This window comes from Brevibacterium sp. K11IcPPYGO002 (assembly GCF_050920635.1).
Taxonomy (GTDB): domain Bacteria; phylum Actinomycetota; class Actinomycetes; order Actinomycetales; family Brevibacteriaceae; genus Brevibacterium.
The window spans coordinates 2984926-3215611 of sequence record NZ_CP131929.1 but is presented as its reverse complement, the minus strand read 5'-3'; the positions used below and the strand labels follow the sequence as shown (position 1 = coordinate 3215611).

Sequence of the window (230686 nt, the reverse complement as noted above, 5' to 3'; positions counted from 1 at the left end):
CGTTCCGTTCGGGTGAGACCGCCCGGCCCGCAGCCCACCCACCTGCTCACGTACTCGCTGTTCGGATCGAAACGCTCACGTTGGCGTTCGGGATTGAAGATCCGAAAGTACGGGGCCGCATCGGCTCCGCACCCGGCGACCCATTGCCACGAGACGGGATTGTTGGCTTCATCGGCGTCGACGAGCGTGTCCCAGAACCACTGTTCGCCGTGCCACCAGTGGATGAGCAGATTCTTCGTCAGGAAGCTCGCCGTGGCCATCCGCACTCGATTGTGCATCCACCCGGTCTGCCACAGCTGCGCCATACCGGCGTCGACGAGGGCAATCCCGGTCGTACCGCTGCGCCAATGCTCAAGCGCCTCGGGGTCGTCCTCATAGGGGAAGGATGCGAATTCCGGCCGCATCGGCTCGGACTCGATGGCCGGCAGGTGATAGGTCAGGTGCCAGGAGAACTCCCGCCAGTAGAGCTGCCGGATCCAAGCCTGCCGGTCATCATCGCTGACCTCCGGCAGGTCCAGGGCCGCGGCCAGCAGCTGCCGTGGGGAGAGTTCGCCGAAGCGCAGCCTCGGAGACAGGCCGGACGTGCTGTCGGGGTCGGCGGGGACATCGTGCGAATCTGCGTAGCCGTCGACCCCGTCGCTCACGTCCGCCAGCGCTCGGGCCGCCTCTCGACACCCGGGGCTCCAGTGCTCGGCCACGGTCGTCTGCCACCACTGCGGGGTCCTCGCCGAGGCGAATTCGCCCGAGCCCGTGTCAGTTCCGTCGAGAAGGCCGAGGCCGTCGAGGTTGCGCATCCACGAGTGCCCGTCGAGGGTCTGCCGGTGCGCCTTCGTCAGAGAGGTCTGTCTGCGCGGGGCCGGGAGGACGTCGCCGACGCTGCGATCGCGCACGGCGTTGAAATAAGGGGTGAACACCTTGTAGAAGTCTCCGCCCTGCGGGCTGATAGTCCAGGGTTCGACGAGCAGCGCGCCGGTATGGGAGTGCACAGCACGCCCGGCATCAGCCAGGCCCGTCTTGATCTGCGCGTCGAGGTCACGTGAGGCCGGTGCATAGCGGCGCGACCAGCGGACGGCATCGACCTCCAGGTCCGCAGCCGCCTGCGGGACGATGTCCGCGGCGGAGCCTGCTGCGAAGAGCAGCGGGATCTCGAGCTGCGCGAGTTCGGCCTCCAAGACGCGCAGCGACTCATGAGCCCACCACCGCGCGGCCCCACCCAGCGGACGGGGGCCCAAGCCGTCGTCGCTGCGGGACTCCCTGATCCAGAGACCGATCACCTGCCCCTCGGCGCGGGCCGCTGTCAGTGCCTCGTGATCGTCGACGCGCAGGTCGTCGCGGAACCAGACGAGAGTGAGGTGTTCACGGTTGTGGCTCACCGGTCGTCTCCGATCACAGCGGCTTCGCCCAGTCGGCGTTGCTCAGCGACAGCTCGTCGGTCATGCCGTCGAGGAAGCGGATGACGGCATCGCGTTCGCGGCTGGTGAGGCGGACGGCGGCATGGATCCGTCTGGCCTGGGCGCGCCCCACGGTCTCTCGTGCCGAGCGCGCCGTCTCCGCGGTGACGTCGATGGCATATGCCCGGCGATCGCTGGGATGGAGCTTCCTGATGACATGCCCCTCCCGCTCCAGGCGATTGATCAGCTTCGTCACCGAGGCTGCCGACATGAGCATATGGGCAGACAGCATCTTCGGGGTCACGACTGCGTTCTGCCGCTTCGCTGCGATGAGATAGTGCAATGCACGCATGTCCTGCTCGCTGAGCTTCATGAATCTGCGCGAAGCCTCGGAGAGGGTGCGTTCGGCCTCGCGCAGTCGGGCAAGCGCGTCCATGAGCTGAGCGATCTGCTCGCGGTCGGCGTTCGACAGATCGGAGGAGTCGATGAGGTCGCCGGGAAAGCTGTTCTGCGATCCGGTGTACATATTCTCTGTGATCGGGTCGTGAGCGCCCGCGGCCTCCGATGGCTCCATGCCGCAATCCTACTGATTCCCGCCCCTCGATCGCAGAAGAATAACTCTCCGCATATAGTACATCAAAGTGTACTATATGCGGAGAGTTATCACACTGTGAGGATGTCAGCTGCTGGTCGAGTAGACCTGCTGCGAACCTCCGGTGCGAGAGCGATTGCGGCGACGGGTCTCAGGGCTCGTGCCACGAGAGTCTGCGGTGCGGCGGCCGCCCGACCGGCTGGTGCGCGCTCCCGAGCTCTGATTGCCCGAGCGGCCTCCCCGACCGGTCTCGCGGCGGCGACTGCCCTCGCCGCTGCGGCCGTTCTGACCAGTGCGGCCGGAGTCGCTGCTGCGCGAGTTCGTGCGAGTGCTCTCGCCAGCGGCGCCATCGCGGCCCGCACCTCCACCGCGTCCGCCACGGCCGCCTCGGCGACGGCGGGACGAACGACCACCGGACTTCGCCGGTTCGGTCTTCTTGCGCGGCTGCACCGGTTCCTTCGGCTGCGGGGCGACGTACTCGGCGATCTCACCGACGAGCTCGGTCACCTCGGGGGAGTCGGCGGTGACCTTCTGCGGGGAGGCCTTGATGGCGGCCTTGCGCAGCAGGATCTGCGTGTCCTTGCGCTCATCGGGTGTCATCACGGTGACCACGTCGCCGGCGCTGCCGGCACGGGCGGTACGGCCGGAACGATGCAGGTAGGCCTTGTGTTCGGTCGGGGGATCGACGTGGACGACGAGCTCGACGGAATCGACGTGGACGCCGCGGGCCGCGATGTCCGTGGCCACCAGCACCTTCGCGTCACCATCGGTGAACGCGGCGAGGTTGCGATCGCGAGCACCCTGGGACAGGTTGCCGTGCAGATCGACGGCGGGGATGCCGGCAGCGGTGAGCTGTCGGGCGAAGCGTTTGGCCCGGTGCTTCGTGCGGGTGAAGAGGATGCGGCGGCCCGTGCCGGAGGCGAGCTTGTGGACGAGCGCGTTCTTGTCGTCGACCGAGACCTCGAACACGTGGTGAGTCATGGCCGAGACGTGCGAGGTCGCCTCATCGACGGAGTGGAGGACCTCATTGTGGAGGAAGCGACGGACGAGCTTGTCGACGTCGTTGTCCAAGGTCGCGGAGAAGAACATCCGCTGCCCCTCGGCCGGGGTCTGCTTGAGGATGCGGGTGACACCCGGGAGGAAGCCCAGATCAGCCATGTGATCGGCCTCGTCGAGGATGGTGACCTCGATGTTCTCGAGCGTGAGGACGTCCTGCTGGAGCAGATCCTCGAGGCGGCCTGGGCAGGCCACGACGATGTCGACGCCCGCATTGAGGGCATTCTCCTGTCGGCGCTGTTTGACCCCGCCGAAGATCGTCGTCGTCTTCAGGCCGGCGGCCTTGGCCAGCGGGTCGATGACATCGGTGATCTGCGTGGCGAGCTCACGGGTGGGAGCCAGGACGAGTCCGCGCGGGTGGCGGACCTTCTGGGTGCCCTTGCCGGATTCGGCGAGGCGGGCGACGAGTGGAATGGAGAACGCCAGGGTCTTGCCGGATCCGGTCTTTCCGCGGCCGAGCACATCGCGGCCGGCCAGGGTGTCGGGCAGGGTGTCCTGCTGGATGGGGAAGGCCTGGGTCTTGCCCTCACGGTCGAGGGAGTCGACGAGTGCGGCGGGCACGCCGAGCTCGGCGAACGAGGTCGGTGCCGAGGTGGCTTTCTTGGTGCGGGTGGTGCGGGGGTTGGTGCGTGTCTGTGAAGTAGTGATGGTGTGGCCCTTCGACGTGCCGGAGGGCGTGCCGATGCCGTGAAATGGTGGCAGGCAGCCGCAGCCGGTCATGGAATGAGCGCTGTCGGCGCTCTCGATCGCCGAGAGAAAACGGCTTCGGAAATGCGCGGGTTCTTTCACCCAGCTGCAGAGACGAGGCGTCCTGACGACGCAGGGAACCCGAAAAACGGGTTCGCAGGTGATTACAGTATAGCCCCGGCGGTGCGTGAGACAGAATCCGCGGGCTTCGCGGCGGGCACGGAAACAGGCTCGGAGACTGCGGCGACCGGCCGTCGGCGTGCTCTGCGGTGCCCGGTCACCCATGCGGAGAGTGCCACCGACGCCCCGCCGATGCCGATGCCCGCAATGTCGTCGAGGAGGTAATGCCATCCGAAATAGATGGTGGCCACGACCGTCACTGCGAAGAAGATCCAGGTGATCGCTCGGACGGCGCGGTTCTGTTTCGTCAGCGTCATGAACAGTGCGGCGGCGAAGGTGACGGAGACGTGAAGCGATGCGAACGCGGCGACACCTTGGATGGAGTCGCTGCCGACCGGGTTGCTGAGGTAGTCGAGTCGCGTGTCGATGAGGGATTCCTGGAGCTGACGGACTCCGGTGTCGGGCAGCGCCCGGAAGGCGTCGGGATGGCTGAACACCGGACCGACCGACGGCAGGAGATAGTAGCTGATGGTGCCGAGCACCCAGTTGAGGCTCAGCATCGTCGTATACCAGGCGCCGACGGCGTGTCTGCGATTGAGCACGAGGACCGCGCCGAGGCTGATCGGGATGAGCGGAAGATAGGCGAGATAGGCGATCGACAGCAGATTCGCCGCCATGCCGGTGCCGAGGAGTTCGTGCAGGACCACCGCCGGAGTGCTGCCGCCCATGAGCCACTGGTCGAGGCGGAACAGCTGCTGATCGAAGAGGGTGCCTTCGCGGAACACCGGCAGCACGCTCTTGAGGTTGCGGTAGGCGACGTAGCAGACGTAGAAGCTCAGCAGCCCCGCACCGATGCACAGCAGACGGTGGGCGTTCCATTCCTTCTTGGCGATGTCGACGACAGACGTCGGCAGGTTCCGCCACCCGTGTCGCCTCACGGCTTCCACGAGCAGCCCGCCGCCGATGAATCCGAGAACCAGCAGGGGCAGGCGGATGTATGAGGGGCCGAGGAATCCGTCGGGGTCCCGCAGCGGGAGGTCGAGGTAGAGGGACGAGACCACGGCGGCCGCTCCGACGAGGAGGGCGAGCGCCATGGCGAAGGTGTAGGGCCAACGTCGCAATCTGGTCATCGGGACACCGTAGTGATTCAGTTTGAGTGATTCTTCGGATTTCTCTCGGAGGCCGCTGACCGGAACCGTTGCAGAAGGGAACGGGGCCGAAGGAAACGACCCACCCACTGAGTGCCTCGCGGCATTAGTGTTGGGCCATGACTGAAGGTTCGCCGAACGCGACTCCGAATCGCGATGACCCGATTCCCGAGGGGCTCAAACTCGGTGCCCGCTTCACCGGATACCTGCTGGTGATCATCGCAGGGATCACAGTTGCGATCTTCGTTGCCCTGCAGGTCGCTCAGATAGTCATCCCGTTCCTGGCCGGCCTCGTCCTCTCTGCCCTCTTGGTGCCCTTGTCGTCGTTCCTGCAGCGGCATCGGTGGCCGAAATGGCTGGCGGTGGTGACCGTCTGGGTCGCCGTTCTCGGCCTGCTGGCCGGACTCACCCTCCTCATCACCGTTCAGATCAGAGGTGAGATACCTGAGATCCAGAAGCAGGTGGCGACAACCCTGGACGCGGCGAAGCAGTTCTTGGCCATGCAGCCGTTCGGAATCACCGAAGCCAAACTCAATGATTTCGTCGATTCCTCGGGGAAGTGGCTGCAGGACAATGCAGAAGGTCTCGGCTCCGGCGCCGCCGAAGTGGGCACGACGGCGGCTCATATCATCGAAGGCGCTCTCATCATCCTGTTCGTCACCCTCTTCGCGCTCATCGACGGACGGGGCATCTGGACCTGGGTCGTCAACATCTGGCCGAAGAAGGCGCATGCGCGGATCTGGGCGGCCGGCGAGGCCGGGTGGAAGACGCTGACGAACTTCATTCGGATCCAGCTCGTCGTCGCGGCCAGCGACGCGATCGGGATCGGAGTGGGCGCACTGATCCTCGGGGTCCCATTGGCGGTGCCGATCGCCCTGGTGGTCTTCCTCGGTGCCTTCGTGCCGTTCGTCGGAGCAATCGTGGGCGGCGCAGTCGCGGTAGGCTTGGCGCTGCTCTTCAACGGCTGGGTCCACGGCCTGATCATGCTCGGGATCGTCATCGTCGTACAGCAGCTCGAAAGCCATGTCCTGCAGCCGTGGCTGACAGGACCCACAGTGAAGATCCACCCCTTGGCGGTGATCCTCGGGGTGACAGCGGGAGCAGCGGTCGCCGGCATCGCCGGAGCCTTCTTCTCCGTGCCGGTCATCGCGACTCTCAACTCGATGATCCATGCGGCCAAGGACTACAGAGTGGGAATGCAATGAGCCGGGCCACGCCACGGCTGAATCGAGTCCGGATCGTCAAGGGCGCTCTTCGACGTCTGCTCGAAGACGAGTGCCTCGACAGAGCTGCCGGACTGGGCTTCTACGTTCTGCTCTCTGCGGCACCGGCCATCCTCGCCTTGGTCTCGCTGCTCGGCGTGGTCGGGGAAGCCGAGTCGACCACGAAGGCGGTGCTTTCGTTGGTCCACGGAGTCTCGGCCGAGGCAGCCTCGGCGATCCGGCCGTTCATCGTCGAGCTCACCGAGTCGTCGTCGGCGGGAGCCACCCTCATCGGCAGCCTGCTGCTGGCGATCTGGTCGTCGTCGAAATACGTCGGAGCGTTCGGTCGTGCCCTGAACGCCGTCTACCGGGTCGAGGAGACCCGTCCCTATTGGAAGTTCAAGCCGCTCATGCTGCTGATGACCGTGGTCACGCTTCTCGTGCTGGCCGCTCTGGGGCTGCTGCTCGTGCTGTCCGGGCCCATCGCCGAGACGCTCGGCGAGCTCATCGGAATGGGCGCGACTGCCCTGCTGATCTGGAACGTGGTCAGATGGCCGGTCTTCGTCTTCTTCGTCATGCTGCTCATCGCTCTGCTCTACTACGTGACCCCGAACGTCAGGCAGCCGACGTTCCGCTGGGTCAGCCTCGGTGCGTTCGTCGCTCTGCTCGTGCTGCTTGCCGTGTCGGCCTGCTTCGTTCTCTATATCAACAACTTCAGCAGCTACAACGTCACCTATGGGTCGATCGGGGGAGTGATCGTCGGGCTCGCCTGGATATGGATGGTCAACCTCTCGCTGCTCCTCGGTGCCGAGTTCGACGCTGAGATCGAACGCGAGCGGCAGCGGCAGTCCGACGGTGCCGCAGACGAGCGGTTGCGACTTCCGTAGAGAGCCGGTCCGTCGAATGGAGACAGTCGTCGGCGCACAGCTGCCTGCAGTCAGAGCCGCCCGGGGTTGAGAAATCAGGTCCCGGGCCGCTGAACGTGTCCTCTCAGCTCTGTATTCATCGACGGATACGGTCGGCTGCGAAGTCGGCAGCGCTGGCCAGCACCTTGTCGGTTTCATCGACGAGGCGGCCGAAGTGGAGGAAAGAGTGGAGCACATTCGGGTACTCCTCGAACTCGACATCGTTGCCCGCCCGTGCCAGTGACCGAGCCAAGGCGCGGCTGTCATCGCGCAGCGGGTCGAGCCCGGCGCCGGCGACGAACACCGGAGGCAGACCGGACAGGTCAGCAGTGAGATGGGACGCGAACGGCGACTGCTCGTCCTCGGGGACGGCGAAGTAGTCGTCCCTGAAGTTGTTGAGATCGTTGGCGCCCATGCCGTCCCACTCCCCGCCGAAGAGCCTTCGGCTGGCGGAGTCGACCAGTCCGTGACTGCCGTAGACCGAGATGAGAGCGCGCAGCGAGGAGAATGCCGACGATCGTGCCCCGGCGGCGGTGGGGTCGTCGCGTAACAGCAGAGCGGTGCCCAGCGTCAGTCCGGCCCCGGCCGAGTCGCCGGCGACGGCCAATCGGGCACCGTCGACGCCGAAGTCCACGCCGTGTGCGGCCAGGTGGTCGACGATGCCCGCGCATTCGTGGAGTGCCTGCGGGAACTTCGCTTCGGGGGACAGCGAATAGTCCACTCCGATGACGGCACTTCCGCTCGCCTCGGCGAGCACCCGCATGATGCGGTCATGGGTGTCGAGGTTGCCGACGGTGAACCCGCCTCCGTGGAGGAACACGATCCCGGGCAGGACCGCCTCGGCGAGGGGCCGGTGGATGCGGATCGGAACGTCGACTTCGGCGGCGCGGATATGCCCGTCATCAGTGCGGGCCATCGTCGGGCCGCCTTCGTTCCAGTAGGAGCGTTCGGCGCAGTATTCGGCACGGTTCGCTGTCAGGCGTGCCGTTTCGGGATCCATGTCGTCCTTCACCGCCCGCAGTCCTGCCTGGGCACAGTCCGCGGCGCGGGCGGACTGGAGTTCGAGCACAGCCCGCATCTGGTCAGACATTCCGGCGAGGATGTCAGCGGGAATCGCAGTGCATGTCGCTCCAGCGGATGCCTCCCCGACGAGTTTCATAGACTCCTCCGTCACGACTTCAACTCTCTCGACTGTCCAGAGCAGGCGAGTCGTACACAGTGCTCGTGTCGACGACTGCCCCTGCCGCAGCGTGCGCCTCACTGCTGATTCCACCTTACCCGCAGAAACCTTCGCGGTGGTCGAGGACCGGCTGCTCGGGCAGCCGGCTGAGGGGGCTTCCGCCCGATCGGCAGGCAGGTCCACAATGGCGTTCAGGCGGTATTCCGTTCGCACTTCCCGATGACGCGGCCGCCGTGGCCGCAGGGGTGAGCGGACCAACCGTCGACAACGACGAGGCCGTCGCTGAGGCGGCCACGGAGGTGAGTATCCGATGAAGGCAGTCGTCTACAAAGGGCCGCACGAGGTCGCGGTCGAAGAAGTCGAAGATGCGACGATCCAGGATCCGACAGATGTGCTCGTGCGCATCACCACCGCAGCGATCTGCGGTTCGGATCTGCATATGTACGAAGGGCGCACGGATGCCCAGCCGGGTATCACTTTCGGGCATGAGAACATGGGCATCGTCGAGGAGGTCGGCTCGGGTGTGTACACAGTGAAGAAGGGCGACCGCGTCGTTCTGCCCTTCAACGTGGCCTGCGGGTTCTGCGACAACTGCCGTGCCGGCAAGTCGGCGTTCTGTCTGACGGTCAACGAGCCGGGAACCGCCGGTGGTGCCTACGGCTACGTCGGCATGGGACCCTACGGCGGCGGTCAGGCCGAATACCTGCGCGTGCCGTTCGCAGATTACAACTGTGTGCCGCTGCCGCCCGGAGACGAGCACGAGAAGGAATTCTCACTGCTCGCCGACATCTTCCCCACCGGCTATCATGCGACTGAACTGGCGGGAGTGCGGCCCGGCGAGACGGTGGCCGTCTACGGTGCCGGACCGGTGGGCATGATGGCCGCATACTCTGCCCTTCTCAAGGGGGCGAGCCGGGTCTTCTCGGTCGATCACGTGCCCAGCCGCCTGGACCTCGTCAAGAGCATCGGAGCTGAGCCGATCAACTTCGACGACGGTGACCCGGTCGAACAGATCACCGAGGCTCTCGGCGACTACGGCGTTGATCGCGGAATCGACGCCGTGGGCTATCAGGCGACGGCGGCCGACGGCGAGGAGCAGCCGGCCGCAGTGCTCAACCAGCTCGTCGGCACGGTCCGTCACACCGGTGGCATCGGCGTCGTCGGTCTGTACTTGCCCTCCGATCCGGGAGCTCCTGACGAACATTCGGCAAAGGGGGAGCTGCTGGTCAGGATCGGCCGGTTGTTTGAGAAAGGGCAGTCGATCGGCACCGGACAGGCCGATGCCAAGCGCTATGCACATCAGCTGCGCGACCTCATCATCGCAGGACGGGCGCAGCCGGGCTTCGTCGTCTCTCAGGAGCTGCCGCTGTCCGACGCTCCGGATGCATACGCGAAATTCGACAAACGCGAAGAAGGCTATTCGAAGGTTCTGCTGCACCCCGGTCGCGGCTGATAACCCGATGAGGGTGCGTCAGCGCGTTCGCCACTGCGGCGCCGGGGGCACAGCGGCTTCGGCGCCGCAGACGGCCGTCAGTGCAGGACTCGATGATGCACAGCTAGGATCGGCTCTATGACCGAGCACATGCGCCGACACGAAACCGACCATGAAGTCCCATGGTCACTGCCGATCGTCGTGCGTCGGTCGAAGACCGCCATCGCCCGCCACATCGACGTCCTCGAAGCCACCGCCCGAGCCGTTGTGGCGTTCCTCGACGACCCGCGTGCCCAGGAGGGCGGTGAGTGGCACGATGCCGTCGAGTACTGGCGCGACGGAGCCATCCGTAAGGTCGTTCGCCGCGGTGATGGGAAGAAACTCGACGACGCCCGTGCCCTCGGGTGTGTGAGCGTGACCTTCGGCGGCACCGAAGAATTCGCCCCCCGCCGAGGCACTCGTCTTCGCACCCGGCCCCGTCGCACCCCTGCCGCCTGAGCTGAAGAAGCTGCAAGTCGGCGGCACCGAGTTCCCGGATGAGGGCGAATCGACGGTTCCCGCCGCCGAGGCGGTCGTGACGATCGACCTCTCACCGGAGCTCACGCTGACGACCGGGAAGGCCGCCGCCCAATGCGGTCACGCCGCGCAGCTGGCGTTCGAACAGATGCCCGACGATGTGCGGAACCGCTGGCGTGAGTCCGGATTCAGTCTGCGCGTGCAGACTGCAACGGCGGACGCGTGGGCGGCGGATGACCAGCAGATCAGCGTGGTCGACGCCGGCTTCACCGAGGTCGACGGACCCACGGAGACCGCCCGAGCGTCGTGGTGAGGTCGATTCCGAGACCACGCTGTGCGTCGACGGAATCGGGTGCCCGTGCGGGATCGGCAGACCTGTGCTGGACCCGCCTCAGTCTCTCCGCAGAGGAACGTCACGCAACGTCGTCTGCACGGTGTGTCCGCTCTCCCACGCGTTCGCCTCGGCGGCGACATGCGGCATCGGGATGTTCTCGCGGTGCGCGCGCCTCTCCTGTGTGAACACGCCCACGCGGGCGTCTCGGTCGCTGAGCAGCTCTGCCTGGGCCTGACCGTCGTCGGTGAAGCCCATCATCAGCTGGGGAATCCCGAAGGGGAAGTCGTCGCGGTCGTACTGCCAAGTATGGAAGGTCTTCCCATAGGTGGAGACGAGGTCCTCGAAGTAGGAGCGCTCGGCGAGCTCGGGAACGCCGGGAGCCGTGAGAATGCCCGATTTCACCTCATAGTGGTGACTGTGCCACAGTCGCTTCTCTTCGGCGGGCAGTGCGTCGAATCGTTCTGCACTGATGATGTACTCGATGCCGATGAGTCGAGCGTCGGGTTCATTGCGATCGAAGATGACGCACTGGTGCAGGTCATGGCGCAGGTGAATGCAGAAGTGTGCCGCTTCGACCTGCCGACCCATGTCATCGGCGTACATGTGCAGGCCGTCGAGATAGGTGCTCATGGCCTCGAGCGGATACTTCGTCTGCAGAGCCTGCGATGACACGTCGAGCAGCCGATGCTTGAGCGGATGCCCCTTGCCGATCTTGGCCCACGTCGCCACCTTGCGCGACCCGATTGCCGCGAGTCCGGCAGCCACGGCTGTCGCTGCCCCGAGACTGAACGATTGCAGTCGTGATGTGCTCATCCATTCACGTTAGCCACTGCCTGCGGATCTGGTAAGCCCCCTCGCATGGGGGAGCGTCCCGCGCCCGCGGACGGGTCTTCCCGAGCCTCGCAAGAAGGTCCCGGGGGTGTTCGGTGAGGCGTTGATGCCAAGGGCCCGGGGTCTTGACAGCAGCCATATCGAGGGCAAGCCTGGAGGGCCAGGTCGGCGCACCGCGACGACCGCATCACATCTGCGACTCGAGACACCTGAGGAGAGTGCCATGGCGACGTCCGTGAGCGACTTCATCATCGATCGACTCATCGCCTGGGACCTGCGCCGGTGGTACGGATACCCCGGCGACGGCATCGGCGGTTTCGACGGGGCCATGGGCCGAGCTCAGGACGAGGGCAAGGACTTCACCTATGTGCGCCCCACTCATGAAGAGGAGGCCGCGTTCATGGCCACCGCCCACGCGAAGTTCACCGGGAACGTGGGCGTGTGCGTCTCGACTTCAGGCCCCGGAGCCATCCACCTCATGAACGGCCTCTACGACGCCAGGGGCGACAACGCGCCAGTCGTCGCCATCGTCGGCCAACAGGCGAGGGTGTCGCTGAACTCCGAATTCCAACAGGAGATCAATCTCGAACGCCTCTTCGCCGACGCGGCGGTGTTCGTGCAGACCGTGACCACCCCGATGCACGCCCAGCTCGTCGTCGACAAGGCCGTACGCATGGCCAAGGCCTATCGCGGACCGGCTGTCGTGGTCCTCCCCGCCGACGTACAGACGATGGACATGGAAGAGCCCACAGCCGAGCATTTCGTCTCCCGCACGGGCATCGGCCACGCCGAGGATCGGCTGCGGCCCGATGACGATGCGCTCGCCCGTGCGGCGGAGGTCCTCAACAGCGGCCAGAAGGTCGCCATGCTCGTCGGACAGGGAGCGATCGGAGCGACCGATGAGGTCATCAGCGTCGCCGAGCGCCTCGGTGCCGGTGTCATCACCACGCTCCTGGGCAAACAGGTCGTGCCGGGGGACGTCGGCTACCACACCCAGCAGCTGGGTCTGCTGGGATCGCGGCCGAGCTACGACATGATGCAGAAATGCGACACCCTGCTCATGGTCGGCACGAACTACCCCTACGGCGAGTTCATGCCGCCGACCGGGCGGGCCCGGGCCGTGCAGATCGACCTGTCACCACGTCACCTGGGCCTCCGTTACCCCACCGAGGTCAACCTGTGGGGTGATGCGAAGACCACTCTGGCGGCCCTGCAGCCGCATCTGAGCCAGCACGCGACCGAGTGGCAGGAGAAGATCGCCGAGGAGAATCGGGCGTGGGCGAAGGAGAACACGCGGGTCGCGCAGACCGAAGCCGATCCGATCAACCCCCGCCGGGTCTTCGTCTCCCTCAACGAACGTCTGCCCGAGAACGCGATCATCACCTGCGACGCCGGGAGCACGGCCGACTGGTACGGCTTCCATATCGAACTGGGGCCGAACCAGATGGGCAGCCTCTCGGGTCGGATGGCCTCGATGCTCGCCGCGATGCCCTATGCGCTGGCCGGCAAGTTCGCGCATCCCGATCGTCCGGTGGTGTGCACCATCGGCGACGGAGCCTTCCAGATGATGGGCATGAACGGTCTGCTCACCGTCAAACGTCACTGGCGGGAATGGTCGAACTCCACCTTCGTCGTCCTCGTCATCAACAACGGCGACCTCAACCAGGTGTCCTGGGAGATGCGGGAGGCCGGTGACCCGAGGTGGGACACGGCCCAGCTGGTCGAGTCGATGGACTACGCGGGCTATGCGGAGCTGCTCGGACTCAGAGGCATCACCGTCGACGATCCGGAGGACATCGACGCGGCCTTCGACCAAGCATTCGCCGCCGACCGGCCGGTCGTCCTCGACGTCCGCTGCGACCGCAACACGCCGCCGCTGCCGGCCCACATCGCCTTCGCACAGGCCAAAGGCCTCGCGGAATCCCTGCTGGGCGGGGATCCAGAGCTCGGGCAGGTAGTCAAACAGAGCTATCGCGCCACCGCCGCGCGACTGTTCGCGCGCATGGGTCTGACCTCGGATGACTGATGACGGCTCGTCGAGCTGCTCCATCACGCGGTCCAGCAGGACCCCTCAACCACGACCGCGGACACCGGTGATCCGGTGTCCGCGGTGGCAGCTGCGCTGAGTGAGCGCTGGTTCGAGGTCAGTCCTCGGAAGCCTCGTCGAGGTCCTTGAGCTCTTCCTCGCTCAACGGTCGCGTCTTCGTGCCGTTTCCGAACTCGTCGAGGTAGATCACATGCTTGACCATCTCGCCGGTCTCTTCGTCCTCGACTTCGATGATGTCGCCAGGTCGGGTCGCTGGCTGGTAGAAATCCTCATTGACTCCGGTCATCGTGACCACCTCCTATAGGTATTCCGACCATACGTCACTGTGACACGAGTCTCAACGACTCCCCTTGCTACCTGACGGGGGCCCAGCAACCTCGCGCCAGGTTGCTGGGCCCCCGTCAGGTAGCAACAAGGAGCTGTGGGGGCTGGTATCGGTAGTCTGAGTTCATGGAACGACAGAGATTTCACACCACCGGAGGTCGCGATCGCAATGTCGCCGAGGAGGCCCGCCCCGGAGAGGACGAGTTCCGCGTCGATATCGAACGGATCCGGTTCTCCCCGTTCTTCTCCCGCCTGGCCTCGGTCACCCAGGTCATCCCGCAGGCCGGGTCCGGCACGGTCATCCACAACCGGCTGACGCATTCGCTCAAGGTCTCCGCGGTGGCCCGGTCGATCGCGATCACGTTGAACAACGCTGACGAGGCGACCCGGGACACGGTCAGCCGCCTCGGCGGGTGCGATCCTGTCGTCGTCCAGGCGGCTGCGGCCGCCCACGATCTGGGTCACCCGCCGTTCGGCCACCTCGGCGAGAAGGAACTCGACCGGGTGTCGCGGCAGGTGCTGCGCCTCGACGACGGATTCGAAGGCAACGCGCAGACGTTTCGGATCCTCACCGCCCTCGACAGCTGTGAGGCCACGGCGCGCGGTCTCAACCTCACCCGAGCCATTCGGGCCGCGGTGCTCAAATATCCGTGGGAACGCGGGGAGTGGACCGGTGATCGGGCGTCGTCGGCGGCCAGGATGCCGCGCGGGGTCGGTGATGATGTCAGCGAGGGAGCGATGAAGTTCTCCGCCTATGCCACCGAAGTCGAGGAGATGGCGGACGTGCTCTCGGCGTTCCCTGCGATCGCAAAGTATCAGCAGACGCTCGAGTGCGCGGTCATGGATGTCGCCGACGATATCGCGTATGCGGTGCACGACCTGGACGATTTCTACCGGTCGAACGTGCTGCAGTACACGGCTGTGTCCGCCGAGCTCGGGCGATGGCTGCGCGATCATCGGGAGTTGGCGGCCCTGGAATCTGCGGAGCTGGATCGGCGGCGGCCCGGGCATGCGCTCGAGGCGATTCGCCGGCACATCGGGCAGAAGGATCCGTGGATCGCCTCCGAGGAGGCGTTCCGGGAGTCGGTGGAGCGGATCAACCGGGATCTCGTTGAGGGGCTGCTCGGCGTTCCCTACGACGGGGGACTGGAGGCGGATCGGGCGGTCACCGGGTTCACTCGGCGGTGGATCGATCGGCTGCAGGCCTCGATCGTCGTCGACCCGGATCCGCATATCCGCAGCGGTCATGTGCGACTGAGCCAGGAGGCTTGGCACGATGTCGTGGTGCTCAAGTTCGTGCATGCGCGGTTTGTGCTTGAACGGTCTGATCTGGCCGTGTATCAGCGTGGGCAGACGCGGATCATCGCGTCCCTGGTCGAGGGATTCCATGAGTGGCTGCTCGATCCGGATGAGGCGACGCGGATTCCCCGGCGTTTGGTCGATTCCGTCGAGGCGGCCACGCAGGAGTATTCGGATCTGTACGCACGCAACCCTCAAGCACTGGGGGAGGAGGGCGCGGCCGGGATCGTGCGGCGGGGCCGTGCTCGGGCGGTCGTGGACTATATCGCCTCGTTCACCGATGCGCAGGCCATGTCGGTCAACGCCCTGATCACCGGTGCTTCCGAGGAACCGTGGGAGGCTGGGCGCGGGTTGTAGGTCTTCGCTGGGGCGGCGTCGGGCGGATGCGTCCGTCGAGTGAATGACGAACGGCGGGGGAACAGCCGAACGGCGGGACCGAAGAGTTCTCTTCGATCCCGCCGTTCGCGGTTTCAGCTCAGGAACTGAGCTGGGTCACCTCAGTACCTGCCGGCCTCAGTGCTTACCAGCCGAGGCGCGGTAGCGGCGGGTTGCCCACACCGCTGCTGCACCGCCGGCGAGGAGCAGTGCGGCGAATCCGACCATGGCCGGGAGGCCATCGGCACCCGTCCGCGGCAGGTCGCCACCGGCGTTGCCCGAGGCGTTCGTGCTCGAACCGGCCGAGGCGTTGGCAGCGGATCCAGCGTTCGCTGCCGAACCTGCGTCCGACGATGCCGAGGAATTCGCCGAGGCGGCCTGATCCGAATCAGCCGAAGCCTCATTCGCATCGTCAGCCGACGAAGCGTTAGCTTCGTCGCCTTCCGCTGCGGCATTCGCCTCAGCTCCGTCGGCGGCCGCGGACGCGGATGCCTCCGAGGAGGAGTCCGCCGTCGACGCTGCCGAAGCGGCGGCACCGGCGTTGGCGTTGGCTGCAGCCGATGCCTGTGCATTGCTGTCATCCGAGTTGTCGGCGTTGGCGGCGGCGTTGGCTGCCTGCTGTGCCGAGGCGTTCGGATCCGAGGTGGCGTCGGCCGAGGTCTCCGAGGAGGCCTCTTCGTTGGCTGCCGATTCTGCCGCAGCTTCGGCGTTCTCGTCAGCTGCTGCCGATGCCGTGTCGTTGGCATCAGCGTCGGCGGCTGCTACTGCTGCTGCCTCGGCGACCGCGTTGCCGTTGTCATCAGCGTTGGCCGAAGCCGAAGCCGAGGCCGAGGCCGCAGCGTTCACATTGGCATTCGCATCGGAATCGTCCGAAGCGGTGGCCGCGGCTCCGTCATCAGCACCGTCGGCGTCAGCCGCTGCGTTGGCAGAAGCTTCCGAGGAGGAGTCAGCGGTCGAGGCTGCGGATGCAGCAGCTGCCGGATCGGCATCAGCGGCGGCCGAAGCATCAGCATTCGTCGAGTCCGAGTTGTCGGCGTTTGCGGCAGCGTTGGCTGCCTGCTGTGCCGAGGCGTTCGGATCCGATGTCGCATCCGTCGAGGTCTCCGAGGAGGCCTCTTCGTTGGCTGCCGACTCTGCGGCTGCTTCGGCGTTCTCGTCAGCTGCTGCCGATGCCGTGTTGTTGGCATCGTCATCGGCAGCTGCTACTGCTGCTGCCTCAGCTGCCGCGTTGCTTTCGTCATCGGCGTTGGCCGAAGCCGAGGCCGAAGCGGCTGCGTTCACATTGGCATTCGCGTCTGCTTCGTTGGCGGCATCAGGATCTGCTGCTGCGCTGGCGTCAGACTCGGCTGCTGCCTCTGCGGAGGCCTCGTTCGAGGAATCAGCGGTGGAAGCGGCCTCAGAAGCGGCAGCGGAGTTCGCGTCCGACGCCGTCGATGCCTCTGCGTTCGTGTCATCGGAGTTGTCAGCCTGTGCAGCGGCCTGCGAAGCAGCCGTCGACGAAGCATTCTCATCCGTTGTCGAATCAGCCGACGCCTCGGAGGATGCGTCCTCGGTCGCTGCCGACTCGGCGGCTGCTTCGGCGTTCTCGTCAGCTGCTGCCGATGCCGTGTTGTCGGCATTGTCATCGGCAGCTGCCTCGGAGGCAGCCTGGGCGGCCGGGTTGTTGTCACCATCGGCGTCGGCCGAAGCCGAGGCCGATGCCGCTGCGTTGGTGTTCGCGTCGTCATCGCCCGGGTCCGGGGCGTCCGCGGTCGCTCGGACCGAAGACGACGCCAGGTTGATGTCCGCGGCGCTGATTCCGGGGAGCAGTTCAAGGCTCACCGCATTGACCGTGAAACCAGGACCGTTGTTTCCGTTGACTTGGCTCTCCTGCGCCGGATCCTTTTCAGTGGGCTGTTCGTTGATCGTCACGTCAGCAATCAGGTTGAGGTTGTCGAAGACTCCACCGAGACCATCAACAACTGGATTGATCAGTCCATCGAGGTTATCCGACAGGTCCGTCCCGATATCTTCGATCACTGTGCCCAGGGTTCCGCTCAGCGTATCGACCAACTCATCGAGCAGTGGCTCTACTAAGTCTTCCGTCAGGTCATTGAGGCTGATTCCGAGCAGCCCCAAGATCGTGTCGAGCACTCCGCCGTCAGCATCGATGTCAATGGCCGGATCGGTAGCCGTGTCCGTTCCAGCGAGCTGGCCGAGTGTGGTTTCAACGGTGATCTCTGCTGTTGTGCTGTTCACCAAATACGAGAGTTCGGCGTTGAGATTCAGAGTCACTGAGGTGTCGTTGAGTACATCGGTGACTCCGTCGGTGACCTTCGTCGTCAGTGTTCCAAGAGCGTCGGTGATCGCTTCTGTGATGTTCGTGATCGTGGCCTCGTCCAGCAGCTGTGTATTGGGATCGAGACCATTCAGTCCGTTCTCCCCGGCAGCCTTTGCCACATTGACCGACACTTCACCGGTGGCAAGATTGATCGACACGATTTCGTTTGAGTCGACGAGTGGCTCATTGATGAGTTCATCGCTGAGGTCGACGAGAGCCGTGTCAAGGCCGTCGACTCCGATGGTTCCGGACTCGACTGCGACTCCGACGCCGAGAGCGCTTAGGTCGATATTAAGATCGCTGAGGATCTGGCCGAGGGCTCCCTCCGATCCGGTTGCAGCATCGACGGTGTCGCCGACACCTGTGAGAGTGTCGTCGAGCTGACCAGAAACGTTGCCCGCAAGAGAACTGTGCAGGTTGACTTCGGCGTCGGCCACGACATATTCGGAATCAATGCTGTCTCCGGACGCGGTGGCTGTGCTGCCCATTGCGCCGAGCTCGAGTGAGAGCTGGTCGACGATCTCGTCCGAGAGCGCGTCGACGTTGAGCTGAGATAGCAGGTCGGTCAGATTGACCTGCGCGTTACCAAATTCACCGGGATTGTCGGGGTCGAGGTTGAGAGCGCCGTCCGCTCCAACTGCTCCGGCGCTCGCCGTCGATGAATCGTACGAAGGGGCATGGCCAAAGGCATTAAGGGCGCCCACTGCGCCGAGATCGAGCAGCCCATCTCCGCCGGGCTCACTGACAAGAGGCAACGAAAGGCCGTTGCCGAGATCGAGATCGAGAGCTTGCAGAGCCTCGACATCTAGCGGAGTCGCGACCTCATCGGTGTTGTTAGGAGAGCTGCTGTACGCAGATGCGACATCGGCAAGCTGTCCGCCGAGAAGGTCACTCTCAATCAGCTGCCCGTAGGCTTCTGAGTCTTCGTTCGGGTTCTGTTCATCGGCGGCACCGGGCGAGGTCGTCAGCAGCGTCAGTCCCACAGCTGTCGCTGCGGCGACTGTGCCCACTGCAGCCTTTCGACCGGCTCCGGGCCGGCCTCTCAGTATTCTCATGGTTCTCCACATCGTTCAGACCCTGATCAGGTCCAGGCGCGGCCTGGACGGAAACAGGCAGTTTCCTGACAGGACGCTCACAACGTTACGGAGTAATGAAAAAGTAATCAGTGAATCACAAGAAAAGTTACCTCGTCGTTATAGTTACGTTGAAGTAGATGTAGGCGGGCGTTGTGAAATCCTGTCAGCCAGGTCTCGCGGGCGCTGTAGCCGATAAAAGGCCAGTTCACAGGCCTGGTGATTACAGGTGGATTCAAGGCTCCGCACGATATGACAGTCATGACCGAGTCATTGTGTTGCGTCCGTATGTCACAAATTGAGATTTAAAAAGCTGCCTGCGATGTCGACCCGTGACCAAGTCGTCAGCGGCAAGGTCACGGCTTCCGCGGTGTGGACGGACCGATGGTGACGCTTCGTCAGCATCTACAGTCGAGTCCAACTGCAGGAACGACGGAGATCGACGAGGGAGTTGAGACATGGCGAAACACACGCGATGGGCAGTGGTCGGAGCCGGCATCATCGGAGCCGCCGTCGCCCGCGAGATCCTGGGCCGCCACGACTCCGCCGACGTCACCCTCTTCGAGAAAGAAGACCACCCCGCCGCCCATCAGACCGGACACAATTCCGGAGTTGTCCACGCCGGTCTCTACTACGAGCCAGGCAGCCTCAAAGCCACGCTCTGCCGCCGCGGCGTCGACCTCATCCGCGACTTCGCAAACGACCACAATGTCGCTGTCGACGAATGCGGCAAGGTCGTCGTCGCCACCGACGAGACAGAAGTCGAACGCCTCCACGCCATCCACGACCGCGCTCTGGCCAACGGCGTACCCGACATCGCCCTGATCGACCGCGATGGACTGCGCGACATCGAACCGAACGCCGAAGGACTCGCCGCCCTCCACTCACCCCACACCGCGATCATCGACTACCCCGGCCTCACCGACGCCCTCGTCGCCGACTTCCGCACCCACGGCGGCCGCGTCCGCTTCTCCACCCCGGTCAAAAGCATCGATCACCGAGGCGGCCCCACCGGTGACACCGCCATCGTCCGCACCCCGGTCGACGCCCAGGAATTCGACCACGTCATCGTCTGCGCCGGACTCCAATCCGACCGGCTGGCCGCGCGCTCCGGTCAGAATCGCACCCCGACCGTGGTGCCCTTCTTCGGCCAGTACTTCATCCTCGACGAAGAATACAGCAGCGCGGTCAACGGCCTCATCTACCCCGTCCCGGATCCGAAGTACCCCTTCCTCGGCGTCCACGTCACCCGCCGCATCGACGGCGGCCTGATGATCGGACCCAACGCCTTCCTCTCCTTCTCCCGCGAAGGCTACCGAGGTCTCGGCCTCAACATCCCCGACTCGCTGGCCGTGGCCGCCGACCCCGGATTCTGGCGCTTCGCCGCCGGCAACATGGCCACCGCGGCCCGTGAACTGCCCGGAGTGCTCTCGATCGAGAAATTCGTCGCCGAGGCGGCCCGCTACGTCCCCTCCCTCGCCGGGGCAGACGGCTACCGCGCCACCCGTGGAATCCGCGCCCAAGCCATGAACCGGGACGGCACACTCGTCGATGATTTCGTCATCGATCGGGCGGGAGCCACGATGTTCTTAAGGAACGCGCCCTCCCCGGGAGCCACCTCGGCGCTGGCCATTGCCGAACACCTCGTCGCGACCATCGATGGCCGACGATGACGGTTCCGGGCGTCGACGACGAAAGGCCGCCTACCCGACCGTGACGACGGGGAGGCGGCCCGAACTGTCTCAGGAGCGGTTCAGCTCAGTGGCTCACTTGGGTGTGCGGGTCTCTGCGCTGATGAACCAGGCCTGCTGCTCAAGCTGCGCGATGTAGCTGTGGAAGATGTCGGCGGTCGTCGGGTCCGCCGAGTCGACTTCGTCGTGGCAGTCACGCATCGAAGCCACGGTTGCCTCGATCGACGCGACCATGTGATCGATGGCGTCGTGGGTGCTGATTTCGCCGTTCGGGAACTCCGGCAGTCCGGTCTGTTCAGCGATCACGGCGGGGCGACCGTCGGGGGAGGCATGGAGGGCACGCATCCGCTCGGCGATCTCATCGCTGCCCGCGCGGGCGATGTCGGTGAGCTCGTCGAGGTTGAGGTGAAGGTCACGGAAGTTCGTGCCCACGATATTCCAATGCGCCTGCTTGGCGGTGAGGCTCAAGGCGATGAAGTCGACCAACACCGTCTGAAGGTTCTTGGTCAGGGCGTCGGAGGCGATGAAGCCGTGTTCGGCGTTCTCGCGAGTAGTCTTCTCTGACCCATGCGGGTCGGGAACTGTCACTGACTGTGTCATGATTCTTGCTCCAATCGCTCCGGTTTCGCTTGGTTCCGGAGTATGTGGCCACCATAACGCCGTTGCCGATCGGACGTAACCCCCGTCAGACTGTGCCCGACTCGTCGTCGTGGGCGACGTAGACGCGGGAACGCAGACGTTGGGCGTGCGTGAGATTCTTCAGGTCGATATCACTGTCGAAGCTCGAGCCGAGTGCGCCGGCGACGACGCCCATCGCCGCGCTCAACCACGCGATGTCGAGGTAGTTCGTCAGGCGGGCTTCGGGCCGGTGGATCGTCTCCGCCATGAACTCGGGGTCGATGACGATGAGCCCTCCGGCGAGGATGCCGATGACCAGCAACGCGTAGAGGCCCGTCACGCAGATGACGAGTGTGAGTACGGTGGAGAGGTTGTAGTAGAAGACCACCTGTGCCAGGCGTTCATTGACCGGGCGATCCCAGAGCCGATTGATCGTGATCAGCCAGCCGACCATGACTGCGATGGCGATGGCGCCGATCGAGATGAGACGAGCGGTAGACAGATGGTGGGACATCTGCCAGATGGAGCTGTAGAAGATGCCGAACGCCCCTGTGGCGGCAGCGGCGGCCATGGCACGCGAGAGCCTGCGGGCCATCCGCAGCGGCTCATTGGCCATCGTCATGCCCAGGACGAGGCGAGTTCCGCCCGTGAAGGTATGGGCATGAAGGGTGCGGCGACCCGACTCGGATCGGCTCGACCACCGGCCCCAGCGCGGAAGGCGATGCGTCTTCGCAGGCAGATGCCCGTCTGGCAGGAGCTGATTGACGCAGCTCATATAGATCTTCAGCAGCCGGCGCTTCGTCGTCAGTGCCCCGAGAGTGGGGCAGGAGATCACAGCGACGTTGCGCGCAGGCAGCACCTCGGCGATCAGTGGTTTGCCTTGGGTGTGGCGTGGAATGTCCGTGAGCATGATGACGAGGTCCGCCGACGGATAGCGGTCGACGATCGCGTCGAGAGTCGACAGCTCCAGCTGGTGGTCGGCCTGGACGCGGAGCGCCTCCGTGCATACATCGACAGTCACATCCGACTCGAAATCGTGTCTGAGGACATCGGCGAACTCGTCCTTGAACGAGGCCACACGGCGGCTCGGGGGCCCGGGATCGCAGATGAGGAGGATGCGCATTTTCCCACTGTGGCAGGGCTGTCTGTACCTGGCCAGGGCGACGGCGAATTCCGACGCTTTCCTCACTGGGCTTTCAGGCCGAATCTGAACTCCGACACCCGTACGCGTATTCTGATACAGACGTGTCGACGAGACGAAGGAGGATTCGGCGCATGGCAGTTCTGGTGACCGGAGGGGCAGGCTACATCGGTTCGCACGTGGTGCGGCTGCTCACCGAACGCGGAGACGATGTGCTCGTCGTCGACGACTTCTCCACCGGCATCGACGCTCGCGTCGAGGGCCTGCCCGTGGTCGACCTCGACCTGGCCGCAGCCGATGCCGAAGAGCGCCTGGTGTCCGCGATCAGGGAACACAGCGTCGATTCGATCATCCATTTCGCCGCGAAGAAGCAGGTCGGCGAATCCGTCGAGGAACCGGTCATGTACTACCGGCAGAACATCGGCGCCCTGACGAACATCCTCGCCGCTGTCGAAGCGACCGGCATCGAATCGCTCGTCTTCTCCTCCTCGGCCGCGACCTACGGCATGCCCGATGTCGACATGGTGCCCGAGGACCTCGACTGCCGGCCCATCAATCCCTACGGTCAGACGAAGCTCATCGGCGAGTGGATGATCGACAACCAGATCACCGCCTCGGCCATGCGGGGGACGACGTTCAACGCCGTGAAGCTGCGCTACTTCAACGTCGCCGGCGCCGGCTGGAACGACCTCGCCGACACCGCTGTCATGAACCTCATCCCGATCGTGCTCGGACGGCTCAAGGACGGCAAAGCTCCGATCATCTTCGGCGACGACTACGACACTTCCGACGGCACGTGCATCCGCGACTACGTCCACGTCAAGGACCTTGCCGAGGCGCACATCGCGGCGTTGGACTACATGAAGGCCGGCGGCACCACGGAGACCGTGTTCAATGTCGGTACCGGAACCGGTGCCTCGGTGAAGGAAGTCATCGACACCATCGCCGAGGTGACCGGCCGTGACATCGTCCCCGACATGGGCGAGCGTCGTGCCGGTGACCCGCCGGCACTGGTCGCCGACGTCACCCGGATCTCGGCCCTGCTGAGCTGGAAGGCGGAGTTCGGTCTCGAGGAGATCGTCCGCAGCGCTGTCGAGGCCGCAGGGATGCTGCCCGAGCAGGAATGATGAACCAGCCGGACCCATCCGCGGCAGCGATCGACTGGGTCCGAGCTCGCTCCGCAGCGGGACAGGGCCTGCCGGCCGAGGCGCGTGTGGCACTGCATTTCCATCCCGGTGCCGATGCTTCGGGGACCGGAGTCCTGGCATCGATCCTTGATCGTGGGCAATACGTGTCCCAATTCGTCACTGGCACGAGCAATGGGGGCCTGACCGCCTTTCCCGGTGGTGACCGATGGCATTGGGAGCGGCGGATATTCGGCGGAGCCTATGACCAAGTGGACGTGCAGCAACGACCGGTCTATGGGGCCCTTTACCTCGACGGCGACCCCTATGGGCCGGCACCGCGGTTCGGGCCGGCCTACCTGCGTCTTCGCCCGGAGGTCCTTGCGCGAGCGTCGTTCGCTTACCCGGACAGCACCTTCGGTCCGGAGCTCTTCGGGGTTGCTGACCGCATGGGGCTCATTGCCGACTTTCGTCGCGACGAGTCGGCAGACGACGCGGCCGTTGCGCCCGGAGGTGGTCTGTGTCGCGACCGTCTCGATCACTACATCGAGGCTCATGTCCACGGTGGGGTGATGGTGCCCGGAGACGTTGAGGCACTAGTCGTCGATCCCAGCTTCGACGATCATGCGGTGCTGGAGACGGCGGACCGCTGCGGTCTCGCCGTCGAGACTCATCCGGGCTATGTCGCCGAGGTTGCCGAAATCGCCGCGTATCCGGAGTATCGGGGTCAGGACGTGGTCGAGCTCGCACAGCGGATAGCCGAGGTTCTGGGGAACTCGGCGCAGCTGAGACCCATCCATGTCGCACGCGCCCGCCGCGAGTGGAACCTCGATGAGCAGCGGCTGAAGAAGGTCTGGCACTGCCTCGCTCGGTTTGGTCGAGCCTGGTGAGACCACGCCGTCACTCCACGGGATTCATCTCGCTTTCGTCGACCCATTTGTGGTTCGTCATCTCCATCTCATCTGTCTTTACGTCGACCATGTAGACGGTCTCGTCGGTCGCGGAGTCGATGGTCGCCTCGGCGCCCTTCATTCCGGGCATATGGTCGGCGGTGACGGTGGCTTTCGCGCCCTTCTTCAGTGGCGCTTTGCCCGGATCCTCAAGCTCTTCGTGGACGACCCACTTGTGATCCTCGACCGGGTCTCCGCCATCGGTCGGCGTGTAGCTGATCGAATACGTTGTCGTGTCGAACGCGCCGGAGACTTCTGCCTCGGCGCCCTTCATGCCCGGCATGTGGTCGGCGGAGAGGACGACTGTGTCACCGACGTCGAACTTCGGGTCGGCGGCCTTCGTGATTCCTGCCGGTGGGTCGCCGCCGTCGGCAGCGTGTCCTTCATGTCCGCCCGATTCATGTCCGGATTCGCTGCTGTCCGTATCTTCGTGGTCGGCCCCGCCTGCTTCGTTCGAGGCGGATTCGTGATTGCCGTGGGAGTCCTCGCCGCCGGATTCTCGGGTGTCGTCATTCGCGGTTGAGCAACCCGCCAGTGCCAGTCCGAGTGCTGCGGCGACTGCAGTGAATCGAATGGTCGGAGTGAGCTTCTTCATGAGTGGTCTCCTGATTCTGTGAGACGGTCGCGTCGGATTCGCTCGGCGGAAGATGAGAGCATTTGAGGGCATCCCATTCCTTGGGCCCGCCACGATCACCCTATACCCCTTGAGGGTATGATTGCCAAGACGACAGAGGTGCTCTGCACCCGTAGTGACATGGGGAGATATATGAGAACGACGCAATTCGTGTTGGGTGCGACGGCCCTGGCTCTAGCGCTGACCGGGTGTTCGGCTCCAGGGCAGGAAAGCGGGTCATCCGCTGCATCAGGAGAGTCCGCGGCGGTGCAGCCGGGTTCGGCCGAAGCGCTGCTTGCGGATCTCGATCTGGCCGACGAAGACGTCACCGGAGTCATCGATCATCTCGATCGCCTGCCTGTCGACGAGAGGCCCACCGACCTCATGGCCTCGGTGCAGCCGGACGAGCTCGTCCTCACCGACGGGCAGCACGAGGCGACGATGGCACTGCCGGAAGGGAAGAGCTATGTGTCCATCGCTCCCTTCGTCGATGAGACGCACGACTGCTTCTACCACAGCCTCACGACCTGTCTCGGTGAGTTGAGCGGGAAGGACGTCGACGTGGTGATCACCGACTCGGCGACAGGCAAAACAGTGGTGGATGACTCGACGACGACCTTCGACAACGGTTTCGTGGGCTTCTGGGTGCCATCCGACATCACCGGTACCATCGAAATCACCGCCGAGGGCAAGACCGGAACGACCGAATTCTCGACGAGAAGCGATGGGCCCACCTGCGTGACCGACCTCGAATTGCAGTAGGCACGATCGGGCGCGGCCGACCGATCACGCCCATCCAACAGGAGCGCAGCTATGACCCACCACATCGTCATCGGAGCGGGCTTGGCCGGTGCCGCAGCCGCATATTCCCTGACCGCGCGCGGCGAGGACGTCACCGTGCTCGAACGGCACACTCCGGCCAACGACCGAGGCAGCTCTCACGGTTCGGCCCGCATCTTCCGGTATGCCTACCCGGATCGTCTCTACACCGAACTCGTTGTGCGCGCCCGGCAGCTGTGGGATGACCTCGAGACGAAGTCGGAGACCGAGCTCATCACTCGAACGGGAGCGCTCGACTTCGGCGATGCCCGGCACACGGATCTGCTCTCCGAGATCTTCGAGGCAGTCGGAGTCGAGTACGAGATCCTCGATCCGGCACGAGCCGGCGAACGGTGGCCGCAGTTCGTCTTCGACACCGACGTCCTGTGGCACCCCGATGCCGGCGTCATCGACGCCGAGACCACGGTGACGACCATGCTCGACCGTGCGATGGACACGGGGCGGGCCCGGGTCCTCACCGATTGGACGGTCACCGAGGTGGCCCGACGGTCCGCGGGCGGCTTCCGTGTCACCTCGGCGACAGGCGAAGTCGTCGAGGGCGACCGTGTCATCGTCGCGGCGGGCGGGTGGCTGCCCGCCCTCCTCGGCGATCTTGGTCTTCCGCAGGCGTTCCTCGATGCGCTGCCGCGATTCGAAGTGCGGCAGGAGCAGGCTTTCCACATGCCTTACCGCGATGCCGTCGCGGACGGGCGGCCGAACACGCCCTGGCCGACGTTCATCCACAAATCCGGGGAGATGTTCACCTACGGGCTTCCCGGCGGTCGGGATGCCGGTTATGCGGGGCAGAAGTTCGCCCAGTTCAACGGTGGGAAGGTGATCGGATCGGCGCTTGACCAGGACGGACAGATCACCGAGGACATGCGGACCCGGATGATCGACTATGCGAAGCGGAATCTGCCGGGACTCATTCCGGAGCCGTACGCGGAGACCACGTGCCTGTTCACGAACACGCCGACCGAGGACTTCGTCATCGACGAGGTCGACGGTCTCGTTCTCGTCTCGGCCTGTTCGGGGCACGGGGCGAAGTTTGCGCCGCTGCTCGGAGAGTTCGCAGCCGACCTCGCCACGGGCGCCGGTGAAGTGCCGGACCGATTCCGGGTGGGCGTTTCTGCCCGGTGAGCTGTTCGCGACGAGGCGGTTCAGCGCTTCGACGCGATGAGTTGGCTCAGCGCGTTGACGCGATGATGAGGTGCCGCGTCGAATGCGCGACGAAGGGCTCGCCCCTGCGCATCCGCGAGTCGAGTTCGCGCAGCTGTGGCAGGTAGTCGGCGACTGTGAAATCGGGTACCCACCACGGGCACTTGCGCAGGATCCAGACGATCGCGCCGACGTCGAAGAACTCCATGCGGCAGCGTGCGGTGCGCAGCGTTTCGACCGTGAGTCCGGCCGCCTCGGCGGCGTCGGATTCGGTCTGCGGGTGCCGTGAGCGACGATTTTCCGGCAGCGGCCCGAGGAAGAACTCGATGAGCTCGAAGGCCGAGGCCGGACCGACGTGCTGGGCGAGGTAGGTGCCGCCGGGGACGAGTACGCGGGCGATCTCCGACCACGCGGGGCTCACGGGGTGTCGGGAGGTGACGAGGTCGAAGCTGCCGTTGGCGAACGGCAACCTGTCCGGGTCGGCCTCGACGACATCGACGCCACAGGGGCCGAGCCGATGGCGGGCCACGGCGATGTTGGGGCGGTGCGATTCGGTCACGGCCATGCGCGGCGGCAGCACGGGTGCCTCGTCGATGACCTCACCGCCGCCGGTGTCGATGTCGAGGGCCGCGGTCGCCGTCGACAGCCGTCTGGCCAGCAGCGTCGAGTAGGTCCACGGTGGTCGCTCCTCGGTGGCGCGGCCGTCGAGCCAGTCGAATCCCCAGCCGGTGACATCGGCCGATTGTGCTTCGGTGACGAGCTCGTCGAATGCGCGCATACCGTCATCTTCGCGCACACGTCTCTCACCCGTCGAGCCATGCGGTCACGTCGGCGAGGAGGTCGTACGGTGCCTCGAGCGGGACGAGGTGCCCGGTGCGCGGGAACCGGGTCACGTGCGGACGGTGGGGAAGCGCCTCGGCGAGGCGATCGGCTTGGTCGACGGGAACCCACGGATCGTCCTCACCCCACCCGATGCGGACCGGGCAGCGGACCTCGCCGAGGCGGTCGACGATGGGCGCCGTGTGCTCGGGACGCAGCGCGGCGATCTGCCGGTAGAAGGCAGGCTGACCTGCGTCGGTGCACCACGGCGCACTGAGTTCGGCGATGTGGTCTTCGCTGAGGTTCGAACGGCATTCGCTCGACGGAGATTGGTCGGCTGTCGTGGCCGCCGCCCCCGTGATGTACTCGCGGACCAGGGCGCGATGGAGGCGAGGTGGGAGGGCGGCGAAGACCTTTTCGTTCTCGGCGACGAGGCGGAAGAACGGTGAGCCCCATGGGTCGAGAGTGACGACATCGAGCAGATACAGCGACGCGAAATCACTGCCTTCGAGCAGGTGCGCGCCGAGTGCGACGGCGCCGCCGATGTCATGGGCGATGACGTGGGGGTCCGAGATGTTCCAGCAGTCGATGAGCTCGGCCAGACGACGGCGTTGGGTGATGAGATCAACGGCGGGGGCCGCCTCGGCGAGGGGATCGTCCGTCGGCTGTGCCGACGTTCCGGCCGGGTCGGGGATCGACTCGTCGGATGTGGCGGGAATCGATTCGCCGTAGCCGGGCATGTCCCAGAATCGGACTCGGTTCGTCTGCGCGAGTTCGCGGGCGAGTGGCAGCCACATCCGAGATGACCAGGGGGTTCCGTGGCAGATGATGACCTCGCCGAGGCGGCCCCGGTCGTTGTCGCGGTCGCTCGGTTCGAGTGTCTTGGTGGCGACCTCGGCGCCGTCGCTGAGGGTGATGCGGTCGGTGGAAGTGCGGATGGCGGGACTGCGGTCGGTTGGCGTCGTCATGAAACGACGGTAGAACTTCAGGTCAACCTGAAGTCAAGGTGTCATCATGGTCTCATGAGGATCGGGGATGCGGCAGCGCAGCTGGGAACGGCTGCGCATGTGCTCAGGCACTGGGAAGACGAAGGCGTCGTCGTGCCGGACCGGACCGCGAGCGGACACCGGGAGTATTCGGCCGAGCATCTGAGCAGATGCCGGATCGTGTTGTCGTGTCAGGGCGTGGGCATGAGTCTTGCCGAGATCCGAGCGATCCTGCATCGCGGTGAGGCGGGACGTGCCTCGGTGATCGCGGCTCGCCTGTCGGCGATTCGGGCACAGCGGACCTCGCTCGACTCAGCGGAGCAGTTCCTTCTCCACGTCCGCGAATGTCGACACGACCTCATGACCCGGTGTCCGGAATGCTCGGAATATGCGGGGTGAGTGGGCCGCATTGGGACGGGGCGGTCGGCCGCCTCGGCGAGGGGAATGTTGTGGTGGGCGGAACTCAGTGCACATTGCGCGAATTCTCGGGGCGGTGACGGTCACAAAATCGCGCAGAACGGGCATGATGGCCTTATGACCACAGATATGGATATTGCGCTCAGCGCCGAGCTCGATCCCATCGTCGACATCGCCGCTGGGCTGGGTCTCGACGCGCAGGACATCATTCCCCACGGATGGACGAAGGCGAAGGTGCCCATCGACGTCCTCGATCGGGCGGCCGAGACCGCCGCGGACGGCAAACTCATCCTCGTCACGGCCATGAGTCCGACCCCGGCCGGTGAGGGAAAGACCACGACGAGCATCGGCCTGGCAGACGGACTCAACGAACTCGCCCGGTCGAACCCCGAGGTCGGCCAGGCCGTGTTGGCGCTGCGGGAGCCGAGCATGGGCCCGGTCTTCGGAATGAAGGGCGGGGCGGCCGGAGGCGGATACGCGCAGGTCGTGCCGATGGAGGACATCAACCTCCACTTCACCGGCGACTTCGCGGCCATCGCGGCGGCGAACAACCTCGCCGCGACGATGCTCGACAACCACATCCACTTCGGCAACAGCCTCGACGTCGACCCGCGGCGCATCCACCTCCGCCGGGTCGTCGACCTCAACGACCGCGCGCTGCGGGGAGTCGTCGTCGGGCTCGGCGGTCTGAACGGGGGAGTGCCCCGCGAGGATGCCTTCGACATCGTCGTCGCCAGCGAGGTCATGGCCGTGTTCTGTCTGGCCACCTCGTTGGCTGACCTCAAGGAACGCCTGGGACGGATCGTGCTCGCCCACAGTAGGGGGCGGGAACCGATCACCGTCGCCGACATCGGGGCAGCGGGGGCGATGACTGCGCTGTTGCGCAACGCTCTGGCACCGAACCTCGTGCAGACCTTGGAACATTCGCCGGCCTTCATCCACGGCGGACCGTTCGCGAACATCGCCCACGGGTGCAACAGCCTGCTGGCCACCAAGGCCGGACTGGCGCTGGGGGACTGGGTCGTGACGGAAGCCGGCTTCGGTGCCGACCTCGGGGCCGAGAAGTTCCTCGACATCAAGTGCCGCACCGCCGGAATCTGGCCGTCTGCCGTGGTCGTCGTCGCGACCTTGCGAGCGCTGAAGTACCACGGGGGAGTCGACGTCGCCGATGTGAACTCTCCTGACGTATCGGCGGTGCTCGAGGGGATGAGCAATCTTGAGCTGCACTGTCGGAACCTGCGCGAGATCTACGGACTGACGCCCGTCGTGTGCTTCAACCGTTTCCCCACGGACACCGACGAGGAGATGGCCGCTGCGATCAGCCATTTGGATGGTCTTGGGATTGCGGCCGTGGAGTCCACGCACTGGGCTGATGGCGGCAAGGGTGCGCTCGCCCTGGCGGAGGCGGTCGTCGAGGCTGCGGGCGGGGCTGGGGCTGGGGCTTCTGCGTCGAACGGCGGCGACGCCGAGTTCCGGACGATTCGTGATGAAAATCGAGGCGAAGGGCCGCACGATTCGTCCGGAACTCGTCCGCCACGTGAGGAGCCGGCCGCCTCGGCGAGGTACTCGTACGAACTCGACCAGCCCCTGGAGGACAAGATTCGCACGATCGCGCAGCGGATCTACCAAGCCAAGGACGTCGACCTGCCGGCCAAGGTGAAACGGAAGCTCAAGCAGTTCACCGAGGAGGGCTACGGGGACGCGCCCGTGTGCATCGCGAAGACCCAGTACTCGCTGTCGACGGACGCGAGCCTGCGCGGGGCGCCGACCGACCACATCATCGAGGTCAAGGACGTGCGGCTGTCGGCCGGTGCCGGGTTCATCGTCGTCATCGCCGGTGACATCATGACGATGCCGGGCCTGCCGCGCGAACCCTCAGCGCTGAAGATCGACGTCACAGACGACGGCAACATCACCGGCCTCTTCTGAACCCAATTACTACCCGACGGCGGCTCAGCAACCTCGCGCGAGGTTGCTGAGCCGCCGTCGGGTAGTAATTGGGGGTGCGGTGGTGTCAGCGGGGTCGCTGCAGCCAGGGGCGCAGCAGCCGCGTGCTCACCGGCAGGAAGATGTAGGTCATCAGCGGTGTGAGAATGCAGATGTTGAGGAGCACGGCGAGGACCTTCGGCCAGCTCTCCAGGTGAGGCATGAGGAGGAACGTCGAGAGAAGACTGAGCGGGAAGAACGGCAGGAAGATGCTCACGGCCTGTTTCCACCTCGGCGGGACGACCGTCTCCGGGATGGTGACGGACTCCTCCCCGTGTGGTTCGAACCAGCCCTCGATGCCGGTTCGATGCTCCACTCGGGTGGTCTCGACGATCTCAGCCGCGCTTTCGATCCACCACCGACGGTCCGCGGACTCGTCCCAGGCCCGCAGCGACTTCTCATCGGAGAACCGGTAGAGCACGTGCCATTCGTTCGAGTCCGGCGAGGTTCGCACCCACCCCGACCCCAGATATCCGTCGCGTTCGCGGGCCAGCTCCTGGCCCGCCTGCACCCAGGCGTTGAAGCGCCGGTGGTTGTCGGGGCGGACGGTTCGGGCGATCGAGACAGTGACGGCAGAGTGCTGAGACATAGTGAGAATCCTAAGGGATCACCTCGGGCCTCATGTCCCGCAGATGCTCACTGCGAATGCCCTTGCAGATGCCCTAGGGGCGTTCGATGACCTGTTTGATCGCTGCGAGAGTCTCGGGAATGCCGGTCCGCGCGGAAGCGGCGCGTGCAGCGATCTCCTCGGTCGCACGCGCACCGTACTTCTCTGCGAAGAATTCCTGCCCCGCAGGCAGAAACTCCCACGATTCGGTGAGCCGCGTGCCTTCCTCGGTTTCCTGCATGCTGTAAGTCCAGTTGACTCGGCCGGGTCCCACGCTCCACCCGAACGCCCGTCCCTCGTCGGCGACGACGACCTGGCTGCGGGTCTCCCATTCGCGGTCAGGGGTGACGTTGCGGCCGGTGAACCAGGCTCCCGGCCGCGGGCCATCGCCGTCGTCCCACCAGCATTCGCGGCAGACCGGAGACCATTCTCCGGTTCGGGTCACGTCCGCAACGGTTCGGTAGACCGTCGCCGGGTCAGCGTTGATGGAGATGGAATCTGCGAAGGTGAGAGACTCGGTCATGCCGATCATTCTAACGATCCGCAGAGTCGGACGAGCGGCCTCCCCGTCGGTCGTGAGCCAGATATCCGGCCGGTCGGAGACTGCCCGCTCAGATACCGGCCGGTCGGAGGACCGCCCCGGCTGTGTCAGTCTGCTGCGGTGACGCGGGCGAACACCCGGTCGAGGGAGGACGCGAGAGCGGCGCGGTTGGCCTCGTCCATCCATTCGTTGTTGAGCATCTCATTGAGACCGCCCGGGGTTTCGTGGGCGGCGACGAGGTCGTTGATGGACTCGGTCGTCTCGGCGAGCGTGGTGCCGAGGCCGACGAACTGACCGCGGATGAAATGATCGGCGTCGGCCCGGTCCCAGCCGCGGTCGATGAGCCACGCGGTGATCGTCTGCAGGAATGCGAAATGTGTCGACATCGTCGCAGTCACCGCCGAAAGTGTGGAGAACATCGTCTCGTCCGCGGCTGTCACCGACCCGCCGAGGCGGTCGAGCAGATCCTCGACCGCCTCGTTGGCCGGGTACATGGCGGTGACTCCCTTGCGCTCGCGGACAGCGGGCAGAGGAATGATCCGCACGATGGTCGGGGAGTGCGGAAGATGTGCCTCGAGGGCCTCGGTCGGGACTCCGGCTACCGCGCTGACCAGGGTTTTCTCGGCTGGGATGTCGAGTTCGTCGAGCACGCTCTCCGACTGCTGCGGCAGCACCGCGAGGACGATGAGGTCGCTGCGGTCGACGACGTCCTGGTTGCTCTGACAGATCGTGACGGACTCGATTGACTCGGCAAGGTTCTGTGCACGCTCGGCATTGCGTGGGGAGAGGAAGAATCGGAAGTTGGCATTCGTCTCGCTGTGCGCAAGACCTTCGACCATCGCCGAGGCGATCTCTCCGACTCCGATGAAACCGATGCGTGTCATGTTCTCCTCCTTGAGTGACTCACTCTGAGCCGGGGGCGGGGGTATCCGTCTTATCGCATTGTGTCATCGAATCGTGCCGGCAGGGCAGAGGTCTGAATTCGGGACCGAGGTGTTCGACGACTGAAGGTCACTGCGGTCGCCAGCCGCCATCCTCCCTGATCGCGGAGGTGATACGCCGACTGGCCCTGCCCAGTGCGCGAGCCTGAGCCGGGGTCAGAGACTCGAAGACGACGCGTCGCACGAAGGCAACGTGCTCCGGAGCGGCCGCACGCATTGTTGCGAGACCGGAGTCGGTGAGGGAAGCGATTGTCGTACGCCCGTCGCCGGGGTCCGGGCGTCGAGTCACCCATCCCTGGCGCTCCAGTCGGCCGACTGCCCTCGACAGTCGGGAGAGTGTGCTGTTCGCGAAGCCGGCGAGTTCTTTCATCGCCAAAGTCTTTTCTGCTGCCTGGGAGAGTGCGAAGAGGATCCCGTACTCGAAGTGGCTGATCTGCGAATCGCGTTGCATCTGCGCATCGAGTGCGGCCGGAAGCCACTCCAGCAAGGTCGCGACCGACGACCAGATCTCGAGTTCGTCCGCCGTGAAGGTGGGCGTATCGGAGTCTTGAGGGTTTCGTTCTGTGGCGCTGCTCGCAGGACTGTTCATGCAGTGCAGTCTAGTGGATTACTTGCCTGAGAAACTCAATCGATCTAGTGTTGACTTTCCTGAGCAAGTGAAAACGGTTTCGATAGATAAAGGCGGGAATCACATGGACCTTCAACTGGCGGGCAAAACCGTCTTCATCTCGGGCTCGACACAGGGGATCGGGTACGCGATCGCCACCCTGTGCTCGTACGAAGGTGCGACGGTCATCATCAACGGACGCAACGAGGACAGCGTCAACGCGGCTGTTGCACGTCTGCGAGACGACAACCCGGCCGCCTCGGCGAGGGGAATCGCGGCGGACTTCGGTGTCGTCGGGCAGGTCGACCAGCTGCTCGACCGCCTCGGCGACGTGGATATCCTCATCAACAACGTCGGTCTCTTCGACGTAGCGACGTTTGCCGAGATCGACGATGCCGAGTGGACGCGCTGTTTCGAGATCATCCTCATGGGCGCGGTTCGCCTGTCCAGACGACTGCTTCCGCGGATGCTTGCGGACGGGTGGGGCCGCATCATCTTCATCGGCACGGAATCGGCCATCGACGTGCCCGCGGACATGATCCACTACGGGGTGACGAAGGCCGCGGCTCTGGCGCTGAGCAACGGTCTGGCGAAACTCACCCGTGGCACCGCGGTGACCGTGAACACCGTGCTCGGCGGACCAACGTATTCGGACGGGGTCGCCGCCGTGGTCGAACAGATCGCCGCCGCACAATCGATGTCCGTCGATGATCTGCGGGACTCACTGGTGCGGGAGTCCTCGCTGCTGCAGCGCTTCATCGACCCGGGCGAGATCGCCAGCTTGGTGGGCTATCTGGCCAGCCCGCTGTCTTCGGCGACGAACGGTGCGGCCCTGCGCGCAGACGGTGGGGTGCTGCCAAGTATGGTCTGAGTGGGGCAGCGCCGGTCGTCCCGTCGAGCCCAGCCTCGGCGGCGGCTGCGGTGCGCGGGGTTGAGCGTCACATCCACCCCTCGCGGCGGGCGTTTCGTATCGCTTCGGCGCGATTGCGGGCCCCGAGCTTGCCGATCGCGCTCGACAGGTAGTTGCGGACGGTGCTCGGAGACAGATGCAGAGCCTCGGCCGCGTCGACGATGGGGACCCCGTCATCAGTTGCGCGGAGTACCTGGCTCTCCCGGTCCGTGAGCGGGTTCTCTCCTGAGCTCAGTGCCTGGGCCGCCAACAGCGGGTCGATGACCATCTCCCCCTGTGCGACCCGCCGAATCGACCCGGCGAGCGTCTCGACCGGATCATCTTTGACGAGGAAGCCCCGTGCGCCTGCGTCCATCGCACGCCTCAGGTATCCCGCTCGACCGAAGGTCGTGACGATGATGACTGAGGAGCCGATCGCGTCAGTATCGTCAGCGGTTGATGTGGTGCCGTCGGTCTCATGGTTGAGCTCTTCGAGAGCTTCGAGTCCGTTCATCCCCGGCAGATCGATGTCGAGGAGAACGACATCCGGCTTGAGTCTGCGGACCAGTTCGGAGACTTCGTCGCCGCGTGCTGCCTCACCGACGACGGTGATGTCGTCTTCGAGGTCGAGCAGACTGATGAGAGCCGAGCGCATGAGAGCTTGGTCCTCGATGACGGCGATCCTGATCATTCCGATTCCTCTGTGCTCGGTGCGTGGACGCTGAGCGTGAAGCCGCGCGGGCCCGAGCGTGTATGCACGTGACCGCCCAGACGTTCTGCCCTCTCTCGCACCCCGATCAGGCCCGAGCCGGTCGGATTCGAGCCCATCCCGTGGCCGTCGTCGGTGATTTCGAGTGCTGCAGCTGACTCGTCGACAGAGATCTTCATCGTGCAGTGGGATGCGTGGGCGTGACGGAGAATGTTCGTCGCCGCCTCCCGGACAGCCCAGGCGAAGAGGGTGTCGGTGGGACCATCGAGGTGCGGCAGCGGAGTCGTCGTCTCGACTTCGACCCCGGCGTCCTCAAGGGTTTCGACGGCGTGGGACAGCTCGTCGGCAAAGCGCATCTGCCGGTACCCGGCGACCGCCTGGCGGACATCGGCCAGGGCTGTGCGCCCGATGCCTTCGATCTCCTGCGCATGCTTGGCGGCGACTGCGGGATCACTGTCGGCGAGGCGACGAATGGCCTCGGCCTTGACCACGATCACCGAGAGAGTGTGGCCGAGCAGGTCATGGAGATCTCTGGAGAAGCGCTGGCGTTCCTCGACGACCGCAAGCCCGGCCAAACGGCGTCGGGTGGCGCGCAGGTCGTCGATCGTGCCGGTGAGACAGCGGATCAGGTAGGTGCTGGCGCCGGCCATGACGGTGGCGAAGCCGAACTGCAGCGCATTGCTGAGCGACATCGTGGCGAACCCTTCAGCGAAGGAGCCGCTGATGGCCAGGCCCGTCACGATGCCGAGTGCGGCGCGAAGGCGGATCGCGGTTGCCGCTGCGATGGCGAGCAGCGGATAGAGGAAGCCTTGACCTCCGGGCGACAGGAAGAATTGGACGACGACGAGTGCCATGAGCCCGATCGTGCAGAGTTCTCCCACTCGCTGCGGCAGGCCGCGGTGGGCGATGACGACCGTGATGACATAGAGGGCGGTGATCGCCAGATGGACCGCGAGTATCACGGCCTTGCCGTCGAGAACAGCTGTCAGTATCGGGGACAGCATGAGGACCGGCAGCCAGATCAGCGCGAACCCCGGCCCGCGGGTTCGGGCGACCCACCGTGTGACTTCGTCGTCGCAGTCGGTCGAAATGGATTGCTTCGTCATTGTCGCCTCCGATTCGTACATTACTCGGAACCCGCCGCAGACGAGGCCGAATCAGTTGCTGCGACGTCGTGGTCGAAGGCGCGGCTCATGCTGCGCGAGACGAAGCGCCGCAGGCCGACGATCATCGTGACGCCGACGGCCAGATGCATCAGCTCCAGTGTGACCAGCGCCGAGTCCCTGGCTCCTGACAGCAGCGGACCTGCGAGGGACAGGACGAGGACAGCACAGGCGATGACGGTCCACATGACCGCTCCGCCGCGAAAGCCTCTCATGATGAGGTAGGACAGGCTGGCTGCACACCCGCTGCCGAGGGACACGAGCGCAACAGCAGTAAGGGAGACTGTGAGGCCGCCGGCGGTCAGAGTGACGCCGGCGACCGGTACGGCAAACACCCACACTGCCAGTGCAGCGGAGACCGCGGTGAGGGTCACGGCGGCAGCGCTGAGAGCAGGACTCCGCAGGGGAGTCGCAATCGGCTCGGCCGGTGGTTCGTGCCCGGCGCCCTGAATGGGGGCAACAGTGGACGGTGGTGCTGATGCCTGTTCGGTGCGACGGTTCATCACGTCCGCCTCCTCGTTCGACGTGTCGTTGGTTTCTGACACCGTCGACGCTACCGAGGCCCGAGGCGGCGCTGTAGGGAGTGCGATCCCGACTGCGAAGTGACAAATGTCCTGACACACAAACCCCCTCCAGAACTACGTGACGGCGTCCCAGCAACCTCGCGCGAGGTTGCTGGGCCGCCGTCGGGTAGTAATTGGGGTCAGAAGCTGGGGAGGACGGAGCCGTCTGCCCACTTGTCCTCGATGAACTTCTTCACTTCGGGGGAGTGGAGCAGCTCGTCGAGCTTCTTGATGTTCTCGTCGCCCTTGTTCTCCGTGCGCACAGCGAGGAAGTTGCCGTACGGGTTGTTCTCGGCCTTCTCCAACAGGATGCCGTCCTTGGCCGGGCTCAGTCCGGCTTCGAGGGCGTTGTTGCCGTTGATGACAGAGGCGTCGACGTCTTCGAGGGTGCGAGCCAGCTGCGCGGCATCGGCTTCGACGAACTTGATGTTCTTCGGGTTGTCCTCGACGTCGGAGAGCTTCGCGTCGACCGCGTCCACGCCGTCCTTGAGGGTGATGAGCTTCGCGCCTTCGAGCATCTTCAGCGCCCGACCCTGGTTCGACGGGTCGTTGTTGATGCCGATCTTTGCGTTCTTCGGAATGTCCTTGACGTCCTTGATGTCCTTCGAGAACAGTGCGAAGGGCTCGAGGTTGATCGGCTCAAAGCCGGTGATCTCGTAGCCCTGGCCTTCGACCTCGGAGTCGAGGTACGGCTTGTGCTGGAAGTAGTTCGCGTCGATGTCGCCGTCGTTGAGCGCCTTGTTCGGCAGCGTGTAGTCCGTGTATTCGGTGACCTCGATGTCGAGGCCGGCATCCTCGGCGAGGTTCTCGTCCACGTAGCGCAGGATGTCGCCCTGCGGAACCGGGGTCGCACCCACGGTGAGCTTCGTGATGTCGCCGTCCTTCTCACCGACGGAATCGGTGCCGCCGCCGACAAGTCCGCAGCCCGACAGCAGCAGAGTGGCGCTGGCCGCGATCGCAATGAGTTTGGTCTTCATAGTTCTCCTTGATGTGTGTTGAGTGATGTGCAGTGGGATGGGCAGTGGTGGCCGTTAAGTGGGGTCAGATTGCCCGCATTCGTCGTCGATTCGGACAATCTGAGCCCACTTAACTCGGTGCTCCGCCCTCGCGCCGGGCGGAGCCGTCGCTGGGGCGGACGTGAGCGACCTCGCCGAGGCGGCTCACCGGTGGTCGACCGCGCGGGCCAATCGATCGCCGACGAATTGGATGAGCGTGACGATGAGGACGAGGACGATGATGCAGGCGATCATCGTGTCCGCCTGGTAGCGCTGATAGCCGTAGGAGATCGCCAGCGCACCCAGACCGCCGCCGCCCACGGCACCGGCCATCGCGGTGTAGGACACCAACGTCACCGAGGTGACCGTGGCGGCCCCGATCAGCCCGGGCAGAGCCTCGGGAACGTAGACCTGACGGATGACCTGGCCGTTCGATGCGCCCATCATCAGGGCGGCTTCGATCTTGCCCTCGGAGACCTCGCGCAGCGAGTTCTCGACGAGACGGGCGTAGAAGGGGATCGCGCCGATGGTCAGCGACACCACGGTCGCCTGCCAGCCCAGCGCCGAGCCGACGACGAATCGGGCGAAGGGGATGAGCGCGATGATGAGGATGATGAAGGGGATCGAGCGCGTGATGTCGACGATGAAGGACAGCACCCGGTAGACGACCGGGTTCGAGTTCAGCCCGCCCTTCGAGGCGGTGAACAGCCAGATGCCCAAGGGCAGACCGAGGAGCACGGCCAGGCCGGTCGACCATGCGGTCATGAGCAGAGTCTCGATGGTGGCCGGCCACATCTGATCGGTGATCGCCGGGTTGTCGAACCATGTGGGATCGTTCATCAGGCAGCCTCCTCCGCATAGATTCCATCGGCTTGCAGGGCGCTGATCAGCTCTTTCGCCTGGTCGGCCGAGTCGACGGAGAAGCGCAGCCGGCCGACCTGGCGACCGTCGATGGTCTCCACGGCTCCGGCGAGGATCGCCTCGGCGCTCGCTCCGGCGTTCCGCGCGGCGGTGAGCACGGTCGGCAGGTCCGTGCCGGCCAGGGACACCTCGACGAGGCGGCTCGCCCCGTCATCGAGGCTGACCGGAGGCAGGGGGACGAGATCCTTGGCAAGCACCGACCCGGGCTCGGCGATGACCTCGGCGAGTTTCCCGGTCCTGGCCACGCGGCCGTCGGCGAGCAGCGTCACGGAGTCGCAGATCTCGCGGATGACGGACATCTCGTGGGTGATGATGAGGACGGTGATGCCCAGTCGGTCGCGCAGCGAGCGGATGAGACCGAGGATCTGCTCCGTCGTCGTCGAATCCAGCGCCGAGGTGGGCTCATCGCACAGCAGCACCTTCGGCTCGGCAGCCAGGGCGCGGGCGATGCCGACGCGCTGCTTCTGTCCTCCCGAGAGCTGAGAGGGATAGTTGTCGACGCGGTCGCCGAGGCCGACGAAATCGAGGAGTTCACGCGCCTTGGCCAGACGTTCGGCCTTCGGCACTCCGGCAATCTTGAGCGGGTGGGCGACGTTCTTCAGTGCCGTGCTCGAGTCGAGGAGGTTGACGTGCTGGAAGACCATGCCGATGCTGCGGCGGGCCTCGCGCAGACCGGCACCGGACTGGTTCGTGAGGTCGACGCCGTCGATCGACACCGTCCCGGAGGTGGGGGACTCGAGCCCGGTCAGGCAGCGGATGAGGGTGGACTTGCCGGCGCCGGAGCGGCCGACGATTCCGTGGATCTCTCCGGCGGGGACCGAGAGGTCGATCTCCTCCAGGGCGACGGTGCCTCCGAACACCTTGCGCAGTGCGCGCAGTTCGATCACAGGCGCCTCCTCGTGTGGTTGGTCAGTGCCGCGCACGGTGGTGGACGGCAGGAATTGGGGATGGGCCGGTCTACGGTCCAGTAGGGCCGACGATTCAGGATGACAAGCAATCAGAGGATCCTCACAGGCGGATGTCATAAATCGACGTATAACCGGGCGATCGTGACCAAGCACATACTCGCCGAGGCGGCCACGTGACGTAGGGACCTCGCCCGCGGGGCGAGGTGAGGCGGCCACGTGGCGTGGGATCCTCGACCGCGGGATGAGGTGCGGCGGCCATGCAGCAGCGCGGCCGGCGGAGGCGGTATCCGCGTTGTCGGATCATGTGCAGGGGAAGGTGCGTTGTTATTTCCCGGTCCGTAACCCGCAGTCCATGTCGGGGGCGTAGACCGGTGGAATCGACAGATCTGCGCACCGGGTCGGGCCCGCCGGTGCTCACGCGACGATGGGATGAGCATGCACGAAGAATCGAGCAGGATCGCGGCGATCGTTCCCTGCCACAACGAGGAGATCACCGTCGCCAAGGTCGTCGGCGACCTCAAGGCCGCCGTTCCCGGCATCACGGTCTACGTCTACGACAACTGCTCGAGCGATCGCACTTCGCAGCGTGCCGTCGAGGCGGGAGCCGTCGTCCGCAGGGAGAACGTGCCGGGCAAGGGCAACGTCGTCCGCCGCGCCTTCGCCGACATCGACGCCGACATCTACGTGATGATCGACGGCGACGACACCTACGAGGCGGCCCACCTGCCCGAGATGATCGACACCCTGATCTCCGGCCCGTACGATCATGTGCTCGGAGTTCGCCAGGACAATCAGGAGACCACGTCGTACCGTCCCGGCCACGAGGCGGGGAACCAGATGTTCAACCGGCTGACCGGGTGGCTCTTCGGATCCGAGGTCTCCGACATGCTCTCGGGCTACCGCGTGTTCTCCCGCCGCTTCGTCAAATCGTTCCCCGCGATCAGTCGCCGGTTCGAGATCGAAACCGAGCTGACCGTGCACACGATGTCCCTGCGCCTACCCACCACCGAGGTGGCCGTGGACTTCCGCGACCGACCCGACGGGAGCGAGTCGAAGCTCTCGACCGTCAAGGACGGGTTCCGCATCCTCGGTCTGATCTCCGCCCTCGTGAGGCACGAACGACCCCGCCTGTTCTACGGCAGCCTCACCGTGTTGCTCGCGGCCCTGTCGCTGGTCTTCGGCCTGCCCGTGATCTGGGAGTTCTGGCAGACCGGTCTCGTGCCCCGGTTCCCGACCGCGATCCTCGCTGCCGCGCTCATGGGACTGGCCTTCCTCCTCGGCAGCGTCGGCCTGACCTTGGACGGTCTGCGCCGAGCCAGGCGGGAGACCTCCCGCTTGGTCTACCTCAGCCTGCCCGCCGTGACCGGTCGACCCGTCACCGAACGGCAGAGCTCGGGGAAGACTCGCACGGGAGGCGACCCGTTCGTCGAGGCGGCCGGGACAGGGGCGGTCGACCCCTCCCCTGAAGCGGCGCGCCAAGACGCGCAGGTGCGAACCGACGAGCAGGTGCGGACGCGACTGGCTTCATGACTGAACCGAAGTCGAAATCCACTCGCTCCATCCTTTCCGAACGATCCGAAGGACCTATCGGCGGATCTGCGGACCACTCCGGCAACTCGGACAGAACTGGATTCGCCGTTCGCCTGCGTGCAATCCTGTCGTCCGCGCTCGCCTGGGACATCCTGCTGGCTGTGCTGGCCTTGGTCTGGTCGCTGGTATTCATCCGGCTGTTCTCACCCGGACGGGTCAACGTCGACATCGGTGAGCAGTATCTGCAGGCGACTGGGAAGCACCCTGTCTCCGACTGGCATCCTCCGGTGATGAGCGTGGTGTGGCGCGGGTTGATCGAGATCACAGGCGACGTGGGAAGCCTGCTCGTCCTCCAGGTCGTGCTGCTGGCCGCAGCGGCTTGGCTGCTCGGTGTGTTCGTGCATCGAGCCGGGGCACCGAGGTGGGTGTCTCTGCTGGGGCCGACCATAATGGCTGCCCCGTGGGTCGTGTCGCAGATGACGACCTTGTGGAAGGACACGCAGATGGCAGTGTCACTCCTGTTGGCCGTGGTGTTCACCGTCATCACCCGTTTTGTTCCGAAGGCATGGATCTTCTGGCTGCCTGCGCTCGCACTGTTCGTCTACGCGGTGGGTGTGCGGAAGAACGCGGTTTTCGCCGTGGTGCCGATCGCGGTCTACGGCGGCTGGTGCCTGTTCGGCCGGTGGCGAAGACATCGTGCGTCAGCCCGGGGGCGTTCCGAAATGCGCAGTCGCCCGGTTCTTCTCACGGCAACGCTGTCTCTGGTCGTGCTTGTGCTCATCGGCGGGGGCGCAAAGATCACCGATGTCCTCATCGGCTCACAGGTCGGCGTCGAGAAGTCCGGACAGATCTCGCAGATCTTCCTCGACGATGTGATGTTCTCTGTGCCGGAATCTCGACTGCAGTCGTCTGACGCACCAAGAGAGCTCAAAGACCACATCAGTTCGGCCCGGGACACATGCCTCGACAAAGGCGTGATCTGGGATGCCTATTGGAACTGCTACGGCCGAGGCACGACTGGGAAGGCATTCAGTCCTCTTGCCTACCAGGATGAGCTGAAGTCGCTGTGGTTGAGCGAAGTCGTCACTCATCCGGTCAGCTACCTCGAGTATCGGACATCGGTCTACTCCTATTACTTCTTCACCTCGAAGCTCGAATACTGGGAGGCCGACTGGGACGGTGATGCGCAGAAGGCAGGCTTGCCCGCAGGGAGCGTCAAGGCTGACTACATCTTCCGCCCGTATGTCGAGGACTTCGCCCTGGGAACATTCCCGATGCTCTTCAAACCCTGGTTCTGGACCCTCGTCGCCGCTGTGCTGGTGGGACTGGCCGTTCGCGCACGTCGGCGGGACGTGACAGTGCCGGCAACGGGATCGGCAACGGCAAAGGCAACGGCATCGGCAACGGGATCGGGACCCTCCGTGCGCCCTTCAGCGGGGTCGAAACTGAGCCACACGCCGACGTTCTGGCCCGAGATCACGGTCCTGGCCACCTCGGCGCTGTGCTACATCGTCGGGTATTTCCCGACCGTGCCGGCCAATCATTTCCGGTACACGTTCTGGCCGGCGCTGGCCGTCACCGTCGCGTTCGTCCTCTGGCTCGCCCAGCTCCGCATCCAGCGAGTCCGAAAGATCGGGCCATAGACTGAGTGCAGTTATGAAAGAGTCATTCTCGGTCCGTCTCCGGCGCCTGGCGGTGGAAGCCTTCAAGTTCCTCACCGTCGGCGGGCTCGGCTATATCGTCGACGTCGGCCTGTCGAACCTGCTGGCCTACGGACTCGGGCCGATCCCGGCTCTGCTCGAGGGCAGCCCGATCAAGTCGAAGATCATCTCGACGATCCTCGCGATGGTCGTCGTGTGGCTCGGCAACAAGCTCTGGACCTACGGCGACCGGACCACGAGCTCGAACATGCGCGGCGTCGTCCTGTTCGTCGCGGTCAACCTCGCCGGCATGATCATCACCGTCATCCCACTCGGCGTGACCTGGTATCTGCTCGATATGCGCGACCAGCTCAGCTACAACATCTCGACGAACGTCATCGGCATCGGATTGGCGATGGTCTTCCGGTTCTACGCCTACCGCACGTGGGTGTTCAAGGACGAAAACCCCGACACCGAGGTGGTCGTGCCGATGGAGGAATCGAGCCGAGTCCCCGACGACCGCGGCTGAACGCCTTGGCCGACGGTCAGCGGGTGCGACGCAGTTTGCGATAGGCGCTGACGACGGGGGCCGGGGTGACGGTGCGCAGCTCGGCACGAAGAAGCATTCGCTTCTGCTTGAGCAGCGCGGCCCGCCGATTCGGCAGCTGACCGGCCTGCGCACGGGTCGCCAGCAGCCCGAGGTCGCGGCGCAGCTGTCCGTCTTGCACGTGGAAGTAGTTCTCGGTCAGCCATTCCGGGTCAGGGAATCCGATTGATCCGGCAGCGACATCGGCCAATGTGCCGGTGGCGCCGGAGCCTTCGAAGACCTCATTGAGCAGTCCGGCATCGAAGCCGAAGTCCGAGATGAGCAGGGTCGGAATGCCGCGATCGATGGATTCGAGTGCCGCCGTCGAGGACACGGTGACCAGGGCCGAGCCGTCGGTGAGGAAGTCGCTGAGGGGACCATAACCCAACTCGATGCGTGCCGCGCCGGGGACTTCGCGGGTGCGGAAGTCGTCGAGGATCTCGAAGTAGGAATGCTGCTCGTGGTGGGTCTCGAACTCACCGGGTCGCGAGCGCATCTTGATCACTGCCGTCGACTCCGGGTGCCGGTCGGCGAATTCGGCCACGGCGGCGATGATCGCCTCGCGGTCGGCACGCTCGGCCGGGACCTTCGCCTGCGGAGCGAAGACGAGGGTGCGCGGGAGCGCAGGAGCGCCGCTCTGCGAGCCACCGACCGGGGCTGGCGGTGAGGGCGGGGAGGGCGGGGAGCCGACCGACGGCGGGGCCGCCTCGGCGGTGGGGGATGCAGTCAGCTGCGGAATGCCTTCCGAGCGCAGCATCGGCAGGCGCGCCAACAGCACCTCGCAGGGCACCTGCGACCGCGCGCTCGCCTCGGTGTAGGCGGTCACCTCGGCGGAGGAATGGGCGATGAACGCATCCATCAGCCGACGATAATTCATCCCTTTGCCGCTGGCGGGCAGACCCATTCCGGGCAGCCCCGAGACCAACGCCGGCCTGTCGGTGCGGGTATGCGCAGTGAGGAAGACCTGGGCGACGATCGGGCCGGTGGCAGCGCCGAGGACGATGTCCGGGGAGTGGTCGGCGATGACGCGGGCAAGGTCGGATCGGGCGATGACGGGCACCTCGCGGTGTTCCCAGTCGGTGCCGGCGACGGCGCTGGCGATCTGCTCGTCGGTCGGCAGGATCGGGTTGTCGACGAGGAACACGCGCCCCTCGACATCCGGCAGGGACGACAGCAGCTGGGTCGCCCACTTGAGGTAGGACTCGCTGTCGGAGATCGAGAGAATGCGGATCAGGGCGAGCCCGGCCGATCGCCGAGGCGGCAGCACCGGTCCGTCCGGGTGGGCTGACTGCGACGACTGACCGTCCGCGCGGGTGCGCTCGGTCAGATGCGAGGGCCGCGGCGGGACGTCGGAGAGCGACGGCGGAAAGATCGGCCCACTGTGGTGGGGGTCGCCTGGTTCAGGAATCGTCATCTGCTTTGACCGACTGGGCGTTGAGGGACTGTCGCAGACTATCGGGTGAGGCGCCGGTCCACCACTTCGCGGGGATCTCGGTGACATCGATCGTCACGTCCGGATTGAGCACGGCCAGGGACACCGCCGCGGTCGACGGCAGGCTGCGGATCGTCGAATTCGGCGGCAGATTGATCAGGCGCAGCTCGATCGGCAGACCGAGGTTCTTGATCCGCACCCGCTCATCCTGGGCGAGGTCGGTGAGGAACTCCTCGGTCTCACGTCGATGCGGGTAATACGTGATCGATCCGTGAGCGTCGATGATCTCATCGACCCAGGCCCGGTAGGCGAAGGCGTCGATGAGTCCGTCGGCGGCCAGGGACGAACCGATGACCGGGTTGTCGCGCGGGTGGCTGCCGCCGGTGGGCAGGGTCTGGAGGTGTTCGAACCGGTGGCGGGTGATCTCGCCGCCGGATCTGAGGAACGCCTTGCGCAGTGATTTGGCCACCGGCAGGGCGGTGTGCCAGCGCAGTTTGCCCACCGTCGCCAGGCCCCGCAGCCGGTCGGCGACGTGCGCGGCCATGACCGTGCGTGAGGCCTTGAGCTTCTGCCGGGGCCGCACGAGGGGACCGCGCTTGGCCGTGAGGATCTCGATCGCCGAATACGTGGCCAGACCGTCGTCGAGGATGACGACCTCGGGCATGCGGCGCTCGAGATACGCCAGCGCCAAGGCTCTGTGCACCTGACCGGAGCAGGCATCGCCGAGGTAGATCCGGTCGAAGGCCGTCTTGCGCAGCAGCCCCGGCTTCGCCCCGTCACGGTCGAGGCGGACGTTCTTCGGCAGCCAGGCCGGGTCGAAGGCATCGAGGAAGGAGGTCATGCCCTTCGCGTTCGCCCGAGCCCGAATGAGCAGATCCTCCGTCGGCTCATGGGATTCGAGTGCAGAGAGGAATTGCAGAGGGGATTCGACGAAAGCGACGGCGCTCCGGCGCTTCTTCTTCGGTGTCACCGGTGTTGGATCCGTTTCATGATGCGTTGTTGTTTTCTTGCTACCGCTTTGATCACGAGCGTTCCCGACCGTCTGATCATCCGCTTCGGAGCAAACGCTTTCGTCGTGCTGCCCGGCAGAGCGAGCGCAGTGAGGCGTCGGCGTTTGAAATAGCGGCGGAACCGGTCGGCGGAATCGCCGCCGATGTGCTCGTCGAAGACCTCTGTGAGGAAGTCCGTCGCCGCGTCGCGCAGATCGTGCGACAGGGTCGGTGCCATGCAGTAGGTGACTGCCGCGAGCAGGCGCGCCAACTGCGGATGCGCGTCGGCTCTGTCCGGGGCGCTGCCGTCGCAGATCTCGGAGATGATCGTCAGCGGAATGCGGTTGCTGTTCTGGTAGGGAGCGATGGCTTCGAGCAGCAGATCCGTCCCCACGGCCAGGGCGGGCACCTGATAGATCTGGCGGGCAGTCATGAGTGCGGTCGAGAACCCGCCGACGATGAGGTCGGGAGACAGCCGATCGATGATGACCTCGGCCATGACGGGCAGGTCGAACAGCTGCAGTGTGATGCCGAGTCGTTGTGCCGCCTCGAACAGCGGTCCCGTCTGCGACGGCGGAGCGGCCGGGTGCGGTTTGAACACCACGACCTCCAGGCCGCGGGCGGCAGCGGCCTCGATCATATCGATGTGCAGCTGCGTCTCCTCCTCGGAGGTGATGAGTCCCAGCGCCGACAGATACTGGCCGACGACCAGTGCCCACGGACGAGTACCCGACGGCTCGGTACTGAGAATCTCTCCCAGCTCCGCATCGAGAGTTTCGGCCGAATGCTCACCGAGCTCGCGCACCACACCGGTGAATGACTCGACACCCAGCGGGCGGTGGGCGATGCCGAATTCGCGGAGCAGCTTCGGCGAGATTCCCGGCACCAGCGGCAGATAATGCAGCACGGACATGCGCTGACCGTTCGTCAGGGGAATCTGGTTGCGGGTCGGGCCGAAGCTCATCAGCCCGTCGGCATGCACCCTGATCGTCGCCCGGGAGAACACTCGGCCGAGTGCAATGGCCGGGTTGACCTGGGGTGATTCGAGCACGAGTTCGATCTCGTCGGTGTCATCCAGACCCCAGCGGCCGCGCAGATACGATTCCACAACGGGCAGATCCGCATGATCGGGTCGCCACGACGACGGATGGACGTGCAGAGGCGCGAGCGCTTCGTTGAGGTCGACGACCCGATCGAAACGGGCGATCAACGAGGCGGCTCCCGGCGAGTCGACGAATGACTCCGAGAGCTCCATGACGACGGCATTGTTGCTGACCAGAAGGATCCGCTCGCTCGGTGCCGGAGCGTCCTCGGGCGCGAGCCCTTCGGTTCCCATCAGCGCCGGAGCCGCCGGCCGGTCGTAGTCACCGCCGTCGATGCCGGCCGCCAGGCAGACGAGCTCGAACAGGGTCGAAGCGAGGAAGATCTGTTTCACTTCACCATCTCCAGCACCAGCGAGGGTGCGTCATTGAGGTAGCTGCTGACGTTGAGCTGCCGTCCCTGTTTCTGCAGAACGAATTCCTCACGCAGATACTCGGGCGGAATCTTCGCCGAAATCGTTCGTGCACCCCGCCTCAGCTGGTGCCGCAGCGACGCCGGGGACGCTGCGAAACGATTGATCTGATGGTCGAGGATGGCCAGCCAGTTGCGGATCGCCTTCGGCCACAGTCGGTCGGCGTCCGGTTCGGCGGCGACCAGGTCGAAGATCTGTCCGAAAGCGCGGATGAAATCCAGTTGTCGGATGTCGACGATGCGCGACAGAGACCCTGCCAGCCCGCGTCGATAGAGGATCCCCGGAGCATCGACGACGGCGAAGGACTCGGCCTGCAGGTGCAGCCGCCAGATCCAGGACCGGTCTTCGGCGGTCATGAAGTTCTCCGGGAAATGGAGGATCCCCTGTTCGAGCACCCTCCGGTGGAAGATGCCTGCCCACGCGAACGGATAGTCGACCATCGTCGATTCGTAGACGGGCAGGATCCCCACCTTGGGGTCCAACGGCACATCACGGACCGACATCGGCGCGAGTTTGCGCACCCGTTTGGTCCCCTCCACCGTCGTATGGTCGCAGCGGATGAAATCGACTCCGAGCCTGTGCGCCGCCGCCAGCATCGAGGACAGATGCCCCGGAGCCAGCCAATCGTCCCCGTCGAGGAAGATGATGTGCTCGCCCCGAGCAGATGCCAGACCCTTGTTGCGGGCATTGGCGAGTCCCGTTGCCTCGGGGTTGGTGAGCACCTCGAAATGAGGGAACCACGTGCTGAATTCCTCCAGCAGCTCTGGTGTCTCATCGCTCGATCCGTCGTTGACGAAGATCAGCTGAGTGCGGTCCCACACGGGGCCCTGCTGCCGCAGTGAGCGGAACAGTGTGCTCAGGTAGGGGGCACCATCTTTCGCGGGGATGATGATGCTCAAGTCGAAATCGGTCACGGTGCTTCTCCGGAAGGTGCGGTCACGGTCGGGTCACCCGACCGTCGGTGGGGCGGACAGGGAAGAGCCACCTCGGCGGCGGAAGAACCTCGCCGAGGTGGCTTCGCCGATTGCTCAGGCCGTGACCTTGCGCAGCGAATCGATCTTCGATTCCTCGCCCGGCATGACGCGCTTGACTCCGTCGCCGAACGCGGATTCGAGGACGCGGACGCCCTTGACGAGGGAGGCGAATTCGCGTGGTTCCATCGATGCGGACTGGTCGGATCCCCACATAGAGGAGTCCAGGGTGATGTGACGTTCGATGGTCGCGGCACCCAGAGCGGCGGCAGCGAACGAGATCTCGAGGCCGAGCTCGTGTCCGGAGTAGCCGACGGGAACTCCGTAGCGTTCGCGCATGGCCGGGATCGCCGTGAGGTTGACCTCTTCGGGAGGCAGCGGGTACGTGGAGGTGGCGTGCATGAGCACGAGCTTGTCACGGTCGAAGACCTCGACGGCCTTGTCCAGAGTCTCCCAGTCGGACATGCCCGAGGAGCACAGGACGGGCTTGCCGGTGGCGGCGATCGCGCGCAGCAGTTCGAAGTCCGTCAGCGAGGCCGAGGCGACCTTGTAGGTCAGGGCATCGAATTCGGTCTCGAGGAAGTCGAAGGAGTCGGTGTCCCACGGGGAGGCGAACCACTGGAGTCCGACTTCCTTGGCGTATCGGTCGATCTCGGTGTACTCGTCGATGCCGAACTCGACGCGATGCTTGTAGTCGATGTAGGTCATCTCGCCCCACGGGGTCGAGCGCATCTTCGACTTCTGATGTTCGGGGACGGCCACCTCGGGGTTGCGCTTCTGGAACTTCACTGCCTGCGCACCGGCGGTGACGGCGACATCCATGAGCTGCTTGGCGATGTCGACGTCGCCGTTGTGGTTGATGCCGATCTCACCGATCATGTACACGGGCTGGTTCGGGCCGACGAGGTGCTCTCCGATGGCCACGGGGGCGAGTTGATCAGTCATGAAACCTGCTTTCGGTTGGCACGCGAATTCTCCGCGCGGTGGGTGAACTGCGGCTGCTGCCGCAGTGAGGTCAGGGTCGGATTCGGAAGGGGGTCGGCCGCCTCGGCGGGGATGGGAATGAGGTCGCAGACCTCACGCACTGCACCCCGTCCGCCCGGCCGGTCGAGGATGACGCGGGCGGCGGCGAGGACTCGCGGATGCGCGTCGGCGACGGCGACGGGCCAGCCGACGACGTCGAAGGCCTCGAGGTCGTTGATGTCGTTGCCGACGTAGGCGACGCGAGCCGGGTCGAGGTCGTTGGCGGTGATCCATGCGTCGAGGATGCCGGCCTTGTTGTCGATGCCTTGGGCGACGTCGACGCGCAGCTTCTCCGCCCGGCGGGTGACGACCGGGTTGCGTTCCTTCGACAGGATCATCACGGGCACCCCGGAGTTCACGAGGCGGGAGATGCCCATGCCGTCGCCGCGGTGGACGCGAACCTGTTCGTTTCCGTCCTCGTCGACATAGGCGCCGTCGTCGGTGTGGACGCCGTCGAAGTCGGTGACGAGGGCGTCGACGTCGATGACCTGGGCGGTCTCCTGAGTCGAGGCGATGGCGCGGACGAGGGTGAGGTCGGACATGTCGTCGATCTCGCGGGCGTGCTCGGGCGGGACCTCCTCGATGCCGATGCGGCCGAAGAAGCGGTGCTCGTGCTCGATGAGGCCGGAGGTGCGCATGACGTAGAACGCGCCGGTTTCGTTGAAGTGCTTGGCACGGTCCTGGCGGCGCGGACGGAAGCTGGCCTCGTGTCCGACGGCCACGGCCCGGGTGCCGTCGTCGAGGCGCCACAGGAAGGAGTGGTCTTCGACGGCGGAGAAGACGACATCGGCGTGGTCGTCACGGACGGTGCGCACTGCGTTCTCGATCGAGGCGGAGTCGATGAAGGGCGAGGTGCACTGCATGAACACGGTGATGTCGAAGTCCTCGTCGAGGGTCGACAGGGTGTGGATGAGCGCGGATTCGCTGGTGGCGGTGTCGCCGGCGATCTCGGCGGGGCGGTGGGCCACCTCGGCGCCGGCGCGCAGGGCTTCGGCGGCGATTCCGTCGTGGTCGGTCGAGACGATCACGCGATCGATGCTGGGGCTGGCCTGGGCGGCGTTGATGGCGCGGGCGAGCAGCGAGATTCCGGCGACCTTCTGCAGGTTCTTCAGCGGAATGCCCTTGGACCCTCCGCGTGCGGGGATGATCGCGACGGTGCGGTGGGGAGTGGGGGAGGTGGTTTCTGCTGGGGTGGCGCGGCCTGCCGCTGGGGAGGCGCTGCCTGCAGGGAAGGGGCCTACCGGGGCACTGCCTGCCACTGGAGTGGTGCTTTCTGCCGCCTGGTCCGCGGCCACGGTGGTGCGCGCATCCGGCTTCATTTCTGACTGAAACTCGGCTGCGTTGGGCTCGTAGGTCGTCGAATGGTCATTCACAATGATTCGACGCTAACGACGGGGTGTTACCTCAAGGTGAACACGCCATGTCGCCGAGGCGACCCTCCGATGGCGAACCCGTGACGGATGCACCGGTGGGCCGCGGGCGGTGGGTGCTGACTGGGCAGAGCCGGTGGGAGCCTCATCGACTTTTGTGCAGGTGCGCGACAACGTGTCATCGACTTTTGGACGGATAATCCGGTTCGAACATGAGTATCTGATCAAAAGTCGATGACGAGTGGAACAGAAGTCGATGACGCTCGGGACAGAAGTCGATGACGCTTGGCGCGAAGCCGACAGCGGCGTGATTCGACGGAGCCAGTGCGGGGCACAGGTGCACGCCGACGCCGACGGCTCAGCGCCAGGTGATGTTCCACATGCGGTTGTTCCAGGCCGAGAACGGGATGACTTCGCCGGTGTAGATGGGCCAGAAGTAGGCGAATGCGAGGATCGCTGCGACAAGGAAGATGCCGACGCTCAATCGTCTGGCGAACAGTGCCGCCGAGATCCGGGCGAATCGCTGCTTCTTCGAAGGGGCAGCGGCCACCTGTCCATCGCCCGCAGGCACCCGACCCCACACCAGGGTCAGACAGTACGTCACGGCCAACACGACGAACGGCACCATGACGATGGTGTAGAAGGTGAAGATCGTCCGCTCCTGGTAGGCGAACCACGGCAGCCAGGTCGCGGCGAGGCCGGCGAGGATGACGGCCGGGCGGACGTCTCGGCGGATGATCCACACGACGAGGCAGACGAGCACAGCCAACGCGGCCAAGCCCCAGATCACAGGATTGCCCACCGAGGTGATCGCCGACGAGCACTTCGCGACCGTGCACCCCATATCGCCCTTGTCGTAGGACTCGTAGTAGAACGACGTCGGCCGCCACTGCACGATCCAACCCCACGGGTTCGACATGTACGGATGTTCCGAGTCCAGGCCGACGTGGAACGAGTACGCCGTGTAGTGGTAGTGCGCCAACGACGGCAGCCAGTCCAACCACTTCGGCAGCGCACTCCACCAACCGAAGTTCTCCGCAGCCCACTGCCTGTCCCACGCATCGTCCGACCGGATCCACCCGGTCCAGCACGCCACATAGGTCACGAGCGCGATCGGCACGAGCTTGAAGAACGACGGGATGCTGTCGCGGATGAGCATCCCCAGCCACGGATGTACGACCCCGGCCCGAGACCGCGAATGCACGTCCCACAGCACGAGCAGAATCCCGAACACCGCCAGCGCATACAGACCCGACCACTTCACTCCCGTAGCCAGGCCGAGGCTGATCCCCGCCGCGAAGATCCAGGGACGCGCGCCGAGGCGGGGCCCGAAGTTGATCACGTCCCTTGACCTGGTCCGAGGCCGACGTCGGGTGGCTGCGGTTGGCGGGGCCGCCTCGGTGAAGGGGACGGCAGAGATCGACTCGCTGAGTTCGGTCGGGAAGGTTCGGGGAACCTCGGATGGGGAGGATGGGGTGGAGACGGCCGCCTCGGTGGGGGTCGGTGGGGGAGAGGCGGCCGCCTCGGCGAGGGGATCTGAATTCTGCTGTGGGAGGGCCGGTGCGAAGCTGTCGATCTCCGCGGTGCGCTGGGTCCAGCTGGCCAGGCGCTTCGTCACCTGCTCGCGGTCGAGGAGGATGAAGAAGAAGGCGAGGAGGACGAAGGCCATGAGCACGATGTCGAGCAGGCTCGTGCGGGAGTGGACGAAGTGCTCGCCGTCGATGGCGAGCAGGCCGGCGGCGACGCAGGCGAAGAATGCCGAGCGGAAGAGCTTCCACGCGATGACGCCGAGGAGGAAGATCGTCAGGGTGCCGATGATCGCCACGGTGAAGCGCCAGCCGAATGAGTCGTCGGCGCCGAAGAGGTCGATGCCCCACCCGATGAGCCATTTGCCCAGGGGCGGGTGGACGACGTATTCGGGAGTGGGCTCGATGACGCTGGGGTCGCCGGTGTTGAAGGAGTCGTCGGCGTTCTCGGGCCAGGAGCGTTCGTAGCCGAAGTTGAAGACCGAGTAGCCGTCCTTGACGTAGTAGGTTTCGTCGAAGATCAAGCGGTGCGGGAAGTCGAGGCGGAAGAAGCGCAGGGCCGCACCGATTCCGGTGATGACGAGCAGTGCGGGCCACATCCACCGTGGCGCGCGGGTGGCCCACATGCCGGCGTGGAAGGTTTCGCGGCGCATCGCAGCGGCACCGGCACGCACCTTTTCGCGTTTCCTCGCCAGGCGCTCGCGGGCGATGCGCCTGGTGGGGGCCGGGGAGTCTGCGGTGTGTGTCATCGGAGTCCAGTTTAGAGATCTCGGCGGGCGGGGCTCTCATGCGACCCGCAGGAACGGCAGCGGTTGTTGCGGGGGTGAGTCGCCACAGCATGAGGTTCGGCACCTTGAGCAGGATTCTTGGGCATTCGCCGACGTGCATCACTAGAGTAGTGGGAGACAGCCGGAGTCAGAGCGAATGGTGCACAACGTGTCGAACAACCCCAACTACCGCCCGAGCGATCCTCCCCAGGTCGGCTCGCAGCAGTTCAACAACAACTACGGGTCCCAGCCGCAGTACGGTCAGGGGCAGTCGGGACAGTACGGTTCCGAAGCGGGCCAGTACAGTTCCGACGCGGGTCAGTATGGGTCCGGTTCAGGACAGTATTCGCAGGGGCACTACTCGCAGGCACAGCCCTATGGGCAGCAGAACTCCTATGGACAGCCCGGCGCCTACGGTCAGCAGAACGCGTACGGGCAGTCAGGCGGATACAGCCAACAGGGTGCATACAGCCAGCCGAACGCTTACGACGCCTACAGCCAGTCCGGCGCCTACAGCCAGCCCGGCGCGTACAGTCAGCCGATGACCTACGGTGCGCAGCCGGTCTTCGTCCGGCCCGCACCCAACAAGATGGCCGTGTGGTCGATGTGGATGGGAATCACCGGAATCGGCGGCGGATTCGTCTGCGGTCTGCTGTCGATGATTCCGTTCATCGGCGTCATCTTCAGCATCATCGCGATGCTCCTATGGATCGCACCGGTGCTCGCCGTGATCTTCGGCCACATCGGCCTCAACCAGATCAAGAACACCGGCGAAGACGGCCGTGGGCAGGCGATCGCCGGGCTCATCATCGGCTACGTGACCATCGCCCTCGGGCTCATCATGGCGATCATCATGATCGGCATCCTGGGCATCGGCTTCTTGGGCATGATGAGCAGCTACTGAGCCGCCGGACGCGACCGCGGATGACCGCCGAGGTCACCCTGGCACGGGACCGCCTCGTGTGACTTGGGGCCGTCCGCCCGGGACACTGCGTGCACCCTGAGTTCACGCGGGTACGGGACGGTCGGGCCGTCTCGGCGAGGGAATTCTGCAACCTGTGGTGCAGGACTGCAACACGATTCGGCCACCGCGCTCGCCGCAGGTGGGTAGCGTTGATCTCAGACATCGGGACATCCGTCGATCACGGCCCGAAACAGCCCTGACGATCAACGACAGCCAGCGGAACGGAACGGACATGAACACTCGCGTACTGCCCCTCGGGACCACCTACACCGGGTCGAACGGTTCGGCCCACGCACCCGCAGCGGCCCACGCACCCGTCGCGGTCCGCACGCCCGCACCGGCTCGTGTTTCCGCACCGGTCCATTCGCCGGCCCTGGTCCAGGCGCCGGTGACCTACGGGAACGGGGCACCGGTCGTCGTCTACCAGCAGGTGGCGCCGACGAACTCCTCGTCGATCGTCGCGCTGGTGCTCGGCCTCATCTCGTTCATCTCCTCGTTCTTCTTCCTCGGCATCGTCGGCATCATCTTCGGCCACGTCGCCCGCTCGCAGATCAAAGCCCGCGGGGAACGCGGCAACGGGATGGCCGTGGCCGGGCTGTGGCTGAGCTACCTGAGCGTGCTCTTCTGGGTCGGATTCTGGCTGGTCTACTTCGGCGTCATCGCGCTCATGATCGGCGCAGCGATCGCCGCCGGAGGAGGAACCGTCAGCTGACCGCCCCGCCAACTGTGACTGACCTGTAACCGCCCCGCCTTTTGCCGCCACCGACGACTCTGTACCGTTGAAGGCAACCACAAGGAGACTTCGCCATGAGCAGCCAGAACAACTGGAACAACCCGGACATGTACTACCAGCAGCCCCAGTCGAGCGCCGGCGGCTCATACGGTGCCCAGTCGTACAGTCAGAACAGCGCCTCCGCTGCCAATGCGCAGTACGCCGGCGGACCCGGCTACGTGTACCAGCCGCTTCCGCCGACGAATGTGCTGGCCATCGTCGGCATGTGCGCCTCGATCTTCGGCTTCATCTCGTCTGTCTTCATCGGCGGCATCGCCGGCATCATCATGGGCCACATCGCCCGCAAGCAGATCCGCGAACGCGGAGAACGCGGCGACGGCATGGCGATCGCGGCTCTGTGGGTCGGCTACATCGGCACTGCGCTGTGGATCCTCTTCTGGGTCTTCATGATCCTCCTCTACGTCGGGTTGTTCGCCGTGCTCTTCGCGGCTGAAGGCGCTTCGTGACCGAGGATTCCACGATTCCCGATCGTGAGTTCTCCTCGAACGAGGAACCCGCCGAGGCGGCCGACCACCGAAACGACGACAACCCCACCGAGGCCGCCGACCACCGAGCCGACGACCTCGCCGAGGCGGCGCCGTCCGATGACATCGACCACACAGACCACGCCGAGGCGGCCCCGCCCGACCAGACCGATCAGACCGACCCCGCCGAGGCGGCCCCGCCCGACCTGACCGATCAGACCGACCCCGCCGGGCTGAGCTCCGGTCCGAACCTCACCGGCGGTCGACTGATCCTGGTCGGGACTCCGATCGGCAACCTCGGTGACGCGAGCCCGCGGATGCGGGAGGCCATCGAAACGGCCGATGTCATCGCCGCCGAGGACACGCGTCGGTTCCTGTCGCTGGCGCAGCGGCTCGATCTCACGCACACGAAACGGGTCATCAGCGTCTTCGACCACAACGAGGGCCACCGTGCTCCCGAGCTCGTCGAGCTCATCGCCGCCGGTGAGACCGTTGTTCTGCTCTCCGACGCGGGAATGCCCGCCGTCTCCGACCCCGGCTACCGCGTGGTCAAGGCCTGCGCCGAGGCGGGACTTCCGATCACGTCGACACCGGGTCCGTCCGCGGTGCTCATGGCGCTCGCAGTCTCGGGACTGCCGAGCGACCGGTTCAGCTTCGAAGGGTTCCTGCCGCGCAAGTCCGGGCAGCGCAAGACCCTGCTGACCGAACTCAAGGCGGAGAAGCGGACGATGGTCTTCTTTGAAAGCCCGCACCGGATCGCCGATGCGATGGACGACTTCGCCGAGATCATCGGCATCGACCGGCCCATGGCCATCAGCCGCGAACTGACGAAGACCTACGAAGAGACACTGCGCGGAACCGTCGGTTCCCTGCGTGATCAGGCTGCCGGGGGACTGCGTGGGGAACTGACCCTCGTGCTCGCCGGCGCCACCGAGGTCGAAACGGCCCCGGAGGACCACCTCGGCGAGGTCAGCGCGCTGGTCGACTCCGGAGTGCGCGCGAAAGACGCGGCCGGGCAGGTGGCGAAGAAGTTCGGCCTGTCCAAGCGCGACGTCTACGAGGCCTGGCTCCACCGCGAGTGACGTGGGCGAGTGTGACCGTGACTTGAACGTTTTCCGTTGTGGATTGCTGCGGCACACCCAGAGTCAGAAAGCACGGTTTCAAACAGGTGCTTTTCAACTCAAACTGGGCCGTCAGCGACAATAGCCACCGATTCCGACGGTGAGGGGCGGTGGAACAGCGTTGCGACTCGTGCTCAGCGTGCTGTTGATCCGACCTTCACTGAGCCACCTTACGCATGTGGACGTTCGGGTTGTATCCACAGTCTTCGAATCGGGTCTTGTCGCCGCTGACAGCATGTCGACATGGTGGCGACATGAAGAGCAATGTCGTTTACTTTCAGGACCTGCGGAACGTCGGAATCTCAACGACGGATATCAGAGGAGCGTTGGACTGCTGCCTGAAGAAGCTGTCTCGAGGCGTGTATTCGGTGATCCGAAGGTGCAATGTCAGCTCACACAAGCGGTTCTCCGTTTTCGCGACGGACATCGCCTGGCTTGAGCAACACGAAGCGAACCTGACCAGAGAACCTGCTCAGGCGCGCAGGTATGAAGAACATCGGAAACGCCTGCAGATCATCCACTATCCGCACTTTCGCCCGGATGACATCGTATGCGGAGTCTCAGCTGCGCGATTACACCGGATCGGGATGTTCAACGAGCCGGATCAGCCAGTGTCGGTGTTCCATCCGGCGGCGAGCACGCGGACCAGTGAACTGGTGCGTCGGCGCAGGACGATCGCGGCGGAAGACATCTGCACTGTTGCCGGGCTGCGGGTGACGACCCCGGTTCGCACTGCGCTGGACCTTCGAAGCGAACTCGGAAACGCCGCCGGATTCGCAGCGATGGAACAAGTGCTCCGTCGCCGTATGCTCGGCGACGACGAGGACCTCATTTTCAGACTCGGGTATCCGCCCACTCTGCTCGGCGATGTTCCCCAAACGCAGATCGACCTCTTTCTGGAGCCGATCATACGTCTGGCCAAAGGAAAGAAGGTTGCGTCCAAGCTGGCAAGGCTTGCGTCGCCCCTTTCCGAAAGCTACGCGGAGAGCCGAGCGGCGTTCAATCTGCATCTGCTCGGACTGTGTAACTTTGCCCAACAGATTGAAATCCTCGACGGGGGTCGTCTGCTGACGAGACTCGATTTCCTGCTCCGTGAGGACCAGGTAGCTCTCTATGTAGACGGGGCTCAGAAATATGTCGATGGAGGCTTCGACGTCATGAACAAGGAGAGCCGGCAGCACAATCGTCTGCTGGCGATGGGTTACAAAGTAGTGCGCTTCAAGTTCAATGAGGTCCAGTCGCCGAAGCAGTTCGGTGAGAAACTGTTCCACCAGGCTCCTGAGCTCCGTGGGCGGTGCCGCAATAGGCTTGTTCTCTGACTCCGTCTCGCGGTGTCTCCTCCTCACGTCGTACGGAGCTGCGCAGTGCTTTCAGCGGAGTCGAGAGCGGCGGCTACACGGTTTGAGGCGCACAGCACGTGTTCAAACAGGGGCTATTCGACTCAAACGGTGCTTTCGCGGTCGAAGGTCCCGCACCCGCCCATGCGTGCCCGTCGCACCGCGTCCCTTAGACTGAGTTCCCTATGGGTTACTACTTGACGACAGCGATTGCCTACCCCAATGGGGCCATTCACATCGGGCATGCCTATGAGTACATTGCGGCCGACACGATCGCCCGGTTCAAGCGACTGGACAATCATGATGTGTTCTTCTGCACCGGCACGGACGAGCACGGACTGAAGATGCTGCAGGCGGCGAACAAGCTCGGCATCACCCCCAAGGAACTCGCTGACGACAATGCGAAGAACTTCCGCGACACCCAGCTCGCCCTCGGCTCGACCTTCGACCGGTTCATCCGCACCACCGACGACGACCACTACACCGCGTCGCAGGCCATCTGGCGCAAGCTCGAAGAGGCCGGCGACATCTACCTCGACACGTACTCCGGCTGGTACTCCGTGCGTGATGAGGCCTTCTACACCGACGACGAGACCGAAGTCGTCGACGGTGTCCGCCTGTCCAAGGAAACCCGCACCGAGGTGACCTGGACCAAAGAGGAGTCCTACTTCTTCCGCCTCTCGAAGTACCAGGACAAGCTGCTCGAGCTGTACAAGAACCACCCCGAGTTCATCGGTCCCGACTCCCGCCGCAACGAGATCGCCTCGTTCGTCTCCTCCGGGCTCAAGGATCTCTCCGTCTCCCGCACCACCTTCGACTGGGGCGTGCCCGTGCCCGGCAACGACAAGCACGTGATGTACGTGTGGATCGACGCCCTGACGAACTACATCACCGCCGCCGGCTTCCCGGACGACGACGAGAAGTTCGCGAAGTGGTGGCCCGCCGACGTCCACATCATCGGCAAGGACATCATCCGCTTCCACTCGGTCTACTGGCCCGCATTCCTCATGAGCGCCGGCATCGAGCTGCCCAAGCGCGTCCACGCCCACGGCTTCCTCTTCAACTCCGGAGAGAAGATGTCGAAGTCCGTCGGCAACGTCGTCGACCCGCTCGACCTCGTCGACGCCTTCGGCCTGGACACCCTGCGCTTCTTCCTCTTCCGCGAGTTCTCCTACGGCCACGACGGCTCGTACACGAAGGACTCGATCATCACCCGCAAGAACTCCGACCTCGCCAACGAATACGGCAACCTCGCCCAGCGTTCGCTGTCGATGATCCAGAAGAACTGCGACGCCCAGGTGCCGCAGCCAGGCGTTCTCAGTGAGGCGGACGAGAAGCTCCTCGCCCTCGCCCGCGCCGTACCGGAGACCGCCCGACGCCACGTCGACACCCAGGCTCTCCACCTCTACGTCGAGGCCTGCTGGAAGGTGCTGTCCGAGGCCAACCGCTACTTCTCCGCGCAGGAACCGTGGAAGCTGAAGAAGACCGACCCCGATCGCATGGCCACCGTGCTGTGGGTGACGATCGAGGTCGTACGCATCATCTCCATCCTCATCCAGCCGGTCATGCCCGATTCCGCGGGCAAGATCCTCGACCTCCTCGGTGTGCCCGCCGGCAGCGGTGAGGCCGGTGCGAAGGTCCTGCCGACCGCCGTCGATTCCGGATCCGGCGCCGAGGCGATGGGTGCCGTGTCCGCGGGTGCGGGCATCGGTGTCGCCGCCGGTGCCGCCTACGCTTCGGCCGCCCTGGCGCCGAACGTCGCCGAGGCCGCTGCCGATGGCATCGCCGCCGCCGAGGCGGATCCCCGGTCGTTCGCGGCCGTCAAGTTCCCGCTCGAGCCGGGCACGCCCCTGCCGAAACCCGAACCGGTGTTCCCGAAGTTCGTGGAGGAGACCGAATAATGGCCTCGCGCGCCGCCGGAACCTATCCACCGGTGCCCGAACCGCTCGCTCACCCCATCGTCGACACCCACACCCACCTCGACATCTGCACGGGTGTTCGGCTGCCGTTGGGCGCCGGCGAACCGGAACCCGAGGTGACCCCGGAGACGGACGAAGAGTTCCCGACGCTGGATTTCTTCCATGACACCGCCGCCGAGGCAGGTGTCCGTCGAATCGTCCAGATCGGCTGCGACCTGCCGGCAGCCCGGTGGACGACGGCGCTCGTGGCATCCCAATATTCAGGCACCCCCGCCGAGGCGGCCACGCAGGTGGGATCCCTCGCCGAGGCGGCCGACCCCCGCACCGTGCCCACTCCTCCTGCCGAGGGGCGGACGTGGATGATCGGCGGAGCCGCACTGCACCCGAACGAGGCACCGCGGCTGGCCGAACGCGGCCTGCTCGACGACGCTCTCACCGAGATCGAATCGCTCGTGAGCTCGCATGAGCGCATGCGTGTGGTGGGGGAGACCGGTCTCGATTACTTCCGCACAGCAGAGGAGGGCGTCGCCGAACAGCAGCGCTCCTTCCGTGCCCATATCGAGATCGCCAAGCGCACGGGACGTGCACTGCAGATCCACGACCGGGAGGCACACGCCGATGTGCTGCGCATCCTCAAGGAGGAAGGCGCCCCCGAGGTCACGATCTTCCACTGCTACTCCGGAGACGAGGCAATGGCCCGCGAGTGCGCCGCGGAAGGCTACTACATGTCGTTCGCCGGCAACCTCACGTTCAAGAACGCCGACGAGCTGCGGCGGGCCGCGGCGGCGGCTCCGCTGGAGCTGCTGCTGACGGAGACCGACGCACCGTTCCTCACCCCGCACCCGCACCGCGGGAAGCCTGGAGGTCCCTACCTCACGGCAATCACGGCGCGGAAACTCGCCGAGGTGCGTGGAATGAGCGAAGAGGATCTGTGTGCGGCCGTGTGGACCAACGCGGAGCGGGCCCTCGGCAGCTGGGACTGAGGCGGGCTCAGCCCTTCGCTCAGTGAGCGAGGTAACGAATCGGTGCGCCGCCTCGGCGAGGAAATATCACGATCGGGAATGCCCCTAAAACATGGGGAACTCCAGGTCAGACACGCCCTCAGGAAACTCACACCGTTACATTTCCGTGATATTTTGCGAACCGTGTAACGAATCGGTTACAGTAATCAGGTCGATAAACTCTGCTCAGGGATATTTTTGTGATTGATTTTCTGAAGAACCGCAAGGTTCAGATCGCTGCACAGGCGGTCGTGATCACCGGACTCGTCGGTGGCACGGGCGCGGTTGTGACCATGAACAAGCCTGTGACCTTGGAGGTCAACGGACAGGCCGAAGAGATCCGAACCTTCGGCGGAACGGTCGGGGACATCCTCGACAGCCACGAAATCGATGTCGATAAGCGCGACCAGGTCAAGCCCGGTGTGGGCACCAAGGTCGACCGTGACATGACGATCACCGTCAACACGGCGAAGAAGGTGGCGCTGTCCGTCGATGGCGAGGAAACGAACGAATGGACCAACGCGAACACCGTGGGTCAGGCTCTGGCCGACCTCGGCGTCGACGCGAAGGGCGCCGATCTCAACGCGAAGGCCAGCCAGCGGCTGAAGGACGAGGGCAATGACATCGAGGTGACCACGTCCAAGGACCTCACCGTCGTCGCCGATGGCAAGGACCACAAGGTCTCGGCCGCTGTGGGCACCGCCAAGGAGGCGCTCAAGGACACGGGCGTCAAGCTCGACAAGGACGACTTCCTGTCCGTGCCGATGTCCGCCGAGGTCTCCGACGGCCAGGTGCTCACCGTCAACCGCGTGAAGAACGACACCGTCAAGGACAAGCAGACCATCAAGGCCAAGGTCGAGACCAAGAAGTCCGACTCCCTCTACGAGGGTGAGACCAAGGTCGAGACCGAAGGCAAGGACGGCGAAAAGCAGGTCACTTACAAGGTCAAGACGATCAACGGCGAAGAGGTGAAGAAGGAGAAGAAGGACGAGAAGGTCCTCTCCGAGCCCAAGGCCAAGATCGTCATCCAGGGCACCAAGAAGAAGGAAGAACCGGCGGACACCGGCGGCTCCGACTCGGGTGATTCCGGCGATTCCGGTTCGGGTGACTCCGGTGACTCGAGCACCGGCGGCGGCTCCGGCGGCGGTTCCATGTCCACCGCTGAGATCAAGGCGATGCTCGGCGGACCCGGTTCCAAGTGGTACTCGGTCGTCGAGTGCGAATCGAACTTCAACCCCCGTGCAACGAACGGCACCCACTTCGGCCTGTTCCAGTTCCTGCCTCAGACCTGGCACTCGGTCGGCGGCAGCGGCAACCCGTCGGATGCCAGCCCGCAGGAGCAGTTCAAGCGTGCGAAGATCCTGCAGGCCAAGGCCGGCTGGGGACAGTGGCAGTGCGCCTGATCTGAGGCATCGATCGGCCGAAGTCGCGCCCGAGGTGCGACGGCCGACGATGACTCAGCACGGCGCGCGGCGCCACCACAGACCTGGCCGCCATTGACAACAGATATCGACAACTGAGCTGAGGCGGTCAGCAAGGAGCGTGGGCCCCGAGGAGAGATCCTCGGGGCCCACGCTTTTCGGTGCCTTGGCCCCGACTTCCCGGCCCCAATCTGAACTTTCGCCCAGAGCATGACGAATTGCTGGCACTCAAGTTGACCGAGTGCTAAGAGCGTTCTAGAGTCAGAATTAGCACTAGCACTCATTGAGTGCCAGTTTCATGAGACGGTCGAATCGCTCGGCACCCGCGACGACGAGAGGTTCATGGCAGCAGCCGCCGTCTGACTCGATGAAATAGAACCCAGCGAAGGGAGAGGGCCCGATATGTCGGTCTCCATCAAGCCACTCGAAGATCGGATTGTCATCCGTCAGGTCGAAGCAGAACAGACTACCGCCAGTGGTCTGGTCATTCCCGAAACCGCCAAGGAAAAGCCTCAGGAAGGCGAAGTTGTCGCAGTGGGCCCGGGCCGCGTTGCTGACAACGGCAACCGCGTGCCGGTCGACGTCGCCGTCGGCGACAAGGTCATCTACTCCAAGTACGGAGGCACCGAAGTCAAGTACGCAGGCGAAGAGTTCCTCGTACTCTCGGCTCGCGACGTGCTCGCCGTCATCGGCTGAATCCCCTGAACAACAACTTCACTGACAGGAGGACGAATGCCTAAATCATTGGAATTCAACGACGAAGCCCGTCGTGCACTCGAAAAGGGTGTCAACACCCTGGCCGACACCGTCAAGGTGACACTGGGACCCAAGGGCCGCAACGTCGTGCTCGACAAGAAGTGGGGCGCTCCCACGATCACGAACGATGGTGTGACCATCGCCCGTGAGGTCGAGGTCGACGATCCGTACGAGAACCTCGGCGCACAGCTGGCCAAGGAAGTCGCCACCAAGACCAACGACATCGCCGGCGACGGAACCACCACTGCGACCGTTCTCGCGCAGGCCTTCGTCAACGAAGGACTGCGCAACGTTGCCGCAGGTGCCGCACCCGGACAGCTCAAGCGCGGCATCGAGACCGCCGTCGAGGCCGTCTCGCAGCAGCTGGGCACGATCGCCCGCGACGTCGCCGACTCCTCGGAGATCGCACACGTTGCCGGTCTGTCGGCTCAGTCGCCTGAGATCGGCAAGCTCATCGCCGATGCCTTCGACAAGGTCGGCAAGGACGGCGTCATCACGATCGACGAGTCGCAGGCCGCGTCCGTCGAGCTCGAGATCACCGAAGGAATGCAGTTCGACAAGGGCTTCCTGTCGCCGCACTTCGTGACCGATGCCGATCGTCAGGAGGCTGTGCTCTCCGACGCTCTCATCCTCATCAACCAGGGCAAGATCTCCAACATCCAGGAGCTCCTGCCCGTCCTCGAGAAGGTGCAGCAGGCCGGCAAGCCGCTGTTCATCATCGCCGAGGACATCGAGGGTGAAGCTCTGTCGACCCTGGTCGTCAACAAGCTGCGCGGAATCATCAACGTCGCCGCCGTCAAGGCTCCCGGCTTCGGTGACCGCCGCAAGGCCATCCTCGAAGACCTCGCCGTCCTCACCGGTGGCCAGGTCGTCACCCCGGACATGGGCATGAAGCTCGACCAGGTCACCCTGGAAGAGCTCGGCAACGCCCGCACCATCACCGTCACCAAGGACAACACCACCATCATCGATGGTGCCGGTGCCGACGATGCTGTTGCCGGTCGTGTCGCTCAGATCCGCGCCGAGGTCGAGAACACCGATTCCGACTGGGACCGCGAGAAGCTGCAGGAGCGCTTGGCCAAGCTCTCCGGCGGAGTCGCCGTCATCAAGGTCGGCGCCGCCACCGAGGTGGAGCTCAAGGAGCGCAAGCACCGCGTCGAAGACGCCGTGTCCGCGACTCGTGCCGCCATCGAAGAGGGCGTCGTCGCCGGTGGTGGATCGGCTCTGATCCACGCTGCGAAGGTCCTCGACGGCAACGACCTCGGTCTGACCGGTGACGCACTCACCGGTGCCGAGATCGTCAAGCGCGGAGTCGTCCAGCCGCTGCGCTGGATCGCTGCCAACGCGGGCCAGGACGGCTACGTCGTCGTCGCCAAGGTCCAGGACCTCGAGTCCGGCCAGGGCTACAACGCCGCCATCGATGAATACGGCGACCTCATCGGCGCCGGAATCATCGACCCCGTCAAGGTCACCCGTTCGGCACTGCGCAACGCCGCTTCGATCGCCGCCCTGGTTCTCACCACTGAGACCCTGGTCGTCGAGAAGAAGGACGAAGAGGACGAGGACTGAGCCACCCGCTCGGACGTCAGTTTTCTCTGACCACGACAGTGGCCCGGAACATCACGTTCCGGGCCACTGTCGCATTCACTGTCGTCTTCATCGGCGCATTCACCCTCACCGAGGCGGCCCGTCCTATGAGATCGCCCGTGCCGTTCCGAGGTCGCCGGCTTCGCCGGTTCGGCCTGTCGTCCACGCCTCTGTTCACTCGACTGTCGCGCCTCATTCACTTTCCCGAGGTCTCTCGCAGCTATGGTGTCGCGGAGGCTCCCGATCCGGGACCTCTCCGCAGATCCAAGGGAGATATGAAGCGCATTACGATGATCGGCGATGTCGGGTGGAGCCGGTTCTACCACCTCGGCGATGAGGCGATGACGGAGCTGGCCATCGATGAGCTTCGTGCCCGAGCGGATATCGCCATCACGCTTGTCGCCGGTGAACCCCAGCACGCGAGCGAAATGTACGGCGTCGACGCTGTCAGACGCATCGGGTTCAGGCGCGACCGACGTCCCAATACCTCTCGGCTGAAGACGATCCTCGACTACGTCGCCGGAGATCGGAATGCGCTGAAGGCAGATGACCCGGCGATCGATGTCATCGAGGCAGTCCGGGACTCTGATGCCGTCATCATTGCGGGCGGCGGCAACCTCAACTCGATGTTCGCCCATCACATCTACGAGCGGGCGACCCTGGCGAAGATCGCCCGTGCCCTCGGCAAACCGTATGCGTTGACCAGCCAGACGCTCGGCCCGCTCATCTACGACGAGGATCGGGACATCGTCCACGATCTGCTCGCCGAGGCGGAGTTCGTCGGAACTCGTGAAAGCTACACGACCCAGCTCGCCGCCGACCTCGGGCGAGGTTCCGCGACGGTGCGCCGTCAGGTCGACGACGCGTTCTCATTGACAGCGCGCGACGAGGACCGGTCTGCCGTATCGGATCTGACAGAGCGTCCATTCATCCTGGCGAGCTTCGCCGAGAAGGCCTCAACCCCGATGCTCAGCGATGACGATTACCACGGGCGGCTGGCGGAACTCACTCGTCGACTCGCCGAGGATACCGGTCTGCGGGTGCTGCTTGTGCCGCACGGAGGGGCGCTGCCCCCGGCACCGGAGACGAGAGACCAGCTCACTGATATGAAGATCGCTCAGGCCAGCGGGCATGCCGAGGTCGTTCCCACGCGGATGCTCACAGCACGAGAGCTCATCGCTCTGACGGAACAGGCTCAACTGGTCGTTGGGACCCGATACCACGCGGCGATCTTCGCCGGAGCTGCGGGCATTCCCTTCATCTCGTTGGCTCCCAATCTCTATTCGTCCATCCGCATGCGCGGAGCCGCGGAGAACGTCGGAATGGAGGACTACGTGCTGCCGCTCGATTCGGTCGACGACATCGTGTCGACAGCTGTCGGCGCGGTGGGAAACCGAGACGAGCTCAGGGGCCGATTGAGATCGCAGTCGCAGAAGCGCCGTGCCGAGCATCGGAAGTGGTGGGACTTCGTCGTCGCGAAGATGCTGGGCGACACCCCCGGAGCGGCGGAGACCGAAGCACCCGGCTTCTTCCACGCCGAAGCGATCGACAACCCATTCGTCGACAACATCGGCGTAGTCCGCGAACGTCTCAACGCCGTCCAGAACTACGGGCTGGTGATGGCGCTCAAGGACCGGAAGGCGGCACGGGCGAACGAAGAGGTGCAGGCGGTGAAGTCGCAGCTGCAGCGCGTACGCACCGAACGCGACGAGGCCCGCCGACGTAATGAGCGCCGCGAGGCAGAGCCTGTCGTGCGCGCTGCACGACGAGTCGAGAGCGCTAGCCGACAGTCTGCAGACTTCGCCCGCCGCACCTATCGGAAGCTGCGCTCCTCACGCCGATAGGGTCGAGGCACTCAGGCGCTCAGAATTCCACTTTCGGTACATCCTGCTGTGAAATGCACAGCGAAGGACCTGGGTAATTCAGAGACAGGTGCACAAAAGGCCTGATGCCACTGTGACCTGATCGTGGTTGCGCGCTTTGTGCCGTCTAGGGCGCGCTCGGACGTGGGACATGCGCAGCGGGCGCGGCGCTTAGTCGCGGTTCGCTTCGAAAATGGCGCGAAGGCGAGCGAGATCGGCGCGGACCATGTCGGCGTCGCGGTCGAACTCGGCATCATCGACACCTGGCAGACGATAGAGGGTGAAGACCACCTCGGCGCCGGTGCCGTTGGCGAGCACCCGGACGGGATTGTGCACGATCGTGCCGTCGGGGAAGATCACATCGTGATCGAGGATGCCCAGCTCCGTGTGCGGGCCGAAGCGGACCTCGACCTCGCCCATCGGAGAGTCCGTGATCCAGCGGCCGGCCGCCTCGCGGATTCCATTGCTCAGACCCGCGGCCCAGGCCGGAAGGTTCGCGGGATCGCCGGCGAAGGCGGCCACCTCGGCGGGGGAGGCGTCGATCGACGTCGAGAGGTGAAGCGCGGCATAAGTCATGTCCCCAGTGGAGCACATCGCGCGCCGCGGGAACAGAGAATGCCCACTCGAACGTGCTGCACAAGCAGGCGGTGAGGAGCTCTCACTGTTTAAAGCCGTACAGCCGCCTCACACCTACTGGCCAGTCGCTTTTCATGTTTCTTAAGCCTGATCCTCGTTAGTCTGGAAATGACAGCTTGCACCGACGCATGAGGAATCTATGACCACCGGCCCAACGATGCCCATCGCCCGACTTCGCGACGTTTCGAAGGTCTTCGATCCGAAAGGGGCCGCGGTCACGGCCCTCAGCGGAGTCAGTCTCGACATAGCACCGGCCGAACTGACCGCGGTGATGGGGCCCTCGGGATCCGGGAAGTCAACACTCATGCACGTCCTCGCCGGACTCGACCGGCCCACGTCCGGCGAGGTCCACCTCGGCGAGCAGGAGATCACGACGCTTGGCGACGACGATCTCACGGCTCTGCGCCGGCGCCGGATCGGGTTCGTCTTCCAGGCCTTCAATCTCGTGCCCACCCTCACCGTCAAGGAGAACATCCGACTGCCCTTCGAACTCGACGATCGTCGCCCGAACGCTGACGAACGCGCCTGGATCTCCACGGTCGTCCACCGCCTGGGGTTGGAGGACCGGCTCAAGCATCGACCCAACGAGATCTCCGGCGGCCAACAGCAGCGCACCGCCATCGCCCGGGCACTTGCGACCCGCCCCGATATCCTCTTCGCCGATGAACCGACCGGCAACCTCGATGCGAAATCCGGTCGCGAGGTCATGGCGATCATGGTCGAGGCCGTCCGCGACTTCGGCCAGTCGATCGTGCTCGTCACCCACGACCCGATCGTCGCCGCCCATGCCGACCGCGTCATCTTCATCGCCGACGGCACCCCGGTGACCGAACTGACCGACGCCATCACCGCCGAGGCGATCGCCTCGACCATGCTCGACATCGACGAACGCGCCGACACTGCGGTGAGCCGATGAACCCGCTGCGCGAAATCCGGACCAACCCGCGGCAGTTCTTCCCCAGCGTCCTCGTCGTCTTCATCGCCGCCCTCTTCGGCACCGCGATCATGCAGGGCATCGCGATCCTGACCGCGTGGCTGTCGTCCGAGAAGATCATCGCCGAATCCGAGACCGCGCAGAACCTGCTGACGATGGTCGGCTTCACCTTCTTCCTCATCGCCCTCTTCGTCTCCGCGATCGTCATCGCGAACACGTTTTCGATCATCATCGCCGGTCGCAGCCGCCAGCTGGCTCTGCTGCGCCTCATCGGGGCGTCGTCGAAACGGCTGCGCAGGGCCGCCTCGGCGGAGGGACTGATCATCTCCGTCCCCGCCGCGGTGCTCGCCTTCGCGGCGTCGACCGGGCAGGCGAAAGCGGCCCAGAATTATCTGGGCAACGCCATCACCGAGGAGGTCGCCCTCCTCACCCCGACCATGGCCGTTCCCGCCCTCGCCACCATCATCGTGACCTGGCTGTCGGCGTACCTGGGGGCGCGCCGCATCACGGGGATCTCACCGATCGAGGCGACCTCGCAGGCGGTGGAGGTCCGGCCGGAGGACGCCCGCGCCTCATTGGGCGGACTCACGGCCTCGCTGATTCTGCTGTCGATGGGTCTGACGTTCCTCGTCAACGCCGTGATCGGGGCCGCCGACCATCGGATCAGCCTGATCAGCGTGGTGCTCACCGCATTGGGGTCGAGCCTGACCTTCCTCGGCGTCATCATCGGCCATCCGTGGATCCTGCCGCCCCTGCAGGCAGCGATCGGCTGGCTGTGCGGGCGCACCGCGGTGTCCCGGTTGGCCGCCTCGACGATCGCCCGCCATCCCACCCGGAATGCCCGCACGGTCATCGGGCTCGTCATCGGCATCACGCTCATCGTCATGTTCGCCACCGCCATGACCACCTTCCGCGATCAGCTGCTGCGGTACGCGCGGTCGCTCGGCGAGGAAGGGTGGGGCGGCCTCGAGGACGCGCTGGCCACCGTCATCGACAAGTCGATGCTGTTCGCGCTGGCCCTCATCCTCTTCTCCGTGATCATCGCCGTCATCGGCGTCGCGAACACGCTCATGCTCTCCGTGCGTCAGCGCACTCAGGAGATCGGGCTGCTCATGGCGCTCGGCCAGACCCCGAAGCGCGTGCGGCGGATGATCACCGCCGAAGGCCTGCAGCTGAGCCTGACCGCCTGCCTGGTCGCCGTGCCGTTGGGCATCGGGTTCGGGTGGGTCGGCGCACTGACCCTGCTCTCACCTCTGCTCGGCCTCTTCGCTCCGAGCGTGCCCTGGACGGTCGTCATCGCCGTCATCGTCGGCACCCTCATCGCCGTGTTCGTCGCCAGCCGCGAACCCGCCCGCGCAGCCACATCGATCAGTCCCGTCGAAGCGCTCGAAGCCGTGTGAGGTGCGGGGGCTGGAGGTGCGGCCGACCGCTTCCAGCTACTGCTGCGCTGTCACTTTCTCCGTCGCCGCCCAGGTCGCCAGCAGCCGCAGCTTCTCCGAGGTCGGCGAATCAGGCTCGGCGACATAGGTCGACAGTGCGATGGACGGGGAGGAGGCAAGAGCGAGCTCTTCGAATCCGAGATCGAGTTCGCCGACCTCGTGATGGTGAAGCGTCTTGGTGCCGGTGCGGTGAATGCCGACATCGTGGGCGGCCCAGCGTGCGCTGAAGTCCGTGCTTCTCGTGGACAGCTCGCCGATGAGCTGGGTCAGCTGCCTGTTGTGCGGAGTCTTGCCGGCCTGGGCTCGCAGCATGCGCACGCAGGTGCCGGCCGCCTCGTCGATGTTGCCGAAAAAGGTGTCGGCTGCGGGATCGAGGAAGACGAATGCGGCCATGTTCGGCGGGGCGGAGTCCGACCTCTTCGTGGGGCTGGCAAAGACGACGTCGAAGAGAGCCCGGCCGAGAGTATTCGCCGCGACGATATCGAGCTGTTGGTTCAGCGCGACCACCGGTGACTCACTCATCGAATCGATGAGCAGCTGAACCTGACGCGGTACGGATGCCGCAGACCTCGGGTGCCGACGCGCCCGCGCGGGCCGACGGAACGTGCGAGCCAGGTCGTAGAGGTAGGCGGTCTCGTCCTCACCCAGCTGCAGCGTCCGGGCGAGGGCGTCGAGGATCTCGTCGGAGACGCCGCTCAAGTCGCCCTTCTCGATCCGCGTGTAATAGTCCACGGACACACCGGACAGCATCGCGACCTCTTCTCGGCGCAGACCGGGGACGCGTCGCACACCGCTGCCGGTGGGCAGTCCGACCATGTCCGGGGTGATCTTCGCCCGGCGTGTGGTGAGGAAGTCCCGTACTCTCTCGTCTTTCGCGCTCATATCACCATGCTAAGGACCGTCATCGACGGGAGCCAGGTTCTCCGAGAACCTCCGAACGGGAGGCTCCCGTTCGAACGGGAGGCGCCCGATCGAAGAAGGGCTGCGCACGATCGGCGAAGGGGGTTCTGACAGAACCTACCGCGAACAGGCAGACCGAAGAAGTATGGGTGGTGTCGAAGAGAGCGGGGACCGATCCGATCTCTCGACGAACACGACCACGACCCCGTGTGCACCGATTCGACCATTGAGCAGCACTGGCAACCGACAGAGGAGAGAACCATGAGCGAGAACATCGACATCACAACCCGCAACGGCTACGGCACCACACTGTCGGCCGTGATCAACTTCCCGCCGGAATTCGACGCCTCGAAGCAGTACCCGGCGATCGTCGTCTCCCATCCGGGCGGCGGCGTCAAGGAGCAGACCGCCGGGCTCTACGCGGGCAAATTAGCGGAGTTCGGCTTCGTCACCGTCGCCTACGATGCGTCCTTCCAGGGCGCGAGCACCGGTGAGCCGCGCCAGCTGGAGAACCCGCACATCCGCACCGAGGATGTGTCCGCCGTGGTCGACTACCTGACAGGACTCGATTACGTCGACAACGAGCGGATCGGCGGAATGGGCATCTGCGCCGGTGCCGGCTACACCGCGAACGCCGCGATCAACGACCCGCGCATCAAAGCAGTGGGCACGGTCAGCCTGGTCAACATCGGTCAGATGTTCCGCAACGGGTGGACCAACGACGTCGCCGATGCCGACGCCTTCCCGCTGCTGAAGATGGGGTCGGATGCGCGCACCACCGACGCCGCCGGCCAAGACAACCCGTTCCCGCTGGCCCCGATGAAGGAGGAGGACGCTCCGAACGAGGAGCTGCGTCAGGCGTGGGAGTACTACCACACTCCTCGCTGTGAGCACCCGAACGCTCCGGGCTTCATGACCGCACGGAGCCTCTCGCAGATCATCACCTACGATGCGTTCCACAAATCTGAGGCCTTCCTCACCCAGCCGCTGCTGGTCATCGCGGGCAGCGAGGCCGGCTCGAAGTGGATGAGCGACGCCCTCTACGAGCGCGCAGCGAGTGCTGACAGGGCCTTCCACGTCGTCGAGGGCGCGAATCATATGGAGCTCTACGACGGAGAGAAGGAAGTCGCCGAGGCTGTGAGCAAGCTCGGACCCTTCTTCACCGACAAGCTCTGAGCAAGCTCTGAGACCGAAGGATTCCGAACCTGGGCCCTCTGAACTCTGAGGACCACGACCCCGAATCAAAGAATAGCCGCTGTCCCGCGCCACAGGTGCGGAGGCAGCGGACCTCCACAAACGAAAGGTTGGCCGAGACAATGGCTGCATGGACCGAAGACGAACTCAACCGCATCAACGCAGAGACCTATTTCACCGTCGGGGCAACCCTCCCGGACGGCACAACACCGAAGAACGTCGACATCTGGTCGGTACCCGTGGGAGAGCGGATCTTCATCCGCTCCTTCAACGGCACACAGGGCAAATGGTACGGCCCTGCCTTGGAGACCGGTCGCGGTCGGATCTCCGCCGGAGGCGTCGAGAAGGAAGTCCGGTTCGTGCCTGTCGACTCCGAGGACGAGAAGACCAACCAGGCCGTCGACGATTCGTTCCTGAAGAAATATGCCGACAGCAAGTACTCGGTGACGATGTCGACCGAGCCGGTGCGTCGCAACACGCTCGAAGTCGTCCCTGTAGACTGACAAGCCCCGTCAACGGACAGTGTCCCGGAGGCTCAGACTCAAGCCTTCGGGACTCTGACATGCGCAGAAGGCCCCGACCATGACCACTCAGACCCGTTTTCGTCTTGTGCCTATGACGCCACGCGACCCGTCGGAGGAAGGTCGCACCGCCTCGACGTTGGAGCTGTTCTTCGACCTCGTGTTCGTTGTCGCGGTGAGCACCGCCGCCGTGTCGCTGCACCACGCCCTCACCGAGGGCCGTACGGTCGACGGGATCGTCAACTACGCCATCGTGTTCTTCGGGATCTGGTGGGCGTGGATGAATTTCACCTGGTTCGCCACCTCGTTCGACGTCGACGACTGGCTGTACCGAGTGCTCACCATCGCGCAGATGGGCGGAGTGCTGGTGCTAGCCTCCGGAATCGGACCGGCTTTCGAGGACCACGACTTCTCCGTACTGATCTACGCCTACGTCGTCATGCGCCTCGCGCTCGTGGCCCAATGGCTGCGTGCCTCCCGTTCGGCGGGCGCAGCACGCCGTGCCACGCTCATCTACGCGGGCGGGATCGCTGTCGTGCAGGTCCTGTGGCTCGTCTCCCTGATGCTGCCTGGCTCGATGTTCACCTTCGCGCTCGTCGTGCTCATCGTCGCAGAGCTCGCCGTGCCGATCGTCGCCGAACGCACGGGGACCACTCCCTGGCATCCTCATCACATCACCGAGCGGTATGGTCTGTTCACTCTGATCGTGCTCGGAGAGAGCCTGCTCGGCTCCGCCAATGCGATCATCGAGGCACTCCACGACACCGAGGAGCTCGGTTCGCTCATCTGGGTCGCCGTCCTCGTGCTCATCGCGACCGCAGCCCTGTGGTGGATCTACTTCTGGCCGCCCCATCATCGCGTGATCGGCAGCTTGTCCCGGTCGCTGGCCTATGGCTACGGGCACTACTTCATCTTCGCGGCCGCCGGTGCGTTCTCCGCCGGCATCGAAGTGGAGATCGATGTCCTCACCGGACACAGCGAACTGCACCAGCCGTGGGCATCATTCGCCTACACGGTCCCGCTCGCTGTCTTCGTCTTCGGCATCTGGCTGCTCGCGATCCGGCGGCACGCGGATCCCATCGTCAACACCGTCGTGCCGGCGGCCGGCGTCGTGGTGCTCTTGGACCCGCTCCTGCCGGTGCCGTTCGCCCTGACTGCCGTCATTCTGACTGGCGTCGTCGCCGTCCTCGTCTGGCGACGGCCGCGCGAAGTCTCCGCTGCCGACTGACAACCAGCTGATTCCCCTGCCGACAGCCGGACTGCGGCTGTCAATGCAGACACAGACGGACGTGCCTCAGCCGGCGGCCACCTGACTGCGCAGCCTGTGCTTGAGCAGTTTGCCCGACGGGTTGCGCGGCAGCTCGTCGATGGTGAAGATCTCGCGCGGGAGCTTGTAGCGCGCGAGCTTATCGGAGAGGAAGTCGCGCAGCTCATCGACGGAGAAGTCCTCGCCATCGGTGGTCGTGATGAAGGCGACGACCTGCTCGCCCCACTGCGGATCCGGCTTCGCCACGACAGCGACATCGGCGACCCGGTCGTGAGCGATGATGGCCTCCTCGACCTCGAGGGAGAACACGTTCTCACCGCCGACGATGATGACGTCTTTCGATCGATCGACGATGAAGAGATACCCGTCCTCGTCGAGCCGGGCGAGATCACCGGTCTTGTACCACTCACCCTCGAAGGCCGCCTCGGTGGCTTGGGGATTGCCGAGGTATTCGCGCATCCGGGTGTCACCGGCGAACCAGATCTCGCCGGTCTGACCGGGGCCCGCCTCGGCGCCGTCGGCCGTGACCACGCGCATGGCGTTGCCGACCATGGCGTGCCGGCCGACGGATCCCGCCTTGCTCAGCTGATCCTCGGGCCCGAGAAGGCAGCCGGTCGGACCCATCTCGGACATGCCGAAGAGGTTGTAGAACTGGTTCGTCCCGTAGGCCTCGATGAGCATGGCCGCCGTCGCGCGGTCGATCGGAGCGCCGCCGTAGTTCCACCGGCGAATGGACGAGAAGTCGTAGTCGGCGAAATCGAAGCCGAGCTTCTTCGCGGTCATGATCGGCGCGACATAGGCGACAGTGGGTCCGAAGAACGTCGTGATCTGCTCCGCTGCGATGATCTGCATCGACTCCACCGGGTGATACGCCCGCTGGAGGACGACGGTCCCACCCATCTGGATCGTCGGGATGAGGGCGATATTCAGCGGAGCCGAATGCCAGATCGGCATGCAGATGAGGTACCGGTCGTCGCTGCGGTAGCCCATATTGAGGTTGATGAGCGTGCCGACCTGGAAGATGTTGCGATGCGAATGCACGCAGCCCTTCGGTGAGCTCGTCGTGCCCGAGGTGTAGAGGATCTGCGCGACCTGTTCATCGGTGAAGTCGCCGGGTTCGGCCTCTGCGGCGGCATCGAGCTGCACGTCGAAGCTGCCCGGGGTGTTGGGTTCGGTCTCCAGCCAGGTGATGTCCGGTGCTCCGGCCCGCGCGATCTCGGCGAGTTCGGTGCTGACGATGCCGAGCCTCGCTCCCGAGTGCTCGATCGTGTATTCGACCTCCGGAGCTTGGAACTTGTGGTTGACCGGCACGACGGTCGCGCCGAGGTACCACGCACCGAAGGCGGCGAAGACGAACCCCGGGACGTTGAAGGTCATGATGGCCACGACATCGCCGGAGCCGACGCCGTTGTCGGCGAGCACCTGGGCTGCCTTGAGTGCTCGGTGCCGCAGCTCGGTGTAGGTGAGGCGCTGGTCCTCAAAGACCAGAGCCTCCTTGTCCGGGTGCCGCAGAACGGTGGTGTCGAGCATGGTTCCGAGCTTCATTGCTTCTCCCTGTGACGAGTGCCATACTGAAAACAATTGAACCACGATTCATTTCTTTGGGGAAGTGAGCCCTTCGACGATCCGAGGTGAGGATGGCGTACCGCGCAACCCAGCGCACTCGGGCCAACGCCGAGGCACGCCGGGCCGAGATCGAACGTGCCGCTCGACATGTCATCGCTCGCGGAGGATTCGCCTCGGCGAGCGTGGCCGCGGTCGCCGCCGAAGCTGCCTGCAGCGCCGGATCGATCTACACGTATTTCAGCAACCGTGATGAGCTGCTGCGGCTGGTCTTCGCCCAGGCCGCCGGCCACGAACTGGACATCATCGCCGGCACCGTCGACGAAGCATCCACTGCCGCCGAGGTCGCGGAATCGACCGTCGAAGTCTTCGTCCGCCGCGCCGTAGCCGGTCGCCGGCTCGCCCACGCCCTGCTGCTCGAAGAAGTCCCCGCGCCGGTTCAGAGCGAACGTCTGCGGCTGCGCCGCGAGTATGTCGCCGCCATCGGGGAAGCCCTTGATCGGGTGGGCGGTACGACGATCCCCGCCGAGGTGGTTGCTCGGTCGATCGTCGGAAGCGTGGGAGAGAACCTCGTCGACATCCTCGATCCGGCCACCCCGAATCCGAGCTCCGCAGAGATCGAGACCCTCATCAAGGCACTGACCACGTTCACCCGATCCGCATTAGGAGAACCATGACCGCGACGCCCGACACCGCGTCAACGAAAGCGAACCCTGCAGTCGCGCGCTCCGCAGAACCCGCGGCGGAACCCACCACCCCGCGGACGACGCATACGGTGTTCAACCAGGCGCCGCCTCGGCGAGATATCAACGAATTCACGCTGAACACGGCCCTGAAGGATGCGCTCGCCCACTATGCGCCGGATGCCGCGCATGACGAGCTCGACCGCATCGGAGCGCTCGTCGGCAGCGCCGACTTCATCAACGACGCACGCCTGGCCAACGTCTACGGGCCGGTGCTGCGGACCCACGACGACTGGGGCAACCGCATCGACGAGATCGAGTTCCACCCGGCCTACCATCGGATCATCGGCGATGCACTCGATGCGGAAGCCCACTCCTTTGCCTGGACGCACCCCGGGCCGGGGGCGAACGTCGAACGCGCCGTGCGGTTCATGCTCTTCTCCCAGATCGAACCCGGCCACGCCTGCCCGGTGTCGATGACGCACGCGGTCGTGCCGTCCCTGCGCGCCGACTCCGCGCTCGCTGATTTCTGGGTGCCGCGCGCCACCGCTGCCGGCTATGATCCGCGGCGGATCGACCCGGCGGCGAAGACCGCAGTGACCTTCGGCATGGCGATGACGGAGAAGCAGGGCGGATCGGACATCCGCGCAAACACCACCTACGGCGTTGCGTTCGGCGACCACTACCTCCTCACCGGCCACAAATGGTTCTGTTCGGCTCCGCAGTCCGACGCCTTCCTCGTCATCGCCCAACTCGATGAGGGCCCGAGCTGCTTCGTCGTACCTCGAGTGCTGCCCGGCGGTGACCTCAATTCGGTGCGGATCCAGCGGCTCAAGGACAAGCTGGGGAACAGATCCAATGCCTCCTCGGAAGTCGAGTTCGACGCCACGCACGGGTGGCTGCTGGGCGAGCCGGGCAGGGGAGTGCGCACGATCATCGAGATGGTCGCCCAGACCCGGCTCGACTGCGTCCTCGGTTCGGCCGCGGGAATGCGCCAAAGTGTGGCCGAGGCGGCCTGGCACGCCCGCGGGCGCGCGGCCTTCGGCGTCACGCTCATCGACCAGCCGCTCATGCGCGCGGTCATCGCCGACCTCCAGCTCGAAGCCGAAGCGGCCACCTACACGGCGCTGCACCTGGCCGCCGCCTATGACGACGACAGCGCCGACGCGGTCGACTTCCGGCGTCTGGCCACGGCCGTCGGGAAATACTGGATCTGCAAACGCGGTCCCGAACATGCTTATGAATCGCTCGAATGCCTCGGTGGCAACGGCTACACGGAGTCCTTCCCTCTGGCTCGCCGCTATCGAGAGCAGCCGGTGATGGCGGTGTGGGAAGGCTCCGGAAACGTCATCGTCCTCGATGTGCTGCGTGCCTTGGCCCGTGAGCCGCGAAGTGCCAAGTCGTTCCTCGGCTTTCTCGAGACCGGCTTGGGCAACCACGCGGACTTCGATGCAGCCTACGAATCGTTGGCGCGGTCGCTGCAGTCAGCGGTGCAGGATCTGGATTCCGGGGGTGCGGCGGCGCAGGCGGCGTTGCAGGGGCGAGGCCGAGTTCTCGTGGAGAAGATGGCGCTGCTCATGCAGGCGGCGATCCTCTTCGAATCCGCGCCAGCTGAGGTGGCATCGAGCTTCGCGTCGGCCCGGCTCGGTGCCGATCGGGGCCGCGAATACGGCGCCCTGCCCGACGGTGTCGACATCGACTTCCTCGTCGCCCGGGCGTGAGCGGGCGACGCGGGCGCTGAAAGCACAGTGTGAGTTGAACAGCCCATGTTTGAAACTGGGCTATTCAACTCAAACTGTGCTGCAACCCTCGGACGACCCGTGACCTCAGCCGCGACGAAGTGCGAAGACGCGGTGGAGCTCAGTCGCGGCGGTGAGCGGAGACGCAGCGGCGGCGGTCGACGCGCATGACCCTTCCGCGGTTGCGCAGTCGACGCTGAACGCAGTCCGGCGGTCCGTCGAAATCCGGTCGCGGAGCGCGGGTGACGACGGCAGGTTTGTGCTCGAAGGCGAATGAATCGGCCTCCCACTCCGGGGCGCGTCGCGCGCCGAACTCAGAGGTCTCGATGAATGACCGGAACTCCGCGACCAGGCGCTCCTGCATGTCATAGAGGCTCTCATCGTTGCCGGGGTAATCGAGGAGGACTTCAACGGCCTCCCCGGCGACGACGATCCGCGCGAAGAGCCGACGCTCATCGTCGGTATCGCGGAGCATCGCGATGCTGTCCCACTCGTGATCGGCGAACATCGCGAGAACGATCGGAGTGACGACCTTCTCGCAGAGGACATCCTGCGTGAGTTCGATGCGGTCCATGTGTCCCACCATAGGTGCTCAGTCGGCGGGAATTCGAAGGCGTCTCGGAGTTTTGCGGAAACCGCGGCCGATCTGCGGTATCCGGCAGATTTCGTGCGGTTCCGCGCCAGTGCTTCCACGCCAGAGCGTCCGCGACCGCGCCTCCGCGCCAGTGCTTCCGGGACCGCACCTAAGGCGTCGCCGCATCGACTGGGGACAATGGTGGCACCGCATAGACTTGGCCCCATGCCCCGCAGTCCGCTCCCGCCTCGAGAGGGAATCTCGGCGACCGCTCTGCGCGCCCCCGGTGGCAAGGCCACCCACGAGAAGAACCACCTGCCCGTTCCCGACTCGATCGGGGACTGGCTCGAGACCGAATTCCCCGAGGCGGCCCCCGAGTCCCGACAGGCGCTGCTGACCGATGGGGACATGTGCGACGAGGCGGGGCGCCCGGTGACCTGGGACGATCCGGTCATTCCCGGCGGGTTCTACTTCTTCCACCGCCCGGTCCCACCCGAACAGCGGATCCCCTTCGACGTCGGGATCGTGTTCGAGGACGAGGACCTGATCGTCGTCGACAAACCTCATTTCCTGGCGAGCACCCCGAACGGACGCTTCGTCCGCGAATGCGTCGTCACCCGGCTGCGTGTCGATCTCGACCAGCCCGACCTCGTCGCCATCCACCGCCTCGACCGGATCACCGCCGGTCTGCTGGTCCTGTCGAAACGGCCCGAGACGCGCGGCCGCTACCAGCGTCTGTTCCAAGACCGCAGGGTCCACAAGACCTACCGAGCCCTGGCGTCGGCGCCACCGGCAGACATGGAGTTTCCTGTCATCCGCGAATCACGTTTGGTCAAACCTGTCGGCGGACGCCAGGTGCTCGAAGTCGCAGGGGAGCCGAACGCGGTCAGTCGGATCCGCCTCGTGCGCATCATCGGAGCACGGGGACTCAGCCCCAGCGGGACTCGAGTGGCTACGGATGGAGCTGGGCCGACTCGGCGAGGGGGAACTGACAGTGCCCCGTCCGAATGGGCGGGGGACGGGGACGACGGGCCGCCTCGGGGAGGGATTGCCGAGTACGAACTTGCGCCGGTCACGGGCAAGACGCACCAGCTGCGGGTGCACATGAACGCGCTCGGGCTGCCCATCCTCGGTGATCCGGTCTATCCGGTCGATCTTGCCCCGGATCCGTACGACTTCTCGTCGCCGCTGCAGCTGTTGGCCGCGGAGATCGCATTCGACGATCCGCTGACGGGGTGCCCGCGCCATTTCAGCTCGCGTCTGAGCCTCGACCCGGGCGCCGTCGCTGCGTCCTGAGCGGTCGACTCAGGCAGAGTCGGCGGCGAAGTTCGCCCACGGCCGGCGGGGACACGGTAGCCTGGTGGTATGAGTCCACATTCCCCCGGCTGCACGTCAGAGGCGATCGTCGCCCTTGTCCGCACCCGCATCACCGACGGTGAATACCCGGCGGGAAGTCCGGTCCGCGATGGTGCCTTGGCCAAGGAGTTCAACGTTTCGCGCAACACCGCCCGCGAATCGCTGAGCCTGCTGCGCCACGCCGGGCTGCTCACCCAGGAACCCAACCGGGGCTTCTTCGTCTCCACCTTCGGCATCGACGAGCTCAAGGACCTCTACCGTGCCCGCCGGGTCTTCGAGATCCGCGCCGTCCAGGAATCGCAGGACGCCACCGACGAGGCGATGGCCGCCGTCGAAGCCTCCGTGGTCCGGGCCGAAACCGCACCGAAGAACGAAACCTGGGCCGATGCGCAGGAACACTCGGCATCGTTCCACCGCGCGATCGTCGGCCTCCTCGGTTCACCACTTCTCGACGAGTTCTACCTCAACCTCATGGCTCGGCTGTCGACGACGTTCTCGCGCTCGCCCGAACCCGGCAAATACCACTCGCACTGGGCGAACCCGCACCGGGACATCCTCGAGAAGATGAAATCCGGGGACCGGCAGGGCGCCGAAGGACTGCTGCGCATCCACCTCGACGACTCCGAAGCATCGACCCTCGACCTTGCACGGTCCGTGGGGGAGGGGCGGTAGATCTTCGGTGAGGATGGGGCGGCGGCCACCCGCTTCGGTGAGGGATTGACGATGAGCCGCCTCGGTGAAGGATTCCCGCACGAATCCGACAGCTTTCCCCGTGTAGTCAGTCTCACAGTGCTCGGTACTTGAACCCATAGCGGTCGACTGTCGCGCTCCGATAGCATTGAGCCACCGTATCTTCGCGTCGAAAGGCTGTCTTCATGGGAATCCCTGAGCAGGAATCACAGGCCGCAAACGATCCGTTCTCGCTGACGGGACTCACGTATGACGATGTCCTCCTCCTGCCAGGCGACACCGATGTCATCCCTTCCGAAGCCTCCACGGCCTCCCGGCTGACCAAGGAGATCGAGCTCAACATTCCGCTCGTCTCCGCGGCGATGGACACCGTGACCGAATCCCGGATGGCGATCGCCATGGCCCGCATCGGCGGCCTGGGCATCATCCACCGCAACCTCTCCGCCGAGGATCAGGCGAACCAGGTCGATTACGTCAAGCGCTCCGAATCGGGCATGATCAACGACCCGCTGACGATCACCGCTGACAAGACGCTGGAAGAGCTCGACGAGATCTGCGGCAAGTACCGCATCTCCGGACTGCCCGTCGTCGACGAGAACAATGTGCTCGTCGGCATCGTGACCAACCGCGACCTGCGCTTCGTCACCCGCAGCGAGTTCCCCACGCGCACCGTCGCCGAGACCATGACGAAGATGCCGCTGGTCACCGCCCCCGTCGGCGTGGCCGCCGAGAAGGCCTTCGAGCTGCTGGCCGAACACAAGGTCGAGAAGCTGCCCCTCGTCGATGACAACAACGTCATCCAGGGCCTCATCACCGTCAAGGACTTCGTCAAGACCGAGGAATACCCGCTGGCCACCAAGGACGACGAGGGTCGCCTGCGAGTCGGTGCCGCCGTCGGATTCTACGGCGACGCCTACGAGCGTGCAGGACTGCTCGCCGAGGCGGGAGCCGACGTCCTCGTCGTCGACACCGCCAACGGCCACGCCCGCGGAGTCACCGACATGATCAAGAAGGTCAAGTCCGATCCGGCGTTCTCCGCCGTGCAGATCATCGGCGGAAACGTCGCCACGAAGGAAGGCGCACAGGCGCTCGTCGAAGCCGGAGTCGACGCCGTCAAGGTCGGTGTGGGGCCCGGATCGATCTGCACCACCCGTGTCGTCGCCGGTGTCGGCGTCCCGCAGGTCACCGCCGTCCACCTCGCCGCTAAGGCCGCCCGAGCCGCCGGAGTCCCGGTCATCGCCGATGGCGGACTCCAGTACTCCGGTGACATCGGCAAGGCCCTGGTCGCCGGTGCCGACACCGTCATGCTCGGCTCCCTGCTGGCTGGGTGCAACGAGTCGCCGGGCGAACTCATCTTCGTCAACGGCAAGCAGTACAAGGCCTACCGAGGCATGGGCTCGCTGGGCGCGATGGCTCCGCGCAAGGGCAAGTCGTATTCGAAGGACCGCTACTTCCAGGCCGATATCGCCACCGACACCGACCTCATCCCCGAGGGCATCGAAGGTCGTGTCGCCTATCGCGGTCACCTCAAGCAGGTCGCCCACCAGCTCACCGGAGGTCTGCGCCAGACGATGTTCTACGTCGGCGCGCGCACCGTCGACGAGCTCAAGGCCAAGGGCAAGTTCGTCCGCCTGACCACGGCTGGGCTGAAGGAAAGCCACCCGCACGATATCCAGATGACCGTCGAGGCCCCGAACTACGTCGTGAAGTGAGGTCGTGAGGTCCTCTGAAGGAGGGGTCTCTGGTCGATGAGAAGCCGCAGCTTCCGCGTTCGCGCGGAGGCTGCGGCTATTTCGTGTGTGTGGGTCTTGAGCGGTGAATCTCGCGAGTTCCGGACGATCCGTGCGGAATTTTGCCTCGAGGCCCCGCACGAAGTGTCCTGAACTCGTCAGCTGGATCCGCCTGGAACGTCTCACGATGTTGGACAACACACCTCAATGTGACGAAGGCCACTCAGCGCTTTTCGGCCCGATGCACCCGTAGTGCGAACAGCCTCCTTGCCGCATGAAACCTGGGCGCGGGCACCGCCTTGCCCGACGGATGCGCGACGCCCGTAGTCGTCGGGCCGGCGAACAGACCCTTCGCCAATGCAGAAAGTTAGGGTAGGTTTCCCTAATGCGAGCCGCGCTTCGCGGTGCGCATCATCGAAGGAGGAAACCTCACAGTGACGACTTCTCTGCTCTACGACACCGAAGCGACACCCACCTCAGCACCCCTTCAGACCCCCGAAATCCCCCACACCGATGCCCTCCTCGGCGCCCACAGCGCAGACGAGTACACATCGCTCATGCACGACGTCGTCGACATCCTCGGCGAACGGTTCCGCACCACCGAGCGGGCCGCCTCGGCGAAGGATCGCTCCGGACTCCAGGCCGCCGTCGACGCCGTCGACCTCGACACCGCAGGCGTCGGCAACGCCGAAGCCCTGCGTGAAGTCGACGCCCTCTACGCCGACAATGCCGTGTGGTTCCACCACCCCAGCTACGTCGCCCACCTCAACTGCCCGGTCGCCGTACCCGCCGTCGCCGCCGAAGCGATGCTCGCCGCCATCAACACCTCGGTCGACACCTACGACCAATCCGAGGTCGCCACCCTCATGGAACGCCGCCTCATCGACTGGACCTGCGGCCACCTCGGCTTCGTCGGCGGCGACGGAATCTTCACCTCCGGAGGTACCCAGTCCAACCTCCAGGCGCTGTTCCTCGCCCGCGAAAACGTCCTCGTCGAGGTGGCAGGACACGATGAGACCGATGACACCGAATCTCGCCGAGGCGGCCCTGGCCTGGGCGCGCCCACCCGTCGTGACCTGCTGTCCCGGCTGCGGATCCTCGCGACCGACCAGGCCCACTTCTCCGTGTCGCGCGCGGCGTTCCTCCTCGGCCTCGACGCCGAGGCGGTCGTGACCGTCCCGACCGACCAGTCCGGCCGCATGGACGCCGAAGCGCTCAACGCCAGCCTCCTCGCGATCGAGGCGAACGACCAGATCCCCATGGCCGTCGTCGCCACCGCCGGAACCACCGACCGCGGTGTCATCGACCCGCTCGAGACCATCGCCGGGGTCTGCGAATCAGCGAACGTGTGGCTGCACGTCGACGCCGCATACGGCGGCGGACTGCTCTGGGCCCCGGCTCGCGCCCACCTGCTCGACGGGATCTCCGGGGCCACCTCGGTGACCATCGACTTCCATAAGACGTTCTTCCAGCCGGTGTCCTCCTCGGCCCTGCTCATCAGGGACGCGAGCCTGTTCGCGCCGACGATCCACCACCACGACTACCTCAATCCCGAAGCCGAAGCGCACGAAGCCGACGCCGAACCGAACCAGGTCGACAAGTCCCTGCAGACCACCCGCCGCTTCGACGCGCTCAAGCTCTGGACGACGCTGCGCGCCCGTGGGGCAGGCGAGATCGGATCGATGCTCGACACAGTCTGCGACCTCGCGGCCGACGTCCGGGAGCTGCTCGAGGCCCAGGCGGACTTCGAGGTGCTCGGCGCCTCGGACCTGTCCACGGTGCTGTTCCGCTTCACCCCGGCGACCGCGGACCCGGCCACCTGCGACGAACTCGTCCCGCTCATCCGTCGAGTCCTCTTCCGCTCCGGCCGCGCCGCCATCGCCCGCACCGTCATCGACGGAACGCCGTGGCTCAAACTCACCCTGCTCAACCCCGATACCAGCATCGATGACATCACCGCCGTGCTCGACCTCGTCCGTGCCACCGGGCACGGCATTCTCGCCGGCCGGGATCTCGAGGACGCCGCAACCGAAGGAGGCGCAGCATGAGCGCAGATTCCACGCCCATCCACGACATCCTCGGCGTCGGTATCGGTCCCTTCGGACTCGGCCTGGCCGCCCTGTCGGAGCCGCTCGACGACGTCGACGCAATCTTCGTCGATCAGCGCCCCGAATTCCGCTGGCACCCGGGCATGATGATCGAAGGCTCGACCATCCAGGTGCCGTTCCTCGCCGACCTCGTCACCATGGCCGACCCCACCTCCCCGTACTCGTTCCTCAACTTCCTCAAGGAGCGCCGGCGGCTCTACCCGTTCTACATCCGAGAATCCTTCTACCCCCTGCGCGCCGAATTCGACGAATACTGCCGGTGGGTTTCCGCCCAGTTGGATTCGCTGCGATGGAACCGTCGCGTCGTGTCCGTGACCAGGGAGGACGGTGTGTACACCGCCCTCGCCGAGGTGGCCGACGACTCCGGTTCGATCGTGGGCACCGAGACCTACCGCGCACGGCATCTCGTGCTCGGCGTGGGAACGCAGCCCGTACTGCCGCCTGCGCTGCAGGGGCTCGAGGGCGATGCCGGCGCTGGTGCGTCCGGCACGGGCCCGGACGGTGCCGCCGACTCGCCCGCTGCCGGCCCGGACAGCGCCGCCAACTCGCCCGCTGCCGGCCCGCTCATCCACACCGCCGACTACCTCGAGAACCGGGACGCGCTGCTCGACTCCGGGGCGATCACGATCGTCGGCAGCGGCCAGTCCGCCGCCGAGATCTACCGTGACCTCATCGACGACGCCGAAGACCGAGGCGTACGCCTCGACTGGGTGACCCGGTCGCCGCGGTTCTTCCCGATGGAGTACACGAAGCTCACCCTTGAGATGACCTCCCCGGAGTACACCGACCACTTCCGGGCGCTGCCCGATGAGCTGCGCGAACGCGTCGGCCGGGAACAGCGCACGCTGTACAAGGGCATCTCCGCCGACCTCGTCGACGACATCCACGACACTCTCTACCGACTCAGCCGCGGCGGGCGAGAACTGCTGACGAACCTCATCTCCGAAGCCGAACTCGTCACCGCCGACATCGACCCGATCAGCGGCGAATACCTGCTCGACTTCCGCAACACGGCACTGGGAAAGACGTTTACTCGGCGATCGGGATCCGTGATTGCCGCCACCGGATACAAATCGCAGGTCCCGGACTTTCTCAGCCCTCTCGGCGACGACATCCGTCTGGACTCGCGAGGCCGCCTCGACGTCAGCCGCCACTACACGATCAACGACGAAGGAACCATCCACGTCGTGGGCGGCGAAGAGCACACCCACGGCGTGACCGCCCCTGACCTCGGCTTCGGCCCGTGGCGGGCCTCGGTGGTGCTGGCCGCAGTGACCGGCCGGGAACCCTATCCGATCGAACGGGCCATCGCCTTCCAGACCTTCGGGGTGCCGGCCGACGAATCCGATGCCGTCCCCGATGCCGCCTTCGCACTCGAGAACTCCAAGGAGATGTCGCACGTATGACCACCGAACTCATCACCAGCCTGACCACCACCGAGGCGGACGAAACCGACCCGACCGTTTCTGCGGTTGGTGCGAACGCCACCTGTACGCGCACGGACCGCAGTTCGAACGTGAAGCTCACGGCCGCCTCGGCGACGGTGACCATCCGTCCTCTCGACGTCGACCGGGACACCGCCCGGATCCACGAGTGGCTGGTCCATCCGCGCGCCCACTACTGGATGATGACCGACCTCGACGAGAACGAGGTCCGGACCTACTTGGATGGCATTCGCGACTCCGCGGATGACGCCGGTTGGGTCGGCTCCGTCGACGGCATCGACTGCTTCTACGTCGAGACCTACACCCCCGACAGCCTCATCCCGCGAAACGTCCTGGCCACCGGCGAGGGCGATATCGGGATGCACCTGCTCGTCTCACCGCCTGCAGGACCCGCCGTACACGGCCTCACCGACCGCATCATGGCCGAGGTCATCGACTTCTGCATGAGGCCGGCTGACCAGGGAGGACGTGGTGCCGAGCGCGTCGTCGTCGAGCCCGATGCCAGGAACGACGCGATCATCGAGAAAAACCGCGCCGCCGGTTTCACCCCCATCACCGAGGCGACCATCATGATGGGCGAGATCGAGAAACTGGCGCTCGTCAGTGTGTGCACCCGCGCGGGCTTCGAGGCCAGCGCGCTGGCGCCGTTCGTCGGAGCCGGAGTCCGAGAGTCGCGCGCGGCTGAGACCGGGGAACAGGACAGTGACCAGAGGTCCACCAAATCACGCAGGGGTCGGCCGTTCGCAGCCCCGCCGGCTCCGTACGCCCATCTCAACGGGGATGCGTTCGCCGTCGTGCAGCGCCACCTCGTCGCCAAAGCCCTGTCCGAATTCTCCCACGAACGACTCATCGCACCGGTGAGTGCCGGCGAGGAGAGGGGAGTCGTCGTGAGCGGGAGTGCACATGCGGATGGGAGTTCGGACCTGGGGGACCGACCATCCACGACTGGGGGAGCCGCCTCGGCGAATGGCGAAGGCGAGACCTGGGAGCTGAGCATCGACGGGGCCAGCCGGTACACATTCGCCGCGCGTGTGCTGCCGCTCGAGCACTGGGTGATCGACGAAGCCAGCATCACCCGATGGCGCGACGGATCCGAGGTTCCACTCGACGCGCAGGAACTCGTCGTCGAACTCCAAGACGAACTCGCCATCCCCGAGGACCTCATCTCAACCTACCTCGAGGAACTCGCGTCGACCCTGGCCGGGGCCGCGTTCAAACTCGAGGGCGCTCGGGCCGGGCGCAGGCCCGATGCACGGGCACTCGTCGACGCGGATTTCCAGACCACCGAGGCGGCCATGACCGAGGGCCACCCCGGGTTCCTCGCGAATAACGGTCGCATCGGCTTCGGTCTCAGCGACTTCCGGAAGTGGGCACCGGAGAACGGCGAACTCAACCGAATCGAATGGGTGGCAGTGAGGCGCGAACTCAGCCATCTGTCTTTGGGAGTAGGACTCGATGAGGAGGGCCACCTCGGTGAGGTGCTCAGCGAGGCCGAACGGGATCTCTTCGGTACCCGGATCCGGGCGGCAGGGCAGGATCCTGCGGACTTCCATCTCATGCCGATCCACCCCTGGCAGGCCGACCACCGCCTGGCGATCACGTTCGCTGCGGACATTGCCCGCGGCGATCTGCTGCCGCTCGGGGAGGGACTCGATAAGCACCAGGCGCAGCAGTCCCTGCGCACATTCTTCAACCATTCGCGGACCGGCGCCCCGTATGTCAAGGTCGCGCTCTCCGTGCAGAACATGGGATTCCTGCGCGGGCTGTCGCCGAAGTACATGCGCGACACCCCGGCCATCAACGACTGGGTCGCTGGCTTGGTGGGAGCCGACCCCACCTTCGCGAAGGCGGGATTCCGAGTGCTGCGGGAGCGTGCCGCGCTCGGCTACACGGGGGATGTCTACCATCGGACGAAGGAGACGAATCCGCACCGGAAGATGCTCGCCGCTCTATGGCGGGAGAACCCCGTTTCGCGTATCGAACCAGGTCAGAAGCTGATCACGATGGCTGCTCTGCTGCACCGGGACCATCATGGAGTGTCGCTGGCGGGTGAGCTCATCAGCGCATCCGGTCTGCGTGCCGGGGCGTGGCTGCGCAGTTACCTGCGGGCCTACCTGAAACCGCTCGTCCATGCGCTGCTGGCACACGACCTCGTGTTCATGCCGCACGGGGAGAACCTCATCCTCGTCCTCGACGAGCATGTGGTGACCGGGGCATTCATGAAGGACATCGGTGAGGAAGTCGCCGTGCTCGGCCACCGCGAGCTGCCCGCCGATGTCGAACGCATCCGCGCCGTGGTGTCGGGAGAGGAGAAGGCGCTGTCCGTCTTCACCGACATGTTCGACGGGGTCCTGCGGCACCTGTCCGGCATCCTCGACGCCGATGGACTGCTGCCGGCCGACAGGTTCTGGGCGATCGTCGCCGAGGTGCTTGATGAGTACGAGGCCGAACACCCGGCTGCGGGCCGCGGTGTCAGCGGCGACGTCGATCTGCGTGCCGAACGCTTCGCCCATTCGTGCCTCAACCGACTGCAGCTGAAGAACACGAAGCAGATGGTCGACATCGGCAACCAAGCCGAATCACTGCTCTACGCGGGCACGATGCCCAACCCCGTGGCTCGCTGAGGCATAGGGCGCCACGCCGACCGCTCACCTCAGCACCGACCGCTCGCCACATAACTCGATACAGCGACGGCAACTCGAGCGGTCGGTGAGATGACGGCGAGCTGAAGTGCGCGCTCGCCGCTGAGCTGAGCGTTCGGTGAACCGACGAACAACCTCGCCGAGGCGGGACTCCAGAAACGAGTCCCGCCTCGGCGAGTACCATTCACAGTGAAAGCGACCTTGACTGCACCGCTGACCAGAGAAGAGCATGCGATGACACCCGAGCAGACTTCACTCGTCGAACGAATCCGTGCGCTCATTGCCGGAGGGCCCGTGGTCCGAGAGGTCTCGATGTTCGGCGGCCGCGCGGTCATGGTCAACGAGAAGATGATCGTCAGTGCTGGTAAGACGGGCGATCTGCTGGTGCGAGTCGATGCCGCTCGGCACGACGAGCTCCTCAAGCGACCGGATGCGGCCCAAGCAGAGATGGGAACCGGGCGAAACATGGGGCCGGGATGGATCAACGTGAGCGCAGAGTCTGTCCGTGATGACGAACAGCTGGAATTCTGGATCGAGACCGCCATGGACTTCAACCGGGCAGTGAGGAGCCTGCCGGACTGATCCCGGGGACCGTTGACGCGGCCGCTATCTGCCGACCGCTCACCTTAGCGACACTGCAGCGAGCTATGCGGCGCGCGGTCGGTGCGGACTTGAGCGGTCGATGCGATGCGACCGAGCCGATGCGCGCGGTCGGCGCTGACTTGAGCGGTGGGTGAGGCGCCGAAGTCCGAACACCGCAATCGCCGAGGTGGGCCTTCGCAACGGAGCCCCACCTCGGCGAGTGCGTTCATCCTTCACCTCAGCGGTTAGTATCATTCCAACGGTTGCCTGCGCATCGCTGCGCAGAGTCACGAATCGGTCCTCAGACTCAAAGGTGCGCACATGGCGAAGCAGAACGATCGGCCGACCCTGGCCACGGTCGCTGCCCGCGCAGGTGTGAGCATCAAGACGGCCTCCCGCGTCCTCAACGGCGAAAAGCACGTTGCCGCCTCGACCGCAGAGAAGGTCGAAGCCGCCGCAGAAGAACTCGGATTCCGACTCAATTCCACGGCCCGGCGCTTGCGTGCCGGAGGCCGCTCACCGTATATCGGCGTGGTCCTCTCCGATGCCGGGGACGCCTTCCAGGCCCGTGCCTTCGCCGCCGTAGAAGCCGAACTCGCAGCCGTCGACCTGCGCCCGGTGGTGACCGTAGTCGGTGACGATTCCGACCGGGAGGAAGCCTTCCTCGACGAATGCCTCGCCAACGATCTGACCGGGATCATCGTCATCCGCGCCCACCCCGAGGCGGCCGAGACCTACGCGCGAGCCGCCTCGGCGCCGGGCACCAGAATCGTCTCCCTCGACCCTGCGGTCGACAGTCCCGGCATCAGCATCGTCGCAGGTGATGACCGTGAAGCGGGACGCCTCGCGGCCGAGCAGCTGCTCGCTCACGGACACATGGCACTCGGCGTCATCGGAGATCAATCGCCCAGCCTCATCACCACCCGCCGCCTGCAGGGAATCCAGGATGCCGTCGCCGGCCGTCGCGGTGTCGGCTGGCGCGCCTATATGCGCGAAGACGCCCACGACGAAGCCAGCGCAAAGAACGTCGTCGCCGCCTGGCTCGGCTCCCGCAGCGCCCCCGGCGCCCTCATCACCCTCTCGGCCACGCTCACGCAGGGCGCCATCGATGCCTGTCGCCGCCTCGGGGAATGGCCGGCCCTGGTGGGCATCGACGATTTCCCCACGGCCGAACTCCTCGACGTCACCGTCGTCGATCGCAACGTCGAATCCATTGCCGCCGAGGCGGTCCGCAGGCTCCGGGCCGGTGCGGAACCCAGCGGTGCCGGGGCCGGCGGGGGCCGCCTCGGTGAGGGAAATGGCCCGATCGCGGCGGAGGCGATGGGGCGTGGGCGTGTCGACGACAACGTGCCCGATTTCGACAATGCACTGTGCATCATCGCTCGTGGCAGCGGTGAAGAACCGCCGGACACCCGCTGAAAACTTTTGTCGAAACAGTTGACAGCAGGCGGCGTTCAGCGAATCATATTCAACAGCCTGACAACGTTGTCAGATTGATTGAAAGGTTCACAATGAGGCACAACCTTAAGTCCCACAAGAAGCTGGCGCTCTTCGGTGCCTCGGTCGCGATCGGTGCTCTTGCGCTCAGCGGCTGCGGCAACCAGAAGGGCCAGGGAAACGACGAGGCGGACAGCGGATCCGGCGGCGACGGGGACGTCACGATCGCCCTGCTGCTGCCCGAGTCGAAGACCACTCGCTACGAGTCGCTCGACAAACCGAACTTCGAGAAGTACCTCAAAGAGGCCAACCCCGATGCGAAGGTGAAGTACAGCAACGCCAACCAGGACGCGACTCAGCAGCAGCAACAGGTCGAAGCGGCTGTGACCGAAGGCGTCGACGCCATCGTCCTCGATCCCGTCGACGCTTCGGCAGTCTCCTCCGCACTGTCGAAGGCCGAAGCGAAGAAGATCCCGGTCATCTCCTACGACCGCTTCTTCGAAGGCGCCGCGTACTACACCTCGTTCGACAACAAGAAGATCGGCAACCTGCAGGGCCAAGCCGTCCTCGATGGGCTCAAAGACGCCGGCGTCGATCCGAAGTCGGGCCCGGTGTGGATGGTCAACGGAGACCCGAAGGACCCGAACGCCGCGGACTTCAAGGCCGGTGCCGAGGAGACCCTCAAAGGCGCGGGTGTCGACATCGCTGCCAGCCACGACACTCTCGACTGGAACCCGGACGACGCCCGACAATGGGTTGAAGGTCAGCTGCAGGGCGGCGATGAGAAGCCGATCGCGATCTACGCGGCCAACGACGGTACTGCCGGCGGCGTCATCGCTGCAACGAAGAAGGCCAAGGTCGAAACCGTCGTGACCGGTCAGGACGCCGAGGTCGACGGTCTGCAGAACATCCTCAAAGGCGACCAGTTCGCCACGATCTACAAGTCGATCCCACCGCAGGCCGAGTTCGCCGCCATGGCCGCTGTGGCTCTGGCTGCGGGAGATGACGTCGATGCGGGAACGACCTACAAGGACACTCCGACGGACTTCGTCGAGGCCAAGGTCGTGACCAAGGACAACATCAAGGACATCGTCGGCGACCAGATCAAGGCCGAGGACATCTGTTCGGGAAGCGTAGAGAAGCTCTGCGAAGACGTCGGAGTCAAGTGAGTCGGTCGTGCAGCTGAGTCTGCGCTGCGACACGGCAGACGTGACATGACCGTCCCTGCTGCCGGCACCCGATGAGGTGCCGGCAGCAGGGGCAACCCAGAGTCGGGCCGCCCGACCGAAACAAGTAGGAACAGATGACACCAGAGACACCTGAACCGGCATCCGCAGCGACGCGGACGCCGGGCAGCGACAGCGAGCCGGTGCTCGAACTGCGCGGAATCAACAAACGATTCGGGGCCGTGCAGGCCCTGACCGACATCAATCTCGCCGTCGGCCGCGGCGAAGTCGTCGGCCTCGTCGGCGACAACGGCGCCGGCAAGTCGACGCTGATCAAGGTCATCGCCGGAGTCCACGGTGCTGATGAGGGCGAACTCATCATAAACGGGGCGGCGCAGAGGTTCTCGTCTCCGAAGGATGCACAGAGGGCCGGAGTGGCCACCGTGTTCCAAGACTTGGCTCTGTGCGAGAACCTCGACGTCGTGGCCAACCTGTTCCTCGGACATGAGAAGACCCGCGGCGGCGTGCTCGACGAGGTGTCCATGGAAGCCAAATCCTGGGAGCTGCTGCGCAGCCTGTCGGCGAAGATCCCGAGCGTGAGAGTGCCGATCGCGGCACTGTCCGGAGGCCAACGTCAGACGGTCGCCATCGCTCGCTCGCTGCTGGGCGAACCCTCCCTGGTCATGCTCGACGAACCGACCGCAGCCCTCGGCGTCGCCCAGACCGCCGAGGTGCTCAACCTCATCGAACGACTCAAGGAGCGTGACCTCGGAGTGCTGCTCGTCAGCCACAATATGGCCGATGTGCAAGCAGTGTGCGACCGGATTCATGTCCTGCGACTGGGCAAGGATGCCGGTGACTTCCCCGGTGATGAGCGCACAGACGTCCTCGTCGCAGCGATCACCGGAGCCAGCGACAACGTCGTGACCAAACGCGCGACACGGAGGGGTGAGCGTCGATGACCCGCAATTCCTTCATCACCGATGAGCGCATCTCTCATGAGGGCTTCGTCGGCACTTTCGTCCGACGGGTGCGCGAGGGGCAGCTCGGGTCACTTCCGGTCATCCTCGCGCTCGTCGTCATCGTCATCGTCTTCCAGTCGGCGAACAGCAGCTTCCTGTCACCGGCAAACCTCGTCAACCTGTCGTCGACGGTCGCCTACATCGCGATCCTCGCCCTGGGAATCAACCTCATCCTGCTCCTCGGCGAGATCGACCTCTCGCTCGCCCAGCTGGGTGGTCTGGCGGCCTCGCTGCTCGGTGTCCTCGTCGTCAGGCAAGGTGTGCCGCCTGCGCTGGCGCTCATCATCATGCTGTTGCTCGGCCTCGTCGTCGGTGCGATCCAAGGCTGGTTCTTCGCCGTCATCGGCATTCCGGCATTCGTCGTGACACTGGCCGGTCTGCTCGCTTTCACCGGATTGACTCTGACTACCCTGGGCACACAGAAGAACCTGTCGATGTCCGACACTTTCGCCTTCGACTTCGCGAACTTCTACTTCCCGGCGATCTGGGCGTACGTATTCGGTGCCATCGCGATCATCGGCTTCGGTGCCGGAATCATCTACTCCAAGCTGCGCCGTCATCACGTGGGCCTCGACGCCCCGAGCTGGGCAGCTGTGATCGTGCGCATCGCTCTGCTCACGGTGGTCGTATTCGGATTCCTCATCCTCGTCAATCAGGACTTCGGTCTGGCGATGCCCTTCTTCCTCATGATGGTCATCGCGATCATCATCGACCTCGTGCTGCGCAAGACCCGCTACGGCCGATCGATCTACGCCGTCGGCGGCAAGGTGGAGGCGGCGCGTCGTTCTGGTATCAGGGTGACTTGGGTGCGCATCAGCGTCTTCATGGCGGCCGGGGTGCTGGCCGCGCTGTTCGGCTTCATCAAGGCCGGTGTGACAACGAACGCCGGTTCGACTCTCGTGCCGACGCAGGACCTGCTCAATGCGATCGCCTCGGCTGTCATCGGCGGCACTTCGCTCTTCGGCGGTCGCGGAACCGCATGGGCGGCGGTGCTCGGTGCGCTGGTCGTCGGTGCGATCAACAATGGTCTCTACCTCATCGGCTTCAACTCCGATGCGCAGCAGATCATCACCGCGCTCGTCCTGCTGGCAGCCGTTGTCATCGATGCGCTGAGCCGCCGCGGCCAGAGGTACGTCGGGCGGGGGTAGCAGGGCGAGTCGGCGGCACAGGGGCGTTGGCTCAGCGCTGAGCGCTCAAGTTGTCGTCGACCGCTCGGTTCCGCAAGAGCTCCCTCTGCCGACCGCTCGCCTGAGCGTCGAGCGCGCAATGCACAGCTTGATACAGCGACGTTAAGTCGAGCGGTCGGTGCTGACGAGATACGAGGTTCTGAAAGTCACGGCTCGGAGATCAGTTCGGCCTCGATCGCCGGAGTGATCGGGTTGCCCACTCCCGTCGTGATGAGCTGGTGCAGGCTGTCGTGGGCGTGGCGTGTCCATCCTCGAGCGCATCCGTCATAGCAGGCCAGCGCCGGGGTCAAGCCCACATGGGTGAATGTCAGCCGAATGCCTGACACCGTGGGCTCGATGTCGAAGCGCACGGTCGTCCCGGCCCACTCATCGATCTCGTCGGGTGAGGTTCCGAACTGGTTGTCCAGGATTCTCCAGACGACCCGTTCCGAGGGAACCAGCTCGATGATCTCGGCGCGGGTGGTGTGGATCTGCGGCACCGTGTAGACGAATTCGCCGAGGCGGTCGGGCGCCCCGTCGATGCGCTGCGACCACCAGCCGCGCACATTCGTCACCGCATCGAAGACTGCGTGTGGTGATTGCGTGACCTCATAGCTGAAGGTGAAGTCCGATGATGATTCGGTGTCGGGAAGAGCAGTGGGATTGTGTGCAGACATTGTCAGGCTCCTTTGCCGTTGTATGTCATTCTCTCAACTTGCGTCATGCAAGTCGATGGATCGATCATCCCACTATGCTTTCGTCATGCAAGTGAATAGGTAGACTCTCTTCTATGTTGGGCAGAACGTATGACGATGAAGTGTGTTCGATCGCGCGGACCTTGGAGATCGTAGGCGAACGCTGGAGCCTGCTGATCATCAGAAACGCGCTCTTCGCCGGGGTCACTCGCTTCGGCGACTTCCAGAAGCGATTGGGAGTGGCGACCAACATCCTCACCAAGCGGCTCGACGGCTTCGTCGATGCCGGAGTCATGACTCGGCAGCCGAATCCATCCGGAGTCGAGTACGTGCTCACCGACAAGGGACATGATCTCAAAGGCGTGCTCATTGCGTTCACCGAATGGGGAGATCGCTGGGAAGCGCCGAACGGGAGGCCGATCATCTACCGACACGACGACTGTGAAGGCGAAGTGCACAACTCGATTCGCTGTGACTCCTGTGGTCAGCAGCCTGACATCGTCACCGTCTCCAAAGGGCCGGGAATGCCCGACGAGAAATGGGCGCACCGGCAGAAGTAGGGCATCACAGCGGAGTGCGGAGCTGAACTTGGACTATTTTCGTTTGACAGTAGCGTGCTTGACCTTTTGCAGTTTCGCGAGATCTTCTGGACTCATAGGCCCGGTGTGCAATCCATCCGGGTAAGGCCTCTCTGCTTTGAATACGTCGAAGTTGTTCAGATCGCCCAGCGAACTCTGCCAGAGGCGAAGCTTGGATTCGTATGTGATGCGATGGTGCATGTGGCTGCCGAGAGCCTGAGGTACCCAGTCGTACTTTGATTCGCGTTCGAGTTGGTAGTCGATGGCTCGGCTGACAGATGCTGATATCCAATTGGCAAGCTGAATATTGGAGCTGAGAGCACTGTCGATGTGCATGGGCGGCTCAATGGCAGCATTCATTTCCCTGAATTCTTGGGCACGCGAGAATATGTGTGCGTATATCGTCGCTACTCTTGCAGCCCGTTGCTTCTCATTGATCTGGTCCATCAGCATCAGTAGATTCTCGCCGCAATTGTCCGCGTGACGACAGAGACGATTGACCGACTCTCGCATAGCTGAAGCTTCGCGTTGCTCATCGGAGAGTCGCACCTGCTTCCTGGTGCCGACCTCCTTCTGTTCGGCATAGAAGAAGACGCGTCCGCTCAGTTCTGCGAGCCTGTTGATCAGTCCGCGAAAGACACGGATCTGCTCACCGTAACTTCGCCAAGCGTCTGGGGTGAAGATATCTGAGCCCTTTCGCTCCCAGCGGCCCGGGTTCTCCACGCCCCGAAGCTCGCTGGCAAAGACGCGTCGCTTCTCTGCTGTGAAGATCTGACCGAATCTCCGAGCCGAGCTTTCGGGAATGACGAAGCCTGCATAGCCGAAGACGGGATTAGTGTTGAATCTCGGGTGGTCTTTGGCGACGTAAGGGCCGGGTTCACCGATCTCATCGATATAGGCGAGCAGCATGGGCAAACTTTACCTAGCGGCTCTGACACGAGGCCCAACGCAAAAACCCACGTCTGAGACGTGGGCTTGCGACTTGGCGCTCTAGGAGGTGAACTCCTTGCTACCACTTCAATAATCTCACAGCACCGAGGTCCGCGCAATCAGTCTTGCACGGAGACTCAACGGCCAGCATGGCGCACAACGTGGATCGGCGCTCATTCCCCGGCTTGACCTTGTGACTGTGGAAGTCGCCCGTGTCCGGACAGGCTGATACAGTCGAAGCCAATGACATGGGGTGCCTCATGAGGATCCGTTCGCACCGAGACGCTGCGCACGGAGGACACCGAGGCTGAGAGAACACCCATCGAACCTGATCTGGGCCATACTAGCGAAGGGATCGTCATGGTTGACTTCGACCTGCGTTCTGCGAATGCGCGACTGCGCGCAAGCAATCCACTCATCCAGTGCATCACGAACACCGTCGTGCAGCAGTTCAGCGCGAACGTGCTCCTGGCCGTCGGCGCCTCCCCGGCGATGCTCGACCATGAGGCCGATGCCGGACAGTTCGCCGGAATCGCCAGCGGAGTTCTCGTCAACTTCGGAACCGCCTCGAACCACCAGCTGCTCGCAGCCGATGCCGCCATCGACGTCGCCAACGCCGCCGGCAAGCCCTGGGTCCTCGACCCCGTGAGCGTCGGCGCCGTTGACTTCCGCACCTCCCGCATCCGCCGCGCCGCTGCCGATCACCCCACCGCCATCCGCGGCAATGCCTCCGAGATCGCCGCACTCGCCGGTGTGGGACTCGGCGGTCGTGGAGTGGACTCCACCGATGAAGTCGACGCCGTCCTTCCCGCCGCCGCAAAGCTGTCCCGAGAAACCGGTGCCATCGTCGCCGTCTCCGGACCCACCGATGCCGTCGTCGCCCATATCGACGGCGCCGACCACGTCGCCCGCGTCTCCGGCGGACATGAGTTCATGCCGCTCGTCATCGGCACCGGGTGCTCACTCGGCGCCGTCACCGTCGCTTACCTGGCTTCCGCCCGGGCGGGACTGGCGGACCCCGACGCCGACGTCTCAGCAATCAACGCCGCGGACGGTAACGCGAACGGTGGGGCCGCCTCGGCGAGATTCGAAGCCGTCGTCGCCGCCCACTCCCACTTCGCGGTCGCAGGAGAACTCGCCGCCGATGGCGCGAAGGGACCCGGCAGCTACTCGGTGAACTTCCTCGATGCGCTCCATGCCGTCGACGGCGACCGACTCGCACAGGCGAGAATCAGCCTCGACACGCTCACTTCTGCGAATGAAACCGCCGGCAAAGGCGTCCAGGCATGACCGCCGGATCCGCCCACATCGCTGACAACTCGGCCGACGACAGCGCGACCGTGAACGACCGAGTAGACGCAACCGACCGCTTCGCCGGAATCGACACGCGCCTCTGCCTCGTCACCGACTCCGCGCAATGCGAAGCCGCCGGCCGCACCGTCGCCGAGACCGTGCAGGCCGCCGTCGACGGGGGAGTGGGCATCGTCCAGGTCCGCGACAAAGACATCGACGATGCAGCCTTCTACTCGCTCACCCGCCAGGTCATCGCCGCAGTCGACGCCGCCACCCGCGACACCGACCGCACGGTCCCCGTCGTCCTCAACGACCGCGTCGAGGTGGCCCGCCGCCTCATCGACGAAGGCGAGAACGTGCACATCCACGTCGGCCAAACTGACACCACCGTCGCCGAGGTGCGCGCCGCCCTGGGTGCGGCACCGCTCATCGGTCTCTCGGCCGCGAACAGCGACGAATTCGCCGCCGGCCGCAACTCCGGAGTCGTCGATCTCGTCGGCATCGGACCGGTCTATGACACCTCCACGAAAGCCGACGCCCCCGTCGGCATCGGACCGGACCGCCTCGGCGAATTGGCGGCAGAAGCCGGCCTCCCCGCCGTCGCCATCGGCGGCATCACCGCCGACCGCGCCCCCGACCTGCACGGACGTGGACTGATCGGAATCTGTGTGGTCTCGGCGATCTGCCTGGCCGACGATCCGAAGTCGGCGGCCGAAGAGCTGCTGGCCGCTTTCACCGGGAGCGACCAGTGACGACCCGCCCGCCGATCACCTTGTCCATCGCCGGCACCGACCCCTCCGGCGGCGCCGGAATCCACGCCGACCTCAAGACCTTCACCGCGCGGAAGACCATGGGCACGACCGTCATCACCGCCCTCGTTGCGCAGAACACGCACGGGGTGTCGCGCGTCTATCCGATCGACGTCGATTTCGTCGCCGACCAGTTCGATTCCGTGCTCGGCGACCTGCCAGTCGATGCGACGAAATCGGGGATGCTCGGCAGCCGTGACCTCGTCGAACTCGTCGTCGCCCGCGCCGCCGAAGGCCGGCTCGGCTTCTTCACCGTCGACCCGGTGATGATCGCGACCTCCGGCCACCGCCTCCTCGAGACCGATGCCGTCGACGCCGTGCGCACCCACCTGCTGCCCGCCGCGAACCTCATCACCCCCAACCTCCCCGAGGCGGCCCTGCTCATCAGCGATGACGAACCCGAAGCGCGGACGACCGAAGCCATGCGTGACCAGGCCGGACGCCTGCTCGAGCGGGGGCCCGGAGCGGTCCTGCTCAAGGGCGGACACGGCAGCGATGACGAGGTCATCGACATCCTCGCCACGGCCGACGGTCAGGTCCGGGAATTCACCCACCCCCGGATGACGACGATGAACACGCACGGAACCGGGTGCACCCTGTCGGCTGCGATCACCGCCGAGGTGGCCGTCCTCGGCCGCGAACGCGCAGCTGCCGCCGGGGGACCTGCCGATCCGGCGGCCCCGACCGGGAAGGATCGGTCACGCGCGGTGATCGAGTCCGACCTCCTCGGCGAGGCTGTCGGCAATGCCCTCGATTTTCTCGCTCGCGCCCTGAACTCGGCTGCGGACTGGCAGCTGAGCTTGGATCCGGAGGGCGCCCACGGACCCGTCGACCACCAGGTCGACATCGTCCGCGGTCGACCCGCCTGACCGGCCCCGTCCCGCCGAATCGCCACGTCTGACGAACACCCCGACACACGCACCGCCATGTCAATCGAACCACCCCGGCACACGCACTACCACGCCATCCGAACCATTACGTCACACGAGCACAAAGGAGTTCCCATGACCGTCACCTTTACCGCCGGCCCACTGACCACCCAGCTGTGGGACCGCGTTCGCCCCATCGTCAAGCAGATCGAAGCCCTGCCGTTCCTCGCCCAGCTCGCCGACGGCAGCCTCGATCCGAAGGCGTTCGCCAATTACATCTCGCAGGACAGCCTCTATCTCAACGGGTATGCAAAGGCCTTGTCGTTCCTGGCCGCGAAGACCGTCGACCGTGACGAATCCCGATTCTGGGCCGGCTCCGCCGCCGAGGCGATCACCGTCGAAGAGGAGATGCATGCAGAGCTGCTCGCCGACGCCCGACTCGCCTCGGCGCTGGAGGAGCTCACCGCGGAAGGTTCCCGATTCAAGGCCTCCCCGACGACGCTGGGCTACGTGTCCTTCCTCGTGGCCACGGCCGCCAGCCGATCCTACGGCGAAGGCGTCGCCTCGGTCCTGCCCTGCTTCTGGGTCTACGCCCACATGGGCAAGGTGCTGATCGACCAGGCCGGACAGATGTCCGATGACCACCCCTACCGCACCTGGGTGCAGACCTACGACTCACCGGAATTCGACGAATCGACGCGCCACGCCGTGCACATCCTCGAACAGGAGCTGGCGAAGGCCCCGAGCGAGGAAGCGGCCCGCATGCGCGCCGCCTTCGAACAGGCCTGCGTGTACGAACTCCACTTCTGGGCGTCGGCCCACGCGATGCAGAACTGGGACGTCTCCGTGTTCCTGCCCCAAGAAGTCACCGTCTGACCCAAGAACCTTGCGCAGGCCCTTCGCCGAGGCGGCCCTGACCTCTGGTCGGTCACCTCGGTGGGAGGGCGGGAGGGTTCCCACCCCCGCGGTCGGGATGGACCGCAGAGTCACCTCGGCGGGGTGGCCGTCGCCGCCGACGCAGTCACCTCGGCGGGGTGAGTCTGCGGTAGAAGCGCCATACTGCGAGTCCCGTGGCGACGAGGAAGACGGCCGTCGGCACGAAAGTCAGCCATTCCGACATCGTCGCCGAGCGCGCTCCCTCGGTGATGATGACGAGGATGGCGGCGATGAGCAGTGCGGTGAGTCCGGCGGTGATGCGCAGGAGTTCCATGAGGCAGTCGATGAGGTACGCCTTGTCGCCGCGCTCGATCCAATACTCCTTGTGCGGGGCATTGATGAGCGAGATCGGCAGCTTGGCAATCAACGGCCGGATCGACATGAGAGCGGGCAGGCCGAGCCCCACGGGCACGAAGATCCCCAGAAGTCCGGCCTTCGACGTCCAGCCATCGGGCTGACCACCGGAATCGAAATGGGTGGCCACGGTGTCCGGGGCCTGCACCCAGAACCAGACGCAGAACCCGAGGAAGACGAGGATCGAGAGACACGCAAAGATGAGCGCGGCGGTTCCACTCGGTGGGTTCCGATGCGGTTGAGAAGGGGAAGGCATGTTGTCACTCTAACAACAGCTGTGCGCAACTGGCCTGCGGCGATCGTCCGGCAGGTTCGCCCCGACTGAGGCAACGGAGGTTCGCCCCGACCGAGGCGGCAGAACCTCAGGCTCGCGACGCGCCCGAAGGATCCTCTGGGTAGTGAGTGAGCGGTCCGAAGGAACCGAGCACATGCCAACCGCGGCGCAGAGCGGTCCAGAGGAGCACATGATCGACCTCGATGAGGGGCACTCGGTCATGCTTCGGGCAGGCGTATCGTCCGATGACGAAGACGATCGTCGCAAACATCACTGCGATCATGAACAGAATCAGAAGATCCATGGCGGCCCCCTCACACCCTGAGACGAATGCTTCTCTTTCAGTCTCGCCCCAAAGTACCGAGAAAGATAGGGGTATCCCACCTGGTGAGCGCGAAGGTGATCAAAAGCACGCCGGAGTGAGACGTAGCTCGCTTCAGCGGCCCCGAAAAGCCTCAGGCGAAGCTCGTGGCCAGGCTCTCGGCGGCGGCGATGACGGACTGCGCGGCAGCGCGTCCCTGCTCGCCGGTGATCGAGGACGGGAAGGTGAAGCGCACACTCGTCTGCGCGACCTCGGCGGCGATCCCCAATGCCGTGAGCACATGCGAGGGCTCGTCGGAGCCGACTGCACAGGCCGAACCACTCGACGCCGTCACCCCGCGGCGTTCGAGCTCGAGCAGCACCGCCTCTCCGGAGGTGTGCGAGAAGCAGAACGACGCATGGTTCGTAGTCCGAGTCTCCCGACCGTCAGACCCGGCCGTGCCCGCCGCGCCTGTGAGGAACGCCCCGGGCACGCTGTCGAGAACAGCGGCGATGAACTCATCGCGGACGGCCCGGACACGATCGGCGGCCTCACGCCGCTCCGCCTCGGCGAGTTCGAGGGCCGTGGCGAACGCGACGGCCAGGGCCACGTTCTCCGTGCCCGAACGGCGTCCAGACTCCTGCCCGCCGCCGTGGATGAGCGGTTCGACGGGGACGCGGGCGCGGATCGCGGCGACCCCGATGCCCTTCGGTGCACCGACCTTATGCCCGGCCAAGCTGAGCGCATCGACGCCCAACCCAGTCAGCGGCAGCCAACCGGCCGCCTGCACCGCATCCGTGTGGAAGAGGGCGCCGGCGTCATGAGCGATGCCGGCCAAGCTCGGGATGTCGGCGACGGTGCCGATCTCATTGTTCGCATAGCCCACGGTCACGAGCACGGTGTCCGGGCGCACGGCCGCGGCCAGCGCCTGTCCGGTCACGGTCCCATCGGAGGTCGGGGCCACCTCAGTGACGGTGAATCCGTGGACGCGGGCCAGGAACTCCACCGAGGCGAGCACGGCTTCGTGTTCGATGGGGGAGGTGACGATATGACGCCGAGGCGGCACCACGGTCCCGGCCAGACTCTGGGGCTGAGCTCGTCCCTGGGTCTGGTGCCCGAGGGCCATGCCGATGATCGCGAGGTTGTCCGCTTCGGTACCCCCGCTGGTGAACGTGATGTCCGTGGCGCGCATGCCGAGCACTTTCGCCACCCGAGCCCGGGCGTCGGTGAGGGCGTCGGCAGGTCCGCGACCGAACTCGTGATGGCTCGACGGATTGCCGAACGCGCCGGCCAGATACGGCCACGCGGCCTCGAGGGCCTCCCGGCGCACGGGGGCCGCGGCCGCGGTGTCGAGGTAGAGGCGCCCGGTCATCTCAGGCCTCGAGGGTCAGGTCGAGACCGAGATCGATCGCACGGACACTGTGGGTCAGCGCCCCCGATGAGATGACGTCGACGCCGGTGGCGGCGATCTCCGGGATCGTCTCCAGAGTGACATTGCCGCTGGCCTCGACGACCGCACGACCATCGATGAGTGCGACGCCGTCGCGCAGCTGAGCCGGGGTGAAGTTGTCGAGCATGATGACATCGGCACCGCCGTCGAGCACTGCGGGCACCTGGTCGAGTCGGTCGACCTCGACCTCGATCGTCGTCGTATGCGGCAGACGGGCACGGGCGGTGCGGATCGCCTCGGCGACGGACAGCCCGGCACCGGTGAGAACGGCGAGATGATTGTCCTTGGCCATGACCGCGTCGGAGAGTCCGAAACGGTGATTGTGCCCGCCGCCGCAGACCACGGCGTGCTTCTCGAACGCCCGCAGGCCCGGGGTGGTCTTGCGGGTGTCGACGATGCGTGCGCGCCCGGCAGCGGCATCGACAAAAGCGTAAGTCTGGGTGGCGATTCCGCTCATCCGTTGGCAGAAGTTCAACGCGATCCGCTCGGCCTGCAACACCGTTCGTGCAGGGCCCGCGACCGTGGCAAGTACCTGACCTGCGGTGAAAGAGTCTCCATCGGCAGCGGCGAGGTCGACCGTGACGCTCGGGTCGACGAGGGTGAAGGCGCGGGCGAAGACCTCGATTCCGGCGAGCACTCCGTCTTCGCGGGCACGCAGCTCGGCCCTCGCCGAGGCGGAGGCGGGGATGAAGACTTCGCCGGTGATATCGCCCCAGGGCGCGTCTTCGTCGAGGGCTGTGCGCAGTGCGGAATCGATGGTTGAAGCGGTCAGCATGCGGTGGCCTCCTGAAGCAGAGCGGTGGGCGAAGTGGCGGTGGACGGCGCGGTCGTCGACGACGTGAGTGTCGTATCCGTGCGGGTATGCGCGCCGAGGCTGTGCTCGCGGGCCAGGGCATGCCGAGCCATATGTTCGGCGATGAGGGCGAGATTCGCGGTCTCGAGTGCGTCGGCGCGGGCGGCAGCCGGGACGGTGGGGTGATCATCGGCGTTGTCGGCGCGGTTGGTGGAAGTGCCGGCAATGTGGGGACCGTTCTCGGCACCGTCATTGCGGGCACCGTCACCGAGGCGGTCGAGCAGGGCCCGCAGGCCCGTAGCCGTGCGCTCCACACCCAGATGAGCCCAGGTCAGGTCCTGCAGATCGGTTCGTGTCAGTGCCGTCTGGTGGAATGAGTCGAACTGGGGGAGTGGGAGTTCATGGTCTCTGTTGACCGGCAGTGTGTCGATCGCCGCGGCGGCGCGGGCGGCGAAGACTGCGCCCTCGAGCAGAGAGTTCGAGGCCAGCCGATTGGCTCCGTGGACTCCGGTGCACGCGACCTCCCCGACGGCGAAGAGTCCCTCGATGCTCGTGCGACCGTCGCGATCCGTGGCCACCCCGCCCATGAAGTAGTGGGCGGCGGGAGTGACGGGGATGAGGTCCCGGGACAGATCGAGTCCATGAGCAGCCAGACCGGCGGTGATGCTCGGGAACGTCACCTCCACATCCGGGATGGCCCGCGCATCGAGGAAGCACGGACGTCCGCCCTGCACCGCCTGGCGACGGTGCAGGGCGAGAGCGACGACATCACGGGAGGCGAGCTCGGCACGATCGTCGATGTCAGCCATGAAGCGGCGGCACCGCTCATCGAGGAGGAGAGCACCGGCTCCGCGGACGGCCTCGGAGATGAGGAAACCGGGACCCGACAAGGCGGTGGGATGGAACTGGAAGAACTCGAGATCGGCGACCTCGGCACCGGCACGGATGGCGGCGGCCAAACCGTCTCCGGTGGCGGCCGCAGGATTCGTCGTGTGTGCGAAGAGCTGCCCGGCACCGCCGGTGGCCAGCACGATCGCATCGGCGGCCAGGGTCTCGACGCGGCCGTCGCGGAGTACGGTGATCCCGGTGGCTGTGGCGACTTCGGTGGCTCGAGCCGGGCGGTGATTGTCGTCGCTGGTGAGGATGTCGACGAGCATCGTGTCCTCGAGCAGGGTGACTCGCCCTGCCGCGACCTCGGTGCGCAGCTTCTGCGCCAGTGCGGTGCTGATCGCCTGTCCGGTCGCATCGCCTCCGGAATGGAAGATGCGCGGGTATGAATGCGCCCCCTCCATTCCTCTGGCCCAGGCACCGGTCGGATCGGTGTCGAAGTCCACCCCCGCCTCGGCGAGGGAGACGATCGCGTCCGAACCGGCCTCACACAGTGTGCGCACGGCCTCCGGATCACAGTGTCCGGCACCGGCGGTGAGCGTATCGGCGACATGAGCATCGACCGTGTCATCGGGGCCGATGACACCGGCGATGCCGCCCTGCGCCCACTCGGTGTTCGACTCGCCGAGGCGATCCTTCGTCACGAGCGTGACCGTGTGACGGCGCGACAGGCGCAGTGCCGCGGTCAGCCCGGCGATCCCGGAACCTACGACGATGACGCGGCTCATCAGATCCGCGGCTTCGCGGCGAGCATCCGTTCCAGGGACACGCGGGCGGGATCGGCCACCTCGGCGTCGACGGAGATCTGGTTGACGATCTGACCGTCGATGAGGGATTCGAGGACCCAGGCGATGTAGCCGGGGTGGATGCGGTACATCGTCGAGCACGGGCAGATGACGGGATCGAGGCAGAAGATCTCGTGCTGCAGATGTTCGGCTGCCAGCCGCTGAACGAGGTTGATCTCTGTTCCGATGGCGAATGTGGTCGGTTCGGTCGCCTCGGCGATGGCCTTCGTGATGTATGCGGTCGATCCGGCCTCATCGGCGGCCTCGACGGTCTCACGCGGGCATTCGGGGTGGACGATGACGCGCACGTCCGGGTGCTCAGCGCGGGCCTTGTCGATCTGCGCGGGAGTGAAGCGCTTGTGCACGGAGCAGAAGCCCTGCCACAGGATGACCCGGGCCTCACTCAGGGTCTGTTTGTCGTTGTTGCCCAGCGGCCGGGCCGGGTTCCACAACGGCATCTCGTCCAGCCCGATGCCCATGTTCACAGCGGTGTTGCGGCCGAGGTGCTGGTCGGGGAAGAACAGGACGCGCTGTCCGCGTTCGAAGGCCCATTCCAGGACCACCTCGGCATTCGAGGAGGTGCACACGATGCCGCCGTTGCGGCCGCAGAAGCCCTTGATCGCGGCCGAGGAGTTCATGTAGGTGACGGGGATGACCGGGACGCGACCGTCGGCATCGGGTTCGGTGCCGAAGAGTTCGGTCAGCTGCTCCCAGCAGTCCTCGACCTGATCGATGCTGGCCATATCGGCCATCGAACAGCCGGCGGCGAGGTTGGGCAGGATGACCGACTGGGTCGGCTTCGACAGCAGGTCGGCGGTCTCGGCCATGAAGTGGACGCCGCAGAAGACGATGGCTTCAGCTTCCGGATGATTCTGGGCGGCCCGGGCGAGCATGAATGAGTCGCCGATGTAGTCGGCATGTTCGACGACCTCGACCCGCTGGTAGTGGTGGCCGAGCATGACGACGCGATCGCCGAGGGTGGCCTTGGCGGCGCGGATGCGGGCGTCGAGCTCCTCCGGCGATGCCTGCTTGTATTCGTCGGGAATGTCGCCCTGACGTGGAGCGGCGACCGGGATCGGGTCGGCCATCGAGGAACCGGGACCGTAACCGGGGCGTTCGTCGACGTCCCACGGTGCATCGAGCAGCTCCGTCGAGCACATATCGTCGTTCGCGCCCGAGGCAGAGATGTCCTTGAGGGTGAGTTCGATCGAAGCTGTCGTGGTCATCATCGTCCTTCGCTCGGTGGGCGGAACCCGCGCCTCGCACGAGGTGAAACCGCCCGAAACGTTTTGCGCACTTGTGCGTTTATTTGTTTGCGCAGATTTGAGCTTAATCCTGGGGGCGGGCAATGTACAACTCGGCGGTCGATGGCTCTGCGCTGTGGCGGTCGATGGCTCTGCGCTCGGGGATGCAATAGGCTGTGGTCTGGCTCGCAATCCGAGTCGATGCGCACTGCGGTGGGCGCCCCCGTGAGAGTCACCGAGGCTTCTGACCGAAGCGTCGGCCTCGCCCCGCCCGCGCCGGCACCGACGACATCGCATATCCGAAGGATTCCCATGCCCGAAGCGGCACACTCGAACCAGTTCACCTCCACGCCCGACACAGACGGGTCCGGCGGCGTGACCCCTGGCAACGCGACAGGCGGCAACGCGGCAACCGACAGCGGGACTTCCGGCGGCAGTGCCCCGACGGGGGCCGCCTCGGCAGAACAGCCGGCCCCGTACGGCGGTCCGGTGTCCGCACCGGCGGCGCCGCCTCGGCGAATCCGGACCCTCGATCTCATCAAAGCCAAGGCCGAAGGCCGGCGGTGGGCGATGCTGACCAGCTACGACCAGTACACGGCGGCCCTGTTCGAACAGGCCGGTGTCGAGGCCCTGCTCATCGGCGACTCCGCGGCGAACAATGTCTACGGCCATGCGACCACCCTTCCGGTCACGGTCGACGAACTCATCCCGCTCGCCCGGGCCGTCGCCTCGGCGACGAGCCGAGCGCTCATCGTCGCCGACCTGCCCTTCGGCAGCTACGAGATCTCCGATGAACAGGCCGTAGCCACGGCCGTGCGCTTCATGAAGGAAGCCGGAGTCCACGCAGTCAAACTCGAAGGCGGGGCACGGATGGCCTCCCGAATCAAGGCGATCACGACGGCGGGCATCCCCGTCATGGCGCACATCGGCTTCACTCCGCAGGCCGAGCACAACCTCGGCGGATACAAGGTCCAGGGCCGCGGCGAAGCCGGCACGGCGCTGCTCGACGACGCCCGCGCCGTCGCCGAGGCCGGCGCTTTCTCCGTAGTCATGGAGATGGTGCCTTCCGGGCTGGCCGGCCAAGTCACCGCCGAACTGCCGATCCCGACCGTGGGCATCGGCGCCGGCGCGGACTGTGATGCCCAGGTCCTCGTGTGGCAGGACATGGCAGGCCTGCGCACGGGGAAGGCCCCGCGCTTCGTCAAGCGCTACGCCGACCTGCATTCCGTGCTCACCGAGGCTGTCAGTTCCTATGTCGAGGAAGTGAAGTCCGGGGTGTTCCCCGAGCCCGAGAGGAGCTTCGACTGATGGAGGTCGGCGGCATCCAGGCGCTGCGTCGGTGGCGGGCCGAACAGTCCGGACGCGTCGGACTCGTCCCCACGATGGGTGCCCTGCACTCCGGTCATCAGGCGCTCATGACTCGTGCCCGCACCGAATCGGATCTCGTCGTGGCCTCGATCTTCGTCAATCCGCTCCAGTTCGGCGCCGACGAGGACTTCGTCCAGTACCCGCGGCCGATCGAAGAGGACCTGAAGAAGTGCGAGGAGGCCGGAGTCGACTTCGTCTTCGCTCCGGCGCTCGCGGAGATGTACCCGTCCGCACCCGAAGTGCGGGTCGTCGCCGGGCGCATGGGGGCGGTGTTCGAAGGCGCGGCCAGGCCCGGGCACTTCGACGGCGTACTCACCGTCGTGGCGAAGCTCTTCACCCTCATCGCCCCCGACGTCACGGTCTTCGGGCTCAAGGACATTCAGCAGTTCGTTCTGGTCAAACGCATGATCGCCGACCTCAACTTCGATATCGAGCTCATCGGACTGCCCGTCGTCCGGGACGCCGACGGACTGGCCATGTCGAGCCGCAACTCCTACCTGGCCGCCGACGATCGGGCCCGGGCCCTGGCGATTCCGCGGGCCCTGAGCGCCGCCGCCGAGGCGGCCGAGCGAGGCCGTGGAACGGCGAAGGCCAGCACAGGTGATGGCAGCAGCGGCAGTGGCACGGGTGCGGGCCTGCCCGCCGCCGTCGAGGCGGCCGCGCTCGCCGAACTTGAACCGGCGGCCGAGCGCGGCGATCTCGAGATCATCTACTGCAGCCTCGTCGAGGCCGCAACCCTGCAGCCGTGCCCACCGGACTTCACCGGGTCCGCACTCCTGCTCGTCTCCGCGACGGTCGGCGGGACTCATCTCATCGACAATCTGCCGCTGGAATTCTGATACGAGATGCGATTGTGATCGGTTTATGACGATTCTGTTGAGCGATCGACATATGCCTATGTAACCGACCGGGATGCGTCGACATCTGTGGTTTCAATTGACGGATATCCGTCGGTGGACCCTTGTTCTCAGTGTTCTCTGAGAATAGACTCAAAATCAGCAAGAGGAAACAGAACTTGTCGATTCGCTGAGTTCGAAGGAGATAAGCGACATGCAAGGTATGGATATCTGGTCGGTCCTGGCGAAAGTCGGGCTGGCAATCGTCATTCTCATCGTCACCTGGATTCTCGCCGCCATCGTCAAATGGGCGATCGGCAAACTCGTCACCAAGGTCCCCGCATTGCAGCGGGACGGAAGCAATGGTCAGCAGATCGGCAAGTCGGTCGGGCAGATCGCCGGACTCGTCATCTGGCTGCTCGGACTCATCGCCGTGCTCCAGCTGTTCAACCTCGATCAGGTGCTTTCTCCGCTGCAGGGTCTGCTCGATGGAATCTTCGGGTTCCTGCCGAACATCATCGGCGCAGGATTCATCTTCTTCATCGGCTATGTCTTCGCGAAGATCGTCAAACAGCTCGTCCAGACCGCGCTCAATGCTGTGGACCTGACCAAGCTGACCTCGAAGTTCCGCTCACTCGGTGACAAAGCCACCGGAGTCGCCGAAGGCACCGGACATGCTCAACCGCAACCCGGCACCACCCAGCAGTACGCCGCACAGGGCCAGCAGGGCGGTCAGCCAGGTATGCCGCCGCAGGGTCAGCAGGGCGTTCCGCCGCAAGGTCAGCAGGGCGTTCCACCGCAGGGCCAGCAGGGTATGCCGCCGCAGGGCAGCCACCCCGGCCATGCACCGAACCCGAACGCTGAGGCGAACGCGAAGATCTCGAACCTCATCGGCAACCTGGTCTTCGGGATCATCATCATCGTCGTCGCGATCTCGGCGCTGCAGGTCCTCGGCATCAGGGCGATCTCGGAGCCTGCCCAGCAGATGCTCCAGATCTTCCTCAACGCGATCCCGCTCATCATCGCCGCCGGCATCCTGCTGGCCATCGGCTTCGTCATCGCCAAGTTCCTCGGCAATCTGCTCGAGCAGATCCTCCAGGGCATCGGCACCGACAAAGCCATCAACGAGATCGGGATCGTGCCCGAAGGCACCAGCGCTTCCAATGTGATCACCCGTCTCGTGCAGGTGGCCATCATGATCTTCTTCGCGATCATGGCCGCCCGGATGCTCGGATTCCCCGAGATCACGAACATCCTCAACGAGATTCTCGACCTCGGCGGCAGCGTGCTCTTCGGCGCTGCGATCATCGCCGCAGGATTCCTCATCGCCGCGATCATCGGCAAGTTCATTACGAACAACCTCGCGTCCAAGGTGCTGCGCTACTCGGCGATCGCCCTGTTCATCGCGATGGGCCTGCGTTACATGGGCCTGGCGGATTCGATCATCAACCTCGCCTTCGGAGCCGTCGTCATCGGCGGTGCCGCGGCAGCCGCCCTGGCCTTCGGCCTCGGCGGACGTGACGCGGCCGCGAAGATGCTCGACAAGGTCGACCTCGCCGAGGCGGCCGAGAAGCAGAATCCCGACGCCGTGGACAGCTCCACTCCGGGGACCGCAACGCCGACCACCGGAAACGGCGGTGGCAGCGGAAGTGGGGGAGCCTCCTCGGCGAATGAGAGCTGAGTGAGCGTCTGCGCGCCCAACCGAAGGGGCGGGGCAGCCGAGGATCGACCTCGGGGCCCCGCCCCTTTCGCATGCTCGGGGAGTCCGCGCCTCAGATGGGGATCGCGATGACCGCGATGCCGATGATGAGCAGGATGAGCGTGGAGGCGGCTTCGATGACGAAGTCGGCGCTGCGGTGGGCCATCGCCGATGCGGCGAGGCTGGCCAGGCATGCAAGGACGAGCTGATAGGACAGGAGCACGCCGAGGATCAGTGCGACGAGCACGGTGTAGTCGATGCCGGTCGGGGAGGCGGGCACGAGGGTCGGCAGGATCGCGAGGAAGAACAGGCCGACCTTCGGGTTGGACAGCGAGGAGATGATGCCGCGGCGATAGGACACGAACGAGCGCAGGTGGCCCCATGAGGCCGTCTCCATGACCTGGGCGAACTCCGTGACGGGGCCGTCGGGGAGGTCGGGAGTCTCGGAACCGGCGGACGATCCAGGTCCGGTCGATCCAGGCCCGGACGCTGCGGGGCCGGTCGATGAGTCGGGGGAGACGTTCGCGGTGGGTCCGCCAGCCGCCTCGGCGGCCTTCAGCTCACGGCGCAGGCGAAGGGCCTGCCTGCCGGCGAGGACGCCGAGGAGACAGAGATAGAGGCCGCCGCCGATCTTGAGCACTTGGATTGCGGCAGGGTAGACGGTCAGCAGGGCGGAGACGCCGGTGAGCGCGAGGATCATCCAGATCACGGTCCCCGTGGCCGTGCCGAGCGCATAGACGAGCCCGGCCTTGCGGCGCAGTGAGGACAGGCGGATCGTCAGGATCGTCTCGGGGCCGGGCGTGACGGCAAGCGCCGCCGCGGCTCCGGTGATGGTGAGGATCTCGGGTCCGGTCACGGCACTCCTTCGGGGGCGAGGACGGTCAGCGGGGATGAAGCATCAGGTGGTCTCCGAAGTCGGCGGAGCCGAGCACCATTCTGCCGGAATCGATCAATCGGGAAAAGCAATTGATCGTGAACGATCATCAGGTCATGCCTAATGATATTCCGGGGGGTCTGCGACTACTCTTGAGGGCATGTGGGATCTCAATCGTCTGCGGGTCTGGCGGGCCGTCGCGGCCACCGGCTCCGTGGTCGCCGCGGCGAAGAACCTCAACTACACCGCGGCGACCGTCAGCCAGCACATCACCACCCTGCAGAAGGCCGTCGGGGCACCGCTCTACCGGCGGTCGGGTCGCGGCATCGAGATCACCGAACTCGGCCGACGCCTGGCCGATGACTCCGCGGAAGTCTTCACTGCTGTCGGCCGCCTCGACGATCTGGTCGAGGGCTTCCGCAACGTCAGCAGGCCCCGGCTGCGGATCGCGGCGTTCACCTCGTTCAACGCGCGTCTGCTGCCGGGCATCATCGACACCGTGGCCCAGGATCATCCGAACCTGCGATTCGACATCCAGCTCAACGAGCCGGCGAAGAATCGGCGCGGGCACTGCCTCATCGAAATCCGCGCCGAGGTCCCTCAGGATGGGGAGATCCACCTGCCGGAGATGACACGCATTCCACTCTTCGATGATGACTATCGGGTCGTGGTTCCCGAGGGGCACCGGTTCGCAGGCCGCCGGTCCGTGCCGTTCATCGATCTCGAGGACGAGCACTGGGTCGACTACGACATGTGGGCCGGGCCCTCGAGCAAGGTCGTCGAACATGCATGCGCCGCGGCCGGATTCGAACGCAAGAGCTTCGCCGCCTGCGAGGACGACTTCGCGGCTCTGGCTTTGGTGGCGTCGAGTATGGGCGTCACGGTCCTCCCGCGGCTCTCGACTCTGCAGCTGTCGCCCGGCCTGGCCGCCGTCGACCTCACCGACCCCGTCCCCCAGCGCCGAGTCGTCATGCACATCCGGGACAAAGACGCCCATCTCCCACACGTCCGGGCCTTCGCCGCAGCAGCGGAGGAAGCCGTCGCAACCCACCTCACCCCTTAATTGCTACCTGACGGGGGCCCAGCAACCTCGCGCGAGGTTGCTGGGCCCCCGTCGGGTAGTCCTGGGAGGGGAGATGCGCTGTTCCTCATAGTGGGCTGAGACCGTGTGCGGAGAGCGGTGGGATAGGCTGTTGGGGTGAGTTCTGAAATCGAAATCGGCAGAGGCAAGCGCGGCCGTCGCGCCTATTCGCTCGACGACATCGCCATCGTCCCCGCTCGCCGCACCCGTGACCCCGAAGACGTGTCCCTGAGCTGGCAGATCGACGCCTACCAGTTCGAGCTGCCCTTCATCGGCGCCCCCATGGACTCGGCCATGTCCCCGGAGACCGTCATCGCCCTCGGCCGATTCGGCGGCCTCGGCGTCCTCGACCTCGAAGGACTGTGGACCCGGTACGAGGATCCGACCCCGCAGCTGGCCGAAATCGCCCAGCTGCCGGCCGAGATGGCGACCTCCCGGATGCAGGAGCTCTACTCCGCACCCATCCAGGCCGAACTCATCACCGCCCGCCTCGAGCAGATCCGCGAGGCCGGAGTCACCGTCGCCGGCGCCCTGACCCCGCAGCGGACCCAGGAGTTCTACAAGACCGTCGTCGACGCCGGTGTCGACATCTTCGTCATCCGCGGCACCACGGTCTCGGCCGAGCACGTCTCGACCCACACCGAACCGCTCAACCTCAAGCAGTTCATCTACGAACTCGATGTGCCCGTCATCGTCGGCGGAGCCGCCACCTACACCGCGGCCCTGCACCTCATGCGCACCGGTGCCGCCGGCGTCCTCGTCGGCTTCGGCGGGGGAGCAGCGGCCACGACTCGCAAGACCTTGGGCATCCACGCCCCGATGGCCACGGCCGTCGCCGACGTCCACGCCGCCCGGCGCGACTATATGGACGAATCCGGCGGCCGCTACGTCCATGTCATCGCCGACGGCGGACTCGGCACCAGCGGCGAGATCGTCAAGGCCTTCGGAGTCGGCGCCGACGCCGTCATGCTCGGCACCGCCCTGGCCCGGTCGACCGAAGCCCCCGGCCGCGGCATGCACTGGGGCGCCGAAGCCCACCACCCGGACCTGCCGCGCGGCCACCGCGTGGAACTGGGCACCGTCGGCAGCCTCGAACAGGTCCTCTTCGGCCCCGGCCGCACCGCGATCGGCGAACTCAACCTCGCCGGTGCCCTGCGGCGGGCACTGGCGACCACCGGCTACCTCGACCTCAAGGAATTCCAGCGCGTCGACGTCACCGTCTCGCCCTACCAGACCGGTTCGGTGGTCTGACTGTTCCGCCTGGCACTGACTCCCAAATGGCTGGGGTCCCTGCTCCTCGTCCTGGTGCTCGTCACCTGCTTCGTCAGTCTCTCCGCATGGCAGGTCGACCGAGCCCAGCACAAGAACGACGTCGCAGAATCCTCCGGAGTCGATGAGCTCAAGGACTTCAACGACGTCATGGATGCCCAGGCTCCGATGCCCGGCATCCTCGCCGACCAGCGGGTCAGCCTGTCCGGACACTGGATCCCCGACGCCCAGATCGTCGTCCCCGGCCGCGTCCAGGACGGCGAAACCGGGTATTGGGTCGTCACGATGTTCGCCCCCGACGGGGCCCACCTCGGTGAAGGCATCAAGGCCGCGAACGCTGAGAAGAAGACGATCGCGATCCCCGTCGTCCGCGGTTTCACCACCGACGAGGACACGGCGATGACGTCGGCGGCCCGGGACGGCCAGGTCGAGCTGACCGCTCGGATCGGTCCGATCGAAGGCCCCGTCGAGGGCAATGACCTGCCCGAGGGGCAGGTGCACACGGTCTCGACCTCGCAGATCATCAACCTGTTCCCCGACCTGCTCACCTACTCCGGGTTACTCATTCCCGAAACCGCGGACGGAGCGGCCGCCTCGGTGGGCACCGACGGCCTCGAGCAGGTTCCGACCACGACGACGCGCGACGAAGGCGGATTCGATCTGCAGTCGGCGGTCTACGCCCTCGAATGGATCATCTTCGCAGCCATGGCCCTCTACATGTGGTTCCAGCTGCTGCGCGACGACTACTTCCGGCGCCGCCTCGGCGAGGATTCCCATGAATCGGAGAAGCGCGTCGAGTATGTTGTCGTCAAACCCGCAGGCGACGCGACCATCGACCCCGAGGTGATGTCCGGACTGACCGGACTGCCGGCCCATCGTCACGGTGGACAGAAAACGGGGAAGAAAACCGGGAAGAAGGCCGGAGACAAGCCCGGCCCGACCGACACCGACACTTCCACGACCGGAGGAAACTGAGCGTGAGCGAAGAACACGAGTCCTTGGACTCCCGCCCCGATTTCGACGAGAACGAGGTGTGGAGCGTCAAACGCTTCACCTCGGCCCGCAATGCGCTGAAGTTCTACCGCGTGATGGCCCTCATCACCGGCACGATGCTGCTCATCCTCACGGTCGAGATGATCTATAAGTACCTCATCGCCGCCGACTCGGAGACAGCCCTGAACTTCGGCGGCTTCAACCTCGCCGCGGCCATCGCGATCTGCCACGGCTGGTGCTATGTCGTCTACCTCATCGGCTGCTTCTGGCTCAATCAGCAGATGCGCTGGAGCCTCGGCCGCTATCTCATCCTCGCCCTGGCCGGCGTCGTGCCCGTGATGTCGTTCATCTTGGAGCGCCGCATCCACCGTCAGGTTGACGCGGAGCTCGAAGCCGCCGTCGTCGTCGCCCCCAGGTCCTAGGACAGCATTCACCCTCACCGAGGCGGCCCGTCGGCTCGTGCGCATCCGCACTGCGAGGGGAGCGCAACCCGAATTCGGGCGTCCGGTCGCCGACGCTTAGAATTGGACCATGACGCAATCCCAGAGCACGCAGGTGCCCCCTGTCCTCGTCGTCGATTTCGGCGCCCAGTACGCCCAGCTCATCGCGCGCCGCATCCGCGAAGCCGGTCTGTACTCGGAGATCATCGCCCACGACGCCCCGGCGTCCGAGTTCGCCGCGAAGAGCCCCGTGGCCATCGTGCTCTCCGGTGGCCCCTCGAGCGTCAATGACGCCGGCGCCCCGAGCTTCGACACGTCCGTGTTCGACCTCGGAGTGCCCACGATGGGCATCTGCTACGGCTTCCAGCTGATGTCGACCGCGCTCGGCGGTCGCGTGGCCAAGACCGATAAACGCGAATACGGATCGACCCCGGTCTCCGTGTCCCAGACCGGAGCACTGCTGGCCGAGACCCCTGGCAACTACAAGGTCTGGATGTCCCATGGGGACTCCGTCGCCGAGGCGCCTGCCGGCTTCGACGTCCTCGCCTCCACTCCTGACACTCCCGTCGCGGCCTTCGAATGCGCGGCGAAGAGGTTCGCCGGCGTGCAGTGGCACCCTGAGGTCCTCCATTCGGAGAACGGGCAGAAGATCCTCGAGAACTTCCTGTTCAACGTCGCCGGCCTCGAAGCCGACTGGACGAACGAATCCGTCATCGACGAGCAGGTCGAACTCATCCGCGCCCGCGTCGGCAACAAGAAGGTCATCTGCGGCCTGTCCGGCGGAGTCGACTCCTCCGTGGCCGCGGCCCTGGTCCACAAGGCCATCGGGGACCAGCTCACCTGTGTCTTCGTCGACCACGGTCTGCTGCGTCAGGACGAACGCGTCCAGGTCGAGAAGGACTACGTCGACTCGATCGGCGTCCGCCTGGTCACCGTCGACGCCCGTGAGCAGTTCCTGTCCCAGCTCGCCGGGGTCACCGACCCGGAGGAGAAGCGCAAGATCATCGGCCGCGAGTTCATCCGCACCTTCGAGACCGCTGCCGCCGACCTCGTGCTCGAGGCCCAGGAGGGCGAGGGCGAAGAGATCGCCTTCCTCGTCCAGGGCACCCTCTACCCCGACGTCGTCGAATCCGGCGGGGGATCGGGCACCGCGAACATCAAGAGCCACCACAACGTCGGCGGCCTGCCCGATGACATCCAGTTCCAACTCATCGAACCCCTGCGCGCCCTGTTCAAGGACGAGGTCCGCGCCATCGGCCGCGAACTCGGCGTCCCCGAGGTCATCGTCTCCCGCCAGCCGTTCCCCGGCCCCGGCCTGGGCATCCGCATCATCGGCGAGGTCACCGAGGAGCGCCTGAACACACTGCGCAAGGCCGATGCGATCGCCCGCGCAGAGCTGACGAAGGCCGGCCTCGACGGAGAGATCTGGCAGTGCCCGGTCGTGCTCCTGGCCGATGTCCGCTCCGTCGGCGTCCAGGGCGACGGCCGCACCTACGGCCACCCCGTCGTGCTGCGCCCGGTCTCGAGCGAGGACGCGATGACCGCGGACTGGACGCGCATCCCCTACGATGTGCTCTCCGTGATCTCCAACCGCATCACCAACGAGGTCGACGACATCAACCGCGTCGTCCTCGACGTCACCTCGAAGCCTCCGGGCACCATCGAATGGGAGTGATCCTCCGCGACCGTTGAGAGGTCCCTGCGCACGTGAACGTGCGCACACCCTCGCCGAGGCGGCCCCGACCGCGACCCCGAATACCGCTCCTGAACACCGTTCAGTTACAGTGGGAGGGTGCTCGGGGCCGCCTCGAGCGTCCCCGACCGCGGTCGGGGAGGATCACGACCAATGGAGTACTCATGACACCGACCCACAGCACCACCTCGGCGGGCATCACCCGTCCTCGCTCGGCCGGCAGCGATATCGCCCTCGTCGCGGTCTTCGCGGCGATGCTCGCCGCCTTCGCGATGATGCCGCCGGTCCCGGTCGGTCCCCTCGGTGTGCCGATCACCCTGCAGACCTTCGCGATCGCCCTGTGCGGCATGGTGCTCGGACCCTGGCGCGGCTTCGCCGCCACGCTGCTCTATGTCGTCCTCGGGCTCATCGGACTCCCGATCTTCTCGGGGATGCGCGGCGGAATCGGCGTCCTCGCCGGCCCGAGCGCCGGCTATATCCTCTCCTTCGCCCTCTACGCTCTCCTCGCCGGACTCATCGCCCGCTGGGCCGTTCGTCGCTTCAGCGGAATGAAGCTCGGTGTGGTGCTGTTCCTCGGCGGATTCGGCGGCAGCCTCCTGCTCAACCACCCGCTGGGCATCCTCGGCATGTCGATCAACGGCGACCTGCCCCTCGGCGTCGCCGCGGTCGCGGACCTCGCCTACTGGCCCGGTGACATTGTGAAGAACATCCTGGCCGCCTCGGTGGCGGTGCTCATCCACCGTGCGTTCCCCGATGTGCTGCGTCGTCGCGGCATCAGCGTCGAATCGGTGGCGACCGGTCAGGAGCGGGACGCGAAGTGACACGTGAGATCCGGTTGAGCGACGTCGGCGTCGGAGTCATCGACGACGGACCCGACGGCGATGTCGTGCGCCCGATCCTCACACACATCACCCTCACCCTCACCGAGGATGTCGTCGCCGTCATCGGCGCCAACGGTTCGGGCAAGTCGACCCTGCTGCAGCTGTTCAACGGGCTGGTCACCGCGAATGCCGGTGAGGTCCTCGTCGACGGTTTCGACCCGCGCCGGCAGCCGGCGAAGGTGCGCTCTCGCGTCGGTTTCGTCTTTACCGATCCGGCCGCGCAGCTGGTCATGCCCACCCCGATCGAGGACATCGAACTGTCCCTGCGCAAGTCCGTGCCCAAGCGTGAGCGGCGGGCTGCGGCCCTGGCGGTGCTCGACGAACTCGGCATCGCCGACCTGGCCGAACGCAGCGTCTACGAACTCTCCGGCGGTCAGCGGCAGCTCGTCGCCTTGGCCGCGGTACTCGCGGTCGATCCGCAGATCCTCGTCCTCGACGAGCCGACGACCCTGCTCGACCTGCGGAACAAGGAGCGCCTGCGCGTGCATCTGCAGAACCTCGTGTCCAGGCGCGGGGTGCGCATCATCCTCACCACCCATGACCTCGAGTTCGCGCAGATCGCCCAGCGGGCAATCGTCGTCGACGACGGTCGGATCGCTTTCGATGCCACCCCCGCCGAGGCGGTCGCCGCCTACCGGAACCTCATCATGAGCGATACGCCATGAGTGGGAAACGTCCTGTCGGGGTCGGCGATACCGGCGTTGGTGCCGGTGACACCGGAACGACGTGGCGGAAGCACGCCGGCATCAAGGCCAGGCCGCAGCTCTTCGGGAAGGTGGCGCATCCTCGGGGATGGCTGCATTCGGTGCCGACGGGGGTGAAGTTGGCGGTGATCGCCGTCGTCGGCATCGTCGCGCTCATCTTCCGCGACGCGGTCATCAACTGGTCGATGTTCGCGGTCCTCGTCGTCCTCGGCTTCACCGCCCGGCTGCGGGTGACGCACTTCCTGCGCACATGGATCTATGTGGCGGTGCTCGTGGCCATCGTCATGGGGCTGCAGTACCTCTTCGGGTCCATGGAGTCGGGTCTGGCCGTCGGCGGGACCGTGTTCGCCTGTGTGCAGGCGGCCCTGATCCTCACCCTGACGACGTCGGTAGCTCAGCTGCTCGACACGTTCACGGTGCTGGTCTCGCCCCTGCGGTTCTTCGGTGCGAACACCGAAGCGGTCGCACTGACCGCGAGTCTCATGGTCAGGGCGATCTCCCATATCTCCGGTCTGCTCGGGGAGGCCGAGCGTGCTGCTCGGGCCAGGGGACTGGACTCGAGCATCAAGGCCCGAGTGGTGCCGGCGATCCTGCGGTCGGTGAAATACGCCCAGGACACCGGTCGGGCGCTCGATGCCCGCGGCATCGTGGACTGACCGTCTCCATCGACCGCTCGGCGAGGGGAAGTGTGTATGAGCGGCTTCAAAGTTCATACGTGGTGATTGTGATCAGTGCGTATGCATCTTGAACCCGCCGGTGCTGACGCGCCGGGATCATCCGGTATGAGGAGTAGCCTCGTCGACAGAGGGGACGAACCTCCACCCGAACCGAAGGAGACATGATGACCGGCACCGCGAACACTGTCCTGTTGGCCATGGACTTCCAGAACGGCATCGCAGGCGACGACGCTTTCGCCGCGACCGGTGTGCTCGAACGCGCACGGGACGCCGTCGCAGCGGCCCGCAAGCACGACATCCCCGTCGTCTGGGTGCGAGTGGCCCTGCGCGAGGAACACCCGGAGTTGGCGGCAACCGCATCGTTCGCGCAGATCGCCGCCCATGGTGACCTCGACGAGGCGCACGCCTCGACGAGCATCCACGACACCCTTGACCGCCATCAGGGGGAACCGATCGTGACGAAGCGCCGCATCAGCGCCTTCACCGGCAGCGACCTCGAAGTGCTGCTGCGCGGCTGCGGGGCGACGTCGCTCGTGCTGGCCGGTGTCGCCACGAGCGGTGTCGTGCTCTCGACGGTGCGGCAGGCTGCCGATCTCGACTTCGAACTCACGGTGCTCTCCGACGCCTGCGCCGACCGCGACCCCGAGGTCCACCAGGTGCTCACCGAGAAGGTGTTCCCCAAACAGGCCAGCGTGCTCACCGTCGCCGACTGGACCGCCGGCCTCAGCTGAGTGCATCGGCTTCTCTGCACCGACCGCTTACCTGCGCGCCGACCGCTTACCTGCGCGCCGACCGCTCACCTCAGCGGCCCGCGTTTTCGTCGACCGCACACCTGCGCGCCGACCGCTCACTGTATAACTTGATACAGCGACGGTAAGGTGAGCGGTCGGTGAAAGAGCCGTCGGCGGTCAGGCAGTGTGGGCACTGTCAGAAGGGCAGGGTGTCCTCAAAGCGAGAGTTGACCATCGAGCTGAACCCGCGGCCGAGCACCTGCGGGGAGGGATTCTCGATCGCCCGCGAATAGTGGCCGACGAGCTGCGAGCACACGCTCTTCCAACTCCTCGCCTGCACCTGCTCACGACCAGCGACTCCGAAGGCCCGCCGTTTCGCCTCGTCGCCGAGAAGGTCCGCCGCATGCGCTCGCATGGCCCGCAGGTCCTTCGGGGTGTAGAGCCACCCGGTCCGCGATGAGTCGACGAGGTCGAGCGGGCCGCCCCGGGCGGGAGCGATGACCGGCACCTCGGAGGCCATAGCCTCCTGGATGGTCTGGCAGAAGGTCTCGAGCTCACCCGGGGCGACCATGAGGTCGAAGCTCGCCACCGCCTGGGCCAGTGCATCTCCGCCGAGGAACCCGGTGAAATGCGCCTCCGGCAGCAGTCGCTGCAGGCGCGTCCGCCAGGGCCCGTCACCGACGATGACGACCTTCGCCCCGGGCAGGTCGGTGAGCGCGGCAAGGTCGTCGACCTGTTTCTCCGCGGCCAACCTGCCGACGAAGCCGATGATCTTCTCCCCATCCGGGGCAACGCTTCGACGCCACGCCTCGGACCGGTGACCCGGGTCGAAGCGGGAGGAATCGACCCCACGGGCCCACAGGGCCACCTCGGCGACACCGAGCCCTTCCAGCTGATCGATCGTGTACGACGACGGGGCCAGAGTCAGAGAGGAATGCTGGTGGATATTGCGCACATGGTTCCACAGCATGGCCTCGATGCCGTGCATGCCGTATCGGGCGGCATAGGCGGGAACCTCGGTCTGGTAGATCGCCACGGTCGGCAGATTGAGCGCCTGAGCAGCCAGCACCCCACGCCAACCGAGGACGAACGGGCTGGCCAGGTGGACGACGTCCGGGGCGAAGCGCTGCAGCAGCCGGCGGATGCGGGTGACGCCGCCGGGAGCCACACGGATGCGCCGATACTTCGGCAAGGCGATCGAGGGAACTCGGACGATGCGGGCGCCTGCGACCTCCTTCGGACCGTCCCTGCGCGTGCCCGGAGCGATGACGAGGACCTCGTCACCGCGGTCGGCCAGATGGTCGAGGACCCGCAGGAGTGAGTGGGTGACCCCATTCATATTGGGGAGGAAGGATTCTGCAATGATCGCTACTCTCACGATTCCCAGCTAATGCCTGCCGAGTGACGAATGCGTGACCCGAAGGCGACCGGTCGGCGACATCTGGCCGAAATCGGTCCAGCGCACAGACGCCCCGGTGTCCGGGTGGTGGCCTGTTCGCGACGAGTCTGTACCCCGCGTAAACTGAGGTGTCGGAAAAGCTCGCGCAGCACAGGGAACGAGGAGATCGGCCATGGTCTGGTTCATCGTCGGCGGTTGTGTACTCGCCGCCCTCATCGTCCTCTTCGTCGTCCTCATCGTCCTGCGCTTCAATCAGCTGTCCATGGCCCGGTCGCTGTGCGACGAGGCCAGACGCCAGCTCATCGGTGAGATCCGCGCCCGCCACGCTCTCGTACCGGCCTATATCGGCACGCTCCAGCAGATCGCCGGGCAGGACCTGTCCCGGCTCGAACTCGCGCTCGCCTCCGCCGAACGGGCCCCCTTCGACCACCGTGGAGCCGCGGCCGAGAACGCCCTGACCGCCGCCGTCGACGACGCCGCCCTCATCCCCGCGGCGCTGACGGAGAGGTCCCTGACCTCGGACTCTGCCCGGTCCCAGCAGGCGGCGGTCAACGAGGAAGTCGACACGACGATCCAGCTTCTGCACGGTCAGCTGCAGGTGCTCACCGAACGGATCCTCGCAGGCGCCCGCTTCTACAACACGAACGTCGACCGCTATCACCGACAGCGGGCGCGACTGGTCTCCCGTCTCTTCGGCGGGGTGTTCAAAGCCCGCGCCCCGTTCACCGAGGCGATCGATGACGACGGCGGGCCCGGCATGGCGGGCCCCGCCTCGGCGAGGATGACTCCATGACCCGCTTCCGCCTCGATCTGGGCTACCGCGGCACGGATTTCCACGGGTGGGCCAAGCAGCCGGGGCTGCGCACGGTCCAGGCCGCCGTCGAATCCGGGCTCGAGCGGATCACCGGCACCGAGGTGGCCACCGTCGTCGCCGGCCGTACCGACGCCGGCGTCCACGCTCGCCGCCAGGTCGTCCACATCGATCTCAGCGATGAGGCGATCGGCAAGCTCATCGGCCAGTCGAATCGACCCGCCGAGGCGGCCCTCCTGTCCCGTCTTCGCGGAGTCCTCATCGCCGGTGAGTTCCACGACATCGTCGTCCACGCGGTGACCGAGGTGCCCGAGGACTTCGACGCCCGGTTCTCTGCGCTGTGGCGGTCCTATCAGTACCGATTGGCCGACCATCGGTCCTTCATCGACCCGCTGCTGACCCAGGTGACGCCACGGCACAAGGGCGAGCTCGACACCGAAGCCATGGCCGAGGCAGCGAGCGAGGTCCAGGGACTCCACGATTTCCTGCCGTTCTGCAAACCCCGCGAGGGAGCGACGACGATCCGCACCCTCCATGAGCTGCGAGTCTCGCGCGATCAGGATGCTGTGATCACCATCGATCTGCGCGCCGACGCCTTCTGCCACCACATGGTCCGGGCCCTGGTCGGCGGGTTGATCAAGGTCGGTTCGGGCAGTTGGGACGTGACCCGTCCCGCCGAGCTCATCGCCGAGGCGGACGCCGGGCTGCCCCCGGATGTGCCCATGTTCGTCACGCCTGCCGAAGGACTCGTCCTCACCGAGGTCGGCTATCCGGCACCCGAGGACTACGCGGCTCGGAACGCCCAGACGATGGCCCGCCGCGACCACGAATAGGCCGGGGGTACGGCGGGTGCGTCGGCCGATGCATCAAGACGCCTTCTATCGCGCAATTCTCGATTATGTGAGAATTCCTCTTTCCAGGTGTGAGAATCCTGTGTAGATTCACATGTAAGTAACTTTCAGTTCGCATTGGCACTGCAGGATGGAATCCGTCTTCATCCCCACCAGCACGGTTGATGTGCGCCTCACTGAACGATCGAAGGAACCGAATACATGTCGAAACTTGTGACCAAAGTGCTGGCTGCAGGCGCCGCAGTGTCGATGCTGACACTGCCCAGCCTCTCACCGGCCATCGCGGCACCCTCTCTGGGCAACGGAGACTCCACCGACGACAGCGTCACGACGCCGAGCGAAGCAGCTCCCACTGACCCCGACCAGTCGTCGAACGAATCATCCACCGGCGGCAAGTCCGAAACGGCGGAGGACGCCGCCGGCGACGAGCAGGACTCCGGCAGCGCTGCGCAGTCGGCGCCCGAGGGCACCGCGGTCCAGCTGCTCAACATCACCGACTTCCATGGGCGCATCTCCGAGGCAGGCACTCAAGTGGCCTCGGTGGTCGAAGAGGAGCGCGCGAAGTTCGGCACCGGCGGCGACAATGCGGGCACCGCGCTGTTGTCGACCGGTGACAACATCGGTGCCTCGACTTACACTTCCTCGTCGCAGAACGACACCCCGACCCTCGATGTTCTGGGCGTCATGGGACTCGACGCCTCGGCTGTCGGCAACCATGAATTCGACAAAGGCATCGATGACCTGACGGGACGCGTGAGCGACGAAGCCGATTTCCCGTACTCGGCAGCCAACGTCTACGACAAGGGAACCCAGAACGTCGTCGACGGTCTCGACGAGTACTCCATCGTCGACGTGGCGGGAGTCAAGATCGCCGTCATCGGCGTCGTCACCAAGGACACCGCTTCGCTCGTCTCCCCGGACGGCATCGCCGACCTCGATTTCGGAGATCCCACGGACGCAGTCAACCGCGTCGCCGACGATCTCGAGAACCTGCCCGAGGATGAACGCCCGGATATGACGGTCGTCGAGGCCCACCTCGGCGCCTCATCGGCTGAGAGCCTCGAGGACGCGGAGGCGTCGAACGCCGAGTTCAAGAAGCTCGTCACAGAGGCCGACGCCTCGGTCGACGCCATGTTCACCGGCCACACCCACATGCCGTATTCCTTCGAAGCGCCGGTGCCGGGAGAGTCCGACCGAACCCGTCCCGTCATCGAAGCCGGCAGCTACGGCGAATACGTCGGGCAGGTGACTATGCGCGTCGACGGCAACGGCGACTGGCAGGCAGGCGGCATCAACCTCATCGAGACCGAAGACAAGAGCTTCGACTCCGAGGTCGTCGACAAGGTCGCCGCCATCGTCAGCGACGCAGAGGACAAGGCCAAGGAGCTCGGCTCCGAGGTCACCGGCACGATCAGCGAGGACATCACCCGCGCGAAGAAGGACGGCGAGGAGGACCGCGGTGCCGAGTCCACGCTGGGCAACCTCGTCGCGGATGCACTCAAGGAAGGCGTCGAGGAGACTCAGCTCGAGGAAGCCGATTTCGGGATCACGAACCCGGGCGGACTGCGCACCGACCTGCTGTGCGATGACATCTACAACACCGAGGACGAGTGCGAAGTCACCGTCGCCGAGCTCAACAGCGTGCTTCCCTTCGCCAACGACCACGGGGTCGTGACGATGAAGGGGTCGGACGTCATCGGCCTCTTCGAGGAGCAGTGGCAGCCTGACGACGCGTCCCGCCCGTTCCTGCACCTGGGCATCTCCGATGACCTGGACGTCGTCTACGACACGGACGCCGACAAGGGCGAGCACGTGAAGTCCGTCAAGGTCGATGGCAAGGACCTCGACCCGGACAAGGACTACCGGGTCGCGACGCTGAGCTTCCTCGCTGCCGGCGGTGACAACTTCTCCTCCTTCGCCAAGGGCGACTTCGAGCAGTCGGGGCTGACCGACTTCGAGACCTGGGAGAACTACTTCAACAAGCACCAGGCCGAGGGTGAGGATGTCACCCCGGACAAGAATGAGCGCCAGGCCGATGCGGCCAAGGACGTCATCGACAGCGGCGACCTCACCGCAGAGCTGACCGGTCCGACATCCATCAAGCCCGGTGAGAGCGCTGAGTTCGCGCTCAGGACGAATGCGAAGTCCGAGGTCGCAGGCCCCATCGACGTCACCGTCGACCTGCCGGAGGGATACACCGCCGAGGTGGCCCCGCAGTCCGGAACCCAGTCGGCTTCCGCGAAGGCTGCCAAGAGCACGTCCTCTGAGGTCAGCGCCGAGGCGGCTGCCACGACGATCACCCTCGACTCGATTCCGGCGGGGGAGTCCGAGACTCCGGTGACCGTGACCGCGCCGGACGATGCCTCCGGCGAGGTGACCGTCACGGTCAGCGTGCAGGCGAATGCCGATGGTCCGTGGTGGGATGACAACCCGCTGCCGCTGGCTCACGAGTTCGAAGCCACCGCTGCAGTCGGTGACGATGCGAATGCCTCGGCCGGCGACGACGGTTCGGCCGACGGCGGTGCCGCTGACGGCGGTGCCGCTGACGGCGGAGACAGCGCGGCCGGCGGCAATGCCGATGGCGGGGACAGCACGGCCGATGGATCCGATAACGGTTCGTCGAACGCCGGCAGCGGAGCCGACGGCGCGAACGCCTCGGCCGACGGCGGTGCGGCCGATGGCTCCGGCCGTGACGCGAACGGTTCGAAGGACGGCGGTGACCTGCCGCGCACCGGCTTCGAGACCGTCAACATCGTCGCTGCGGCCTTGGCGCTCATCGTCGCCGGCACCACCGCGGTCACGATCGTCCGCCGCCGCAAGCTCAGCCTCCAGAGCTGAGTCGGGCTGCTCAGAAACACCTGACGCTCAGGCGAGATCGTCGCCGAGACCGGCGGGGTCGGAGAGTTCTTCTCTCCGGCCCCGCCGTCGTTGGCCCCGCCGTCGTTCGCCGACGCTTTTCGAACGGACAGTCTCCTGCGCGGGGTATCCCTCACCGTCAGTGCAGCACCCGCGCGCTGCTCGCAATATGCGCGATTGCACAGGGGTGTTTTGTCACCGAGGAAGGGGTCTGCGAGGAATGGTGAGTGCAGCGACCAACGGTGACAGATGCGTCGCTGAGGGGCGTTTGGCGCGATGCATCCCACGCCCTGAGCGTCATCTCCACCCGGTAGTCGCACGTCGCACCGGTGCAACGGGGCGTTGTGTCGCTGCGGGGGTGGTTTGCGAGGAAGGGTGGGTGCTGACGCTATCGGTGCGTGATGCCCGCAGAGTCAGGGGCGTGACGATGTATCGGAGCCGTCGGCCTCGGCACCGGAGCCGGCAGGGGTCGCATCAGCATCGGCGGTGGCGTCACCGGCGGCCGGGACTTGCGGGCGGCCGGCGCGGAAAGTCTCGAGGTGAGTGAGCACCGGGACGAGGAAGAGGATGCCGACGGCCGGGACCACGATGCCCGAGTCGTTGATGAGGGTGCCGACGCCCAGCAGGATCGCCAAGCTGATCATCGCAGCTCTCAGCAGCGGAACCCGCCGGTACGTGTCTTGGAGTCCCTGCAGCCGGAAACGCTGCGGGTCCAGTGCCATCCAGAACACGCCGATGATGATGAGCGGGAGCACCAGAGTCATCCACGACTGGGTGAGGATGTCGATGTTCATCCCGATCTTGCGGGCCAGCACGCTGAGCGCCTGTCCGCTGATGATCGAATCGAAGAACCGTCCGAAGTGCGTGCGCTGATCGGCCGGGCGCAGCCAGTCGAGGAACAGTACGGTGAGCATGATGAAACCGGCGATGCCCACCGTCAGACCCAGCCGTTTGACCGAGAACCGGATGCTCGCCGCCGCCAGGACGAGGTAGGCCACCCCGATGATGAGCGTCGGCACGGACCCGAATTTCGTCCCCAACCCCGGGGCGGCCAAGATGACGCACGAGACGAGGACGGGCAGAGTGACGATGAGAACACGGTGCAGAGGCTTCGTCACCAGGGACGCGAAGCCGGTGACGGCCAACAGCAGCGCACAGCAGTACAGGGCCAGCGCGGAGTTCCCGATCCCGTAGAACCGGGAGGCGATGAGCAGCGGCTCGCCCAGCAGCGTCGACATCTGCAGCTGGGACCCGGTGACGACGTCGTAGGCGAGCACGACGACGGTCACGGTGGACACGAAGAGCACCGGCCCGAACGTGTGCCGCCGCCAGGGGCCGAGCAGCGCCAGCACCCCGAGCAGCAGCGACCACCCCGCCAGAGCTCCGATCATCGCGATGTCCGGATTCGTCGCCCGCTCCCACGGCACGGTGTTGACCAGATACGTCGAGATCGGCATCGCCGCGAACACGACACCGAGGCGGTACGCCCCGGAATGGACGAGCTCCCGGTGGTTCTTGCGCATGAACCACGCCAACGCCAGCAGCCCGACCATGAGCGTGGCAACGACGGGGAAGAACCAGGTCGACAGGTCGTTCTGCGTCTTCACCGCCACCTGCCGGTCGAGCACCGCTTGATAGCGCGAATGCCAATCGGATCCGTGCGCTCCCGAGGTCATCGGTGCCCCGGCCGCGTTGTCCATCTCCTCGGCTCCGGACAGAGCCGCGAGCGTCGGTGCCAGGTCGGGAACCTGCACCAGCCCCGGTTGGCGCGTCGACGAGGAGGTGAGCAGACCCGCCGGCTCACCCGGTTCGACCATCATCGTCGCCTGCATCGACGAGCCTTCGTGCGTGCCGTCGGCGATCGAGGAGAACACCACGGGAACGGTTCCCTCGCCGAGGCGGTTCGGCCGGTCCGCACTCATCCACCCCGTCGATTCGAGGATGGCCCCGACCTGTGCATCGAGATTCTTCAGAGAGTAGCCGTCGGCGGCGGTGTTGCCGAGGTCGACGAGGGTGAGCTCACCGTCGGCGGCCGATTTCGCCACGTCCTCGCCCAGGTCGGGCCCGACGGGCGACCAGTTCTCGGCATGGCCGGAAGGGGAGGCGGCGGCGATCGCGGCACCGTTGCCGAAGGCGCGGATATCGGGCACCGCCTCGGCCAGCGCCCCGAGGGACGCATCGTAGTTGTCACCGCGGGCCACCTGCGCGTAGACGTCCCAATCGGCGACCCAGCCGTCGAGCGGCGAGGCCGGTACGCGGCACTGATCGCGGGGTTCGTCGGCGGCCCGTCGTCCCGATCCGAGCCCCAGCCAGCCGTCGACCGGGCAGCTCGTCGAGCGCACGCTGCGCGGGGTGATCGTCCCGATCTGGCCGCCCTTCATCATCACCCACAGGTGCGGTGTGGTGCGCGGGTCGAGGTCCTCGAAGCGGAACCCGGAGACGTTGATCGACACGACCCCGGGACTCGCCGAGGCGGCCCCGCCCTCGCTCTCTTCCGCAGCCGGGCCCGCGGCCGGGGCCGCCTGCCCGGCGTGGGGCAGGCCGAGGACGAGCAGCGCGATGGCGAGCATCCCGAGGAGAATCCGGGCGGCAGGGGAGGTCACGGGGGATCTCATCGGTGAGCCTCCTCGGCGTGTTCAGCACTGAGCGCCAGCAGGAAGGGCAGCAGCACCATGGCTCCGGTCGAGGGCACGGCGACACCGGAATCGGTGAGCACGAGCCCGACGCCGAGCCCGGTGGCGGCGGCGAGGAATCCATAGTGCAGGTCGGAATCGGCGAAGAGATGGGGGAGCCGACCCCGCCACTTGTTGACCAGGCGCCCGGTGCGGCTGCCGGCGTGCACGCGGGGGAAGTGGAGGAGGTAGCGGAGGAAGATGAGGATCGCGATGACCGCGAGCGGGGTGACGATCGCCAGGGCCGGGTTGATCTGGATGATGTGGAGGTTCGCGCCGAGCTTGCGGCCGATCACCTGCAGGGCCTCACCAGTGACGATCTGGTCGAAGAACGTGCCGAAGTGCGAGCGTGCCCCGGCCGGGCGCAGCCAGTCGAGGAAGGCGATGCCGATGAGTATCGCCAGCGACGCCACGCCGATGAGGGCGAGGCGCAGCAGAGTCAGTCGGATCTTCGTCAGCAGCGCCACCAGGACCATGAGGCCGGCGAGGATGGCGATCGTGCCGCCGAACTTCGCACCCCAGGACGGGTTCCCGGAGACGAACACGGCGGCCAATCCGATGGCGATCGGCACGATGATCACGGCTTTTCGCTGGCCGCGCGCCCGCAGCCACGACACCACGACGCCTAAGAAGATGAAGAGGCTGACGATGAAGATCGCCGCACCCTGATTGCCGAGCCCGTAGTAGCGGCCGCCGACGATCGGGTTGTAGCCGAGCAGCGAGTTCGCCTGCAGATGGGACCCGGTGGCCAGGTCGGCAGCGAGGATGAGCAGGTTCGCCCCGGCCAGAGCGCCGACCCGTCCCCGCCAGGTCCGCCCCCATGGTGGGATGAGGGCGAGGACGAACAGGACGGCGGCCGTGCCGATGACCGAGAGGAACAGGCCGAGTCCGGGATCGGCCGTCCGCGACCAGGGGATGAGCCCGGCGAGGAACGCCCCCACCGGCAGCGACGCGACGGCCAGGGACACCCAGCCGAGGAAGCGGTGGACGTGGGCAGCTCGGGTGGCGCCGCCTCGGCGACCGAGGATGGAGCGGTTGAGCAGAATCGCACACGCGATGAAGAGGACGTAGAAGATGATGTCGAGGGTGATGGAGAACGTCGAGAGATTCTGGTGGATCGTCGTCGACTTCTGCGCCTCGGCGACGAGATCGTCGATGCGCTGCTGCGGATCATCATCGGTGGGGGTGGAATCGAAGCCGACGGCGCGCGGGGAATCGACGTCGAGGACATCGAGGATGCCCGGTGCCAGATCCGTGATCTGCAGCAGCCCCGGGGTGCGGGTCGTCGCCGAAGACAGCGACCCGGGTTCGAAGCCCGGGCCTGCGGCGATGAACGCCCGCAGCTGCGGCAGACCGGAACTGTCACCGAGGCCGGCGACGATGATCGTCGGATCCGCGGCCCCGTCCTTAGCGTTCTCCCGCATTTCCTGCAGACGCACGCCGAGGCGGCGGTCGGCTTCGGCGACGCGGGCCTCCCGATCGAAATCCGGCGGAACGGTATAGGAGTAGTTCGGGATCGGGTCGAACAGCCAGGAGCGGATGCCGATCGCACCGAGGTCGACGACGCCGAGGCGGCAGTCCGCGGCGGTCGCGTCCTCCGTGAAGTTCGTCACCACCCCGTCGTCGTCCGCGGTGGCATAGGCGGCGCCGGGGCCTTCGGCGGCGACGCAGGGTTCGAGCAGGGAGTCCGCATCGGCCGCGTCGGTGCCGGCGGGCACGGCCGTGCCGGCTCCGGCGACGGCGCGCGCGAGCATGCCGTAGTCGACGGAGTAGCCGGAGCCGATATTGGGCTCCTTGACCGCGTCGAAGCCCTCGATCCGCGCGGTCGTCGCTCCCGTGGCCGTTTCGTCAGCATGAGCTTCATCACTGTCCGCGGCGTCCTTCGCCGAGGCGGCCCCGTCCTCGGTGTCCGCGGAACCGTCCGTGGTGGGGGCGATCATCGTCGGGCATCTGGCTGAGTCATCGGCGTCGGCATCCTCGGCGGCGGGGGAGGGCCCGGCCTGCGCGCGGGCGCCCGCGCCGAAGGACAGCCAACCCGACGCCGGGCAGGTGGCCGCACCGATCGTGCGCACGTTGAGATTCGCAGCCGCACCCTCGGAGAGCAGGCGGTAGAGATTCGGAGTGCGCTCGGGATCGATATCATCGATGGTCAGGCCCGGAATGCCGAAGACGATCGTCTGCCCGGCCGGGGGCCTACTGGTGTCCGCAGCCTTCGCGGAGGATGCGCTGACGTTCGCAGCCGAACCATCGGGCGATGCCGACGCGGAGGCGGGGCCGAGTCCGAGGCCTGCCGTCAGCAGCCCGACCAGCAGACCCAGCATCAGGATTCTCAATGCGGGAAGTCGGAAGAGCAGGCTGGAATGAGTCGGCACAGATCAATACTATCGGCTCAGGTTTCTGCTGGCCCTGAGACCGCTCTGGGCGTTTGCTCCCCGGGCCTGCGGCCATGTATATTTGATTGTCGTTGTGTGTGCTTGTCGCACTCCCTTACATAGCCTCATGCGTTGCAGGCCCGTAGGTGAGGGGAATGCGTCGATAGGTTCACCCGATTGAAGACAACCAGCGCTTGAGACCCATTGGACTCACGACCCGATGAGGACCCGGCGCTGCACTGAACACAGATACGAAAAGAAGGCTACTTTTGCGTACGTATACAGCTAAGCCCGGTGACGTTGAGCACCAGTGGCACGTCATTGACGCCACTGACCAGGTGCTCGGTCGCCTTGCTTCGCAGGTGGCACGCCTCCTGCGCGGCAAGCACAAGACCACGTTCACTCCGAACACGGACACCGGTGACTTCGTCATCATCATCAACGCCGACAAGGTCGCGCTGACAGGTGCGAAGCTCGAGAAGAAGCGCGCTTACCGTCACTCCGGTTACCCGGGTGGACTCAAGAGCGTGAACTATGCCGAGCTCCTCGCCACCCACCCCGAGCGTGCAGTCGAGAAGGCTGTCGCCGGTATGGTCCCGAAGACTCGTCTCGGACGTGCCCAGATGCAGAAGCTGAAGGTCTATGCAGGTGCCGAGCACCCGCACGCCGCTCAGAATCCGCAGCCGTACGAACTCAGCCAGGTCGCGCAGTAAGCGCCTGAGCTCTAGACATCCCGAGGAGAACCGTGGCTGATACCACCAACGCGACAGAAACTGTCGAAGAAGAGATCACCGAATACACTTCCGAGACTCCCGCATCCGCTGGCCTGGGCGAAAGCACCGCCGGTGGACGTGGACAGTCCCTGACCGCTCCCGGCAACGGAGTCGGCCGCCGCAAGCAGGCAATTGCTCGCGTGCGCCTCGTCCCCGGCACCGGTGAGTGGACCATCAACGGACGTACTCTCGAGGAGTACTTCCCGAACAAGCTGCACCAGCAGCTCGTCAATGAGCCCTTCACCCTGCTGGACCTGGGCGGACGCTTCGACGTCATCGTCCGGATCTCCGGCGGTGGACCTTCCGGCCAGGCCGGTGCCGTCCGCCTGGGCGTGGCTCGTTCGCTCAACCAGATCGACGCGGAGTCCAACCGCGCCGAGCTGAAGAAGGCCGGATACCTCAGCCGCGATGCTCGCGTTCCTGAGCGCAAGAAGGCCGGTCTCAAGAAGGCCCGTAAGGCACCCCAGTTCTCGAAGCGCTGATCTCGCTGGCGAACCGACTGCGGCTGGTCTGCCACTGAGTCGCAGTCATCGACAGTTCAGCGTCATGAACATGAGAATGCGGCCCCGAACCTGGTTCGGGGCCGCTTTTCTCATATCCGGACTCATCTCACACGGTCACTGACGTGGCCACGGGTGCGGTCGGCCGCCTCGGCGAAGGTGCCGATATCACGGCCGACACTCCGCGGATCGACTAAGATCGACTCCGACATTGACGAAAGGATCCCCCACCATGTCTCGACTCTTCGGCACCGATGGAGTGCGCGGATTGGCCAATCGTGACATCTCGGCCAAACTCGCGCTCCAGCTCTCGGTCGCAGGTTCGCGCGTGCTCAGCCGCGGCTGGACGGGCGAGAAGCGCCCCTTCGCCGTGGTCGGACGTGACACGCGTGTGTCCGGCGAATTCCTCTCCGCCGCACTGAGCGCCGGCATCGCCTCGACGGGAGTCGACGTCCTCGACGCGGGCATGCTGCCGACGCCGGGCATCGCCCAGGTCGTCAAGGACACTGGTGCCGCCTTCGGCGTCGTCATCTCCGCCTCCCACAACCCCATGCCCGACAACGGCATCAAATTCTTCGCCGCGGGAGGGACGAAGCTCGACGACGCGGTCGAAGACGAGATCCTCGCCATCTTCGACCACGACTGGGATCGTCCGACCGGCGCGGACGTCGGTCGCATCGCGCGTTACCCGGCCGCTGCCGACGAGTACACCGAACATCTTGTGCGCTGTGTCGACGCCGACAATGTGCGCCCGCTGTCGGGACTCAAGGTCGTCGTCGACTGTGCTCACGGTGCGGCCTCCATCGTCGGACCCGCCGCACTGCGTCAGGCCGGCGCCGAAGTCATCGTCTCCGCCGCCGAACCCGACGGCTTCAACATCAACGACGGTGTCGGTTCGACCCACCTCGAACCGCTGCAGCGCCTCGTCGTCGAGACCCAGTCCGATCTGGGCGTGGCCTTCGACGGTGACGCCGACCGCTGCCTGGCCGTGGACTCGCTGGGCCGCGTCGTCAACGGCGACCAGGTCATGGGCATCCTCGCGATCGGGCTCAAGGAGCTCGGTGAGCTCCGCGGCAACACCCTGGTCACCACCGTCATGTCGAACCTGGGTCTGACGCAGGCGATGGACAAGTACGGCATCAGAACCGTGCAGACGGCTGTCGGCGACCGCTACGTGCTCGAACGGATGCTCGCCGACGGGTATGCACTCGGCGGGGAACAGTCCGGACACGTGCTCATGCTCGATCACGGCACCACCGGCGACGGTGTGCAGACGGCACTGCACCTGATGAAGCGGATGGCCGATGCCAAGCGCACCCTGGCCGACCTCGCCGCGGAGATCCCGCAGCTGCCGCAGGCGCTCGTCAACGTCAAGGGCGTGGACAAGAACAACGTCGATCACCCGCAGGTCGTCGCCGCGGTGGCCGCCGTCGAAGCCGAACTCGCCGACACCGGTCGCGTGCTGCTGCGTGCCTCGGGCACCGAGCCGCTCATCCGCGTCATGGTCGAAGCTGCCACCGAGGATGCCGCCGCCGCCCAGGCCGAGCGCCTGGCCGCATCGGTCAAGGAACACCTCGCGCTGTAGAGCGGTCGTGCCGCCGGCTGCGTCAGTGCCTTGCGGGGCGTCCTCAGCGTCGAGCGCGCATCGTGCGGCTCTCGCAAGTTAAGTGGGGCCAGATTGCACAATTTTCGCGCGAAAATGGCAATCTGACCCCACTTGACTCGCGGGAAGCGGCTGTCCCTGCCGCTTGAGCGCAACCCGCGCACCGAAGGTGGTGCAGCGGCATGCCCTCAGCTCGAGGCGAACTGGGTGGCGTAGAGCTCGGCGTAGCGTCCGCCGCGGCCGACCAGCTGCTCGTGGGTGCCGGATTCGACGATGCGACCGGCCTCGACGACGAGGATCGTGTCGGCTTGCCGGATCGTCGAGAGGCGGTGGGCGATGACCAGAGCCGTCCGCCCGTGCATCGCCTGGGCCAGGGCCCGTTGGATCGCGGCCTCATTCGTCGAGTCCAACGCCGAGGTGGCCTCGTCGAGCACGACGATCTCCGGGGAGGCCAGCAGCATCCGGGCGATCGTCAGCCGCTGACGTTCGCCTCCGGAGAGTCGGTACCCGCGCTCACCGACGACCGTGTCCAGTCCATCGGGCAGAGCATCGATGACACCTCGCAGCTGTGCCCGGTCGATGGCATCGAGCATCTGCTCCTCGGTGGCGTCGGGATTGACCAGCGCCAGGTTGGCCCGGATCGATTCGTGGAAGACATGACCGTCCTGGGTGACGACGCCGACGGCCTCGCGCAGGTCGGCGAACGACAGGTCGCGGACATCGACTCCGCCGATGGTGATCGTCCCGCCCGTGACGTCGTAGAGCCGCGGCAGCAGCGAGGCGATCGTCGACTTGCCCGCACCTGAGGATCCGACGAGGGCGACGGTGTGCCCGGCGGGAATGGTGAAGCTCAAGTCGTGGAGAACCTCATCGCCGCCGCGGGTGTCGAGCACGGAGACGTCCTCGAGACTGGCCAGGCTGACCTGAGAGGCGCTGGGGTAGGCGAAGTCGACGTGATCGAATGTCACATCCAGCCCACCGGTGGGCAGAGCCTTCGGCTGCGAGGGTTCCTTGAAATAGGGCACGAGATCGAGGATCTCGAAGACGCGTTGGAAGGACACGACTGCGCTCTGGATGTCCAGACGTGCATTGGCGAGCATCGTCAGCGGTGTGTAGAGCCGGGTGAGCAGCAGTGCCAGGGTCACGACCTGACCGGCGTTGAGGTTGCCGACGACCGCCTGCACACCGCCGACACCGTAGACGAGGGCCAGCGCCAGAGCAGAGACGAGAGTCAGGGACGAGACGAATGTCGACTGCAGCATTGCGACCTTGACGCCGATATCGCGGACCTGACCGGCGCGGTCGGCGAACTCCTCGTTCTCCTGCCGGGGATTGCCGAAGAGCTTGACCAGGGTGGCCCCGGCGGCGGAGAACCGTTCGGTCATGCGGGTCGACATGTCGGCCGAGTTGTTGGCCGCTTCGAACTGCAGGGACGCGAGCTTTCCGCTGAGCATTCGGGTGGGGATGATGAACAGCGGCAGCAGCAGGATCGACAGCACGGTCACCTGCCAGGAGATCGTGACCATGACTCCGACGGTCAGAGCCAGGGAGACGAAGTTCGACACGATGCCGGACAGGGTGTTCGAAAATGCCCGCTGCGCACCGATGACATCCGTGTTGAGTCGGGAGACCAGGGCTCCGGTGCGGGTGCGGTTGAAGAATGCGATCGGCATCGACTGGACGTGATCGTAGACGGCCGTGCGCAGATCGAAGATGAGCCCCTCGCCGATCCGTGAGGACAGGTACCGGTTCGTGATCGAGATGGCCGCATCGGCGATGGCCAACCCGCCGATGGCCACGGCCAGCCACACGACCGTGGACACGGGACCGCCGCCGGTGATTGCGTTGACGACGTCACCGGCGAGCACCGGATTGAGGACGCCGATGCCGGCGGTGAGCACGGACAGCAGCAGAAAGACGATGAGTTTGCGCTTGTGGCGAGTCGCATACCCGCCGATCCGCTTGTAGATGCCCGGTTGGATGCGCGTTTCGGGGGTCTTCTTGCTCTTGACCGAGGAGTACATGAGGTGATGTGCGGACGGCACACTCATAGTGGGTCCCTTTCTGCTGCCGAAACGACCGAGCATGCACGGGGACTCCCGTGACGGTGCGGGGATCGCCCGCCTCCGGTCGCCGCCGCTGGCAGGTGGCCTGCTGACGGTGAGTGGTTCAGTGCACCCAGTGCAACCGTCGGAGGCGTGAAACTATTTCCCCACCGTCCGGCGACTCCGGTCACAGAGCCCCGGCGACTCCAGTCACACAGCCCCGCCCGGAAGCCGTCCTGCTCACAGCTTCCGCAGCTGCACCTTCCGGATGGTGTGGTCCGAGGACTTGTGGAGCACGAGGTCGGCTCGGCCGCGACTGGGCTGGACGTTCTCGCGCAGGTTCGGGAAGTTGATGGAGTCCCAGATCTCCGTGGCCAGGGTGATCGCTTCGTCATCGTCGAGCTGCGAGTACCGGTGGAAGTAGGAGTCCTCGTCCTGGAACGCGCCGTGCTTGAGTTTGAGGAACCGCGAGATGTACCACTGCCGGATATCACGGGAGCGCGCATCGACGTAGACGGAGAAGTCGAAGTAGTCGCTGATGGCCAAGCCCACGGTTCCGTCCTGACGGGGGCGGGCGGGTTGGAGGACGTTGAGGCCTTCGACGATGAGGACATCGGGGGAGCGCACGACCACCTCGGCGCCGGGAACGATGTCGTAGGTGTGGTGCGAGTACACGGGAGCGCGGACCTCGGGGGCCCCTGATTTCACGGCGGAGATGAACTTGAGCAGCTTGCGCCGGTCGTAGGATTCGGGGAATCCCTTCCGCCCGTTGAGGCGGCGACGGTCGAGTTCGGCATTGGGGTAGAGGAATCCGTCGGTGGTGATGAGCTCGACGCGCGGAGTGTCGGGCCAGCGGGCGAGCAGCTCGCGCAGCACACGTGCCGTCGTCGACTTGCCCACGGCCACCGATCCGGCGACGCCGATGACGAAAGGCGTGCGTTTGGCGTCCTGCGGTTCCAGCCCGCGTTCGTGCAGCGGAGAGAAGAACTCCCTGGTCAGGTCGTGCTTCGCCCGCCGAGCGGAGACGTAGAGGTTGAGCAGCCGGGACAGGGGCAGATAGACCTGAGCCACCTCGTCGAGGTTGATCCGATCGCCGAGCCCGCGCAGCCGTTCGATATCGCGCTGCTTCAGCGGCAGGGGAGTGGCCTGGGCGAGCGTGCCCCACACCTCCCGGTCGAATTCCCAGAACGGGGACGTCGTGTCCGGTTCGCTGCGCCGGGCGGTATTGAGTCCGGCGAGCTTGCGCGCACGGTCCAATTGAGGGTCGACATGGCTCATTCCCCCATTGTGTCACGCGTCATGTTCTGCCCCCGCGCCAGGTCGGCGAATGCCCCCACCCGCGACAGGTCGGGCAATGCCCTCACCCTCACCGAGGCGGTCCCACCGTGCCCGCGTGCGCGTGCGGTTGGTCACGTTGACCCGATCGTGACTCGCCGAAATATACGAGAACGGGCGGGAGTGCGTAAAATCTCCTTCATGTGTGGAATCGTTGGCTATGTATCCAAGGCCCCCGTTGACAATGCCGATCACACGGCGCTCGATGTCGTGCTCGGCGGCCTGAAGAGGCTCGAATACCGCGGCTACGACTCGGCCGGTGTCGCGCTCGTGACCGAAGACGGTCAGCTCGCCTCGGCGAAGAAGGCCGGAAAGTTCTCCGCCCTGACCGAGGAGATCGAGGCCAACCCGCTGCCGGCGGCGCAGACCGGAATCGGCCACACCCGCTGGGCCACCCACGGTGGACCCACCGACCTCAACGCCCACCCGCACCTGGCCGACGGTGGGAAGCTCGCGCTCATCCACAACGGGATCATCGAGAACTTCGCCCACCTGAAGAAGGACCTCGTCGCCGAGGGCGTCGAATTCCTCTCCGAGACCGACACCGAGGTGGCCGCCGCCCAGCTGGCGAAGAACTACCGGGAGACCGGAGACCTCACCGCCGCGATGCGCAGGACCGCGACCGAACTCGAGGGCGCGTTCACCCTGCTCGCCGTCCACGCCGACGCTCCCGGCCAGGTCGTCGCCGCCCGCCGGAACTCACCGCTGGTCATCGGCCTCGGCGAGGGGGAGAACTTCCTCGGCTCCGACGTCGCCGCGTTCATCGACTACACCCGCACGGCCGTCGAGATCGGCCAGGACGAAGTCGTCACCATCACCCCGGAGGCGGTGACGATCACGGACACCGACGGCAACCCCGTCGAAGGCGAGCAGTTCGAGGTCGACTGGGACACCGCCTCGGCGGAGAAGGGCGGCTTCGCGTCCTTCATGGACAAGGAGATCCACGATCAGCCGCAGGCCGTGGCCGACACCCTGCTCGGCCGCCTCGACACCGAGGGCCGCCTGACGCTCGACGAGATGCACATCGACGAGAACGTGCTCAAGTCCGTGGACAAGATCGTCGTCATCGCCTGCGGCACCGCCGCGTACGCCGGTCAGGTCGCGAAGTACGCGATCGAGCACTGGTGCCGCATCCCCACCGAGGTGGAGCTGGCCCACGAATTCCGCTACCGGGATCCGGTGGTCACGGAGAAGACGCTCGTCGTGGCGATCTCGCAGTCCGGGGAGACCATGGACACGATCATGGCCGTCCGCCACGCCCGTCAGCAGGGCGCGAAGGTCATCGCGATCTGCAACACCTTCGGCTCGACGATCCCGCGCGAATCCGATGCCGCGCTCTACACCCACGCCGGCCCGGAGATCGCCGTGGCCTCGACGAAGGCCTTCCTGTCGCAGGTCGTCGCCTGCTACCTGCTCGGCCTCTACCTCGCCCAACTGCGGGGCAATAAGTTCCGCGATGAGATCGCCACGATCCTCGCCGAGCTGCAGTCCATCCCGGAGAAGATCCAGCACATCCTCGACGAGACGAAGTCGCAGGTCCTGGCGCTGGCCGACCGCAATCAGGACGTCGATTCCGTGCTGTTCCTCGGCCGTCACGTCGGCTACCCGGTGGCGATGGAGGGTGCGCTCAAGCTCAAGGAGCTCGCCTACATCCACGCGGAGGGCTTCGCCGCCGGTGAGCTCAAGCACGGACCGATCGCGCTCATCGACGACGGTCAGCTCGTCATCATCGTCGTCCCGTCCAAGCGCGGCCGGGATTCGCTGCATGCGAAGGTCATCTCGAACATCCAGGAAGTCCGCGCCCGCGGTGCGAACACCGTCGTCATCGCCGAGGAGGGCGACGAAGAGGTCGATCAGTTCGCCTCCGAGGTCATCTTCGTGCCCGAGACGACGACGCTCATGGCTCCGCTGCTGACGACCGTTCCGCTGCAGATCTTCGCGATGGAGCTGGCCACGGCCAAGGGCCTCGACGTCGACCAGCCGCGCAACCTCGCGAAGTCGGTCACGGTCGAATGATCCGCCTCGGTGCCGGGCACGACATCGGTCGGTCCGGCATCTGAGTCGGTCGGGTATCTGAGGAGGTTCGATTGTGGCGATTCTAGGCATCGGCACGGACATCGCCGACGTGCCGCGCTTCGCGGAGCACATCGAACGCGTGCCCGAACTTCTTGATCGCCTGCTCACCCCCGGTGAACAGCTCAAACGCAACGGCAAACGCCGGACCGATGCCTCCCTGGCTGCGCGGTTCTCCGCGAAGGAGGCGCTGAAGAAAGCGATCGGCTTCCCCGGATGGCTGCCGTGGCAATCCGCCGAGGTGGTCCCCGCGCTCTCCGGTGCGCCGAGTTTCCGTCTGCGCGGGCTCGTGCTCGAGCACTTCCGTGCCATCGGGGGCACGAACATCCACCTGTCGATCACCCACGATGCGCACCTGACGATGACGTTCGTCATCGCAGAGGGCGACGGCCCGTCGCTGAGCCCCGGCATCGAAGGGATCGCCGACCACTTCACCCATTCGATGTACGGGAAGGGATCGCGCCCGGGTTCGACGCCCGGCGGGTAGGGTTTCGCCTGTAATACGCTCAGCACGTCATTCACAACGGCGGGCACGTTCTTCACAACGGCGGGGACCGTCTTTTCACCCTTCTCACCGAAGCGCTAGTCGCAGAAGAAGCGAATCGCCGTGTATGGAGTCAGGCTCCCGCTCCCCGGCGAATTCGAATCCCAGCTTGCCGAGCACATTGAACGAAGCAGAGTTCCACTCGCGAACAGTCGAGGCCAGGTATCGATAACCGATGTGCTCTGCGCGCTCGACGACCGCCCTTGAAGCTTCGGTGGCGAACCCCCGTCCCCAGCACTCCTGCAGGAACTCGAAAGCCAGTTCGGGCTCGTTGGGGTGACCCACGCTGTTGTCGACGAGCCCGCAATAGCCCATTGGGGCCTCCGTCAGCTTGTTGTCGACGACGAGCAGCCCCGGTTCCGGAGTCGAATCGTAGGTGCGAATCCATTCCTCCAGATCCACCTGAGTGGGACGACCGTCAGCCGAGATGCGTCGACGTGCGGGAACTTGCTTGTCGCGTTCCTCCCAGAGCCGGCGGTGAAAGGCCGCATCCGAGACCCTCCACGGGCGCAGTCTCAGCCGGGCAGTGCAGATGCCGCCATCGTGGACCATGGCCACCAGTATGCCCCACCGGTCATCGGGCCGAAGGATGTCGAATTTCCGCGGCAGGCTCCTCGAAAGAAGAACTGGCGACTCGAACAACAGGCACGGTAATAGACTCAAGGCATGAGCTCACTTCCCAACGCCGCCACCACCGCCGCAGCCGACATCGCCGCACCTACGATCCCGACCCCCGCCGAGGCGGCCGCCACCTCCGTCCACCTGCCCACCGCCGATGACGCGAATGACATCGCGCCCGGCCTGGTCACCCTGCGCCGGGCGCTGCACGAGAACGTCGAGGTCGGACTCGACCTGCCGGTGACGCAGAAGCTCGTCCTCGACGCCATCGAAGGCCTCGACGTCGAGGTCACAACGGGGGAGAGGCTGTCGTCGATCGTCGTCGTCCTGCGCGGCGGTGCCCGCAAGGAGGACTCGACCGGGGTCGTGCCCGCCGTCCTGCTGCGCGGAGACATGGACGGACTGCCCGTCACCGAGGCGACCGGATTCGACTTCGCGGCCACCTCGGGAAGGATGCACGCCTGCGGTCACGATCTGCACACCGCCGGACTCGTCGGCGCACTCAAACTCCTCCACCGCGACCGCGACTGCCTGCCCGGAGACGTCGTGTTCATGTTCCAGCCCGGTGAAGAGGGCTTCGACGGTGCCGGGACAATGATCGACGAAGGCGTCCTCGACGCCGCCGGTCCCCGCGTCAAGGCCGCCTTCGGCATCCACGTCTCCGCCGACGCCGACCTCGGGGTCGCGAGCTCCCGTCCGGGGCCGTACATGGCGGCGTTCTCGAAGATGACGATCACCGTCAACGGCAAGGGCACGCACGCCTCCCGCCCGGCCACCGGCAAGGACCCCATCCAGGTCGGCGCCATGCTCGTGGGCCAGCTGCAGGAATACGTCACCCGCCGCTTCGACATCTTCGACCCGCTCGTCGTCACCGTCGGCCAGTTCAACGGCGGCACCGCCCCCAACGTCGTCCCCGACTTCGCGACCTTGGTCGTCAGTGTGCGCACCTTCTCCGAGTCAGTGACGTCCCGCGCCGAGGCGGAGCTGCCTCAGCTCGTCCGTGACCTCGTCGCCGCCCACGGCCAGTCGGCCGACGTCGAGTACGAGCAGATCCTGCCGCCGACGATCAACGACGATGCCGAAGCCGAATTCTTCCTGGCCACCTTCACCGACCTCTTCGGTGAGGAGCGGACCGTGCGCAAGGCGAATCCGCTGCCCGGGTCCGAAGACTTCTCCCGGGTACTGGACGCCGTGCCCGGAGCCTATGGGCACTTCGGAGTCGCCCTGCCGAACCTGCCGGTCTCCGAACGCGAAGCCAATCATTCCCCGCGCGCCCGACACAGCGACGACGGACTGGCCGACCAGGCACTGTTCCTCGCTCATCTGGCCGGGCGCCGGCTGGCGCAGTTGGCCGAATACTGACCTGCCGGGCCCTGGCCTGGACGGTGGAAACGGCATACGGTGCAGGGATGAGCCCTGTGCAGGGCGACAACGAAGCAGGACCCGCGTCGTGAAGAGGAGCAGTCGATGAGTGTGTTCGCCTACCCGAGCGAGACCATCAGGGAGGCCGAGGTGCCTCTCCTCGAGGCCGGTGTCCCGCTGATGGCCCGAGCCGCCCGGGCGCTGGCGAACATCAGCATCGACACCCTCACCGCCGGCTTCGGCCGGGTCGCCGGCACCAGGGTGTGCGTGCTGACCGGGCCGGGCAACAACGCCGGGGACGCGCTCTTCGCCGCGGCGACACTGGGCAGGCGCGGTGCCGCCGTCACCATCATCACTCTCTTCGACCGCACTCACGGCGAGGGGCTCACTGCCGCGCGCCGTGCCGGGGCACAGGTCATCGCGTTCACATCGGCCGAGGCCGACCCCGCCCGCGCCGATGCTCTGCGGGAACTCTCCCGCGCCCATCTCGTCCTCGACGGCATCCTCGGCACCGGCGGGCGACGCGGTCTGCCCGACCACATCAGCTCACTCATCGCCGACTGGGCCCCGCACCGCACCGGCCGCCTCATCGCCGTCGACATCCCCTCCGACCTCGACCCGAACCACACCGGAGCCGAGAAACGACTCCACGCCGACCGCACTGTGACCTTCGGTGGGCTCAAGACCGAACTCATCGATCCGCGCGCGGACGAGTTCACCGGCACCATCGACGTCATCGATATCGGACTCGGCCTCGACCCCGGACGGGCCACCACGGAACTGCTCGATTCCGACGATCTCATCACCGGATTCCCTCGCCCCGATGCGACCGGGCACAAATACTCCCGCGGTGTCACCGGGGTCCTCGCCGGATCCGAGGACTACCCGGGTGCTGGAGTGCTCACCACCACCTCGGCGGTGAACACCGGAGCGGGCATGGTCCGCTATCTCGGCTCACCGCTCGTGGCCGAATACGTCCTCGGACTCCACCCCGAGGTCGTCAGCGCCTCCGGCCGCATCGACGCCGTCGTCCTCGGCCCGGGCGACCCCGAGACCGAATTCGTCCAGAACGTCGCCGAGGCGCTGACCGGCAACCGCACCCCGGTCGTCGTCGACGCCGGCGGCATCGACATGATCGCCCGGGCCGAATCGATGGCCAGCACCTGGCTGGCCGACCGACCGCTCATCATCACCCCGCATGCCGCCGAGCTGGCGCGGCTGCTCAGCCGCCTCCTCGGCGAGATCATCACTGCCGGTCGGATCGGGGCGAACCCGATGCGGTGGGCACAGCGGGCCGCGGAGCTGACGGGTGCGATCGTTCTGCTCAAGGGCCATCACACGGTCATCGCCGCTCCCGACGGACACCTCGTCCTGCCGGCGCCCGGGCCGGGCAGCCTGGCCACGGCGGGCTCCGGGGACGTGCTCGCCGGGATCCTCGGCACGCTCGCCGCGATCACCGCCGCCCACAGTCGTTACGACAGCGACGACCGGACGCGTCCGCCCCGCGAGTGGGCTCGCCTGGCCGGACTCGCAGTGCTGCTGCACAACGAGGCCGGCCGGCGTGCGGTGACCGCGTCCGGGTTCGCCGATGCCCTCGCCGAGGTGGTCGGCGAACTCATCCACGGCACCGACTGAATCGGCTCACCCGCCTCAGTGGATGAGGATCTGCGTCTTCGTGGTGCCCTCCCACTTCATGGCCTTGACGAGGCTGGACTCGTACATCGACACGCAGCCGGCGGTCTTCATCGACTCCGTGTTCGCATGGAGGAAGATCGCCGATCCCTTCCCCGGTGTGCGTGCCTCGTTGTAGCCGATCACCTGGGCATACTTGTACGGCTTCGGCTGGTAGAGGGATTCGCCCTCGTACCCGTCGGACTTCAGCTGCATCGTGTTGTAGCCCTCGGCCTTCGTCGCGTCACCGTCGACCCAGACATGATCACGAGTGACCTTCGTCCACGGCTTGCCCAACCCGGGATTCGCCGAGGTGCCGAAGCCGTCGCGCATCCAGAACACGCCCTTCGGGGTCTTCCCGTCGCCTTCCCGTTTGCTCGACGTCGTTCCGTTGTAGCCGAGGCGGGCCTTGTACGGGCCGCTGTCGCGGACGTACCGGTCACCGGACTTTCTGCACAGGTAGATATCGGCGGTGATCGTCGACCGCTGCTTGACTTCGATGGCCTTCGCAGCCGTGACCGAGCTGTTCGCCTCGACGCCGGTGCAGTACTTCGCGGCCGCCTCGGCGGGACCGGTCTGTCCGACCACGGTGAGTCCGGCTGCGAACAGGACGGCCGTGATCACCATCGCGAGGATGCGGGCTGGTGTGGTGTGCATGATTCTCCTTCTTCATCGAATGGCTCGTCGAGCCGGTCTTCGCCGAACACATCGTCGGCTGCACCTGCGAGGTCGGCATCGATGGCACCGACGATCGCGGGGGATCAGCGTAGCGAAGGTGCTGGTCGGCGGAGGTCGGCGGTAGTCTTATCCAGTGACATCTTTCGACATCCCCGAGGCTCTTGTGCGGGCCGAGATCGACGAGGCGGCCCTGTGCGACAACGCCGCCGTCCTTGCCGATCGCCTCTCACCCGCCCGCCTCAAATGCGTCGTCAAGGCGAACGCTTACGGCCACGGCATCGACCTCATCGCACCCGCCCTCTTCTCGGCCGGGTGGCGCGAGTTCTGCGTGGCCACGATCCCCGAAGCCCTTCGTCTGCGCAGCCTGCTCGGCCCCGAAGCGCAGATCCTCGCCTGGCTCTACGGGCCCACCACCGGCCTCGACGAAGCGGTGCGCGCCGACATCGACCTGGGCATTTCGACGGTCGGAGCTCTCGATCGACTCGCCGAGGCGGCTCGCCGCACCGGCGTCACCGCCCGAGCCCATCTGAAGATCGACACCGGTCTCGGTCGCAACGGACTGTCCCCGGAGGCTCTTGTCCGCGCCTTCGACTGGCTGCGCCGCCACGCCGAGGACAGCCGCACTGATGACGCCGAATCCCGCGACGCCGCTGCCGATATCCGCATCGTCGGGATCATGAGCCACTTCGCGGTCGCCGACGAACCCGAACGCCCCGAGACCGCAGCGCAGAGCGCGGTCTTCTCCTCCGCCCACGGGCAGCTGCGGGCAGTGCTCGACGCCGCGGACGGCCGCCTCGGCGAATCGGACGACCTGGACGTGCACATCGCGAACTCACCGGGCGCGCTCACCCTGGGACCGTGCCCGGGCACCTCGGCGCGGGTGGGGCTCGCCCTCTACGGTCTGTCCCCGCTCGAAGACGGCGATCCGACGGTTCTCGGACTGCGACCGGTCATGCGCCTGGTCTCCACCGTCATCAATCTCAAGGACATTCCCGCAGGTCACGGCGCTTCCTACGGGCTGACGTTCACCGCTGCGACCGACACCCGGTTCGCGCTCGTGCCCGGTGGGTACGGGGACGGACTGCCGCGGGCGGCATCCAACCGCGCCGAGGTGGCCATTCGCGGTCGCCGCTATCCCGTCGTCGGGCGCATCGCGATGGATCAGATGATCATCGACATCGGCGCCGGCAACGATGAGGTGGCCATCGGCGACGAGGTCGTCATCTTCGGTCCCGGTGGGCCGAGCGCGGCCGAGTGGGGGACCTGGGCGAACACGATCAACTACGAAATCGTCACCCAGCTCAGCGCCCGCGTCGACCGGGTCGCGTGCAAGGGAGACGGACGATGAGGGTCCATCTCGAATCCGTGGAGCAGATGCGCGCCTTCGCTGCGGCCCTGGCCGACCACTTGCGCGCCGGTGACCTGCTCATCCTCACGGGCAACCTCGGTGCGGGGAAGACGACGTTCACCCAATCGCTGGGCAAGACCCTCGGCGTGGCCGGGCGGATCACCTCACCGACGTTCGTCATCGCCCGCGAACATCCGTCACGGACGGGCGGCCCCGCCCTCGTCCACGTCGATGCGTACCGCTTGGCCGACGGGGAGGAGCTCGAGGACCTCGACCTCGACTCCGAACTGGACGAGTCGATCACGGTCGTCGAATGGGGTGCCGGGATGGCCGAACAGCTCAGCAGCGATCATCTCGACATCACCATCACCCCGGTATGGGACGAGAACGCCGAGGACGGGATTGCCGCCGGCTCCGTCGGTGCCGATGACGAGGACGAATCCGAGGACGAACGACGCACCGTCGATCTCACCGGTCGCGGAGCTGCCTGGGCCGAGCGGATGCCCGCGGTTGAGGCCGCTGTCTCAGCACTGGCAGGCGTGAGAGTCGACGACGTGAGCCCTGCAGACCTGCCTGCCGAGGACTCGGCGAATGAGGGAGACGAATCATGATCATTCTGGCCATCGACACCTCGCAGTCGGCCTCCGTGGCGCTGGTGGACACGGATGCCGGTTCGGTCATCGCGGCCGAACAGGCCGATGACCAGCGTCGACACGTCGAGTTCATCGGTCCCGCGCTCGCCAGCGTACTCGCCGAGGATGCCCAACCCGACCTCGTCGTCGTCGGCATCGGACCCGGCCCCTTCACCGGTCTGAGGGTGGGCATCGCCGCCGGAATCGCCGTCGGTCAGGCCCGCGGGATCCCCGTCCGGGGACTGCTGTCCCAAGCCGCGATCGCCGAAGAGTGCATGCGCAGCGCCGCTGACCTGGCGACACCTGAGTCGGAGGCGGCGTCGCCCGCGGCGAACGAATCGGACCGTCCCGTCCTCATCGCCTCCGACGCCCGCCGCAAAGAGGTCTATTTCAGCGTCTATGACTCCACCGGTGCCACGCTGAGCGCCGGACCTTTTGTGGCGAAACCGGCCGAGGTCGCCTCGGTCCTCGCCGACAACGGCTTTCGGCTCGAGACGATCGAGGAGAGGCTTGGCCGTGGGTTCCTCCTCTATCCGGACATTCTCGGAGAGCCGAGCGTCGAGTCGATCACGGATCCCCGTGCCGAGTACCTTGCCCTCGCGGCGGCACGGGAACTCGCCGCCGGCCGAGAGCTGCGCGAACCGATTCCCGAATACCTGCGCGACGCCGATGCGAAGGCGACCCCGGTGCGGGAGAGCTCACTGAGATGACGTCCACGACCATCGCCGAGCTTCCCTGGTGGGACCTCGCCGAGGTGGCCGACCACGATGCGGCCATCTTCGGCCCGACCGCGTGGACGCTCGGCTACTACTGGTCGGTCAAGGCGCAGAACGGCACGACCATGCTCGCCGCCAGAACCGCCTCGGCGGGGGATTCGGACGTGGCCCTCACGTCCACAGAAAAGGACGCCACCGCCTCGGCGGGGGAACTGGCCGGGTGGATCGTCATGTCGGGGGCCGGTGCGGAAGCCGATGTGATGACGATCGCGACCACCGAGGCGGCACGCGGCCAGGGCATCGGCCGCGCCCTGCTGCGGGCGGGAATCGACTGGGCGAAGGACCGCGGGGCCGAGGTCGTCCACCTCGAAGTCGACGAACGCAACACCGCGGCGCTGGGGATGTACGCAGCCTTCGGATTCGAGGAATGGGGACGGCGCCCGGACTACTATCCGGGAGCCGCGGGAATCCTCATGCGACTGCGGATCCGAACCTAGGCCACCGCAGCAGCGCGGTTTTCGGTCGCCTCGCTGAGGTCGACCATGAACGTGGTGTGCTCGGCATCAATGCACAGCGATGCCGTGGCCTGACCCGAGTTCCGGGTGATGATCCGGTCCCGAAGTCGTGGAGGTCGAAAGGGTAGTGTGGAGGGTATGACACGTGTGCAATTGGCAGATACCGATCTCTTCGTTCACCCTCTTCAGTTGGGCGGCAACCCCTTCGGCTGGGGTGCGGATCGGGATCAGAGCTTCGCTGTCCTCGACGCCTATGCCGAGGCCGGTGGAAATTTCATCGACACCGCGGATGCATATTCGGCCTGGGTCGAGGGAAACTCGGGCGGAGAGTCCGAGACGATCATCGGCGAATGGATGAAGGCGCGCGGCAACCGCGACGACATGGTCATCGCCACCAAGGTCGGCATGCACCCGAAGGGCCGGGGCCTCGATCCGGCGAACATCCGCAACTGCGTCGATGACTCGCTGCGCCGACTCGGCACCGACCGCATCGACGTCTACTACGCCCACAGAGACGATGACGACGTCGACCAGGTCGCCGTCGCCGAGACCTTCGACGCGCTCGTCCGTTCCGGCAAGGTCAGCTACCTCGGAGCATCGAACTTCAGCCTCGAACGTCTGCAGAAGGCCCGGAAGATCTCGACGAAGTTCTCGCTTGCCTGCTATCGGGTCGTCCAGGACCGGTTCAACCTCGTCTCCCGTGCCGCCGTCGATCCGCAGAAGCAGGCGTACCTGCGGGCTGAGGGCATCGCCGAACTGCCGTTCCACTCGCTGGCATCGGGGTTCCTCACCGGCAAACACACCGGCGGAGACGCCACCGGCAGCGTCCGCGGTGACCGTGTGGCCGACTTCGTCGACGACCAGAAAGCACTCGGCGCCCTCGAAGCCCTTCATGATGTCGCCGCCGACCACGGAGCGTCGATGACGGCCACGGCCATTGCCTGGCAGCTTACGCACGATTTCATCCCCTCGACGATCGCCTCGGCACGCGTGCCCGAACAGCTCACCGAGCTGCTCGCCGGCACGGAATTGCAGCTGAGTGCGGATGAGAAGGCCGCCCTCGACGGAGCCTGGGTCGAAGCATGAGCGAGCCCAGCCCCCGCCTGGTCACCTGGGAGAACGGCACCGACCTCGTCATCGAGCTGCTCCTGGCCCGCGACGTCGAAACGGTGTGGAACGCACTGACCGATGCCGAGACCGCAGGAACATGGTTCGCGCCGTTCCGCCTCGGCGAGGAAACGGCAGATACGGGCGACGATGGCGATGGGCCCGCTTCCCGGCCGCTGACCTTCGAGCTCGAAGACGCCGACTTGGACGGCTCCGTCCTCAGCTGCGAAGACTACGACCACGTGCTGCTCGAACTCGAAGCCTTCGGAGTCCTCGGCATCCGGCTCCTGCCGATCGAAGGAGACTCGGGTGACGAGAGCCTGCTGGTGTTCACCCACACCGCCGCCGATGTCGAATCCGCGCGAGCTCAGGCAGCCGATTTCGGCCCCATGTGGGACACGCACCTGCGCCTGTTCGCCCGCACCCTCGGCATCGACATCGCCGAGGCGACCGAACCCGAACTCGTCGCCTCCTATTCCGATCTCTCGCACGAGGCTGCGGATACCGGGGACGGCACTGATTCGGCCGGTGCTGACGAGGACGACGCATGAGCGAACCACTCGTCCTCGGCATCGAATCCTCGTGCGACGAAACCGGGGTCGGCATCGTCCGCGGACGCACGCTGCTGACGAACACCGTGTCCTCGTCGATGGACGAACATGTCCGCTTCGGCGGAGTCGTGCCCGAAGTCGCCTCCCGCGCCCATGTGCAGGCTATCGGCCCGGCCATCGCCTCGGCATGCGAAGCCGCCGAGGTGGAGCTGGGCGACATCGACGCCATCGCCGTCACCGCCGGGCCGGGGCTCTCCGGTGCACTCATGGTCGGGGTCGGTGCGGCCAAAGGGCTTGCCGCCGCTCTGGGCAGACCGCTCTACGGTGTGAACCATCTGGCCGCGCACGTGGCCGTCGATCTCGTCGCCGAGGATGTCGACGGGCTGACCACTCCGACCATCGCCCTGCTCGTCTCGGGCGGTCACACCGAAATTCTGCGCATCGGAGACGTCGTCGACGACATCGAACTCCTCGGTGCCACGATCGACGATGCCGCAGGTGAGGCCTTCGACAAGACCGCGCGTCTGCTGGGGCTGAACTACCCCGGCGGCCCGAACATCTCGAAGGCGGCCCTCGGCCTGCTCGACGGCACCGGAGTCCCCGGCGACCGGAATGCCGTGACGTTTCCGCGGGGACTCGCGAAGAAGCAGGACCTGCGTGACCCCGAGCGCCGGTATAACTTCTCGTTCTCCGGACTCAAGACCGCAGCCCTGCGTGAGGTGACGAAGGCCGAGACGCTCAGTGCGGACCTGCGGGTGGCAGATATCGCCGCCGGGTTCGAAGACGCCGTCGTCGACGTGCTCGTGACCAAGACTCTGCTCGCTGCGGCCGACACCGGCATCAACCATGTCGTCCTCGGCGGGGGAGTGGCTGCGAACTCGCACCTGCGTGAGGTGCTCGCGGCTCGCTGCGCCGAGGCGGGCGTGACTCTGCGGGTGCCGCCGCTCAAGCTGTGCACGGACAATGGAGCCATGGTCGCAGCCCTCGGCGCGGAGCTCGTCTCCCGCGGAATCGGGCCGAGCGACCTGTCCTTCGCCGCCGTCTCCTCATTGGATGTCGATCATGTCCTCGTCTGAGAACGAAGAGACCCGAGCCGACGGCGAGGCTGCCAGCAGCGCTGCGCACGATGCAGCGACCGACGCCGCCGAACGCAACGCACAGGCGGCGAAGTCCACACATCTGCCAGACGGTCGGCCGCCTCGGCGATCCGGTGATGGGTGGACGTACGGGTCCGATGGGAAGAAGCATTGGGGTCTCAACGGGGCCGCTGGGCTCATGCTCGTCGATCCTGAGCGCGGGGTGCTCATGCAGCACCGGGCGCTGTGGTCGGTCGAGGGCGGAACCTGGGGCTTCCCCGGCGGCGCCCGCGATATGGGCGAGTCGGCCGTCGACGCCGCGGTCCGGGAGTCGTGGGAAGAAGCCGGGGTGCCCGACCAGGACGGATCGGGCATCGAAATCCTCGAAACGCATGTCCTCGACCTCGGCACCTGGAGCTACACCACGGTGATCGCGAAGACCCTGCGCCACTTCGACGCCGTCATCAACGACCCCGAGAGCATCCAGCTGTCATGGGTGCCGGTGGACGAGCTCGAGGATTTTGAGCTGCACCCGGGAGTCGCCTCCGCACTGCCGACGCTGTTGGAGCTGCTTCGCCCGCATCTGTGAGGGGGCGCCCGCCTGCCTGCTGCCGAGACACGGGTGGAGCGTCGAAAAACGGGTGCGCACGTGCGTTTCTCGACACTCCACCCGTGTCTCGGCGGACGGCTGCTCGCCCAGCCCCTCAGCTGTAGGAGTTGCGGAGGTCGCCGATGAGCGAGCGGGTCACCTCGGTGAGAGAACCCGTGGTCCCGAAGACCTTCTGCAGACGCTGGTAGGGCACGCCGCGTTCGATGATCGACGTGATCGAGTGCAGCTCGCTGCTGCAGCCCAGCCGTTCGGCGACGGGGGAGAGCCGCTCGATCTCGTCGGCGAGGCATTCGGTGACGAGACGCTCGTCGGCCGCGGCGTTTTCGATGATGATCGCGTCCATGCCGTAGCGGGCGGCGCGCCATTTGTTCTCGTTGTGGAACCAATCGGGCATCGTCGGCAGGGTCTCACCGGCGTCGAGGCGGGCAGACATGTCATCGACGAGACATTGGATGAACGCGGTGACCGCGAGGATCTCCTCGAGCGTCGGCAGTCCGTCGCAGACGCGGACCTCGACGGTGCCCCAGTGCGGGGCGGGGCGGATGTCCCAGCGGATCTCGTTGATGTTGTCGATGATACCGGTGGTGAGCATATCGTCGACGTACTTCTCGTAGTCCGCCCACTGATCGAACTGGAACGGCAGACCCGCCGTGGGCAGCTGCTGGAACATCATCGCCCGGTTCGAGGCATAGCCGGTGTCAGTGCCGCCCCAGAACGGAGACGATGCGGACAGTGCCTGCAGATGCGGAACATAGGCGAGCAGTGCGTTGACGATCGGCAGCACCTTGTCGCGCGAGTCGATGCCGACGTGGACGTGGACTCCGAAGATCAGCATATTCCGCCCCCACCACTGGGTGCGATCGACGAGTTCGAGGTACCGGTCCTTCGCCCTGACCTCCTGCGACTGCCACTGGGCGAACGGGTGAGTGCCCGCCGACATCAGTTCGACGCCGCGCGCCTCGGTCAGCTTCCGCAGCGCTCCGATCGAGGTGGCCAGGTCATCCGCGACGGTCGACACCTGGGTGTGCACGCCGGTGACGAGCTCGATGGTGTTCGTGAGCATCTCACCGACGATGTGCTTCTCGAACTCGGGCGCATGCTCGGCCACATCCGCCAACAGAGTCTCGGCAGCCGGAGTCAGGTCCAGGCTGCGAGAATCCAGCAGAGCCAGTTCCCACTCGACACCGAGGGTGGAGCGGGCAGAGCGTGCGAAATCGACCATGATCCGATCATAATCGCGCACGCTCGATTCGCCTGACTCAGCGGCGAGATTCGGCCTGTGTGATGTCCCGCATTCCCGCACCGAGGCGGCTCTGCCGTGCCGCGGTGCGCTCGCTTCCCTCGCCCCGCCGAACACGGCACCCGCCCCGCCGATCACGGCACCCGACCTGCCGATCACGCAGCGCGGCGTGCGTCCTCTGCCAGTCGGCTGCCCGAAGCGGTGTCGAAGAGGTGCAGGCGTGCGGCATCGGGAGTCACGCGCACGGTGTCGCCGCGGCGGATCGTCGACCGACCGGCGACACGTGCCACGACCGTCTTCTCGCCCGAGGCCAGTCCCGCGCGACCGTGGACGAAGGCATCGGCGCCGAGCTCCTCGACGAGATCGACGGTGACCTCGAGGCCTTGCGTCTCGGTGACCTGCAGGTCCTCCGGACGGATGCCGACGGTGACAGTCTCACCCGTGACCTGCTCACGCTGCTCCGCCGTCAGGGACAACTCGACATCGCCGAGGCGCAGCGACGTACCCTCGACCGGCACGTCGACGAGGTTCATCGCCGGCGAGCCCATGAACCCCGCGACGAAGAGATTCGCCGGACGATCGTAGAGATTCGCGGGAGTGTCCACCTGCTGCAGCCGGCCATCGGCAAGGACCGCAACCCGGTCGCCCATCGTCATCGCCTCCACCTGATCGTGAGTGACGTAGACGGTGGTGACACCGAGGCGGCGAGTCAGGGAGGCGATCTGCGCGCGAGTCTGCACACGCAGCTTCGCATCGAGGTTCGACAGCGGCTCGTCCATGAGGAAGACCTGCGGGGAGCGGACGATGGCACGCCCCATCGCCACGCGCTGACGCTGCCCACCGGACAGTGCCTTCGGCTTGCGGTCGAGGTACGGCTCCAGGTCCAGCAGCCGCGCAGCCTCGGCGACGCGTTCATCGCGTTCCTGCTTGGCGACTCCCGCGATCTTCAGCGCAAACGCCATGTTCTCGCGCACGCTCATATGCGGGTAGAGCGCATAGTTCTGGAACACCATCGCAATGTCCCGTTCCCTCGGGGAGAGGTCCGTGACATCGTGGTCGCCGATGCGGATGTGCCCGGAATCGACGGGTTCGAGCCCGGCGAGCATACGCAGGGTCGTCGACTTCCCGCAGCCCGAGGGACCGACGAGGACGAGGAACTCTCCGTCGGCGATATCGAGGCTGACCTCGTCGACGGAGGGCTTGAGCGCCTCGGGATACTGACGCAGTGCTTTGTCGAAGGTGACTGTGGCCATTGTTCTCAACCTTTCACGGATGCGTGCGCACCCGAAGATCCACGGTGATCGGGCAGTGATTGATCGGACGACGAGCGTTCGGACATAGAGGGTTCTGACGAAGACCGTTCCGGCGTTGTGCGGTCGGGCGAAGCGAGACTCGCCGTCTGCTGGGCAGCCGTCTGCGCTGCAAAGGACCGGTACTGCTGCCGCACCTGAGATGGCCGCGGATGCAGCGTGGCGACGAGCTCGACGGTCCAGTCGGGCAGGGTTCCCGACAGTGTCCACGCCGCCTGCCGAGCCGCCCCGATGGCGACGTATTCGGCCTGTTCGGGAACGTCGATGGGTACGGTGAAGATATCGCGGGCGACCTCCCGGACGGCAGGATTGCGCGCCGCCCCGCCGATGAGCAGCAGCCGTCCGGCCTCCAGACCCTGCGCCTGCACGGCATCGAGTCCGTCGGCCAGACCGCACAGCATGCCTTCGACGAAGGCGCGAGCGACGTTCTCCGCCGAGGAGTTGCCCAGAGTCATCCCCTCGAGCCGGGCCGTGGCATCGGGCAGGTTCGGGGTGCGCTCGCCCTCGAAGTACGGTACAAGCGTGAGCCCGTCCGCTCCCGGCCGGGACGCCAGCGCCAGGGCCGCGAGTTCATCGTGGCTGACCCGCAGCAGCGACGCCGCCGAATCGAGGACCCGGGCGGCATTGAGCGTGGCAACCAGCGGCAGGCGCCCGCCGTCGGCGGAGGCGAATCCGGCCACCGCTCCGGACGAATCGGCGATGGACAGGTCGGTGGTCCCGAAGACCGTGCCCGAGGTTCCGATCGAGATGACGAGGTCCCCCGAGGTGACCCCGAGTCCCAGCGCCGCGGCCGCATTGTCCCCGGCACCGGGCCCCACGACGATTCCGTCCGGGCTGTGCCCGGCCGCCTCGGTGGGGGCGAGGACGCGGGGAAGGATGATCGCCGAGGCGGCGTCGCCCTTCCCGTCCACGTCCGGCGAATCCGCCTCGACGTCGGTATCCGCGGCGCACGGCAGACCTGCGGCCTCACGAGCGGACGCACCGAAGGCGATGCGGAAGAGATCGAGATCGTAGCGAGACGCGGAGGGGTCGAAGTAGGCGGTGCCGCTGGCATCGGATGCGTCGGTGACCAGAGCATCGAGCACGGGACCGCGGGCGGAGGTTTCGGCGGGTCCGTATCCGAGGAAGCGCCAGCTCAGCCAGTCATGGGGCAGGGCGACGGCGGCGACCCGGGCGGCATTGTCCGGTTCGGCGACCTTGAGCCATCGCAGTTTGGCGGCGGTGAAGGAGGCGACGGGCAGGATCCCGGTGCGTGCGACATAGTCGGCGGCTCCGACCTCGGCGATGAGGTCTCTGGCCGCGGCCTTGCTGCGCAGATCGTTCCACAGCAGGGCATCGCGGATCACCCGGCCCGCGGCGTCGAGGGCGACGAGTCCATGCTGCTGACCGCTGATGCTCAATCCGGCGACGTCGTCGAGTCCGCCGGCGGCCGCGATCGCCTCCTGCAGGGCAGTCCACCATGCCTCGGGGGCGACCTCGGTGCCGGGAGGGTGCGGGGCCGAACCGGTGCGGATGATGTCACCGGAGTCCGGATCGGCGATGACGACCTTGCAGCTCTGCGTCGAGGAGTCGACACCGGCGACGAAACGACGGATGCTCATCGGGACTCCGCGGCAGAGGACGAGGCGACCTCGGAGGGTCGGGCAGAGGACGAGGCGACCTCGGAAGGTTCGGCTGCGGGCGCACCGGGGCAGGCCGCCTCGGCGAGGATCTCATCGGCCAACGCCCGGTCGATGATCGCGATATCGAGGATCCCGGCAGCACAGGCCGCACGGACCGCGCGGGCGCGTTCGGCTCCGCGAGCGACTCCGACGGTCGTTGTGGCGCGGCGGAGCTGATCGAGGGTGACGGCGATGACGCGGTCGTCGATCGTGGTGACATCGGCTCCGTCGGCGGCGAACAGACGACCGGACACCTCGGCGATGGCACCGTCGTCGATGCCCGCCTGACGCTGGGTGGGGGAGCACTTCTCCCACACCGAGGACAGGCCTTCGGCCCACGAGGCCACGGAGACCACGGCAAGGTCGAGGTCATCGGCGGCGGCCAGGGTCCCGGAGATCTCGGGCAGGGCACGCAGGTCATCGGCGGTTCCGGCCTCGGTGACGAGCAGCGGGGCGGGGAGTCGAACCATGCTCACGGCCGGATCCTGGCCCAACCGGGTGAAGATCTCCGAGCTGGGACGGTGCGATTCCAAACGGAGGGCACCGGCGAGCTGGACGATCGTGCACCGCGGCAGGGCCGGGGTGAACGCGGCCGCCGAATCGAGGGTGCGTGACCAGGACAGGCCGATGCGCATCCCGGCTCGAGCCTGCCGGCCGACCAGTGAGAGCGCAGCTCGGCCCATCTGTTGGGAGGCCTGGGAGGCATCGGGGATGTCGACGATGACGACCGAGTCGAGACTCAAGGTCGCGGCGACCTGCTCGGCCACGCCGTTGTTCTCACCGGCATCGGCTTCGATGGTGATGGTCACGACGCCGGTGTCGACGGCCTCTTGGAGGAGTCGGGCGACCTGGAACCGGCTGAGTCCGTGCACCTTGCCGATCTCGACCTTGGAGCGCCCCTCGAGGTAGTGATCGCGGGCCAGCTGCGCGAGAAAGCGGCGGTGGCGGGCGGTGGGCACCGTGGACATGGTCCTCCCTTCGGCGTCGACGTCTCTGTGTTCGCTCATATGTGAAGTGTTGCACATCTGATTGGTTCGTGACACAGTATTGCACATATGAGCACAGATGCTCATATGATTTTCTCGCAGCGAACCGATGGCGGGCTGCAATCCCGCAAGGACGAGGGAAGGCACAACGATGAAACACCTGATCACAGGCCGGAGAGTCACATGGGCGGCCATCGGCATGGTCGGAGCGCTGGCATTGTCCGGCTGCGGCGGCGCCGGCGGCAGCTCGGCCGGAGGCGGCGGCGATGAAGTCAACGTCCTCATGGTCAACAACCCGCAGATGCAGGATCTGCAGAAGCTCACGGCCGACCATTTCACCAAGGACACCGGCATCAAGGTCAACTACACCGTGCTGCCCGAGAACGAGGTGCGGGCGAAGATCGGCCAGGAGTTCGCCGCTCAGGCCGGCAACTACGACGTCGCCTCGCTGTCGAACTACGAGATCCCGACCTATGCGAACAATAAGTGGCTCACGCCCATGGACGACGGCGTCGCCGATGCCGAGGGCTTCGACCAGGACGATATCCTCGCCCCCATGGCCGAGTCGATGACGGTCGACGATCAGATCTACGGTGAGCCGTTCTATGGTGAGGGCTCATTCCTCATGTACCGCACGGACATCTTCGACAAAGCCGGTGTGGAGATGCCGGAGAAGCCGACCTGGGACGAAGTCGCGAAGCTCGCGGCGAAGGTCGACGGTGCAGAGAAGGGCACGAAGGGCATCTGCCTGCGCGGACTGCCCGGCTGGGGTGAGATGTTCGCCCCGCTGACGACCGTGGTCAACACCTTCGGCGGAACCTGGTTCGACGAGGACTGGAACGCCCAGGTCGACTCGAAGGAATTCAAGGAAGCGACGAACTTCTACGTCGACCTCATCAAGGACCACGGCGAATCCGGTGCCCCGCAGGCCGGCTACACCGAATGCCTGACGAACCTGCAGCAGGGCAAGGTCGCCATGTGGTACGACTCGACGGCCGCCACCGGCACCCTCGAAGCCGATGACTCTCCCGTCAAGGGCAAGATCGGCTACGTCGCCGCCCCGGTGAAGGAGACGGACTCGAGCTCCTGGCTCTACACCTGGGCATGGGGAATCCAGGCAGCGGGCAAGAACCAGGACGCGGCGAAGCAGTTCGTCGCCTGGGCCTCGTCGAAGGACTACGAGGAGACCGTCGCCGAGGAGCTCGGCTGGCAGCACGTGCCGGCCGGCAAGCGGACCTCGACGTACGAGAACCCCGAGTACCAGAAGGCCGCCGAACCCTTCTATCAGCAGACGGAAGATGCCATCAACTCGGCTGATCCCGAGAGCCCGGGCGTGCAGCCGCGCCCGACGCTGGGAGTCCAATTCGTGACGATCCCCGAATTCGCGGACCTCGCCACGGGCATCTCCGAGGACGTCAGCTCCGCCATCGCCGGACGCACGACCGCCGACAAGGCGCTGGAGAAGGGACAGAAGGAAGCCGAGAAGGTCGGAGACAAGTACAAGAAGTGACTGCCCGAACCACCCACCCGACGAAGGATGTTCGAAGTGTCAGCTCCCGCCGCCGAGCGTGCATCGCAGCCGATCACGCCGCCGAAACCCCGTGCCAAGGACCGATGGCTCAAACGTGCGCCCATGCTGCCGGCGCTGATCTTCGTCATCCTCGTCACTCAGATCCCGTTCGCGATCACGATCGTCATCTCGTTCATGAACTGGAACGCCGCCTACCCCGATGACATCAGCTTCGGCACCGTGGCCAACTATGTCACCGTCTTCACCGATGCGAACCTGCTCAAGGCCGTCTTCGTCACCGTCGGACTCACCGTCGGCGTCGTGCTGGCCTCGGCGCTGCTGGGCCTGGGCATCGCGCTGCTGCTCGATCGGAAGTTCATCGGCCGCGGCTTCGTCCGCACCCTGATGATCACCCCGTTCCTCGTCGTGCCCGTCGCTGCGGCACTGCTGTTCAAGCACGCGATCTTCAACCCCTCATACGGACTGATCAACGGGCTGCTGACGACCGTGTTCGGTGACAACGCCCCGCAGCCGGACCTCATGACCTCGAACCCGCTGCTGGGCATCGGAATCGTCCTCGTCTGGCAGTGGACGCCGTTCATGATGCTCATCATGCTCGCCGGACTGCAGTCGCGACCCATGGACGTCTACGAGGCTGCCCTGGTCGACGGGGCCGGACACTGGCAGACCTTCCGCTTCATCACGCTGCCCCACCTGCGCCGATACATCGAACTCGCCGCACTGCTGGGCACGATCTACATCGTCCAGAACTTCGACATGGTCTTCACCATGACCTCCGGCGGGCTCGGCACCGCCACCCTGCCGTACGTCATCTACCAGGAGTTCTTCGTCGCCCAGGACTACGGAGTCGCCTCCGCCGTCGGCGTCATCGTCGTCATCGCCTCGCTCATCATCGCGACCTTCGCCCTGCGCACCGCATCGACCCTGCTCAAGGAGGAGAACTCATGAGCACCCCCGAGACCCGGACGCCGCTGAACACGCTCCCCGCCCCCGGCGTCACCCCCGCCGCGACCGACCCCGGCTCACCCGGATCGGTCGAGCCGCCTCGGCGAAAGGCGAACGCACCGAGGCGGCCCGGCCAGGGGCGGGCGGGCAAGATCCTGCTCGGCCTGTTGGCCTGGTTCGTCGGACTCCTGTTCGTCTCACCCCTGCTGTGGATGCTGCTGACCAGTCTGCACGCCGAAACCGACGCCTCGACGAACCCGCCGAGCTACTTCGCCCCACTGACGCTGGAGTCCTTCGTCAACTTCTTCGGCGGCGGCAACGGCGCGAACCCGTGGCCGTTCCTCATCAACTCCGCGGTCGCCGCGATCGTCTCGACGCTGATCGTCCTCGTCCTGTCCACGATGGCCGCATACTCGCTGGCGATCCGTCGCATCGAACGCTGGTCGGACGTGCTGTTCTTCCTCCTGTCGACGAAGATGCTGCCGATGGTCGCGGGCCTCCTGCCCGTCTACCTCGTCGCGAAGTCCGTCGGCATCCTCGACACCTGGCTGCTGCTCATCATCATCTACTCGGCGATGAACATGCCGATCGCGGTGTGGATGATGCGCTCCTTCCTCGCCGAGGTGCCCGTCGAAGTCCTCGAAGCCGCCGAACTCGACGGTGCCCGTCTGCCGCGCGTGTTCCTCCAGATCCTGCTGCCGCTGACGGCCCCCGGACTGGCCGCGACCGCACTGATCTGCTTCATCTTCTCGTGGAACGAACTCCTCTTCGCCACAGTGCTCACCTCCACGGCGGCGTCGACGGCACCCGTGTTCCTCACCAGCTTCGTCACCTCCCAGGGCCTGTTCCTGTCGCAGGTGTGCGCGGCCTCGCTCATCATCTCCGTGCCCGTCCTCGTGGCCGGAATCGCCGCTCAGGACAAACTCGTCCAGGGCCTGTCCATGGGAGCCGTCAAATGACCGCACCACACACCGCACCGTCCGATCCTCGCCGAGGCGCGACTCCCTTGGCCCTGACCACGGAGAACCTCGCCGAGGTGGCCGACCGCGGCATCGCCGTTCCCACCTATGACCGCTCGGCCGTGAGCCCCGGCATCGTCCACTTCGGTGTCGGCGGATTCCACCGCGCGCACATGGCGATGGTCCTCGACGACCTGCTCGGGGCTGGGCTCGCCGCCGACTGGGGGATCGTCGGAGCCGGAGTGCTGCCCCACGATGTGGCTATGCGCGATGCGCTCGCCGACCAGGATCACCTGTACACGCTCACCCTCAAACATGCAGATGGAACCAAGGAACGGCGGGTCATCGGGTCGATCATCGACTACCGTTTCGGGCCCGACGACCCCGCCGGACTGCTCGATCTGCTCAGCGATGAGGCGATCCGGATCGTTTCGCTCACCGTCACCGAGGGCGGATACAACGTCAACCCCGTCACCGGAGAGTTCATCACCGATGAACCGACGATCGTCGCCGATGTCGAGGCGCTGCGGGCGGGCGCACTGCCGGCGACGGTCTTCGGCTATGTCGTCTCCGCTCTGCGGAAACGACGCGCGGCCGGGATCGCTCCGTTCACCGTGCAGTCGTGCGACAACATCTCGGAGAACGGCGATGTGGCGGCGAAGATGTTCTCGGCCTTCGCTCGCCTCGTCGACGCCGAACTCGCCGAGTGGATCGCGGAGTCCGTGGCGTTCCCGAACTCGATGGTCGACCGCATCACCCCGGCCACCACCGACGGCGACCGCGCCGATCTGCTCGCCGACACAGGCGTGGCCGATGCCTGGCCGGTCGTCGCCGAACCGTTCTTCCAATGGGTGCTCGAAGACGATTTCACCTCTGGTCGTCCGCCCTATGAAGAGGCACGGGTGCAGGTCGTCGACGATGTGCAGCCCTATGAGCACATGAAGCTGCGCCTGCTCAACTCCGGGCATCAGGGACTCGCGTACTTCGGCCTCCTCGGCGGATACACCTTCGCCCATGAGGCGATGGCGAACCCGGACATCCCCGTCTACGTGCGCCGATACATGGATGAGGAAGGCACACCGAGTCTGGCACCGCTGCCCGGAATCGACCTGGACGCTTACAAGGACTCGCTCATCGAACGGTTCAGCAACCCGGAGATCCGCGACACCCTCGCGCGCCTCGGCGCAGAGTCCTCTGACCGGATCCCCAAATGGCTGCTGCCGGTCGTCAAGGACAACCTCGCCTCGGGCCACCCGATCGAGGTAGCCGCGGCGATCTGCGCCTCGTGGGCCCGCTATGCCGAAGGGCATGACGAAGCCGGCGGTCGGTTCACCATCGTCGACCGCTATGCCGACGAACTGCAGGCAGTTGCCGCGACACAGGGAGAGGACCCGCTGGCATTCGTCCGGCAGGAACAGTTCTTCGGACCGCTGGCCGAGGAGCCCCGGTTCACCGAACCGTATCTCAAGGCACTGACATCGCTGCACGAACGGGGAGCGAAGGAGACCGCCCGCCGCCTGGCCGCTCACGACGAGCTCTGACCCAGGCGGCACGCAGGCGAGAACGTCTAGCATGGAGACATGTTGCGTTCTCGCCTGAGCTTTCTGGCCCTGACCACGACTCTCGCGCTCGTCGGCTGTTCCGGCGGAGCGTCAGCCCCCGAATCCTCCACGGCCGGACAGAATTCCTCCGCCGATTCGGGTGCTCAGACCCAAGCACAATCCGAAGCCCAGACCGAATCGTCCCTCGACGACCCCGCCGACGCGGATCCGGCCGATTTCGAGGACGAGGCCGCGGACATCGTCGCAGGCTTCTCCGACGAGGAGCTCGCCGGGTCGCTCATCATCGGCACCTGGGAAGGCACGGACACGCAGACCCCTGTGGACATGGTCAAGCAGAACCACCTCGGCGGGGTCATCGTCATGGGCTACAACTTGCCGGAGAAGCCGACGAAGGACCAGGTCACGGAACTGACCGGTCAGATCTCCGGGGCGCGGACGAAGGGGCAGCCCGTGTCGATCGGCGTCGACCAGGAGGGCGGCCCGGTGTCACGCCTGGGCACCGCTGCGCTGCCGTTCCCGCCGCTCATGGGCCTGGCCGCGACCGATGATTCCGATCTCATCACCGACGCCACGACCGTGCAGGGGCGGAACCTCACCGATCTGGGCTTCACCATCGACTTCGCTCCGGACTCCGACGTGACGGTCGGGCCGAAGGACAAGGCGATCAACGTCCGTTCGGGCGGCACCGACCACGAGGATGTCGCCGAGGTCGTCGCCGACGCCGTCGAGGGATACCGGTCCGGTGGGGTGTCGAGCTCGGCGAAGCACTTCCCGGGACACGGCCGCCTCGGCGTCGATTCGCACGAGAGCCTGCCGGTGTCGGAGAAGTCGATCGAGGAGATGGAGGATTCGGATCTCCTGCCGTTCAAGTCCGCGGTCAAGGCCGGAGTGCCGATGGTGATGATGGGGCATATCGGTCTGCCCGATGCGAAGACGACGCCCGCGACGTTGAACAAGAAGGCCTACTCGGCGCTGCGGGAGACCCTCGACTATGACGGTGTCATCACCACGGATGCGCTGAACATGAAGGCTGTGCCGCAGAACCTCAAGGGCGGAGAGACCGTCAAGGCGCTCGCCGCCGGAGCCGATATCGCGCTCATGCCCCCGGACTCGGCGGCCGCGCAGAAGGCGATCGTCACGGCGATGGGGGACGGGACGCTTGAGAAGGAGGACCTCGTCGAGAAGTCCGAACGCGTCGTCGCCGCACAGCTGGCCACCGCCGAGGCTCAGAAGAGCGTGCAGGCAGGGGACTCGGATGCGAAGGATCCGAAGAAGGTCCTGACGAAGGTGGCCGACAAGTCGCTGACCGTGCTCAAGGGCGAATGCTCCTTCACAGGCACCGATTCGATCTCGATCGTCGGCGGCAGCGACAAGGAGAAGGCAGCGCTGAAGGAAGCGGCCGAGGCCGAAGACCTCACCGTCGGATCCGGTGGAACCTCCGTGAGTCTGAGTCCGTCGACGTCGGCCGAGGTGGCCGTGGGCACCGCCGCTCCGTGGACGATGCGCAGCACTCCGGCGAAGTCTGCGGTGACCGCATACGATTCGAACCCCTATGCGCTGCGGGCCGTGGCGAAGTGGCTGAAGGGCGACCTCAAAGCATCGGGTCAGCTGCCTGCCGAATACGACGGCAGCGACAAGGCCCCCGACTGCGGGTGAGCACGGCCGACCGGGACCGGCCGGGGCCGACCGGGGCCGACCGGGGCTGACCGCAGCCGACTGTGCGAGTTCCGGACGATGCGTGCTGGAAAACCACCTGGAATCCCGCACGGATCGTCCGGAACTCGCTCCTGTGACCCCTCGGGGCCGAGAAGCCCCGTAGCACCAAGGATTCGGAGACGAGAACACCCCTCGCCAGCCGGCGAGGGGTGTCCCTGGAGTTGAGAGGGCTCCTCCGAGTTCAGGTGACGGCTCAGAGCTGTTCTGGGAATCAGGGCTGTTCTGGGAATCAGAGGACGCGGACGAACTGGGCGCCCTGCTGAGTCATCCAATCGACGCTGCGGTAGCTGGTGTTCACGCGCGTGTTCCCTGCGTCGTACATCATGCCGTCGCCCGCGTAGATGCCGACGTGCCCCGGTGACCAGATGATGTCTCCGGCCTTCGCCTCGGATGCCGAGACGATCTTCCCGGCACCCTTCTGAGCCGAAGACGTACGCGGAAGATTCACCCCCACCTTGCCGTAGACGTATGAGGTGTAGCCCGAGCAGTCCCAACCGCTGGGCGACGTTCCGCCCGACACATAAGGCGTGCCGACGTACTGTTTCGCGATGGCGATGACCTGCTCGGCCTTCGAACCGTCCGGGACTTCGACACCCCCGGAACCCGAGTCCGCGCCGTCGTCCTTGCTCTTGTCATCGCCCGAATCGGCTGGACCCTCATCGCTGGTGCCGGGGGAATCGGATGAACCATCGTCCGAGGACTCGCTCGGCTCCTCCTCCGGCTCCTCGGCAGGCGCCGGCTCTGCGACGGTCGTCTCCGGCTCCTCCTTCGGCTCAGGTTTCGGCTTCGGTTTGGGCTTCGGCTTGGGAGCGGCTTCGGCGGTGACGAGATCTGTGTCGACGGTGACCTCAGCCTCCTGATCGCCCTTCTTCGAGGTGCCGCCGGCGTCGATCGTCGGTGTCTGGTTCTTGAACTCGACGGGCGCCTGCTTCTCGGACTCAGCCGCGACCTTCGCCTCATCGTCGGTTCCCTGTCCGGCAGCGGGGAGGACCGCTGCGGTGAGCAGTCCGCCGCTGGCGGCGACGACTGCGGCGCGGCGGCCGAATGCGCCGCAGTTCGCTGCGAGCAGTTCGCTCAACTCGGTCAGTGGTGTTTTGGCCTTGACGTTCGCGGCGCGGCGGCCGTGCTGCTGAGATGCCACGATTTCCTCTCGTTGCCTGGCTGTCTGTGACGATGTGCTCCACTGTAACTAATTCGTGATCTTCTGTCACGTTTTTGTTACAAAAGCATTCCGCGACAGCGAGAGTTGCATAATCCCAGGTCACAGGCTTAATGTCGATAGAAATGGCTGGTGAGAGGTCGTGTTTCCGGCTGCTTGCGGCTGTGACCCGGCACGCAGCCGCAGCTGTGAATAACGTTTCGTGACATTCGCGAAGCGTGATTCTCGGGTCGATCCGCGGCGTTTTTCTCGCCCAGACCTCCGTGGATCGACCCAAGAATGCCGATGGCGTCGGTGGCGGTGGTGAACGAGTCTCAGGCTCCGGTTTCGGCGGGTCGGTCGGGATCGGACGACCAACCGGACCAGCTCGCGGGGTAAAGGCTGGCTTCGACTCCGAGGGTCGCCAGCGCCAGAGCGTTGTGGCAGGCGGTGACTCCCGAACCGCAGTACACGCCGACGGGACCGTCGAGGGCGCCCAACTCATCGAAGCGTTCGCGCAGCAGCGCCTCGGGCAGGAATGTTCCCGCGGGGACGTTGTCCGTGGCCGGGGCGCTCTTCGCCCCGGGAATATGACCGGCCCGCGGATCGAGCGGTTCGGTCTCCCCGCGGAAGCGCTCACCGGCGCGGGCATCGAGCAGGACTCCGTCGAAGTCGGCCGCCTCCTCGGCGCCGATGACGGGCAGTGAGTCCGGGCTGATCTCCACGGCACTGGAGGCGATCTCGGGGGAGTCGCCGGTCTCGACCGTCCCGCCGGCATCACGATAGGCGGCGAGTCCGCCGTCGAGGACCCGCGCGCTCAGCCCGGCCCAGCGCAGCAGCCACCAGGCGCGGGCCGCACCGAGGGACGAGTTGTCGTCATAGACCACGACCTCGGTGCCTTCGTCGATGCCCCAGGAACGCACAGTCTCCTGGAATGCCTCGGCGCTCGGCAGCGGATGCCTGCCCGCCGTCGGGACAGTGGCGTCGTGGTCGGCGAGTTCGGTGTCGAGGTCGACATAGATTGCGCCGGGGATGTGCCCGGCGGCGAAGTCCTCGCGGCCATCGGGTTTGGGCAGGGTCCAGCGGACGTCGAGCAGCCTCGGCGCGGGGGAGTCGGCCATTCGGGTGAGCAGGTCATCGGCGCTGATGAGAACGTCGGAGCGGGTCATTTCGATCTCCTTCACGAGCAGGTGGGGCAGGTTGCACCGGTACCCGAGCAGAGTTGTACCGGTACTGGGGCAGGGTCACACCGGTTGGGTGAGCAGCACAACGTGCTTGTCGCCGAGCCGGGTGAAGACGAGTGTGGCTTTGTCGCCCTTGGGCAGTTTGAGTTGGCGTCGGACCTGGTCGGGCACGATGTCGGCCCCGCGTTTCTTGATCACGACCGAGCCGATTCCGCGGGAGACGAGCTCCTTGCGCAGGCTCGGGACCTTCGCGGGCAGAACGTCGACGACCTCGTAGGCGGTGACACCTGCCGATGCTGGGCCGCTCGGTGCGACATCGGTGGTCAGATACGCGATCTTCGGGTGCAGTCGGCGGGCCTGCAGCGGTGCGCACAGGGCGGCGACGAGTCCGGCGCGCACGATCGCCCCGTCGGGTTCGAGGAGATACTTTCCGAGTTCCCCGATGTCCGCTTCGTCCTCGTCGGGCAGGTTGTCCTCGTGGACGAGGAGGGTGCGGTCGCCCATGACGAGGGCCCCGCGGCCGGGTCGCTGACAAGCTTCACCGAAGTAGAGGCAGACCTCGACGACCTCTCCGCTGTGGGAGACCCATTGGGCTTCGGCTCCTTCCGGTACGAGGTCGTGGTCGAGTGCCGGGCCGAGCTTCACTCCGGCCGACTTCGCCGCGCTCGCCTGCTCGATCACCCAGGACAGTGAGGGGGAGAACGCCTCGGGGTCGGTGATGCGGGCAGTCGATCCGCGTTTGTCGGCCTTGCCGACGGTCCGCCGGGCCGGATCGAACCAGAGGGCATCGAATCCGCCTAAGTCGACATCCTCGGCGCGAGCGTGTTCGACGGCGGCATCGGGCAGATGACGGAGGTTGAAGGCGGCGATGGCGGCGGTGACCTCGTCGGCGTCGACGGCCGAGACCTGCGCGCCCATTCCGGCGAAGGCGACCGAATCCGCGCCGATCCCGCATCCGAGATCGGCGATGCGGAACGACTCACCCTCGGCCCCGTCCCCGATGAGGCGACGCGCGTGATGAGCGGCGACCGGCAGCCGCGTGGCCTGGGCCAGCCCGTCCCGGGTGAAGAGCATATCCTCGGCGAAGGGACCGAGCTTCGCGCCCGCCTCCTGCCGCAGCCGCGCCTGAGTGAGCAGGGCCGCGGTCACCTCGGCGGAGTAGCCCTCCTTCCGCAGGGCCGTCGACCGGGCGAGCTCATCGCCTGCGAGGTCGTCGATGCGGTCGAGACGGTCGAGGACGGCGACGTCGAGCAGTTCGGTCAGTGTCTGCGGATCCATAGGCTTCACCCTATCGTCTGCGCGGTGGGGTCTTCCCTCGCCGAGGCGGCCCGGCCGAACCGCCGGGCCGCCGAGGTGATTGTGACGGCTGGGTGGTGCGGTAAGTTGTTGGCTGTGACGTTACTGACCGCCCGCGATATCCGCGAATTAGCCGCCGACATCGGTCTGCGCCCGACGAAGCAGAAGGGCCAGAACTTCGTCATCGACCCCAATACCGTGCGGTCGATCGTCGCTGCCGCAGGACTTGCGGAGAACTCGAACGTCGTCGAGATCGGTCCGGGTCTCGGTTCGCTCACCCTCGGCCTGCTCGAGGCCGGCCACACCGTCACAGCCGTCGAGATCGACGACCTGCTCGCGCAGAAGCTGCCGAGCACAGTGGGGACGTTCGCCGGCAGTGATGCCCCGTTCCACCTGGTCAACGCCGATGCCCTCCGCGTCACGACGCTGCCCGCGCCGCAGCACACGACCGAACCCGTGGACGATCGGCCCGATGCCGCGAACCAGCCCGACGCCCTCGTGGCGAACCTGCCCTACAACGTGGCCGTGCCAGTGCTGCTGCACTTCCTCGAGACCTTCCCGAGCCTGACGACCGTCCTCGTCATGGTCCAGCTCGAAGTCGCCGAACGGCTCGCCGCCGCACCCGGCTCCCGCACCTACGGCGTCCCCAGCGTCAAAGCGCAGTGGTACGGGGATGTGCAGCTGGCGGGCAAGATCGGCAAGAACGTGTTCTGGCCGGCCCCGAACATCGACTCCGGACTCGTGCGCATCGACGTCACCCGCACCGACCGCGACCCGGACGTGCGCAGCCGCCTCTTCACCCTCATCGACGCCGCCTTCGCCCAGCGCCGCAAGACCCTGCGCGCTGCCCTGTCCTACTGGGCCGGCAGCCCCCAGCAATCCGAAGACCTGCTGATCGCGGCCGGAATCGACCCGAAGACCCGCGGCGAGGCCCTCACCGTCTCCGACTTCGAACGCCTCACCGCCGTGGCCGTCGACGATGACGCCTCCGCACCGGCCCCGCCCACCGAGGATCCCTCACCATGACCGTCCCGCTGCACCCGCGTATGACGATCCCGGCCCCGGTGAAAGTGTGGGCGCCGGGGAAGATCAACATCCACCTCGGTGTGGGCGCGGTCAACGACGGATATCACGAGCTCGCAACCGTGTTCCAAGCGCTCAACCTCGGCGAGACCCTCACCCTCATTCCGGGCGGAACTCGGACGATCATCATCCAGGGCCGCTACGCGGATGCCGCGGTCCCACGCGATGAGTCGAACTTCGCCAGACGCGCCGTCGACCTCCTCATCACCGCACTCGAAGACGATCGTGACGTCGCCGTGCTGCGTGACCTCGACATCGTCATCGACAAGCAGGTTCCCGTGGCCGGCGGAATGGGTGGGGGATCGGCCGACGCTGCCGCCGCCCTCGTCGGAGCCGCCCACCTCGTCGGCGGCGTCGACGAGGCGATCCTCCACGAATGCGCGGTCGCCGTCGGCGCCGACGTCGCGTTCCTCCTGCGCGGGGGCACGGCCATCGGCCACGGTCGCGGGGAGAAGCTGAGCCCCGTGCTCACCCGCGGAACCTTCCACTGGGTGATGGCCACCTCGGCGTCGCCCCTGCCCACCCCGGACGTCTACGCCCGCTTCGACGAACTCAACCCCGACCCGGCGCCCGCGACCGTCCCCGACCGAGTGCTCACGGCGCTCGCCGCCGGTGAACCGGACACGCTCGCGGAATCCGCGGCGAACGACCTCACCGAGGCGGCTGTGTCCTTCATGCCCGAAATCGCCGAGGTGATGGAGGCCGGCCGGGACGCCGGAGCGCTCCTGCCCCTGCTCAGCGGGTCGGGCCCGACGATCGGCTTCCTCGCCCGCGATGCCCACCATGCCCTCGACCTCGCCGTTCTCCTGCAGGCCACGAGAGGCGTCAACGAAGCGCTGCGCACCACCGGGCCCGCCCCCGGAGCGCACATCGTGGACGGCGGCTGACCGTGGGGGAGAGGAACGGCACCCCCGCCGAGGCGGCCGGCAGTCCGAAATCGGGGCCGGAGAACCGCGGGAACCTCCATGAGACGCTGCGCGACCAGGTCGGGCAGGACATCGTCGCCGGGCGGCTGGCCGCCGGGACGATCATCAAGGCCGAGGATCTGCGTGCCCGCTACGACGTGTCGCTGTCGGTGGTGCGCGAAGTCGTGCGAGTCCTCGAATCATTGGGAATGCTGCAGCCGATCCGTCGGGTCGGTCTCGTCGTGCTCGCGATGAGCGAATGGATGCTGCTCGACCCGCTCGTCATCCGCTGGAGGATGACCGAGACTCCGGCGCGGCAGCTGCGATCGCTGACCGAACTGCGGGTGGCCATCGAACCCGAGGCGGCCGGACTGGCCGCTCAGCATGCCCCGGCGGACGTCGCCGAGGAGATCATGGGTCTGGCCGCCCGGATGAGGGCGACGGGCAGACAGGGCGAGGTCGAAGCGTTCCTCGATGCCGATGTGGCGTTCCACCGGACGGTGCTCGGCGCCGGCGGCAACGAGCTCTTCGCCGCCTTCGACACCGTCATCGGTGAGATCCTCGCCGGGCGCACCGGGGCGGGGCTGATGCCGAAGTTCCCGCATCCGGATGCCCTGCAATGGCATTTCGACGTCGCCGACGCCATCGGCGGGCAGGACCCGGCCCGGGCGAAGGACGCGATGGCGAAGATCGTGGCCAAGGCCGATGCGGAGATGGGCAGCGTCTGGGCCGACGAACCCCGGCACACCGGACACTGACGAAACCGACGCCTGGTTCGAGAGGCCCGTCGCATGGTCCGAGGCGCCCGTCGACTCGTCCGAGGCGCCCGTGCGGCCGAGAACCTGTCCTAGAACAGGCTGACGACTCCGTAGAGGACCAGGCTGAGCAGGAATCCGACGGTGCCCAGCAGCGTCTCCGCAACGGTCCAGGTCTTCAGCGTCGTCTTCGTGTCCATGCCGAAGAAGCGGGAGACCAGCCAGAAACCGGAGTCGTTGACATGGCTGGCGAAGACCGAACCGGCGGCCAGCGACAGCACGATCGCGACGACCTGCAGGCTCGAGAAGTCCGGGTTGCCGACGACGATCGGCTGGACGAGAGCCGCCGCGGTCGTCAGCGCCACTGTGGCCGAACCCTGCGCGATGCGAACGATCGCGGCGATGACGAATCCGGCGACGATGACGGGCAGGCCGAGGGCGGCAAGTGATTCGGCCAGTGAATCGCCGATGCCGCTGGCGCGCAGGACTCCGCCGAACATACCGCCGGCGCCGGTGATGAGGATGATCGAGCACACCGGGCCGAGCGCGGAGTCGACGACGGTCTCGATGAGCGACTGGCCCTTCTTCTGCTTCCAGCCGAGCAGCCACATGGCCATGACGACGGTGATGAGCAGGGCGATCGGGGTCTCTCCGAGCAGTCGCAGGGAGCTGATGAACACCGATTCGACATCGACCCACCCGGCTTCACCGGCGAAGTTCAGCCCGGTGTTGAGGAAGATGAGCACGAGCGGCAGCACGAGGAGGAAGATGACGTGGCCGAGCTTCGGTCGCGAGGCGAAGTCGGCATAGGTGTCGTCCTTCCCGGTCGAGAGGACCGACGGGACCGCGACGTCGATGCGTCGGCCGATGATGAGCCCGAACAGGTACCCGGTGAGGTACCAGGCCGGGATGGCGACGACGAGTCCGCAGATGAGGACGAGTCCGACGTTCGCGCCGAGCAGCCCGGAGGCCGCGACCGGGCCGGGGTGCGGGGGCACGAAGATGTGCATGGCGGAGAACGCCATGGCCGCGGGCATCGCGTAGAGCAGCAGAGATCCGCCGAGGCGGCGCGCGATCGTGAAGATGATCGGCAGCATGACGACGAGCCCGGCGTCGAAGAAGATCGGGAAGCCGAAGAGAAGTGAGGTCACACCGAGGGCGAACGGTGCTCGCTTCTCACCGAAGAGGCGGATGAGGGCATCGGTGAGCACCTCGGCGCCGCCGGAGAGTTCGAGCATCCGCCCGAGCATCGCACCGAGGCCCACGAGCAGGGCCACGCTGGCCAGGGTCGACCCGAAACCGTCGTAGAGGACGTCGATGAGGTCGCCGGGCATGATTCCGGCGGCCAGCGCCGTGATCACTGAGACGATGACGAGGGCGATGAAGGCATGGACGCGTGCCTTGATGATGAGCAGGAGCAGCACGGCGATGGCCGCGGCTGCGAGGCCCAGCAGGGCCGGGGTCGACAGAGTCCAGGCCAGTTCGAGTTCGGTCATTGTTCCTCTTCCTTGAGGTCAGGTGGATGGACGGACGGTGGACGGGGCGATCATGCGCTCATCCGCTTCACGGATGCGAGGATCGCACCCAGGACATCGGGGATCGACTGGTCGACGTCGACGGTGGCGTGAGCTTCCTCGGCGGTGAGCGGTTCGAGGGTGGCCAGCTGCGAGTCGAGCAGGTCGGGGGACATGAACTCATGGTCGCGGCGGGCCAGATGGTCGGCGATGACCTCTCGAGGACCGTCGAGGTGGATGAAGACGAGCTCGGGTGCGGACCTGCGCAGCAGGTCACGGTAGGTGCGCTTGAGTGCGGAGCAGGCGATGACGGGAGCCGGGGTGCGGGCGGCTTCGAGTGCGACACTGTCGAGCCAGGGGGCCCGATCCTCATCCGTGAGCGGCACCCCGGAGCCCATCTTCGCTTTGTTCGCCGCGGAGTGCAGATCGTCGGCGTCGACGAATCGACGGTCGAGGGCGTGCGCCACCTGCGCGCCGAGGACGGTTTTGCCGGTTCCCGAGACACCCATGATGACGAGCGGTGGAAGGAAAGGGCTGTGACCCATAACCGAAACCTCTCGATAAAATATGAAGAAATATCTACAATCAGTTATTAAAACAGATTTATTGCACCGTAGTGCTGGCGGGAAGCGACTGTCAACACTGCAGATCACAGGGAAGAGGAATGCTCATGAAGGCCGATGTCGCAGTGATCGGAACCGGTGTGATGGGATCGAATCTCGCCCGCAATCTCGCCCGGCAGTCCGGCCACCGTGTGGCCGTCTACGACCGGGACGTCGAACGCGCCCAGAGCCTGGCGCAGGACTTCCCCGAGGCCGATTTCATCGTCGCCTCCGACCCGGCCGACCTGGCCGCGAAGCTCGCCGAACCGCGGGTGGCGATCCTCATGGTCAACGCCGGAAGAGCCACGGATTCGGCGATCGGCGACCTCGCCGAGGCGTTCGCACCAGGTGACATCATCGTCGACGGCGGCAATTCCCACTTCCGGGACACGATCGACCGTGGGGTCCGACTCGAGGGCACCGGCATCGAGTTCGCCGGGGTCGGCATCTCCGGGGGAGAGGTCGGCGCTCTGCTCGGACCTTCCCTCATGGTCGGCGGATCGGAGACCGCATGGCAGCGTCTGCGGCCCCTGCTCGAACCCATTGCGGCACGGGCCGGAGATGAGGCCTGCGTCGACCACATCGGCACCGACGGGGCCGGGCATTTCGTCAAGATGGTCCACAACGGCATCGAATACGCCGATATGCAGCTCATCAGCGAGGCCTTCGCCCTCCTGCGCGACGGCCTGGGGATGACGCCGGCCGAGATCGCCGAGGTCTTCGCCGACTGGAACACCGGAGAGCTCGAGTCCTACCTCATCGAGATCACCGCCGATGTCCTCGCCCACGTCGACGAGGCGACGGGCCGGCCGTTCGTCGATATCGTCGCCGATGCGGCGAAGGCCAAGGGCACGGGTGCGTGGACAGCGCAGGTCGGGCTGGATCTCGGGGTTCCGGTGCCCACCATCGCCGAGGCGGTCTTCTCCCGGTCGCTGTCATCCGCGCTCGATCTGCGCGCTCAGGGGCTCCGGCTGGCCGGTCCACGTCCCGGCGCCGAACCGTCGTCGCTGCCCGGCCACGAGCGGACGGCTCGCATCGACGAGATCGGTCGGGCGCTGCTGCTCGGCAAGGTCATGGCCTACGTGCAGGGCTTCCACGAGATCTCTGCTGGGGCAGCCGAACACGGCTGGGACATCGACCTCGGGCGCCTCGCTGGGATCTGGCGGGCCGGATGCATCATCCGGGCCCGACTGCTCGATCGCATCGTCGAGGCCTTCGATTCCCCGGCCCCTCCGGAGAACCTGCTGGCTGCCGAGTTCGTCCGCGAGGTCGCCGAGGGCTGCCAGGAATCCCTGCGTTCGACTGTCGTCCAGGCTATCGGTGGCGGCATCGCCGTCCCCGGGCTGGCCTCGACGTTGTCCTACTTCGACGGACTGCGCTCCGAGGCGGGCAGTGCCGCTCTCATCCAGGCTCAGCGCGACCGCTTCGGTTCGCACACCTACGCGCGCACCGACCGTCCCGGGACCTTCCACACTCTGTGGTCGGGGGATCGCAGCGAAGTCGAGCTCTGAGCCAATCGAGCCCGAACGGTCGGCCACCTCGGTGACAGTCGACCGGAACGACGGGGCCGCCTCGGTGCGGTGCGAAACTGACGGTCGGCCGCCTCGGTGTCGGTCGAACTGATCTCACCCATCGACTGTGGTGGCCCGGATGTCGGACTGTCGATATGTTAGAGCCATGACTTTGCCACACGAAGATGTTGACCCAGACGGCCTGCTCGAATACTCGGTGGTCTTCACCGACCGATCGCTCAACCACATGTCGCAGCGATTCGTGTCCGTGATGCAGGAGATCAACCGGATCCTGCGCTCGGCCTACGATGCCGATTCCGCAGCCATCGTCCCCGGCGGCGGCAGCTACGCCATGGAATCCGTGGCCCGCCAGGTGGCCACCGGCAAGAAGGTGCTGATCGTGCGCAACGGTCTGTTCTCCTTCCGCTGGTCGCAGATCCTCGATGCCGGAGCCATCGCCTCGGAGACGACCGTGCTCAAGGCCTCCCCGGACAGCGCCGAGCACCAGTCGCCGTGGTCGCCGGCCCCCATCGCCGAGGTGGTCGCCGCCATCGAGCGCGAGAAGCCCGCTGTCGTGTTCGCTCCCCACGTCGAAACCGCCTCGGGAATGGTCCTGCCCGATGACTACGTCCGCCAGGTTTCCGAGGCCGTGCATTCGGTCGGCGGAATCTTCGTTCTCGACTGCATCGCCTCGGGTGCGGTGTGGGCATCGATGACCGACCTCGGCGTCGATGTGCTCATCTCCGCCCCGCAGAAGGGCTGGAGCGGATCGCCGTGCGCCGGATACGTCATGCTCAGCAAGGCCGGCCGTGCCGCCGTCGAGGCGACGACGTCGACGAGCTTCGCGATGGATCTGAAGAAGTGGCTGTTCATCGCCGACGAATACGAAGCCGGCCGTGCACCGTACCATGCGACGATGCCCACCGACGCTCTGGCGCACAACGCCAAGCTCATGGCCGAGAGCGAGGAGCGCGGCTTCGACAAGCTCGCCGCCGCGCAGGCCGAGCTCGGACAGCGGGTCCGCGCCGTCTTCGCGCAGCGGGGACTGCCCTCGGTGGCGTCGGATGAGTTCGCCTCGCCGAGTGTGGTCGTCGTCCACACCGACAACCCGCAGCTCGCCACCGGCGCCGGCTTCAAGGAGGTCGGCGTGCAGATCGCCGCCGGCGTGCCGCTGCAGTGCGATGAGCCCGAGGATTTCTCGAGTTTCCGCATCGGCCTGTTCGGTCTCGACAAGCTCGGCGACATCGACGGCACGATCGCTCGCCTCGAGGCCGCTCTCGACTCGATCGGCGTGACCGCCGAAGCCTGAGCGGCGCGCGCGAACCTGCGCCGGCAGCGTCACTGCCCTCCGGCAGTCGCCACACACAGACAGTGCCATAACCTCCCGTTGCAACGAGGGGCTATGGCGCTGACTGTATGTTGTGACACTGACGGTGCAGGCCACCATCAACGGTGAGGGATGCTCGGAGGGGTTCGCGCGGCCGCACTGGGTTGAGCCACGCGCGGCGGAGTTCAGCGGCGCTCTGCGCTCGACCTCAGGCGGAGTCTCCGAGGGCGACGACGTTGTCGGCGAGCCGTTCGTTGCTGCCGTACATGAAGTGGTTGGCCATGTTCTCGGAGAACCGGCTGGCTTCTGTGGTCAGCCCGACCGCCTCGGCGACCTCGCGGATGTGCATCGGGGTGGCGCCGCAGCACACGCCGATGTAGTTGACGCCCAGGTCGTAGGCCTCCTTCGCGAACGCACCGATCTCGTAGCGGTTGGTCTGCAGGGGATCGAGAGCGGTGGGGAACGTGCGCCCGTGCGGGGAGGCCACCTCGGCGCGGGGGTCGGAGAGGTTGAAGAACGTCGGCTCGTTCTCCGTGGTGCGGTAGGGGATCGGCAGGGCACCGACGTGACAGGACACGGCCGCTCGGATCTCCTTGAGCCACGGCAGCATCGTCGCGGGACCGCGGAAGCAGTTGAGGCCGACGACATCGACGCCGAGCTGCTCGAGGCGCTGCGCGGTCTCGACGATCCCGACCCCGTCGGCCATCTCCTGGAAGGCCATCGGCGCCAGTGTGAGCACGACGGGCAGGCCGCTGGCCTTGGCGATCTCGGCGGCGGCGATGGCCTCACCGGCGAAGTAGAAGGTCTCGCCGATGATGAGGTCGGCACCTTCCTCGACCGCCCAGCCGACCATTTCGGCGAACATGGCCCGCACCTCGGCCTGCTTGGACTCATCGGCAGGGTCCCAGATGTTCGAGTTCGAGATGTTGCCGGCCATGAAGTTCCCGGGCTTCGCGTCGGCGACGGACCGGGCGATCTGCAGGGCGGCGCGGTTGAGCGGCTCGAGCAGATCCTCCTTGCCGATCACGCGCATCTTCTCGCGGTGGCCGTTGTAGGTGAAGGCCTCGACGATGTCGGAGCCGGCCCGCTGGAAGTCGACGTGGAGGGAGCGCAGGGCATCGGGGAATTCGAGGGCCACCTCGGGGACGAACTCGCCTGCGGACAGGTATCCGCGTTTCTCGAGCTCGAACAGGAAGCCTTCCGCGCAGATCACGGGGCCGGCATCGAGGCGTTGGGTCAGTGCGTTGGTCGCGGTCATGGTTGCTCTCCGATTCGATGATGTGGTCGAGCCCGGGCGAGCGGCCCGAACCTGGGTATCACACCATCGATCGGCGCAGCCACGTCCGTCACATCGACATAAATCGTCGCCGATCGCCATGAAAGGACACAACCTTCGCCGAGGCGGCCCGAGGTCCCGAAGACGGATTCGGCTCGGTCGGGGGCAGGAACCGCGGGTGCGGCCCGAGCGTCAGCGGTCGTCGCCGCTGAGGTAGACCGGCAGGCGACGGTAGCGCATTGCCCGTTGGGCGGCTCCGGCGGGAACTTCCTGAGTGGTTTCGTAGGTGGCGTTGTTCTGCGGAACCTCGTGCGAACCCGGCAGCGGGTACGGCTCGCCCGCAGCCGGTGCCGGCGAGGCGAAGGACTGCTGCTGGCCCGGCTGCTGTTCGTAGCCGGGGGAGTGCTGGTAGCCGACTCCGGGCAGCGGCTGCAGGCCGAGTCCCTGCCGGTCCGGTCCGTCGCCCTCGCTGTAGGAGTTGCCGGGGTGATGAGCGTCGCCGGGGTAGCCGGCGTCTCCACGGCGACCTCGCCCGCCGCGGTGACCATGTCCGCCGCGCCGGTCGGAATCCTCCGGTCGCAGGAACGGGAACGGTTTGAGCAGCAGGCCCGTGACGGTCGACGACCACCAGCGCAGGGCGCGTTCGAAGGGCCCCCAGGACAGCACGCCCGTCCACACCACGGCCAGGGCCACGCAGATGAGGAGGACGACGGCGTCGTGGAGGACGGTGCGGCTGTCGTCGAGGACCGGCTGCAGGCCGCGGACGACGAAGCCGTGGAGGATGTAGACAGCCAGGCTGTGCTTGCCGATCGTGGCGAGCGTGTCCTTCGTGTTCGACAGCCAGGTCAGCAGCGCCAATGTCAGCAGCACCGCTCCGAGGTCGACGATGAGACGCAGGCCCACGCCTTCGGGAACGCTGACGCCGAAGTGGGCGAAGTTGAGGCTGCCGTAGAGCCAGTTGTGATCGACCTGGTCGAGATAGAAGTATCCGACTGCTGCGAGTGCGGCGACGCTGAGGCCGAGTTTCTGCCAGATCGCAAGGCTGCCCGCCCAGCCGATGATCTGCTTGCCGTAGAGCTTGCCGATGACGAAGAACGGCCAGAACGCCATCGTCCGAGCCGCGGAGAGTTCGGTGTCGAGGATCGGCAGCAGTCCGCCGAAGAGCCCGACGACGAGCGAGGCGACGAGCATCGTGCGTGGGAAGCGCTCGATGAAGGGGACCGTGATCATCCACCACGCCATCGACAGCAGGAACCACGTGTACCAGAACGGTCTGAGGAAGTCGTAGTCGGGATTGAGCCCGAAGATCCACATCCACCCCCACATGAGCGGCAGCACCGTGGCGAGGAGAACGAAGTAGGTCAGAACCCGTTCGGCCAGCTTGTTCGACTTCGCCGTGATTCCGGCGAGGAAGACGAACGCCGGCATGTGGAACATGTAGATGAAGTACATCGGTGCGCCCAGGATCGGCGACTCCCACGGAGAGGTTCGAGCGAGAAGGTGGCCCAAAACCACCAGGAAGATGAGTATTCCCTTGGCGCGGTCGATGCGATAGTCCCGTGTTGACACGCCGATACACTACCGCACCCGGCAGGCTTTGGGGAAAGATCACACCATCGCCGAGGTGGTCGCCCGGTCATGTGGGACGCCGGCCTCGCGTGTGCGACCAGGGATGGAAACGACTAGCCGCGGGCGGCGCAGTCCACGCATGTCGCCGCGTAGGGGCGGGCCTCCAGCCGCGCCTCGGCGATGGGATTGCCGCAGTCGATGCAGGTTCCGAACGTGCCCGCGGCGAGGCGGTCGACCGCCTCGCCGATCTCATCGAGGCGGCCCTCGGACTGTTCGAGCAGGGTCGCGGCCTGCGACCGTTCGAAGGCCAGCGTCGCCCCTTCCGGATCGTGTTCGTCGTCGCTGTTGTCACCGTCGCGGGCGGCCGAGACCTCGTCGATACCTTGGGTCAGGCGGCCGATGAGCGCCTGCGTCTCCGCCCGCTCATCCTCGAGCCGCTCCCGCATCTGCGCTTCGTCGATCATCGTCGTCTCCTCGGCTTCGACTGGTCCGTCGTCCGGCGTTATCGTCGTTCGTCGCCTCGAACCCTCAGGCTTCCAGCGCCTCGGACGCTTCGAGCCAGCGCATCTCGAGCTCGTCGAGTTCGTCCTGGGACTGACGGATCGCTGCCGTGAGCTCGGCCAGTCCTTCGAAGTCGGTCTGGTCGTGGGCGGCCATCTCCTCGTGCTTCTGCGCGATCCGAGTGTTCAGCTTGTCCATCCGCCGTTCGATCGCGGACACTTCCTTCTTCGCCGCCCGGGCTTCCGCACCGGACAGTTTCGGAGCCGATGAGGATCCCTCGCTCGCCGAGGCGGCCCCACCGGAACCGTCCCCGCCGGATCCCGTCGCGGCCCCGTTCGAACCGCCGGAAGCCCTGTTCGAACTGGCAGCGCCGCGACGTTCCTGTTCGGCCCGCAGCCGCAGATACTCTTCGACACCGCCGGGCACATGGCGCAGACCGTTGTCGAGGATCGCGTACTGCTGATCGGTGACCCGCTCCAACAGGTACCGGTCGTGGGAGACGACGATGAGAGTGCCCGGCCAGGAATCGAGGAGATCCTCCATCGCCGCGAGCATGTCGGAGTCGACGTCGTTCGTCGGCTCGTCGAGGATGATGACATTGGGTTCGGCCATGAGCAGCAGCAGAAGCTGAAGTCGGCGCTTCTGCCCGCCGGAGAGCTCCTTGACCCTGGCGGACAGATGCTCCTTCGCGAAGCCGAGCCGTTCGAGCAGCTGGGCCGGAGTGAAGTCCTTGCCTTCGATGTTGAACGAGGTCTTCGACTCGGCGAGAACCTCGCGGACACGGGAGTCGGCGATGCGGGCCAGATCCTTGAACTGCTGATCGAGCACACCGATCTGCACGGTCTTGCCGCGCTTGACCCGTCCGGCATCGGGGTCGATCTCTCCCGAGATCAGACCCAGCAGGGTCGACTTTCCGGCGCCGTTGGGGCCGAGGATGCCGGTGCGTTCGCCGGGACCGATGCGCCAGGTGACATCGTCGAGGATCGTCGTCTCACCGAAGTGCTTGGACACGTCGAGCAGATCGACGACGTCCTTGCCCAGGCGGGCCGTGGCCATCTTCTTCAGCTCGATCGGATTGCGGACCTCGGGCACGTCGGCGATGAGCTGGTTAGCCGCCTCGATGCGGAACTTCGGCTTCGACGTTCGGGCGGGAGCGCCGCGTCGCAGCCACGCGAGTTCCTTGCGCATGAGATTCTGTCGCTTCGCCTCGGTGGCGGCCGCGATCCGGTCGCGTTCGACGCGTTGGAGGACGTACGCGGCATAACCGCCTTCGAAGGGCTCGACGATGCGGTCGTGGACCTCCCAGGTCTTCGTGCACACCTCGTCGAGGAACCACCGGTCGTGGGTGACCAGGAGCAGGGCTCCGGCGTTCTTCGGCCACCGGCCGCGCACATGCTTCGCCAACCACGCGATGCCGTCGACGTCGAGATGGTTCGTCGGCTCGTCGAGGATGAGCATGTCCCAATCGCCGATGAGCAGCGCAGCCAGAGCCACTCGGCGGCGCTGACCACCGGAGAGCGAGGAGATCTGCGCATCCCAATCGAGATCGGCGATGAGACCGGAGATGATGTCACGGGCCTGCGGATCGGCGGCCCATTCGTGATCGGCGGCATCGCCGACGACGGAGAAGCCCACGGTCGCTTCGTCATCGAGGTCATCGCGCTGGCCGAGCATTCCCAGACGCAGACCGCCGCGATAGGTCACGCGTCCGGAATCGGGTTCGATGGTGCCGGCGAGCATGCCGAGCAGACTCGACTTGCCGTCGCCGTTGCGGCCGACGATGCCGATCCTGTCACCGGACTCGACACCGAGGGTGACCGAGTCGAAGACGACGCGCGTGGGGTATTCGAGGTGGAGGGCTTCTGCCCCGAGGAGATGTGCCATAGCGCTCCCTAGCCTAGTTCACGATGGGCGGGCCCCTGCTCCCGCCGGGTGTCTGCCTCTATGCGCCCGCGGAGTGTCCGATCCTGCGTCAGTCGGCTGTCTCCGCGCCACGGTCGACTGTCTCAAAGATGGAGGTCTGCGAGTTCGCATTGCGGACCGAAATCGGCCGTCCGTGACGGAATATTTCTTTTTCATATCGGTGTCCGTGATTGAGGTGCTAGCGGAGCCGCTGAAACGACTTCATTGCATTAGACTGACCGAAACTCATCAAAATATGACAGTTCGTCCAGTGGTTTCACATTTTCGGTAGGGGCAGACAGGGCCCTCATCCGTGTGCACTGTCTGTATCAGAAAAGAGAAAACGTGAAGAAGCTCGCTTCAGCGGTGTCGATGATCGCCGCATCCGCCCTCGTCCTCTCGGCCTGCGGTTCAGGCGAAGGAGGCGAATCCGGTTCGGATTACCTCGCCTGCATGGTCTCCGACTCCGGCGGTTGGGACGACCAGTCCTTCAACCAGTCCGGTCGGGAGGGCATGGAGAACGCGAAGAAGAACCTGGGAATCGAAGAGAAGCTCGCCGAATCGCAGGGCGACGCGGACTTCGGGCCGAACGTCGACAACATGGTGCAGCAGGGCTGCAACCTCACCTTCGGCGTCGGATTCCTCCTCGAGGACACGATCCAGGAAGCCGCCGAAGCGAACCCGGACCTCAACTTCGCGCTCATCGACTCCACATTCTCCGACGCCGACGGCAAGCCGGTGACGATCGACAACGCCAAGGCAGTCGTCTTCAACACCGCCGAGGCCGCGTACCTGGCCGGCTATGTTGCGGCCGCGACCTCGGAGTCGGGCAAGGTCGGCACCTTCGGCGGCATCCAGATTCCGTCGGTGACGATCTTCATGGACGGCTTCGCCGACGGCGTGGACAAGTTCAACGAGGACAACAAGAAGGACGTCAAGCTGCTGGGCTGGAACAAGGAGAAGCAGGACGGCTCGTTCTCCGGTGACTTCGAGAACCAGGGACAGGGCCAGGAGCTGACCAAGCAGCTCATCTCGCAGGGCGCCGACGTCATCATGCCCGTGGCCGGACCCGTCGGCCTCGGTGCCGCAGCGGCGGCGAAGGAAGCCGGCGACGTCAACCTCGTGTGGGTCGACTCCGACGGCTACGAGTCGACCGAATACGGCGACATCATCCTCACCTCGGTGGTCAAGCAGATCTCGCAGGCCGTCGAAGACACCATCAAGGAAGGCACCGAGGACAACTTCTCCAATGAGCCCTACGTCGGCACGCTCGAGAACGAAGGCGTGGGCCTCGCTCCGTACCACGACTTCGAGGACAAGGTTCCCGAAGACGTGAAGAAGGACGTCGAGGAGCTGAAGAAGCAGATCATCGACGGCAGCCTCGTCGTCGAGTCGGAGAGCACACCGAAGTAAGCTCGTCGGTTAAACTGCAGGGCCGAGTTCTTTCGGCCCTGCAGTTTTCAAGTTTGTGAGGAGAACCGGAAGCAGTGAAACTCGAGCTTCGCGGGATGACCAAGGTGTTCGGATCGTTCGTGGCCAATGACCACATCGATCTCACCATCCAGCCGGGCGAGATCCACGCCCTGCTCGGTGAGAACGGCGCCGGCAAATCCACCATGATGAACGTCCTCTACGGACTCTACGACGCCGATGGGGGAGAGATCCTCATCGACGACGAGCCGGTGAAGTTCTCCGGCCCGGGCGATGCCGTGGCCGCGGGAATCGGCATGGTCCACCAGCACTTCATGCTCGTGCCCGTGTTCACCGTCGCCGAATCCGTGGCGCTGGGCTACGAACCGACGAAGAGCCTCGGACTCCTCGACATCAACGAGGCGCGGAAGAAGGTCAAGGAGATCTCGTCGCGCTTCAACTTCAACATCGACCCCGACGCCCTCATCGAGGACCTGCCGGTCGGCGCCCAGCAGCGGGTGGAGATCATCAAGGCCCTGTCCCGGGACGCCGAGATCCTCATCCTCGACGAGCCCACGGCCGTGCTGACCCCGCAGGAGACCGACGAACTCATCTCGATCATGCGCCAGCTCAAGGAGCAGGGCACCTCGATCGTGTTCATCACCCACAAACTCCGCGAAGTCCGCGCGATCGCCGACGCGATCACCGTCATCCGCCGCGGCAAGATCGTCGGCGAGGCCTCCCCGGACTCGACCGAGACCGAACTGGCCAGCCAGATGGTCGGCCGCGCCGTGTCCCTGACGACCGAGAAGGACGCCGCCGATCCGGGCGACGCCACATTCCAGGTCCGCGGACTCACCGTCGTCGACAAGGCCGAGAACGTCGTCGTCGACGACGTGTCCTTCGACGTCCGTCGGGGGGAGATCCTCGCCGTCGCCGGTGTCCAGGGCAACGGGCAGACCGAACTGGCCGAGACGATCATCGGCGTGACCGAACCCCGCCTGGGCTCGATCACCCTCGACGGCAAGGACCTCACCGGGAAGTCGGTGAAGGGCCGCCTCGGTGCCGGCATCGGATTCGTTCCCGAGGATCGGTCGACCGACGGCATCATCGCGGAGTTCGCCATCCGCGAGAACATGATCCTCGACGTCTACGACCGTGAGCCCTATGCCAAGGGCCTCAATCTCAAACCGAAGGTCATCACGGAAGAGGCGAAGAAGAAGGTCGACGAGTTCGACATCCGCCTCGGCAGCGTGGTCGACCCGATCGCGACCCTGTCGGGAGGCAACCAGCAGAAGGTGGTGCTCTCCCGCGAGCTGGGTCGTGACCTGCGACTGTTCATCGCCAGCCAGCCCACTCGCGGACTCGACGTCGGATCGATCGAGTTCGTGCACAAGCGCGTCATCGCCGAACGCGATTCCGGAACTCCCTGCATCATCGTCTCGACCGAACTCGACGAGGTCTACGGCCTCGCCGATCGCATCGCCGTGATGTACGCCGGACGCATCGTCGGCATCGTGGGACCCGAGACCTCTCGTGAGGCACTGGGCCTGATGATGGCCGGCGTTCCCGCCGACGAAGCCCTCGAAGCCACGGACGACGACTCAGCCACCACCTCGGCGGAGGAGACCAAATGACGACTGATACCTCACCGGCGGCTCCTTCGGCGGCGCCGCCGCCGGAGTCCGAGGCCGCAGACGGCAAGGAACAGACCCTGCTGCAGCAGATCATGTCGGGATCCTGGCTCGTCTCGCTGCTGGCGATCGTGCTCGCCCTCCTGTTCGGCGGCGTCCTCATCGCCGTGTCGAACGCTGAGGTCGTCGCGGCGGCTGAGAACTTCTTCGCCGCTCCCGGCGATTTCTTCGCCACGCTGTTCCAGACCGTCGGCAACGCCTATTCGGCGCTGTTCCGCGGAGCCGTCTTCGACTGGGAAGCACGCACCACCGAACGCGCCATCCGGCCCCTGACCGAGTCGATGGTCTCGGGCACCCCACTCATCCTCACCGGTCTCGGCATCGCCCTGGCCTTCCGCTGCGGTCTGTTCAACATCGGCGGTCAGGGCCAGGTCATCCTCGGCGCGACCATCGCCGGATTCCTCGGCTATGCGCTGCCGCTGCCTCCCGTCGTCCACATGCTCGTCGCCGTCGTCGGCGGCATCATCGGCGGTGCGATCTGGGCCGGCATCGCCGGTGTGCTCAAGGCGCGCACCGGCGCCAACGAAGTCATCGTGACGATCATGCTCAACTCGATCGCCGGCTATGCACTGGGCTACCTGCTCAAGCAGAACTGGTTCACGCACACGAGCTCGGCCAACCCGCAGTCACGTGTCATCGATGACTCCGCGCAGATGTTCCTGCTGCTGCCTGCGCCGTTCCGCCTCCACTTCGGCTTCATCATCGCCATCCTCGCCACGATCTTCGTGTGGTGGCTGCTCGAGCGGTCGACGATCGGCTTCGAGTTCAAGGCCGTCGGTGCGAACCCGCACGCGGCCCGGACCGCCGGCATCTCCGTGTCCAAGGTGACTGTGACGGTCATGATCGTCGCCGGCGCCCTGGCCGGACTCGGCGGTGCCGCCCAGGTGCTCGGCACCGAATACAAACTCACCGGCGGCATCAGCGGGTCGATCGGCTTCGACGCGATCACCGTCGCCCTGCTGGGACGGTCGAAACCGCTGGGGACGTTCCTCGCCGGTCTGCTCTTCGGTGCGTTCAAGGCCGGCGGCTACCTCATGCAGTCCCAGACCGGTACGCCGATCGACATCGTCCTCGTCGTCCAGTCCGTCATCGTGCTGCTCATCGCGGCCCCGCCCCTGGTGAGGTCGATCTTCCGGTTGCCCACACCGGCGCTCAAGCGGAAGGAGGACTGAGATGACCGCTCAGACCATGGATAAGACACCTTCGACCCAGGTCAAGGCGCTTGCGCCGATCGCCTGGAAGTTCCCGATCGTCTATACGATTCTGGCGCTGGTCTCGCTCATCTTCTTCGGCCTCATCGGCCGTGACGGAGAGACGACCTTCCGCGTGGCCACCGGCGGAGACTTCTTCGCCATCCCCGACTTCGCCGTGTCGTCGACTGCGGCGGGGCTGACGCTGGGCATCCTGCTCGTCATCATGGCCGCCGTGTCGATTTATGTGGCGATCAAGCGCATCGACACGGGCTCCTGGTTCCCGATGCTCTTCGGCGTCATCTTCGTGCTGTCCTTCCTCGCCTGGGCAGGCGGCGGATCCGGTGGCGTGATCCCGCTGACCACGCTGCTCGCCGGTGCCCTGGCACTGTCCGTGCCGCTGATCTTCGGCGCCATGTGCGGACTCGTGGGAGAACGGTCGGGCATCATCAACATCGCCATCGAAGGCCAGCTGCTGGCCGGCGCCTTCCTCGCCGCGGTCGTCGCCTCGGTGGTGAAGAACCCGTACGCGGGCCTGCTCGCCGCACCCATCGCCGGAGCGCTCGTCGCCGTGGTGCTCACCTTCTTCGCGGTGAAGTACTGGGTCAACCAGATCATCATCGGCGTCGTCCTCAACGTCCTCGTCGTCGGCATCACGAGCTTCCTGTACTCGACGGTGCTCACCCAGGACCCGGGACTGTGGAACTCCCGGCAGAAGCTGCCGAATCTGCCGATCCCGCTGCTGTCGGACATTCCGGTGCTCGGACGGGTGCTGTTCGACCAGAACATCCTCGTCTACATCATGTACGTCGTCGTCATCGCCTTGCAGATCTTCGTCTTCCGCTCGAAGTGGGGACTGCGGATGCGCGCCGTCGGTGAGCACCCGAAGGCCGCCGACACCGTCGGCATCAAGGTCAACTTCACCCGCGTGCGCAACACTCTGCTCGCCGGTGCCATCGCCGGTCTCGGCGGTGCCTTCTTCACCGTCGGCTCCGGACTGGCCTTCGGCAAGGAGATGTCGGCCGGACAGGGCTATATCGCCCTGGCCGCGATGATCCTGGGCAAATGGAACCCGAAGGGTGCGCTGCTGGCGGCCCTGCTGTTCGGCTTCTCCAAGAGCCTCGGCAACACTCTGCAGTCCATCGGCACCCCGGTGGCCAACGAGCTGCTGCTCATGCTGCCCTACATCGTCACGGTCTTCGCCGTCGCCGGCTTCGTCGGTCGGGTCCGCCCGCCCGCCGCGGAAGGTGTGCCCTACGTGAAGTGAGTTCCGCCTCGGCGACGGATCGGTCAGCCACCGTCCCCGACGAACCGGCACGACCCCTCGAGCACCCCACAGTCACCACCCGAAGGAAGAGGTCTCCCCATGACTGTCCCCGAACCTCACCCGACCGACCCGGCATGGAGCGAGGAACCCACCCCGGTCGCCCCCGAGGACCTCAGCGAGGGCACGTGGGAGCTGCTGCGGGCCGAAGCGAAGCGGGCGATGACGAAGGCCTATGTGCCCTATTCGAACTATCCGGTCGGGGCGGCCGGTCTCGTCGACGACGGGCGCATCGTCGGCGGCTGCAATATCGAGAACGCCTCATTCGGGGTGACTCTGTGCGCGGAGTGCTCGCTCGTCTCCGAGATGTTCATGACCGGCGGCGGCCGCCTCGTCGCCTTCGACTGTGTGGACGGGCAGGGCAACACCCTCGTTCCCTGCGGACGGTGCCGGCAGCTGCTGTTCGAACACGGCGGCAACGACCTCGTCATCAACATGCCCAGCGGACGGGCCCCGATGTCCGTGGTCCTGCCCGAGGCGTTCGGCCCCGATCACCTGAGCGCCGAGCGCAGCGACCATACGGCCAAGCACTGACCGATCGTCTCCCGCGCCGAGGCGGTCGTGGCCGGAACGAGACGGCAGGGCCTTGAGGGCGACGACCGAGCCGACAACGAAGATTTCGACGACAACGAAGGATTGAGACCGTGAGCGTAGAAGCATTCGACACCGTCGACGTCATCGCCGCCAAACGCGATGGCCGGGCCCTGAGCAAGGAGCAGATCGACTGGGTCATCGACGCCTACACCCGCGGCGCCGTCGCCGACGAACAGATGGCGGCCCTGGCCATGGCGATCTTCATCAACGACATGGCACCCGACGAGATCGCCCACTGGACGCAGGCGATGATCGACTCCGGTGAGCGCATGGACTTCTCGTCGCTGACCCGACCGACGTCGGACAAGCATTCGACCGGGGGAGTCGGCGACAAGATCACCCTGCCCCTGGCCCCGCTCGTCGCCGTCTTCGACGTGGCCGTCCCGCAGCTCTCCGGCCGCGGTCTCGGCCACACCGGCGGCACCTTGGACAAACTCGAATCGATTCCCGGGTGGCAGGTGGGACTGAGCAACGAGGCGATCGTCGATCAGCTCGAAGACGTCGGCGCCGTCATCTGCGCGGCGGGATCCGGTCTGGCTCCGGCGGACAAGAAGCTCTACGCACTGCGCGACATCACCTCGACGGTCGACTGCATCCCGCTCATCGCCTCCTCGATCATGTCGAAGAAGATCGCCGAGGGCACCTCCGGGCTCGTCCTCGACGTCAAGGTCGGCTCCGGTGCGTTCATGAAGGATCTGACGAAGGCCCGCACGCTCGCCGAGACGATGGTCGAGCTCGGCAAGGCCGCCGGGGTGAACACCTCGGCGCTGCTGACCGATATGTCCACGCCCTTGGGGCTGACCGTCGGCAATGCTCTCGAGGTCCGCGAATCCGTCGAGGTCCTGGCCGGCGGCGGACCCGCCGATGTCGTCGACCTCACCGTCGCCCTGGCCGAGGAGATGCTGCGCCTGGCGGGTAAGACCGATGTCGACGTCCGCGCCGCCCTGGCCGACGGGCGGGCCATGGACAAGTGGAAGCAGATGATCCGCGCCCAACACGGCGACCCGGACGCCGCTCTGCCCGTGGCCGAGCACACCGAAGTCGTCACCGCGACCGATTCCGGGGTGCTCACCTCACTCGATGCGCTCTCGGTGGGAGTCGCCTCGTGGAGGTTGGGTGCCGGGCGGGCGCGGAAGGAAGACCCGGTGCAGGATGTGGCCGGAATCGAACTCCACGCGAAACCCGGGGACACGGTCACGGCCGGACAGCCGCTCATGACACTGCACACGGCCACCCCGGAACGGTTCGACCGGGCGATCGGGGCACTGGAGGGCGCGGTTGAGATCGGCGGGGACGCCGCCTCGGTGCCGGAGTCGATCGTCTTCGACACGATCACCTGAGCCGAATCGCACACCGGCGGGCCTACTGCGCGGCCGCCGACCTCACTACTCTGGAACCACAGCCCGAGAAACTGCACCACTGACGGCACTACTGACCTTGGAGGAACCCATGACCAGCCGCACCGATGTCGCCGCGATCATCGACCACACCCTGCTCAAGCCCGAAGCGACCCCCGCCGACGTCTATGCCCTCGTGGCGGAGGCGAAGGAGCTGGGGGTGCTCGCAATCTGCGTGTCGCCGTCCATGCTGCCGATCACCGATCCGGGTGAGCTCGTCGTGGCCACCGTCGTCGGGTTCCCCTCCGGCCAGGTGAAGCCGGAGATCAAGGCCGCCGAGGCTGCTCAGGCAGTCGCCGACGGTGCCGCCGAAGTCGACATGGTCATCAACATCGGACAGGCCGTCGCCGGAGACTTCGACGGGCTCGAAGCCGATATCCGCGGTGTCGTCGAGGCCAGCGGGGATGCCCTCGTCAAGGTCATCATCGAGTCGGCGGCGCTGGGCGATGAGCAGATCGTCGAGGCCTGCCGTCGCGCCGAGGCCGCCGGAGCCGGGTTCGTCAAGACCTCGACCGGTTTCCACCCGGCCGGAGGCGCCAGCGCTCACGCTGTGTCACTGATGCGCGAGACCGTGGGTGACCGCCTGGGAGTGAAGGCCTCCGGCGGAATCCGCACCGCCGAAGCCGCCGAGGAGATGATCGCCGCCGGCGCGTCCCGCCTGGGCCTCTCCGGCAGCCGCGCCATCCTCAACTCCCTCTAATTACTACCTGACGGCGGCCCAGCAACCTCGCGCGAGGTTGCTGGGCCGCCGTCAGGTAGTAATTGGGGGTCAGAGGGAGAAGAAGGTTTTGAGTTCGGTGCTCAGCGAGGTCAAGCGTTCCTTGAGGGCCGGTTTGAGGGAGGCACTCGCCGAGGCGGCCGGCAGACGCACTCCTGCGCTGGCAGCCGCACGGGCATCGGCATCGGTCGCAGCCTGGAGCTCGGAGGGCTCGGCGACGACTTCGAGATAGCACTTGAGCTTCGGTTCGGTGCCCGAAGGACGCACGATGACCCGCGAGTTCGACTCCGAGAGCAGCAGGATTCCGTCGGTCGGAGGCAGCCCCTCATACCCGGCTGCGAGGTCGTGGACCTCGGCGACGGGGGAGCCGGCCAACGTGGCCGGAGGATTCTCGCGCAGCTTCGCCATCGCCGTGGCGATGAGGGAGACATCGTCGAGGCGGAAGCTCAAGGGAGCGGTGGCGAAGTAGCCGTCGCGGGCCCGGATCCGATCGAGTTCGGCCTCGATGCTCGATCCCTCGGCCTTCAGTCGGGATGCCAGAGCCGCGAAGGTCACGGCCGCCGAAATGCCGTCCTTGTCACGGACCGCAGCCGGATCGACGCAGTAGCCGAGCGCCTCTTCGTAGCCGAAGACAAGATTGGGAACTCGGGAGATCCACTTGAACCCGGTGAGCGTGTTCACCGCGGTGAACTCGTGACTGGCGGCAGCGGCGGGCAGCCCACGGGAGGACACGATCGAGTTCGCGAACACCGGAGTCTCCGCACCCGCCGCACGATGTGTGCCCGCAGTCAGGCGCGTCGCGGCATCCTCACCGAGGAGGAGCCCCACCTCGTCGCCGGACAATTGCCGGTAACCGGTCGCGGCAGACTCATCCGGAATGGCCGCGGAGAACCGGTCGGCGTCCGGATCGTTGGCGATGATGAGCTCGGCGCCGACCTCACGGGCCAGCGCGAAGGACTCGTCGAGAGCCCCGGCCTCCTCGGGATTCGGGAACGACACGGTCGGAAAGTCCGGATCCGGTGCCTGCTGGGAAGCCACCGGGTGAAGGTTCGTGAACCCGGTGCGGGTCAGCGCCGCCTCGGCGACTCCGGCACCGACGCCGTGCAGTGAGGTGAGCACGATCGACAGATCCGCTTCGGCCCACACCCTCAGATCATCGATGCGAGACAGGTACTCCTCGACGATCGACTCGTCGAGGTGCTCCCACCCTGACTCGGCTCGTGCCACCGAGGCCACGGATTCGACCGCGGCGATCTTCTCGGCGATCAGCGCATCTGCCGGGCTGACGATCTGCGCTCCGGCACCGGCAAGGGCGGCAGAAGGATCGGATTCGATGGCCTGCAACGGCCGCTGTCCCAGGTAGACCTTGTACCCGTTGTCGGCCGGCGGATTGTGGCTGGCCGTGACCATGACTCCGGCGTCCGCTCCCCGCTTTGACAGCGCGAACGCCAGCAGCGGGGTCGGCAGCTGGTCGGGCAGTTGGATCGCGACCCCGCCGGCGGCGGTGACGACGGCGGCGGTGTCGCGAGCGAACTCCGCGGACTTGTACCGGGCATCGCAGCCGATGACGACACGGAATCCCTGACCGACAGTGTCTGAGAGGAACGCGGCCAAACCGGCGGCGGCACGGATGACCACGGCCCGGTTCATCCGGTTCGGGCCGGCGGCGATCTCACCGCGCAGGCCGGCGGTGCCGAAGACGAGGGGACCCGAGAACCGGTCCTCGAGGTCGGCGATCGCCGCCTCGTCGCCGCTCTCGGCCTCGGCGAGGATGTGCTCCAAGGTGGTGGCCGTCTGCGGATCGGGGTCATCGGCGATCCAGGCGCGGACCACCTCGGCGTCGAATCCATGTCTGAAGCGATCGGCTACGCGGGTCATATGAGTCCTTTGCGTGTTCGCGGTGGCGGGTTGGGGGAGTGCGGAGTCGGGCGGGCCGTCTCAGAGCTTCGCGACGATGTCGGCGAGCAGGCGAGAGATGCGCGGGGCCGCTGCGGCTCCGGCTTCGATGACTTCGGCGTGGGAGAGCGGGGTCTCCTGGATGCCGGCGGCGAGGTTCGTCACCAGGGAGATGCCCATGAGTTCGAGCCCGGCCTGACGTGCGGCGATGGCCTCCAACGTCGTCGACATGCCCACGAGGTCGGCACCGAGGATCCCTGCCATGCGCACCTCGGCGGGGGTTTCGTAGTGGGGTCCGCGGAACTGCGCGTACACGCCTTCGTCGAGCGTCGGGTCGATTTCCTTGGCGATGGTGCGCATGCGCGGGGAGTACAGATCGGTGAGATCGACGAAATTCGCGCCCTCGATCGGGGAGGTCCCGGTGAGGTTGATGTGATCGGAGATGAGCACCGGGGTGCCGGGTGCCCAGTTGCGGTTGAGGCCGCCGCACCCGTTCGTCAGCACAAGCGAGGAGCAGCCGGCCGCAGCCGCGGTGCGCACACCGTGAGCGACTGCGCGGACTCCCTTGCCTTCGTAGTAGTGGGTGCGCGATCCGAGGACGAGCGCATGTTTGCCGCTGGCCTCGATGCGCACCGTGCGCAGGGTCGCACCGTGGCCTTCGACGGCCGGAGCGTGGAATCCGGGGACCTCGGCCGCGGAGATCTCGGCAACGGTTTCGCCGAGGAGGTCCGCCGCCCCGCCCCAACCGGAGCCGAGGACGAGTGCGATGTCATGGGCGTCGATGCCCGCGTTCGCGTTGATGGTCGTGGCCGCGGCGTGCGCGGCGGCGGTAGGATCGCTTAAGTCAGTCATGACGCCAAGATTATCAAGTTCCCCACCGCCCAAGGAGCGAGCACATGCCGATTCGAGAGCTGACCGACGGTGACGATCTGCGCCTGAATGAGGTGTTCGCCGACGCGACCACCCCGGCCGGTCATATGGCCAGGTCCCTGTTCCGTCCGTCCTCGGACTCGCCGCTGATCCGCTCCGTCATCGCCGAGGTGGTTCCCGACGTTCCCGTCGGAGCCGCCGCGATCGCCGAATCCCCGCTTCACCCCTACCGGGCGTGGGTCCATGTGGAGGTTGCAGCCGAGGAACAGGGCCATGGTCAGGGGCGTGAGCTCTTCGAAGCGGTGTGTGCCGAGACGCGGGGAACCGCGCTCGAAGGCCTCGATCTGCGCGCCCGCGTGCATGCCGGCAGCCCGGGCGAGGGCTTCGCGCAGGCGCTCGGCTTCACCCCGCTGACGACGACTCGCGTGATCAAGGTGCCCGCCGGGGCTCTGCCCCCGGCAGGAGGCGGTCGGGCCGAGGACCTCGAGATCGTCGCCACCGGTTCGGTGAAGCTGACGAAGGCGTTCCTCAACTGGTACACCGCAGTCAACCGCGACGATGCCGTCGGCCCACTGACCATTGGACAGGTGAACAACGCGTTCCTCTCCGAGGCGGCCGGTGCTCACGGTGCTGCTCTGCTGAACGGCGCGGCCGGAACCGCCGAGGCGGGTGGGCTGAGTGCCTTCGCCGTGTCGTATGCGAGGGAAGCCGATGAGACAGCCGGTGTTCTGCCCTCGGCCGGTGAACCAGGTGCCGGAGACGGACCCGGTGACGGGCCCGCTGTCGTCGATCAGGTCGACGAGGAGCCGCCGACCGAGCTCATCCTCGGGTCGATGTTCGAGACCCGCGACGATGCCGCCGACACGACGGGCGAGGACTTCGCCGCGGCCGTCGCCGATGCCGAACTCCTGCTGGCCCGGCTGTCGGTCGATGCCGATGTCGTCATCGAAGTCACGAGCGGAATGCCCGTGATCTCCGCTCTCGCCGACCGGCTGCTCGAAGCGGGAACCGCGACCGAGCTCTACCGTTACGAGACTCTCTCAGGACCTCCTTCCGACGTGAGCTGAATCAGGTGCGACTCCCGTGGGGCTGAAGACGCGGACGGGGCGGGCCTGATCCTCGGTGACGAACCAGCCCGTCCCAGCCAGCCCATCGAGCGGGGCCCGTCGCAGCACCCCGAGCCCGGTGAGATCCTGCCCGATGTGTACGCCGAGCACGAGCAGCGGCCCGAGATTCTGAGCCTTGGCCAGCGGGGAACCATAGCCGGGAGTGAACCGTGTCGGCGCGGTGAGCACATGGTCGTGTCCGTCGAGCAGATCCCAGTCGAGCGGGTCCGACTCCAGATGGGCATCATCGTGGACATCGACCACGCCGAGGCTGCCCAGGTAGGTCGCGAATCCGGTCTTGCCGCTCTGCGGAGAGCCGCGAACCGTGAGCACCGAACCGTCCCGCCGGGGATCCCACATGACGGAGTCGCCGAAAGCGTCGACACCGATGGGGATGCAGCCCGGGATGGTGCCGAACGATTCCGCAGACGCGACCGTAGGACGGTCAAGGCCCCGCCAGCGTGGAGCGAATCCCTTTCGGGACTCCGGAATGCCGGGTGGTCCGCCGAGGATGCTCGTACCCGCCTCGGACATCGACGAATCGAATCGTGCCGCGACAGCGGGCGCGAATTGCACATCGGCGCCGTCCTCGCCGGCGGCCCGTGCGCACGGGCCGCGGATGACGGCGCGCAGATCCGGCCAGCTGCCGGCGAATCGCTGGCGGCTGAGCCCGACGCTCGTCCCGTCTTCCCCGGCCTCGGGAGGGAAGATGATCTGAGTGGCGAACCGCGAACTTCTGCTCGTCATGTTCCGGCACCCGGCAAGCAGGAAGACGAGATCTGATCCGGGACCATGCCCGAGGAGACGTTCGGTGCGTTCGGACCAACAGTGGTCGAGCGAGTCGACGAATTCGGCCCAATTGCTGCACACGAGCAGGCTCGGCGGCTGTCGGCTCGGCCCCGAACTCGTCGGGGTTTCGGTGCCGGTGCCGTCTCGGGGGTTCCTGGCCGGACCCCCGCTGGCCGCGAGATGGTCGAGAACCGCCTGAATCTGCCAGCCTGAGCTCATGCCGCAGCTGATCTCGGCCCAGTCGAGGGCTGCGGCGATCCTGCCGATCGCGATGATCCGTCGGGTGGGGGCGGCCGCTCGTGCCATGGTCGCGATCACGGATTCCACGGTGTCCGGGCTGCCGCCCGTGAGGATTGAGGAGCCGTCCACATCCGGGTCGAATGTCCACATCGCCTGCCGCTGGTGACTGGGAACATCGACGATTCCCGTGACCCCTGCGAACGGTTCACCGCCTGCCGCCCCCGGTTCATCGAAGTCCGCGGCCAGCGCTCGAGAAGCCCGCGACGATACGTCACCTGCCCGGGCTGCCACCTCTTCCGGTTCGGGCAGCGGCGGCAGCACCACCTGCCGCTGAACCGACGGTTCCCCGGGATCGTCACTGTCCCCGGCCGCTGTGACGATGTTGTCGACGTCGACGCCGACGACCCCGCCGGCCAGGGACGGAACCGGTCCCCGACCCCAGGAGCGAATACGGGGTCGGAGGACCGCCTCGGCGTGGGTGTCATGTCCGAACGGCACCGCCACGCGGAACCGGGTGACGCTGATCCCGGAGTCCAGGCAGGCGGCACCGGGTTTGTCCGCGGGCAGGAACGCGCCCGCCTCCGTGCCGATCACGTCGAAGGAATCGGTCTCATCGCGCACTCGCAGGCACACGCGGACGTTGATGTTCGCCTTCATCTGCCCGGTCACGACGCCCATGGGGCGCTGTGTGGCGAGAATGAGATGAACGCCGAGGGACCTGCCCAGGGCGGTGAGGTGTTCGAGCAGGTCAGCGGCTCGCGGATGAGTCGCCATGAGTGCATGGAACTCGTCGATGACAACGACGAGACGTGGGGGAGGAGCAGCGAGATCGGCGACATCGGCGCACCCATGATCGGCCAGCAGCCGCTCCCGATGGGTGATCTCGGCGCGCACCGAGACGAGAGCGCGAAATGCCAGACCGGAGTCGAAATCGTCGAGCACACTGTCGGTGTGCGGCAGCTCCTGCAGCGGTGAGAACGTCGCCCCGCCCTTGAAATCGATGAGGACGAAGCGCAGTCGCCGAGGCGGCTGTGCCAAGGCCATCGACAGCAGCCATGTCTGCAGGAGCAGGGATTTCCCGCTGCCTGTGGTGCCGGCGACGAGAGCGTGGGGACCGTCGGAGAACAGATCGATGCCGGTCTCACCGTCGGTTCCGCGACCGATCGGCACCGGCCCCGCGGCCGGAGACCGCCACCGTTTCCGAATGGATTCGGGCGCGTCGTCGCAGAGTTCGCCGAGTCCGTGGTCGGGCCAGGCGCGGAGGCCGGTATCGGCAGAGCGGCCACAGTGCAGGGTGACGAATCGGGCGGCCGGCATGAGCGTGGCGATGAATCTCCGTCCGGGCACCGGGCCGCCGGGCGCCGTCGAGGAGTCGGTGCGAGCCTGCGCGAGGCTGCCCACCGTCATCGAGACGGCAGAGCCGGCATGCGGGGCGGTGAGCGTGAGAACGGCAGGGTCGACATCCTCGTCGAGGGTGATCGCGATGGGATCGTCCATGTTGGTGTCTGCGCGGGTACCGGACCGGACCGTGGTCGATGCGCAGTCGTCGGAGAACTCGGTGCCTGCCAGCTCCGGCAGCAGTGCGAGTTCGGAATCCGGCCGCCATCTGAATCGCCGGTCGGCCAGCCAGGCGAAGGCCATGGTGCGCAGGACTGTCGGCGTCCCGCTGACGGTGACCGTCGTTGTGCGCGGATCGATGCGGATCGGCATATCGGCGCAGGCGACTCGACCGTCGACGTGGTCGGTTCCGTCCTGCAGCTGTTCGTCGATGGTGAGGTCGCTGAAGACCGTCCCGAAACCCAGACACAGACCGGGGGAGGAGAAGATCCTGTGTCGCTGCGCTGCCTCGAGGCGGCGCAGCCTGGCTCGTGCTTCGGCCACCGCTTCGTCACGGTCGAGTCGGCATTGTGCGCTGTCGCGAGTGAAGCGCTTCTTCTCCACCAGGTAGGCGACCCACCCGGAGAGCGGGGCCGAGACGCTGAAGAGGAGGAACCACCACATTCCGGTGGCAACGGCCAGCACCACGCCGATGCCGACCGGGATGAGGAACGTCCACCATTGTGGGGGTCTGGCCGGCCGAGGATCGTCGATCGTCTTCGGGGCGATGTGGATGTCATCGCTGTGGTGCAGGGGCGGAGACCGGATCGGCGGAGTCGAATGGGCGGCCGAGGACGAAGCACGGGCGGACGAACCATCTGCTGTGCCCGGTGCGAGCACAGTCGTTCCCAGACGGATTGCGGGCTGATCTCCTGTGGCATCGAGTCGCAGCGGCTGTGGGGTGCGGGAGATGCTGGGGTCGATGACGGTCAGGCAATCGGTGTGGGACAGCCGAGACAGGCGGGCTCGCCGAGGGTCGAGGCTCAGAGCGAAGCCGGAGTCGGGCCCTGCCAGGACGGATACGCTCGTCCGTGCGGAGTCGGCGCAGGTGTCCGCGGTGCGCAGAGAGTTCGCCCCGACAACGGTGATCGGATTGAGTCGCTGCCAGTGACCCCAGCTGATCGACTCGATGCTGCGGTTCTCGAGCCGGTTGCCGGTGATGAGGTCCTGATGCGTCAACTCGGGTCCGAGGGCAGACCGGAAGACGTCGACGGCCGGTTGGGCTGATTCGGCCTCGATGCTCATGCTCGTGACGGCTCCGTTCGTCTCAATGCGGTGGATGAGCCCCAGGGTTCTCATGCCCACAGACTCACCGCGATCGCACGGTTCGGGCAAGAGCGAGAAAACACCCTGTGGAAACGGTGTGGGAATCCACAGCTTCAAGGCGTGTGAGTGGGCCTGGAATCCACAGGAATCGGAGGCGAAGTGAAGACGACGGGCCGCGATCAGTCGAGGCGCAGGGCGCCCCGGGCATAAGCGGTGGCGTGGAGGTCGATGAGGCCGGGGACGAACGGTGAGAGCAGCGCCGGAGAATAGCGGGCCTCGATGCGGATGCGCACCGAATGCGCCCCATCGGCATCGGCACTCAACCGCAGATTGCCCATGTCCTTCGGAGTCGGCACCGCGTCGAGGTACCGTCCGGCGGCGCGTTCGGCCGCTGGAGGTGAGAATACGAGACCGGGATCGTCGCCGGGAGCCGGTTCGAACGAGTCGGAGGCAGCCAGCGCCGCAGAGTCGGCCAGCCCCTGCAACTCTCGGCGGGCCATGTGCAGGTCGGTCAGGGCGGCGATGAGGAAGGCCAGCAGCAAGGCGATGACGACGAAGCCGATGGCCAGCGGCGTGATGGACCCGGCATCCGAATCATGATCCGGCTCTTGACCGCGTGTCGGATTCCCACGCCGCTTCGAGCCGTGCTCTCCCGTGGCCGGCATATCACTGGCTTCCTGTGGCGACGACGTCGGTGTGGTTTGCACGCAAGGTGATGTGCGGTGACCGGTCGGAGCCGAAGAGGAGCGGGAACCCCGGCAGCGACACTTTCGTCACGACTCGTGCGGTGACGAGAGAGCCGGCCTGTCCACAGGGGCCGGTGCACGAGTAGGTGATGGAAGACGGCGCATCCCGCAGCCCGAAATCCGCGAAATGCATGTCGGCGACCGCGCGGGCTCGAGCCTCCGAGGGGTTCGCGTCGCGAGCGGCGATGCGTGAGGCCGACATCGCCGCCGAGGTGGTCGCATAGCTGGCCGCCTGCAGCTGAGAGAGGGTGAGCATGAGGTAGATGACCGGGATGAGCAGGACGATGGAGGCGAAGATGAACTCGATGACCGCCGTTCCCTCATCTGCTGATTCGGCCGCAACCTCCCGGCCGATCTCGGGTTCAGTCACGGTCGATGTCCTCGACGATGGATCGACCGCGCAGGTCCCAGACCTCGGCGGGGCCCCACAGCCCGAGAACCGGGAGTGGAGTCGTCACCCGCACCTCGACGATCTCGACGGCACCGCGCTGCGACGTCGAGACGGTGACCTTCTGGGCGTAGCGCTCGCCCACGGACACGCGGATGAGGTCGCGGGTGAGCTTCTGCCCGTCGCGCGGAGTCTGATCGGCCAGGCTCGCCTGCCTCGCACCGGCGATGGCGGAATCGATGACCGTGTTGCGGACATGGATGACGAGACCGATCTGCAGGGCTCCGGCCAGGATGAGAGCCAGCAGCGAGGCGATGAGCGCGAACTCGGCGACAGCGGATCCCGAATCGCTGCGCTCGCCTGCCGCCGTCACCGAGTCAGCCCTCCTCCGGCCGTCCGGTTCCGTCTCGTCGTCTGTGGTCACCGCCTGGTCACCCGGCCCCGCGGACCTTGTTCATCGCGTCTTGGAACATCGAGGTGAAGGCTTCGCCGGCCAGCGCCCACAGTGCAACCACCAACCCTGCGGTCATGAGAGTGATGAGGACCCAGCCGGGAACGTCCCCGCGATCGGGTCGGTCGACATGGTTCGCGTCGATGTCGGTCTCGGCCGCCTCGGGGATGGTGGTTCCCCCTCGTGGAGGGGGACCGGGGATGAGCCCGAGCATGAACGGGACGAGGCGGTAGGTGAACTGGCGGAACATCGTGTCTCCTTCATCGGCGAGGTCGAGGTGTCGATCCGCGTGGTCGGTGGTGCGGGACTGGCTGTGGGTGCGGGGAATGGTCGGTGGTGCGTGGCGTGGACGTTATGGACTGAGGTCGAGGACGGTCAGGGACGGGAAGACGGCGAAGATCACGGTGACGGGAAGCACGAATACGACGACCGGTACGAGCATCCCGATCTCTTTGCGACCGGACAGTTCGAGCAACCGCCGTCGGGACTGTTCGCGCACATCAGCGGCTTGGGAGCGGAGCACTTCGGCCAGTGGTGTGCCGCGGGCCATCGACACGGCGAGGCCGTCGACGAATTGGACGATCTCCGGGATGGCGATGCGCGTGGCCATCGTGTCGAGCGCTTCGACCAACGGTGTGCCGGTGCGGGTGGCGGCCAGGGCCGCGCGGAGTTCGTCGATGAGATCGCCGGAGCAGGTGCGGCACACGCGTTCGAGAGCCTCCACGATCCCCTCACCTGCGGTGATGGACAATGCGAGGAGTTCGGCGACGGTGGGAAATTCGGCAAGCACACGGGATTCGTGGCGGGCGATGGCTTGGCTGAGTCGCCAATCGTTGAAGACGTGCCCGGCGATACCTCCGCTGATGACGAGGATGACGGTGACGATGGGGGAGAAGCCGCGTTGTGCCGACAGCGCACCGGCCAGACCGCCGGCGACGATCATCCCGACGAGGATGCTCAGCACCTGGCTGATGCGGAACCGTTCGATCGTGGCATTGCCGCCGAGGCGGTCGATGCGCAGCCGCAGAGTCGCATCCGTGGTGATGCGCGACGTCACCCACAGGGTCGAGCTGACCAGCCATGACTTCGCCAGCCCCCAGAAACCGTCGGCGCGCGGGGTCGGCGGAGCGTAGATGTCGACCAAGGATTCCTGATCCCGCAGATAGGGTGCGATCCGTGAGGACAGCGTCGGCCTGCGCAGCGGCGGAAGGGAGAGGACGAAGACACACAGAGCGAAGCCGTTGAAGAGTCCGAGGGCCAGGATCGACAGTGGCTCGCCGAGGAGACTCATGCCGCCCGTCCGTCCGCGGAGTCGTCGCTGTCGGCGGTGAATCCGCTGCTCAGGCCGGCGTTGTCTGCGAAACGTCGGTGGGCGGCGCTGAGCGAGGACCCCTCGATGACCCGGGGTTCGGCCGGGAGTCGACCGATGCGCTTCATCGCCTGATACGCCAGCAGAGAGACGCCGAAGCCCGCCGCCAGGAGGATCAGCCCGGTCCGCGAGTTGTACGCCACCGCCGTTTCGGGTCGAGTCGACAGGAATGCGAGGACCACCCAGGGAGCTGCGACGGCCAGTCGGGCGCCGTTGACCGTCCACTGCTGCCGGGCGGAGAGCTCGTTGCGGGTGCGGGCATCATCACGGACGAACTGTGCCAAGGCCCGCAGCATGGTGCCCAGGTCGCTGCCGCCGACCTGCCGGGTGACGCTGAGTGCGACGACGATGCGGTCGGCCACCGGGTCGGCGCTGACCTGTCTGAATCGCTCCAACGCCAAGGCGAATGAGCCGCTGGCCCGATATTCCTCGGCGAAGACTTCGAACAGCGGCCGCAGCGGTTCGGGCCCGCGATGAGCCAGAGAACTCAGCGCTTCGGGCAGAGACAGTCCCGCGCGGACTCCGGAATTGAGATGGTCGAGGGTTTCGGGCCACAGCTCACGCCGCATCACCTGTCTGCTGCGCGCCCGATGCTGCAATGCCCGGTGCGGCAGCCAGGAGGCGAAGAGGCCGAAGCACAGCGCAATCGCCCACGATCCGGTGAGCACCGTCGAGACGACGGTCACAACACCGAATGCCGCAACCGAGATGAGCAGCAGATGGACCGGACGCAGCCTGGGGAATCCGGCACCGGTGAGCATGTCATCGAGTTCGCGCACCCACCGCGACTGAGTCCGCTTGCTCTGCGGTCGCTGCCACAGCGACGTCCAGATGAGGAAGAGTCCCGCACCGAGGCAGGCACCGCTGAGCAGAGCGAACTGCGAATAGCTCATGCCGCCTCCAGAATGGAGTGAAGATCGCGGCCGATGGCCGCAAATCGCTCGCCGAGGTGGCCGAACCCCTGACCGCGGATGAGCTGTCCGCGGGGCGAATGGAAGATCGTGTCGAGTTCGACGACGTCGCCTTCGACTCCGCCGGGCACCGCGCAGATCTCATCGACCCGGCGTACCCCGGACGGATCTCTGCGCAGGTGGACGACGACGTCGAGGCTGACTGCGACCGTGGGAACGACGAACGCCGAGGAGATGTTCGCCCCGGCAAATATATGGAATAGGAGGTGCAAATGACCTATCATGAGTTGTATGACTGAGACTGCGCTTTCTTACGGCCGAGCGAGCAGGGATCCCAAGCATCGAGGCACTTCGGTGGATACCCAGCTCAAAGCCAACGTCGATTGGGCAGACCGAAATGGTGTCTCTATTACTCATACGCTTCGTGACGACAATCGTTCGGCCTCAGCATCTCGCAAACGAGACCGGGAGAAGTTCGACGAGGCGCTCGAGTTGGTCAGCAGTCGTAAAGTCGACTTCCTCCTGGTCTGGGAGATGAGCCGAGCGCTTCGCGACCTCTCTGATTATGTGCTCTTGAGACAGGCCTGCATCGACTCCGGAGTACATCTGGTTTACAAGGGCCGCCGATACGATCTCAGCCGTTCTGACGATCAATTCACCACCGGGTTGGATGCGCTCATGGCCGAGCGTGAAGCTGGCGACATCCGTGACCGCAACCTGAGGACTGTGCGAGATAATGCGGAGAAACGCCGCCCCCATGGCCGGTTGCCGTATGGATACCGCCGAATCTATGACTCAGCCACCGGGTCGCTGATCGAACAGACGCCCTATGACGAATCTGGCGAGCTGCTTCCGGCTGCCCGGGTATTGGCTGAAGTTGTTCGAGACATCCTGGGTGGTAAGTCTCTCCGCCGAGTCTGTATGGGGCTGAACGAACGTGGAATCCCTAGTCCGCGAACTGCCCGAACCAAGACGCTGGAAGAAAACCCCGATGACGTCGTCACCGTGTGGGAGCCGTCCACACTGCGCCAACTGCTGTTGAACCCGACGATCGCGGGGCGACGAGTCTATCGCGGGGAGGACATCGGCGCGGCGGCGTGGGATCCGATCGTCGACTACGGTGAGTGGCTGAAGCTGCATGCGCTTCTGACTGACAAGTCCCGACTGACAGTGCCGACGCCCAGGGGGCCGGCACCGAGACATATGCTTTCGGGTATTGCGAAGTGCGGCGAGTGCGGTTCCCGACTGAAGGCTTCGACGAACCAACGGCGAATGAAGAAGGCCTACCTCTGCGAGAAGGAGGGTTGCCGGAGAGTCAGCGTGACTGGAGTGCCTGTCGAAGAGCTGGTCGAAGCGACGATCCTGGCTTTGTTCGACTCTCCAGGATTTCGCGGAAGCTTGGTCACTGCCTATCAGGATCGCGAGTCGGGCGAGGAGAACGGTCGGAACCTGGCAGGCGAGATTGCTGCGCTGGAGGCCGAGCGCGACGAGCTCGAATCATATCGCCAACAGAAGCTCATCACGTTGCGAGCGTATGCAAGCGAGGACAAGCGAATCGAGACTGAACTGGACGAGCTCCGCCGAGCGGAGGTTGCTCCGATACCATCGACCAACTTGCGCAAGATGCTCAGTGCGGAGTCTCTTCGGGAGAGCTGGGCGGACACTACGTTGATGGATCGCAGGGAGATCGTCCGGATCCTATTCGACATTTCCGTTAATCGCCCGACGCGGAACACCGGCCGGCGGTTCGATCCGAACCGAGTGGTCGTCGCGCCCAGCGACTTCCTCCGTGATGATGTTCTTCAGGGGAAGCCGTTGGGAGCGAAAAGCTAAGCAGCATCGGACTGGCGAGCTTCTCGAGCGAACTCGTGCGGATCGAGTACATCGATGAGTCGCTTGGCAACTGTCGGTCCGGGGGCAGGAATGCCGTCCAAAGTGGCAGACAGCCACTCGTGAAATTCGTTCGTGTCGGTGAGGGATTGGTGGTTGGTTGATGGGTCGGCCATGGCGAAGAACCTTCGGGGTCAACGATGACCCGGTTCCCCGCCTCGGTAGTTGGGCTGTTTGACCGGCTTCCTATTCGGGAGAAGTACCCCGTGCTTCGCTGTCACGGCCCCGATGGGATCTCATTCGTTCGTTCTTATTTTAGCAACCGAAAGGGCACTGCGATAGAGGCACTCCGAAGGTTGAGAAGCCTGTGCATGGCGATTTGTAAAGATCGATTCCGTGGCGTTCTAATGAGCGTTTGCCAAAGCTTCGGACTGATACGGAACGGTGATAGCCTCAACAGGATCGACACGTGGCTCAGTCGCTTATCAGTTGGTAGCAGCGTGAAACCTGAAGGACTGGTAAAACCATTCTCGGGTCGGTCCACTTTGATTGCACCGCAGAGGGTGGCCAAGCGAAATCGCTCGGCCACCCACCTTGACTTCGTGGAATATTCAACTCAGGTGTTGCTTGGCTGATGTTCGACTGGTTCTGTCGACGGTTCCCTGCGCGGACCTAAAGAGACTACGCCGCTGCGAATTGCAATAATCGCGCCGATAAGACTGACAACAGCGGTCATCGCAAGCCAAATCCCGGGAGCGGCGGTATTGTCGAATTGGTGGATCATGCCGGTTGCAATCGCAGGAGTGAAGCCGCCGATGATTGCCTGCGCGAGACTGTAGGCGACTGAAAACCCGGTCGCTCGAACGTTGGCCGGCATCATCTCGGTAAGCGTCACGACCATGACTCCTTGGTAGCTGCCGTAGAGGAACGAAAACCACAGCAACGCAGTAAGCAGGCGACCAAAAGACGGTGCGGCCACAAGCCACATCATCACCGGATACGCAGTGATGCCGATAATTGTCGACGATGCAAGTAGCAATTTGCCCCGTCCGATCTTGTCTGAGAGTGCTCCCATGGCGGGTATCCAAATAAGATTCGAGAGGCCGACGGCGAAGGACACGATGTAGCTATCAATTGCGGCCAGATGCAGCTCTCGTTCCCCGAATGTCGGAGTGTAGGTGGTGATCAGATAGAACATGGAGCTGGTCAGCACGACGAGGAGGATCGCAATGCCGATGATCTTCCAGTTCTGTCCTAGGGTGACGAGAATTGTCTTGACACCGGGCGTCTGTTTCTTCTTCTCTCGGCTGGCGAATTCCTCGGTCTCTTGCAATGTGCGACGGATATAGAAGAGGAACGGCACCAACAATGATCCGAAGATGAACGGGATTCGCCAACCCCATGATTGGACTTGCTCGGCGGAAAGACTCAAATAGAGGGAAACCCCGATGATTGCGGCAACCATTACGGACACTTGCTGGCTGGCAGACTGCCAGGACACGAAGAAGCCGCGACGCCCCTTCGGCGCGATCTCAGAAAGATAGGTAGACACACCTCCTGACTCGGCACCGGCCGAAAAGCCTTGTAATAGCCGGCCGATGAGAATGAGGATCGGAGCAGTCACTCCGATCGCGCCATATGTCGGTGTGAACGCGATGAGGAGGACGCCCGCCGCCATGATCGAGAGACTCAGTATGAGGCCCTTTCTGCGTCCCTTGTGATCAATGTACGAGCCGAGCACGATTGCTCCGAGCGGCCTCATGATGAAGCCGACGCCGAAGGTGACGAATGACAACATCAGCGAAAGATACTCATTGCCTGACGGGAACATTGTCGCCGCGATGGCTCCGGCATAGAAGCCGTAAACCATGAAGTCATACATCTCGAGAAAGTTTCCGCCGGTGGCCCGGAAGACGTCTCCGGCCAGTCTTTTGCGTTGAGTCGGTTGCGACATCTTTGTCTCATTCCGTTCTGATATATAGAACTCAGTTTCAAATGGTGTAACTATCGTTGTATCGGGTAGCCGGAAATGTCAAGAGTTGCCGCGAGATGGACCGATGGGGGGGGTGTCTGGATCGATGGTTGTCAGATAGTTCTGGATGTGTAGACTAGAAAACAGAACGCCGTCCTATATAATGGAACGCATGAATACGACACTGCTCAAAGGACTGAAAATGCTCGAAGTGCTCGCTCGAAGTGAGAAGAGCCGATCGATAAGCGAACTTGTTGGTGAGTTCGAACTGCCTAAGAGCAACGTTCATCGCACTCTTGGTGCCCTCGTCGAGGCGGGTTTCGTTCAGCAGGACGCGGCCGGCAGGTATGAGTGCACGTTGAAGCTATTTGAGCTCGGGAGTCTGATCACCAGCCGGATTGACGTCCGTTCCAAATCGGAAGCAGCCATGGAACGTTTGGCAGGGGTTACGCGAGAGGCCGTTCATCTTGCGGTGATCGACGGTGCCGACGTCGTGTACCTGCATAAGATCGAAAGTTCGGAACCGATCAGGGCGTATTCGCGAGTCGGCGGACGAGCGCCTGCCTATTGCGTTGCTTCCGGAAAAGCCCTTCTGGCTTACCAAAGCGGCGACTACCTGGCTGACTTTCCCGACGAGCTGACGGCATACACGCCGAAGACCCTGACTGCCAAGTCCGACCTGAGCCGGGAGTTGTCGGAGGTTCGCCGGGATCGGATTGCTGTCAACGGGGGCGAATGGCGAGAAGAGGTTGGGGGAGTCGGGGCAGTCGTTTTTGACCATGATGGGCGACCGGCCGCCGCGGTCGGAGTGTCCGGGCCGATCGAGCGGATCCGGGCCAATCTCGATTCCAACCGGGAGAAGGTCCTTATTGCTGCTCGTGACATTTCTCGAGCACTAGGTTGTCAAGACTATGAGCGGACTATCGCTCGCTGGGAAGGACGAGAATGAGTGATCAGCTTCTCAACGGAGTCCGGGTGGTTGAAGTATGCACGGTAGCGTCCGGACCTTACTGCGGGATGTTGCTGGCAGATATGGGCGCTGACGTCATCAAGATAGAACGGCCAGGAACTGGAGACACGATGAGGGGCTGGCCGCCAATCAGTGACGGCTACAGTGAGAACTTTGCCTCTCTCAACAGGAACAAGCGCTCGATTGCTCTCGATCTGAAAGACGACGAAGATCGACGCGTTGCGGATGAGCTGATGGCCTCTGCCGACGTGGTCGTAGAGAACAACCGTCCAGGTGTAATGGATCGGCTGGGCTTTGGATACGACTCCGTGAGCATGTCCAACCCTCAAATTGTGTACTGCTCGATCTCCGCGTACGGGCAACGAGGACCGCGAAGCCGTGAAGCAGGGTTCGACCTCACCATTCAGGCCATGAGCGGGATCATGAGTGTGACCGGAGAACCGGACGGTCAGCCGGTCAAATGCGGGGTACCCGTCGCGGACTTCGCAACAGGGCTCTATGCCGCGTACTCGATATCCTCAGCACTCCTGCGTGTGCAGTCCAGCGGGGTTGGCTCGCACTTGGACATTTCCATGCTGGGATCAAGTCTCGGAATCTCTGCTCTGCAGACCAGCCAGCTGTTTGGCAGCGGAGATGATCCAGTCGCGCTCGGCGGAGCGCACCCGCGGAATGCCCCCTACGAGATATTTCGTTGCGCCGATGGAAATGTGGCGATCGCTGCCGGCAACAATTCCCTGTTCAAGGCGTTCTGCATCGCTTTCGACCGCCCGGACCTGCTGGAAGACCCACGATTCTCAAGCACAGGAAAACGCGCAACTCACCAGACTGTCCTCAAATCAATTGTCGAGAACGAGCTTATAGCGGAACGGCGCGCTGCTGAGGTGTTGGCTGCCTTGAACGAAGCAGGAGTGCCCTGTGCCCCGATCAACCGCTACTCGGAGGCGATTGCTGACCCACAGGTCCACGCTATGGGATGGGTGCAGAATCTGACACTCCCCAACGGCACCGAGACCCAAACGTTCGGGTCTCCCGTCCACGTCAATGGACGGCCGAGCAATGTAATCAAACAGCCGCCGCTGCTCGACGAGCACCGTGACGAGATCATCGCCGAACTCGCTGGTCTCGAAGAGGCAAAGGAGCCCATCACATGATCAAGCAGACCTCGTTACCAGTGAGAATCGATAACGACGGAGTCGTGTCTCGAATTCGACTCAACCGTCCGGAGAAGCGCAACAGTTTCAACTCCGACATTGTCGAAGCGTTGATCGACGCCGTTGAGAAGGCTCATCGTGAAAGCATGCAACTCATTGTCTTCGAAGGTGAAGGCAAGAGCTTCAGCGCCGGTTTCGACTTCACTGACCTATCGAACCAAACGGACGCTTCCCTTGCATTTCGATTTCTCCGAGTCGAGACCCTCCTGCAACTGGTTGCTTCGTCCCCGGTCTCGACACTTGCGCTGGCTCACGGACCAACTTTCGGCGCGGGAGCTGATCTGTTCACAGCCTGCGACGAACGCATCGTCGACCCTGATACAACATTCCGATTTCCTGGATTGAAGTTTGACGTGGTTCTCGGAACGCGACGACTCAGGGACCGCGCCGGTCTCGAAACCGCTCGGTCGGTACTTGCTGAAGGTCGAACGCTCTCCGCTCAAGAAGCGCACGGCGCAGGCCTGGCCACCGGCATCTCTGACCGGAACGAATGGTCGTCTGTTATCGATGCGGCGGTCGAACGAGCTCGACTGCTGTCTCATGAGGGGACTGCGTCGCTGAATGCCGCTCTGGAGGTCGGAGAACCTGACTTAGATTTTGCCGAACTGGCTCGCAGTGTGACTGTACCTGGGTTGCAATCCCGGATTGTCGAATATGTGGAAGGTAGCCGCAAATGACGGAACAAATACAACAACGTGGCAAGGAAGTCTCGTTGTCGAGCCTGGTGGGGCTCATCCCGGATGGATCGACTATCGCGTTTGGTGGAAGCTTTCTCCATCGTTCTCCCAACGGCGTTGCGCGAGAACTCGTGCGACAAGATAAGCGAAACATAGAAATCATCAAGCAGTCGCCGGGCTACGACATCGATCTGTTATGCAGAGCTGGCGTAGTCGACCGGGCGCGGACTGGGATCGTTGCGATCGAGGGCAACTTTGGTCTCGCTCCGCACTATCGCAAGGCAGTGGAATCGTGCGCACTCAAGCTCGAAGAGCACTCGTGCGCGACACTCACGGCAGGGCTCCGGGCATCGGTTTTCGGAATCCCTTTTCAACTGTGTGCTGGGATAGATGGCTCCGACCTAGCTGAACTCAACCGCTGGGTGAAGATCGATGACCCCTACGGCTCCGGTCGTCACGGATGGGCGATTCCGGCTATCCGGCCGGATTTTGCCATTCTTCATGTCAATGAAGTCACGGACGAAGGTGATGCTCGAGTATTCGGCACATCTCATTGGGACCGGGTGATGAGCAGGGCGGCGAAGAAGGTGTTGATCGTCGCCGAGCACAAGGTCGATGCAGCCGAGTTCCGAAAGGAGCCCAACCTCACCTTGGTCCCTCATTTCCTCGTCGACGCGTACTCTGTGGCTCCGGGCACTGCATGGCCGGGGTCCTGCTGGCCAGATTATGAGGTCGACTATTCAGCGGTAGAACGATATTTGGAGCCGGGCGACGACGCTTTCGGCGCGCACCTTAGCGCTGCTCCGGAGCTGTTGGAGGCAGAGCATGCTTGAGACATCACGGACCGAGGAAATAAGCCACGAGGCATCCGCCTTTGAATACATGGTCATCAACTTGGCGCGGTTTATCCGACCCAACGAAATCACATTCAGCGGCGTGAACTCGACCTTTCCTATGCTGGCGTGTTTGCTCGCTAAACGTGCCTACGACTTTCCCTTCACCTACATCAACGTCGCCGGAGGTGTTGACCCAGAACCCGCGAGCGTTCCCATCTCGAGTTCTGACCCCATCCTGACCACCCGCACCGCATCAATTTTCGACAACGAGGACTTCTATGATCTGAGCTGTCGGGGCGGAATGGACCTGAGTTTCCTCGGAGCGGCTCAGATCGATGGGAGAGGAAGGACCAACAACTCAGCAATTGGTCCCTGGACGCACCCAAAGGTGCGACTTCCAGGCGGCGGCGGAGCCGCAGTGATGCTGCCGACCGCACAACGCTGCGTCACATGGCGGACCGAGCACAGCAAACGTACTCTCGTCGACGATTTGGACTTCGTCACGGCTGACGGCGGCATGCATGGTCTCGTGACACCGCTTGCCGTGTTCGAGCTCATCGACGGGGCACTGACGCTCAAGTCGTTCAATCCTGAATCGTCTCTCGATGCGATTCGCAAACGAACTGGATTCACTATCTCAACTAGTGGGGTAGAGCCGACCCCTCCGCCAACATCTCGAGAACTCGAAGCACTGCGTTCACTCGATCCAGAAGGAGCGATTGCAGCAGACAACGAAGTGAGTGTGCAATGACATCAGCGGCAGAAGACATCACTTTATCTCAGTGGATCAGTAGCAGCCTTGACCTTCATGCGAGCAACGATAGAACAGCCTATGTTACGAAGTCCGGTATCGTAACCTACGCTCAATTCAGGGACCAGGTCGCGAGAGCACAAAGTAATCTGTTGGATCTCGAAGTGACGCGCGGGACTCGGGTCGGACTGGTCGTCGACAAGACCGTTGAATCACTGGCCGCCTTCGTCGGGTTGATACTTATGGGTGCATGCCCAGCTGTTATCGATCCGCGCACTCCCGTGAGCCTGCTCAGAGAACAACGTGAAGTCACAGAGTTGTCAGCGTTCGTCTGCGAGGCAGCTCGATATGAAGAGCTCTTAGAGATTTCAGACAACGTGGCGTCGACGAGCGATCTTACCAGCGCACCAAGTTGCGACCTGCTCATGAGGGACATTGAACTCGAAGACGAAGCATTGCTGCTGTTCACCTCCGGCAGCACTGGCCGCCCGAAGGGCGTCGTTCTCAGTCACCGTGCTGTGGTGGCGCACGCGGCAGGAGTCATCGAACGTACTGAACTGTCGTCGGATGACGTGCTGCTCCACTTAATGCCGATCTTTCATACCAACGGGGTCAACAATCAGATCATCGCGCCACTGCTCGCTGGTGCAAAGGTGATCCTTGAAGAGAGATTCCAACCGAAGACCGCTCTTGAATCTCTAGCGTCGGCTGGTCCTACGATCGTCACCGGTGTGCCCACGATGCTGCTTCGAATGCTTCCGCACATTGCGTCGGACGCCTCGTATCCAAGCCTTCGTATGATCCGATGTGGGTCAGCTCCCATTAAACCTGAACAGGTCGAAGAGATCGAGGCCGCGTTTGGTGTACCGGTCGTGCTTTCGTACGGCATGTCCGAAGCAACTTGTACTTCCACAATGAACCCGCCAGATCGCCGAAAAGTGGGCTCGGTCGGCACTGCGCTTGCAGGACAGTCCGTGAGGATTGCCAAGCCGGGAAGCACAGATCCTGTGCCTGGGAACGAAGACGGGGAAATCCTCATCGGAGGAGAAACTCTGATGAAGGGATACCTGGGTGCGGAAGGTACCAACCCGGTGGAAGACGGCTGGCTTCACACCGGCGATCTCGGACACGTCGATTCTGACGGATACTTAACAATCTCTGGCCGTCTAAAAGACACAATTGTGCGTGGAGGCGAGAACATTTCTCCAGCGACGATCGAGCAAGTGCTTATTAAGCATCCCAGTGTTAACGATGTGTGCGTGGTTGGACGTGAGCATCACGATCTTGGTGAGGTGCCAGTGGCGTACGTAAGCGTTACAGATACCACGGATGGGACCTCGACTTCAGAGTTGGAAGCTTGGGTGAAGCGCTCTTTGAGCCGTCCGTTCGTCCCTGAACAAATCCAGATTCTCGATCAGCTGCCTGTCACTCCAGTGGGCAAGATCGATCGGAAGTCCTTGGCTGAGCTCGACAGACGTGGGGCGGATGCTCACCGTCGCGCGACGTGTGATTCGCCCCGGGAATAATGGAGACAGAGAAGCCACGGAAAGGACTTCCCTGTCATGCCCCAAAAGAAATACCCGCTCGAGCTTCGTGAACGAGCAGTCCGCATGGTCCTCGACGCTCTCGAAGCCGATCCGGGTGCCCGCCGCGGCATCTTCCGCCGTATCGGCGACCAACTCGGTGTCAACCCCGAAACACTGCGGTCCTGGGTCAACCAGGACCAGGTCGATGCCGGCGACCGGCCCGGCACCACCACCGCGGATGCCCAGCGGATCAAGGACCTCGAGAAAGAGAACGGGACCTGCTCGTCGTAGGACTTGTACTCCTTGACCCCGTTGTCCAAGAACACCGCCTGTGAAAAATGAGGACCGGCCCTGGACCTACCGAAGTAGGCGGAACCGGTCGTGATGAGTCAATTCTATCCTGTGCAGGGGCATTGATGCTACGCACACCGCTAAGTACTCATAAGGAAGGTCGGTTCTCCGTCGACCGCGGGCCGCTGGGGACCGAGTAAGGCGTCTCATAGACACCACCATTACGATGCTCGACAAGTTCTTTGCACTTGCTCAGGCGATGCAGTCAGTTACTCGATTGAGGTGCAACAGGATCCGCCAGCAAAGACAAAGGCTCGATCCCGAGCTTTTTTGCCAAGGCCGTGAGCGAGTCCAGTGACATGTTTCTTTCGCCGCGTTCCAATGAAGCGACGTAGGTCCGGTCGTATCCGAGGTGTTCAGCCCATGCTTCCTGGGTGAAGCCGCGTTCTAGACGAATGGCACGGAGATTCGTCCCAAGTCGTTGGTTGAGTGGACCTCTTTTCTGCACTCAAACAGATTCGCTCGGTGGTACTTATAGATCCACGTACTTATAAGTATCATTGAAGGCATAATGACCGATCGATAGGCAACGAGAGCCGAGCAATGCGCTACCTGGTCGCCGGCTCACAAAGAGATGAAACGGAGGAAGATCATGGTGACGAGGACGATTCTGGTCTCCGACCTGAGCGGCGAGCCCGCGGCGGAGACGGTGAGGATCGGATGGCGGTCCACCTGGTACGAGACCGAGCTGACTGCGACCGAGTGCGCCGAGCTCGACGAGATGCTCGCACCTTACCTCACTGCCGCCCGGAAAGCGGCGACGAAGCCATCGAGGAGGTTCGTGCCCGACACGACTGTCGAGGAGCGCGAGGAGATCCGTGCTTGGGCGAAGTCGAACGGTTACGAACTGGCCGACTATGGCATGATCCCGAAGAAGATCTACCGTGCCTTCCAGAAGGCGCATGCATGACCCGAATCGCGCCGATCAAGTACTACCAGGGCCGCGTCGCCTATCCCAGCCAGGAGCAGATGCGGCAGGCGCGGGCGCAGTTCGACTTCATCGAGCACGACGACGGCGGTCGGCCCACCGAGGACCGCGACTGCACGCACGCGCAGCGGATCATCGCGCGCGGGCCCTCGTCGCAGATCCGGCGGATCGACGAGCAGGCCCAGCAGAAGTTCTTCGACTACATGGGCTACAAGTACGGCTTCCGCGTGCTCTCGCACGAGAAGAGCAGCGACTCGCACCGAGGCGAAGTGACGATCACCCACGAGATCGTCTACGTCGTCGAGTCACAGCCGACGAAGGGGTACGTGAAGCTCACGCTGAAGTCGGAAGTTCCACAGGTGCCGACCGACGGATGCGGAGACATCTTCAGTGGAGAGGAAGTGAACGAGATCCGCCGCATGTTCGATCAGAAGTAGGCGACGGCCGAACTCGGTTCTCGAGGCGTCGACGGAGACGTGACCAGAACGGGCAGTTAAGGAGAGCGATTCTATGAGCGAGGAAAGCAAGCCACCCGAGCCGGGGTCCTTGCTGACGCGAGTGCCGGGCCGTGCGCGATCACGTGCCAAGGCGCAGGAAGACTTCGACGAGTGCGCCGAGCTGCTGCGCCGACGCTACAAGCCAGAGTTCCGAGATCTCTTCGTGCCGAAGGCCGTGAACGTGTACCGCTGGCGGGTGCAGTTGGAGTGCGGGTGCGTCTACGAGCTCTTCACCCACGGGAAGGACGACTTTCCGGACGATCAGAACTGGAATGCTCCGCGGCCCAACCGCAAGCTCCCTAAAGGAGAGTTCTGGTGCACGAACAATCACGGCCAGGGAGACGAGAACTATCGAGACATCGTCGAATGGCTCGATTCCGAGATCAAGGAATTCCCGCCGGATCCCGAAGAGCCTCCGTCGGAGGACATGGACCTCGATTTCTGGGCCAAGGTCCGGCGGCCTGAACGCCACTCATCTACCTTCTGGCGCGTTCGGCTCTCCTGCGGTCACGTCTTCGAGCACGTGGTCACCGAAGTCGGATGGAAGCCGGAGGACGGTCCGAAGCTCGTCAGCGAAGAACGCGCCGCGCAAATGCGGCGTGACTTCGAATCCTACTGGTCCAGTGCCGCCGAGTGGCCACCGTCGGAGGCTGAACGCGACCATGAGAGGCGCATGATCGATCAACGCTGGCCGAGGCCGGAGCCGGAGCAGGACTGCCACATCTGTCGCTTCGCCCAGCGGATCACCGGGTACCAGCGAATCGGCTGGCTGGTGCCGCGGGCGAACCAGAAGAAGACAGGCATGAAGCTTGACGAGGAGCAGCGGAAGAAGGCAGAGGCTCGCCTGGCGAAGATCGAGGCCGAAACGCGGTCGCTGCGCGAGAAGCTCGGTCGCGAAGCAGGCTCATAGTCGCGGTAGGGGAGTGTGCTCGTTCCGGGACAACCGGCGATGCTCCGAGAAGGTTTGGCGGTACCGGACGGAGGGATGATCGCTCGCCTGGGGGCGGAGGTCCGTGAGTGCCGTCTTTGGTCGTTCTGTACTGCGTCGAAGGAGGGCATTAGGGCCCATGGGCAGGGAGCCTCAGATGTCAGGTCGAGGTCTCGTTTGTGATGCCGTTCGCATCCTCGACCTGCCGGAGGATCGTGACTACGAGGTCAATGCGCTCCGGCCGCAGGCCTGGGGACCAGAGGTTTGCGCCGAGATCACTGCCCAGATTGGTCGCAGCTTCTCAGTCGAGGTGCTCGAGTACGAGACCGTCGCGGAGGTCGCCGTCAAGATCCAGAGACTCATCGGTGAGATGGTCGACGATGCTGATCGCGAAGAGCCAGCGATCTGGGCTCACTCCACTCCTGCCTCCCTGCGCTTCGCGGCCACGGCCTTGCGGGCTCGGCGCAGGTCGGCCAGAGCCTGGTCGATGTCGCTGGTCTCGTCGACGTCGACCGAGAGCGCGTCGATGGCCGCGTACTGCGCCCGTCGCCGCCGCTCGCGGTAGTCGAGCACGTCGGTTAGGGCGATTCGGCGGTGCGTGCCCGAGCGTGTGTAGGGAAGCTGCCCCTCGTCGAGGGCCTTTATGAGCGTGGGCCGACTGATGCTCAGGAGATCGGCGGCCTGCTGAGTGGTTAGCACATGCGAGGTCGGCGAGACCGTCACGGACAGGCCCTTGCGCATCGCGTCCACGACTCGCAGCAGTACCTCGTAGACCTCCTGCGGGAGCTCGACGGAGTCGTGATCGCCACCGCCGACCAGGTAGTGCCGGGGCCGCGCGCTCAGCGCCTTCTCGGCGGTGAGCATGTCGTAGACGCGGCCGAGCTGCTGCTCGTCGCCGGCGGAATGGGTCGACGGGGCGAGGGTCTCGTTCGCGGACATGGCTGACTCCCTAGGTACAGTAGGCGCAATGTGCTTGCGATTGCTTCGAATAGTCTAGCGCGGATGCCGCATGCATTACGAGCAATGGCATCTCCCGCTTTTCCGGAGATTGGCGGAGAAAATCCCCCAGGTGCGCATCTCCGAGAGGCGTGGGGGGATCCAAGTGATGTCAGATTAGCGCCGCGGCCCTGGCCTGCAGGGAATTGGTGGCCGCGCGTATGTGGGATCTGCTGTCGCCGGGCCATAGGCGTGTGACGGCAACGCATTTGAATGAGAAGTCGATAAGTGAGTGAAGAAAGTCGTCGACCTCGAGTGTGGAAAGGGACGGGCGGAGCCCGTCCCGGGAGGAGTGTTGCAAGTAATACGAATATCTGAGAAAGAGGGTATCACGTGTTTCCAAATCGAGTCGATGACGCAGACCTCATCGGGACGCTGGTGGTGCGCGCGATCCTGGAGGCCGTCGAGGAGGTCGGCGACGCGAGTGTCAGCGGTGACGATCTGACGCAACGAGTTCAGGCGCGCTACGCAGAGTTGACGAAGCCGTTCACGATGAGCCAGGAGGACTACATGGCCGAGACGATCAGCGGCACGTTCCTCGAGGTCGGAGAACGGCTCATCCTGGGAGGTGGGCGAGATGAGTTCGACGCCGATGTCCTCATCGAGACCGTCATCGGGGTGTCCATGGCGACGTTCGAGAGGACTCTCGGCGCGCCGGCGGACGAAGCGAAGGCGCGGACGGCGATCCGGCAGTACATCGATGACGTCCACCGCTTGCCGCGGTGATCTTCTCGCCCTCTACCCGGGCCGGCTCTGCCGGCCACAGCATGACCCCTTCGGGACGCTTGGTCAGTCCATGCGGCTGAATGGCGACCTCCGCCTCCGGCGCGGTCGCGCTCTGTGGTCATTCGGGTCGGCGGAGCCGGCCCCGGGCGGGTGGGTGACAGGCACCCACGACGAGAGGATCACTTCTCATGGCCATCGACAAAAATACCAACGAGTTCGTGCCATACTCCGTGCTCGAGGAGCGCGGATGGACGCCGCAGATGCTCAAGATCCACCGCCTCGACGGCACTGCTCAGGGATGGTCCCTGGCCAGAGCGCAGGCCATCGAAGGAACGCCCGATTGGCAGGACGACCGAGCGCGCGCGGATGCCGGCCTGCCGCTGCTCTACCGCCGCCAGGAGCTGCTCGCCGACCGCCGCTGGAGCGTGACCATGGTCGCCGAGTTCCTCCCAGAGCCCGACGTCGTGGAATCGCTCGGGCCGCATAGGCGGCGGCACTCGTTCGCCGCGAGGCGTGTCGAGGCGATCGAAGCGACCGATCGATTCAAGGAGCGCGCTGCCATCGCGGCAGAGATGTCGCGGAAGGCTGCGCGTTCAATCGAGCGCATGCGCCGGCAGAACGGAGTCAAGCTGGAGGCCGAGCAGGTCGTCGCGCAGCTCCTCGCCGGATTCGAGTACTCGGTGGCCGGCGACGAGACGCTCGCGGAGGTCGTCGCACTTGCCCGGGTGGACTGGGACGCCGATGAGGATTGGCGCGAGGCCCGCGGCCGCGCGTTGTGGACTCGGCCGTCTGACGGCAGGCTCGCGGTCGACTTCCTGCGGCACAAGCGCACCGCCTACGACCACCAGCTCGGAGAGATCCAGCACGGCCTGTGGGAACTGGAAGCGGAAGTGACGGACGACGAGGGCGAGAATCCGATCGAGCCCTTCTTCGACGAGCTCAAGAACAGCGCCCACGCCGCGATCCGGGCGCGGACTCTCGAAGTGATCGAATCCACCTTTCCCCAGCTTGCCGACGCGGTCGCCCAGCGCCGCGAGTCGAACTACGTCATGAGCGGCGGGCAGCTCTTTCACACGGGGACTCCGCCACACCTGCTCCGGCGGTGACAGGTCACATCAGCAGGCGGGGGATTCCGCCTAGGCCGCGGCACTCTGCGGTGAAAGCCCGTAATGAACACCAACAAGTACACGTACAGGAGAAAGCCAATGGGAAACGCATTCACGAATCAGCCGATGCCGACGCACTGCAAGCGTTGCGGTCGCACATATCAGGAGAAAGCGCACGACTCCGGCCAGTGGAACATCGATTTCGCGTCGGGTTACGTGACCGGTCTGATCTGCCCGCGCTGTCAGACCGCCGAGGACGTCATGGAGGCTCAGGCCAACGATCTCGCGCTCGAAGGATCCACGATCGTGGAATGGGATTCGCTCAGTAGCAGCGAGAAGAATGACGTGATCCACGATGCGATCTATCAACGTGCGGTCGCGACAATCGAGAAGCACAAGAAGGCGGCGCAGATGGCCGGTGACACGCACGTGATGGTCGATCCCGCCTCATGGGGCCAGGAAGCCGTCGATTCGTGGCCCGGGATCAAGGGGCAGAGCGCGGCCGTGCGCACCAGCGCCAACTCGCTGGCGACGGACATCATCACCCAGGTGCTCGGGCTGAACAAAGTCCGAGGCTGAGTAGCTTCCGCAGAGCGGCGCGCAGGACCGACGAGGCCCGTCCATCGGGTCTCGTCGGCCCATCTCGGACGGCCCCGTTGAGCGACGGTTGGGGCAGCTGAGCCGCTTGGTGCCGTCGTCCGCCAAGGTGGATAATTTGTGCAGGAGGGGATCACGAGCATGGATGACGAAGCGTCCGAGACGATGCGGCAATGGGACTCGCTGACCGAGGGGCAGCGCCATCCCAAGAATCTCGCGATCCTCGCACTGGAGAGTCTTGCCCTCCCTGACGAGCCTCGGTGCCGCGTCACCATCGTCCAGGACGCCGACTACTGGAACCCTGTAGTCTCGATCGTCGTCGAGTCCTCCGAGGGCGGCCGTCGGAGGGTCGAGATCCACGAGGACGACGGCCCGTGCTCTCTGGCGACGAGGGTGCGAGCAGCGGCCGAGCAGCTTATCACCGAGGGAGAATGACCATCGAACGCACCTACGCCGTGTCCGACATCCACGGCCACATCGAGTCGGTCCGTGCGGTGCTCGAGCTCGTCGGCCTGGACCGTGACCCCGTTGCTGAGCTGGTCCTGCTCGGAGACTACGTCGATCGCGGTCCTGCAAGCGCCGATGTCCTCATCACGGTCCGGAAGCTGTGCTTGCGGTTCCCGGACCGAGTGACGGCTCTCCTGGGAAATCACGACGACTGGTTCCTCGACTGGCTCGACGGCGACGACGAGGACTTCTCCTGGCTGATGGGCGATGCTGACCTCGGCACTGTGAAGTCGTTCCTCGACCCTCTCGAGCTCGCTCATGCGCTCGGGCACGACGATCCCAGCAGCGATGCATCCACGCTCGACGGACCGACGATGAACCACAACATCAAGAACGCAATTCTGGCGAAGCACTCGGAGCTCGTCGGTTGGCTGCGCAGGCTGCCGCGCGTCCACGAGACAGGCGACCACATCTTCGTGCACGCCGGCGTCGACGAGGAAGCGGAGGAGCTGTGGCGAGCGGCGACGCCCGACTACGTGTACACTGAGAAGTTCCCTCCGACGTTCGGCCCGTTCGTCAAGACAGTGATCGCCGGCCATGTCCGCACATCAGAGATGCACGAAGACGGATCCCATGGCATATTCCACGATGGCGATAGCCATTACTACATCGACGGGTCAGTCGAAGTGACCGGTCGCTTGAACGTCCTGCGATACTCGGTCGCTGATGGGACGTACGAGTCCTTCGTCGCTGGACCGGCTGCGGAGACAGGCTGATGCCTGGAATTCTGCGCTCCGAGCACTGGTTGGACGCTGAGGAGCGCACCTATGGCTGGCACCATCACGCTGGTCCGCACGCGTGCGACTTTAGGGCTTCATGCGGTATACTGTCGAATGTAACGCCCCGGTGACTATTTGGACCTTACGGTTCGGACTCCCGGGGCGACAGTCTTCTCGAGGGAAGTTCCAGCGCGACCAGGGCATCGGAGCCCACTCAGTTCGCGGCAGAGAAAATCCCCCAAGCGCGCTTCGTCGACAGGCGTGGAGGATGCAGTGGTCTCAGGCCAACACTGCCGGTCCAGTATGGAGCGGGCCGGAGTGAGGAGCCGCGACGACGAACCGGGTGGGAAGAGGCGGTCACCTTGAGGACCACTACCTCGACGAGTCAGCTCGGGGAATGAGGACCGGCCCTGGGCCTGCCGACGCAGGCGGAACCGGTCGTTGTGGGTCAATCCTATCGGGCTCCGGCGAGCTGGCCGAGGAGCACCCTGCCCGGCAGTCGCTCTAGGTTGTTGGTACGTGGCGTCCGGGCATATGCATCGTAGACATCGCCCGTTGGGCGCGGCCGAAGACCGACGGTTTCCCAGCTGCCTGTCCATATGAGCCGTCGTTGTTGGATTGGGGGAGTGGTTCGAGGCTATCGATCTGCGACTCGTCACACGGCCCGAGGAGCCGCTTCAGGCCGATCTCGCGTTAGTTCGAAGATCGCCAGTTCGACCTGAGCCCGACTCCGACCGTAAGGGGTACCCCAAGAGTCGAGCAGGCCGCGATAGCGGCGGTAGTCCCGAGTGGACCGTGGGGACAGGCGGATGCTTCCCTCACCAGCAGTGCCGGCAGCGATCCAGTCGCTCACGCGCTTGTCCAGGATCGGAGCCACGTCGGGGCCGTCGATGGAGTCGACCATCGACGAGAAGGCGATCCACTTCGTGAAGAAGGCTCCGCCGAGGTACTTGACCTTGCCTTCGTTGTTCATGAGCCGAAACGACTCCCGGGCACCAGAGTGCCGAACTGCGTTGGCTCCGGCAAGCAAATGCTGCCTGATCGACTCGTCCAGGGGTGCGGTCATGTTCGCCCGTCTCCGGATGCCTGTGAGGATTGACCTGGCGCGGAATGGGCCGTACCCGCCTGGCCCGCCCCAGATCAGCACGGGAATGAATGCGGCTAGAACGCGGTCGATCGTGAGGTTGGCCTGGACGACGTCGCGGACGATGGCGCGGTCGAGACGGTCGGGTAGCGCTTCTAAAGCCTCGGTAGCATCCGGAGCATCGTGGACCACGGGTAGCCACTTGGACCGATTCCACTCGAACGCCCGCTGCGTCGGGCCCGGCTCGGACAGCCGGTCGGCGAGGGCCGCAGGCGCAGCCCACGCGGAGCCAGTTCTTCCGGCGTCGTTCACAGCGGAACGCTCATCCCTTGGGCGGGTGGGGTCCTTCTTGCCGATCGTGTCGGTGTTCCGGATCTGGTTGTTGTCCTTGCGGTGGTCGCGCATTTCGCCCCCGCTTCTCTCGGCGAACCCTCGGGCGGCGTCATGGGCATCTGCCTGGGAGTCGTAGCGGCCGGCCGCCTTCGACGCTCCAGCGCGCTTAGCGCTCCAGTCGCCGGTGTCCTTGTTGTACTGCACGTCGTAGTCAGGCACGTTCCTGCCTTCCGTCTGAGCGTTCGAGCCTGGTGCTCTGATCAACTCGCGGAAGACGTGGATGCCAGGGTTCGTATAGCCCGGGGACCCCGTATACTTCTACCAACACGACAGGTCGGCTTCTCTAGATGAGACGCGGGCCTGTTCTCTTTTGCCACCGCGTCGGGCGGAGTTCAGTCCTGGGACGTGTCCCGGAGGCCTGAACGCGAGATCGACTGGGCGATGCGCGGAGCCGGCGCTGGATCAGGCCCAGCGACTATCCGACGTCGAGCGCGGCGAGCTGCTCGGCGCTGCCGGTGACGACCAGGAGCAGCTGCTCACGGTCGTCCTCGGCCCTCCAGTCGACGAAGGAGCAGCAGGAGCTCTCGACCGCGACGAGTTCGCGCAGCCGCCGGACCGAGTCCTCGGTCCGCGCGTAGCGCACGATCAACCGGGTCTCGGTGCGCTCGACGCCGAGGCAGTGCTCGTCGTCGAAGGCGCGCCAGCGCTCGATCTGCTCCCTGCCCGCGCCGGGCGCGAGCGCGCAGGCGATCGGGAGGCCGCCCAGCGGTCCGGTCCTGTTCACGACTCCGTCCTCCGCGCCGGGGCGCAGCAGTCGTCCCGGCAGCCCTCGGCCTCGCGCACCCCGGTCAGCGCGCTCACCGGCGCGGCGCAGCAGGCGTCGCCCCTCCACGCCTCGACGCCCTCTCGGCCGGCGAGCACCGCGATCACCAGTGCCGCGACGGAGTCGGCCCATGCCCAGCCGAGCAGAGCGTTGAGCAGCAGCCCGACCAGCAGCGCCGCGGACAGGTATGTACAGATCAGGGTCTGCTTGGAGTCGGCGACAGCCGACGCGGAGCCGAGCTCGCGGCCGGTGCGGCGCTCGAACCAGGACAGGAATGGCATGACGACCAGGCTCAGCGCGGCGATCGCGATACCGACGGGGGAATGCTCGACCTCGCGGACGCCGAGCAGGGAGAGCACAGCGTCGACCGAGACGTAGACGGCCAGGCCGAAGAACGACACCGCGATGACCCGCAGGGCGACCTTCTCGCGCTTCTCGGGGTCGGGGGCGGCGAACTGCCAGGCGATCGCCGCGGCGGAGAGGACCTCGACGACGGAGTCGAGGCCGAAGCCGATCAGCGCAGCCGAGGACGCCGCGCGGCCGGCCAGCAGCGCGACGACCGCCTCGACGACGTTCCAGCCGATCGTGATCGCGACGACGACCCGGATCCGACGCCGCAGGACCGCCGCGCGGTCGGATGCGCCCAGGACGGCCGTCACTGCCGGCTCCCGTCGTCGCAGCAGCCGGGGACGGAGCACTCCGGGTCCAGGCACGGCGCGCTCTCGTCGACAGCCAGCGTGACGTCCACCAGCGCCGTGAGCGCCGCCGCGATGTGCGGGTCGGCGATCTCGTAGCGCGTCTGCCGGCCCTCCGGCTCGGCGACGACGATCCCGCAGCCCCGCAGGCAGGACAGGTGGTTCGACACGTTCGTGCGCGTCAGCTCGAGGTCACGGGCCAGCCTCGCCGGGTAGCCCGGCCGCTCGATCAGCGACAGCAGGATCCGCGAGCGGGTCGGGTCGGCCATGGCGCGACCCAGGCGGTTCATGACGTCGACGCGCGAAGCAATAGTCAGCATGCACTGACCATACAGCAGTTGCTGACCTATTGACCAGGACCGTGCGATCAGTCCTCAGGAACGGCCGAGCCGGCGAAGGCCCTGAACGCGCACTCCGACCGGCAGGGCTCGTCGCTGTCCGGGCAGCCGTCGACGTGGTCCCGCGCCTCGCGGAGCTGTTCCTGCAACTGGGCGAGAACTCGCAGCTGGCGCTCGACGGCGGCGATCTGCTCGGCCAGCAGAGGCTGCAGGGCGGCCTTCACCCCCGTGCAGGTCCCGTCATCGGCGAGCTCGAGGAGCCGGCGGATCTCGGGCAGCTCGAGGCCAAGCCGCTTGGCCGCCGCGATGAAGTCCAGACGCTCGAGGTGGCTATCGTCGAAGTCCCGGTACCCGTTGGGGCTCCGACCCGCCTGGAGGATGCCGAGGCGCTCGTAGTAGCGCAGCGTGCTCGCCGGCACCCCGGTGCGCTCGGAGACCTCGGAGATCTTCATGCTCCGACCCTACGGCTCGCCGTCTTGACCTTCAACCCGGGTTCAAGGTCTAACGTTGCCCGTGCATCGTCTCGTGCGCGGAGGCGACGGTGGGCCAGATGCTAAGGAGGCTGCCCAGGCGCAGGCGCTGGCAGCCCTGCTCGCTGCAGCGCTGGGACCGGTCCTGCCCGCAGCGCTGGCGACGGCAACGACCTGGCGCGCGCTGTTCGGCCTCGACGTCGTGCTCGCGGCCGTGACGGCGGCCGCGGTCTGGAGGACACTCCCGCCCGCCCGGCGCATGGTAGGCCGGATCTCGGTCTTGGTGCGCGACGCGCTGATGGCATTTGTCGCCGCCGCGGCGGTGGCGACGCTGTTCTTCTCCGTGATCGAAGGCGCGCGGCTCGACGCAGGGGCCGTGCCCATCGTTGCTGTGGCGGTCGGCGCGCTCGGGCTGCTCGCGACCTTGGCCGTGGTCGACGCGCGACGCCACCGTCCATTAGTTCCGCTGAGGCTGCTGCGACGCCGCCGGTTCGTCGCAGGCAACATCGTCAGGGGGCTCACGGAGTTCGCCAGCCTGGGCGTGTTCCTGCCCCTGTCTGGGTACCTCCAGGACGAGGTCGGGCACTCGCCACTGATCGCCGGCCTGCTCTTGATGCCGATCATCCTGGGCGCTCTCTTCACTGCTCCGGTCGCAGAGAAGTACGCAGGGCGGGTCCACGTTGTGTGGTTCCTCGTGCCCGGGCTCGTGTGCACCGCGGCCGGCGTCGTCTGGCTCGCGCACATCGCGCCGGGGATGCCCTGGTGGTTCGTCCTCGCTCCGCTGGCGGTCGTCGGGGCCGGCATCGGTGCGGTCGAGTCGCCCGCCGAAGCGGTCGTCGCCTCCGACACGCCCGCCGGAGCCGACGAAGCGGCCTGGCCGCTCGGGCGCATCTTCTACCTCCTCGGCATCGGGTCCGGCGTCGCCGTCGTCTCCGCGGTGTGGCAGGCAGGCGGCGTCCACACGGCATCCGGCGTCAACAGCGCCCTGGGCGTCTGCGCAGTGGCCGCGCTCGTCGGAGCTGCGATCGCGGCGGCGGGCACGGTCGGGCCTTCCCGAGCACCGTCCTGACTGATGCGGGCGGGGGAGCGATCGGCCGTCTGTGAGCCATGTTCGAGCGAAGCCAGCAAGGAGCGACGTAAGGCCGGGACACAACTCGAAGACGAAGAACTTGTTGGCCATTGCGACTCCGCCTTGACGATGCCGCTGGTCACGGCGTCTCGTGGACATCTCCCTGACGAGACGAGACCCGATCCCCGGCGCGAGGCCGGTGATCGGGTCTCGAAAAGTCGGTCTTGCTCGGTCACGTCCCGAAAGGTCCTTTCCGAGACGACTCACGCGATCAGGTCGCCGACGAGCCTCTCGAGCTCGCTGCGCTGCTGCGGGGAGAGTGCGGCGACCTCCGCGGCTAGCGCATGCAGCCGAGCCGAGGTCGGCCCAGACGCTGCGAGCAGCTGCTCGGCCTTCGTCCGGGCCCTCCGCCGTACCAGTGACTCGTCCGTCCCCGTGGTCGTGTGGCGCACGACCGTGCCTTCGTGGAGCCTGAGCGACCAGTCCAGTCGCCAGGTGCCGTTCCGTTCCCGAGGGTTGCCGCGGTCGATCGTGTGCTCGCCCGGTTCGAGCTTCGCGGTCGTCGCCCGACGAGTGCTCAGGACTGAGCCTTCTCGTCGGCCGCGTACCTGCACTTGGCCTTCAGCGCCGTGTACAGCGTCTGCCTGCTGACTCCGAGCTCGCTCGCGGTGAAGACCTGGTTGCCTGTGAGCTTCGGCTCCCCCTCGTAGACGTCGTTCGTCTTCGCGATGGCGATCCCTTCGGCCTGGCGCTCCCGGATGACGGCGCGCTCGAACTGTGTGACCGCGGCCAGAATTGTGAGCATGAACGCGCCTTGCGGGGTGTCGATGTTTAGGGCCCTGCTGCCGACGAACTCGACCGCGACTCCCTTGCCCTTCAGGTCCTCGACGAGCGAGAGCAGGTCAGTTGTCGACCGCGACAGCCGGTCGGGCGAATTCACCCGGACCAAGTCGCCCTCGCAGACATAGAGGCAAGCATCTCCTGGAGCTGCCTCCGGTCGTCGACGCTTTTGTCGCTGACCTTCTCGGCGAACAGCCTGTCGACCTCTGCGACAGCCTCGACCTGCCGCGCCTGGTCCTGGTCGGATTCGCTGACTCGTACGTACTCGACCGTCTGACCCTTTTTCTGTCCAACCATGTCGTGACCTTCTCCTCACTTGTGTTCAAAGCCCTCGATCGTGAGCGGCAGCGATAGACGGCGGTCTTCTGGCAACACTCAGAAGCAGGATAACGGGCTGTGGACGATGAGGCGAGGACGTGAAACGCTCACAGCATGCCTACGCTCACAGTCCTCGGTGCCTCCGCTGCGCATCCTGTGATGGGAGAGGCCTGCAGTGGCTACCTCATCGATTGGGACGGGTTTCGCCTCGTGCTCGATCTTGGTTACGGTACTTTCCCACGTCTGCTCAGTCATGTGCCCGATGCCGATATTGACGCCGTGGTCATCACGCATGAACACCCGGACCACTGCATCGACGTTCATGGCTTGTTTCGATTTCGACACTATACCCAGCCACGAATGAGTAAGCTGCCGCTGTATTGCCCGGTAGGAGCGGTCGATCGCCTCAATACGTTGGAGCCGGGCATCGACATGCGTTCGGCATTCGATATCTATCCACTGCCTGGCCGCTACGACGTCGGGCCCTTTGAGCTTAGCAGCGTGGCACTTCGGCATTTCGTCCCAAACTACGGCGTTCGTCTCGAAACGTCGACTGCAGCGGTCGCCTTCACCGGCGATACCGGACCGCACCCAGCCCTAGCCGATCTCGGCCACAATGCGGACCTCTACATCGTTGACGCAACTGACAGGCCAGGTGAGCTCGAGAACACCGATCGTAACCTGCTCACCGCAGCCGAAGCCGGCATCTGGGCCGACCGAGCGGGCGCTAAACGTTTGCTTTTGACCCATTTCTGGCCGGGAAACGACCGTTCTTCGGCAGCATCGGCCGCAAGGAAGCATTTCGGAGGGGATGTTCTCACTGCCGAACAGGATCTGCGCATTGCTTTGACACCACCCAAGGACGACGTCAAAGATCGTCGTCGCGCCACCTCGCGAGGACATCTTGCCGATTAAGGAAGCGACTGTCTGGACCATTCGGAGCTGAAGAATTCAGCATCCCTCGATCGCTGGGCTGTGTACGCCGGCAATGTTGCAGCGACGATGCTGGATGGGAAGCGAGTTCTCGATGATTTCCCGTCACTCGGGCGACATGCGACAGCTTTGATGTTCTCACTATATGAGTTCACCTGATGTTGGCATGGCTCGCCATCGAGTCTTCTTAGCCGCCGTGCTGACCGCCTTATCTGCAGTCTTTCATTGATCCTGGCGCTGGCCTTTTCGTTCAATGGCTGGCTCGCCTCCAGGCTGTCTTGATGCCTGTGGACCCCAGTGTGCTAGACGCGGCGACATTCGCCGCACCGATGCTGCTCGAAGTCCATGTCCGTGAGCCCGAACTGTCTACAGCCGGACCCGCGTTGCTTTTCCTGGGGGACTAGATAGTTCGCACGCCTCTAAGCACGCCCGAATCCATCTAGTCACTTCGTGTGCCCAAGATCTATGACGTCAGGGACGGATAAGAACAAGGGGATCGAACCAGTACAAACGCAGAATCATTTCTCGACGTGGAGTGGACGCCCGATGGATGAGCGCCAGATGACCTCGGTCTCAAGCTCCTCGATGCGGGGATCTTCAGCGATTCCGTTGATCCTTTCCAGAAGGAGATTGCTGGCTCGAACCCCCAGCTCGCGCGTAGGTTGCTTGATCATCGAGATGGGTGGTTCGAAGACTGCAGCCCAAGAACTGTCGTCGAACCCCATAATCGACACGTCCTTAGGGATGCTTAAACTGGCCTCGCGGATCGCGGACAGTGTTCCAGTGAGCGCTTCAGTCTCCGTGCAGAAGAACGCCGTCGGTGGGTCGGCGAGGCCAAGCATTCTTGATACTTCAGCTGCAGCGTGCTCTTCATTTTTCTCGCCCAACATGACGAGGTCAATATCAAGCTCTATCCCCTCGCCGGCGAGGGCATCCAGGTACCCCATCATGCGTTCGCCATCAGTCCACAAATCATTGCGAGCGGCATCCGAAAGGCCGCTTTGCCACCTTGGACGTTCAGCGACCGGTGGCCCCCACGCGTAGCCGATTCGCGTATGACCGTGTGAGATGAGGGCGGAGATCGAGTTCCTAACCGACTCCCGATTGTTGATTATGACTGAGTCAAATTGGACTCGAGGAACCGAACGGTCAAGCAGGACGATCGGAATCGAATGCTGCTCAGCAATCTGAAGGTGCCCGATATCGTCCATTCCGCGTACTGCAGTAGACAGAATGATGCCGTCGACTCGTTTGTCGACCAAAAGCTTGACTGCAGCAACTTCGCTTCCGACATCTTCATAGGTACTGACAAGGAGAGTGTCGAAACCGTTAGCCATCGCAGTGTCGGAAGCCCCGCGGACAACGTCGCCGAAGAACGGGTTCGACACGTCGGCAATGACGAGTCCAATCGTCCTGGTACTGCCGGTAGACATGCTCTGGGCGAGTCGATTGGGCCGGTAGCCAAGGTCGTCGGCCACGGTCAGAACGCGCTTTCGAGTTGCTTCGCTGACGTAACCGTACCCGCCGAGAGTTCGGGCGACAGTTGCTCTGCCTACGCCGCTCGCCTTGGCTACCTCCGAGATGGTGGGATTCCGGGTCACAGGTGTCCTTTCGCAGGAGAGGTGACTGTCGTCGTCTGTCCTTCTTCGACATTCTACGGTTGACCAGACGGTTTCACGATTTTGGCGAGGCGCGTCCTCGTCCAAAGGCTGATTCGACGAAGCACTGGTACTTCGCTGAACGACCGCCGGCATGTAGAGCTGTCATAAGTTGCTTGTCCGTCACCAACTTCCCCTTGCGCCACCCGCGGCCGAAAAGTTCAACGACGAAGCCAGCCAAAAATGCGTCACCGCATCCCATGGTATCGACGATCGCTGTCGGGTCCTTTATAGTCTCCGCCGGGACATCAACCCATCGGTACCCGTCGGTCACGACGGAGCCACGCTCACCGAGCGTCCCTAAGGCCAATGCGGCACCGGCGTCGATGAGTCGCTGCATGTGCTGTCGAGCATCGCCTACGCCAAGGTCGGAATACGACGCTAGAGCCAAATCGAGGCAAGGTGCGACGCACCTAACGTAGTCGTCCGTCCGGTAGGCAGCCTCGCTTGAAAAGTCGAAGCTGACTAATGCTGGCGACGATCTGAGCCTGTGTAGCTGGCTCTCAGTGCCGGAGTAGACGCCGGAGTGGACAAGATCGAAGGTTGCCGCGTACCCAAGACGACCCTCATCGAGGTCAATTGGATTTGAGACCGTGATTCCTCCGCCGTTCCAACCGCCGAAGCTGCGGTCCCTGTCGACGACCTTCAAAGTCGAAATCCCAGATTCACCAGACCGTACTATCGACCGATCAGTTTCAACGCCTTCGCAATCGATTGCGTTGCGGAGGAAGACCCCCAGGTCGTCGTCACCAAAGACTCCGAGATACGAAGCGACGGCCCCGAGCCGGCGGGCATACACAGCAACGTTGACAGCATTTCCACCAGGGTAATCTCGCCCACGATCCAAATAACGATCGACGATATTATCGCCAAACCCCAGTATTCTCACTCGACCAAGTTCCTCTCTTCCGGGGATACAGACGGCACCAATTGCCGGCGAACATGTGTGGATGTCTGCAGTATTGCCGGGGGGCAGGATCGGCCGCGCTTTCACCCCGACGTATACAGACGTCAGTAATCCATGACGCGATAGTAGCGGCGGATGTCGAGCGAATGATCGCGGACTTTCGCGAGATGTTTTGCCACTCGGTCCATCACGGTGTCCATGACGATCGGGCCAATAAGGGCGCGCGTGACAGGGCTGAAACCTGTGAGCTCGTAGTCCTTGGTGTCGAAGACGGTGACGTCCTTTGAAATGCGCTTCGCGAACTTCTCAGCACGTTCGGTGAGAACACGAGTTTCGTCCTCTCCTTTGAAGATCAACACAGAGGTATCGTCTTCGAGAAGTTCGAGCGAGCCATGGAAAAACTCGGAGCTATTGACACGTGTCGTCCTTAACCACTGCATCTCTTCGAGGATGCACATGGAGAACAGATAAGTGAAACCCCAAAGCGGTCCACCACCAATAAGGAAGTGATAGTCAGTGGCTTTATGCGCTGCCGCAAATGTCTCAGCCTGAGCCTCAGCCTTCCTCGCTACCGAAAGGAGTGCGTCCGGAAGCCCCATCAGCTCGCCAGCGACAGTCGCATAGTCCGAGAACTCTCCCCGAACAGACAGAAGTCGGCCAATCAAGAGTAAGAGCTGCATGTCGAAAGGCCACGTCTTCGGTTGCGAGACGAGTGAATGAGTGACCGCTTTGGCGATAGCGGAATCCGGGTGCCCTGTAAACGCCACGGTCGTGGCTCCCTCCGCCTTCACATACTCGATCGCCTCGAGTACATCAGCGGTAGTTCCCGATACAGACGTAAAGACCGCGAGAGTGGACTCACTCAGCAGTGCTTCACCTGATTCGACAAGCTCTTTTGAGATCGCGGCTCGGATCGGCAGTGTTGACATACGGCGAGCCCAATATTCGTAGGGCAGCATCTGGGCGTACGTGCCACCGGAGCCGACAAGCAGAACATTGTCGATCCCCTGCTGTTGCAATAGATCGACGAGCTCCTCGATCTGTGGGCGGAGGCCGACGGCGCTACCGATCTGAGTACGAAATTCCTGTTCTTTGAAGTCGAGCATTGTCATCCTTTCCACACGTCGCACTCCGGCAACGTGATACCGGTATCAGTGATGACCATACTTACACACCGCCAATCTGCTGGTCAATCGTGACGGCAACTTTCGCCCCGATCTCCTCGGTTCCAGTCTTCTTTTCAGATTTTTTGCCCAATGCTCTTGAAATGTGTTGCCAGTCACGTCAGAATCGAACTCACGATATGGAACCGGTCTCATGTCAGGTCAAGACGATTGGCTGAGTCCGTGCACTAGGGTTCACCGGCGAACTCTTTGGGTACGGGCAATAGTCCCGGCCGGGAAAGGATAAAGGATGCTCAACGTGAAGAACCTTGGCAAAGTCCTGGTGATTGGTGTGGCATTGATGTTGGTCGGGTGCACGACCAAACCGAGTGATGTTCCAGATGCCGACATCACATCCGATCCTGACTTCACCGGATCGATCAGTATTCTCACAAAATTCGGTGGCGAACCGGACCAACAGTATTTCTCTGACCTGGCTGCGGACTACAAAGAACTGCACCCGGATGTGACATTTGATTTGATCCAGGAGACCGACCAATCGATAAAAGACAAAACGAAGACCCTTGCTGCATCGGGATCACTACCGGACATCTACTTCAGTTGGACTGGTCAGTGGGCTACGAACTTTGTCGACGGCGGTCTCGCCGCCGACCTCACCGATGTCATTGCCCCGGGCACCGAGTGGGGAGACACATTCGGTAAGGCCGCCCTCAAGGCGTTTGAACTCGACGGCGGCTACTACGCTGTTCCGCTGTACAACAACGCTAAGTTCATGGGATACAACGAACGGGCATTTGAAAAAGCTGGAGTGAAGGTGCCTACGACCTTCGACGACCTTCTCAGTGTGTGCGGACCGCTACGCGAGGCCGGATACGTGCCGATCTCCTTTGGCAACAAGGACGGATGGCCTGCTCTGCACTATCTCCAACAGCTGTTCGCCTACAACGTCCCCAGTGATGTGCTCCAACGCGATTTTGATCCGAAGACAGCGTCGTGGGACGACCCCGGTTACGTTGAGGCCCTCAGACAGTTCAAAGAACTCGTCACTCAATGCACGAGTAGCAAAAACGGCTCCAACGGTGTGCTGTATACGACGGCACAGGAAGACCTGGCAAATGAACGATCGGCAATGTACTACCAGGAGATTCTGGAGTTCGAGAGTTCAGCAGGCGAAGGTTCGCGATTGAAGCAGGGGACGTTCGACTTCTTTCAAATGCCTGCCCCCGAGGGGGGCAATGGCAACCCTAATGCCCTGGAAGGAGCGCCGGAAGGCTACATGATCAACGCCAAGTCGCCGCGTGCATCCCTGGCCCTGGACTTCATGAAGTTCGCTACAGAGAAGGAGAACGCGGAGGCTCTCTCGGCTGCCCCATACGGTCAACCGAGCACTGTCATTGATGCGGTCACCCAGGAGAACTCGGGTAGCTCCGTGTACGAAGGCGTCCAGGAAATCAATTCAGCGCCCCAGCTCTTCGCCTGGTTGGACACTGCCACCGTGCCGCGGGTCTCCGACGCGTGGTTGTCTGCAGGCCAAGCGTTGATCACTGGGGATGCAACACCAGAAGAGGCCCTTCAAAACGTACAGAAGGCCAACGAACTCGTCCCCTAGGTCGCATTCAACGAGTTCGCTGGACCTTCTGAAGACCTGAGCCGGCAAAGTTCGACTGATCAACTAGGAATCGACCAAGATGTACTCAACATTTCATAAGTGGCGCGGAAGCCTGTGGCTCGCTCCGGCAGTCCTTGTACTCGCAGCATTCGTCTACCTGCCGCTGGCACAGAACTTCGGATACTCCACCCAGAGGTCAGATATTTTTACAGGTGCGAGCGAATTCATCGGGATGAGGAACTTCGAAGTCCTCCTCAACGATCCGATTTTTTGGCGGTCTCTGTTCAACAACATTCTCTATGCGATTGTGTCAGTCATCTGCCAAGTGGGCGGTGCACTGGTCGTCGCGGCCGGAGTCGAAAGCGTGAGGAGTTCACGACTTCGCAACGCACTTCGAGTTACATACTTCATCCCCTCGGCGATCTCGATCACCGTGGCCGGACTCCTCTTCTATTTCATCTACGAACCGAACATCGGCATACTCAATAGCGCACTGACTGCGATCGGGCTCGAGCAATGGGCGCAACCGTGGCTCGGTCAACAGAGCACAGCGATGCTGTCAATCATTGTCATGAGCCAATGGCAAGGCTTCGGCTATACCGCGCTTCTCTTCACTGTCGCAATACAACGGATCCCGACCGAACTCTTCGAGGCTGCGCAACTCGATGGAATCGGCCCGATCCGACGGTTCATCACCATCACAGTTCCATTGGTCAGGCAAATGTCTGGCCTGCTGACGATCGTAACGATCTCGGGCGCGTTCCAAGTGTTCAACGAGGTCATGGTGATGACGAGCGGGGGCCCCAGCAATTCAACCCAGGTTCTGGGCACCTGGCTGTACCGAAACGGCTTCGTCCGTAATGATTTCGGTTATGCCGCTGCGATCGCGACCGTCATCTTCATCGTCACTCTCGGCATCGGCCTCTTCCAGCTCTGGTACACCCGAAAAAGAAAGGTGGAGCTGTGAAACGCACACAGTTTCTCGGGCTCATCACCCGCATTCTCTTATGGTCGCTTCTCATCGGACTTACCGTCATCGTCTTCTACCCATTGCTATGGATGGTTGGAAACGGATTCAAGACGAATGCCGAACTTTTCGGCAACCCCTTCGCGCTTCCAATCGACTGGAAGTGGAGCAACTACGTTGACGCGTGGAATCAAGGGGTCAGCAACTATATGGTCACCAGTGTGCTCGTGACGGTTACTTCGACCCTCACGACCGTCTTCATCAGCGCGTGGGCTGCCTACGGGCTCACTCGAGTGACAATCCCGTTCAATCGGTTTTGGACCGGGCTCATTCTCGGTGGTCTCATGCTAGCTCCTCCCGTGGCTTTGGTTCCCCTCGTTCGCATGTTTCAAGCTCTCGGGCTTTATGACACGTTCTGGGCACTCATGATTCTCTATACCGCTTTCCGTGTCCCTTTCACGACGTTCCTGATCCGGTCCTATATGATCGACCTGCCAGCCGAAGTCGATGAAGCGGCTGAAGTAGACGGTGCGAGTAGGTGGACAATCTTCTGGCGCATCATTCTGCCGATGTCGACTCCAATCATCATTTCTGCTGTCATACTGCATGTGCTCTTTGCCTGGAACGAGTACATATTCGCAATGGTGTTCACCAGTGGAAGCGGAGTTCAAACGCTACCCATCGGGCTGACGAGCCTCATGAGTCGATTCGGCACAGACTTTCCGGTGGTATTCGCAGGCATGGTTATCGCCGCAGTTCCGGTCATCGTTATCTTCTTGATCAGTCAGCGCTACTTCATTAAAGGCGTTGCGGACGGGATGGGCAAATGACCTCGGATAGCCACATCACGAACGTTCACGCAGTCGACGCGCCTGCGACACCGATGATCACGCGGATTGCTGGTTCCAACTTTTCCTACCAACACCGACCTTTGCGCGAGTGTCTCGACGACATGGCGGACTTGGATAGGTCGGCGATCGAACTGTGGGGAATCGCCCCGGAATTGCACGTTCCGGCACTCTCGGACAAAGACGCGCGAATCATCGCAGGTGAAGCGCAATCGCGCGGATTGGAGATCGTCTGCTTCACTCCAGAGCAGGTGGCGTACCCAGTCAACATTGCATCGCCGGACAAAAGTCTGCGAGCTGCGAGCATTGCAATGTTCAAGCGCGCTGCTGAGCTTGCAGTCGAATTCACAAACGGGGACAGAACTCCACTACTTTTTCTCACCTCCGGCCGAGGGTTCGAGTCCGAACCCACAGCCGACGCGTGGACTCGCTGCATTGACGCTCTCGGGGCAATCACCGATTATGCGACCGATCTAGGAGTCGAGTGTGTACTCGAACCTCTACAGCGGGTTGAGTCAAATCTTGTAACGTCGACTGCCGAGGCAGCTAGTGCATTGGCCGAAATCCGCTGCGATTCCCTTGGGATCGTACTCGACACTGTGGCGATGATAGCTGCTGGTGAAGAGGTTGACGAGTACTTCTCAATGTTTGGCACGAGGGTCAAGCACGTTCACCTCGTCGACGGAAACCCCACTGGTCACCTTGCTCTGGGAGACGGCGATCTGCCAATGCTCGACATTCTCACTTCCCTCGCCGCCCACGACTACCACGGCTGGATGACGATCGAGCTCTTTGGTGCCGGCAGCTACGCCTTCGATCCGCGCCCGGCTGTCGAGAAGTCCTTGAACGCGATCATAAACGCCGACCTGCACTTCAGCGCCTGACTCCCACGTCGGGACGAATGTCCGGACCCTTCTCCACGAAAGGCAAACCTCATGGCTAAAGTCACTTATGACGGAGTCACTTTGCAGTACCCACACACCGACCGGCCTGCAGTCAACGACCTGAACCTCGAAGTCGAGAACGGCGAATTCCTCGTCCTCGTTGGCCCATCAGGATGCGGAAAGTCGACCGCATTGCGTATGCTTGCCGGTCTTGAAGGCGTTTCTTCAGGAAAGATCTTTATTGGTGATGAAGACATGACGATGGTCGAGCCCAAGGATCGCGACATTGCGATGGTCTTCCAGAACTACGCTCTGTACCCTCACATGACAGTCGCTGACAACATCGGATTCGGTTTGAAAGTAGCCGGAGTGAAGAAGCCTGAACGAGAGCGGCGTATCAAGGAGGTCGCCGAGCAACTCGATCTCGTCGACTATCTCGGCCGAAAGCCCAAAGCCTTGTCGGGCGGGCAACGCCAACGAGTAGCAATGGGACGAGCGATTGTTCGCGAGCCCAGGGTCTTCCTGATGGACGAGCCACTGTCGAATCTCGATGCAAAGCTCCGAGTACAAACTCGCACCTGGGTCGCGTCCTTGCAGCGAAAAATTGGAGTGACGACCGTGTACGTCACTCACGATCAAACCGAGGCACTGACAATGGGACATCGCATCGCTGTTCTCAAGCTCGGGGAACTGCAGCAAGTCGGGACACCTCGAGAACTCTTGGACCACCCTGTCAACACATTCGTGGCCAGCTTCATCGGAAGTCCCGCTATGAACCTCGCCGAGGTGGCTGTTTCTGACGAGGGTCTTGTTCTGGGAAGCGCAGTCATACCGGTAGCACCGGAAGTGCGAGCAACGATCAACGGGGATCGAGTTACCGTTGGAGTACGCCCAGAGGACTTCGAGATCCGCGAGGACGACA

208 protein-coding genes, 1 pseudogene and 1 riboswitch (2 of these 210 running past the window's edge) are annotated in these 230686 nt (G+C 65.2%); of the genes and pseudogenes, 123 read left to right on the top strand and 86 right to left on the bottom strand.

The genetic code is table 11. The features are described 5' to 3' along the window. The 4 genes from QYM46_RS14765 to QYM46_RS14750 all read right to left on the bottom strand — a co-directional run. Nucleotides 1-1373: the 5' portion of a cryptochrome/photolyase family protein gene (locus QYM46_RS14765; RefSeq protein WP_432789559.1), read on the bottom strand. It extends 94 nt beyond the left edge of the window; the window shows 1373 of its 1467 coding nt (coding positions 1-1373); the start codon lies at nucleotides 1371-1373; its stop codon lies beyond the left edge, outside the window. Between the two features lie 13 nt (nucleotides 1374-1386). Next, the gene (locus QYM46_RS14760; RefSeq protein ID WP_432789558.1) at nucleotides 1387-1965 is read right to left on the bottom strand and encodes a MarR family winged helix-turn-helix transcriptional regulator; all 579 of its coding nucleotides are present in this window, start codon (nucleotides 1963-1965) and stop codon (nucleotides 1387-1389) included. Nucleotides 1966-2070: 105 nt separating this feature from the next. Next, a complete protein-coding gene (locus tag QYM46_RS14755) occupies nucleotides 2071-3759 on the bottom strand; it encodes a DEAD/DEAH box helicase (protein ID WP_432789557.1) in 1689 nt (562 codons plus the stop codon). A gap of 131 nt (nucleotides 3760-3890) precedes the next feature. After that, a complete protein-coding gene (locus QYM46_RS14750; protein ID WP_432789556.1) occupies nucleotides 3891-4976 on the bottom strand; it encodes a phosphatase PAP2 family protein in 1086 nt (361 codons plus the stop codon). Nucleotides 4977-5113: 137 nt separating this feature from the next. Between QYM46_RS14750 and QYM46_RS14745 the strand changes: the two genes are divergently transcribed. After that, complete coding sequence (locus QYM46_RS14745) at nucleotides 5114-6199, top strand: AI-2E family transporter (protein WP_169253024.1); 1086 nt, start codon at nucleotides 5114-5116, stop codon at nucleotides 6197-6199. After that, nucleotides 6196-7083, top strand: coding sequence for a YihY/virulence factor BrkB family protein (locus QYM46_RS14740; RefSeq protein ID WP_432789555.1), 888 nt, complete (start codon nucleotides 6196-6198; stop codon nucleotides 7081-7083). The genes QYM46_RS14745 and QYM46_RS14740 overlap by 4 nt, the downstream gene beginning before the upstream one ends. Nucleotides 7084-7198: 115 nt before the next feature. Here the strand turns inward: QYM46_RS14740 and QYM46_RS14735 are convergent, their stop codons facing one another. Beyond that, complete coding sequence (locus tag QYM46_RS14735; RefSeq protein WP_432789554.1) at nucleotides 7199-8260, bottom strand: alpha/beta hydrolase fold domain-containing protein; 1062 nt, start codon at nucleotides 8258-8260, stop codon at nucleotides 7199-7201. 331 nt (nucleotides 8261-8591) lie between these two features. Here QYM46_RS14735 and QYM46_RS14730 point away from each other — a divergent pair, with 331 nt between their 5' ends. From QYM46_RS14730 to QYM46_RS14720, 3 genes are all read left to right on the top strand, one after another. Continuing rightward, on the top strand, nucleotides 8592-9734 hold the full coding sequence (locus tag QYM46_RS14730; protein ID WP_432789553.1) for a glutathione-independent formaldehyde dehydrogenase: 1143 nt from the start codon (nucleotides 8592-8594) through the stop codon (nucleotides 9732-9734). Nucleotides 9735-9851: 117 nt separating this feature from the next. Continuing rightward, the gene (locus QYM46_RS14725) at nucleotides 9852-10211 is read left to right on the top strand and encodes a hypothetical protein (RefSeq protein WP_432789552.1); all 360 of its coding nucleotides are present in this window, start codon (nucleotides 9852-9854) and stop codon (nucleotides 10209-10211) included. Between the two features lie 76 nt (nucleotides 10212-10287). Then, nucleotides 10288-10542 (top strand): peptidyl-tRNA hydrolase, encoded by a 255-nt coding sequence (locus tag QYM46_RS14720; protein WP_432789551.1) that lies wholly within the window; start codon nucleotides 10288-10290, stop codon nucleotides 10540-10542. 78 nt (nucleotides 10543-10620) lie between these two features. On the opposite strand, the gene QYM46_RS14715 is transcribed toward QYM46_RS14720, so the two are convergent. Beyond that, on the bottom strand, nucleotides 10621-11376 hold the full coding sequence (locus tag QYM46_RS14715; RefSeq protein WP_432789550.1) for an OBAP family protein: 756 nt from the start codon (nucleotides 11374-11376) through the stop codon (nucleotides 10621-10623). A gap of 241 nt (nucleotides 11377-11617) precedes the next feature. Between QYM46_RS14715 and QYM46_RS14710 the strand changes: the two genes are divergently transcribed. After that, complete coding sequence (locus QYM46_RS14710; protein ID WP_432789549.1) at nucleotides 11618-13420, top strand: thiamine pyrophosphate-requiring protein; 1803 nt, start codon at nucleotides 11618-11620, stop codon at nucleotides 13418-13420. Between the two features lie 118 nt (nucleotides 13421-13538). Here the strand turns inward: QYM46_RS14710 and QYM46_RS14705 are convergent, their stop codons facing one another. After that, on the bottom strand, nucleotides 13539-13727 hold the full coding sequence (locus QYM46_RS14705; RefSeq protein ID WP_169253019.1) for a hypothetical protein: 189 nt from the start codon (nucleotides 13725-13727) through the stop codon (nucleotides 13539-13541). A 164-nt stretch (nucleotides 13728-13891) separates the two neighbouring features. On the opposite strand from QYM46_RS14705, the gene QYM46_RS14700 reads away from it, so the two are divergent. After that, complete coding sequence (locus QYM46_RS14700; protein WP_432789548.1) at nucleotides 13892-15421, top strand: deoxyguanosinetriphosphate triphosphohydrolase family protein; 1530 nt, start codon at nucleotides 13892-13894, stop codon at nucleotides 15419-15421. Between the two features lie 156 nt (nucleotides 15422-15577). On the opposite strand, the gene QYM46_RS14695 is transcribed toward QYM46_RS14700, so the two are convergent. Then, nucleotides 15578-18814 carry a choice-of-anchor G family protein gene (locus QYM46_RS14695; RefSeq protein ID WP_432789547.1) on the bottom strand — a complete coding sequence of 1079 codons (3237 nt, stop codon included), beginning with the start codon at nucleotides 18812-18814 and terminating at the stop codon, nucleotides 15578-15580. A 476-nt stretch (nucleotides 18815-19290) separates the two neighbouring features. On the opposite strand from QYM46_RS14695, the gene lhgO reads away from it, so the two are divergent. Continuing rightward, entirely contained in the window at nucleotides 19291-20505 is a 1215-nt protein-coding gene (gene lhgO, locus QYM46_RS14690) for an L-2-hydroxyglutarate oxidase (RefSeq protein WP_432789546.1), read from the top strand. A gap of 93 nt (nucleotides 20506-20598) precedes the next feature. Here the strand turns inward: lhgO and QYM46_RS14685 are convergent, their stop codons facing one another. Beyond that, nucleotides 20599-21123, bottom strand: coding sequence for a Dps family protein (locus tag QYM46_RS14685; RefSeq protein WP_169253015.1), 525 nt, complete (start codon nucleotides 21121-21123; stop codon nucleotides 20599-20601). A gap of 85 nt (nucleotides 21124-21208) precedes the next feature. After that, nucleotides 21209-22264: a hypothetical protein gene (locus tag QYM46_RS14680; protein ID WP_432789545.1), complete on the bottom strand. Its 1056-nt coding sequence runs from the start codon at nucleotides 22262-22264 to the stop codon at nucleotides 21209-21211. Between the two features lie 152 nt (nucleotides 22265-22416). On the opposite strand from QYM46_RS14680, the gene galE reads away from it, so the two are divergent. Continuing rightward, a complete protein-coding gene (gene galE / locus QYM46_RS14675) occupies nucleotides 22417-23409 on the top strand; it encodes a UDP-glucose 4-epimerase GalE (protein WP_432789544.1) in 993 nt (330 codons plus the stop codon). Then, entirely contained in the window at nucleotides 23409-24296 is an 888-nt protein-coding gene (locus QYM46_RS14670) for a DUF3626 domain-containing protein (protein ID WP_432789543.1), read from the top strand. The genes galE and QYM46_RS14670 overlap by 1 nt, the downstream gene beginning before the upstream one ends. Before the next feature lie 10 nt (nucleotides 24297-24306). Here QYM46_RS14670 and QYM46_RS14665 read toward each other — a convergent pair whose 3' ends face one another. Further along, a complete protein-coding gene (locus QYM46_RS14665; RefSeq protein WP_432789542.1) occupies nucleotides 24307-24951 on the bottom strand; it encodes a YdhK family protein in 645 nt (214 codons plus the stop codon). Nucleotides 24952-25122: 171 nt separating this feature from the next. On the opposite strand from QYM46_RS14665, the gene QYM46_RS14660 reads away from it, so the two are divergent. Further along, nucleotides 25123-25731, top strand: coding sequence for a CueP family metal-binding protein (locus tag QYM46_RS14660; RefSeq protein WP_432789541.1), 609 nt, complete (start codon nucleotides 25123-25125; stop codon nucleotides 25729-25731). A 51-nt stretch (nucleotides 25732-25782) separates the two neighbouring features. Continuing rightward, on the top strand, nucleotides 25783-26928 hold the full coding sequence (locus QYM46_RS14655) for an FAD-dependent oxidoreductase (protein WP_432789540.1): 1146 nt from the start codon (nucleotides 25783-25785) through the stop codon (nucleotides 26926-26928). Between the two features lie 46 nt (nucleotides 26929-26974). On the opposite strand, the gene QYM46_RS14650 is transcribed toward QYM46_RS14655, so the two are convergent. Further along, nucleotides 26975-27724, bottom strand: a complete 750-nt coding sequence (locus QYM46_RS14650; RefSeq protein ID WP_432789539.1) for a class I SAM-dependent methyltransferase — start codon at nucleotides 27722-27724, stop codon at nucleotides 26975-26977. A 25-nt stretch (nucleotides 27725-27749) separates the two neighbouring features. Next, nucleotides 27750-28733 (bottom strand): alpha/beta fold hydrolase, encoded by a 984-nt coding sequence (locus QYM46_RS14645; protein ID WP_432789538.1) that lies wholly within the window; start codon nucleotides 28731-28733, stop codon nucleotides 27750-27752. A gap of 54 nt (nucleotides 28734-28787) precedes the next feature. On the opposite strand from QYM46_RS14645, the gene QYM46_RS14640 reads away from it, so the two are divergent. Together QYM46_RS14640 and QYM46_RS14635 are read left to right on the top strand one after the other, a co-directional pair. After that, nucleotides 28788-29150, top strand: coding sequence for a MerR family transcriptional regulator (locus QYM46_RS14640; protein ID WP_432789537.1), 363 nt, complete (start codon nucleotides 28788-28790; stop codon nucleotides 29148-29150). Nucleotides 29151-29285: 135 nt separating this feature from the next. Beyond that, nucleotides 29286-31097, top strand: coding sequence for a formate--tetrahydrofolate ligase (locus tag QYM46_RS14635; RefSeq protein ID WP_432789536.1), 1812 nt, complete (start codon nucleotides 29286-29288; stop codon nucleotides 31095-31097). An 85-nt stretch (nucleotides 31098-31182) separates the two neighbouring features. Here the strand turns inward: QYM46_RS14635 and QYM46_RS14630 are convergent, their stop codons facing one another. The 4 genes from QYM46_RS14630 to QYM46_RS14615 form a co-directional block, all read right to left on the bottom strand. After that, nucleotides 31183-31743, bottom strand: a complete 561-nt coding sequence (locus tag QYM46_RS14630) for an antibiotic biosynthesis monooxygenase (protein ID WP_432789535.1) — start codon at nucleotides 31741-31743, stop codon at nucleotides 31183-31185. 73 nt (nucleotides 31744-31816) lie between these two features. Then, on the bottom strand, nucleotides 31817-32284 hold the full coding sequence (locus tag QYM46_RS14625; protein ID WP_169253003.1) for an SRPBCC family protein: 468 nt from the start codon (nucleotides 32282-32284) through the stop codon (nucleotides 31817-31819). Nucleotides 32285-32409: 125 nt separating this feature from the next. Beyond that, nucleotides 32410-33186 carry an NAD(P)-binding domain-containing protein gene (locus tag QYM46_RS14620; protein ID WP_432789534.1) on the bottom strand — a complete coding sequence of 259 codons (777 nt, stop codon included), beginning with the start codon at nucleotides 33184-33186 and terminating at the stop codon, nucleotides 32410-32412. 127 nt (nucleotides 33187-33313) lie between these two features. Then, nucleotides 33314-33832, bottom strand: a complete 519-nt coding sequence (locus tag QYM46_RS14615; RefSeq protein WP_169253001.1) for a MarR family winged helix-turn-helix transcriptional regulator — start codon at nucleotides 33830-33832, stop codon at nucleotides 33314-33316. A 103-nt stretch (nucleotides 33833-33935) separates the two neighbouring features. Here QYM46_RS14615 and QYM46_RS14610 point away from each other — a divergent pair, with 103 nt between their 5' ends. Next, nucleotides 33936-34721: an SDR family NAD(P)-dependent oxidoreductase gene (locus QYM46_RS14610; RefSeq protein ID WP_432789533.1), complete on the top strand. Its 786-nt coding sequence runs from the start codon at nucleotides 33936-33938 to the stop codon at nucleotides 34719-34721. Between the two features lie 67 nt (nucleotides 34722-34788). On the opposite strand, the gene QYM46_RS14605 is transcribed toward QYM46_RS14610, so the two are convergent. The 6 genes from QYM46_RS14605 to QYM46_RS14580 all read right to left on the bottom strand — a co-directional run bounded on the left by QYM46_RS14605 (nucleotide 34789) and on the right by QYM46_RS14580 (nucleotide 39977). Next, nucleotides 34789-35430: a response regulator transcription factor gene (locus QYM46_RS14605; protein WP_432789532.1), complete on the bottom strand. Its 642-nt coding sequence runs from the start codon at nucleotides 35428-35430 to the stop codon at nucleotides 34789-34791. Then, nucleotides 35427-36554, bottom strand: coding sequence for a sensor histidine kinase (locus QYM46_RS14600; RefSeq protein WP_432789531.1), 1128 nt, complete (start codon nucleotides 36552-36554; stop codon nucleotides 35427-35429). Before QYM46_RS14600 ends, QYM46_RS14605 begins: the two co-directional genes overlap by 4 nt. A 20-nt stretch (nucleotides 36555-36574) precedes the next feature. Beyond that, a complete protein-coding gene (locus QYM46_RS14595) occupies nucleotides 36575-37156 on the bottom strand; it encodes a DUF6069 family protein (RefSeq protein ID WP_432789530.1) in 582 nt (193 codons plus the stop codon). Between the two features lie 158 nt (nucleotides 37157-37314). Beyond that, nucleotides 37315-38151, bottom strand: a complete 837-nt coding sequence (locus tag QYM46_RS14590; RefSeq protein WP_432789529.1) for a MetQ/NlpA family ABC transporter substrate-binding protein — start codon at nucleotides 38149-38151, stop codon at nucleotides 37315-37317. Between the two features lie 183 nt (nucleotides 38152-38334). After that, entirely contained in the window at nucleotides 38335-39009 is a 675-nt protein-coding gene (locus tag QYM46_RS14585) for a methionine ABC transporter permease (RefSeq protein WP_432789528.1), read from the bottom strand. Next, complete coding sequence (locus QYM46_RS14580; RefSeq protein WP_432789527.1) at nucleotides 39009-39977, bottom strand: methionine ABC transporter ATP-binding protein; 969 nt, start codon at nucleotides 39975-39977, stop codon at nucleotides 39009-39011. The genes QYM46_RS14585 and QYM46_RS14580 overlap by 1 nt, the downstream gene beginning before the upstream one ends. A gap of 456 nt (nucleotides 39978-40433) precedes the next feature. Here QYM46_RS14580 and QYM46_RS14575 point away from each other — a divergent pair, with 456 nt between their 5' ends. Genes QYM46_RS14575 through QYM46_RS14565 form a run of 3 tightly spaced genes read left to right on the top strand, consistent with a single transcriptional unit; the run spans nucleotide 40434 to nucleotide 43697 of the window. Further along, nucleotides 40434-41528, top strand: a complete 1095-nt coding sequence (locus QYM46_RS14575) for a glycosyltransferase (RefSeq protein WP_432789526.1) — start codon at nucleotides 40434-40436, stop codon at nucleotides 41526-41528. Next, the gene (locus QYM46_RS14570; RefSeq protein WP_432789525.1) at nucleotides 41525-43171 is read left to right on the top strand and encodes a hypothetical protein; all 1647 of its coding nucleotides are present in this window, start codon (nucleotides 41525-41527) and stop codon (nucleotides 43169-43171) included. The genes QYM46_RS14575 and QYM46_RS14570 overlap by 4 nt, the downstream gene beginning before the upstream one ends. Nucleotides 43172-43184: 13 nt before the next feature. Beyond that, the gene (locus tag QYM46_RS14565) at nucleotides 43185-43697 is read left to right on the top strand and encodes a GtrA family protein (protein WP_432789524.1); all 513 of its coding nucleotides are present in this window, start codon (nucleotides 43185-43187) and stop codon (nucleotides 43695-43697) included. 16 nt (nucleotides 43698-43713) lie between these two features. On the opposite strand, the gene QYM46_RS14560 is transcribed toward QYM46_RS14565, so the two are convergent. The 7 genes from QYM46_RS14560 to QYM46_RS14530 form a co-directional block, all read right to left on the bottom strand. After that, a complete protein-coding gene (locus QYM46_RS14560) occupies nucleotides 43714-45168 on the bottom strand; it encodes a DUF6716 putative glycosyltransferase (RefSeq protein ID WP_432789523.1) in 1455 nt (484 codons plus the stop codon). Continuing rightward, a complete protein-coding gene (locus QYM46_RS14555) occupies nucleotides 45155-46156 on the bottom strand; it encodes a hypothetical protein (RefSeq protein WP_432789522.1) in 1002 nt (333 codons plus the stop codon). Before QYM46_RS14555 ends, QYM46_RS14560 begins: the two co-directional genes overlap by 14 nt. Then, nucleotides 46153-47610, bottom strand: a complete 1458-nt coding sequence (locus QYM46_RS14550) for a polysialyltransferase family glycosyltransferase (RefSeq protein ID WP_432789521.1) — start codon at nucleotides 47608-47610, stop codon at nucleotides 46153-46155. The genes QYM46_RS14555 and QYM46_RS14550 overlap by 4 nt, the downstream gene beginning before the upstream one ends. Further along, the gene (locus QYM46_RS14545; RefSeq protein ID WP_432789520.1) at nucleotides 47607-48602 is read right to left on the bottom strand and encodes a glycosyltransferase family 2 protein; all 996 of its coding nucleotides are present in this window, start codon (nucleotides 48600-48602) and stop codon (nucleotides 47607-47609) included. Before QYM46_RS14545 ends, QYM46_RS14550 begins: the two co-directional genes overlap by 4 nt. Nucleotides 48603-48716: 114 nt before the next feature. Continuing rightward, nucleotides 48717-49604 carry an N-acetylneuraminate synthase family protein gene (locus tag QYM46_RS14540; protein ID WP_432789519.1) on the bottom strand — a complete coding sequence of 296 codons (888 nt, stop codon included), beginning with the start codon at nucleotides 49602-49604 and terminating at the stop codon, nucleotides 48717-48719. After that, the gene (locus QYM46_RS14535) at nucleotides 49601-51055 is read right to left on the bottom strand and encodes a cytidylyltransferase domain-containing protein (RefSeq protein ID WP_432789518.1); all 1455 of its coding nucleotides are present in this window, start codon (nucleotides 51053-51055) and stop codon (nucleotides 49601-49603) included. Before QYM46_RS14535 ends, QYM46_RS14540 begins: the two co-directional genes overlap by 4 nt. 355 nt (nucleotides 51056-51410) lie before the next feature. Then, the gene (locus QYM46_RS14530; RefSeq protein WP_432789517.1) at nucleotides 51411-53327 is read right to left on the bottom strand and encodes a dolichyl-phosphate-mannose--protein mannosyltransferase; all 1917 of its coding nucleotides are present in this window, start codon (nucleotides 53325-53327) and stop codon (nucleotides 51411-51413) included. Nucleotides 53328-53514: 187 nt separating this feature from the next. Between QYM46_RS14530 and QYM46_RS14525 the strand changes: the two genes are divergently transcribed. From QYM46_RS14525 to QYM46_RS14475, 11 genes are all read left to right on the top strand, one after another. After that, complete coding sequence (locus QYM46_RS14525; protein ID WP_432789516.1) at nucleotides 53515-54249, top strand: DUF4190 domain-containing protein; 735 nt, start codon at nucleotides 53515-53517, stop codon at nucleotides 54247-54249. A 292-nt stretch (nucleotides 54250-54541) separates the two neighbouring features. Further along, complete coding sequence (locus QYM46_RS14520) at nucleotides 54542-55021, top strand: DUF4190 domain-containing protein (RefSeq protein ID WP_432789515.1); 480 nt, start codon at nucleotides 54542-54544, stop codon at nucleotides 55019-55021. Between the two features lie 95 nt (nucleotides 55022-55116). Further along, nucleotides 55117-55548, top strand: a complete 432-nt coding sequence (locus QYM46_RS14515) for a DUF4190 domain-containing protein (RefSeq protein ID WP_432789514.1) — start codon at nucleotides 55117-55119, stop codon at nucleotides 55546-55548. Next, nucleotides 55545-56648 (top strand): 16S rRNA (cytidine(1402)-2'-O)-methyltransferase, encoded by a 1104-nt coding sequence (rsmI, locus tag QYM46_RS14510; protein WP_432789513.1) that lies wholly within the window; start codon nucleotides 55545-55547, stop codon nucleotides 56646-56648. The genes QYM46_RS14515 and rsmI overlap by 4 nt, the downstream gene beginning before the upstream one ends. Nucleotides 56649-56941: 293 nt before the next feature. After that, nucleotides 56942-58006, top strand: coding sequence for a hypothetical protein (locus tag QYM46_RS14505; protein ID WP_432789512.1), 1065 nt, complete (start codon nucleotides 56942-56944; stop codon nucleotides 58004-58006). Between the two features lie 203 nt (nucleotides 58007-58209). Then, nucleotides 58210-59925 carry a methionine--tRNA ligase gene (metG, locus tag QYM46_RS14500; protein ID WP_432789511.1) on the top strand — a complete coding sequence of 572 codons (1716 nt, stop codon included), beginning with the start codon at nucleotides 58210-58212 and terminating at the stop codon, nucleotides 59923-59925. Beyond that, nucleotides 59925-60926: a TatD family hydrolase gene (locus tag QYM46_RS14495; RefSeq protein WP_432789510.1), complete on the top strand. Its 1002-nt coding sequence runs from the start codon at nucleotides 59925-59927 to the stop codon at nucleotides 60924-60926. The genes metG and QYM46_RS14495 overlap by 1 nt, the downstream gene beginning before the upstream one ends. A gap of 218 nt (nucleotides 60927-61144) precedes the next feature. Further along, nucleotides 61145-62347, top strand: a complete 1203-nt coding sequence (locus QYM46_RS14490; protein ID WP_432789509.1) for a ubiquitin-like domain-containing protein — start codon at nucleotides 61145-61147, stop codon at nucleotides 62345-62347. A gap of 420 nt (nucleotides 62348-62767) precedes the next feature. Then, nucleotides 62768-63061, top strand: a complete 294-nt coding sequence (groES, locus tag QYM46_RS14485; RefSeq protein ID WP_039209993.1) for a co-chaperone GroES — start codon at nucleotides 62768-62770, stop codon at nucleotides 63059-63061. 36 nt (nucleotides 63062-63097) lie between these two features. Then, on the top strand, nucleotides 63098-64690 hold the full coding sequence (gene groL / locus QYM46_RS14480) for a chaperonin GroEL (protein WP_169252980.1): 1593 nt from the start codon (nucleotides 63098-63100) through the stop codon (nucleotides 64688-64690). A gap of 293 nt (nucleotides 64691-64983) precedes the next feature. Then, entirely contained in the window at nucleotides 64984-66552 is a 1569-nt protein-coding gene (locus tag QYM46_RS14475; RefSeq protein ID WP_432789508.1) for a polysaccharide pyruvyl transferase family protein, read from the top strand. Between the two features lie 189 nt (nucleotides 66553-66741). Here the strand turns inward: QYM46_RS14475 and QYM46_RS14470 are convergent, their stop codons facing one another. Continuing rightward, nucleotides 66742-67146 carry an SRPBCC family protein gene (locus QYM46_RS14470; RefSeq protein WP_432789507.1) on the bottom strand — a complete coding sequence of 135 codons (405 nt, stop codon included), beginning with the start codon at nucleotides 67144-67146 and terminating at the stop codon, nucleotides 66742-66744. A 199-nt stretch (nucleotides 67147-67345) separates the two neighbouring features. On the opposite strand from QYM46_RS14470, the gene QYM46_RS14465 reads away from it, so the two are divergent. Continuing rightward, a complete protein-coding gene (locus QYM46_RS14465) occupies nucleotides 67346-68122 on the top strand; it encodes an ABC transporter ATP-binding protein (RefSeq protein WP_432789506.1) in 777 nt (258 codons plus the stop codon). Beyond that, nucleotides 68119-69540 (top strand): FtsX-like permease family protein, encoded by a 1422-nt coding sequence (locus tag QYM46_RS14460; RefSeq protein WP_432789505.1) that lies wholly within the window; start codon nucleotides 68119-68121, stop codon nucleotides 69538-69540. Before QYM46_RS14465 ends, QYM46_RS14460 begins: the two co-directional genes overlap by 4 nt. A 36-nt stretch (nucleotides 69541-69576) precedes the next feature. Here the strand turns inward: QYM46_RS14460 and QYM46_RS14455 are convergent, their stop codons facing one another. Next, nucleotides 69577-70461 (bottom strand): helix-turn-helix transcriptional regulator, encoded by an 885-nt coding sequence (locus tag QYM46_RS14455; RefSeq protein WP_432789504.1) that lies wholly within the window; start codon nucleotides 70459-70461, stop codon nucleotides 69577-69579. A gap of 279 nt (nucleotides 70462-70740) precedes the next feature. On the opposite strand from QYM46_RS14455, the gene QYM46_RS14450 reads away from it, so the two are divergent. The 3 genes from QYM46_RS14450 (at nucleotide 70741) to QYM46_RS14440 (ending at nucleotide 73422) form a co-directional block, all read left to right on the top strand. After that, nucleotides 70741-71655, top strand: a complete 915-nt coding sequence (locus QYM46_RS14450; protein WP_432789503.1) for an alpha/beta hydrolase — start codon at nucleotides 70741-70743, stop codon at nucleotides 71653-71655. Nucleotides 71656-71795: 140 nt separating this feature from the next. After that, nucleotides 71796-72176 carry a DUF2255 family protein gene (locus QYM46_RS14445; RefSeq protein WP_432789502.1) on the top strand — a complete coding sequence of 127 codons (381 nt, stop codon included), beginning with the start codon at nucleotides 71796-71798 and terminating at the stop codon, nucleotides 72174-72176. 112 nt (nucleotides 72177-72288) lie between these two features. Further along, nucleotides 72289-73422 (top strand): low temperature requirement protein A, encoded by a 1134-nt coding sequence (locus QYM46_RS14440; RefSeq protein ID WP_432789501.1) that lies wholly within the window; start codon nucleotides 72289-72291, stop codon nucleotides 73420-73422. 66 nt (nucleotides 73423-73488) lie between these two features. Here QYM46_RS14440 and QYM46_RS14435 read toward each other — a convergent pair whose 3' ends face one another. Beyond that, a complete protein-coding gene (locus QYM46_RS14435) occupies nucleotides 73489-75006 on the bottom strand; it encodes a class I adenylate-forming enzyme family protein (RefSeq protein WP_432789500.1) in 1518 nt (505 codons plus the stop codon). A 92-nt stretch (nucleotides 75007-75098) separates the two neighbouring features. Here QYM46_RS14435 and QYM46_RS14430 point away from each other — a divergent pair, with 92 nt between their 5' ends. Both QYM46_RS14430 and QYM46_RS14425 read left to right on the top strand, forming a co-directional pair. Beyond that, nucleotides 75099-75701 (top strand): TetR family transcriptional regulator, encoded by a 603-nt coding sequence (locus tag QYM46_RS14430; protein WP_432789499.1) that lies wholly within the window; start codon nucleotides 75099-75101, stop codon nucleotides 75699-75701. Beyond that, entirely contained in the window at nucleotides 75698-77428 is a 1731-nt protein-coding gene (locus QYM46_RS14425; protein ID WP_432789498.1) for an acyl-CoA dehydrogenase family protein, read from the top strand. The genes QYM46_RS14430 and QYM46_RS14425 overlap by 4 nt, the downstream gene beginning before the upstream one ends. A 139-nt stretch (nucleotides 77429-77567) precedes the next feature. Here the strand turns inward: QYM46_RS14425 and QYM46_RS14420 are convergent, their stop codons facing one another. Further along, nucleotides 77568-78020: a hypothetical protein gene (locus tag QYM46_RS14420; RefSeq protein WP_432789497.1), complete on the bottom strand. Its 453-nt coding sequence runs from the start codon at nucleotides 78018-78020 to the stop codon at nucleotides 77568-77570. 225 nt (nucleotides 78021-78245) lie between these two features. On the opposite strand from QYM46_RS14420, the gene QYM46_RS14415 reads away from it, so the two are divergent. From QYM46_RS14415 to QYM46_RS14365, 11 genes are all read left to right on the top strand, one after another. Continuing rightward, entirely contained in the window at nucleotides 78246-79316 is a 1071-nt protein-coding gene (locus QYM46_RS14415; protein WP_432789496.1) for a pseudouridine synthase, read from the top strand. Nucleotides 79317-79385: 69 nt separating this feature from the next. Continuing rightward, nucleotides 79386-80048: a GntR family transcriptional regulator gene (locus QYM46_RS14410; protein ID WP_169252966.1), complete on the top strand. Its 663-nt coding sequence runs from the start codon at nucleotides 79386-79388 to the stop codon at nucleotides 80046-80048. A 203-nt stretch (nucleotides 80049-80251) separates the two neighbouring features. Beyond that, nucleotides 80252-81778, top strand: a complete 1527-nt coding sequence (gene guaB / locus QYM46_RS14405) for an IMP dehydrogenase (RefSeq protein ID WP_432789495.1) — start codon at nucleotides 80252-80254, stop codon at nucleotides 81776-81778. Nucleotides 81779-82353: 575 nt separating this feature from the next. Further along, a complete protein-coding gene (locus QYM46_RS14400; protein WP_432791744.1) occupies nucleotides 82354-83844 on the top strand; it encodes a pyridoxal phosphate-dependent decarboxylase family protein in 1491 nt (496 codons plus the stop codon). Next, nucleotides 83841-85310, top strand: a complete 1470-nt coding sequence (locus QYM46_RS14395) for a lysine N(6)-hydroxylase/L-ornithine N(5)-oxygenase family protein (protein ID WP_432789494.1) — start codon at nucleotides 83841-83843, stop codon at nucleotides 85308-85310. Before QYM46_RS14400 ends, QYM46_RS14395 begins: the two co-directional genes overlap by 4 nt. Further along, nucleotides 85307-87973 carry a GNAT family N-acetyltransferase gene (locus QYM46_RS14390; RefSeq protein WP_432789493.1) on the top strand — a complete coding sequence of 889 codons (2667 nt, stop codon included), beginning with the start codon at nucleotides 85307-85309 and terminating at the stop codon, nucleotides 87971-87973. The genes QYM46_RS14395 and QYM46_RS14390 overlap by 4 nt, the downstream gene beginning before the upstream one ends. Before the next feature lie 252 nt (nucleotides 87974-88225). Further along, nucleotides 88226-88573: a TfoX/Sxy family protein gene (locus QYM46_RS14385; RefSeq protein WP_432789492.1), complete on the top strand. Its 348-nt coding sequence runs from the start codon at nucleotides 88226-88228 to the stop codon at nucleotides 88571-88573. A gap of 321 nt (nucleotides 88574-88894) precedes the next feature. Next, nucleotides 88895-89992 (top strand): LacI family DNA-binding transcriptional regulator, encoded by a 1098-nt coding sequence (locus QYM46_RS14380; RefSeq protein WP_432789491.1) that lies wholly within the window; start codon nucleotides 88895-88897, stop codon nucleotides 89990-89992. A gap of 92 nt (nucleotides 89993-90084) precedes the next feature. Continuing rightward, a complete protein-coding gene (locus tag QYM46_RS14375) occupies nucleotides 90085-91179 on the top strand; it encodes a substrate-binding domain-containing protein (RefSeq protein ID WP_432789490.1) in 1095 nt (364 codons plus the stop codon). A gap of 134 nt (nucleotides 91180-91313) precedes the next feature. After that, complete coding sequence (locus tag QYM46_RS14370; protein WP_432789489.1) at nucleotides 91314-92138, top strand: ATP-binding cassette domain-containing protein; 825 nt, start codon at nucleotides 91314-91316, stop codon at nucleotides 92136-92138. Continuing rightward, nucleotides 92135-93346, top strand: a complete 1212-nt coding sequence (locus QYM46_RS14365) for a sugar ABC transporter permease (RefSeq protein WP_169252958.1) — start codon at nucleotides 92135-92137, stop codon at nucleotides 93344-93346. Before QYM46_RS14370 ends, QYM46_RS14365 begins: the two co-directional genes overlap by 4 nt. Nucleotides 93347-93531: 185 nt before the next feature. Here the strand turns inward: QYM46_RS14365 and QYM46_RS14360 are convergent, their stop codons facing one another. Then, nucleotides 93532-94041: an SRPBCC family protein gene (locus QYM46_RS14360; protein ID WP_432789488.1), complete on the bottom strand. Its 510-nt coding sequence runs from the start codon at nucleotides 94039-94041 to the stop codon at nucleotides 93532-93534. Between the two features lie 113 nt (nucleotides 94042-94154). Here QYM46_RS14360 and QYM46_RS14355 point away from each other — a divergent pair, with 113 nt between their 5' ends. Beyond that, nucleotides 94155-94619, top strand: coding sequence for a winged helix-turn-helix transcriptional regulator (locus QYM46_RS14355; protein ID WP_432789487.1), 465 nt, complete (start codon nucleotides 94155-94157; stop codon nucleotides 94617-94619). A gap of 33 nt (nucleotides 94620-94652) precedes the next feature. Here the strand turns inward: QYM46_RS14355 and QYM46_RS14350 are convergent, their stop codons facing one another. Then, nucleotides 94653-95546 carry a DUF3800 domain-containing protein gene (locus QYM46_RS14350; RefSeq protein ID WP_432789486.1) on the bottom strand — a complete coding sequence of 298 codons (894 nt, stop codon included), beginning with the start codon at nucleotides 95544-95546 and terminating at the stop codon, nucleotides 94653-94655. 260 nt (nucleotides 95547-95806) lie between these two features. Then, a riboswitch (TPP riboswitch) is annotated at nucleotides 95807-95940 on the top strand. Here QYM46_RS14350 and QYM46_RS14345 point away from each other — a divergent pair. From QYM46_RS14345 to QYM46_RS14330, 4 genes are all read left to right on the top strand, one after another. Then, on the top strand, nucleotides 95928-96857 hold the full coding sequence (locus tag QYM46_RS14345) for a hydroxyethylthiazole kinase (RefSeq protein WP_432789485.1): 930 nt from the start codon (nucleotides 95928-95930) through the stop codon (nucleotides 96855-96857). (Overlaps the previous riboswitch by 13 nt.) Further along, nucleotides 96854-97612, top strand: coding sequence for a thiamine phosphate synthase (thiE, locus tag QYM46_RS14340; protein WP_432789484.1), 759 nt, complete (start codon nucleotides 96854-96856; stop codon nucleotides 97610-97612). Before QYM46_RS14345 ends, thiE begins: the two co-directional genes overlap by 4 nt. Continuing rightward, nucleotides 97609-98538 carry a bifunctional hydroxymethylpyrimidine kinase/phosphomethylpyrimidine kinase gene (thiD, locus tag QYM46_RS14335; RefSeq protein WP_432789483.1) on the top strand — a complete coding sequence of 310 codons (930 nt, stop codon included), beginning with the start codon at nucleotides 97609-97611 and terminating at the stop codon, nucleotides 98536-98538. Before thiE ends, thiD begins: the two co-directional genes overlap by 4 nt. A gap of 135 nt (nucleotides 98539-98673) precedes the next feature. Beyond that, the gene (locus QYM46_RS14330) at nucleotides 98674-99414 is read left to right on the top strand and encodes a TenA family protein (protein WP_432789482.1); all 741 of its coding nucleotides are present in this window, start codon (nucleotides 98674-98676) and stop codon (nucleotides 99412-99414) included. Between the two features lie 145 nt (nucleotides 99415-99559). On the opposite strand, the gene QYM46_RS14325 is transcribed toward QYM46_RS14330, so the two are convergent. From QYM46_RS14325 to nadA, 6 genes are all read right to left on the bottom strand, one after another. Further along, on the bottom strand, nucleotides 99560-100084 hold the full coding sequence (locus QYM46_RS14325; protein ID WP_432789481.1) for a DUF1648 domain-containing protein: 525 nt from the start codon (nucleotides 100082-100084) through the stop codon (nucleotides 99560-99562). 106 nt (nucleotides 100085-100190) lie between these two features. Next, the gene (locus QYM46_RS14320; RefSeq protein WP_025776844.1) at nucleotides 100191-100406 is read right to left on the bottom strand and encodes a hypothetical protein; all 216 of its coding nucleotides are present in this window, start codon (nucleotides 100404-100406) and stop codon (nucleotides 100191-100193) included. A 151-nt stretch (nucleotides 100407-100557) separates the two neighbouring features. Beyond that, entirely contained in the window at nucleotides 100558-101775 is a 1218-nt protein-coding gene (locus QYM46_RS14315; RefSeq protein ID WP_432789480.1) for a cysteine desulfurase family protein, read from the bottom strand. Nucleotide 101776: 1 nt separating this feature from the next. After that, on the bottom strand, nucleotides 101777-102628 hold the full coding sequence (gene nadC / locus QYM46_RS14310; RefSeq protein WP_169252948.1) for a carboxylating nicotinate-nucleotide diphosphorylase: 852 nt from the start codon (nucleotides 102626-102628) through the stop codon (nucleotides 101777-101779). Beyond that, nucleotides 102622-104262 (bottom strand): L-aspartate oxidase, encoded by a 1641-nt coding sequence (gene nadB, locus QYM46_RS14305; protein ID WP_432789479.1) that lies wholly within the window; start codon nucleotides 104260-104262, stop codon nucleotides 102622-102624. The genes nadC and nadB overlap by 7 nt, the downstream gene beginning before the upstream one ends. Then, a complete protein-coding gene (gene nadA, locus QYM46_RS14300) occupies nucleotides 104262-105545 on the bottom strand; it encodes a quinolinate synthase NadA (RefSeq protein WP_432789478.1) in 1284 nt (427 codons plus the stop codon). Before nadA ends, nadB begins: the two co-directional genes overlap by 1 nt. Nucleotides 105546-105875: 330 nt before the next feature. Here nadA and panB point away from each other — a divergent pair, with 330 nt between their 5' ends. The 3 genes from panB (at nucleotide 105876) to QYM46_RS14285 (ending at nucleotide 109448) form a co-directional block, all read left to right on the top strand. Then, nucleotides 105876-106871, top strand: coding sequence for a 3-methyl-2-oxobutanoate hydroxymethyltransferase (panB, locus tag QYM46_RS14295; RefSeq protein ID WP_432789477.1), 996 nt, complete (start codon nucleotides 105876-105878; stop codon nucleotides 106869-106871). Continuing rightward, nucleotides 106871-107770: a pantoate--beta-alanine ligase gene (gene panC, locus QYM46_RS14290; protein ID WP_432789476.1), complete on the top strand. Its 900-nt coding sequence runs from the start codon at nucleotides 106871-106873 to the stop codon at nucleotides 107768-107770. The genes panB and panC overlap by 1 nt, the downstream gene beginning before the upstream one ends. A gap of 211 nt (nucleotides 107771-107981) precedes the next feature. Further along, nucleotides 107982-109448 carry a mechanosensitive ion channel gene (locus QYM46_RS14285; RefSeq protein ID WP_432789475.1) on the top strand — a complete coding sequence of 489 codons (1467 nt, stop codon included), beginning with the start codon at nucleotides 107982-107984 and terminating at the stop codon, nucleotides 109446-109448. A gap of 91 nt (nucleotides 109449-109539) precedes the next feature. Here QYM46_RS14285 and QYM46_RS14280 read toward each other — a convergent pair whose 3' ends face one another. Continuing rightward, nucleotides 109540-110322, bottom strand: a complete 783-nt coding sequence (locus QYM46_RS14280; protein ID WP_432789474.1) for a LysE family translocator — start codon at nucleotides 110320-110322, stop codon at nucleotides 109540-109542. Between the two features lie 178 nt (nucleotides 110323-110500). Between QYM46_RS14280 and QYM46_RS14275 the strand changes: the two genes are divergently transcribed. The 9 genes from QYM46_RS14275 (at nucleotide 110501) to QYM46_RS14235 (ending at nucleotide 118809) form a co-directional block, all read left to right on the top strand. Next, nucleotides 110501-111403 carry a LysR family transcriptional regulator gene (locus tag QYM46_RS14275; protein WP_432789473.1) on the top strand — a complete coding sequence of 301 codons (903 nt, stop codon included), beginning with the start codon at nucleotides 110501-110503 and terminating at the stop codon, nucleotides 111401-111403. A 135-nt stretch (nucleotides 111404-111538) separates the two neighbouring features. Then, a complete protein-coding gene (locus QYM46_RS14270; protein WP_169252941.1) occupies nucleotides 111539-112672 on the top strand; it encodes a GuaB3 family IMP dehydrogenase-related protein in 1134 nt (377 codons plus the stop codon). A gap of 54 nt (nucleotides 112673-112726) precedes the next feature. Beyond that, nucleotides 112727-113665: an SURF1 family protein gene (locus QYM46_RS14265; protein WP_432789472.1), complete on the top strand. Its 939-nt coding sequence runs from the start codon at nucleotides 112727-112729 to the stop codon at nucleotides 113663-113665. A gap of 2 nt (nucleotides 113666-113667) precedes the next feature. Continuing rightward, the gene (locus QYM46_RS14260) at nucleotides 113668-114105 is read left to right on the top strand and encodes a DUF3817 domain-containing protein (RefSeq protein WP_169252940.1); all 438 of its coding nucleotides are present in this window, start codon (nucleotides 113668-113670) and stop codon (nucleotides 114103-114105) included. A gap of 109 nt (nucleotides 114106-114214) precedes the next feature. Continuing rightward, nucleotides 114215-115798, top strand: a complete 1584-nt coding sequence (gene guaA, locus QYM46_RS14255) for a glutamine-hydrolyzing GMP synthase (protein ID WP_169252939.1) — start codon at nucleotides 114215-114217, stop codon at nucleotides 115796-115798. 182 nt (nucleotides 115799-115980) lie between these two features. After that, nucleotides 115981-116637: a biotin transporter BioY gene (locus tag QYM46_RS14250; RefSeq protein WP_432789471.1), complete on the top strand. Its 657-nt coding sequence runs from the start codon at nucleotides 115981-115983 to the stop codon at nucleotides 116635-116637. Next, nucleotides 116634-117362, top strand: a complete 729-nt coding sequence (locus QYM46_RS14245; protein WP_432789470.1) for an energy-coupling factor ABC transporter ATP-binding protein — start codon at nucleotides 116634-116636, stop codon at nucleotides 117360-117362. The genes QYM46_RS14250 and QYM46_RS14245 overlap by 4 nt, the downstream gene beginning before the upstream one ends. Further along, nucleotides 117359-118057 (top strand): energy-coupling factor transporter transmembrane component T family protein, encoded by a 699-nt coding sequence (locus QYM46_RS14240; protein ID WP_248278952.1) that lies wholly within the window; start codon nucleotides 117359-117361, stop codon nucleotides 118055-118057. Before QYM46_RS14245 ends, QYM46_RS14240 begins: the two co-directional genes overlap by 4 nt. Before the next feature lie 182 nt (nucleotides 118058-118239). After that, nucleotides 118240-118809, top strand: a complete 570-nt coding sequence (locus QYM46_RS14235; protein WP_432789469.1) for a cysteine hydrolase family protein — start codon at nucleotides 118240-118242, stop codon at nucleotides 118807-118809. Between the two features lie 196 nt (nucleotides 118810-119005). Here QYM46_RS14235 and QYM46_RS14230 read toward each other — a convergent pair whose 3' ends face one another. Beyond that, nucleotides 119006-120187 (bottom strand): glycosyltransferase family 4 protein, encoded by a 1182-nt coding sequence (locus QYM46_RS14230; protein WP_432789468.1) that lies wholly within the window; start codon nucleotides 120185-120187, stop codon nucleotides 119006-119008. A 193-nt stretch (nucleotides 120188-120380) separates the two neighbouring features. Here QYM46_RS14230 and QYM46_RS14225 point away from each other — a divergent pair, with 193 nt between their 5' ends. The 3 genes from QYM46_RS14225 to QYM46_RS14215 all read left to right on the top strand — a co-directional run bounded on the left by QYM46_RS14225 (nucleotide 120381) and on the right by QYM46_RS14215 (nucleotide 124708). After that, the gene (locus tag QYM46_RS14225; protein WP_432789467.1) at nucleotides 120381-121001 is read left to right on the top strand and encodes a LemA family protein; all 621 of its coding nucleotides are present in this window, start codon (nucleotides 120381-120383) and stop codon (nucleotides 120999-121001) included. Next, complete coding sequence (truA, locus tag QYM46_RS14220) at nucleotides 120998-121852, top strand: tRNA pseudouridine(38-40) synthase TruA (RefSeq protein ID WP_432789466.1); 855 nt, start codon at nucleotides 120998-121000, stop codon at nucleotides 121850-121852. The genes QYM46_RS14225 and truA overlap by 4 nt, the downstream gene beginning before the upstream one ends. Before the next feature lie 219 nt (nucleotides 121853-122071). Next, nucleotides 122072-124708, top strand: a complete 2637-nt coding sequence (locus QYM46_RS14215; RefSeq protein WP_432789465.1) for a 5'-nucleotidase C-terminal domain-containing protein — start codon at nucleotides 122072-122074, stop codon at nucleotides 124706-124708. A 431-nt stretch (nucleotides 124709-125139) separates the two neighbouring features. Here QYM46_RS14215 and QYM46_RS14210 read toward each other — a convergent pair whose 3' ends face one another. Beyond that, nucleotides 125140-127341, bottom strand: a complete 2202-nt coding sequence (locus QYM46_RS14210) for a hypothetical protein (protein WP_432789464.1) — start codon at nucleotides 127339-127341, stop codon at nucleotides 125140-125142. Further along, entirely contained in the window at nucleotides 127338-129770 is a 2433-nt protein-coding gene (locus QYM46_RS14205) for a hypothetical protein (protein WP_432789463.1), read from the bottom strand. Before QYM46_RS14205 ends, QYM46_RS14210 begins: the two co-directional genes overlap by 4 nt. Nucleotides 129771-130039: 269 nt before the next feature. Here QYM46_RS14205 and rplM point away from each other — a divergent pair, with 269 nt between their 5' ends. The 3 genes from rplM to glmM all read left to right on the top strand — a co-directional run bounded on the left by rplM (nucleotide 130040) and on the right by glmM (nucleotide 132628). After that, nucleotides 130040-130483, top strand: a complete 444-nt coding sequence (rplM, locus tag QYM46_RS14200) for a 50S ribosomal protein L13 (RefSeq protein WP_101554123.1) — start codon at nucleotides 130040-130042, stop codon at nucleotides 130481-130483. Between the two features lie 32 nt (nucleotides 130484-130515). After that, a complete protein-coding gene (rpsI, locus tag QYM46_RS14195) occupies nucleotides 130516-131025 on the top strand; it encodes a 30S ribosomal protein S9 (RefSeq protein ID WP_025779545.1) in 510 nt (169 codons plus the stop codon). Nucleotides 131026-131275: 250 nt separating this feature from the next. Next, nucleotides 131276-132628, top strand: coding sequence for a phosphoglucosamine mutase (glmM, locus tag QYM46_RS14190; protein WP_432789462.1), 1353 nt, complete (start codon nucleotides 131276-131278; stop codon nucleotides 132626-132628). A gap of 206 nt (nucleotides 132629-132834) precedes the next feature. On the opposite strand, the gene QYM46_RS14185 is transcribed toward glmM, so the two are convergent. Both QYM46_RS14185 and coaA read right to left on the bottom strand, forming a co-directional pair. Continuing rightward, nucleotides 132835-134697, bottom strand: coding sequence for an ABC transporter ATP-binding protein (locus tag QYM46_RS14185; RefSeq protein ID WP_432789461.1), 1863 nt, complete (start codon nucleotides 134695-134697; stop codon nucleotides 132835-132837). Nucleotides 134698-134931: 234 nt separating this feature from the next. Next, nucleotides 134932-135969 (bottom strand): type I pantothenate kinase, encoded by a 1038-nt coding sequence (coaA, locus tag QYM46_RS14180; protein ID WP_025779539.1) that lies wholly within the window; start codon nucleotides 135967-135969, stop codon nucleotides 134932-134934. A 198-nt stretch (nucleotides 135970-136167) separates the two neighbouring features. Here coaA and glmS point away from each other — a divergent pair, with 198 nt between their 5' ends. Both glmS and QYM46_RS14170 read left to right on the top strand, forming a co-directional pair. After that, nucleotides 136168-138042 (top strand): glutamine--fructose-6-phosphate transaminase (isomerizing), encoded by a 1875-nt coding sequence (gene glmS / locus QYM46_RS14175; RefSeq protein WP_432789460.1) that lies wholly within the window; start codon nucleotides 136168-136170, stop codon nucleotides 138040-138042. 73 nt (nucleotides 138043-138115) lie between these two features. Next, complete coding sequence (locus QYM46_RS14170; RefSeq protein ID WP_432789459.1) at nucleotides 138116-138586, top strand: holo-ACP synthase; 471 nt, start codon at nucleotides 138116-138118, stop codon at nucleotides 138584-138586. 84 nt (nucleotides 138587-138670) lie between these two features. Here QYM46_RS14170 and QYM46_RS14165 read toward each other — a convergent pair whose 3' ends face one another. Further along, complete coding sequence (locus tag QYM46_RS14165; protein WP_432789458.1) at nucleotides 138671-139195, bottom strand: GNAT family N-acetyltransferase; 525 nt, start codon at nucleotides 139193-139195, stop codon at nucleotides 138671-138673. A gap of 114 nt (nucleotides 139196-139309) precedes the next feature. On the opposite strand from QYM46_RS14165, the gene QYM46_RS14160 reads away from it, so the two are divergent. Continuing rightward, nucleotides 139310-140623: a M20 metallopeptidase family protein gene (locus QYM46_RS14160; RefSeq protein ID WP_432789457.1), complete on the top strand. Its 1314-nt coding sequence runs from the start codon at nucleotides 139310-139312 to the stop codon at nucleotides 140621-140623. 105 nt (nucleotides 140624-140728) lie between these two features. Further along, entirely contained in the window at nucleotides 140729-142258 is a 1530-nt protein-coding gene (locus tag QYM46_RS14155) for a bifunctional ADP-dependent NAD(P)H-hydrate dehydratase/NAD(P)H-hydrate epimerase (RefSeq protein WP_432789456.1), read from the top strand. Between the two features lie 15 nt (nucleotides 142259-142273). Here the strand turns inward: QYM46_RS14155 and QYM46_RS14150 are convergent, their stop codons facing one another. Next, complete coding sequence (locus QYM46_RS14150; RefSeq protein ID WP_432789455.1) at nucleotides 142274-142951, bottom strand: hypothetical protein; 678 nt, start codon at nucleotides 142949-142951, stop codon at nucleotides 142274-142276. A gap of 154 nt (nucleotides 142952-143105) precedes the next feature. Between QYM46_RS14150 and alr the strand changes: the two genes are divergently transcribed. The 8 genes from alr to QYM46_RS14110 all read left to right on the top strand — a co-directional run bounded on the left by alr (nucleotide 143106) and on the right by QYM46_RS14110 (nucleotide 149506). After that, nucleotides 143106-144320 carry an alanine racemase gene (gene alr / locus QYM46_RS14145; protein WP_432789454.1) on the top strand — a complete coding sequence of 405 codons (1215 nt, stop codon included), beginning with the start codon at nucleotides 143106-143108 and terminating at the stop codon, nucleotides 144318-144320. Continuing rightward, nucleotides 144317-144931, top strand: a complete 615-nt coding sequence (tsaE, locus tag QYM46_RS14140) for a tRNA (adenosine(37)-N6)-threonylcarbamoyltransferase complex ATPase subunit type 1 TsaE (RefSeq protein ID WP_432789453.1) — start codon at nucleotides 144317-144319, stop codon at nucleotides 144929-144931. Before alr ends, tsaE begins: the two co-directional genes overlap by 4 nt. Continuing rightward, nucleotides 144928-145662, top strand: a complete 735-nt coding sequence (gene tsaB / locus QYM46_RS14135) for a tRNA (adenosine(37)-N6)-threonylcarbamoyltransferase complex dimerization subunit type 1 TsaB (RefSeq protein ID WP_432789452.1) — start codon at nucleotides 144928-144930, stop codon at nucleotides 145660-145662. Before tsaE ends, tsaB begins: the two co-directional genes overlap by 4 nt. Continuing rightward, complete coding sequence (locus tag QYM46_RS14130) at nucleotides 145659-146165, top strand: GNAT family N-acetyltransferase (RefSeq protein WP_432789451.1); 507 nt, start codon at nucleotides 145659-145661, stop codon at nucleotides 146163-146165. The genes tsaB and QYM46_RS14130 overlap by 4 nt, the downstream gene beginning before the upstream one ends. 156 nt (nucleotides 146166-146321) lie before the next feature. Then, a complete protein-coding gene (locus QYM46_RS14125) occupies nucleotides 146322-147269 on the top strand; it encodes an aldo/keto reductase (RefSeq protein ID WP_432789450.1) in 948 nt (315 codons plus the stop codon). After that, on the top strand, nucleotides 147266-147841 hold the full coding sequence (locus QYM46_RS14120; RefSeq protein WP_432789449.1) for a hypothetical protein: 576 nt from the start codon (nucleotides 147266-147268) through the stop codon (nucleotides 147839-147841). The genes QYM46_RS14125 and QYM46_RS14120 overlap by 4 nt, the downstream gene beginning before the upstream one ends. Further along, nucleotides 147838-148917, top strand: coding sequence for a tRNA (adenosine(37)-N6)-threonylcarbamoyltransferase complex transferase subunit TsaD (gene tsaD / locus QYM46_RS14115; RefSeq protein ID WP_432789448.1), 1080 nt, complete (start codon nucleotides 147838-147840; stop codon nucleotides 148915-148917). The genes QYM46_RS14120 and tsaD overlap by 4 nt, the downstream gene beginning before the upstream one ends. Further along, the gene (locus QYM46_RS14110) at nucleotides 148904-149506 is read left to right on the top strand and encodes an NUDIX domain-containing protein (protein WP_432789447.1); all 603 of its coding nucleotides are present in this window, start codon (nucleotides 148904-148906) and stop codon (nucleotides 149504-149506) included. Before tsaD ends, QYM46_RS14110 begins: the two co-directional genes overlap by 14 nt. A gap of 115 nt (nucleotides 149507-149621) precedes the next feature. Here the strand turns inward: QYM46_RS14110 and QYM46_RS14105 are convergent, their stop codons facing one another. From QYM46_RS14105 to QYM46_RS14090, 4 genes are all read right to left on the bottom strand, one after another. Then, nucleotides 149622-150749 (bottom strand): glutamate--cysteine ligase, encoded by a 1128-nt coding sequence (locus QYM46_RS14105; RefSeq protein WP_432789446.1) that lies wholly within the window; start codon nucleotides 150747-150749, stop codon nucleotides 149622-149624. 173 nt (nucleotides 150750-150922) lie between these two features. Then, nucleotides 150923-152020, bottom strand: coding sequence for an ABC transporter ATP-binding protein (locus tag QYM46_RS14100; protein ID WP_432789445.1), 1098 nt, complete (start codon nucleotides 152018-152020; stop codon nucleotides 150923-150925). 5 nt (nucleotides 152021-152025) lie between these two features. Further along, a complete protein-coding gene (locus QYM46_RS14095; RefSeq protein ID WP_432789444.1) occupies nucleotides 152026-153678 on the bottom strand; it encodes a xylulokinase in 1653 nt (550 codons plus the stop codon). Continuing rightward, entirely contained in the window at nucleotides 153675-154745 is a 1071-nt protein-coding gene (locus QYM46_RS14090; RefSeq protein WP_432789443.1) for a sugar-binding domain-containing protein, read from the bottom strand. The genes QYM46_RS14095 and QYM46_RS14090 overlap by 4 nt, the downstream gene beginning before the upstream one ends. A gap of 130 nt (nucleotides 154746-154875) precedes the next feature. Between QYM46_RS14090 and QYM46_RS14085 the strand changes: the two genes are divergently transcribed. Genes QYM46_RS14085 through QYM46_RS14065 form a run of 5 tightly spaced genes read left to right on the top strand, consistent with a single transcriptional unit; the run spans nucleotide 154876 to nucleotide 161377 of the window. Continuing rightward, nucleotides 154876-156234 carry an ABC transporter substrate-binding protein gene (locus tag QYM46_RS14085; RefSeq protein ID WP_432789442.1) on the top strand — a complete coding sequence of 453 codons (1359 nt, stop codon included), beginning with the start codon at nucleotides 154876-154878 and terminating at the stop codon, nucleotides 156232-156234. 27 nt (nucleotides 156235-156261) lie between these two features. After that, nucleotides 156262-157203: a carbohydrate ABC transporter permease gene (locus QYM46_RS14080; RefSeq protein WP_432789441.1), complete on the top strand. Its 942-nt coding sequence runs from the start codon at nucleotides 156262-156264 to the stop codon at nucleotides 157201-157203. After that, nucleotides 157200-158159, top strand: coding sequence for a carbohydrate ABC transporter permease (locus tag QYM46_RS14075; RefSeq protein WP_432789440.1), 960 nt, complete (start codon nucleotides 157200-157202; stop codon nucleotides 158157-158159). Before QYM46_RS14080 ends, QYM46_RS14075 begins: the two co-directional genes overlap by 4 nt. Continuing rightward, nucleotides 158156-159700: a mannitol dehydrogenase family protein gene (locus QYM46_RS14070; protein ID WP_432789439.1), complete on the top strand. Its 1545-nt coding sequence runs from the start codon at nucleotides 158156-158158 to the stop codon at nucleotides 159698-159700. The genes QYM46_RS14075 and QYM46_RS14070 overlap by 4 nt, the downstream gene beginning before the upstream one ends. A 39-nt stretch (nucleotides 159701-159739) precedes the next feature. After that, nucleotides 159740-161377, top strand: coding sequence for a glycoside hydrolase family 3 N-terminal domain-containing protein (locus QYM46_RS14065; protein WP_432789438.1), 1638 nt, complete (start codon nucleotides 159740-159742; stop codon nucleotides 161375-161377). Nucleotides 161378-161666: 289 nt separating this feature from the next. Here the strand turns inward: QYM46_RS14065 and QYM46_RS14060 are convergent, their stop codons facing one another. The 3 genes from QYM46_RS14060 to QYM46_RS14050 form a co-directional block, all read right to left on the bottom strand. Further along, nucleotides 161667-162578, bottom strand: a complete 912-nt coding sequence (locus QYM46_RS14060) for a C40 family peptidase (protein ID WP_432789437.1) — start codon at nucleotides 162576-162578, stop codon at nucleotides 161667-161669. Between the two features lie 332 nt (nucleotides 162579-162910). Further along, nucleotides 162911-163744, bottom strand: a complete 834-nt coding sequence (locus QYM46_RS14055; protein ID WP_432789436.1) for a sulfurtransferase — start codon at nucleotides 163742-163744, stop codon at nucleotides 162911-162913. 75 nt (nucleotides 163745-163819) lie between these two features. Next, nucleotides 163820-165037, bottom strand: coding sequence for a class I SAM-dependent methyltransferase (locus tag QYM46_RS14050; RefSeq protein ID WP_432789435.1), 1218 nt, complete (start codon nucleotides 165035-165037; stop codon nucleotides 163820-163822). Nucleotides 165038-165151: 114 nt separating this feature from the next. Here QYM46_RS14050 and rsmA point away from each other — a divergent pair, with 114 nt between their 5' ends. The 3 genes from rsmA to QYM46_RS14035 are packed head-to-tail and all read left to right on the top strand — an operon-like array spanning nucleotide 165152 to nucleotide 167801. Beyond that, entirely contained in the window at nucleotides 165152-166081 is a 930-nt protein-coding gene (gene rsmA / locus QYM46_RS14045) for a 16S rRNA (adenine(1518)-N(6)/adenine(1519)-N(6))-dimethyltransferase RsmA (protein ID WP_432789434.1), read from the top strand. Then, entirely contained in the window at nucleotides 166078-167025 is a 948-nt protein-coding gene (locus QYM46_RS14040; protein WP_432789433.1) for a 4-(cytidine 5'-diphospho)-2-C-methyl-D-erythritol kinase, read from the top strand. Before rsmA ends, QYM46_RS14040 begins: the two co-directional genes overlap by 4 nt. 2 nt (nucleotides 167026-167027) lie before the next feature. After that, on the top strand, nucleotides 167028-167801 hold the full coding sequence (locus QYM46_RS14035; protein WP_432789432.1) for a FadR/GntR family transcriptional regulator: 774 nt from the start codon (nucleotides 167028-167030) through the stop codon (nucleotides 167799-167801). 89 nt (nucleotides 167802-167890) lie between these two features. Here the strand turns inward: QYM46_RS14035 and QYM46_RS14030 are convergent, their stop codons facing one another. Next, nucleotides 167891-169294: a GntP family permease gene (locus tag QYM46_RS14030; protein WP_432789431.1), complete on the bottom strand. Its 1404-nt coding sequence runs from the start codon at nucleotides 169292-169294 to the stop codon at nucleotides 167891-167893. Between the two features lie 50 nt (nucleotides 169295-169344). Beyond that, on the bottom strand, nucleotides 169345-169857 hold the full coding sequence (locus tag QYM46_RS14025; protein WP_432789430.1) for a gluconokinase: 513 nt from the start codon (nucleotides 169855-169857) through the stop codon (nucleotides 169345-169347). A 125-nt stretch (nucleotides 169858-169982) separates the two neighbouring features. On the opposite strand from QYM46_RS14025, the gene gndA reads away from it, so the two are divergent. Beyond that, on the top strand, nucleotides 169983-171425 hold the full coding sequence (gene gndA / locus QYM46_RS14020) for an NADP-dependent phosphogluconate dehydrogenase (RefSeq protein ID WP_432789429.1): 1443 nt from the start codon (nucleotides 169983-169985) through the stop codon (nucleotides 171423-171425). A 166-nt stretch (nucleotides 171426-171591) separates the two neighbouring features. Then, nucleotides 171592-172734, top strand: coding sequence for an alanine--glyoxylate aminotransferase family protein (locus QYM46_RS14015; RefSeq protein WP_432789428.1), 1143 nt, complete (start codon nucleotides 171592-171594; stop codon nucleotides 172732-172734). A gap of 226 nt (nucleotides 172735-172960) precedes the next feature. Here QYM46_RS14015 and QYM46_RS14010 read toward each other — a convergent pair whose 3' ends face one another. The 4 genes from QYM46_RS14010 to QYM46_RS13995 all read right to left on the bottom strand — a co-directional run bounded on the left by QYM46_RS14010 (nucleotide 172961) and on the right by QYM46_RS13995 (nucleotide 177982). Continuing rightward, nucleotides 172961-174010, bottom strand: a complete 1050-nt coding sequence (locus tag QYM46_RS14010) for a homocysteine S-methyltransferase family protein (protein WP_432789427.1) — start codon at nucleotides 174008-174010, stop codon at nucleotides 172961-172963. Nucleotides 174011-174220: 210 nt separating this feature from the next. Continuing rightward, complete coding sequence (locus QYM46_RS14005; RefSeq protein ID WP_432789426.1) at nucleotides 174221-175597, bottom strand: acyltransferase family protein; 1377 nt, start codon at nucleotides 175595-175597, stop codon at nucleotides 174221-174223. Nucleotides 175598-175710: 113 nt separating this feature from the next. Beyond that, the gene (locus QYM46_RS14000) at nucleotides 175711-176061 is read right to left on the bottom strand and encodes a TraR/DksA family transcriptional regulator (RefSeq protein WP_432789425.1); all 351 of its coding nucleotides are present in this window, start codon (nucleotides 176059-176061) and stop codon (nucleotides 175711-175713) included. A gap of 64 nt (nucleotides 176062-176125) precedes the next feature. After that, nucleotides 176126-177982, bottom strand: a complete 1857-nt coding sequence (locus tag QYM46_RS13995) for an ABC-F family ATP-binding cassette domain-containing protein (RefSeq protein ID WP_432789424.1) — start codon at nucleotides 177980-177982, stop codon at nucleotides 176126-176128. 363 nt (nucleotides 177983-178345) lie between these two features. Between QYM46_RS13995 and QYM46_RS13990 the strand changes: the two genes are divergently transcribed. From QYM46_RS13990 to deoC, 7 genes are all read left to right on the top strand, one after another. Next, nucleotides 178346-179413 carry a BMP family lipoprotein gene (locus tag QYM46_RS13990; protein ID WP_248278946.1) on the top strand — a complete coding sequence of 356 codons (1068 nt, stop codon included), beginning with the start codon at nucleotides 178346-178348 and terminating at the stop codon, nucleotides 179411-179413. Nucleotides 179414-179487: 74 nt separating this feature from the next. Next, complete coding sequence (locus QYM46_RS13985) at nucleotides 179488-181047, top strand: ABC transporter ATP-binding protein (protein ID WP_432789423.1); 1560 nt, start codon at nucleotides 179488-179490, stop codon at nucleotides 181045-181047. Beyond that, entirely contained in the window at nucleotides 181044-182276 is a 1233-nt protein-coding gene (locus QYM46_RS13980; RefSeq protein WP_432789422.1) for an ABC transporter permease, read from the top strand. The genes QYM46_RS13985 and QYM46_RS13980 overlap by 4 nt, the downstream gene beginning before the upstream one ends. Nucleotide 182277: 1 nt before the next feature. Continuing rightward, nucleotides 182278-183561, top strand: a complete 1284-nt coding sequence (locus QYM46_RS13975; RefSeq protein WP_169252897.1) for an ABC transporter permease — start codon at nucleotides 182278-182280, stop codon at nucleotides 183559-183561. A 219-nt stretch (nucleotides 183562-183780) separates the two neighbouring features. After that, on the top strand, nucleotides 183781-184152 hold the full coding sequence (locus tag QYM46_RS13970) for a cytidine deaminase (RefSeq protein ID WP_432791743.1): 372 nt from the start codon (nucleotides 183781-183783) through the stop codon (nucleotides 184150-184152). A 110-nt stretch (nucleotides 184153-184262) separates the two neighbouring features. After that, complete coding sequence (locus QYM46_RS13965) at nucleotides 184263-185552, top strand: thymidine phosphorylase (RefSeq protein ID WP_432789420.1); 1290 nt, start codon at nucleotides 184263-184265, stop codon at nucleotides 185550-185552. 109 nt (nucleotides 185553-185661) lie between these two features. Further along, nucleotides 185662-186309, top strand: coding sequence for a deoxyribose-phosphate aldolase (gene deoC / locus QYM46_RS13960; RefSeq protein ID WP_432789419.1), 648 nt, complete (start codon nucleotides 185662-185664; stop codon nucleotides 186307-186309). Between the two features lie 69 nt (nucleotides 186310-186378). Here deoC and QYM46_RS13955 read toward each other — a convergent pair whose 3' ends face one another. Both QYM46_RS13955 and QYM46_RS13950 read right to left on the bottom strand, forming a co-directional pair. Then, nucleotides 186379-188205 (bottom strand): phospho-sugar mutase, encoded by a 1827-nt coding sequence (locus QYM46_RS13955; RefSeq protein WP_432789418.1) that lies wholly within the window; start codon nucleotides 188203-188205, stop codon nucleotides 186379-186381. Between the two features lie 60 nt (nucleotides 188206-188265). Further along, complete coding sequence (locus tag QYM46_RS13950; RefSeq protein ID WP_432789417.1) at nucleotides 188266-189075, bottom strand: purine-nucleoside phosphorylase; 810 nt, start codon at nucleotides 189073-189075, stop codon at nucleotides 188266-188268. Between the two features lie 44 nt (nucleotides 189076-189119). On the opposite strand from QYM46_RS13950, the gene QYM46_RS13945 reads away from it, so the two are divergent. Then, nucleotides 189120-190160, top strand: a complete 1041-nt coding sequence (locus tag QYM46_RS13945) for a GNAT family N-acetyltransferase (RefSeq protein WP_169252891.1) — start codon at nucleotides 189120-189122, stop codon at nucleotides 190158-190160. Here the strand turns inward: QYM46_RS13945 and QYM46_RS13940 are convergent. The 8 genes from QYM46_RS13940 to QYM46_RS13905 all read right to left on the bottom strand — a co-directional run bounded on the left by QYM46_RS13940 (nucleotide 190134) and on the right by QYM46_RS13905 (nucleotide 198008). Next, complete coding sequence (locus tag QYM46_RS13940; protein ID WP_432789416.1) at nucleotides 190134-193904, bottom strand: FtsK/SpoIIIE domain-containing protein; 3771 nt, start codon at nucleotides 193902-193904, stop codon at nucleotides 190134-190136. The genes QYM46_RS13945 and QYM46_RS13940 overlap by 27 nt on opposite strands. A 146-nt stretch (nucleotides 193905-194050) precedes the next feature. Further along, on the bottom strand, nucleotides 194051-194536 hold the full coding sequence (locus QYM46_RS13935) for a pilus assembly protein TadG-related protein (RefSeq protein WP_432789415.1): 486 nt from the start codon (nucleotides 194534-194536) through the stop codon (nucleotides 194051-194053). A 1-nt stretch (nucleotide 194537) separates the two neighbouring features. Next, the gene (locus tag QYM46_RS13930; RefSeq protein WP_432789414.1) at nucleotides 194538-194987 is read right to left on the bottom strand and encodes a hypothetical protein; all 450 of its coding nucleotides are present in this window, start codon (nucleotides 194985-194987) and stop codon (nucleotides 194538-194540) included. Beyond that, nucleotides 194980-195429, bottom strand: coding sequence for a TadE/TadG family type IV pilus assembly protein (locus QYM46_RS13925; protein WP_432789413.1), 450 nt, complete (start codon nucleotides 195427-195429; stop codon nucleotides 194980-194982). The genes QYM46_RS13930 and QYM46_RS13925 overlap by 8 nt, the downstream gene beginning before the upstream one ends. Before the next feature lie 7 nt (nucleotides 195430-195436). Continuing rightward, entirely contained in the window at nucleotides 195437-195706 is a 270-nt protein-coding gene (locus QYM46_RS13920) for a hypothetical protein (RefSeq protein WP_432789412.1), read from the bottom strand. A gap of 102 nt (nucleotides 195707-195808) precedes the next feature. Beyond that, nucleotides 195809-196747, bottom strand: a complete 939-nt coding sequence (locus tag QYM46_RS13915; RefSeq protein WP_432789411.1) for a type II secretion system F family protein — start codon at nucleotides 196745-196747, stop codon at nucleotides 195809-195811. Beyond that, nucleotides 196744-197718 (bottom strand): type II secretion system F family protein, encoded by a 975-nt coding sequence (locus QYM46_RS13910; RefSeq protein ID WP_432789410.1) that lies wholly within the window; start codon nucleotides 197716-197718, stop codon nucleotides 196744-196746. Before QYM46_RS13910 ends, QYM46_RS13915 begins: the two co-directional genes overlap by 4 nt. Beyond that, nucleotides 197715-198008 (bottom strand): hypothetical protein, encoded by a 294-nt coding sequence (locus QYM46_RS13905; protein WP_432789409.1) that lies wholly within the window; start codon nucleotides 198006-198008, stop codon nucleotides 197715-197717. Before QYM46_RS13905 ends, QYM46_RS13910 begins: the two co-directional genes overlap by 4 nt. Nucleotides 198009-198027: 19 nt before the next feature. On the opposite strand from QYM46_RS13905, the gene QYM46_RS13900 reads away from it, so the two are divergent. Then, nucleotides 198028-199569, top strand: coding sequence for a recombinase family protein (locus tag QYM46_RS13900; RefSeq protein ID WP_432789408.1), 1542 nt, complete (start codon nucleotides 198028-198030; stop codon nucleotides 199567-199569). Nucleotides 199570-200182: 613 nt separating this feature from the next. On the opposite strand, the gene QYM46_RS13895 is transcribed toward QYM46_RS13900, so the two are convergent. After that, nucleotides 200183-201520: an MFS transporter gene (locus tag QYM46_RS13895; protein WP_432789407.1), complete on the bottom strand. Its 1338-nt coding sequence runs from the start codon at nucleotides 201518-201520 to the stop codon at nucleotides 200183-200185. A gap of 190 nt (nucleotides 201521-201710) precedes the next feature. Between QYM46_RS13895 and QYM46_RS13890 the strand changes: the two genes are divergently transcribed. From QYM46_RS13890 to QYM46_RS13860, 7 genes are read left to right on the top strand one after another with little or no spacing between them, the layout of a single operon-like run. Continuing rightward, a complete protein-coding gene (locus tag QYM46_RS13890; RefSeq protein ID WP_432789406.1) occupies nucleotides 201711-202487 on the top strand; it encodes an IclR family transcriptional regulator in 777 nt (258 codons plus the stop codon). Then, entirely contained in the window at nucleotides 202484-203659 is a 1176-nt protein-coding gene (locus QYM46_RS13885; protein ID WP_432789405.1) for a CaiB/BaiF CoA transferase family protein, read from the top strand. The genes QYM46_RS13890 and QYM46_RS13885 overlap by 4 nt, the downstream gene beginning before the upstream one ends. Beyond that, nucleotides 203656-204396 (top strand): enoyl-CoA hydratase/isomerase family protein, encoded by a 741-nt coding sequence (locus tag QYM46_RS13880; protein ID WP_432789404.1) that lies wholly within the window; start codon nucleotides 203656-203658, stop codon nucleotides 204394-204396. The genes QYM46_RS13885 and QYM46_RS13880 overlap by 4 nt, the downstream gene beginning before the upstream one ends. After that, a complete protein-coding gene (locus QYM46_RS13875) occupies nucleotides 204393-205229 on the top strand; it encodes a CoA transferase subunit A (RefSeq protein ID WP_432789403.1) in 837 nt (278 codons plus the stop codon). The genes QYM46_RS13880 and QYM46_RS13875 overlap by 4 nt, the downstream gene beginning before the upstream one ends. Then, nucleotides 205222-205983, top strand: coding sequence for a CoA-transferase subunit beta (locus QYM46_RS13870; RefSeq protein WP_432789402.1), 762 nt, complete (start codon nucleotides 205222-205224; stop codon nucleotides 205981-205983). The genes QYM46_RS13875 and QYM46_RS13870 overlap by 8 nt, the downstream gene beginning before the upstream one ends. Next, nucleotides 205980-207509 carry a class I adenylate-forming enzyme family protein gene (locus QYM46_RS13865; protein WP_432789401.1) on the top strand — a complete coding sequence of 510 codons (1530 nt, stop codon included), beginning with the start codon at nucleotides 205980-205982 and terminating at the stop codon, nucleotides 207507-207509. The genes QYM46_RS13870 and QYM46_RS13865 overlap by 4 nt, the downstream gene beginning before the upstream one ends. A gap of 36 nt (nucleotides 207510-207545) precedes the next feature. Continuing rightward, a complete protein-coding gene (locus QYM46_RS13860) occupies nucleotides 207546-207800 on the top strand; it encodes a transposase (RefSeq protein ID WP_432789400.1) in 255 nt (84 codons plus the stop codon). Between the two features lie 265 nt (nucleotides 207801-208065). Here the strand turns inward: QYM46_RS13860 and QYM46_RS13855 are convergent, their stop codons facing one another. Further along, entirely contained in the window at nucleotides 208066-208308 is a 243-nt protein-coding gene (locus tag QYM46_RS13855; protein ID WP_432789399.1) for a helix-turn-helix domain-containing protein, read from the bottom strand. Nucleotides 208309-208455: 147 nt separating this feature from the next. Here QYM46_RS13855 and QYM46_RS13850 point away from each other — a divergent pair, with 147 nt between their 5' ends. From QYM46_RS13850 to QYM46_RS13840, 3 genes are all read left to right on the top strand, one after another. After that, on the top strand, nucleotides 208456-208770 hold the full coding sequence (locus QYM46_RS13850) for a histone-like nucleoid-structuring protein Lsr2 (protein ID WP_432789398.1): 315 nt from the start codon (nucleotides 208456-208458) through the stop codon (nucleotides 208768-208770). After that, nucleotides 208767-209225, top strand: coding sequence for a hypothetical protein (locus QYM46_RS13845; RefSeq protein ID WP_432789397.1), 459 nt, complete (start codon nucleotides 208767-208769; stop codon nucleotides 209223-209225). Before QYM46_RS13850 ends, QYM46_RS13845 begins: the two co-directional genes overlap by 4 nt. A 73-nt stretch (nucleotides 209226-209298) precedes the next feature. After that, nucleotides 209299-210195 (top strand): hypothetical protein, encoded by an 897-nt coding sequence (locus QYM46_RS13840; RefSeq protein WP_432789396.1) that lies wholly within the window; start codon nucleotides 209299-209301, stop codon nucleotides 210193-210195. A gap of 429 nt (nucleotides 210196-210624) precedes the next feature. Here the strand turns inward: QYM46_RS13840 and QYM46_RS13835 are convergent, their stop codons facing one another. Next, entirely contained in the window at nucleotides 210625-211152 is a 528-nt protein-coding gene (locus tag QYM46_RS13835; RefSeq protein WP_432789395.1) for a helix-turn-helix domain-containing protein, read from the bottom strand. Nucleotides 211153-211542: 390 nt separating this feature from the next. Between QYM46_RS13835 and QYM46_RS13830 the strand changes: the two genes are divergently transcribed. The 5 genes from QYM46_RS13830 (at nucleotide 211543) to QYM46_RS13810 (ending at nucleotide 214861) form a co-directional block, all read left to right on the top strand. After that, nucleotides 211543-211935 (top strand): hypothetical protein, encoded by a 393-nt coding sequence (locus QYM46_RS13830; RefSeq protein ID WP_432789394.1) that lies wholly within the window; start codon nucleotides 211543-211545, stop codon nucleotides 211933-211935. Nucleotides 211936-212123: 188 nt separating this feature from the next. Then, the gene (locus tag QYM46_RS13825) at nucleotides 212124-213041 is read left to right on the top strand and encodes a hypothetical protein (protein WP_432789393.1); all 918 of its coding nucleotides are present in this window, start codon (nucleotides 212124-212126) and stop codon (nucleotides 213039-213041) included. A gap of 63 nt (nucleotides 213042-213104) precedes the next feature. Then, on the top strand, nucleotides 213105-213620 hold the full coding sequence (locus tag QYM46_RS13820; protein WP_432789392.1) for a hypothetical protein: 516 nt from the start codon (nucleotides 213105-213107) through the stop codon (nucleotides 213618-213620). Between the two features lie 159 nt (nucleotides 213621-213779). Further along, complete coding sequence (locus QYM46_RS13815) at nucleotides 213780-214073, top strand: hypothetical protein (protein WP_432789391.1); 294 nt, start codon at nucleotides 213780-213782, stop codon at nucleotides 214071-214073. Beyond that, on the top strand, nucleotides 214070-214861 hold the full coding sequence (locus QYM46_RS13810) for a metallophosphoesterase (RefSeq protein WP_432789390.1): 792 nt from the start codon (nucleotides 214070-214072) through the stop codon (nucleotides 214859-214861). The genes QYM46_RS13815 and QYM46_RS13810 overlap by 4 nt, the downstream gene beginning before the upstream one ends. Nucleotides 214862-215519: 658 nt before the next feature. On the opposite strand, the gene QYM46_RS13805 is transcribed toward QYM46_RS13810, so the two are convergent. The 5 genes from QYM46_RS13805 to QYM46_RS13785 form a co-directional block, all read right to left on the bottom strand. Beyond that, the gene (locus QYM46_RS13805) at nucleotides 215520-216500 is read right to left on the bottom strand and encodes a DUF2188 domain-containing protein (protein WP_432789389.1); all 981 of its coding nucleotides are present in this window, start codon (nucleotides 216498-216500) and stop codon (nucleotides 215520-215522) included. Nucleotides 216501-216756: 256 nt separating this feature from the next. Further along, on the bottom strand, nucleotides 216757-217065 hold the full coding sequence (locus QYM46_RS13800) for a hypothetical protein (protein ID WP_432789388.1): 309 nt from the start codon (nucleotides 217063-217065) through the stop codon (nucleotides 216757-216759). Beyond that, nucleotides 217062-217763, bottom strand: a complete 702-nt coding sequence (locus tag QYM46_RS13795) for a cation transporter (RefSeq protein WP_432789387.1) — start codon at nucleotides 217761-217763, stop codon at nucleotides 217062-217064. The genes QYM46_RS13800 and QYM46_RS13795 overlap by 4 nt, the downstream gene beginning before the upstream one ends. Next, nucleotides 217760-218119, bottom strand: coding sequence for a Cd(II)/Pb(II)-sensing metalloregulatory transcriptional regulator CmtR (gene cmtR / locus QYM46_RS13790; protein WP_432789386.1), 360 nt, complete (start codon nucleotides 218117-218119; stop codon nucleotides 217760-217762). Before cmtR ends, QYM46_RS13795 begins: the two co-directional genes overlap by 4 nt. Before the next feature lie 47 nt (nucleotides 218120-218166). Further along, nucleotides 218167-218589, bottom strand: a complete 423-nt coding sequence (locus QYM46_RS13785; protein WP_432789385.1) for a MerR family transcriptional regulator — start codon at nucleotides 218587-218589, stop codon at nucleotides 218167-218169. Nucleotides 218590-218650: 61 nt separating this feature from the next. Here QYM46_RS13785 and QYM46_RS13780 point away from each other — a divergent pair, with 61 nt between their 5' ends. After that, complete coding sequence (locus QYM46_RS13780) at nucleotides 218651-219676, top strand: MFS transporter (RefSeq protein WP_432791742.1); 1026 nt, start codon at nucleotides 218651-218653, stop codon at nucleotides 219674-219676. Between the two features lie 263 nt (nucleotides 219677-219939). On the opposite strand, the gene QYM46_RS13775 is transcribed toward QYM46_RS13780, so the two are convergent. Both QYM46_RS13775 and QYM46_RS13770 read right to left on the bottom strand, forming a co-directional pair. Beyond that, nucleotides 219940-220128 carry a hypothetical protein gene (locus QYM46_RS13775; protein ID WP_432789384.1) on the bottom strand — a complete coding sequence of 63 codons (189 nt, stop codon included), beginning with the start codon at nucleotides 220126-220128 and terminating at the stop codon, nucleotides 219940-219942. 125 nt (nucleotides 220129-220253) lie between these two features. Then, nucleotides 220254-220813: pseudogene (locus QYM46_RS13770) on the bottom strand (recombinase family protein). Between the two features lie 135 nt (nucleotides 220814-220948). Here QYM46_RS13770 and QYM46_RS13765 point away from each other — a divergent pair. Then, nucleotides 220949-221749: an MBL fold metallo-hydrolase gene (locus QYM46_RS13765; RefSeq protein ID WP_432789383.1), complete on the top strand. Its 801-nt coding sequence runs from the start codon at nucleotides 220949-220951 to the stop codon at nucleotides 221747-221749. Nucleotides 221750-222285: 536 nt separating this feature from the next. On the opposite strand, the gene QYM46_RS13760 is transcribed toward QYM46_RS13765, so the two are convergent. From QYM46_RS13760 to QYM46_RS13750, 3 genes are all read right to left on the bottom strand, one after another. Beyond that, on the bottom strand, nucleotides 222286-223368 hold the full coding sequence (locus QYM46_RS13760) for a LacI family DNA-binding transcriptional regulator (protein WP_432789382.1): 1083 nt from the start codon (nucleotides 223366-223368) through the stop codon (nucleotides 222286-222288). Nucleotides 223369-223441: 73 nt separating this feature from the next. After that, on the bottom strand, nucleotides 223442-224314 hold the full coding sequence (locus QYM46_RS13755) for a PfkB family carbohydrate kinase (protein ID WP_432789381.1): 873 nt from the start codon (nucleotides 224312-224314) through the stop codon (nucleotides 223442-223444). A 122-nt stretch (nucleotides 224315-224436) separates the two neighbouring features. Continuing rightward, nucleotides 224437-225438, bottom strand: a complete 1002-nt coding sequence (locus tag QYM46_RS13750) for an SIS domain-containing protein (RefSeq protein ID WP_432789380.1) — start codon at nucleotides 225436-225438, stop codon at nucleotides 224437-224439. Nucleotides 225439-225745: 307 nt separating this feature from the next. Between QYM46_RS13750 and QYM46_RS13745 the strand changes: the two genes are divergently transcribed. The 5 genes from QYM46_RS13745 to QYM46_RS13725 all read left to right on the top strand — a co-directional run. Beyond that, a complete protein-coding gene (locus QYM46_RS13745; RefSeq protein WP_432789379.1) occupies nucleotides 225746-227065 on the top strand; it encodes an ABC transporter substrate-binding protein in 1320 nt (439 codons plus the stop codon). Between the two features lie 79 nt (nucleotides 227066-227144). Continuing rightward, nucleotides 227145-228032 carry a carbohydrate ABC transporter permease gene (locus tag QYM46_RS13740; RefSeq protein WP_432789378.1) on the top strand — a complete coding sequence of 296 codons (888 nt, stop codon included), beginning with the start codon at nucleotides 227145-227147 and terminating at the stop codon, nucleotides 228030-228032. Next, complete coding sequence (locus QYM46_RS13735; protein ID WP_432789377.1) at nucleotides 228029-228862, top strand: carbohydrate ABC transporter permease; 834 nt, start codon at nucleotides 228029-228031, stop codon at nucleotides 228860-228862. The genes QYM46_RS13740 and QYM46_RS13735 overlap by 4 nt, the downstream gene beginning before the upstream one ends. 122 nt (nucleotides 228863-228984) lie before the next feature. Then, nucleotides 228985-229764 carry a sugar phosphate isomerase/epimerase family protein gene (locus tag QYM46_RS13730; RefSeq protein WP_432789376.1) on the top strand — a complete coding sequence of 260 codons (780 nt, stop codon included), beginning with the start codon at nucleotides 228985-228987 and terminating at the stop codon, nucleotides 229762-229764. 51 nt (nucleotides 229765-229815) lie between these two features. Then, nucleotides 229816-230686, top strand: partial view of an ABC transporter ATP-binding protein gene (locus QYM46_RS13725; RefSeq protein WP_432789375.1) — the 5' portion only. The gene runs 245 nt beyond the window's last position; 871 of the gene's 1116 nt are visible here — the first part of the coding sequence; it begins with the start codon at nucleotides 229816-229818; its stop codon lies beyond the right edge, outside the window.

Coding starts and splice junctions, on each gene's coding strand:
- QYM46_RS14760 (WP_432789558.1), bottom strand. CDS start 1,965: ATGGAGCCATCGGAGGCCGCGGGCGCTCACGACCCGATCACAGAGAAT.
- QYM46_RS14755 (WP_432789557.1), bottom strand. CDS start 3,759: ATGACCGGCTGCGGCTGCCTGCCACCATTTCACGGCATCGGCACGCCC.
- QYM46_RS14750 (WP_432789556.1), bottom strand. CDS start 4,976: ATGACCAGATTGCGACGTTGGCCCTACACCTTCGCCATGGCGCTCGCC.
- QYM46_RS14745 (WP_169253024.1), top strand. CDS start 5,114: ATGACTGAAGGTTCGCCGAACGCGACTCCGAATCGCGATGACCCGATT.
- QYM46_RS14740 (WP_432789555.1), top strand. CDS start 6,196: ATGAGCCGGGCCACGCCACGGCTGAATCGAGTCCGGATCGTCAAGGGC.
- QYM46_RS14735 (WP_432789554.1), bottom strand. CDS start 8,260: ATGAAACTCGTCGGGGAGGCATCCGCTGGAGCGACATGCACTGCGATT.
- QYM46_RS14730 (WP_432789553.1), top strand. CDS start 8,592: ATGAAGGCAGTCGTCTACAAAGGGCCGCACGAGGTCGCGGTCGAAGAA.
- QYM46_RS14725 (WP_432789552.1), top strand. CDS start 9,852: ATGACCGAGCACATGCGCCGACACGAAACCGACCATGAAGTCCCATGG.
- QYM46_RS14715 (WP_432789550.1), bottom strand. CDS start 11,376: ATGAGCACATCACGACTGCAATCGTTCAGTCTCGGGGCAGCGACAGCC.
- QYM46_RS14710 (WP_432789549.1), top strand. CDS start 11,618: ATGGCGACGTCCGTGAGCGACTTCATCATCGATCGACTCATCGCCTGG.
- QYM46_RS14705 (WP_169253019.1), bottom strand. CDS start 13,727: ATGACCGGAGTCAATGAGGATTTCTACCAGCCAGCGACCCGACCTGGC.
- QYM46_RS14700 (WP_432789548.1), top strand. CDS start 13,892: ATGGAACGACAGAGATTTCACACCACCGGAGGTCGCGATCGCAATGTC.
- QYM46_RS14695 (WP_432789547.1), bottom strand. CDS start 18,814: ATGAGAATACTGAGAGGCCGGCCCGGAGCCGGTCGAAAGGCTGCAGTG.
- lhgO (WP_432789546.1), top strand. CDS start 19,291: ATGGCGAAACACACGCGATGGGCAGTGGTCGGAGCCGGCATCATCGGA.
- QYM46_RS14685 (WP_169253015.1), bottom strand. CDS start 21,123: ATGACACAGTCAGTGACAGTTCCCGACCCGCATGGGTCAGAGAAGACT.
- QYM46_RS14680 (WP_432789545.1), bottom strand. CDS start 22,264: ATGCGCATCCTCCTCATCTGCGATCCCGGGCCCCCGAGCCGCCGTGTG.
- galE (WP_432789544.1), top strand. CDS start 22,417: ATGGCAGTTCTGGTGACCGGAGGGGCAGGCTACATCGGTTCGCACGTG.
- QYM46_RS14670 (WP_432789543.1), top strand. CDS start 23,409: ATGAACCAGCCGGACCCATCCGCGGCAGCGATCGACTGGGTCCGAGCT.
- QYM46_RS14665 (WP_432789542.1), bottom strand. CDS start 24,951: ATGAAGAAGCTCACTCCGACCATTCGATTCACTGCAGTCGCCGCAGCA.
- QYM46_RS14660 (WP_432789541.1), top strand. CDS start 25,123: ATGAGAACGACGCAATTCGTGTTGGGTGCGACGGCCCTGGCTCTAGCG.
- QYM46_RS14655 (WP_432789540.1), top strand. CDS start 25,783: ATGACCCACCACATCGTCATCGGAGCGGGCTTGGCCGGTGCCGCAGCC.
- QYM46_RS14650 (WP_432789539.1), bottom strand. CDS start 27,724: ATGCGCGCATTCGACGAGCTCGTCACCGAAGCACAATCGGCCGATGTC.
- QYM46_RS14645 (WP_432789538.1), bottom strand. CDS start 28,733: ATGACGACGCCAACCGACCGCAGTCCCGCCATCCGCACTTCCACCGAC.
- QYM46_RS14640 (WP_432789537.1), top strand. CDS start 28,788: ATGAGGATCGGGGATGCGGCAGCGCAGCTGGGAACGGCTGCGCATGTG.
- QYM46_RS14635 (WP_432789536.1), top strand. CDS start 29,286: ATGACCACAGATATGGATATTGCGCTCAGCGCCGAGCTCGATCCCATC.
- QYM46_RS14630 (WP_432789535.1), bottom strand. CDS start 31,743: ATGTCTCAGCACTCTGCCGTCACTGTCTCGATCGCCCGAACCGTCCGC.
- QYM46_RS14625 (WP_169253003.1), bottom strand. CDS start 32,284: ATGACCGAGTCTCTCACCTTCGCAGATTCCATCTCCATCAACGCTGAC.
- QYM46_RS14620 (WP_432789534.1), bottom strand. CDS start 33,186: ATGACACGCATCGGTTTCATCGGAGTCGGAGAGATCGCCTCGGCGATG.
- QYM46_RS14615 (WP_169253001.1), bottom strand. CDS start 33,832: ATGAACAGTCCTGCGAGCAGCGCCACAGAACGAAACCCTCAAGACTCC.
- QYM46_RS14610 (WP_432789533.1), top strand. CDS start 33,936: ATGGACCTTCAACTGGCGGGCAAAACCGTCTTCATCTCGGGCTCGACA.
- QYM46_RS14605 (WP_432789532.1), bottom strand. CDS start 35,430: ATGATCAGGATCGCCGTCATCGAGGACCAAGCTCTCATGCGCTCGGCT.
- QYM46_RS14600 (WP_432789531.1), bottom strand. CDS start 36,554: ATGACGAAGCAATCCATTTCGACCGACTGCGACGACGAAGTCACACGG.
- QYM46_RS14590 (WP_432789529.1), bottom strand. CDS start 38,151: ATGAAGACCAAACTCATTGCGATCGCGGCCAGCGCCACTCTGCTGCTG.
- QYM46_RS14585 (WP_432789528.1), bottom strand. CDS start 39,009: ATGAACGATCCCACATGGTTCGACAACCCGGCGATCACCGATCAGATG.
- QYM46_RS14575 (WP_432789526.1), top strand. CDS start 40,434: ATGCACGAAGAATCGAGCAGGATCGCGGCGATCGTTCCCTGCCACAAC.
- QYM46_RS14570 (WP_432789525.1), top strand. CDS start 41,525: ATGACTGAACCGAAGTCGAAATCCACTCGCTCCATCCTTTCCGAACGA.
- QYM46_RS14565 (WP_432789524.1), top strand. CDS start 43,185: ATGAAAGAGTCATTCTCGGTCCGTCTCCGGCGCCTGGCGGTGGAAGCC.
- QYM46_RS14560 (WP_432789523.1), bottom strand. CDS start 45,168: ATGACGATTCCTGAACCAGGCGACCCCCACCACAGTGGGCCGATCTTT.
- QYM46_RS14540 (WP_432789519.1), bottom strand. CDS start 49,604: ATGACTGATCAACTCGCCCCCGTGGCCATCGGAGAGCACCTCGTCGGC.
- QYM46_RS14530 (WP_432789517.1), bottom strand. CDS start 53,327: ATGACACACACCGCAGACTCCCCGGCCCCCACCAGGCGCATCGCCCGC.
- QYM46_RS14520 (WP_432789515.1), top strand. CDS start 54,542: ATGAACACTCGCGTACTGCCCCTCGGGACCACCTACACCGGGTCGAAC.
- QYM46_RS14515 (WP_432789514.1), top strand. CDS start 55,117: ATGAGCAGCCAGAACAACTGGAACAACCCGGACATGTACTACCAGCAG.
- QYM46_RS14505 (WP_432789512.1), top strand. CDS start 56,942: ATGAAGAGCAATGTCGTTTACTTTCAGGACCTGCGGAACGTCGGAATC.
- metG (WP_432789511.1), top strand. CDS start 58,210: ATGGGTTACTACTTGACGACAGCGATTGCCTACCCCAATGGGGCCATT.
- QYM46_RS14495 (WP_432789510.1), top strand. CDS start 59,925: ATGGCCTCGCGCGCCGCCGGAACCTATCCACCGGTGCCCGAACCGCTC.
- groES (WP_039209993.1), top strand. CDS start 62,768: ATGTCGGTCTCCATCAAGCCACTCGAAGATCGGATTGTCATCCGTCAG.
- groL (WP_169252980.1), top strand. CDS start 63,098: ATGCCTAAATCATTGGAATTCAACGACGAAGCCCGTCGTGCACTCGAA.
- QYM46_RS14475 (WP_432789508.1), top strand. CDS start 64,984: ATGAAGCGCATTACGATGATCGGCGATGTCGGGTGGAGCCGGTTCTAC.
- QYM46_RS14470 (WP_432789507.1), bottom strand. CDS start 67,146: ATGACTTATGCCGCGCTTCACCTCTCGACGTCGATCGACGCCTCCCCC.
- QYM46_RS14465 (WP_432789506.1), top strand. CDS start 67,346: ATGACCACCGGCCCAACGATGCCCATCGCCCGACTTCGCGACGTTTCG.
- QYM46_RS14460 (WP_432789505.1), top strand. CDS start 68,119: ATGAACCCGCTGCGCGAAATCCGGACCAACCCGCGGCAGTTCTTCCCC.
- QYM46_RS14455 (WP_432789504.1), bottom strand. CDS start 70,461: ATGAGCGCGAAAGACGAGAGAGTACGGGACTTCCTCACCACACGCCGG.
- QYM46_RS14450 (WP_432789503.1), top strand. CDS start 70,741: ATGAGCGAGAACATCGACATCACAACCCGCAACGGCTACGGCACCACA.
- QYM46_RS14445 (WP_432789502.1), top strand. CDS start 71,796: ATGGCTGCATGGACCGAAGACGAACTCAACCGCATCAACGCAGAGACC.
- QYM46_RS14440 (WP_432789501.1), top strand. CDS start 72,289: ATGACGCCACGCGACCCGTCGGAGGAAGGTCGCACCGCCTCGACGTTG.
- QYM46_RS14435 (WP_432789500.1), bottom strand. CDS start 75,006: ATGAAGCTCGGAACCATGCTCGACACCACCGTTCTGCGGCACCCGGAC.
- QYM46_RS14430 (WP_432789499.1), top strand. CDS start 75,099: ATGGCGTACCGCGCAACCCAGCGCACTCGGGCCAACGCCGAGGCACGC.
- QYM46_RS14425 (WP_432789498.1), top strand. CDS start 75,698: ATGACCGCGACGCCCGACACCGCGTCAACGAAAGCGAACCCTGCAGTC.
- QYM46_RS14420 (WP_432789497.1), bottom strand. CDS start 78,020: ATGGACCGCATCGAACTCACGCAGGATGTCCTCTGCGAGAAGGTCGTC.
- QYM46_RS14415 (WP_432789496.1), top strand. CDS start 78,246: ATGCCCCGCAGTCCGCTCCCGCCTCGAGAGGGAATCTCGGCGACCGCT.
- QYM46_RS14410 (WP_169252966.1), top strand. CDS start 79,386: ATGAGTCCACATTCCCCCGGCTGCACGTCAGAGGCGATCGTCGCCCTT.
- guaB (WP_432789495.1), top strand. CDS start 80,252: ATGGGAATCCCTGAGCAGGAATCACAGGCCGCAAACGATCCGTTCTCG.
- QYM46_RS14400 (WP_432791744.1), top strand. CDS start 82,354: ATGCACGACGTCGTCGACATCCTCGGCGAACGGTTCCGCACCACCGAG.
- QYM46_RS14395 (WP_432789494.1), top strand. CDS start 83,841: ATGAGCGCAGATTCCACGCCCATCCACGACATCCTCGGCGTCGGTATC.
- QYM46_RS14390 (WP_432789493.1), top strand. CDS start 85,307: ATGACCACCGAACTCATCACCAGCCTGACCACCACCGAGGCGGACGAA.
- QYM46_RS14385 (WP_432789492.1), top strand. CDS start 88,226: ATGACACCCGAGCAGACTTCACTCGTCGAACGAATCCGTGCGCTCATT.
- QYM46_RS14380 (WP_432789491.1), top strand. CDS start 88,895: ATGGCGAAGCAGAACGATCGGCCGACCCTGGCCACGGTCGCTGCCCGC.
- QYM46_RS14375 (WP_432789490.1), top strand. CDS start 90,085: ATGAGGCACAACCTTAAGTCCCACAAGAAGCTGGCGCTCTTCGGTGCC.
- QYM46_RS14370 (WP_432789489.1), top strand. CDS start 91,314: ATGACACCAGAGACACCTGAACCGGCATCCGCAGCGACGCGGACGCCG.
- QYM46_RS14365 (WP_169252958.1), top strand. CDS start 92,135: ATGACCCGCAATTCCTTCATCACCGATGAGCGCATCTCTCATGAGGGC.
- QYM46_RS14360 (WP_432789488.1), bottom strand. CDS start 94,041: ATGTCTGCACACAATCCCACTGCTCTTCCCGACACCGAATCATCATCG.
- QYM46_RS14355 (WP_432789487.1), top strand. CDS start 94,155: ATGTTGGGCAGAACGTATGACGATGAAGTGTGTTCGATCGCGCGGACC.
- QYM46_RS14350 (WP_432789486.1), bottom strand. CDS start 95,546: ATGCTGCTCGCCTATATCGATGAGATCGGTGAACCCGGCCCTTACGTC.
- QYM46_RS14345 (WP_432789485.1), top strand. CDS start 95,928: ATGGTTGACTTCGACCTGCGTTCTGCGAATGCGCGACTGCGCGCAAGC.
- thiE (WP_432789484.1), top strand. CDS start 96,854: ATGACCGCCGGATCCGCCCACATCGCTGACAACTCGGCCGACGACAGC.
- QYM46_RS14330 (WP_432789482.1), top strand. CDS start 98,674: ATGACCGTCACCTTTACCGCCGGCCCACTGACCACCCAGCTGTGGGAC.
- QYM46_RS14325 (WP_432789481.1), bottom strand. CDS start 100,084: ATGCCTTCCCCTTCTCAACCGCATCGGAACCCACCGAGTGGAACCGCC.
- QYM46_RS14320 (WP_025776844.1), bottom strand. CDS start 100,406: ATGGATCTTCTGATTCTGTTCATGATCGCAGTGATGTTTGCGACGATC.
- QYM46_RS14315 (WP_432789480.1), bottom strand. CDS start 101,775: ATGACCGGGCGCCTCTACCTCGACACCGCGGCCGCGGCCCCCGTGCGC.
- nadC (WP_169252948.1), bottom strand. CDS start 102,628: ATGCTGACCGCTTCAACCATCGATTCCGCACTGCGCACAGCCCTCGAC.
- nadB (WP_432789479.1), bottom strand. CDS start 104,262: ATGAGCCGCGTCATCGTCGTAGGTTCCGGGATCGCCGGGCTGACCGCG.
- nadA (WP_432789478.1), bottom strand. CDS start 105,545: ATGACCACGACAGCTTCGATCGAACTCACCCTCAAGGACATCTCTGCC.
- panB (WP_432789477.1), top strand. CDS start 105,876: ATGCCCGAAGCGGCACACTCGAACCAGTTCACCTCCACGCCCGACACA.
- panC (WP_432789476.1), top strand. CDS start 106,871: ATGGAGGTCGGCGGCATCCAGGCGCTGCGTCGGTGGCGGGCCGAACAG.
- QYM46_RS14285 (WP_432789475.1), top strand. CDS start 107,982: ATGCAAGGTATGGATATCTGGTCGGTCCTGGCGAAAGTCGGGCTGGCA.
- QYM46_RS14275 (WP_432789473.1), top strand. CDS start 110,501: ATGTGGGATCTCAATCGTCTGCGGGTCTGGCGGGCCGTCGCGGCCACC.
- guaA (WP_169252939.1), top strand. CDS start 114,215: ATGACGCAATCCCAGAGCACGCAGGTGCCCCCTGTCCTCGTCGTCGAT.
- QYM46_RS14250 (WP_432789471.1), top strand. CDS start 115,981: ATGACACCGACCCACAGCACCACCTCGGCGGGCATCACCCGTCCTCGC.
- QYM46_RS14240 (WP_248278952.1), top strand. CDS start 117,359: ATGAGTGGGAAACGTCCTGTCGGGGTCGGCGATACCGGCGTTGGTGCC.
- QYM46_RS14235 (WP_432789469.1), top strand. CDS start 118,240: ATGATGACCGGCACCGCGAACACTGTCCTGTTGGCCATGGACTTCCAG.
- QYM46_RS14225 (WP_432789467.1), top strand. CDS start 120,381: ATGGTCTGGTTCATCGTCGGCGGTTGTGTACTCGCCGCCCTCATCGTC.
- truA (WP_432789466.1), top strand. CDS start 120,998: ATGACCCGCTTCCGCCTCGATCTGGGCTACCGCGGCACGGATTTCCAC.
- QYM46_RS14215 (WP_432789465.1), top strand. CDS start 122,072: ATGTCGAAACTTGTGACCAAAGTGCTGGCTGCAGGCGCCGCAGTGTCG.
- QYM46_RS14210 (WP_432789464.1), bottom strand. CDS start 127,341: ATGAGATCCCCCGTGACCTCCCCTGCCGCCCGGATTCTCCTCGGGATG.
- glmM (WP_432789462.1), top strand. CDS start 131,276: ATGTCTCGACTCTTCGGCACCGATGGAGTGCGCGGATTGGCCAATCGT.
- QYM46_RS14185 (WP_432789461.1), bottom strand. CDS start 134,697: ATGAGTGTGCCGTCCGCACATCACCTCATGTACTCCTCGGTCAAGAGC.
- coaA (WP_025779539.1), bottom strand. CDS start 135,969: ATGAGCCATGTCGACCCTCAATTGGACCGTGCGCGCAAGCTCGCCGGA.
- glmS (WP_432789460.1), top strand. CDS start 136,168: ATGTGTGGAATCGTTGGCTATGTATCCAAGGCCCCCGTTGACAATGCC.
- QYM46_RS14165 (WP_432789458.1), bottom strand. CDS start 139,195: ATGGTCCACGATGGCGGCATCTGCACTGCCCGGCTGAGACTGCGCCCG.
- QYM46_RS14160 (WP_432789457.1), top strand. CDS start 139,310: ATGAGCTCACTTCCCAACGCCGCCACCACCGCCGCAGCCGACATCGCC.
- QYM46_RS14155 (WP_432789456.1), top strand. CDS start 140,729: ATGAGTGTGTTCGCCTACCCGAGCGAGACCATCAGGGAGGCCGAGGTG.
- QYM46_RS14150 (WP_432789455.1), bottom strand. CDS start 142,951: ATGCACACCACACCAGCCCGCATCCTCGCGATGGTGATCACGGCCGTC.
- tsaE (WP_432789453.1), top strand. CDS start 144,317: ATGAGGGTCCATCTCGAATCCGTGGAGCAGATGCGCGCCTTCGCTGCG.
- tsaB (WP_432789452.1), top strand. CDS start 144,928: ATGATCATTCTGGCCATCGACACCTCGCAGTCGGCCTCCGTGGCGCTG.
- QYM46_RS14130 (WP_432789451.1), top strand. CDS start 145,659: ATGACGTCCACGACCATCGCCGAGCTTCCCTGGTGGGACCTCGCCGAG.
- QYM46_RS14125 (WP_432789450.1), top strand. CDS start 146,322: ATGACACGTGTGCAATTGGCAGATACCGATCTCTTCGTTCACCCTCTT.
- QYM46_RS14120 (WP_432789449.1), top strand. CDS start 147,266: ATGAGCGAGCCCAGCCCCCGCCTGGTCACCTGGGAGAACGGCACCGAC.
- tsaD (WP_432789448.1), top strand. CDS start 147,838: ATGAGCGAACCACTCGTCCTCGGCATCGAATCCTCGTGCGACGAAACC.
- QYM46_RS14110 (WP_432789447.1), top strand. CDS start 148,904: ATGTCCTCGTCTGAGAACGAAGAGACCCGAGCCGACGGCGAGGCTGCC.
- QYM46_RS14105 (WP_432789446.1), bottom strand. CDS start 150,749: ATGGTCGATTTCGCACGCTCTGCCCGCTCCACCCTCGGTGTCGAGTGG.
- QYM46_RS14100 (WP_432789445.1), bottom strand. CDS start 152,020: ATGGCCACAGTCACCTTCGACAAAGCACTGCGTCAGTATCCCGAGGCG.
- QYM46_RS14095 (WP_432789444.1), bottom strand. CDS start 153,678: ATGAGCATCCGTCGTTTCGTCGCCGGTGTCGACTCCTCGACGCAGAGC.
- QYM46_RS14090 (WP_432789443.1), bottom strand. CDS start 154,745: ATGAGCGAACACAGAGACGTCGACGCCGAAGGGAGGACCATGTCCACG.
- QYM46_RS14085 (WP_432789442.1), top strand. CDS start 154,876: ATGAAACACCTGATCACAGGCCGGAGAGTCACATGGGCGGCCATCGGC.
- QYM46_RS14080 (WP_432789441.1), top strand. CDS start 156,262: ATGTTCGAAGTGTCAGCTCCCGCCGCCGAGCGTGCATCGCAGCCGATC.
- QYM46_RS14075 (WP_432789440.1), top strand. CDS start 157,200: ATGAGCACCCCCGAGACCCGGACGCCGCTGAACACGCTCCCCGCCCCC.
- QYM46_RS14070 (WP_432789439.1), top strand. CDS start 158,156: ATGACCGCACCACACACCGCACCGTCCGATCCTCGCCGAGGCGCGACT.
- QYM46_RS14065 (WP_432789438.1), top strand. CDS start 159,740: ATGTTGCGTTCTCGCCTGAGCTTTCTGGCCCTGACCACGACTCTCGCG.
- QYM46_RS14055 (WP_432789436.1), bottom strand. CDS start 163,744: ATGACCCGCTCCGACGTTCTCATCAGCGCCGATGACCTGCTCACCCGA.
- QYM46_RS14050 (WP_432789435.1), bottom strand. CDS start 165,037: ATGGATCCGCAGACACTGACCGAACTGCTCGACGTCGCCGTCCTCGAC.
- QYM46_RS14040 (WP_432789433.1), top strand. CDS start 166,078: ATGACCGTCCCGCTGCACCCGCGTATGACGATCCCGGCCCCGGTGAAA.
- QYM46_RS14030 (WP_432789431.1), bottom strand. CDS start 169,294: ATGACCGAACTCGAACTGGCCTGGACTCTGTCGACCCCGGCCCTGCTG.
- QYM46_RS14025 (WP_432789430.1), bottom strand. CDS start 169,857: ATGGGTCACAGCCCTTTCCTTCCACCGCTCGTCATCATGGGTGTCTCG.
- gndA (WP_432789429.1), top strand. CDS start 169,983: ATGAAGGCCGATGTCGCAGTGATCGGAACCGGTGTGATGGGATCGAAT.
- QYM46_RS14015 (WP_432789428.1), top strand. CDS start 171,592: ATGACTTTGCCACACGAAGATGTTGACCCAGACGGCCTGCTCGAATAC.
- QYM46_RS14010 (WP_432789427.1), bottom strand. CDS start 174,010: ATGACCGCGACCAACGCACTGACCCAACGCCTCGATGCCGGCCCCGTG.
- QYM46_RS14000 (WP_432789425.1), bottom strand. CDS start 176,061: ATGATCGACGAAGCGCAGATGCGGGAGCGGCTCGAGGATGAGCGGGCG.
- QYM46_RS13995 (WP_432789424.1), bottom strand. CDS start 177,982: ATGGCACATCTCCTCGGGGCAGAAGCCCTCCACCTCGAATACCCCACG.
- QYM46_RS13980 (WP_432789422.1), top strand. CDS start 181,044: ATGACGACTGATACCTCACCGGCGGCTCCTTCGGCGGCGCCGCCGCCG.
- QYM46_RS13975 (WP_169252897.1), top strand. CDS start 182,278: ATGACCGCTCAGACCATGGATAAGACACCTTCGACCCAGGTCAAGGCG.
- QYM46_RS13970 (WP_432791743.1), top strand. CDS start 183,781: ATGACGAAGGCCTATGTGCCCTATTCGAACTATCCGGTCGGGGCGGCC.
- deoC (WP_432789419.1), top strand. CDS start 185,662: ATGACCAGCCGCACCGATGTCGCCGCGATCATCGACCACACCCTGCTC.
- QYM46_RS13955 (WP_432789418.1), bottom strand. CDS start 188,205: ATGACCCGCGTAGCCGATCGCTTCAGACATGGATTCGACGCCGAGGTG.
- QYM46_RS13950 (WP_432789417.1), bottom strand. CDS start 189,075: ATGACTGACTTAAGCGATCCTACCGCCGCCGCGCACGCCGCGGCCACG.
- QYM46_RS13945 (WP_169252891.1), top strand. CDS start 189,120: ATGCCGATTCGAGAGCTGACCGACGGTGACGATCTGCGCCTGAATGAG.
- QYM46_RS13940 (WP_432789416.1), bottom strand. CDS start 193,904: ATGAGAACCCTGGGGCTCATCCACCGCATTGAGACGAACGGAGCCGTC.
- QYM46_RS13935 (WP_432789415.1), bottom strand. CDS start 194,536: ATGCCGGCCACGGGAGAGCACGGCTCGAAGCGGCGTGGGAATCCGACA.
- QYM46_RS13920 (WP_432789412.1), bottom strand. CDS start 195,706: ATGTTCCGCCAGTTCACCTACCGCCTCGTCCCGTTCATGCTCGGGCTC.
- QYM46_RS13915 (WP_432789411.1), bottom strand. CDS start 196,747: ATGAGTCTCCTCGGCGAGCCACTGTCGATCCTGGCCCTCGGACTCTTC.
- QYM46_RS13910 (WP_432789410.1), bottom strand. CDS start 197,718: ATGAGCTATTCGCAGTTCGCTCTGCTCAGCGGTGCCTGCCTCGGTGCG.
- QYM46_RS13900 (WP_432789408.1), top strand. CDS start 198,028: ATGACTGAGACTGCGCTTTCTTACGGCCGAGCGAGCAGGGATCCCAAG.
- QYM46_RS13895 (WP_432789407.1), bottom strand. CDS start 201,520: ATGTCGCAACCGACTCAACGCAAAAGACTGGCCGGAGACGTCTTCCGG.
- QYM46_RS13890 (WP_432789406.1), top strand. CDS start 201,711: ATGAATACGACACTGCTCAAAGGACTGAAAATGCTCGAAGTGCTCGCT.
- QYM46_RS13885 (WP_432789405.1), top strand. CDS start 202,484: ATGAGTGATCAGCTTCTCAACGGAGTCCGGGTGGTTGAAGTATGCACG.
- QYM46_RS13880 (WP_432789404.1), top strand. CDS start 203,656: ATGATCAAGCAGACCTCGTTACCAGTGAGAATCGATAACGACGGAGTC.
- QYM46_RS13875 (WP_432789403.1), top strand. CDS start 204,393: ATGACGGAACAAATACAACAACGTGGCAAGGAAGTCTCGTTGTCGAGC.
- QYM46_RS13870 (WP_432789402.1), top strand. CDS start 205,222: ATGCTTGAGACATCACGGACCGAGGAAATAAGCCACGAGGCATCCGCC.
- QYM46_RS13865 (WP_432789401.1), top strand. CDS start 205,980: ATGACATCAGCGGCAGAAGACATCACTTTATCTCAGTGGATCAGTAGC.
- QYM46_RS13860 (WP_432789400.1), top strand. CDS start 207,546: ATGCCCCAAAAGAAATACCCGCTCGAGCTTCGTGAACGAGCAGTCCGC.
- QYM46_RS13845 (WP_432789397.1), top strand. CDS start 208,767: ATGACCCGAATCGCGCCGATCAAGTACTACCAGGGCCGCGTCGCCTAT.
- QYM46_RS13840 (WP_432789396.1), top strand. CDS start 209,299: ATGAGCGAGGAAAGCAAGCCACCCGAGCCGGGGTCCTTGCTGACGCGA.
- QYM46_RS13835 (WP_432789395.1), bottom strand. CDS start 211,152: ATGTCCGCGAACGAGACCCTCGCCCCGTCGACCCATTCCGCCGGCGAC.
- QYM46_RS13825 (WP_432789393.1), top strand. CDS start 212,124: ATGGCCATCGACAAAAATACCAACGAGTTCGTGCCATACTCCGTGCTC.
- QYM46_RS13820 (WP_432789392.1), top strand. CDS start 213,105: ATGAACACCAACAAGTACACGTACAGGAGAAAGCCAATGGGAAACGCA.
- QYM46_RS13815 (WP_432789391.1), top strand. CDS start 213,780: ATGGATGACGAAGCGTCCGAGACGATGCGGCAATGGGACTCGCTGACC.
- QYM46_RS13810 (WP_432789390.1), top strand. CDS start 214,070: ATGACCATCGAACGCACCTACGCCGTGTCCGACATCCACGGCCACATC.
- cmtR (WP_432789386.1), bottom strand. CDS start 218,119: ATGCTGACTATTGCTTCGCGCGTCGACGTCATGAACCGCCTGGGTCGC.
- QYM46_RS13785 (WP_432789385.1), bottom strand. CDS start 218,589: ATGAAGATCTCCGAGGTCTCCGAGCGCACCGGGGTGCCGGCGAGCACG.
- QYM46_RS13765 (WP_432789383.1), top strand. CDS start 220,949: ATGCCTACGCTCACAGTCCTCGGTGCCTCCGCTGCGCATCCTGTGATG.
- QYM46_RS13750 (WP_432789380.1), bottom strand. CDS start 225,438: ATGCTCGACTTCAAAGAACAGGAATTTCGTACTCAGATCGGTAGCGCC.
- QYM46_RS13745 (WP_432789379.1), top strand. CDS start 225,746: ATGCTCAACGTGAAGAACCTTGGCAAAGTCCTGGTGATTGGTGTGGCA.
- QYM46_RS13740 (WP_432789378.1), top strand. CDS start 227,145: ATGTACTCAACATTTCATAAGTGGCGCGGAAGCCTGTGGCTCGCTCCG.
- QYM46_RS13730 (WP_432789376.1), top strand. CDS start 228,985: ATGGCGGACTTGGATAGGTCGGCGATCGAACTGTGGGGAATCGCCCCG.